We start from the raw sequence: 230,686 nt of genomic DNA, 5'->3' as shown, positions 1-230,686 counted from the left end.
TTGCCTTGCAATCGGGAGTTGATACCCTAGTCCATGGTCTTTGGCACGAGACGAAAAACGTCGATGCAACAGTCAATCAAACACGGTTAAAACAAATGGCGCAAGAAATCAAACATGCTGGCATCTCGGTGCAACCGACGATGCAAGTACTGTATGGCGAGCAAGAGGAAACCAATCCGGCTTTTTTTCAGCATCCTTACGTAGCCGATGCTATTCCAGCTTCGCTCATGCAATGGTATCAAAGCGAGAAAGGGCAATGGATGAAGAATATCCTGACTGAAGAAGTCGCAACGGTAGCGATGCCTCCTGCTGCGATGTATCAAGCGATCAGCAAGATGTATCAAAAACCGTTGACCACGGTCAGACAAATGATGGCTCACCTGCATCGTGAGGGCGCGCGTTTGCAGTTCGGTAGTGATACACCGAGCGGACCTTTCTACACCCAATTTCCTGGCATGAATGGACGTTGGGAAATGGATCGTTGGCTGGAAGCCGGGATGAACTTATCTGAGTTATTCCAGGCCATGACGATAGAAAATGCACGTGCATTGGGTTTGCAAGAGCACATCGGTAGTATCGCGGTAGGAAAGCAAGCTGATCTCCTATTGTTAGAGAAAAATCCGCTTGAAGATATCAAAGCCTATGATCAAATTCGGTGGGTGATCTTGCGTGGAGTCGCGGTCGAACGCACCAAATTATCTGCGCGGCAGCCTAAGATTTTGCCGTGATGACAGAGACATCGTGTTTACCATAAGCGGAAAACGCAATGACACGGTTTCTCCCTTGATGTTTGGCCATGTAGAGGGCGAGGTCGGCTGCAGAGAGAATAGAATGCGCTTCATGTGCATCATGAAGCGTGTCTGCCACGCCAATGCTAATACTGCCGCGCACAATATCACCATCCCATTCAATCACTAATTCGTTAAACAAGCGACGTAGGCGTTCGGCAAGGATCAGCGCCTGCGCCTCATTCGTACCGGGTAGCAGAATACAAAATTCCTCGCCGCCATAACGAGCGATATAGTCGTTGGTGCGAACCACGGACTGCATCAGATGCGCCAAACGTCTCAACACTTCGTCACCCGCAAGATGGCCGTGTTGGTCATTGATTTGCTTGAAGTGATCTACGTCTATCATCATCAAACTCATACACTCGCCATGGCGTTTCTCGTTAGCGAGTTGGCGCGTAATTTCTTGATCTAAGCTGCGACGGTTCATTAGACCGGTAAGCGCATCGGTAGCTGCTAGGGCGATCAAACGATTGGCCAAGGCCGTATTAATCAATAGCATGAAGGCAAGAGACATCGACATCTGCGCCATGCTAGCGAAGAAGAATACATAGGGATTCACGCCCGTGTTGCTAAACATCTTCACTGTGTCAACAGTAAAAAACAGCAAGCTGACGATGCGTGCGACGCACAAGACTGCAATCAAAGAAAAAGATAAGCCTGCTATCCAATATGCAGTACGCAAAGGCGCTTCCACCTTGACAAATAAGGCGCGAGCACAAGCGATGTGTATTCCTGCAAAGAAGACAAAATTAATTAGAATGCGTAGGCGAGGTTCGCTTTCAAGAAACGCGAATGCAAAATTATTGCTAAACATCGCGATCGATAAAACGACGGGAATCCAATACGAACAGCGTTTGCCGCGGAAAGCTTCAATCCCGTTGTAGAGTAGCCCAAAGCCTGTCCCTATACCAACCGAGGCGAATAGCACAACATGAAACGGTGCAGGACTTGTGACCTGACTAGAAAGGGCAAATGAGAGCCCGATCAACAGGTCTCCCCACGCCCACTGCTTGGCCCCGCGAATCTCTTCTGACTGCTTGCCGACCAAAGCAAGTACCCCAGCAAACATCACATTGATGGTAGCCCAGATGATTAAGATGGTGCGCGGGTCTAATTGCATTATCGTTTGGCGGTAGCCGCTGCAAAGGTGAATCTTTGGGAATGAAAAAAGTAAATAGTATTCAGCTTGTTGGGCCAATCGCGCAACACGGAGGGCTCTATTTTAAAGCGAATTAATGTTTCCCTGTGTTACTGTTTTAGGAAAAGCAGGTAGATACGATCGAGATCGGCTGGACTGTCGCTCTATGAACACTGAATGTTTGCAGATAGTCTATGTTTTACCTTCTAATCTCCGATTTGAATCGATAAAAATCCTGTACAAAGTAGTGTGGCCATTTTTTCCCAAATGCGTTGCTGCGTGTTGATTGAACCCACAGGCGAATGACTTTCTGATTGGTTGAGACTGCCGTGTTAAAAACTTTGTTGAGTATTGCTTTCAAGAGCGACGAAAAACCGCATATCGTCATGGACGAATCGAGCGCTATCGACCAGCGTTTCGCATGGTTGCGTCCCGTCATTGAGCTCTTCCCTTTAGGTCGTAAACAGCGCTACTACCCGGGCTACAAATCTGACATTGTGTTTGACACAATGGTGATTGCTTATCGTGTCAACGGACATTTTATTTACAGCATGAACGCGATTGATAATAACGCTGAGGGAGATCCGGCATTTTTCAAAATCGGTGCCAATGGCGAGCGTTTACACGTATCGCAGTTACAGAATTTTGAATTGGTGGTGCCTGACACTTCCGACTTAGAACGACATCTTGACTACGAACGTCGCGCAGCTTTGGGTCGCGGGCGTCAGTTCGAAGTGGGCAATACGATTTCTCTCTTATCTTCCCAAGCGGGGCGTGGTGCATCCGTGGTTGATACCGTGGTCAATGAACGCATCGCTCTTGATCATGGGCCCTATGCTCACCAAAATATGATCTGTTTGATGCCCAATTTAGAAACGATGAGCATCACCGATCAACGCGGAAAATCGCGTGTCAAAACCGATGTACCTGTGCTGTTGGCAGAGCCCAATGGTCCATGGCTTGGGGCGTGGAAGATAATTGATGTCTCAGATCAAGCGATACGCGTGCAATTGCAAGGAGATGCTGAAGAACACCACGATGCTTTTGTGTTACCCGTGCACAGCGAAGTGTCGGTGATGGTGCAAGTGGCGAAAACTGAGCAACAATTTCAATTGAAGGGTTATGTGATGCGCCGTTTTCCTAAGGCGCGCGTGATTCGTTTATCAATGATCTTGAAAGACGAACGTTATCAAAACTTTGGACCTTTCGATTTGGTCGAATTGAAAGCGGCACTTCTCAATCATTGATGTAAATTGTTTTTTTGGGCTTGCTGCTGAAACCAATCACGCAAGCGTTGCAGGCGCTCGGCAGGAGCGGGGTGACTACGACTCTCAAAATTGGGATAGGCACTGCGCTTCTTGAGCTTTTCAAAGAATGTCATTAAGTTCTTGGCTGGGTATCCCGCCTTCAATGCCAATTCCATACCGCCTAGGTCGGCCTCAAATTCCTGCTGTTTGCCGAGTGCGGCTAAGGCTGTGACGAGCGTGTCGTCATCATCAATAGCCGTTTCAAATTCTTCGAAATCTTGATTGAGCCACGCCGGAAATAAGCGCAGCGCTTCTTGGTCTTCAGCAAAATTGTGAAGTAGCAGAGAATGTGCCATTTCGTGGGCAATCAACATTGCAAGTTCAGTTTCGTTTAATGCCAATGCATTGACTTGTGGCTTGCTGATCATGATTTTTCCGCCCGCCATGCTATAGGAACTTTCGTCGTGTTGATCACTGCTATGAATTTCCCATTGCCAGTGACCACTGCCACGGTAGTCAATGGCGGCTTGATTGGCGAGTTTTGCCATGATGCGTTGGAGGCGTTCGGTAAGCTGTACATCCGTGTCGAGCAAATAGGCTTGTTGTAATTCGCCGACTTTGACACGATATTTTTTAGAGGCGCCTTGTGCGACTAATTGCGGACTGAGTTGCCATTTTGAGCCAGATTGCGTGGTGATTGTTTTTGCACATGCCTCACTTATCCATAGCCCAAGACTGCACTTAAGGAAGAGTCGACGCATAGGAAAAGTGCTTGGCATAGTTTGATGTCGATGATGCAAATGGGCGGAGCAGCGCAAAAGCGATATTTTCATTGTGCCCGATTTAAGGCCTGTCTGCTTACATGGCAATGGTGTTCGCTTTTTCTAGAAAGTGTTCGCAAGCGCACGCCGCGGACACTCGATGCGTCTCGGCGAAAAAAATTTACTGTTTTAATTCAAGCACTTAAATTAAAAGGCCTGACTGGCATGAATTCTGCATTGCTTAGTACCGTCGTGTCGTTTTGAGGAGTGCATCATGTTAAAAAATGTTCAAAAAGTATTTTCATTTAAGCAGTTTATTCAAGCCTTGGCGACTATCTTGCTGGGCACTATCGCTTTTGCGTTTGCGATGAAGGCTTGGATGGAAACCAAGCAAGAGCCAATTCCTGAGAATAAATCGCAAGGCGTTGACGTGATTTTGATCCACAGCGGCGAAACAAAAATCGTCAAAGCAAAGTGGCGCACACTAGCTGCTGTCGTTGCTAAGATCGATTGCGTCTGAGGCTTGCGAGACGCAGCTCGCAAAACTTTCGAGTTTCTTACTTGCGATGATTTTGTCTTTTCAGGTATCTTGGATGTTCGGAGACGAGCGTGTTGATCGCTCATCAGAAAAACAATACTCAATCACGAGCATCCATGACTAATGCATTCCAGGCCCCTCAAAATATCCTAGCAGTTTCAATTTCCTTGACCCTCTCGGCAGCGCTACTCAGTACCAGCACTCAAGTTTGGTCAGCACAAAAGACGCCTTTTGTTACAGGCAGTGGTGGTGCGGTTGCGACTATCAATGAGCACGCTACGCAGTCCGCGATAGATATCCTCAATCGTGGTGGCAACGCAATTGATGCCGCAGTAGCAGCAGCGGCGACTTTAGGTGTTACTGATCCTTTTAGTTGCGGTATTGGTGGCGGTGGATTCATGTTGATTTATCTCGCCAAAGAAAACCGTTTCATCACACTTGATCATCGCGAAACTGCACCTGCAGGCTTTCGATCCGATGCGTTCATGCGAAACGGCAAAGCAATCGCATGGGAAGAGGCTGTTAATAGCGGTATGGCGGTCGGCGTTCCAGGCACTGTGCGCGGTTGGGATGAGGCCTTGACTCGCTATGGCCGTCTGTCATTTAAACAGGTATTGGCGCCCGCCATTCAAGTGGCACAAAAAGGATTTACTGTTACTCCGATCTTTCATCATTTGAATCAAGGTGCGGTTGAGAAATTTGCGCGTTACACATCGAGTAGTGCATTGTATTTACATGAGGGAAAAGCTTTACCGATCGGGTTTCATTTTAAGAATCCTGATCTCGCCAAAACCTATCGCATCATCGCCCAAGCTGGTGTCAATGGTTTTTATCGTGGACCCGTGGCACAGGGATTACTCCAAACCGTCAACCAACCGCCAGCAAAAAATGGTGTGCAGGTCGTTGCAGGCAATATGAATAGCGCCGATTTACAGAACTATGAAGCGCGTTGGCGTTTGCCTGTGCGAAGTACTTATCGCGGTTTGGATTTGGTCAGTATGGGCTTGCCAAGTAGTGGCGGCATTACCGTTGCAGAAGCACTCAATATCCTTGAAAACTTCGATACCAAAGGCATGTCGCGTCAACAAATTGAGCATCTCTATTTGGAAGCGGCGCGTTTAGCATTCGCTGATCGAAACGCGTATTTGGGTGATCCAGAATTTGTGGATGTTCCAGTCGCGGGGCTGCTCGATAAAGCCTATGCCAAACAAAGAGCAACGCTGATTTCGAGTAACAGCAGTATGTCGCGCGACACGCCGACGGCAGCGGGTGATCCGTATGCGTTTCAAAATGATCCAAGCGTCACCTTGCGCCCGCAAGCTCCCACCAATAAATTACAAGAAGAACGCAAGCACACGACGCATCTAACGGTGAGCGATAAAGAGGGAAACATTGTGGCCTACACCTATACGATCGAAGATTGGGGTGGTAATGGTATGGTGGTGCCGGGATATGGCTTTCTCTTGAACAATGAGTTAACCGATTTCGATTTCACTCCACCGCACCCGAATATTCCTGAAGCCGGTAAGCGCCCACGTAGTAGCATCGCGCCTTTCATTGCGATGAAGAACGGCAAACCAGTATTCACGATTGGCAGCCCAGGAGGTTCGACCATTATTACTACTGTGCTGCAAAGCATCGTAAATCATGTTGATATGCAGATGCCTATGGTACAAGCGATAGCGGCACCGCGTTTGTCTGAGCGTAACGAAGGCAAAACGCAAGTTGAACCTAACTTTATTCATTCTGCTCAGGCAGTAGGATTGGCACTTCTGGGGCATGTTTGGCAGATCGATGAGAGTGATCCCGAGATTGGTGCTGCCAATGCCATCGTCTTTCATACTGACGGTACGGTAACTGCAGTCAGTGAACCGCAGCGTCATGGAGTTGGTAGTGCGAAGGTGCAGAAGAAGGCACACTAAAGCTCTTGCCTTAAGGAATTCTTTCTATTTTGAAGTCTTAAAAAGTGTCATTTGCGGTCGATTTCCCGCGTTTCGTCACATCGTCAAATTGTTTGAGTAGGTCTGCATTTATAATGCGGACTTCGCATCGCTTTACTCAATTTCCTCTGAGAAAAATCGGTGCTCCACTCTTTCAAACTTTAGACTTATTATGTTCCGCATCGCAATTTCCTCTCTGCTGCTTTTAAGCATCTTGTCTCCAGTACAGGCAAGTCCGACGCCACCGCAAACGGTGAATCTCTTCATTTGTGATACCGAGAATGGAAAGCAATATGCAAGCAGCATGGATGAGTATCCAGGCAAATGTAGTAAGGCACCCGATATGCCCATCGATTGGCATCCACTGTTGTTAGTAAAGCAGAATAACAACGTGATTTATCTCGATATCAATCATGTGAAATGGAAGGGGCGCGTTGCCGAAGTAGCGATGTTCATTGTTCCGGTAGACTCAAGTCAATCGGTATTCAAAGATGGTAGTTCCTTAGCGCAATTTGATGTTTTGACGCGGAAATACTTTTATTGCGACAGCAATCAGCATCAGTCGTTTGCCATTGAAATTTACCGTAATATTCGAAGCAAACCAGAGTTCATTAAACGCTTCGAAAATGCGAACAGGCCTCCCTCAGTAGTTGGCTCACCCACTACCGGCGACGGCGCAGCATTCGCCTTAGTCTGTTCGCGTGACTATGAAAAACTTCCTGCTTACCAGTCGAAAGAGTTGAAAGCAAAGTAATCGCTTTGAATACTCTTTAGCGCATATTGTAGGTCCCTCTTTTTTAAGCCTCTTTTTTGACCTCGCGAGAGGTCGAAGTAACCCCGTGTTTGTCAATTCGATTATCTTGATCGATGCGCATCACATTTTTCACTTTGAAAGTAGATGTATATGTTTTCTTTGTCTTTACGCCACGTCGCTGCTGCAGCAATCGCATTAACAAGTTTGAGCGCAGCTGCACAAGATCGTCCTGCTAACGCACCAGCGCCTACTGCTGCATCCACAAAAGGATTTCAGTTTGTTGGAAATGCAGGTTTCACTTTTGGCGGTGATACGATCGCGGTTGCGCAATACACTAACGGTACAGATCAAAAAATCAATGCGGGCGGCATGCTTGAGTTTGGCTTTGGTGGTATCTATGAAGCGAATGATCTTCCTATCGCAGCACAATTGACTGCGAACTACCACGTCAATGATACTGATGCAACGAATGGTACCATGCGTTTTCATCGCTTCCCGATTGAAGGTATGTTGTTCTTTACTGGTGTAGAACAATGGCGCTTTGGCGTGGGTGTTCGTGCGGTGCAATCACCACGTTACACTTCTCAAATTAAAGGTGCTACCACTAAAACACTGGAATTTGATAATACGACAGGTGCGATTGCCGAAGTTGGTTATGCGATTTCTCCAAAATTGTGGATCAATGTGCGTTATGTCGCAGAAAACTACAAAGCGAATAAGTACTCTGTCGGTAGTCAATCAATTGCTGTGCGTTCAGCTGCAATAAAAGGTGATCACGTCGGAATTTCTGCAAGCTTCCAGTTCTAATGTGAAATACCTTTGACCTCATATGAGGCTCATTGCTTAAATTGGTAAATGACGTTAAGCTTTTGCCACGCCGCTGGTGAGGAAATTTCAACACCAGCGGTAGTTTGACTACATTAAAAATAAAGGGAAAACATGGAAATCGCTAGCGCACAAGAGGGCTTTAGCCCATCACGTGAGAAATTTATCGGACGTACATTTAACCATTTAGGTGCTGCCATTGTTGGTTTCACCTTGATCGAATGTGCTTTATTTATGAGCGGTATCGCAGAAAGCATGGCTCGTGCGATGTTCGCATTGCCTTGGTTAGCGATTCTTGGTGCGTTTATGTTAGTCGGTTGGCTGGCAACACGTACTGCACATTCGGCGACTAGCAAAGGTGCTCAGTACGCAGCACTTGCTGCCTACGTAGTAGCTGAAGCTTTATTGTTTGTGCCAATCTTGTTCATTGCGAATTCAGTAGCACCAGGCATGATCACCAACGCTGCAGTGGTAACACTGGTTGCTACTGGTGGCTTGATTGCCGTTGCTTATACTTCTCGCAAAGATTTTAGCTTCCTCGGTAGCGTCTTGAAATGGGGCGGTATCTTGGCTTTGGTTTTGATCGTGTGCGGCGCTATTTTTGGCTTCCAATTAGGCTTGTTCTTCTCGGTAGCGATGGTCGGTTTAGCAGGTGCTGCGATTTTGTACGATGCATCAAATATCTTCCATCACTATGATGAAGATCGCTATGTTGGTGCAGCCTTGGAATTGTTTGCATCCATCGCGATGATGTTCTGGTACGTGTTGCGCATCTTTATGAGCCGCGACTAATTCTGTTTGGCTCGATTGAGTCGAATTTGACGGTGCGCAAATCGTATTTTGTGTACCTGATTAAAATCAGCCAGTGTTGGATCTTCTGATCTACACTGGCTTTTTTCTTATCTGCGACCTGAATTGAACATGTCGATGACAGAAATTCATTGAGTGAACAGGATCCATTCGTGCGCAAGCTTCCCCGTATCCACCCGCAACATCCTCATGCCACCGCTCACCACAAACGAGGTGTGGCAACGCGTTTCGCGCAATTTCGACATAAAGGTGCAGGCGCAATTGCGGCATTCTTGGCGGTACTCGGCCCCGGCCTGTTAGCAGGTTTATCTGATGATGATCCGGCAGGTATCACCACCTACTCGGTGCTTGGCACCGATTTTGGTTATCGCTTACTGTGGATTATTCCATTTTCGACGATTTTGCTCGTGCAATTTCATATGCTCGCGGTGCGTATTGGTGCGGCAACGGGGAAAGGTTTTGTCGCAGTGATTCGCCAACACTGGGGTAGGTTCTGGGGCTATGCTGCTGTGGTCGGTTTATTGTTTGCAAACTTCGGTACGATCTGTGCGGAGTATGCAGGTATTTCGGCAGCATTGGGTTTGATCCAAGTGCCCGCGTGGCTTAGCGCACCTATCGCTGGCTTTTTGATTTGTGCTGTCGTTATCTTTGGCTCCTTCCATCGTGTTGAACGTATTTTATTGTTGATCTCTGCCAGCCTCGCTTTGTACATCGTTGATGGTATTTTAGCGGGGCCCGATTGGTCCGCCGTTGTACACCAATCTTTGATTCCCCATTTCCCAAGTGACCATGCCGGTTGGGTGGCGATCGCTGCTACCTTAGGAACTACCTTAGCTCCGTGGGGGCTCGCCTTTATTCAATCGTATGCGGTGGATAAAAAAATTACCGTGGCCAGTTTGAAGTGGGAGAGAGTTGACGTTGTGATTGGCTCTATCTTGACCGGTGTCATTGGCCTCGCGATAGCAGTTGCTTGTGCCGCGACGCTGAATAAATCGGGTATTCATATAGTGGACGCCAGCGACGCAGCAGCAGCCTTAAAGCCATTGGCCGGCTCTTTTGCGACGATTCTATTTGGCGTTGGTTTGCTTGGGGCCTCATTATTGGCTGCAGCGATCGTCCCGTTGGCGACAGCCTATTCGATTGCCGAGGGCATTGGTGCTCCCGCATCGCTTGATTTGGATTCCAAGCACTTCCAGTTTTTTTATGCAGCTTTCGTGGTGTTAACGGTGGCTGCCGCGAGTGTGGTGTCGATTCCCGGCTTGCCTCTAATACCCTTGATTTATTCTAGCCAAGTGGTGAATGCAGTGTTACTTCCTTTGCATGCGATTGCTTTGTATTTGTTGGCCAGTAATACGAACTTGATGGGCGACGCTGTCATCGGGTTTAAGAATCGTGTGGCCGTCATCCTCAGTATTCTTCTGATTCTTGCTTGTGTCGCTGCCTTAGCGATCTGACGCATGTTGCATTGTGCTGACAATTTTTTCGAACTTTATCGCCATCGCTGTGTTGTCATGAATTTGTCATATTTTCGATTTATGCTTTAGGAGCAAAAAAAGAGAAATGAAAAAACTAAAAACAACAATAAAGGAGAAAGTAAATGTTGAAACACATCAGTAGCAAAGTAAAACAAATTTGGATCAATTATCGTTATCAGCACCACCTGCAGCGTTCACGCTTTCAGATGCAACTGGAAGACCTTCCACCGGGGCTCTTCGAACATTGGCAACAATGTGCACCACAAGAATTTCATGGCATCCCAAGGGATGCCATTTTTTTTGTCCGTGCAGCCGAGGGCTTGATGATGTTTTTCGATTTTGTCAGCCACAGCGATCGACCCTGTGGTCTACCATCCAAGGCCGCGGATTCGATATGGCATGCGTGGCTGAGTCTGCCGAATGCAGCCCAGCAGGGTTTGCAAATTGAGAGCTTCTGCCAACGGTACTTCGGTCGCGAAATTCCTCACCTCGAGGCAGAGCGTATGCCGGTAGCAATGTCGGATGCCCTAGCTAATACCTTAGTATCAGCACGCATCCGCACAGGACATGACCCCGCCGGCGCATACCTTCCACTCCTGTTTAGCTTAGATCGTCGACTCAAGATGCCAGAGGGCTATGCTTATCGAGTGAAAGACAATGGCGTGGGCTACCAAGACATGGATGGCAAAGGGCGCGCCATCGGCAACTTGAGTTTCCCAGTTAGCTTAGATCCCTTCTACCTCTTGTCGGTGGGCTTGATCAGTCAAAGCGCATTCGACGCCTACCGTACTGAAAAGATAAGACGGGAGACTTCATCCTCCTACAGTTCTGGTTCTTCGTGCGGAAGCTCATCAAGTTGTGATGCCAGTGACAGCGGATGTGCGGACGGCGGTAGCTGCGGAAGCTCTTGTGGAGGAGGCTGCGGTGGCGGCGGTTGTGGTTCCTAAGTTACACTAGAAACTCATACTCAAAATCTTCCTACCAACACATGCAAGCCCCTGACTATTTCGAACAGATTCAACAAAGTTTGATTGCTCATGCACGCCCTGAAAATATGGCGGGCATGGAAGCTTATATGCTGCATCAGTTTTCCTTCCTTGGCATCAAGACACCGGAACGCCGTGCCTTGATCAAGAGCCTAGGGCAGCCGATGTTCACGGCCGAGCAGGTCTTACAATTAGCAGAAGCCCTGTGGGGTTTGCGCTATCGCGAGTATCACTATGTCGCGATTGATACGTTGGCGCGTCATAGGAAGGTGCTGCAGGTAGAGCATGTTCCGCAATTACTCCACTTAGCCCAACAGCGCAGTTGGTGGGATAGTGTGGATGGTTTGAATGCGGTGATCGGCGACATTTTGCTGCCCGCTAAAAAACGAGGCCAAGCTGCGCACGACTTGATGGATCAAGCATTGCAACACGACGTAATGTGGGTGCGAAGAATGGTGATGACCCACCAACTGGGCTGGCGCCTCGATACTGATGCACGACGATTGGCGACCTATGCCAAATCGCTAGCAAAAGAAGACGATTTCTTTATTCGCAAAGCAATCGGTTGGGCTTTCCGTGATTATGGTCGTTGGAATCCGACCTTCGTACGAGAATTCTTCACGGAATACGAAAAAGAATTTGCTAAATTGAGCGTTCGAGAAGCGCTCAAGCACTTAACTTGATGCGGCTGCCTCGGCCTGGGACGGTTTCGTCGGTTCCATACGCAGGTTATGAATCGACAACTCTCCACCGCAATGCGAACAACGTTGGCCTGCTTTCGTGAGCTGGCCGCAATCGACATGGCGCAATTGATTTGGCGCTTCCTCGGCGCTTGGAAAGTAGTCTTCGCTATAACGCATCATTTCCAACAGCATTGGCAACATCGCATATCCAGCTCTCGCCAGCTTATATTCGTAACGTAGAGGGCGTTCTTGATACGGTGTTTTCTTGATCATCCCCGCTTCCATCATACGCTGCAGGCGATTGGTCAAAATATTCGTAGCTGCACCCGACGCTTTTTGTAGCTCATCAAATTTATGTGGTCGCTTGAACAGTTCACGCAGGATCAGCAAAATCCATTCGTCACCGACTAACCGTGCGGTGCGCGCTAAGGGACAGGCAATGCTGGTGGTCGCCACTTCGGCTTTCTTGCTCATGATCGTTTCTTTCGGGCGCTGAGGGAGTGTATTTTCGATTTGGGGCTTAATGCGGATGCACCTGATTCTACACACTTGCAAAATGAAAGTCTATGTTATATGATGCACTTAGTTACTTGCGTTTTAAAAGTGACTAAGCGTTAGGCGATGTTCTTTTCGATATTATTTTGCAAAGGAATCGCCCTTTAGGCTAAGGCCGCTGAGAAGAAAATCATTCTAGTGTGCACTTAAGCATTTTTAACAAATTGAGGAGAATTCCCATGAAAAGCATTACAAACGTAGCCATCATCGTCTTATTTAGTTTAAACCTTCCCGCTATCGCGCAACAAACAACGAGTACGCAGAACGTAACTGCTCCTGCGCGTATCGAACAAGTACAACTCAAAAATGGCCCACTGGCTGACTTTTATGAATTGGTCTCTCCACGTGCGATGAATGCCGATGAGCTTGCACAAAAGACTCAAAAAGACGAACAACAAGTTGCAGCCAATGTGAAAAAGGCTGAGGTCGAAAAACAGGGTAAGGCCAAAAAAGAGCTCGATAAATTGCCACAACATTCAGCCAAATAGTTCCTTGCTAACCTTCGGTAAAACAAGTGCACTGGCGACGAATTGTCGAGCTTTGCAGTAGTATAGACGGCGTAATAAATTGAAGACATCGCTTCCCGAGTCGATGCATCATCCGCTTTTTCTCGATCGCCGATGAACTTGAAGCCTTGTTCAATCCCTTTCTCTCTATTTTACGGAGCACACTGTAATGAAACTGTATTTCTCAACCGGCGCATGTTCCTTAACCACGCACATCATTTTGGAAGAAATTGGTGCGAGCTATGAGGCAATCTTGGCACCGACCAAAACGCATAAACTACCCGACGGTAGCGATTATTACCTGGTCAATCCGCTTGGTTATGTCCCGCTGTTAGTGTTAGATGATGGTCGCCAGCTGCGCGAAGGTCCAGTGATCTCGCAATATCTCGCCGATTTGGCTCCTGAAAAAAATCTTTTACCTGCAGCCGGAAACTTTGAGCGCTACAAAACGCAAGAATGGTTGAATTTTATAAGTACCGAAATTCATAAAAATTTCTCACCTCTGTTTAATCCCGCTGCACCCGCAGAGTACAAAGAAATGGCAAAACAAAAGGTCTTGGAACGACTGAGCTTTACCGATCGCGAGCTTGCGGGTAAAGAGTATTTGATGGGAGCGCAATATACGATTGCAGATACCTATTTATTCAATGTTACCAACTGGGCGCCATTGGTCGGTGTTGATATTACCGGCTTGGCAAACCTGAACGCATTGCGCGCGCGTGTTGCCGCACGTCCTGCAACGGTCGCGGCGATGAAAGCCGAGGGTTTGATCAAGTAAGTGTGGCGCTCATTGCGTGCGCCATAGGGAAGCATAATGGAAACTGTAACAAGTTAACGAAAAACGCCGGTCGAGAGACCGGCGCTGCCGATAGTTTAGGCGCCGCCAAGGAACCTAAACCGTCTGCATGAACCTTCGTTCGTGACAATTACTTCGCTGTCGCCATTTTTGCTGGCGTAGTTGTTGCAGCGACAGCAGTAGTTGAAGTCGTTGCTGATGTTGAAGTAGTCGATGGTTTTGCGTCGACTTTCGATACCTTCACGTCAGCGTTTTTCTTGCCAGTATGTTTTGCGTGCTCAGCGTGTTTAGTGGCCGCTTTTTTGGTCACTTCTTTCTTTACAACTGTCGCAGGCTCTGGCGTTTTCATCACAGTTTTCGTTTCCGATGTCAGTACAGGTTGTGTTGCTGTAGCTGCTTTAGCTTCATGCTTTGCTGCCACAACGGCTGCTTCGGCCTTTACCGGCGCAGGTGTCGCTGCTGGGGCGACAGGTGCTGTTGCCGCTGTTAAAACCGCTGCTGGCGCAGCCTTATTCGGTGCTGCGCTCGTTGCTGCTGGCGCTGGGCTAGTCGTTGTTGTTACAGGCGCCGCTGCTGGTGTTGTTGTCGTTGCTGTCGTCGCTGGGGATTGTGCGAAAGCTGCACCCATGGCGAAAGTAGAAGCGATAAGAGTAGCGATTAACTTGTTCATGATGGGTTCATCCTTTGTTTATTAAGTTGCGTAGTTGATCTACGTATGCCAAGAACGGGGTCGAACCACAAACTGTTGACGTCAGGAGCTAGATGGGATTCTCTAGAAATAGTCTGAAAAATTTGTCAGCCTAATGTAGAGTGAGTGCGTTGCAGCTGGCTTTGCCGCTGTCAGAACAAAAATTGAAAAGGAGAAGAAAATGAGCATTGCAAATTGGTGTGTGATGGCAGCTTGCTTTTTACCCGTGGTTACCGTAGGTTTTGCCAAAGGCAGTTTAGGACGTGTTTCACGTCGTAATGGTGGCTACGACAATCATCATCCGCGCGATTGGGAACAGAAACTCACAGGCTGGCAGCAACGTGCGATCGCTGCCCAAAAGAATGGTTTCGAAGCCTTGCCTTTGTTTATCGCGGGAGTGTTGATCGCGCAAATGAATCATGCGAATCAAAGCACGATTGATCTGTTAGCGATGAGCTTTATTGGTATCCGCTGTCTCTACGTTGGCGCCTATTTGGCCGACAAGGCGACCTTGAGGTCTTTAATCTGGTTCGCTGGCGTAGCTGTCAGTATTGCCCTGTTTTGTATCGGCTGAGGCTGAAAATCTATTTCGCTTGATGTGAAACTTCGGAACGAAAATCTGCAATCGTTTTAATCACTTGCTGTGTTTGATCTCGATGGATGTAATGACCGGCACCTTGAACGTAGATGAGTTCAGGCGTGCCGGTAATGGTTTTCCAATCGGGCTGCAAGTCTTTCACTATCTTCTCAAAAGCACCACTCTCTATCTTCTGAAATTCGGTCCGTAGCATGACCTTCACAGGCATCGTGAGTGGCTGTTTAAAATCAAAACGATCCAAGCAAGTAGTTTGCTCATCAAACTCGCGGCGTTCAGTGGCTGAAAATCCAACCAAGCGCACTGTCTTCATCGTTGCCGTCAGTGTCGGTGACTGCGCTTGTATAGTTTCCCAATGGCGTGGATGCGTAGGGTCGATTAGTACTACGCCAAGAACATCTTCAGCATACATACGGGCGAAGGCATATTGATAGATGCCACCAATCGAATGACCTACCAACAAGAAAGGTGGGCGTACGCCAGCCTGATGTAAGGCGCTGCGGAGTTCTGTCGCGATGGTGCATGGATCGCGTGCTGCGCTACTTTCTTTACTATCGCCATAGCCTGGACGATCATAGGCAAACACTTGGCTACCACGCGCGAGACTTGACGCTATTGGTGACCAACTATCTTTGCCATCTCCAAGCCCTGATTGGAACACCACGGTTGGGCCGCCACTCCCCATTTTTGAATAGGCCAAAGGAACATTATTGATGCCCGTGTGCCCCGTGGTGTAGACGACATGGCTGGCGCAAGAACTAAGCGACAAACTCAGTGCGACACCCAGCCCGAGTAACTTTGCTGAAGTCGTCATTGAGAAATGAGTCTGGGTTCGTTTCATGTACACGATCCTTTGCGCTTTATTGCGACAGCTAAAACAAGTTGAAGCGGAAAGCGCCATTGTAACGAGTGAAGACATTTTTGCAATAGTGTTTGGGACGAAACTGGCATTTGCTGTGCGTGTTAAACTATGGGCCGATATAGATTGGATTTGAGCATGACTAAAGAGAAAAAACAGCAATTACTATTCGCCGCCCTGATGTCCATGTTTATGGCATTTTGTATGTCTGGTATCTTGACAGCATTGAATACTGGAATTGATGCCGGTTACTTCGGACGTTGGTCCAAGGCGTTTCTCGCCGCATGGATTTGTGCCTTCCCTTTAGTAGTGATCTTCGCACCGCTGGCGCGCAAGCTGGTAGCGAAAATCATTCAGTAAATTCTTCGGCTATTCTCGTTGAATCAGCATTTGCCTTTACTTTTTCTGCCAAACGCAAATTAAGCTCTGCAACATCTGATCACCTTCTCGTCGACTATCTGCGAGACGCATCTCTCGTACATCCCAGCCTTGGGTTGCGGCGATGCGATTAAGATAAGCCAGTGAATGTGCGTAACGCTGAGAGTTTTGCAAGTAATATTCTTGGGCATCGCTCTGTTCCACCGAAAATGCCAACAGCGCACCTGGTTTGAGATGCTGTGAGCAGGCATCGAACAAGCTGAGCAAATTGCCGAAATAAACTAAGACATCCGCCATCAAAATCAAATCGTAAGAGGTGTCATCTTGTCTCAGGAAGTGCTGAATCTCATCGCAAACAAGGTGGTCATACAGCGCCAGTTGCGAAGCCCGTTCAAGCATCGCGGCTGAGATATCGACGCCAGTGAGGCGCTTGCTGAGTGGCCTTAAGAACTGTGCGCATAGGCCCGTACCACAACCCAAATCCAAGCTCCTCTCCACCTGCTGTGGCGAATGTCGAGATAATGCCTGTTGTAGGAGCTGTGGAATTTGATAATGCAATTGTTGCTGTAAATGTTGGTCAAAATGCGTCGCATATTGGTCGAACAAATCTCGCACATAACTTGTCGGCGCCGATTCAGGTGCCGCGTGTTCACCTAGGCCCGCTAATAGAAATTCAATTTGCGCGCCATCGATACCGCATTCAGCAGCACGGCGAAAAGCAGCTCCTGCTTCAGCTTGCTTATGCATTAACTTCAAGATGTGACCACGCTGCAAATGGGCGTTGGCGAACTTGTCCTGGATTGCGAGAGCGTCATCACAATGCCTTAGCGCTTGCTCGAAGTCGCCCGCATGCTTTTCAATGATGGCCAAGTTACAGTGAGCTTGTGCTTGAAGAGGATCGAGTCGCAAGCAGCTCAAATAAGCTTGACGTGCATTTGCCGTTTGGCCCAACTGCTGGAAACTATAGCCGCGCGCAAAGTACCAACGTGCTTCTTGCACTCGCCAGCGCAAGCCATCTTCAAAATCGAGCAAAGCGTCTTCATGCAGCCCCATCGTTTGCAGCGTCAAACCACGCTGATAGTAAGCTTCTGCTTCGTCGATTTGCAATTCCATTGCTTTTTCATAGCTGCGTATGGCTTCTTCAAATCGTTCTAGGCTGCGTAAGACATTGCCACGGTTGATCCAAGCTAAAACATAGTCAGCCTGTAGTTGCAGTGCTAAGTCATAACACGATAGAGCTTCTTGATGACGCTGCATTTGGTGTAAGCATGCTCCTAAATTGCAATGCAACTTTGATTGCTTTGCATCGACCAAGAGAGCTTTGCCGAAGAAATTCATTGCCGATTGCAGGTCGCCACGTTGTTGCGCGATCACGCCAATCAAATGCAAGGCATCAAATTGACGAGCATCTATTTGCAAGACTTGCGCATACAAGGATTCCGCAGCAGCTAGCTGTCCTTGTTGATGCAGTGCTACGGCTCGTTGGAGTAAATCAGAAATGGCGGCAGACATAGAAGAACTGAACAAAGGCTTCAGGCCAAGCGTAAATAAAACAAGAAGACCACATTTAAACATAGTCTAAGACCTAGCGCCCATTGTTCAGGGTGCGGCCATCTATAATTTCAGTTACTTAAGCAGGTGAGGAAGCCCACAAATGAGGAGCTTTTGCCACTAAAATAGGCGCAATGAACTTAAATAGAGAGTAAATATGACGACTTCTTCACACAAAATTCTCTTTGTTTGCATGGGCAATATCTGCCGCTCACCGACAGCGGAAGGCGTGTTTAGACATAAAGTTGAGCAGGCAGGCATCGCTGATAAGTTCCTTATCGATTCTGCAGGCACCCATGCCTACCATGTGGGTGAACCGCCCGATTTGCGCTCGCAAGAATACGCGCGCAAACGTGGTATTGACCTCTCATCACAACGTGCGCGCCAAGTGCAGGATAGTGATTTTTCAAAGTTTGACTTGGTGTTGGCAATGGACAAAGACAATCTCCGACTATTGCAGAATCAATGTCCCGCTGAGTATCAACATAAACTGAAATTGATGATGTCGTATGCCACGCATAGCCCATCGGACGTCGTCCCAGATCCGTACTACGGTGGTGGACGCGGATTTGATGTGGTGTTGGATTATTTGGAAGATGCCGCTGATGGTTTGTTAGCCGACATCCTCCCAAAAAACTAAGCTCAATTGATATCGAGGGTGGCCATTGAGATGGCCATAAAATCATCGGGCAGGCGTGGTGTGGCGATATTAGGTGGAAGTTGGTAGACCGTATCACTCACGCGTAAGCTATGTCGCTTGCCCGCTTCAATTTCCAATTCAATTACATTACCTAATGACGCTTCCGCTTTGTTTCTTCCATGAATCCAGATACTCCAATGTTCAGAATCGGTGCTTTGATAGTTCGCACCATTGATCTTGGCACTGAAGACTTTGGCACCTTCAATCGCAACTTGCGTATTTGGCGCATGCAAGGGGCTTTGTAGCAGAACCTTGAGTCTTAAACGATCACCGGTCGTTTCCAGTTGCTGAACTTGAATAATCGGACGTGGCAAGTTCAGATCGTCCGCACTCTCTAACCACAGCATGCGTTTGCCAAAACGAGATAAGGGACCGATGATGCTATCCGCACTTTTCTGTTCTGCTTTATTGGTGAAGATACGTAATGCATCGCGATTGAGGATCTCATTTGGTGAAGCCCACCAGTTTTGGCCTGGTTTTACACCGGCGACATACATGAGTTGAGCAGGCTGTGGAAATGTATTGTGAAAATGCGCTGTTGCTAAAGCGCCCATCACTACAAACACTTTGACAAAGGCCAGCGGTATCCACCGGCGGAACGTGGAAGCAATTTGTAGCAACAAGGGGATACATAAACCGAGTAGCAAGCTCATCAATAAAATTGGTACACCAATGGAGTAAAAACCTAAAGCGATTGCAATCAACAGCACAAAAGGTGCGAATAAGATGACGCTCGGTAAAACACCTGCAAGTAGTGTCCACAGCGGGGGCTGGCTACCTTGACTGTCCTGTGATGATGATTTGTAACTGAGATAGGTCCAAGAACCTAATATAAAGAGCAAAGGAAGCGCAAATATAAAGCTCGCACCCGCGAACTGAATACTGCTAAATCCGAGTAATAGCAACCACACCCAGACCGCACCAAAACTGAGTTCCGCTTCTTCAAACCAACGACGTAGCAATTTTTGTAGGTAAGCGAAAACTGTAATAAAGAGCAGTACTAATGCCAATAAATAATAGTGACCAATATCGGGGTCACGCATACTGGCGTATTCAGGATAGATGCGGCAGATAAACACCCACACACGTTGCGCCAAGAAAGCAAATAGCGCTAGCTCGACCACAAATATTAATGAGCCCAATAGACTCTTGAGGACGCTAATAGGTTTTGATGCAAGATCTTGTTGGCGTTGACGTCGAATGCGAATAAATAACAGAATAGCCATCACGATCAGCGCAACGGCGATCGGTATGGCTAACATACTTGAATAGTGGACTAGACCTATCAGCGGTAAGTTAAAGTAAATATGATTGCTCGCGCCTCGTTGTAAGCTCAATTGACTCAGATCTTGATTCGCGAAATGCGATACCAAGTTCAGCATCAAACTTGCTTGTTGCTGCTGTGATGCTGGGTTGAGGTTTTCACCCTTGTCATGTCGTGTGTGGTAGCTAGAGAAATTCTCTATCATGGCAAAATTTAAGCCAGGCAAATCCTTCTTGCGAAACACACTGAAGTCCGTGTCATTCGGTAAGGCTTTGTATACTTCATACATGACGGAATTGCTAATGGCATAGGGTGTTGCCTGCGCAAATTCTTGTATTAGCCTACCGTTCTTGGCACTGGTCTCAAACATTAAGATCGGGCCGGAGTTACCACGATTGTCGAAATTGAGCACCATGCCCACATCTTTCATCCAAGGATGTTGCTCAGCGAAAGCAATAGCGCCGAGTAAGCCTACTTCTTCCGCATCCCCAAATAGAAAAATCAAATCGTTGCTGCGTTTGCCCATGGTTTTCACGCTGGCTAAGGTTTGCAGCATATTGGCCATCGATACACCATCGTCGCCCGCGCCGTAGCTATTGGGTACTGCGTCATAATGGCCCGCAATCAGCACCGCCTTGCCACCGGCCTTGCTTTCTGTTGCTGACACCCTCACCAAAATATTATCGACTTGGGCTGCTGACTTACTGTCTGGATTAAAGGCAAAACCCTGATGTAGTTGAGCCTCGTAACCCAACTGACGAATCTGTGAAACGAGATAATCTCTGACGCGGCTGTGAGCCACGCTGCCGACAGGGTGCCGCTCTTTGGTCATTTCCTGTAGATGTTGCCGCGCTTGGGCGTAGTCGTAGCCAGCAATTGTTTTCTCAACGGGTTGATTCCAGCGTATCGCCAACCAAGCACAAGTGATAACCAAAATAATGGCGATGATCAGCTGTAATCGTTGCTTCCAAGATTTTTCATCAGACAAAAAGAAAAAAGACATGCCAACTCCATCAATGGTGGGATGCCATGCATTCTGAACCAAATAAGCGCCTCTGAAAACAAGCAAGCCGTGGGCTGTTGTTTTGCCGGACTAGTCGAAAGCAAAGCTAGCCTGCGGCCTCGACACAATGCTGCGACTTCCAACGTCTAGTTCATTCACCTGCATCGCTTGTGCAATGAGACGCATATCGGCCTCACTGATTTCGACTAAGCCAAAGCGCAGAGGATAGGCCCAGTTGGATCTACCCTTGGAGAATTCGAGTTGATTTAGGAGCGGCTTGATGGGGTAAGTGTGTGATGCAAACCATTGTACATCGCGCCGGAAGGGGTGAAACGGTATGGTATCTTCTATCAACATCGTTACTTGGTAAGGCGGTCGTGGCAAGACAACACCAATCGCCGTGAAAGCTTGGCAGGCTAGCTTGCTGCCAAACACTTCTACTGGCGAATAATAGACGACGACGTCCCCCGCTTGTAGGCGTCGCAGTGGCCCACTCTTGCCATGGCACACTTGCATAAATCCTTGTGCTTGACCGAAACGCACGTGTTCGGCGGAGGCCACGGCAATCCAATACTTGGTCATAGGCTTATACGTGCGGAGCAAATACACGAATACGATGGCCATCTGGATCAAGTGCGACGAAGGTGTAGCCGAAATCTAAGTCAGTTGGTGTCTGTGCGATCTCAATCGATTTGGCTAAGTAGTCTTGGTACAGGACATCCACCTCAGACTTGCTTGTTAGGCTAATCGCGATTTCAGTCGCGCCAGCGTGGCCAGTGGCGCTGGGTAATACATGTTCGCGCGCCCATAAGCCTAGCATCACGCCTGAATCGAGGGAAAACATAGCAAAGCCCGGTGAAGCTTCGATCGGCGCGCTAGCGAGCAGATCTTGGTAAAACTGAGCGCTTTGAATTGGTTGGTCGACGTATAGCAGAATGAAATTGGGATGACGCATGATCTAGTCCTCTTCAGAAAATCTGCACAGACCCTTCTGTGCCAGTGAGGAAGATCGTATCGCGCCCTACTGTCAGTTTTTGTCAGTAGTGTTATATGCTATACGCCAATTAGATCGACGATTCCGGAATTCCTTCTTGTTCGCGCCAAATTTTGAGTAATGCTTGACGACGTTGCGGATAACGCTCGGGATAAACTTCGAAAGCATGAATGCGATCGGTACGAAAATGTCGTATTTCTTGACGTAGTTCACACCAAGCAACCAGTACTCGGACATGTTCAAAGAAGCCTAAGGCGAAGGGCCATACTACGCGTTTGCTGTGTTTTCCTTTGGCATCAGCGTACTGTAAGTGCACTTTATGTTCTTGCCGGATTGCTGTTCGCAGTAAAGGCAAAGCGGTGTCGAAATCAGGTTTGTTTTCATCGGGACCGACCAATAGTGCATTGGTGTCCAAGGAGAGGCGAAGATCTGAAGGTAAAACTGCTGCGATTTTTTGTAAAGCAGTGCGGGCCGCAAGCCCTAAATGATGGTCGGCACGCTCAGCGACCCAGCGCGAGCCCAAGACTAAGGCCTCGATTTCATCTTCAGAGAACATCAACGGTGGCAACATAAAACCAGGCTTAAGTACATACCCGAGACCTGCCTCACCGGTGATATTGGCACCTTGCTGTTGTAGGCTAGCGATATCACGGTACAGGGTGCGCACACTAATATTCAACGTCTGCGCCAGAGTTTGCGCGGTCACTGGATAACGATAAGCGCGTAGCTGTTGTAGCAAGTCGAGTAAGCGTTGCGTGCGTGACATAGTCAATGATAGTGAGATGAGTATCTAGCTACTGCCACAAAGTGGCAGCAAGAAACTATCATAGCGCAATTCAACAGTTTCAAGTCAAGGCCTGTAGTTCAAGGGCGAGGAAGTCGAAGACCGCACGTATCCTTGAGTTGTTTTTGAGTTCACGATGACTGGTGAGCCAAACTGGCAACGCCGGTATGTCGGCGCCAATTGAGATAGGCTCTAGGCCATCCTCTTTTTGCGCAAGCCAATGCGGTGCGACACCCACGCCTAGTCCAGCCTTCATGGCTTCCCAATTGACTAAGTGACTGTCGCAGCGGAAACCAAAAAAATGTTTATCGACCTGTATTCCGGCTTCGCGAAATCCTTGAATGAAACGATCCGACTGATCTAGACCAAGCCAACGATACATGGTCATAGGGTTCGAGGCCGGTGCTAATTCATCTTTGGCAAGTCCTTTGAGATAGTTGCGATGTGCATAGAAGCCGATACCCCAGTCAGCTAAATGTCGCGCAATTAAGGCAGTCTGCGTGGGTCTAAGCATCCGTATCGCAATATCGGCCTCGCGCTCGAGTAGATTGCTGAGTTGATTACTGGCGACTAGCTCAATTTCAATGTCTGGATATTGTCTTGCCAGTTTTACTAAGATGCGTGGCAAGACGTGAGCGGACACCATTTCACTCGCGGTAATTCGCACCGTGCCCTGCAAAGTTTGATCTTGTTTGACGATCGCCAGTCCCAAGCTACGAGCTGCGCTCATCATAAATCGAGCAGGCTCAACTAGACGCTCTCCGGCTTCGGTTAGTTTCAAGCCGCGGGCGGCCCGTTCGAATAAGGCATTACCCGTGTTCTGTTCGAGTTCGTTGATTTGGCGAGAGAGCGTGGGCTGGCTTAAGCCAAGGACGTCAGCGGCACGCGTTAAGGAGCCTTGTTCGACGACGGCGATAAAGCTGCGAATGAGGTTCCAATCACTGAGTTGAGGATCAAATTCGGGTTTGCTCATGGGGGATCCGATTGCTGCTGAAATGAGAAGATAAGTCCATAGTATAGCGGCATAAGCTATTCATAAACGCATAGCTCATATGCACATCTATCAATTGTAAATATGTTCGGAGCCTCGCACAATGGCATCCATTCACTTATCTATATCCCTATTCACCCTCATTTAGGAGTTTATTATGCACATTGCCACAGAGTCTCAAGACAAGCTCAGTAAAACGGTATTGGTGCTCGGAGCGGGTGGGCGACTTGGACAAGCCGCCACTAAAGCGTTTGCACAAGCGGGTTGGACGGTGTTGGCGCAAGCGAGGAAACCGATCCATACGGAACGCTGGGCCAATGTCCGTCATATTCGGGCTGATGCGCTTGAGGTGGAATCGATTGTGGCCCAGAGCGGTGATGTCGATGTGATCGTGCATGCCATCAACCCCGATTATGCACGCTGGGAGCAGTTGCTACCTCCGGTGAATGCGGCGGTGCTGGCCTTAGCGAAAAAACTCGATGCCTTGATCATGATTCCGGGGAATGTGTATAACTTCGGCAAAGACTTGCCTTCAGTGCTGACCGAAACCACGCCCTTTGTGGCGAATACCGACAAAGCGAGGCAACGTATTGCGATGGAAGCGAGTTTTGCCACTGCTGTTGATGTCGGTGTGCGCACGGTCGTGATACGTGCCGGCGATTTCATTGGTGGCAGTGGCACTTGGTTAGATATGGGCATCAGCAAGCAGTTACATAAAGGTGTGTTCACGAGCATGGGACCAGACCATATTGCTCACGCTTGGGCCTATTTGCCAGATCTGGCACAGGTGTTCGTGCGAGTTGCAGAGAAGCGCGATCAACTCGCTGCCTATGAAGTTTTGCATTTCCCTGGGTATCATGCGAGCCAGCAAGATTTGCAGAGCACGTTTGAACTCTTGCTTGGTCAGCGTTTACAGCAAAAGCCTATGGCATGGAACATGATGCAAGTGATTGCTTGGTTCTCCCCTTTGCTGCGCGCCGTAATAAAGATGCGCTATTTATGGCAACGACCGCATCAACTATCGGGGGAGAAACTAATGCGCTTGATTGGTCCGATTCCACAGACACCGATGAAGCTCGCGTTGCGCGAATACCTGCCTACAAACAAAAAATCTCAGGAGCAAATGCCCACTGAGATTTCTTTGAAAACGCGCAATCAATAAATTTACGCCGACAATTCTTTTTTCATGGTGTCGTGGTTGAGTTCACCTTCCCAGTGCGAAACCACCACTGTGGCAACGCCATTACCGATGAAATTGGTCAAGGCGCGTGCTTCAGACATAAAGCGGTCAATCCCTAGGATGAGCGCTAAGCCTGCCACCGGAATACTCGGTACTACCGCGAGGGTCGCAGCCAAGGTGATGAAGCCCGCGCCAGTCACGCCGGAAGCGCCTTTCGAGGTCAGCATCGCTACGCCTAACATGGTCAGTTGCTGAGTCATGCTCAGTTCGATATTGAGTGCTTGGGCAACAAATAATGCTGCCATGGTCATATAAATGTTGGTGCCGTCGAGGTTAAATGAATAGCCCGAAGGAACAACCAAACCAATCACTGACTTAGAACAACCCATCTTCTCTAACTTATTCATCAATGGCACCAACGCAGATTCAGAAGAAGACGTACCGAGTACCGTCAGCAATTCTTCTTTGATGTAAGCAATAAATTTAAAGATATTAAAGCCCACCATTAGCGCGATAGCACCAAGCACGACGATGACAAATAAGAGGCAGGTTAAATAGAAGCTACCCATCAAGGCCGCCAACGGTTTTAAGGAAGCAATACCGTATTTACCAATGGTGAACGCCATTGCCGCGCCTGCCCCGATAGGTGCTAACTTCATAATCACGTTCATCATGCCGAAGAAAATATGTGAGGCTTCTTCAATAAACATATGCACAGCTTGTCCTGTTTTGCCCATGCGCATCATGGCATAGCCAAACAAAATCGCGACTAACAAAACTTGCAGTAGGTCGCCAGAGCCAGTGAAGGCATCAGTGAAGGTCTTAGGAATAATGTGCAATAAAAAGTCAGTGGTACTTTGTTCTGACGCAGCTTTTGCATAGTTCGCCACGGCCTTGGCATCAAGTGTCGCCGGATCTACATTAAAGCCCGCACCTGGTTTGAGAATATTGACCACCACCAATCCGATTGCGAGCGCAAATGTCGACACCACTTCGAAGTAGATCAAGGCTTTGCCACCGACGCGGCCAACCTTTTTCATATCGCCAGCACCGGCAATGCCAAGCACCACGGTACAGAAAATAACAGGGCTGATCAGCATTTTGACGAGGGCGATAAAACCATCGCCAAGCGGTTTGAGTTTGACTGCGCTCGCAGGCGAGAAATAACCGAATGTGCCGCCGCAAATAATGGCTAACAACACCCAAAAATAAAGGTGGCTAGTGAGTTTCTTCATAATCGTCTCCGATGCGTTTTTGAATGGAACCGCAGAGCCGAGATTGATACGTTGTCTGGGTCTGAGATTGTGATGCCGAGTTGGCAGCAGCCTTCATTCATTTGAGGTGAGATTGACTGTCTTGGCACGCATTATCAAAGGAAGCAAATACAGCGTCTATTGTGGAAAACCGCAATTTTGTCTTTTTGGAATGCTGCGGTTTACGCCAATTTTCCGCAGTTCAGTACCGCGCTCATGCATTTCGTCGCTTTCCGCTCGCATAGAAAATCGTGGTGCTTTACAGTTCGACCATCGCAAAAACATCTTGATTAGTGCGATGTACCCGCAACAATCAATTCACTCTGATATAGAAGGAAATTTCAACATGACTACTCCACAAATTTTGATCAAACGCTTACCACTCGTGTTGGCATTGGGTTCTGCGCTGGCCTTTAGTGGTTGCGCCATCATCATCGCTCCTGACGGCAACGACGCGCGTTTCGAATCAGCCTGGAGCAGCAACGCCATCAAAGGCAACAATGAAATCATTACTGAGAAACGTGCGGTGTCCGGCTTGGCTAACTTGAATGTCAGCGGTCCTTTGCAAGTAGAAGTGAAAGTGGGTGTGGCACCTAGCATGGAAGTAATTGCTGATAGTAATTTGGTCGGCTTGGTACAAACGCAAACAGTCGGTGGAAGTCAAAAAATCTGGATCGACGAACGTTTCAATAGTCAAAATCCGATTCGCGTCGTCTACACGGTGCCGCAACTCAATGAAGTTGCTTCTAGCGGTTCTGGTCGCCTAACGATCAATGGTTTGAATGGCAGCAATTTCAATATCAGTAATAATGGTTCACGTGCCGTTGTGCTCGAAGGCCAAGTAGCGCGCCTCGATGTGAATTCAGTTGGCTCTGGTCGCATCAATGCCTTGGGTCTATTGAGCAATGATGCCAAAGTGCGTGTGCATGGCTCTGGTTCTTTGAATCTGGGCGCGGTCAATGGCACTCAACTAGATGTTACCGTCCACGGCTCAGGCTCTGTGAGTGCGACCGGTAATGTACGTAACTTGTATGCGCAGACGCATGGTTCTGGATCTGCTGAATTGTCCTCAGTAAAGAGCCAATCTGCGGATTTGAATAGCTACGGTTCTGGTGATATCGCTGCAGCTGTTTCCCAAAACGTGAATGCACAAGCGAATGGATCTGGTCGGGTGACAGTCTATGGCAATCCAGCACAGCGCAATGTCAGTGGCAAGCGCGTCAGTTTCATTTTCTGAGTTGAAGCCAAGCATAGATGTCATTCCTAACTGACTTGGAATGACGATCAAGTAAGGCGTCTATCGATTGATTCTCGCCGCATAGCAACCGTAGGCGGCAAATCTAACTAGAACAAAGGCGACCTCAGTACGCGAGAAAAAACGTTCGAGGTCGCCTTCTGCTTTCTCTGGTGAACTAACGCAGGCATCAACGATGCGTTCTTGCACTGAATATGCACGAAGTACAAATTGCGCTTGTAAGTAAGTGCGGTCATCGATATGCGCTGAACAGCTGATATGGTCGCTCGCCACTTCTTCGTCGCTCGCATTCGCTAGCACAAAGATAGGCCCGTATTCTTTGTAGGGGCTGGCGACTGTGAATGGGCAATAGCTGGCCAAAATTAATTCTTCTCCCGCGCGTGCGCGGCGTAAGACATCGCGACAAGGCTCGCCGCCTTGGGCGGTTATGCGTTCGACAGCTTGTCCTAAATCATCGACACTGTTGCGCCTAACTTGATTCAAGTAAGACGAAGAGAGCATTTGTATGTGATGTGATAATTTAAGCATGATGATTTAACACCTTTGGATTTGATGACTGAACGAATATTCAGTATGCATGGGAGCCATTTGCTTTACTCGCCATTTTCGGACAAGGAATTGGGTACTTTGTTACAAGTGCTTACTAAGCGCCATGGACTGTTACCAAAAGAGACGTGCTTAAGCATTGCAGTTCGCTTATGCTAATCACATCAGATTGACAGGAACTTGCCATGACTTGCTCTACTTCTACATCTACATCGAAATTGTCCTTAAATGTTTGCCTTAAACGAGCGGCGATTGTAATGAGCTTGAGCGCCTTAGCCGCTTGTTCAAGTACACCAACTTCTGATTCATCGTCGACATCGAATGGCAGCAACGCGCGTACAACAAATGCGTTGCCTTTTGCAATCGCGAAGACGAACTATTACGAGCAAGCCAAGCTTGATCCCGTAATGCTGTTGAATCGCTTGAGTTGGGGCGTCAACAGTAGCAGCCTAAACCAAATGAATACAGTTGGTATGGACGCCTATTTGCGTCAACAATTGCAGGCACGCGGAAGCAGTTTGCCCCCTGCGGTACAAGAACAAATTGCGCAACTGACGATCAGTCAAAAGCCGTTTGATCAATTGATGCTGGAATTGGAAGCACAACGCAAGGCCGCTGCAGAAGTAAAGGGTACGGATGACACCCTCCGGAAGGCTTACCAACAAGAACTCACACGCCTTGCACGCGAGGCCGCAACGCGATCACTCCTGCGTTACACCTATTCATCGAACCAATTACTCGAACAAATGGATTGGTTCTGGATGAATCATTTCAATGTCTCAACGCGTAAAGAGAATCTACGCGCCATGGTCGGTGATTTTGAAGAGACGGCGATCCGCCCTTACGCTTTAGGAAATTTTAAAGATCTATTACGATCAACCTTGGCGCATCCAGCGATGCTGCGTTACTTGGATAATGAACATAACGCAGCCAATAAAATCAACGAGAACTATGCGCGCGAATTACTCGAATTACACACCATGGGTGTCGGTAGTGGCTATACGCAAAATGACGTACAAGAATTGGCGCGGGTTTTGACGGGCATCAGTATTCGTTTGCGCCAAGACAAAAATCGCAAGGCCGATGAAAAGCTGGCGATTGGTTCCCGCCAACATAGTTATGATCTAATCGTATTTGATGCGAAGCGTCATGATTTCGGCGACAAACTGATTCTTGGTACGACGATTAAAGGCAGTGGATTGGCCGAAATAGAGCAGGTTTTGGATTTGCTGATGCGTCAGCCGGCAACCGCCAAATTCGTCAGCAAGAAAATAGCAATGTATTTTGTTTCGGACAAACCTTCCGAAGCCTTGATTTCAGCAATGGCAGACCGTTTCTTGCAGACCCGTGGTGATATTCCTTCAGTGTTAAAAACCATGTTTGATAGCCAAGAGTTCATGGCTTCATTAGGGCAAAAATTTAAAGACCCTATGCATTATGTCGTGTCGTCGATGCGCTTGGCCTATGAAGATAAGACTATCGTGAATATGGGGCCGATCTTGAACTGGTTAAACACCTTAGGCCAAACACCGAACGGTCATCTCACACCAGATGGTTATCCGCTCAACCAAGAAGCTTGGGCTAGTCCAGCACAAATGACGAGCCGTTTTGATATTGCCAAGCTCATGGCGCGCGGGGCCCCCAACTTATTTAAACCAGAAAGTGATGACGGTAAAAACGAAAGCCTGAATGTGCAAGCGCGCGAGTTAGCCAAACCTGCACTGGCACAAAATAATTTCGTGAAAGACTTGAGTAAGCGTTTTGCGATGAGTTCGCAGGAAGCATTAAGTCAATCTGGTTCAGCACAAGAATGGAATGCCTTCTTCTTGGCGACACCGGAAATGATGCGACGTTGAGTCTTGATTTAGAAGCAATTCAAGTCCATTCAACAAACATCATCATCAAAAATAGACAAAAGGAAAAATCATGAATCGTCGCGAACTCTTGAAATCGATAGGTTTATTTGGTGCAGGCGTTGGCCTCAGCACGATATCAGCGCAATTATTGGCAGCACCTGCGACACAGAACCGTCTCTTATTTGTTTTTTTGCGTGGTGGTTACGATGCGAGTAATTTGTTGGTGCCAACTTCGAGTCAATTCTATTACGATGCCCGCCCAACGATCTCTATCGCCAAGCCGAGCGCCGATGTGAACTCGGCGCTTGAGCTCAACGCCGATTGGGGTTTGCATCCAGCCTTACGCGACACGATTTACCCTATGTTCAAAGCAGGTGAAGCTTCTTTTATTCCTTTCGCCGGTACAGATGATCTTTCGCGCAGCCATTTCGAAACGCAAGACAGCATAGAGATGGGGCAAGACATGAGTGGCACGCGCAATTATCAATCGGGCTTTTTGAATCGTTTGGCCGCGCAGTTGAACAGCGGCATGGCGATGTCATTCACAGATCAATTACCCATCATTATGCGGGGCGATACTAAGGTGGCGAACACGGCCTTACGTACGATTAGTAAATCGAATATGGATGATAAACAAAGCAAAATCATCGCTCAAATGTACAACAAAACCGGGCTTGAAAAACAAGTTAATGATGGCTTTGAGGTGCGTGGCGAAGTAGTGCGCGATATGCAAGCCGAAATGCAAAACAATGATGGCAATCGCAACGCGATAACCACCAAAGGATTCGAGTTGGAAGCAAAACGTATCGCCAAGATGATGCGTGACAAATATGCCCTAGGTTTTATTGATGTTGGCGGTTGGGATACCCACGTCAATCAGGGTGGTGCTAGTGGTGCTTTAGCCGGAAAGTTCGAGGAGTTAGGTCGTGGTTTAGCTGCTTACAAGAATGAGATGGGCGCGATGTGGAAAAACACGACGGTGGTCGTGATCAGTGAATTTGGCCGCACCTTCAGAGAAAATGGTAAACGTGGCACCGATCATGGTCACGGTAGTGTGTATTGGGTGTTAGGCGGTGGCATCAAAGGTGGACGTGTGCTTGGTGAGCAAGTCAAGCTTGAAGCGGCATCCTTGTTTCAAAATCGTGATTACCCAGTCTTGAACGAATACCGTGCAGTGCTCGGTGGCATATTTGCTGGCGTTTACGGCCTGAATTCACAGCAACTCGATCAGGTGTTTGCAGGAGTGAAGGCGCGAGATTTGGGTTTGGTTTGATCGAACGAATGAGACTGCTGTGCTACTTCAAGATCCCTGACTGAGGCATAGGTCGAGCCAGTTAAGCCCGCTTTCGATATCATTAAATACTTCGCTGCGTAACACACCGTCGAACAGAGATCGGTAGCGAGGTAGGAGTATGGTGTAGCCTTCAATGCTCTCGTCAATGATCCAGGCCAGTGCTTTCAAGCGAGTGCAGTTAGGATTGTTTGGGATTGATTCTCGGCCAGCTTGTAACACCTCCAAACAACTGACCAGGGTATCCTCAATAATCACCAAACTCGCCCAATTCCCTGTTTCATTGAGCCGAGTCACAAAATCCTGATTGTACTCATCTGCAGCGCGATGCATTTCAGGCGTCCAAGATCCGCTGACGCGGGTCACTAATACGCGGCCGCTAATGGTGGTTTGGACAAACTGTTCTCGGTGCTGGTCGATGCTTCTCATGATGGATCTTTGGTATTAGTGCGAGGAAGCGAATGACGAGCCATCCGTGGTCTCATTTTTTGAGCTTGGTCCCTTTTCCGCTAATCGCCGAAAAGGGAATATTCTGCACCGCATAATGTTTCGAATCTTTGAAATCATAGTGCCACCATTCCTCCGGGTAGACGAAGAATTCGCCTTCGCGTTCCATCGCATGGCGTAGCAAATCACGTAGCTTGCGTTGCTGTTCAGTGCCGCCTGTAAAAGTCACAAAAGAACGCTCGCTCATTTCATCGTAGTCGCCTGGCATCTCGACCGCTTTGCCTGTGCTTAACTCATATAAACTAATATCGACCGCGCAGCCGCGATTGTGCTTTGATCCAACTGCAGGGTCCGCCACAAAGATTTTCTTATCCGCGGGGGTGATATCCCAAAAGACCTTGGTGATGGCCCAAGGACGATAGGCATCGTGCACCAAGATGCCATAACCCTGAGTCTTGAGCCAACGATGTGCCGATAACAAAGCTATTGCTGCAGGGCGTTGTAAGAAAGCTCGCGCTTCAGGGTAGACCGGTTTGCCAACAAAATTATTGGCGGTGGCATAGCGAATATCGAGTTTGATACTAGGGTCTAGTTTGACCAGTTCAACTAAATCACTTTCGCGCACAGCCCCAGTTGGCTTTGGCGGGCCATCTTGTGCCAAGCTTAGACCGATACTGGCGAAGAAAAAGACTGAGGTGAGAGTAAGTCGCTGACAAAAAGTAGCCATGAAGTTTCTCCGAAACTTAGCTGTTGGTGAGGCATTTTAATCGTTCGCAAGGAGTCTTGTGCGTGGCATTTACAACAAAAAACATTGCTTTTGTGAATATTTCTTCTCGGAACTGTTTTCGAGTGATAAGGTTTTATCTGACGCGACACAGGGAAATGATTTACTGCATTCGCTGATTTCTTACGGTCTATATTTACGACAGGAGCAAGCACGATGAAAAAATTGATTTTGGCTAGCAGTTTGATGCTGATGGCACTTTCCGCTTCCGCAACTGGTTTGTCTTGCGAAGACTTAAAGGCAAAGATTGAGAAAAAGGTCGATGGCAAAGGCGTTAAAGGCTATACACTCACCATCGTTGATAAAGCGACAGAAACTAAAAACCGCGTGGTCGGTACCTGCGAGTCTGGCAGTAAGAAAATCATTTACGAAAAAACGAAGTCGTAAGGCTTAAGGGCGAATCACGGAGAGCGTGATTCAACTCGAATGCGCAAAGATAGCAATGGTGCGGGGGCCCATTGCTATTTTTTTTGCTTTTCATTTTCTTTATTCTAAAAAACAACATCTCGCCTTTTTTTGTGCTCAGTCATCGAGTATCGACAGATCTGCTCAAATTGCTATTTTGGATAGCAAATGAAGTGAGTTGATGAATTAAGAAGCTAATTTAAAGATTTTGCTACTGAATTTCGGCTCTATTCCATCACTGTTATTTGCAAAAAAACCTACTCAAGAAGACTAGCTTTTGTTAGCATCACCAGCGGTCGAATGCATTAGCTAAAATGCATGTTTCGGCCGGTTTGTGAAATAAGTCTGTGGTCACCCCACACAAGATTTCACTTCGTTGACAATCACAAGGAGTCAAAATGAAAGCATTGAAAAAAGCCCTCTTGGGTTTGAGCGTAGGCGTAGTAGTAATGATGACAGCGATGAGCAGCGCGTTTGCTTATCCTCCATTTTACACAGTGGTTGAATGGTTGCTTGAGTGCCAAGCTGGCAATCAAACTTCTTGCGTTAAAGTAGACCGTTACGGTACCTACTACGGTATTAACCGTCATACAGATCCAAGCACATTGCCTTTGGATGACATGCCTTAATGTTTTAGATTGAGGTGCACAGCTTAATGCCGAATCGGAAGATACGGCTAGGCACAAAAAAGCCGGAACTAAGTCCGGCTTTTTTATTGCGCTTAAGAGAACTAGTTTCGAAGTAATCGCGATTATTTCTTGCGCAAATCGCTAATCAGTTTGCCTGCAGCCAGTGCTGCTTCTTCATGTCCAGGCTCAACCCAAGTTTCATTCAAAGCTTGATCTTGCCACTGTTGAATCGGCGCCTGTTGTAGCATGTGCTGCACATAAGCACCCGCTTTTTCATCGACGGGTAAGCCGTAGGTTTGAATACGGAATACCACCGGTGCGAAGAAAGCGTCGATCGCGGTGAATTTATCACCCGCCAAGAAAGGGCCACCAAAGCGATTGAGCCCTTCGTTCCATAACTCGCTAATACGTTGAAGGTCTGATTTCACACCGGCTGGAATGGCGTCGATATGTACACGCAAGCCCACATGCATAGGGCAAACACCGCGTAAGTTAGTGAAGCCAGAATGCATCTCAGCGGCTGCACAGCGCGCCCAAATTTTGGCTTGCGCATCGCTAGGCCAAACGCCAGCATGGCGGTCAGCTAAAAACTCGGTAATGCCAAGCGAGTCCCACACGATAGACTCACCATCGTGCAAGCACGGTACTTTGCCCGCTGGTGAGAAGGTACGGAAGCTTTCCCAATTACTGCCGGGGCCAAACGTGACTATCTTTTCTTCGAATGGAATATTCAATGCGCGCATCAAGGCCCAAGGACGTAAAGACCAAGAGGAATAAACTTTATTGGCAATATACAAGGTGTACATGGTGATTTCTCATCGAGTGGGGTTAGTGTCTAGCATAAACGATTCATGCTGATTTTGTTGCAAACTGTTTGCGATAATGATTTGGTGATGTGCTGGTAATACGACGAAAATGTCGGCGGAAAGATTCTTCAGAGCCAAACCCTGATAATTCGCTAATACGGGCGAGGCTATGTTCCGAACTTTCGAGCAGATCTTTGGCGCAAGCCACGCGTTCACGTATCAACCAATCGTAGGGCGTAAAGCCCGTGAGTTCGACAAAATGCCTTTGCAAACTACGTTCGCTCATCGCTGCTTTGTCGGCCATGCTTGCCAAGCTGTGGGGGGCGGCCGGATAGCGCCGTAAATCATCAAGCAGCTGGCTTAAACGACCACGTTCATCACTGGCCACCGGACGCGGCACAAACTGCGCCTGCCCGCCTTCGCGATGCGGCGGGATGACTAAGCGTTGCGCGACTTGGTTCGCCACCTTTACCCCATAATCTTTGCGCACCAAGTGCAACAACATATCGAGGCCAGCGGCAGAGCCTGCTGAGGTGATGATTTGCCCCTCGTCGATGTACAGCGCATCGGGGTTCACGGTCAGTTGCGGGTAGCGTTGCGATAGTTTGTCGACATAGCGCCAATGGGTGGTCACTGTTTTACCATCAAGAATGCCTGCAGCAGCCAGCACAAATACGCCAGAACAAATCGTACACAGGCGAGCACCGCGTTGATACGCAGCGCGAATCTTCTTGAGTAGGGCTTCGGGTGGTGCTTGGTCTGCACCGCGCCAACCGGGGATGATAATCGTGTCTGCGAGATCGAGCAGGCGCAAAGTGTAAGGCGCATCGATAGTGATACCACCCGCCGCCCGCAATTTGCCGGGCTCAGCGGCGCAGACGTCGAAGCGATACCAATCGACCTCTAACTCGGGTCGCTCGAGGGCAAAGACTTCCACTGTGCAGCCAAACTCGAAGGTACACAGTTGATCATAAGCGAGTGCAACCACACGATGCGCTGGTCTTGATTTCATCTGTTGGCCTCCTCTTTGGTCTTGATAGCAGCAAGAAGTGCTTTGGCGATATCTTACCGCACTATGACATTTCTGCCACTGTAACATCAAGCGCACCTAGTCGACAATACTGCCTATCTGCTTGACTTTAGTTATCAGGCGATAGCGATCTACTTTCATCTTCATCCGTCCACTTCAAAAGGTAACAGCATGACTTCGATCACCAATTCCGTACTCACCGTACCTGCTGCTGATAGCGCCAGCGCTATCGAACACTTTGCTTCAAGTTTGCGTTACGAAACCGATTGTTGGGATGTGCATGATGCTTTTGCAAAAGGCGATCCTGGCTTTGTGTTGCTAGATGTGCGGGGCCCAAATTTGTTCGAACGTGGCCATGTCCCAGGCGCGATCAATTTGCCGCGTGGCAAAATCATCGCCTCCAAACTTGCCCAATACCCAGCCGACACGCTGTTCGTTACTTACTGTGCAGGCCCCCATTGCAATGGCGCGACGAAAGCCGCGATTGCTTTGGCGCAATTGGGGCGGCCAGTGAAAATCATGATTGGTGGCATCACAGGCTGGATCGATGAAGGCTTCAGCCTCAGCAGCTGATCACTTGATCACCTCGAACCCAATTCGGCATACAATGGCTTTCCTAATTCAGAAGGAGAGTTCCAATGCATGTCCTGCCTCTGTATGCAGCAATTTTTGGTTTGTTCTATATTTTCCTTAGCTTTAGAACGATTAATTTACGTCGTAAAAGTCGTCGTTCTTTAGGCGATGGCGGCGATGCTGCGCTGAATCGTGCGATTCGTGTGCATGGTAATTTTGCCGAATACGTGCCTTTGGCCTTAGTTCTCTTATTTTTACTCGAATCCCAAGCTTACTCACGAGTCTTAGTGCACGTGTTCGCGTCTTTGTTGTTAGCGGGCCGCTTAATTCATGCCTACGGCGTGAGCCAGCTCAAAGAAAAGTTAATTTTCCGTATGGTAGGTATGATTTTGACCTTTACTTCGATAGGCTTGACCTCACTGGTATTACTTTATACAGTGTATGAAGGCACGGCGGTTTAAGCAGATTGCGAACCAGCCGTGTTCGATAAAAATAGCGACAAAAAGCAAATCAAGAAATGGGAGAACAAATGAGTATTTCTAAAGCCGCTGTACTGACCATGTTAGGGCCATTGGCAATGACAGCTATCGCACAAACTACTTTGCCGGCATTTACCCCAGTGGTGGATTATAAGAATCCGTTAGTGATGCAATTTAAAGATTGCGTCAATGCAGTAGGTCTAACGCAGGATTTGCCCTTGGTCGAAGGCAAGCCAACGATTCTAGAGAAGGGCAGTTTTTTCCAACTCAATGAAACAGGTCGTATCCGCGATGGTTATCGTCATACGCTGTACGTCAGCCCAGACCAAAAAACGATTTACATCATCCAAGTAGGCGGCTTCGCTGGCACACAAAAAGTTTTTGGGCCACTCGATCGCAACATGAAATGTTCGGTCAAAACGTCTGCCGAATAAATATACTTTGTATTTAGGCGAAGCTGGCAAATGCCACTTCGCCCGCGCCACAGCTTAGCGTAAGATGCGCTTTCCTCAGTCGCATTTATACTTCACTTTTGCATTTTCTTGGTATGACAGTTCCTTTGACTTTCCGCCGCGCGCAAGCCAGTGACGCCGCCGCGCTGGCCGACTTAGCGCGCCAAACCTTCATCGATACCTATGGGCCTTACACTGACCCGGAAGACGTGCGCCTACATTGCGACAAATCTTTCGGCGTTGCTCAGCAGTTAAGCGAAATCGAAGACCCCAATTACATTGTGATCTTGGTCTACCACCAAGACGAGTTAATCGCCTTCACCGAAGTCGTGCAACGCCCCGCACCCGACTGCGTCAAAGTGGAAAAAACGATTTGCCTTTACCGCTATTACGTCAAACAAGAATGGCACGGCAAAGGCATTGCCACCCCACTACTACAAGAAATCGAAAAAGCCGCACACGACTCCGGCGCCGAGTACCTATGGCTTAGCATGTGGGCACCCAACCAAAGAGCCAAAGCCTACTATTTGAAAGTTGGATTTGAAGAAGTCGGTCTGATGGAGTATCACTTTGGGACTAAGGTCGAGCAGGATTTGGTGTTGTTGAAGCGCTTGTGAGAAATTTTTATTGAGCAAGCGCGTTTTCGTCTGGAAATTCGTGGAAATCAAGCGGTGCAATTCATTCCAGTTAGCGGTAAGTGTAAAGCCATTATGACAAATCAATTCAAAAATTACTTTGTGGGCGTAGCGATAAGTTTAGCCATGTTGCTCAGTGGATGTGGTGGCGGCTCTGACAGCAAAGAGGCACAGAAAGCGATGAATGGGCCACCGAGCCCATCACTTGATAGTACGACCGAGGTATTTCCTGGTATACGTTCAAACTACACGATAAGTCGCACTGCTACCGGCTTTGTAGTGACTGATGTAGGAATCGGCGGCGGCACCACGACGATCAATTTACCGAAAACAAGGGCGAGATTTGCCGACGTCACGGTTAATTTGTTAGTCGGTGATAAATCAACATTAATTCCCCCTGCAAAGCTGAAGTCGCTGATCGAGCTGTATATCGCGTTCTTTAATCGCGTGCCCGACGCGGACGGAATGTCATACTGGATTGATCAAATTAAGGGCGGGATGACATTGGAACAGTTGGCCGATAATTTTTACAAGGCTGCAATTCTGTATTCGAACCTTACCGGTTACTCCGATTCAATGAGTGACGCAGATTTTGTGAGGATAATCTATAAAAATGTATTAGGACGGAGTGAGGTTGATCAAGAAGGTCTGAACTATTGGACTTCAGCGCTTGCAAAGCCAGCTGGTAGCATTGGCGCACAAACACGTAGTAGCTTGATTAATACTATTCTTAATTCAGCACACAGTTTTAAAGGCGATTCCCAATATGGATGGGTGGCTGATTTGATCGATAATAAGATTGAGATAGCTACGTTTTTTTCCATTCAACAAGGACTCAGCTTTAACACCGCTGAGGAGTCGATTTCTAAAGGAATGGAGATAGCATCAGCAGTTACATTTCTTGATATATCCCAAGCCAAAGGAAAATTATCAAGTTCGGAAAGTACTCTCGATTTGCGTTTGGCTGCATCGACGACTTCACCTAATTTGAGGCGAACAACGATTCGATTGCAGAGCGATGCAGGCGATCTCCAAGGTGCTGGACAAGCCTACGCTTACGACCAAACTAATGCAAAAATTGAAGTCAGCACTGAGAAGAATAAAGTGGTTATCAGGGTCTCAGGTGATGAAACATGGATTGGAGTGTTTCAAACCGGGGGCAGTGAACAATCAGAATTGAAACCCGGTGTCGTTACTGATGCTAACAGTTACTATAGCGGCCTACCTTGGAATCAGAGTGCAGTTGCTTGGTATGGCGAAACTCGGTATTGCTTCAATTCTAAAGGGTGGTTTTCAATCGATAACATTAAATACTCAGGTTTAAGGCTGACGGAATTTTCTTTGCGCTTTGAGCGTCGCTGCAATGGTGGGGCTGCGGCTCTACATGGTCAAATCAAATTTTATGCCGATGATTCGACTACGCCGCCTCCACCGGTCTTACCTATTCCCGCGACACTCTGGAAACCACCGAGTGACTTAGCAAATAGTATCGGTAATTATGCTTATTTTGAGAGTGAGAACAATGACTACGTTGGATTAGGGAAAACTTATCGTTACGATCAACGCTCGACGTCGATATCAGTTCAGGGAAGCGTCTCTAACCTTGTGATCACGGTTAAAGGCAACGAGCTATGGACAGCGGAACTTCGCGGCATGGACACGCCGAATCCCAAACTAACAGCTGGCTACTATCCTGGAACGAAAGGATCTCGATTTCACAATGTGGTTAAAGGAGGATTGAGTTGGACAGGTGAAGGTCGGGGTTGTAGTAAGTCGAGTGGATGGTTTGCAATTGATCATGTGAAGACTGATGTATATGATAGCCCTCTCGCCTTCGATCTACGTTTTGAACAACATTGTGAGGATCGTGCAGCTGCTCTGCATGGCGTCATTCATTGGGTAAAGCCAGATACATCTCAGCTTTCTCCTATCACGAGCACGTCTGCCGTTGGTTCATGGCGACCACCTTCGAACGAGATACCCAACCAAGGGAACTATCTTTACATCCAAAGTGATCTCGGTGAATCAATAGCTAAGGGAATGGCATTTCTGCAAACGAGTTCAACAGCGAAGGTTGAAGCATACGTTCAAGATAACACCCTGATCTTTGAGGTTCGTGGTGTGCACAACTGGAGGGGTAATTTTATTGCTCGATCGGGACAAAACCAATTTGTGCGTGGGGAATACCCAAATATGAGTGGATACCCAAGCAGCGTAGGAGTCGATGGATCTCTGTCGATTTCGGGAGATGGTTACTCGAACAATGATCCCCGTGGATGGTTAGTGATTGATCACGTCAGCTACGTGGGAGGGAAGTTGGTTGCCGTGGATCTCAGGTTTGAGCAACTGGGACTGAATGCGTTGGGCTTTCTACACGGACAGCTCCATTGGCGAGCGGAACAAACCAACAATTTTGCAGGACCAGTGTTACCTGCACCAAATACCTTCTGGCGTCCAAAATCTGGACGCACCCCATCTATTGGGAACTACATTTATTTAGAGAGTGATCGAAGTGACTTTGTTGGTGACCAAGATTCGTATTTATATACGCCGTTGGATAGCATTTCTGTCGTTCAAGGGGATGGGAACGCGATTGAATTTAGGATGAACGGCGATGAGAGTTGGAACGGGCGATTTGTGACGATGGACAACCTGAAACAGATCCAGGTTGGATATTATGCTGGGCTTGATAATTTGCCCTATGGTAATCCAGCGAAGGGAAGTTTTAACCTTGGGGGGAACGGGCATGGATGCAATAATGCGACCTCGGGAGTCATTGTTGATAAAGTGACTTATGTCAGTGGACAACTCACCGAAATTGATCTCCGCTTTGAGCAACATTGTGAGAACGAACCCGGCGCATTGCGTGGCGAAATCCATTGGTCCGCGAGTGACCTGCGTAAGCCGGCCGGACCGACCTCTCCTATTCCATCAAACCTGTGGCGTGCACCGAAAGAATCTTTACCCTCAGGTGGTAATTATCTTTACATTAGTTCTGAACCTGATGACCTTGTCGGCAATCGACAATCTGGAATAACTGCGCTAATGACTTCAACGGATACTACATTCTTGACTTCAACCACCCCTATTCGAACTGATGATGCTTTCTTCCAAATCTGGGCGCAATCGAGTAATGGACAAGTTGGAAGTTGGAATGGCGCATTTCAAGCGATGGTGGGCGTGAAACAATTTCAGGTCGGTTTTTACGATAGAACGATGCGATACCCATTCCAGAACTTTGCTTTTGGTGGTCTAACATGGACTGCAAACGGTAGCGCATGCAACGTATCGATCGGGTGGTTTGCAATTGATAAAGTAACTTATGTTGAAAACAAGCTGACAAGTATCCATGCTCGCTTTGAACAGCATTGTGAGTATAGAACCGCAGCTCTAAGAGGGGAGCTCAATTGGGAAGCATCTCCCTCGACTGGTCTAGGCTCAAATACGAATCAAGCTGCTCCGCCAGTAGGTCTGCGGGGAGAGTCACTGTTGGGCGAGACTTCGTATGCCCGCTATAAGGATAGAGAACGAAAGACTTATCGGCAGACAATCAAGTAAAAAGGCGGAAGTGGCGATTAGTCGCTTCCTTCGTGCGCCAAACTCATATCCATTCTCATGCAATGTGTGCGGTGCCATTTCCTTTACAACGAAATGTCTGCATTTTACAGCTCTCGATCCGCGCTCAACTTTGTACTTCATAGCAAAGATCGAAAAAGGTGAAATGGCAAAATATCGAGGAACTTTGGCCCAAGTGAGCTTTTGAAAAAAGAAGCTCAGTAGGTACGATTAGCAACGCGTAATCGTACGCATGGGTTGAGGCTTGCTGTTTCAAAGTTGGTTTCGAAGAAATGGGCTTTTTGGAGTATCACTTTGGGACTAAGGTGGAGCAGGATTTGGTGATGTTGAAGGCTTTGTGATCAATAGCGTTCTTGTTTTGTCTTGAAATGCTTATTTTCTTGATTTTTAATATCGCCAAAACATGGCATAGTGAAGTCAAGCCATCAGTCGGTTCACAGGTCGCATGAATTAATCGAGAACATCCAATTATGGGGAGGAATGTCAAATGCATCCAATCTTGAGAAACATACTGGCCGTGATTGTCGGGGCGGTACTGGGAAGTGTGGCAAACATGTGTTTGGTGACCATCGGCCCGTCACTGATCCCGCCACCTGAAGGTGCGGTCGTCACCACGCTCGAAGGTCTCAAAGCTTCGCTTCATCTGTTCGAACCAAAGCACTTCATTTTTCCATTTCTCGCTCACGCCGTGGGAACTTTAGTCGGTGCGTTTGTTGCGGCTTTGATCGTAGCGCAGCATAAAATGCGATTTGCTTATGGTATAGGCTGTTTGTTTTTAGCCGGTGGCGTCGCGAATATCTTTCTCCTGCCAGGCCCCGTTTGGTTTAATGCCTTGGATGTGATTGCTGCATATCTACCGATGGCATTTATCGCGGGTAAATTCGCCGTCAAATTTGGAAAAAAGAATTGAGTCGCTAGCGTTCAGTGCTGTAGGTACGATTAGCAAAGCGTAATCGTACGCCTGTATTGCCGCAACTCCTGTTACCGCAACTCCTTACGCACCACTAACTTCAACCCAGACCACACTTCGCTCACCGCGCACACCTTGATATCAACCAAGCCCAGCGGCAAAGCGACTTCGCGAATCACATCTTCGGTGACATCGGTCGGCACTTTTGATGCCTTCTTCGGCCACGAAACCCAAATCATGGCGTCCACTGGCATCTTGTCTCGAAGGCTCTTGAGTGTTTTTTGTAGCGTTTGTTTTTTGTCGACGAACAAATGAATCACTTCAGTTGATGCCGTGAGTCTAGCGACAAATTGCACGTCTTCTGGCAAGGGTGCAAGTAGCTCATGGTAGTTTGCAGGTGCGTCAATGGTGTACACCGTGCTGCCTTCCTTGATGCCGAGTTTTTTGGCGAGTGGTGTTCCTGAGTATCCGCTGGTCATGAATGAGCCCCTCAAGTTCGAAACGAAATGTTATCGCGTGAAAGACTAGTGTATCTCAAGTGCGCTCGGCACGATGCGCGACGTGTCGTCGCAAGCCTGCAATCAATTGAATGAGCCTAGCGCGGAAGTTGTGGTGCACCGATCCCTCCCACCTCGTGCAAAATCCCTTCCTATAACCCAAGCTCCGACAAACCCGGATGGTCATCAGGGCGTCGTCCCTGCGGCCAATAGAACAATCGCCGCGAAGCGTCGATCGCGAGATCATTGATACTGGCATAGCGTTTCTGCATTAGACCATTGTCGTCAAACTCCCAATTCTCGTTGCCGTAAGAGCGATACCATTGACCGTGGTCGTCGTGCCATTCGTAGGCGAAACGCACAGCAATGCGGTGGCTGTCATGGGCCCAGATTTCTTTGATCAGGCGATACTCGTGTTCGCGTTGCCACTTGTGCTCTAAGAAGGCGATGATCTCCGCTCGGCCGCGAGGGAATTCATGGCGGTTGCGCCATTGGCTGTCTTCGGTATAGACCAGGGCCACCTGTTGAGGGTCGCGCGTATTCCAGCCGTCTTCAGCGAGCCTCACTTTTTGTGTTGCGCTGTCTAGATTGAATGGCGGTAAAGGTGGGCGTTGCGGCGCCGGTTTTATATTGATCATTGTCGCTCCTGGTATTGATGGTTTAGAGATCAAGCGTAATGTGTGAATCGGCAGCGCGAGAGACGCAAGGGCAGAACATACCTTCCTTCTGCGCTTCGCTTAAAACCTGATCCCGATGGTCTGCTGCACCCGCGAGTAGTTTCACCGCACATGTGCCACATTGGCCTGTGCCACAAGCCGATGCCGCAGGAATGTTCGCTGCATCTAATACCTGTAACACGCTTTGGTCCGCCGCCACTTCTATCGTTTTTTGTGATCGATGCAGCGTCACGCGAAAGGCGCGGTCATTGGCTTTTGGTGCTACACCGAATGCTTCAACATGTACGCGATCTTTGGCGAAACCTAGACGAGCCGCGATGCTCTGTACTTGCTCTAACATGCGTGTCGGTCCGCAAACATAGATGTCGGTGTCGCGGGCCGTATTGGTGAGAAGCGTCTCTAAATCGAGGCGTTGGCCTTGATCTGAAAAATAACACAGCACTTGCTCACCGAGGTCGCGCCGCAAACGATCGCCATACGCCATGTGTTGACGATTGCTCGCTGCATAGTGCAACTGGAATGCCGTGCCCTGTGCTTTCAAGCGTTGTGCCATAGGCTTAATCGCCGTAATGCCGATGCCACCCGCAATCAAGAGAGCGGCCTTACTGCCATCACGCAAAGAAAAATACTGCTTAGGCAGATCGCAATGAATGACAGTCCCAATCTGGTAAGCCCCATGTACAAAGCCCGAGCCACCTGCACCCTGCGCTTCGTGTAACACCGCAATCTCATAGATATCGCGCCGAGCAGGGTTCGATGCGATGGAATAATGACGCACAGCGGCTTTGCCATTGGCGAGAATAACCGGCAGTGCTAAATGCGCACCGGCTGCCACCACAGGCAAATCTTGGCCATCAATATCGCGCAGTTCGATCGCGCGGATGCGCGGCGTGAGTTAGCGTACACCACTGACGACGAGTGACAATTCACCTTGCCCCAGCTCTTTCGGTATCGGGTTTGCCGCTGTTTGTGATCGTGTTTGTGCCTGCGTCTGCGTCTTTTGCAGTTCAGCCAATTGCGCTTGTAAGGGCGCTACCAGTTGTTCGATATCAGCGTCGGTGTAACGTGCCGTAATATGCTGAGGGCAATTCCAATCCCAGGCTTCCACGCGAATGATAAAAGCACGTTCGATACGTGCACGGTAGGCCGGCATTTCGAGTTTGGCGATGACGTCCGGTGCTTCGCGTTCATGCACGATCTGCACACGGCCCCAGATTTTGAGGCGGCGTTTCTCTTTGTAATCCATCAGTATCAGAGAGATACGATCATTGGCGAACAAGTTACCCACGCTCAGATACTGGCGGTTACCACTAAAGTCAGCAAAGCCTATCGTATGCGCATCGATGACTTTTAAAAAGCCTACTGGCCCACCACGGTGCTGCACATAAGGCCAGCCATCTTGATTCACGGTCGCTTGATAAAAGCTATCGCGCGCCTCAATGAATTGCGCCTCGCGCTCGGTGATTTCACTGCGATCATCGTCGGCCAGCTCAAAGCCCAGATTCGCTTCGCGGCTGCGATACAGACTCTGAGCGGCTTTCACGCTCGGGGTGAAACTAATTTTGGAAAAAGCGCGTGGCATGGGTTATTCCAGATATAGCGATGAAATTAGACTTAATGCATAGTATTCAGCAGCGTTGTGCTCGCATGAGCATTGATAAGCAGTCTCGAAACAGGACAATTCTTTTAATCAATTACAAATCTTTCGGCGCTTTGTTTTTGATTTCAGACCAAGTTTTTCCGGCTTTGGAAATATTTCCCAGAACATCTTCTAACCATTTCTTTTGAATGTCTTTGTTGACGTTCAAGTACAGTTTGTTGTCGACTACGCGCCACGCTTGTGGGTCGCCATCGAGCTTTTTTTCCAAGACCACGCCCATCGCGCAGAAGCCACCAAATTGCGGTGCGTACATCGCTGGATTTGCTTTGAATTTTTCTAAATGCTCTTTAGATGCGAAGCGATAGGTCGCGCCATCAAAGCTATGGGTGTACATCGCTTTACCCAAAGTTGGGGTCTTCAAGGTGAAATAAGCCACTGGGTCATAACCGTGCAGTGCTACGCCTGCTGTATCAACATTGACAGCGGCAGTAGAGTTTTGATCTTGTGCGTGTGCTGGTGCAGGCAAAGCGGCGGAGAAAGCAACGGCGCCGAGCAAGCTAGCAGCGATGAAAGTACGACGTAAAGTAGAGTGCAACATGATAAGTCCTTGATAAAAAGAGATCGTGATCAAATAAGGTGGTAACTGATATGCAAATCGACGCCCATCCAGTTGCAAGAATCTGTCTGGGCGCTAGGCGAAATTAGTTCAAGCTCACCTTTGGGAAGTCGATTTCCACACGGCTCGCTTTGCCCAAGATGTTCGTCAAGTAGTTCAAACCAACGTGCGTGATGATTTCAACGATGTCGCTATCGCTAAAGCCAGCATTGCGTGCTTCGATTAATTCAGCAGTCGCGATTTCGCCTTTGTGTTCGGCGATAGAACGCGCCAACTTCACCGCAATCGCCGCTTTCGCGTCTTGGCTAGAGCCGGCACGGTTGGCAGTGATTTCATCTGTGCTCAAGCCCGCTTTTTCGCCGAGCGCTGTGTGCGCAGATACGCAGTATTCGCAAGAATTTTGTTGAGCGACGGCGAGCGCGATACGTTCGCGTGTCAAACCATCGAGCGTGCCTTCGTGTGCAATGCTGTAAAAGCCCAAGAAAGAGCGCAATGCCGCTGGCGAGTTAGCGAAGATTTTCAAGAAGTTAGGAACAACGCCCAATTGCGATTGGATGGCGTTGAACAGTTCCAATTGTTCGGTTGTTGCTGTTTCGTTAGTGACGAGGTTGATGCGGCTCATGATGTTTCCTTTTAAGTAAATGATTAAAGTCGGGACTTACGCGAAATAGACGCTGGCCTTGTTACATCGCCTCGCCCTACTTTCGTACTGTCTTCGGCTCCGTGCCTAGCCAGCGCAATTTGGCGTAAGTCCTTATTGACCTTTGCAGTCAGTTCGCTTCATCCGATTGGCGTTGTTCAGCGAATGGATGCATTGTGCCTACATCCATTTGAAATAAGAATCCTCATGAATTACAATTAATTATTGCGATAAGTGGAATAATGAGGCGATATGGACCGATTTCATCAAATGAGCGTCTACGTAGCGGTAGCCGAGGAAGAAAGCTTTGCCGCCGGAGCGCGGCGCTTGGGTTTATCGCCACCGGCGGTGACGCGAGCGGTGGCGGCCTTGGAAGAAAGCTTAGGTGTCAAACTCTTAAATCGCACCACCCGCTACGTGCGCCCTACCGATGCAGGGCAACGCTATCTCGACGATGCGCGTCAAATTTTGGCCAAGCTGCAAGAGGCAGACGAAGGCGCAGCCGGTATCAATGCCGCACCACGCGGACACCTAACGATGACCGCGCCCGTCTTGTTCGGCAAAATATTTGTGATGCCCCACATCGTTGAATACATGCAGCACAACCCACAGGTAGAGATCTCGGCCATGCTATTAGACCGTGTGGTGAACATGATGGAAGAAGGCGTTGAAGTTGGTGTGCGCATCGGTGCGCTACCCGATTCCAGTATGCGTGCGGTGCGCGTGGGACAAGTCAAACGCGTCTTATGCGCCTCGCCAGACTACTTAGCAAAACACGGCATTCCACAACGCCCAGAAGATTTACACCAACACCACATCGTCGCCGCCAGCGGTGTCACGCCCAGCATAGAATGGAAATTTGGAGAGGGCGAAGGCACCGCACACGCAAGTACCAGCACGAACACCATTCGCATTAAACCCAGACTCACCGTCACCACCAATGACGCGGCCATCATGGCAGTCAAACACGGCGCAGGCATCACACGGCTATTGTCTTACCAAGTCGCCCACCATTTACAAAGCGGCGTTCTCAAAACCGTACTGAGCGAATACGAATCCGCACCGCTACCGATTCACATCATCCACCGCGAAGGCAGAGACGGCTCAGCAAAAATCCGCAGCTTTGTCGACTTCATGGCGCAGGCCTTACGGGCGCATAGTGCATTACAGATGTAATCTGGCTAGGTGAGGAGGATTGCTATTGAGCAGGAATAGTCGTTTGGGTGTGATCGGAAAATGGCAAAAACCATGTTCTCGCTGTTGAACTGTATATTTGTACAGTTTAACAAAATAGACCCAAGCACCATAAGGCTTTCGAGCCAATTGAAACCGCGTTGCTCAATTTGCATGTTTGTGTTAACTTCGGTTTCTTTCACTTTAAAACAAGTTGCACTAGTCCCGCTGCGCGGGAGGACGCGTAAGGCGCCGGCTGACTGGCTCTTTGCGTTAAGAGAGGTGACCAATGGCCAGTACATTGCAGCGTCTTTTTCAGCGCCATTTCTCGCAGTTGGCTGCTACTGAACGCTTACCGCCGCATTGGTATCGCGCTGCGAATAAACTTTCTCGCTGTCGTACTGCTGCATTAGGTGGTCATGTGCAGGCTTGCCCTCAAGGCCATATTGAACGGGTCTGGTATAACTCCTGTAAGCATCGTAGCTGTCCACAATGTAAAGGCTTGCAGATGGCGCGTTGGTTGCAGCAACAGCGCGAACGCTTACTGCATTGCCCGCACTATCACATCATCTTCACCATCCCCCATGAATTAAACACGTTATGGCAATTCAACACCGCCGCCATGATGGAATTACTGTTTCAATGTGCCAGTCAATGTCTGCAAGAATTACTTAACGATGAGCGGCGACTCGCTGGCGCTGAGCCTGGTTATCTCATGGCTCTGCATACCTGGGGACGCTCCCTCTCTTTGCATCCGCACTTGCATTGTTTGATCACCGATGGCGGTCTCTCTGACGCAGGTTGGCAGCAACCGAAAGGCAGTTGTTTATTACCCGCACGGGTACTGATGACCAAATTTCGCGGTAAATTACTCGCGCTGTTGCGACGGGCCATCGAGCGGCAAACGCTGCGCTTACCCGATGATGTGAGTTATGAACGCATGCATTCGTGCTTGAACCACCTGTTTCGTAAGAAGTGGAATGTGCGCATTGAAACCCGCTACGATCATGGTCAAGGCTTGGTGCATTATTTGGCACGTTATGTTCGCGGTGGACCGCTACATGATGGTCAGATTCGGCTCACGCATCAGCAGGTCAATTTTACGTATACACCGCATGGTGATAGCGCTACTTCGTATCGCTCGGTTTGCGCGGCGCACACGCCGGAACGTTTTCTGAAACTGGTGTTGCAACATGTACCCGAACCAGGCAAACACACGGTGCGCGGTTATGGTTTGTACGCGCCGCGTAAAACAGCACGATTGAATTTGGCACGTATCGTATTCCGTCAAGCGCCCATCACCAAGCTTGAACCATTGACGTGGCAAGCGTATTACGCGAAACACGTCACCCAACCCACTGCGCATGTTTGTACTTTGTGTGGTGCGACTATCGGCCATGTCCGTAACATCGCTCCGCATCATGATCCACCACGACCGCGCCCATTAAGAGGTCAACATGTGTAGCACTTTGTTGATTCGTGCTTATCTCAACTCGTCTCAACTTCCACGTTTATCGCGTTTTCATTTCCATCAGAGAATATTGTTCCAATGCTCGCCAACTATCGCCCACTTGATCGTCAACATTCTTTTGATTTTAAGAATAAATCAGATTGCTTCTCGTTCTGATAACTCTTAAAATCTCCATAACTAATTTGCAACCAGCTGTAGACGCGCCGTGCAACAAGGCATTGGTAGCGGACACCGCTACGCGGTTCCCCCTTCGGGGTGCCGCACAACTAAAACGTTGCACTAGTCCCGCTGCGCGGGAGGACGCGTAAGGCGCCGGCTGACTGGCTCTTTGCGTTAAGAGAGGTGACCAATGGCCAGTACATTGCAGCGTCTTTTTCAGCGCCATTTCTCGCAGTTGGCTGCTACTGAACGCTTACCGCCGCATTGGTATCGCGCTGCGAATAAACTTTCTCGCTGTCGTACTGCTGCATTAGGTGGTCATGTGCAGGCTTGCCCTCAAGGCCATATTGAACGGGTCTGGTATAACTCCTGTAAGCATCGTAGCTGTCCACAATGTAAAGGCTTGCAGATGGCGCGTTGGTTGCAGCAACAGCGCGAACGCTTACTGCATTGCCCGCACTATCACATCATCTTCACCATCCCCCATGAATTAAACACGTTATGGCAATTCAACACCGCCGCCATGATGGAATTACTGTTTCAATGTGCCAGTCAATGTCTGCAAGAATTACTTAACGATGAGCGGCGACTCGCTGGCGCTGAGCCTGGTTATCTCATGGCTCTGCATACCTGGGGACGCTCCCTCTCTTTGCATCCGCACTTGCATTGTTTGATCACCGATGGCGGTCTCTCTGACGCAGGTTGGCAGCAACCGAAAGGCAGTTGTTTATTACCCGCACGGGTACTGATGACCAAATTTCGCGGTAAATTACTCGCGCTGTTGCGACGGGCCATCGAGCGGCAAACGCTGCGCTTACCCGATGATGTGAGTTATGAACGCATGCATTCGTGCTTGAACCACCTGTTTCGTAAGAAGTGGAATGTGCGCATTGAAACCCGCTACGATCATGGTCAAGGCTTGGTGCATTATTTGGCACGTTATGTTCGCGGTGGACCGCTACATGATGGTCAGATTCGGCTCACGCATCAGCAGGTCAATTTTACGTATACACCGCATGGTGATAGCGCTACTTCGTATCGCTCGGTTTGCGCGGCGCACACGCCGGAACGTTTTCTGAAACTGGTGTTGCAACATGTACCCGAACCAGGCAAACACACGGTGCGCGGTTATGGTTTGTACGCGCCGCGTAAAACAGCACGATTGAATTTGGCACGTATCGTATTCCGTCAAGCGCCCATCACCAAGCTTGAACCATTGACGTGGCAAGCGTATTACGCGAAACACGTCACCCAACCCACTGCGCATGTTTGTACTTTGTGTGGTGCGACTATCGGCCATGTCCGTAACATCGCTCCGCATCATGATCCACCACGACCGCGCCCATTAAGAGGTCAACATGTGTAGCACTTTGTTGATTCGTGCTTATCTCAACTCGTCTCAACTTCCACGTTTATCGCGTTTTCATTTCCATCAGAGAATATTGTTCCAATGCTCGCCAACTATCGCCCACTTGATCGTCAACATTCTTTTGATTTTAAGAATAAATCAGATTGCTTCTCGTTCTGATAACTCTTAAAATCTCCATAACTAATTTGCAACCAGCTGTAGACGCGCCGTGCAACAAGGCATTGGTAGCGGACACCGCTACGCGGTTCCCCCTTCGGGGTGCCGCACAACTAAAACGTTAGTGCTAGGTTCTAGTATCTCCAAAAACGATCAAATGAAACTTATTCAAGCCTTCATCGAATGTCCTGAAACGAGCATCTTTCGCGTGATCGGATCTGAAGAAAACGATTACTCGAACTGGGAAGTCGAACCTCTTACTCTCGATATTTTGATGGAGGGGGAAGGATTCTATATCGTGAAAGCTAAAAATATACTTCCTGATGGTAAAGTCCAAGACTGTTACTTGGACATATCATTACCGGAACGAATCAACGATTTGGTATACTTTTTTGATGGAGTAAACCTTAGAGTTGACTATTCGTTTAACTTCAACGGTGACATCATCTGTGCAGTACCAATCGATTGCTTTGGCGTTTATGAGTTGTTTTACTCAAAGATAAATCCCGCTATTGGGATTGATATTCTCAAAGTTGGATTGACCAATTCCGCCAGAAAGAGCGCGATTGCTGAAGATCTAGGATATATTTTCCGCGACGAAGAAAAGTATGATGACGCGGCCAAGATGTTTCAAATATCTGTCAATGAAGCCCCATCTTCTTACTTTTTATACGGTGAGCTTGCGGCCTGTTATATGGCATCGGGGCAACCGGAGAAAGGGAAAGAGTATGAACGTCTCTTCTCACAAAACAATGGGATGCACTAACATGACATTCGAGTTCGCTCCACTTCGTTCCGCCGGACGCGCAAGCGCGTGCCGCTCAATTTAGCGTTAAGAGGCAAAAATCATCGAACTCGTTGACATTCTCAATGCCGCGGAAAACAGTTCTCTTAAAGTTCGAGAGCTGAGGTTCTTTGCTGAATCGGTCGAACTGTCGTTGCTTGCGTGTTGCGACATGGTGGCGCTTCACGTTGCCCGCGAATATGCCGGCGGAAGGATGACATATGATTGCGGGGGCTGCATTATGAACTCACTTTTCTTGCTTGCGACTTCGCCTGACTTTTGGGCAGTAACCGACAATGAAGTGCCCCCTATCTTATTTGCGGTCTATCAAGCATTTGACGAAGGCGAGTTCCATCATTCAGGTGACGATATGCGCCTCAGTCCTGAGGTTCTGCATACACAGCCTTTAATTGCAAAAGTCTTGGAGCGTAACCATGCCTCTTAACATGACTTTCGAAAATGACGCGCGATTGAGCACTTCTTGTAAAATTTTAAATCGGCGTGCGCGCCTTTCAAATCAACGTTATATGTAAGGAAGCTCGGCGATGAAATTCGTAATTCGGCCGCTCGTTGGCGTTGGCCCAGTCGAGTTCAACATGGCGCGTGCTAGTGTGTATGCTGCTCTAGGGGAGCCTGAGTACAGAAACGGAAATCGTGAATGTTTCCTATCTGGTTTGATGATTGATTTTGACAAAGCAGGAACTGTTGAATTTATTGAGATGGCTCGATCTGAGAAATTTATCGCAGATTTTGATGGGCAGAATCTTCATGGAATCACGGCAATCGAAGCAGTGGCGCTGATGTCGAAATATGGCGAGTTAGAAGAAGACGATACTGAAACAGGATATAGCTATATTTATCCGAAATTGCAAATCAGTCTTTGGCGGGGTATTCTGCCAGAAAACGAAAGTGACGAAAACGGAAGATATTTTGAAGCTATCGGCGTGGCAAGAGATGGATATTTCGATGCGTAAATCATATAACTGGTCGTCCGTTTCAGACGGCTTCGCCGCCACACAACTCAAACGTTAGCGATCAAAAAATGAGAAAAATAATCTTTGCTATTGTACTTATGCTCTACGGCCAAGCACACGCATGCATGGCGAAATTAATGCCCGACGAAAATTGGGAGAAGTATTCTGAAATTTTTATCGGTGAAGTTTCCGGAGTTCATCTCATTGGATATGAGAAAGATAGGCTAAAGAGTCTATCGAGAGGTGACAATCAACGATGGTTTACTGATGTAACTCAAACACAAAATTTGAATCTGCTCGTCACGAAAGTGTTTGTTGGAAAACCTAAACCGTTGCTGGACGTTAAAGTTGGTGGATGTGGCGTAGTCACCCCACGTCCAATGACGTTTGGGATATTTTTTGTTAGTAAAGAGACTGGCGCTATTATTCCAATTTATGAAACTGAAGGTGAATTGTATTATGAGTTGCTGGTTAAACTGGGAAAGATGAGTCGCTAACATGACATTCGAAAATGACGCGCGAGCAAGCGCTTGTTTAAAACTTACTGTTAGGTGTGCACGCCTTTCAATTCGGCGTTATTTGTTTTAACCAGGAGTAAACCATGGGATTGTTAATGCAGGTGGTCAGCAAATTTTTAAGCGGCCCAGCAATTCAAAGATTAGATCAAATAGATATGAAAATCGATTACAAAGATGGCGCTGTTCTATTGCCAATAGTAGTAATTAAGCACCTGGAAAATACGGATGAAATCCGACATTTAATTTCTGAAAAGCTCGAAACATATCTAGGTTATCTCAACTCGGACCAGCATAATAAAAATGCAAAGAGTATTGTCGAGTTCAAATGTATTAAAAAGCCAGATCCGGAAATCTGTGAATTTATCGAGTCTTTCAGTGCTAATTTTTCAGCTCTCAACTCCGAACTGAGATGGAAATCCTAAATTAAACACATAACAAACAAATAATGTCGCCGCTGAGCGGCTGGGACCTTCATTCCGGCGCTTCGCGCCTACATTGCGGCCCCATATTTGGGTATTAGTCACTAAGATGCACACGAATAGAAAGCTCTTCGATCTTGCAACAAAAAATTCTCAGCGAAATGCTGCAAGTGAATTTGTGTCATCGTTGCCTGGAAAGTTGAAGACGATCTTTGAGGGAGCAAAGGTAATCTATCATCCTGAGCTCTCAGAATTTTTTTCGCCAATTATTCATCAATCCATTGAGCTTCAAAAGCTTATCGATTTGCCCACGGTCGGCACAAAAACAATGATGACCTCTTCCAAAGAAAAAGCACTAGAGCATTTCTTTCGCTGGGCATCGGAGCTACCAGAGGACGAATACGTTTTTGTACTTGGGGGCGGTAATGGAGTTTCGTTTGATGGGACAACTTCATGGGTATCGAATTTTCCGGGATATGTCCTTAAAGTTTCCGATGCACTTGAGGCATATAAAATGCTGTCCTTAAATGATTTCGAAGAAGTGGCCATTGCGTCGCAAAACAGCCAGCACGCGGTACTGCTTGAAACTTTTTGCGGATTTCTGCCTGACGATCCTTCTGAAGATGAAGTTGTCTATGAGCTTTCTAAATGGTGAAGCGTGACTAACATAGCATTCGAAAATGACGCGCGACTAAGCGCCTTTACAAACTTTTTTGATCGGTGCGCGGGCCTTTCAATTCAGCGTTAGGGACCTTCATTGGCGAACCAAATTTCATCACAGTGGTGTCTTGTTGGGAACATAAAAGATAAACGCTTTTATGGTCCAAATGGGCTCGAAGAAAGAGCTGGCACCAAGCACTTTTCGGCGGGGACAAAAGTGTTCTGTTTGCCTGTAAAGTGGGGAGATGGCTACGAGAAAATTGTTGTGGTTGGCAGACATCGCGGCTCAAAGAAATTTTCTAAAATGATTATACGATCAGACTGGATAACAAATTGGCGTGCAAAAGTTGTTTATTCACCCGAGGTAATTCGGCTCCTTACTCAAGATGAGTTTCGAAATTGGGCATCAGAGAAAGAAGTGAAGCAGCACATTGAAATCATAAAAGAGAACGATGATCCAAGTATTCCCTAACTTGATGGTCGATCGGACTGGCCGCGATGCGGCTGCATATTTTATAAATTTGTGGACGGCCCTCCGCTCACCGTTACGTTAGGCATCGATCACATCAAGTTCATATCGAACGGAGTTCCAAGATGGATATTCAAGAGAAAACACAACATACATCAAAATCAGTAACCACTAGCATGGTGATAATCAGTCTATTAGCTTGTTTATTGTGCGTTACTCTATTGACTATCGGAACTTTAAACCATGACGGCGTTCTACATCAAATAATGTCCTATTGGTTTGGCCCTTATGTCATTATCGGGGCCGGTTTTTGGATAACTTTTCTTACAGCTGCATTATTTGGTTTTGATATTCAATTGAAAAATAAGGCATCGCAAAAGTAATGCACAACAGTTCATTTGAAAATGTCGGGCGGATTTTGCGCATCCACAAATTTTCCTAATTTTCGCGCGCATTTCAATTCAGTGTTAGGTTTAAAAAAATGGCAGGCTTCCCGATCCCATCAGACTTTCCCTTAAACAGTTTCATCGGGCAAGAGGTGACTCAAATATGTATTGGTAGTCAACATGTTCGAATTAATTTCTATAAACGCATGATGGGAGCGGAGTTGTTTGATAAATGGGAGAAAGGTGCTGCAATTGACATCGAATCTGGCTATGAATTGTGGGATTTAGACCGGTGTACCCAAAAGACATCCAACGAGGATTTAGGCGAAAAAAGTGGTTGTTTAACTGTACTGCTTGGGCAAGTAATTACTGCCTTTGAAAAATTGCCTGATAACGAAATTGTGTTCCGATTTTCAAATGGGAATGAACTTAAACTTTTGACGGATAAGCAGGGATTCGAATCGTATCAATTAAATCTCGACGGAAATTCAGTTGATATTACGAAGAATTGGTGACTGACCTAACATGACATTCAAAAATGATGCACGATGAAGCGCTCTGTTAAAATTTATAGATTGGCGCGCATGCCTTTCAACTTTGCGTCAGGCCTCAAGCATTCAAATGTGCCATCTCATTCTCAGTAGCAGCGCACACAACCCTAGCTTTTCGTTCTCAAGAAAGATGGATACGACACCGTGAAAATCACACCTACACCGATCAGTGCGGCAATTGCAGGGGCCTTCACAGGGATAGTCATGCCCTTACTTTGGTCCCACTTTGGCAACGACACCATGAGTTTGGTGGTGGCATTCCTGCTTGTGGTGGTTCTTCCAGCCCATGCGTTTGTAGTTGGCTTCAGTTATAGCCAAACAGCCAATGCGAGAACATTAGACACCGCGCTAATCAAGCGCGTCGGTGCCTGGTTAGGTGCAGTTGCAATTGCTATGTCCATTGCGCAGGCCTTCCGTGCGTAACGCGAACAATCCCCTTCTACAAAGCGGGAACCGCGTGAGGCTTTATCCTTCATTGAGAGGCCCCATATGCCAGCGCTAGCATGGAATCCCGTCGATGTTCTCGATCTGCTGGAAGTCGTTCCTGTTGAGGGCGAGTACGGAACGTCTTACTTGTATCGACTTGAACGGAGTGGTGTCCGGCTGGAACTCGCCGTCTATCCCTGTGATGGAGACGTTTCTTTGAAGATCAGTTGCGGGCACCAGTCCGAGCCGTTCATCAACCTTCAGCTGCTTGAGTGTCAAGCAGTTCGCGTTGTTCAAGACAAGCGCGGCCGCTGCATGGAGTTCTCGGCTCCTAAGGCGTTCGCTGGCCGCTACGACGAATCGTCAGCAGCCCCCTATGGTTTTCGATTGTGGGTGCAACCGTACCTACAGGTCGAACCTTATTCGTACGCTACGTAGTGAGAATTAAACGATATGCATCAAGGAGTTTCTATGCAGGAAAATAGCGATCAAGCAAAGGTCATTGCACTAGCGCTGTACGAGATTCGTTTGCTTCTCAGCGGCTATCTCGGGAGCGAGAATGATGGAGACATGCCGGTTCGTCAGGCTGCTCATCTCGCATATGCCTTACACAATCAAGCCTTAGCCGTGCTTGATGATAAGTCTTTTGATGTTCTTGATGCGATCAAAGCTTTGAAATTTCCCGACACTCTACTCGGCGCCGAATTTACAGATAAATTTGACAAAATGATTGGAAAAGATGCATAAGCAGACATCCGATTTCGCTCCACCTCGTTCCGCGGGATGCGCAAGCACGTGCGGCTCAAATTTGCGTTAGACATCTATGGATTCTGACATGAGCAGCTCACTAGTAAAGGTCTTGCTATTTTTGATGTTGAGCGGTTGCAGCGACTTCAACGCAGAGGCCATGTTCAAATCGCATGGCGTATCCGTAAAGCAGGAAGAGATCCACAATCTCCGAGGTGGGAAAGCATCCTGCCTGCACTGCCCAATGTACTTTATGTTCGACACGAAGCCAGAGCTCGTCGAAAAATTTATCTCTGAGCATCAGCTTCAACAAGTCAGAACCTTGTCACCAGAAATTCTCGGTATAGTAAGGTTGGTTGAGAGTGAGGCTAGCTGGTGGCAACTAGGAAATCTAACTGCACAAGATAAGGTCTACTGGATTCACTTCAGCCCAAAACGACCGGAGCTTGAATCAGCATTTCGATTGTTAGTTGTACAGAACATGAAAACATTCTTCGTAACGTCTGGGCATTTTAACCCTGCCGATTATCACGCTTCCGTAGGCAATAAATGATTTCTAATCATTACGCTCAAGTCAGGATCTGCGCATCTTAATATCACGGCGTTCAAAACTTTTTCAACCATTTGCTCTTCGGTTAAACTGCACTACGCGCAACTCCGTTTAGCTAAACGTTCAGCATCTTAAAATGAGCTACATCGACACCTTTGATCATGAATACCTAGGGAATCTTGGATACCTTCCGATTTATCACCCTTTGGTCACTGAAACATGCGGGAAATGGGGTAACGCTGAATTCTCTTGCTCACCGCGAAATCTAGTACTCGGCGGCGGTAGTGGTGAGCATCCCGCGTTAGTTATTCATCGACTTGAGGTACTTGTCGCCAGTTTCATTCTTGAACAACTAACCGATGAAAATGAAAAATTGCTGAGCACAGAAAATGTAGATTGGCTTTCTAGTTGTATGGGAATCGATACGAGCGAGGTTTTGGAATATTGCGGTTGGAAACTAAGAGACTCGGCTCGCTTTGTCGAAATGGCCAAGTCTACTAGTCATTTTAGACCTCTTGAAGACGAGCAATCAGTTGAAGATTGGCTATTTATGTCGCTCGGCGAATTTATCTATTATTCGTTGCCAGACTTGAATCCCGTGCCTGTAGAAGTTCTAGATGACTTTAAGAAAATCGACATTAGATCGATAATGCAAAATGTTAAGACCAACCCACCTGGTTACCCGCAGTGCGCTGGGCGGCTTATCGTCGACGGTACCTTAGTTTGGGGTAACCATCGCTGGAATCGATAAAGACATATAACCTGACACTAGTAGCGGAAGCACGGGATAGCGCCTCGCCATGTTTTAATAATCGATGCGAGCGTCGCACAACTCAGAATTAGGTATCGTAAGGAAATTCATGAAATTAATTACTACTTTGTTTCTTTTAGCACTTTCCGCCTGCACTACGCCAGAAAAATCAATGGAGCCTAGGCAAATAGAGCCAGCTCATTTGGAGCAAGTTACGACGACCACGAGGTCAGCTATAGATGTTACTGTAGCCGTCGATGGTAAGTATGTGTGGCGAGGAAAAGCTTGGCTACCTCAAGAATTAGAGGCTACGTTAATTGAAGAAAAGAAAAAATACAAAATAGAAGAGATTCGATTATGTTTGGGTGGTGAAGAAATGACTCCCCAACATTTAGTAGATATTTTTCTTATCGCTGAAGCGATTGGTGTTAAGGCATTTTATGAGCGTGAGGATGGATTTAAATCGATAAAATGGGGAAAGTAGAACATAATGAAATCGTCGGTTGGACTGGCCTCAATGCGACTCTGTATTTTATCCATTCGTGCGCGGCTATCCGCTCACCGTTACGTTAGAGTTCTATGAACGAAAAGCCATACGTCTACGCCCCTGATTCGTTCTGGCTGCGTCTTTTTGAAACCCCAGTGGGGTTAGAGGTTCGCGCATTTGAATCTGCATTCGGGACAACCGACGAGCTCCTTTGTTACTACTCCGGAATACTCGTTGGTAATGTGACCCATCAAAAAAGAGGCAATGGTCTGACAATCAACCTCTTGCCAAATCTTGATCCAAATCGAAAGTATGCTTGGCCAAGCGCAGAAGCGTTTGAGCTGTCGTTGGGTAAGCTGCTGCGAGATACCCAATCTTGGAATCTTGTTTGCGAACGAGACTGTGATCAACAGCCGGTACCAGAGCTGAGCCATCTCTCATCCGTTCAAAACGAACTTTCGCTTGTCTATGCTTACTGCAAAGGTGCCTCAAGCTCATGCCCAACATTCAGCCTAAGTGGAAAGATGCCTGATAAGAGGGGCAACCGAACTGCCCGCAAAATGGCGAAGTACTTTATTAATTTGTGTGCGGCCATTCGCTCACCGCTGCGTTAGTTGCCTATGGAATCATGCAATCCACCAACTTTTATCACGCTTGATGTTGATATCGTCTCGGAAGAAGACTTGACGCCGTTGGCAAATTATTTTGAAGAGCCGGCATTTGTTCTTGGAAATCAATGCGTAGATGGTCTGTTTTATTTGAGATTAGAGCCATGCTGGCTTAGCGAGGAGGAAAAGACGCCAGAAAACTGCGCCAAGTTTTTTGTCGAAGAGATTGCTAAGCTTCCTATCGAACTCAAAGAATTATGGAATAGAGCAAAGTCAAAAACGTTTGATTTTGGTTTTGAAAGTGGTAATGTGCGACCGCACTATAAAGCCGAGATATCTCTGGGAACATTGGAAAAAGTGGTGACAGTAGGCGCCAGCTTCATTATTACGATTTATCAAATTTCAACACCGGAAGAAGAATGCGCTCAAATTCAAGAGAGTAACTAACATGACTCTCGAAAGTACCGTGCGTCGAAGCTCTTCCCTCAAATATGCTGATTGGTACGCGCAGCAATCAAATCTATGTAAGGAACACAATGTTTGATATCGCAACTTCATCCTTAGTCCTTAGTATTTTGGGCACTTTTGTGCCGCTCGGAATTAGCCTAGGATGCTCTATTGCGTGGTGGAAGAAAGTTCAACGTCCTTGGATCTTTCTGATCCTCAGTGTCTTGGCCATGTCGGCAGTTTACTCATTTCTTTCTCGCATATTCCACTTATTGCTGCAACTCGGGATTGTGATACACCCATCCGCTTTCGCATTTGAACCAAGTGTAACGGATCCTTATCCATTTCTTCGCATCGAAATCGGGCTGGCACTTCTTGCTTCGATACTTTCGGTATTGCTTGGTTATCTGCTTCTGCGTGCCGCAAAGTCTGCGCAACTAAGGGTCTAACATGGCGCTCAGGTTCGCGCCACTTCGATCAATCTGAATTGCGGGTACGCTCCGTAAAGCGCAGGGCTTTTATGGATTACTTCCAGCCGAAGCCTGCCGAATAATCGCATTCACCGCTTCCATTTCCAAATCGCGTCCAGCTTGGCGGGCGGCGAAAGTGCGTTTTATTTGGATGTCTGGGGTGACGCTAGCATCTGGCGTTGTCTCGGTATAACGCGTGGCCAATAGTGGAATATCGACCGCCACCCCAGAGTTAGGTAGATTCACCCAGGTAAGTTCACCGCCATTTAAGCCACGCTGATTGCCGCCCGTTGGTTGGCCGACCAAGGTTGCTGCACCGCTTTCTTGTGTTAGCTTGGCGAGTTGGAAGGTCGCAGAACTATTCTCTGCGCTCACTAGCAAAAAAACTTTTCCTTCGAATGGCTTAGCTACTGGTTCTATGGTTTGCACGACGCCAGCGCGGGCTGTTACCAGATACTTTCCTTTTGCTGTGCCTTCCATGATTTTCTCAACCTTGCCGGTACGGTCAAAGAAACTGTAATCCCAGGTATCTAAGTAGCGAGCCAGTTTGTAGGGAACGCGTTCGTAATTGGTGACCGCTTGATCTGAGACAAATGGAAAAGGCTTCTTGACCAAGTGGCTTAGAAGCTTACCGCCGATAGCACCGTCACCACCTTCATTGTCCCTAATATCGATGACGAGATGCGTTACATGTTTCTCCTGCATTGTTGCAAAGCTTTGGTCAATAAACTGATTCCAATCGAACTTGGAGTTCCAAAAAGAGAAAGTTGGCAGATACAGGTATGCGACTTGGTTTTCAATTTTGAGGCGCCATGTCTCATCGGTCTTCGGCAAAGCGTGGCGCTCTACTATTTTGCTTCGTGCAGCGATCGTGATCGCTTTTTCTCGAATTGTGAGGACTTGATCTTTGGCTTTTACCGAGCGACGAATTTGTAAATCGTAATGCCCAGCTTGCGGTGGCGATAATAGCGGCCAGACGATATCCATTTGACTGAAGTCATTGCGATCATGTCCGAGTTGGCGCAAGCGCTTACCATCACTGCTGCCGTCTGCTCGCAGGTACGGCAACATCATTTGCACCATGTCATGTGCTTTGATGCCATTGACCGCCACAATCTCGTCACCCGCCTTGATCGACGGCACCGCGCTGGCCAACACTAGCCAACGGTCTTCAACAAGAGTCATGGTGAACGGTAGTTTGTTGGCGATTTCGAGTAAGGCCGCCTTGCTGCCACCGCTCTGATTTAACACGTTGGTCCAAGTATGCCCACAACGTATGGCTGCCGCGAGCTCAGTGGCAGCCAAGTACATCATGCTGCTGGTTCTTGCTGCTTTACCGCGTTGTTCAAAGCGTGCGAAGGCCTCATCGACTTCGGCTTGCGTGCGGTATTTGGTGAGAGCGGGGTGTAGCGCAAGCAGTGAGGCCTTTAAGATGCGCACGTCTTGCGCTGCAGCGTCTGCACTGAGCTCGCTCACAGGAGTGACTGTGGCAGCAGAGACATAGGTAGGCGCAGCGAATAGCGTGCCAAGCGATACGCTGCAAACTAAACCGCACAAAAGTCCCCTTGTGCTCGTCTTAGCGAGTAGTCGTTTAGCTGTTGACTTCATCATTGCTCCTGCATTCAGTGGGTGGGCGTTTCAAGAAACTCACATGACCAAGGATCAGATCATACCGAAAAGCCTGCGTATTGTTTTGCTAAAGCGGCCTTTGCCTGCAAACAAATTGGTCGGTGTCTCTAATCTACCGGTCGACGCCGAAACCAACCCGCCAGCGATATTCTATTACGTGTCGATGGCAAGACCTCATGTCGCATCTCCGCTGACAAGAACAAAACCATATGCGCGCCTGTTGGCACGACATCTTCTGCTGCAGCATCGATCGGGTGTAGGCGCAGAGCGCCACCTTCCTCTGGCAACCAGTCTTGGTTGAGATAAATAACGACAGAAATCACGCGACTATCATCGTCATGGAATTGATCGCGATGTACCGTGTATGCAGTGCCGGGCGCATAAAATGCGAAGTGACTTTCGAAACTTTCTAAGCCCAGAAACAAATGGCGATTCAAGACCAAGCGCAAGTCTTCCATGATTGCCAGATAGCGATCACACGCCTGCGATCGCCCCGCTTCTAGCCATAAAATCTGGTCGCCACGTAGTGTTGAGTCTGTAATACGGGAAAGTGCGTGGCCCATACCCGCTTCCCGCAAAGCACCGCTTAATTGCATGGCATTGCACTCATCGGCCAGATCGGCACGTAAGGTTTCCGGTAAAAACAGGCTATGTTGCGACCAAGCCTGAGTGTTGAGATTGTGTAACAGGCGCAATCTCATGGCATCGTCGAAATAAGAGTTGGGTAACATCGGTGAACTACTCAGTGCGACCATGAGGATGGTGCTTTCAGTGAATGCGCCACGAAGCAGCGTCAGTGCACCATACAGCATATCAAGCTTCGACGTACGAAAACAAAGGCTTGATCTACGATCTCTTCGTTAAACACAATAGGCGCAAAGACTGGTTTGTTATCGCAATACAGATACGGAGGCTCGTGCCGTTAGATTTTGCGTAGGTTAACCAAATAGACCTAAGCCATGTAAGGCTTGCGAGCCGGTTGAAACGGCGTTGCTAAATTTGCATGCTTGTGTTAACTTCGGTTTCTTTCACTTTAAAACAAGTTAGGTCACACATGAAACACGACGTCTGGGGTGTATTCCACGATGGCATTCTTGTTCGGATAGACGGCACCGTTCCAGGCGATTTGGTACTGCGCATCCAGATTGAGTATCTCCGCAATCAATTTGACGAATCTGGCGATTACTTCATCATTGAGCTAGGTTGCTGCACAAAGTTCAGATACAGCGAATACGACAATCCCCCGACCGAGGAGCTCTCAGAAATCCAGGCTAGGGAAATTGATCTACTTTACGTTTCTTCCGAGCAACCGCTTGTGCTGGATTGCTCGATGGGCGTTCTAGAACTAGAGTACGAGTCAATGCGCGTACTTTTGCCATCTGGTCGAACTGTCACTCGCGATGAACTAATTGCCGCTAGTGAGAATTACTGGAACGAATGGGGTCAGAGGGCAAAAAATGCGACCTAACCCATCGTTCAACCGGACGTGCTTCGGCGTGGCTGCGCCGGGCATCATTTCATTCTTGCCCGGCTCCGCCACTCTGGCGCACGCCGGTTAACTCAAACGTTAAAACTTTATGACTCCACAACAAATTGTAGGACTAGCAGCTCGTCTTTTTTCAATCTGGCTTATTTTGATCGCGTTTCAAATGTTGATGATTGCTTCAGCGATGCGTGAGCAGTTAAAGGGCGAAGGAGGACATTTAATTTATGTATTACCGATGCTGCCGTTAGTTTGCTCCGCCATTTTATGGTTTTTTCCAATGTTCATAGCGCACAAACTTGTGCCGCGAACTTATGATGATAATAAACTCAAATTGCCAGTACGAGAAATTGTCGCTGCCGCGTCTGCGATTATCGGGATCTGGGTGATTGTAACTGCATCGCCGCAAATCATGACTCATATAACTATTTTGATTTACACCCGAAATGATTATGGAATGGGGACGTATTTAACTCCAGATCGAATGTTTTCTATGATTGCTCCGCTCGCTCAATCGCTAATAGGATTTTTTTTGGTAATGAAGCCTTGGTTTGTCGCAAGAAAGGTCTTCCCTGACCAAGCTAATGCACCCGTGTAACGGGCAATAGTTTTAACATGACGCCCGAGACGGATACAGCGCTTAGTCACGTTCCGACGTTCTCGTTTTTTCAATTACCAGCGCTTCGGTCGGCGTGCGTCGTGCGCTGTTCCGTTCAGCTCAACATTAGCTTTCAGAGGACTTATGGGCTACGACATTCATATCACCAGAAAAAATCTGTGGTTCGACGACGAAGGATCAGAAATCGAGCTCGCGGAATGGATTGCTTATGTAACTGGCGATGCTGAAATGCGTCTTGACAGATTTGCTGAAGCAATGAGCAATTCGGGCGATACTTTGCGAGTCGAAAGTGCAGGATTGTCCGTTTGGCTTGGCTATTCGGGACATCAAGAAAATGGAAATATGGCATGGTTTGATTTTCGAAGAGGAAACATAGTTGTAAAGAATCCAGACATTGAAATTCTGAAAAAAATGTGGTCGATTGCCAAAGCACTCTCTGCAAAGGTTCAAGGAGATGAAGGTGAGTTGTACGGTGTTGACGGGAATGCAGTTGATGAACAACCTCCCGTCTCGGTTGGAGTGAATACTAAAAAACCATGGTGGAAGGTATGGTAAATACAAAACTAACACGACGGTCTTCATGGAATCGCCAATGGTGATTTCTTTGTTTATTAATTTTCTGATGGCGGCGATCCCGACGCCTCAGCGTTATGCATCATGATTGAATCCACCGCCGAGTACATCAGGCTTGAGCCGGGAGTTTCGTTGCCAGCGGTTGGCTCCGCACCGCCCTATCGCGCGGTTGTGATCGTGGAAGCCCCTGTTTCAACGGAATGGCAAGCCTCTGCTAGCGATTGGTTGGTTCGCTCGGGTTGCCTCTACATGATGGCGTGGGGGACAAATTGCAGCTCTTGGGACGACTCAGTAGATTTCGCGAACATTGATCAATTCCTTCCAGCGGAAGCACCAGACGACAAGTTCGTGATGACCACATGGCATGAACACGAGCTTCTTGAGGAAGTCTTCTGGTTCGCCAAGAACTCCGCGCGCCACCCAACGGTTCAACTGGAGCGCACGGTGCTAGTCCACATTTCTTCCCAGAGCAGGGAAGAAAGCCTCTTGAAGGTATACGCCGATGCATAACCATAATGTCGAGGCGCGGCTTCGCTGCTGGGACGCTGTGTCGGCGGAGCTGGCCTGTCGCCCCTCACCTTTACATTAGACATATAAAGATGGTATCAACATTAAAGTTAGTGATAACGGAAGTACCTCCAGGGGAAGCCCCTTTGTGGGTGCGTGAGAAGTGGGTTGGATTGTCAATTCCACTGGTTCAATCGACGACAAAACCTTTGGAGTTTCGAACCACAGGATTGCTAGCTGGGCCACTTGGCTTTTGGGAATGTTTGGTAGCTCTATTCAGTGGAAAACTAAAACGAGAAACTGGATTCCTTGTTGAATCAAAGGTGGCAATCGATCTTTTGTCGAAATCGGCACCAGAAGCCGCAAGTTGGTGGTTTGAGAATACGCCACACCTCTTGCGGGCAAAACAGTACTTTGTTTTTCATGAGAACTGTGGGCATGCGCAAACAATTGAGTAAGATGTCTAACATGACTTTCGATAATGACTCGCGAATAGCCGAGCTATCAAAATCTATCGGACTGCGAACGTATTTCTATTCAGCGTTATCTGCATCTTAAGGGGAAACGATGTCAAAATTCATTATTTTTCCAGGCATTGGTAATTCAGGCCCGGAGCACTGGCAATCGTTATGGGAAAAAAGTGGTATTGATGCCGTTCGTGTTCCTCAACGTGACTGGAATTATCCAGTCTGCAGTGAATGGGTTGATGTGCTGGAAGATACCGTAATAGAAGCTGGTGATTCTGCAGTAATCGTAGCGCACAGTTTAGCCTGTATCACGATTGCGCATTGGGCTTCAGCGCGCCATACAAAAATAAAAGCGGCATTTCTCGTTGCGCCGCCAAATCCTGATGGCAGTCATTTTCCTGATGCGGCTGTCGGTTTTTCACCTTTGCCGATCACAAAGTTTAACTTTCCAAGCATGGTTGTCGCAAGCACGAATGATCCGTATAGTTCAATTGAATTTTCAGAGCAGTGTGCCTCGAACTGGGGAAGTAAGTTGGTAAATATCGGTGATGCTGGCCATATAAACATCAGTAGTGGATTTGGAGCTTGGAGTGATGGTTTCAAATTACTTGAACAACTAAGTCGATAGAAATTGTGTCTTGGCTGCCTATCACGCCTACGATGCTGTTACGCGGCGCCTATGCGCCCAAACTTTAGTATTTTTGGAGAACACATGAAACGGTTTTTGGTGGTTTTATTTATATTGTCCGCGGTGGTAGGCTGCTCCAAGAACGTGGAGACTGGAGTTGCCACTTCAGGGCAATCAATGGCTAACTCTGCAAACAACGCTGCTCGCTACTTGGCATACCAACACCACATACAGTTAGACACCGACGAGCATAAGATCCGGGAAATTTTCGAGGCAGCGCAGGCAGTTTGTCGTGAGGCGTCTGGCGATTTCTGCACCGTTTTAGAATCGCGAATCGAAACTGGACGTTCATCGTCTGCGTCGTTAAAGTTTCGCGCCAAACCGACGGGCATTCACAAACTTATCGGATCTCTGAGCAAACAAGCGAAAATCACAAATCAATCGACGACTGCAGAAGATCTAGCTGCGCCTATCGAAGACACCGCGAAGAAACTGACAATGTTGAATGACTACAGGTCAAAACTTGAAGCTTTACGTAATCGCGCAAACAACGATGTCGACGCTTTAATCAAAATAAATAGAGAGCTGTCGCAAGTGCAAACCGAACTTGAAGCGGCGACAGGAAAGAATGCACAATTGATGCAGCGTGTAGAAACACAGATTCTCACCGTTTCCATTGGCTCTGTTCAAAATCAAGGGTTTTGGCATCCCATTTCAATTTCCATGTCAGACTTTGGCAATAATCTATCTCAGGGCGTGTCGATTGCCATCACAGGAATTGCCTATCTCCTTCCTTGGATATTTTTTATTCTCATGTTTATTTGGGTAAGCCGGATTGTTTGGCGGCGCTTAAAGGGACCGAAAAACAAGGCCTAACGCAACTCAAATTTATCTACACTATGGCTGCTACACCTGAACAATTACACGCGTTACTGCTTCACTGCATTGATTTTTCGCGCACGATGCTAGAAAAGTCCGGTGAATTCTATCCCTTTGGCGGGACCTTATCGACCGATGGAAAGGTTTGTGCAGTAGGGGGTGACAACGGTGAGGAACATCCAAAACCTCAAGAGATATTTCTTTTGTTGGCTGAAGCGTTTAGCTCTAGTGCTCAAAAAGGCGAAATCTTGGGCGCAGCGCTAGTTGCAGACGTTAATATTCCCTCGCACTACGCCCCAAACTATCCCGATGGTGTGCGTGTCCAATTGGAGAGTGAGGGTTTCTCTCGCTTTATATATATCCCCTACAAAATTAAAAAAAGTGGAATATTGAGGATGAGTCGACAAGTTGAAATGGCCGAACCATTCTCTGTCGAAATTGAACCCAGTTTCTTTAAAGTGGTGAAGAGTGTTTAGGCAGCCCTTAGTTTTACAGCGCTTTGCTGTCTTGTAACCAGTGTTCTAACTTTTATGATCAAATTCTTTGTATTGTTAGCGTTAATGTTTTCGCTTCCCATCACGGCACACGCTGCCAGTGAAGATTGCTTGTACGATCAAGCCAACCAACTTGAGAAGCTACAGACCATCGCCGCGACCAAGCCAGATGCGCGAGTCAATGCCGAAGAGAGGGAGGTATCTTGGGTAGGGCGAGACCGTACTCGGTGGTTATTGGTCTACGGTGGTTGCAGTCACCTTGGGTTTGCCATTACTGCTAGTAAGAAGCAAAAGTTTGCCTCGAAGAAATCAGTGGTATTTCAGATGGCAAATCGAATCGCTTCTGAGTTTTGGGAGCACATAGATGCCGCAGACTTGAGAAAAGCAACTGCTCGAGGTCAGTTCGAGAGACGCGTCGACGGCACAACAAGCTCTTTTTCCATTGTCCATAAGAGCTACGATGTATTTGAGGTCGAGCAAAAGTACGAAGAAGGCACGGAGAGCATTACGGTGCGTTGGGTTCGAAGCTTTTGAGATCGCCAAATTCATGAACGATGCAGTCGATCAACAAAACGTTTCTGCCACCCACTCGCTACAGCCGGGCGCCATACCAGCCAACATTGTTCAAGGCAATCTTGATTCGATTCTTTATTGTTTGATCGAATGTCAATCGCAAACAAATTCGGATCGCTTAGCGCGAAGTCGGGCAAATAAGCCAATGCTTGGCCGCGCTGTACTAGGCTCAAGAGTAGTTGTAAATCTTCGACCCAAAAGCGAATTTATCTTGGTACTTGCTGGTCTTTCCATCCGTCTGAACGCACGCCGCGATCGATGCCGCAAAATAAGGAACGATCTGGGCTGGCAAAATCGTAAGCTAGTACATCGTTCATCTTGAGCTTGATCGAATTCTTCTTACGACTTTGTACGCTGAGATGCGCTGATAAAGGATGGGCGGTGCTGGCGCATAACTTCATTGCGAACCTACCGAGTGAAATGGCTTCTAGCCCGAAGGCTAAAATATTGCTGACCGCCGCGTGGGTAACGAGAGGAAAATCCGCGGCTTTATCAATTTAATTGCACTTGCCCTGCGTGTGTACAATGTATTGCAATTGCAAATAATCACATCGAATCTGATATCGGGTGAGAAAATAGATAACTGTTATCCGTTACGCTTCATGCAAGGTATGCAGGCACCAAAAATATACATGATGAAGAATAAGGGAATCGCAACGATCAAAACAGCGCCAGAAGCAAGTTGCGTCAAAGGACTGGGTTCCGGCTGACGAAACCCCACGTGTTCACGAATTTGAATTGCATATTCTCGATTTAGTTTTGAGTCGTTTCCCGGGATCTTGATTTCGTTACGTGAGAAACGCGTGCCGGCTACTCTTCCTTTGAAGACATAGCTGTTATCCCTTAATGCGAAACCTAGTTTGATCGCTTCGGCTGTTTGCTCATCGCTCAGGGGGCTAGAAATTGTGAGACGATATCCACCTGTGATGTGATTATTTCGATCGACTTCGAAACTCTCAAAATCACCATTAAGTTTTGGTCTGAATGAAGAGTTTAAGACAGCGCTCAGCGCAGAAACATTGTCGAAGACATAGTGATATTTGGCACCGATCACGACTAATTTTTTTGCGTCCTGAGAAATCAAGACCGAAGTAATTTTCTCATTGGTGTCTTCATAGACTGCCTTTAATGAATCAGTGGCACAACCAGTCAGTGCAATTGTCGAAGCGATTCCTAAAGTGCGGGTTACAAACTGACGACGATCCATGCATTTCCTTTCCAATTGAGTTGGAGTTGCAAAATAGAAGAAAACTCGATTTGGTCATTCTTGCACAGATAATTGAATAAGCAGCAATGTTATCGCGAAATTAGAGAATACTAACTAATTCCAAGTAAAGTCCATGGTCACGTGCTGTTTGTGGCAATTCTTTTTTTGGGTTAAATAGGTGCTACCAAGACATCGCCTCCCACCCCACCAAAATCCGCCCAAGCAGTACCAGCACAACACACAGCAGTAAGTGAAGCACGGGGCCGATGATGAGTAGCGTGCCATGGCCTGTACCCACATTAAAGACCACTAGAACCGTAAAGAAAACAGCGATTCCCGAAAAGAGACTACTGGCGATGCAAAGCCAAGTGAATCTCCTTTTGGCGCTCGCTTCCTCTAGTCTTTGATGTAACACCGCACGCCGAAAATACAGCGCGCATGCAGATGCCAATGCGAAGTTGAGAAGCAAAGTGAAGTAGATCGTGATGTCGCTAGATTCCATAGTTTGATCGTTGTTTAATGTCGTTTCTTCCGAGCCGCTTCAGAGCGACTATCTATTTGGTGGCCGAATTTCCAATTTCATCAACGCCCTAGTCGGTCAACAAAACGTTTCTGCCACCCACTCGCCACTGCCGGGCGCCATACCAGCCAACATTGTTCAAGGCAATCTTGATTCGATTCTTTATTGTTTGATCGAATGTCAATCGCAAACAAATTCGGATCGCTTAGCGCGAAGTCGGGCAAATAAGCCAATGCTTGGCCGCGCTGTACTAGGCTCAAGAGTAGTTGTAAATCTTCGACCCAAAAGCGAATTTTTCTTGGTGCTTGCTGGTCTTTCCATCCGTCTGAACGCACGCCGCGATCGATGCCGCAAAATAAGGAACGATCTGGGCTGGCAAAGTCGTAAGCTAGTACATCGTTCATCTTGAGCTTGATCGATTTCTTCTTGCGACCTTGTACGCTGAGATGCGCTGATAAAGGATGGGCGCTGCTCGCGCATAACTTCATCGTAAAGCTACCGAGTGAAATGGCTTCTAATCCGTAGGCCAAACTATTGCTAATCGCCGCCTGTGTAACGAGAGCGAAGTCGGCAGCACCTTTGTTGAGCGCGTTGATGGCGGCATCTTCGAATTGCGAGCTGAAGGCAATACCGCTACCCGGGAATTGGGTTTGCAACATAGTGGATAAATGCGCGCCCGAATGCCACTGCAAAATGGCCGGCCCGACAATGCGACAATGAATCTGCTGAGCTTCACCCCGAAATTCGGCTTCGGTTTGGTTCGCTAAACTCACTAGTTGTTCGGCTCGTCGCAGCAAGGCTTCCCCTTCGGGATTCAGTCGTAAGCTCCTGCCAATACGGTCGAACAGCGGCGTGTTAAGAGAGACCTCAAGCCGTTTCATGGCCTTAGAAAGTGCAGAGGGACTTTGGAATAACTCTGCAGACGCAGAACGAATATTGGCATGACGCGCAATAACAAGAAATGCCCGTAAGTCGCCGATTTCCATCATTTCTCCCTTTTGCCTGATTCCAATAAGTGCACAGCTATGGATTTTAAGTTGCTTTTTGGTCGACAGCAAACGGAATATCATGCTGCATTATTTCGATGCAGTGACTTTAAAGCTAGGCGATGTACACATGAACACAACTCTTTTCTCAGTAGCAAGAGCGATATGCCTCATACTACTTCTTAGCTTGTCTTGCATCAGCGAGGCGCAGCAATCTACGGCAGTACCAGCGCCAGCGCACGCAACTGCAAAAAGCTGGGGCAAACATGGCATGGTCGTGTTTGGCGGTAAACCAGCTTTGTTTGCTTCCCACATGCCGATGTTCCATGCGCCGCATGACCTTCAAGTGGTAGTCCAATTTCATTTGGCTGACACCAAAGTGCATGATGAATTAGCGCAAGCGCTAATAAACAAATCACAGTTTTGGTCCTTAGACCCAGAAGACTTTGACTTACAAAGACTCTCGTCTGCTCCCGCTACGCCGCTAACAAAGTTCAGCGCGGATTTCTTCGAAGGCCATTTCGAACGTGGCGGTCAACAACGCTATCTCGGCCAGACTGTCATCGTCGACAAGGTGATGATGTTTAGACCCCTCAAGATGGAAAACAAAACCGAAACGCAAGGGCAATATCATGTGATTGGACAAGGCAAGGAAAGATTCCTCGTCAAAGAAATTGATCGACGCCCGGATTTTGATGTGATTTTTAAACTGAATGAATTCGTCAAGCCGAACTTACCCAACATCATCAAGCTTCCCACAACTAACCTCGCGTTTCCCGAAGCATCAAGCTTGAAGAAACCCCTGTTGAGTGCGAAGAATACCCATCGCAGCCCTGGTGTGGTTTTGTATTTCGAAACTGAGGATTTGAAATAATCTTGTATTCGAATTTGTTCGTGTACTCACCCTATCAAATTCATCAGTGTAAGTTCTGTGGAGTCTAGTAGACGGCTATTGATCAGGCATCGTGGTTTGGATTGGGTGGGGGAAACGCTCATGCGAAGTTCCCGATGTTGAACTGTATGTTTGTGCAGTTCAACAAAATTCGCCCAATCAGAGTAGAGCTTACAAACAGCTTGAAACTGCGTTGCTCAATTTACATGTTTGTGTTAACTTCGGTTTCTTTCCCTTTAGAACCAGTTAAGCCTCGTCTATGGCCGCTTTCAAACTATCAATCCGCTCGAATACTGACGGTTCTTTCGCGCCTGCTTGGTTCGACAATGACACGCGTCTTTGGGATGATCCGCGATTGCGTAGTCCGTTGTCGCTAATTGAGCAATGGACCATGCCCAATTTGAAGCTTCATATTGCTGATCAGCCTGCAACACCCATTTTGTTCAACCCAAATGCGCTCGCTTTTTCGGCTTCGCTAAAAAATAAAATGACGGAATTTCCCGAAATTGAATGGCTACCAATCAACATACAAGGACATGGAACGTATTTCATTTTTCATGTTACCACCGCCATCGAATTACCTGATGGATCAAATGCGGTGGTAGGCCTTCCTCCAGGCGGGAATCTTGCAGTCTTACATTCATTTCCCTCTAATTTTTGTAGCCCATTGGGATTTTTCCGCGTCTGGCATCCAGTTGGATCAGCGGGTAGGAAGGTGGGGCGTTGCACATCTGGAGTGTTCTTGGGTACTGCTGCCAAAGCATCCTTAGAAGTATTCGCAAACGAATTTCTTGAGGCGAGATCCGCATGAGGCTTAACAGGTCAATCGACAGAGAATCGCCAAAGACTATTTCACTCAAAATTATGACCGTCATGGCGATCTCGTCATTTCGGCGTTAAAACGCTCCACATAGATTGAGGTAAATATGGAAAGATGCATTAGATGTGACGGGGAACTTGAAAAAGGCTTCGTAATCGATAAGGGTGACTATGACCTTGCCAGTCAGGCCACATGGGCAAGTGGAGATCCCAATACTTCGTTCTGGCGTACGTCTGTCGTTAAATCCGGAAGTAAGAAAATGCCTGTAGTCACGTATCGTTGTAAAAATTGTGGTCGCCTTGAATCCTACGCACATGACGTTTCTTAACTCATGCGGTAGACCTCAAAGAATGTGCGATTACGCTTTGCTAATCGTATCTTCGGGCTTTAGCCGATGGACTTGGAAAGTTATGGGAGAATGTTGTCGATGGTAATCGTGTTCGAGCGTTTATTTTTTTGTGGGAATGTTCAATGTGTAGATTAGTACGAAGCCCTAGATATCTCTACTCGCTTCTTTCTGCGGTTGTTGCTTTATTCATTTTAACCGGCTGCGATACAACTAAAAAAAATCCTATCGAAAAAAACGATAGAAAGCATGAAAACGTTTACTTTGATTTTTCAAGTGCGCGACTTTTTGGAAATAGCCTAAACATACAAATGCAACGAACCCGAGTGATAGAACATCCAGAAAAATTCAATTTCTTTGATCCTCATAACTCACATACAGAATATAAGACGGAAGATTTCAATAAACTTATAACGCTAGATCACAAGAATATAGACAGAAAAATAGACGTATCTTTTGCTGGCGAATTGAATGACATCATTTATGCGGATCCTGATTTTTCAATTGCGTTAAAGAACCATTTGGCGACAGTCATAAACAAAAATAGTAGCAAGGCACACTCCTACGAATGTGAAAGAGCCTTCTGGGGTGTTGATGTTGTTCGCTTGGGAACAAAGTTATATTTCTGTGGCCGGTTATTCAGCGTAGACGACGAAGCCGTTGGCAGGTTTCCGGAAAAAACGAAGTCCGAGTTGCTCTCTTTAGCGAACTCAGATGAAGTGAACCAGAATTCGGGCCCCTCAATGGATACGCATTCAAGCCCTATCTTTACGGTTAAACGAGAAAATAATGATCTCATCTTTGTATTGCGGACGACCAAAGGCCCAAACGCCGGTAGACCACAGATGAGCTATTTTGTTTTCGATCCCATCAGCTTTGTATTCAAAGGGAAAAGGAACCTGCCTTTTGATCAAATGTCAGCTCGTTTTGTTTTGTCGAAAGAAATATCGTGCGCGGATGGACTCATCTTAGTTCCTGTTAAGGAATCAGAGAAAAATATTATTTACGTTTGTAATTCGGGGCGTTGTCGCACGTTTGATGCGAAAGTCAGAGGTCGATCTGATGTCCTGCTCATAGATAATGAACACAGCCGAGCGGTCGTGATAAAGGCGCTTGGCTTGACAAATTCTTACCCGATTTACGATCTCGCGTTCGTTAATGCATTTTCAGGTTCTGAATTTCTCAGCTACGATTAGCGGGTGTTTTGACTACACTTTTTTAATTCTTGGCAGGATCGCGACGCAATTAGAAAGAGAAAGCTCAAAAATTAAATGCACTATAAAAAGGAGTCGTCTTGAAAATCGTTGACTCAACTTCAATCCAGTCAACAGACAAATTTCACTCCACCCTAACCGCAATCTCATTCCCCAAACCAGCCCGATTCCCTGCATAGTCTGCCGCATACACGCGTATCTTGTAGTCGCCAGCTGGTAAGTCTTTGATCTTCCAATACTTGATCACCGCGTGGCCGCTCTTGATTTCATTGCTGATGTTGTACAAGAAGCGGGTGGTGGCGCTGCCGTGTACGGTGATGCCGCTGTTTTCTGCGTAGGCGACTTTGACGGCTTCTTCGTCGGTGGGTAGCAGATTAAAACGTATCGTGACTTGTGGGTTTTCATAGCCAGCTAAGGGTGTGCCATCGCTTTTGAAGACTTGATAGCCGAGCTCGTATAAACCTAAGCGGCGGCGTTCGGCATTGCCGTCGGCTTGATCGAAGGCGTCGACGATGATGCTGACTTCTTCAAGGCTGCGTGGTATCAAAATCGGTTCTTCAAGATCGTGGGTGTTGTTCTTGCTGGGCAGGTTGTTGAGCTTGCCGCGTTTGGATTGTGCATGTGCCTTACTTAGCGCGTGGCCCAAGATGCGGCCATCTTTGTCGGCGATGTCGATGTGATTGATCTGTGGTGCCACGCTGTCTTGGAAGCCAGCAAATTTCAGCGATAAGGGGTTCACGACTTCGCCTTCTGGCGCATAGTTCAGATGAACGTGGTACATGCTATTGATAGTACCTACCGTTTCACCAACGGCAAATCGTGTGCCACGTTGCACGCGCACCTGTTGCAGTTTGCCGCTGCTGTCTTTAATCAGCTGGAACTTCTGCGGGTTGAGTACCGCTTCTTTTTGGGTGCGCCCGACCTTCATGTGAATGTAGGAAAATTTGCTGATGCGCATGCCTTCGTTAATCGTGCCCGCTGCCCATGTTGATGTCGGTGAGCTGACTTTTTCATTGCGCACTGCCACTACGCTTTCACCCATATCGCCTTGCACATCGAGGCCGCGATGAAAGTGATCTCGACTTTCTCCTTGATAGTTGCCGCGCACTTCGCCAATGGTGCCGACGACTTCATGCGGCTGGTCTTGCGGTAGTAAAGGCCAAGGCAAATTGCCTGCTTCAGCTTTAGCTTCGACGAGTATTGCTGCAGGGTTGACCAATGTTGACTTACTCTTCGATGGAGCGTCGGTTTTCGCTTTGATGCGATGGACGCGATTTTTTGCACTATCGCTGACCAGTAATTCACCGTCGGCGCTTACCGCGATTGCCGCTGGGCTTTGTGCGCGTGGGCTGGTGTCGTCACCCGCAACGATGTCGATATCGACGCCCGTCAGGCCACGGCTTTCTCCTGTTGGCGCGATTTGTAATAAGCGGCCATGCGATAGCTCACCGACATACAAGTAGTCGTCATGCGTAATCGCTAAACCCATCGGTCTGCGCATTAAGGCGTTTTGATCTTCTTTAGCACTGAACAAGAGTGTGCTAACTTCACCAGTGGTGGTGATTTTACGCACCGCGTTATTTCGTGTGTCGGCAACGATGATCTCGTTTTTACTGTTGACGACGACATTAGTCGGCGTATCGAACAAAGCATTGCTTCCTACGCCATCTTGATACCCTGGGCCATCACCGCCAGCGAGTGTGATGACTTGGCCGTCGGTTTTGATGACGCGGATTTTATCGTTATAGGTATCGCCTACAATTAATTCACCTTGCTTATTGATGGCGATGCCAATCGGTCCATTAAATTGCGCTTGTGCGGCGGCACCATCGCGATAACCGGCAACGCCAGTACCCGCCACGGTACTGACTTTGCCCTCAGGCGTGATTTTGCGAATTGCGTGGTTAGCGGTGTCGGCTACAAACAGATTGCCATGGCTATCGATAGCCAATGCCGAAGGTGTATTGAAACGCGCGCCGTGATTATCTTTGGCGTCGGCTGGGCTATCAACAAAGCCTTCTTCTCCACCGGCAAATACTTCCACCTTACCTTCTTTGTTGATGCGCAAAATACGATTATGGTTACCGGCATCGGCGATATAGGTATTGCCTTTACGGTCAAATACGATACCAAAGGCATCACTCCAGTCGCTGGCTTGGGCGACATTATTGGCAGTCGCCACAGAAAATTGGTGCGCGTAGGTGCTGACGTCGGCTTCCCATGTCATGGTGGTCGGCACCGGTTTCTTGGCGAAGATACGTTTGAGTGGTGTTGGGTTTTCAGTTGGTGAGAGATACCAAACGGTGGCGCCAGTGAGTGCAGCACAAACAGTTGCAAGAATTAAGCCGGGAAGACGTAGGCGCATAACAATTATTCCAAAAACATCATTTCATCAATAGCGCGTCGAAAACGCCCAAGGCGCGCAGCATATCAAGCACGAAAAATTGTGCAAGCATTTTCTTTATAGGACTTACGCAAAACAGACCCTAGCGTCGTTGTTGTCACCTCGTTAGCGCAATCTTGCGTAAGTCTTATTTATACAGAATCATCTGCGTCGACCATGCTGGTTTCTGCATGAATCGTGGGGATTTTGGAATAGCCCACAAATTTTCCTAGGACGAGAGTCGTTTTATCGAAACTTATCGGCATAATGCTGGTCAACATAAGCTCTTAGTCTTTTCGCCTTCAACTCTAAAGGAAACAAGCATGCATCGTTTCGAATCTCCGACATGGACTCAAATAGCGCGCCCGTTGGCCCTAGTGCTAGCGATCAGCGCCGCGTTTAGTTTGGCTGCGTCAGCGCAGGCGCCAGAGAGTAAAGTCGTCAAGCCAGCGACGCCCCAGTTCCATAATGGCCAAGCCCAAGTCGTGCCTGCATTTCAAGATAAGACGAAGTGGATTAAGCAAGAGTTGTGGGTAGAGACCGAATTTGACAGCGATGCCGATGGCAAACGTGACCGCATGCATGTGGATGTCACACGTCCGTATCAAACCGATACCGAAGGTTTGAAAGTGGCGGTGGTCTATGAATCTTCGCCTTACTTTGCAGGCACCATGAAGAATCAGAAGATGTGGGACGTACAACATGAACTCGGTGCAACGCCTCCACCACGGCCAGTGAACGAACAAGCGGCCTACATTCCTGTGCGCCCTGAAATTGCTAGAACAGAAATCGATACATGGGTGCCACGCGGTTTCGCGGTAGTGCATTCCGAAGCGCCAGGCACAGGTTTATCGGAAGGTTGCCCTACCGTTGGTGGCGCACCTGAAGAATTAGCGCCAAAGGCCGTGATCGATTGGCTCAATGGTCGTGCCAAGGGCTACACCAGCCGTGATGGCAATGAAGAAGTCAAAGCGAGCTGGTCTACCGGCAAAGTCGGCATGACAGGCACTTCTTACAATGGCACGATTCCTCTCGCCGCGGCCACCACCGGTGTAGCAGGTTTAGAGGCGATTATTCCGATTGCGCCGAATACTTCCTACTACCACTACTATCGCAGTAATGGCTTGATTCGCCACCCAGGTGGTTATTTGGGTGAAGATGTCGATCAATTGTATGACTTCATCTATAGCGGCAAACCAGAGAAGCGTGAGTACTGCAATAAAACCATTCGCGACGGCAAAATGATGGCGGGTTTTGATCGCTTGCGCGGTGATTACAATGATTTTTGGGCTGAGCGCGATCTCTTAACCAAAATTAAGGGTGTGAAGGCGGCTACTTTGTTGGCGCATGGCCAACATGACTGGAACGTGATGCCTGAACATTCCATTCGCATCTACGAAGCCTTGAAGAAGCAAGGCACGCCTGCGCAACTGTATTTGCATCATGGCGGCCATGGTGGCCCGCCACCGATGGAGATGCGTAATCGCTGGTTCTCGCATTATTTGTACGGCATCGACAATGGCGTTGAAAACGATGCACGCGCGATGATCATGCGCGAAGGTGCAGAGCGTGGTACGCCGCCAACGCCTTATTTAGATTTCCCGAACCCTGAAGCGAGTGCAGTTCAACTCTTCTTAGGTGCTGGTGGTAATCGTGCGGGTGCGCTCAGCATGGCTAAACCGAGCGCCATGAAGATCGAACGCGTTATCGACGATGTCACTTTTGCTGGCGGTATTTTGGCAAGCGCCGATCAGTCTCCTAATCGTTTGATTTATGCGACTCCCGAGTTGAAAGAAGCCTTACATATGTCGGGTACGCCAGTCATTCAAATTCGACTGGCAGCCAATAAACCAGCGGCAAATTTATCGGTTTGGTTAGTGACCTTGCCATTCGACCAGAAGGCTGTTGGCTCAGCCGGACAAATGGGCGTGGTGTCGCGTGCTTGGGCAGATCCGCAAAACTTTGCCTCGCTCACCCAAGGTGGGAACTATGATTCCAAAGCGGCGGGCGTGCCATTGAAACCAGGTCAGTTTGTTGACCTTCGTTTTGACTTGCAACCGGGCGATCGCATCATCCCAGCGGGTAAACGTTTGGCCTTGATGATTTTTTCGAGCGACCGTGACTTCACTTTATGGCCTAAGGCGGGGACCGAGTTACAAGTCGATTTAGTGAAGAGCTCCTTAAGCTTTCCTGTTGTTGGCGGACAAGCCGCATGGAAGGCGGCTGTGGAATAAGTCTGTGGCTCGCCGTACCCATCTTACCGGTACGGTCAATGATTCCACGACATCAAAAGGCATTACCTCCAGCGGGTAGTGCCTTTTTTCTTGATTGCTGCTCGTAGTATAAAGCTGCATAATAGGCAGCAAGATGTGTCTGCGCGCCTCTCCACATTTGTGAGTGTTGTGCACTAAGTGCATCGAGTTTTGTCCCTATTTTGAATGACTTAGTCCCAGTGCGCTCGTCAAGTTTGGGCTTTACTGTCATTCTTGATGCTCAACCGTCGATCTCTCTATTTCCCATTTACATGTCTTTTGCTGGTGCCAAGTTAAATCGTTCAGACACGGGCGCGTCGTCCGGGGCCCCCTTGGGACTTGTTAAGTCTTTCAAGATCATACTTTCTGTCTGTGCAATCTGGTTCTTATTTGCCACCCTAGCTGCGGTGGCGAATTTCTTTGATCTGCGCGTTTTGGGTGTCAAGGCAACGATCTCTACGCAGATCTATTTGTTTCTGATTTGGCTCTCACCGAAAATGTTGATGAGCTGTTATTTGGCCATTCATTTTGAGAAATATCTGGATGAAGCGCTGCGAGCCCGCGCCATGTTTGCGATCTTTTTCTGGCTGATGTTGGTATTCTTGCCGCTTAATTTCTTGTTTGAAGGTTTTTATATCGTTGCACGACGCGATATGGCGATGATCAGCTGGGGCGCCGTCACTGATGCTATTTCACCGATGTCCTTGTGGCTGAATATGGTGCTGATTAATTTTGCCTACTCAGTGCAATTGGCCTACGCATTTTGGCGTAAAAATCAGCGCCGTTTCGCTGAAGCGCAAGCCGCACGCCAGCATTATTTGCAGCTACGTTTGCAGCAGTTGCAAGGGCAATTAGAGCCCTATTTTCTGTTGAGTTCTTTAGAAGACATCACCGAGCTAGTGACGAAAGCAGATTCACAGTTGGCGACTAAAGCGCTCGCGCGTCTTTCAGAATTACTACGCCATGTGTTGGAAGCGGCGGAGGAAGAATGGCGCAGTGTCGATGATGAGTTGAACGTCTTGCGAGATTACTTGAGTCTGCAGAGTTTGCGATTTGGCGACCATCTCCAAGTGGAGTGGCAGCTTGAGCCGCGTCTATGGTCAGAATATGCGTGCCCACCGATGCTGTTTTTACCTTTGCTTGATGCGACGGTACGCGCCCATGTCAGCACACTATTCCACGAACCACAACGGTTTGTTCTGCGCTGTGAACAGGTGGATCAACAAGTACGCTTTAGTATTCAGGTGTCTACCGAGATAGCCTCGATTCGGGCCAGTGCCAGTGCGTTTGACGAGGTGCAAGAGCGCATACGTCTTACATTCGCCGACGCCGGGCAATGTGATGAACGTGTGATTCTGAATGAACAGGGTCGCCATTTGATGGTGTTTGTTTCCTTCCCAGCACAGGAGCGTGGCGATGAATAGCTGGGAGAAGGATAGCCTGCTGGAAAAGCATATTGTCGAACCAGTCTCATTTTCGGCATTGATGAGCTTTTCGTTCTTGATTTGGATGTTTGTTGCGATCACGCATGCGATAGCGGGCGCACTTGATAGTGGCAGCGTGCATTATGGGCAGCCGCAAGCCATGTTGGCGCTCGAGTACTGTTTAGTGTTTTTGCCCTTGTCGCTCTTAAATTGTTTATTGGCGTGGCTGTTTTGGCGCAAGCTTGAGTTGATGCTACAAGCGAAACTACTCGCGCTGCTGGCCTTGCTTAGTTGTGTTGCCTTCTTACCGATACTCACGGTCAACAAAATTATGATCACTACTTACTTTGATCGTGGTGTGGTAGCCGACCTTTCGCAAGAATGGGATAGGGTTTCACCTTTCATTTTGTGGGTGGACTTTTGCTTAATTTTATTAGCATTTAGTACGCAGGCCAGTTTTGCAGCTTGGCGACGGGCTCGAGCCAAAGAGCAAGAGATCGAATTATCGCGCAGCTTGGGCTTAGAACTTCGGCTGCATTTATTGCAAGGGCAATTGAAGCCTCACTTTTTGTTTAACGCATTGAACAGTATCACTGCCCTAGTACGAGGCGAAGACCGCCATCTTGCTGGCAACGCTTTAAATCAGCTTAATGGTCTTTTGCGCTATGTGGTGAACTCCGGTAAGTACGAGTGGTTGAGTGTTGCAGACGAATTGAAATTCGTACGAGATTATCTCGATATGCAGTCGCTGCGTTTTGGCAAGCGTTTGCACATTGAATGGGAAATTCAAGACCGTGACTGGGAGAAAATTCCCTGCGCTCCGCTGTTGTTTCAGCCGCTGGTTGAGAATGCGATACACCATGGTGTCGAAAACCATCAAGAAAATTGCGTGATACAAATCGATTTGTATGTGCGTCTGGGCTTGGTCCATTTCCGTATAGCGAACCCGCTATTGGCAGGGAGTAAGGCAAAGCATGGTCATGGCTTAGGTTTGAGTAGCACGCGTGAGCGATTAGATATTTTCTTTGGTCGCGAGGCCAGTGTGAATACCCAAAGTTTGCCTGATCGTTTTATGGCGGAAATAATTTTCCCTGACGATTCGCAATAAGCAGAGCGATTGAACCAAGTCAAAATCAAATGAAAAGCAAGTGAAGTTAATGGAGTCACACTGATGTCTGAAAATAAAACCTATAAAGTCTTGATCGTCGACGACGAACTGCCTGCACTCACGAATATGCAATACGTTTTAAGCCAACACCCGCAGTGGCAATTGGTGGCGAGTTGCCATTCCAGCGCGCAAGCACGTGCCATCTTAAATAGCGAGTCCATTGATCTATTGTTGCTCGATATCGAAATGCCAGTGCAGTCTGGCCTCGATTTCGCGCGCGAGTTAAGTCGCACCGCCAATCCGCCTTTGATCGTTTTTATCACCGCCTATAACAAACATGCGGTCAGCGCTTTTGAGGTGTTTGCACTCGATTATCTGTTGAAACCCTATGACGACGAACGCTTTGCTGCGATGCTGGCACGTGCTGAAAATAGTCTGCAAATGAAGCAACAGTTGGCGCAGGGAGGCGCATTGCAAGACTTCTTCCGCGAGCACGATGCCGAACAATCGGGTGCTGAAAAACCGTTGCTAAGCCACGTCGTGGTGCGCTCAATGGGCAGAATTGAACGTATTGAAGTGCATGAAGTGCTTTGGCTGAGCACGGCAGCAAACTACGTCGAAATTCATTTGCATCAGCGTGTGGTCTTGCATAGAACGACTTTGTCTGCCATGGAAGAACGTCTCGATAAACAAGAATTCATTCGCGTACATCGAACAGCAATTGTGCGTATTGGAGCAATACGTAGTTTAGAAATTGGTAGTGATGGTACCTATTTCGCACTTCTATTAAATGGCGATCAGGTTCGCATCAGTGAAAGTTACTTGAAAGCAGTCAAACAGAAATTTTCGCAGTAAGTGATGGAGTGGCAGCATCGTTCGACATCATCTGTAAAACAACAGAAACGCGGATTCATCACAGGTAAATCCGCGTTCATCCCTCGCGATCAGATCTCATCACAAATCTTGCGCACTTGATCCCCGCAATCTAGTTCAAATCAAAACACCCTGTCAAAGTCATCCTCACGGAATCATTTGTTTGCTGAACTCGCCTAAGTCATACACGCATGGCAAGCAACTGCAGTAATTCAAGATTCCGCTTTCTTCACTGCGCTTTTTGCGCACGTGACTGAAGTGAACTGAGGAGAAAATGGGATGTATAAAAAAGCGCGGACTCGGATATTGCCTCGTCAGGCAATGCAATTCCAATCAACAAAACCGTTTGTGGCACAGCGATCAAAGTTAGCTCGTTCCACATTCGTTGCGCCGAATACAGATTCTCTTCGGGAGACCGATGCACAACTGCCGAACAGTCGCTTGTGCAGAAATCTCTTTCATGCAATAGGCAACTAAACTACATAAGGGAAATCATGTTAAATAAGAACAGAGTGTTCAAGAAAAAATTCATCGCCCATGCCTTGGTGCTGGCGTTTGGAGTAGGTGTTGTTGGCCTCGCGACAGTGGAAAATGCGTACGCGCAATCCAATGCGACCGGTACCATTTACGGTAACGTCGGTTCACCAGCAGGCGCGAATGTTCAAATTTTGAATACCGACACCGGCTTGAAACGTAACATCAATTTGGATGCCGCTGGTCGCTACACAGTCACTGCATTGCCTGTGGGTCATTACAAAGTGGAGTTGATGCGCGACGGTAAAGTCGTCGGCACACAAGAGCTCGATATGATTATCGGCCAAGGTGTGGAAGCGTCTTTCGCCGCATCTAGTGTGCAGCAAATTACTGTCTCTGCGACACGTTCTAAGATCGACGTATCGAATACCAATAACGGCGCGATCTTCACAGCGAAAGAATTGGCGAAGTTGCCAATGCAAACAAACTTGACCGCGATTGTATTGTTGGCGCCGAACACGACACGTGGCGATGCCGCTTACGGTAACGTTGCCAGCTTTGGTGGTGGTGGTGTTTCAGAAAATGCCTACTACATCAACGGTTTGCCAGTAACGAATCCTTTGTCACAAATTGGTTCGACGCAATTACCTTGGGGCGCAATCTCTCAAACTTCAGTGATCACCGGTGGTTTTGGTGCTGAGTTTGGTCGCTCGATCGGTGGCGTCTTGAATATCACGACCAAGAGCGGTACCAATAACTGGGAGACAGGTGCTTCCTATAGCATTACGCCAAATAGTTTGCGTTCTAAGCCACGTAACATCTACTTCCCTCAGACAGGTAGTGATGATCATTTGGATGGCACTTTGCACTTCAGAAATGACGTGAGCTACAACAAGGTCACGCAATACGGTGGTTACGTTGGTGGGCCATTGGTGCAAGACAAATTGTTTATGTTTGCTGCAGTTGAAAAAAATCTGACCGACGGTGGCGTTGTCAATGATTTGACCAGCAATACCTTGGCGCGTGATGGTTGGCTAAGTACGCGTACGGAAACCACACGTTATCTTGCTAAGTTTGATTGGAATATCTCCGACGATCATCGTCTTGAGTGGACATCCATTGGCGACAACACGACCGCGAGAAATGGTCGCTACGGCTACGATGTGGCAACGGGTGCGCACAATGCGGTCAAGTATTCGGAAACGAATTCTAAGAATTTCGGTTCTACCGGTGCGGACTCCAACGCCTTGAAATACACGGGCCAATTAACAGATGCCTTGACCTTGACAGCTTTAGTTGGGCAACTGAAAGCGAAGCGCGGCGTCAGCTATTTTGATGGTGATCCGAACGGCACGGTGCATTCCGTAGTCTCTTCTGCGCGTACACGTGTTCCTGAAATTGATCCGGCTAATTACGTTAATAAAGTGAAGTACGGCGGCAATTTGACGCGTCCTGGTGACGATGATGTAAAGTCTTATCGTCTAGATTTGGAATACAAATGGAACGAACATACTTTCCGTGCGGGTATCGATCGCGTTGACCTCGCTTCATCTAACGTTGGTGTGCAGACATCCGGTGGTGGTACATGGACTTACAACCGCGTACCTATCGGCAGTGAAAACGTACCGACTAACTTGTCGATCAGCCGCCCTGCGATTGTTGCGAACTATGGTGGCTACGGCACACGTGGTTACTACGTGACGGAAAGTATCTTTTCAAGCTTGACGCAAGCGGGTTCACAACAAACAGCGCAGTACTTTGAAGACCGCTATCAAGCCACGAAGAATCTCTTGATCGTCGCTGGTTTGCGCAGCGATCAATATAGCAATACCAATGGCGATGGTGAAAAATTCGTCGATATGAAAAATCAATTAGCACCACGTTTGTCTGCTTCATGGGATGTGAACGGTGACTCGACGATGAAGGTGTTTGGTAGCGCGGGTCGTTACTTCCTGCAAATGCCAACGCGAGTATCCGCACGTGCGGCAAGTCGTTCTACTTTAACGCGCCAAGACTTCACCTATACCGGTGTGGATAGCAATGGTCAGCCATTGGGCTTACGTGCGATTAATGCGGTCGGTACTCCAGACGGTGAAATCGGACAAGCGAAAGACCCACGTTCCGTTGTCGCAAAAGGTTTGAAACCTAACTACCAAGACGAATTTACGCTTGGTTTAGAGCGCGCAATGAGCCGTGAACTCAATGTGGGTGCGAAATTCACCTACCGTAACTTAGGTGCTGGTATCGACGATAACTGTGATACACGTGTGATCGCCGCTTATTCCAAGAAAGTCGGCTTGAAACAAGAAGGTAATCCGACCGGTTACTTGAACTGTTTCATCTTCAACCCAGGTAGCGATGCCACGATTTGGGTAGAAAGCCATAATGCGCAAGGTCTAGCGACAGGTAATGGTCGTTATGTGACTTTCACTGCGAAGGAAATGGACTTCCCGAAAGCAGAACGTAAATACGCAGCGATCGATCTCTTTGCTGAACATCCACTCACCAACGGTTGGTACGGCAAGCTGAACTACACATGGTCACGTAGCTCGGGCAATATGGAAGGTCAAACCAATTCCGATACCGGTCAACAAGACGTTTCAACGACAGCGAACTGGGACTTCCCTGAGTTCATGGCGTTCACACGTGGTGTCTTGCCGAACGATCGTACGCACGCCATCAAAGCATTCGGCTTCTACGAATTTAACAAGGAATGGTCACTCGGCGGCAACTTGCTGGTTCAATCGGGTCGTCCAAAAACTTGCCAAGGTACAGATCTTGACGCAGAAGCTGGTTTGAAAAACGTGAATGGTCCAGAGTGGGGAACGGGCGGTTACGGTGCCGTGTATTTCTGGTGTAACGGTAAGCCTGCACCGCGTGGCAGCTTAGGTCGCATGCCAACTGAATCTCGTTTGGACTTGAGCTTGACGTATAAACCTGCGTCATTGAAAGGCATTGTGATTGGTTTCGACGTATTCAATGTCTTCAATCAGCAAATGGCATTAACACGCCAAGAGACTTACGATGGTGGCGACGGTGCTATAGTTTCAAACTACGGCGAAGTACGTCAATATGCACCAGCTCGTACGATGAAGTTACGTGTGGAGTACAACCACAAGTTCTAAGTAAAATCCTCACACCTTATCGTGTGAGAACACTGTAAAGAGTTTGATCACTCGCAGTATCCAAAGGGAGTATTTTGAGGTGGCCTCGGCCACCTCTTTTTTTTAAAGATGCTAGCGACAAAAATGGACGCCGATGCCTTATAGAGAGAAATGGGTGTTGAGATCAGTATCTTGAATGTGTGAAGGAAAGTGGCCGATGGCAAGCATCAATACTTTGTGTGGCTTAGGGCCCAAATCGAGCGCCATGTTGGCAGCGCTAGGCATACACACGGCAGAACAATTCTTGGCGATCGACCCCTATCAACTCTATGCCCAACTTAAACAAGCAGACTCGCGTGTGAGTTTGAATATGTTGTACGCCATTTTGGGCGCGCATGAGCAATGCCATTGGCAAGAAATTAAGCAGCAGCGTCGTACCGAAATCCTCCTCAAGCTCGAAGAAATGGGCCTGGCGCCTAAACGCTAATTTTGTGCAGTGCACACCAAAACAAGCCTCGCTGTTCACCCCGACCGCCGCACACAAAACCCAGGCTTTGCGCCATCACAAAAGTGAGTTGATATATCGACTGGTGTTAGCCCGCTTGCGATTACACTCTCGAACATCTTAAGAAGTGGTATTTCTACCCTCATTCCTTGTATGGTTTTGGTCGTGGAAGTTTGTCTTTCCCTAGGGAATAGTGGATACTTGCACTACTACAACGAAAATAGAGAAATAGCATTTCTTAAACTTTAGAATTTGCGTCTTTTCTTCTGTCGGCAGCTAGACCTTAGAAAACCGTCCGCGATCAAATCCCTGTTGATGGCGGAATATGGAGGGCGCAAAACCTGAAATAAACCAAGCTAAGGATCCCAAGCATGACCTCATCCCACTTTGCCGAATTAATGGCATATGCCCAAGAACATTCCAGCGCTACCAGCAAACGTCAAGGCGGCTTTATTGCAGCTTACTTTGAAAACACCGACCCTGACGAGATCACGGCGCGCGGTGCGGCGAATTTGTTTGCTTTAGCCAATGCGCATTGGCGTTTATTAGATTCCCAACGCGCACCAAAAACGCCGAAGATTCGCGTATTTAACCCGAGCTTGGCTGAAGATGGCTTTGTCAGCGAACACACGGTCGTGCAAATCGTCAATGACAACATGCCTTTCTTGGTCGATTCCGTCACCATGGCGATCAACAAAACTGGCCGTACGGCGCACTGGATCGTTCATCCTTTGATGAGCGTGGCGCGTAATGCCGATGGCACCGTCGATAACGCCAGCACCGTAGCCGCTGCAACAGCCGCAGGCCGCAATGACCCAGTTGAATCTTTAATCTTGGTCGAATGTGATCGCATCGTCAGCGCCGCTGATCAACAAGCTTTGATCGAAGAATTACAACGCGTATTAGCTGATGTACGCGCCGCCGTTGAGGATTGGCAGGCTATGTTAAGCCGCGTGAAGTCCTTGACTGCCGCTTCAGAAAAATTCGCAAAGTCACAAGAAAGCCATGGCGAAGGCATCGCCTTCTTGAAGTGGTTAGAAGACCGTCACTTCACCTTCTTGGGTGCACGTGATTACGAACTCAAACGCAATGGCAATCAAGTGAGCTTGGTGGCCTTGCCAGATTCTGGCCTCGGTATTTTGCGCGGCAAAGTACAAACGAACGAAACCATGTTGCCACCTGAAGTTGTGGCCTTGATCGATTCTGAACAAACGGTATTGGTCACCAAAGCCATGACGCGCGCCACCGTGCATCGCCCAGCCTGGCTTGATTACATCGCCGTGAAACGTTTTAACGATGCCGGTGAAGTCGTCGGTGAATCCCGCTTCTTAGGTCTGTACACCTCAACCGCTTATTCCGCTGCAGTCAGCGAAATCCCACAAGTGCGCCAACGTACGGCAGCGGTGATGAACGCGGCGGGCGTGGTACCAGAAAGCCATGCAGCAAAAGCGCTGCAATCCATCTTGGATGACTATCCACGTGACGAACTCTTGCAAGTCGATACCGCTACTTTGACTGATCACGCGATTGGTATTTTGCGCTTGCAAGAACGTCAGCGTGTACGTTTGTTCTTGCGTCGCGATCCGTTTGGTCGTTTCACTTCTGCGCAGGTCTTTGTGCCACGTGATCGTTACAACACCGAATTGCGCGTCAAGATCAGTAGCGAATTGATGGCGGCTTTAGACGGCCAATCGATCGAATTCACACCGATGTTGACCGACAGCCCACTCGCTCGTATTCACTACTTGGTGCGCGCTAAGGCCGATGCTCCAATGAGCACCAATGTGAACGTCAGCGCACTCGAAGCCCGCATTGCTAAATTAGCGCAACGTTGGGAAGATGATTGCAGCACCGAGCTCTTGCGCACGCATGGTGAAGGCCGTGGCCTTGATTTGGCGACGCGCTTTGCCAATGCTTTCCCGAATGTGTATCGCGAAGACTTCTCACCACAAGCCGGTGCAGAAGATGCCGATATCCTCGCGGGTTTGTCCGACGCTTCGCCATTGGCGGTGAAGTTGTATCGCCCACTCGACGCCAGTGCAGGCTTGTTGCGCTTTAAGATTTACAACCTCTCTAAAGTGGCCTTGTCTGATTCCTTGCCGGTGTTGGAACACATGGGCGCACGTGTTCTTGACGAACATCCCTACCGCGTAGCGATTGGTGACACGGCTTTGTGGATTCATGATCTCGGTTTGCAATTGCCAGCAGAAACCGATCTCGCCGCGGTCAAAGTACGCTTCGAAGATTTGTTCAAAATGGCATGGCGCGGCGAAGTTGAAAGCGATGATTTGAACCGCTTGGTCTTGAACACCGCACTCGACGCACGTTCCATCGTAGTCTTGCGTGCTTGCTCACGCTACTTCAAACAGCTTGGTTTTGCTTACAGCCAAACTTACATTGAAGCGGCATTGAACAAAAATAATGGCATCACGCAATTGATCGCAGAATTGTTTGGCGCACGTTTCAAGCCAGACTTCGTTGGTGACCGCGATGCAGCTCAAAAACACATCCGCGAACAACTCGAAGCGGCGATGAGCCAAGTAGCAAGTTTGGATGAAGACCGCATCTTGCGCCAATTCATCGCCACTATCGTAGCCACACTGCGTACTAACCTGTGGCAAACCGATGCCAACGGCAACTTCAAACCGTATATGAGTTTTAAACTCAATCCGCGTGAAGTGCCAGGCGTGCCAGAACCAAAACCGCTGTTTGAAATCTGGGTCTACTCACCACGTGTCGAAGGTGTGCATTTGCGCGGCGGTAAAGTCGCTCGCGGTGGTTTGCGTTGGTCTGATCGTCGTGAAGACTTCCGTACTGAAATTCTCGGTTTGGTCAAAGCGCAGCAAGTTAAAAACACCGTCATCGTGCCAGTGGGCTCTAAAGGCGGTTTCGTCTTGAAGAATGCGCCACCGATGACAGATCGTGAAGCCTATCAAGCTGAAGGCGTGGCATGCTACAAGATCTTCTTGTCTGGCTTGCTGGACGTCACGGACAACATCGTCAAAGGTGCAGTAGTACCACCAACCAAAGTGGTGCGTCATGATCCAGATGATCCTTATTTGGTGGTGGCTGCAGACAAAGGTACAGCAACCTTCTCTGATATCGCTAACGGCGTCTCAGCCGATTACGGCTTCTGGCTCGGCGATGCGTTTGCATCGGGTGGCTCAGTTGGTTACGACCACAAGAAAATGGGTATCACGGCACGCGGTGCATGGGAATCGGTTAAACGTCATTTCCGTTCATTCGGTCACAATACGCAAACCACACCTTTCACCGTAGCCGGTATCGGCGATATGTCGGGCGACGTGTTTGGTAACGGTATGCTCTTGTCTGAGCAAATCAAATTGGTGGCCGCGTTTGACCATCGTCATATTTTCATCGACCCATCACCGGACGTCGCGAAGTCTTACGCAGAACGCCAACGCTTGTTCAACTTGCCGCGCTCTAGCTGGGATGATTACGATAAGAGCTTGATCTCCAAAGGCGGTGGCGTCTACCCACGTACAGCGAAGTCGATTTCATTAAGCCCAGAAGCACGTGCAGTATTGGGCATTGAAACCGCGGACTTAACGCCAGTCGAATTACTCAAAGTGATTTTGCAAGCGCCAGTTGACCTCTTGTACAACGGTGGTATCGGCACTTACGTCAAAGCCACGTATGAAACGCATGCGCAAGTCGGCGATAAGGCGGGCGATGCATTCCGCGTTAACGGTAACGAGCTGCGCTGCAAAGTCTTGGCAGAAGGCGGTAACTTAGGTTGCACACAAAACGGCCGTATCGAGTTCGCACAAAAAGGTGGCCGCATCTACACCGACGCGATTGATAACTCCGCCGGTGTCGATTGCTCAGATCACGAAGTCAATATCAAGATCTTGGTGGGCGCGATTACGGAAGCCGGTGACCTCACGCTCAAACAACGTAATGACTTGTTGGCCTCGATGACAGATGAAGTCGGCCACTTAGTTTTGACTGACAACTACTATCAATCACAAGCACTCGACATCGCTTGCCACCGTCCGCTATATGTACTCGACGGCCAGCAACGTTTGATGCAATCCTTAGAGCGCCAAAGCCGCTTGAACCGTGCGATTGAGTTCTTACCATCCGACGAAGAAATCGCCCGCCGCAAAGCGCATAAGCAAGGCCTCACCGCACCAGAAAACGCAGTGGTCTTGGCCTACGCGAAGATGGCGGTGTTTGATGAATTGGTGGCGTCTAACTTACCAGACGACCCGTTCTTTAGCCGTGCACTGAAAGCCTACTTCCCGAAAGTGTTGTCAGAGAAGTTCCCAGAAGCGATTTCTAACCACCAATTGAAGCGCGAAATCATCGCTACCTTCATTACCAACACCGTGGTCAATCGCACTGGCGCTACCTTCGTCAACTTCATCGCGACGGAGGCTGCCGCATCAGCCGCCGATGTGATTCGCGCCTTCACTTTGGCACGCGAAATTTTTGACTTAGAAGCGCTGTGGGATCAAATCGATGCGCTTGATTACAAAGTCGACGCCAAGTTGCAGTTAGACTTGTTAACCAAGCTCACCGCCATCGCCCAACGTGCCTCACGCTGGATGCTGCGCGCCCGCACAGCGAATGCAGACTTGCCAACGCTGATCCAACGCTACCAACCAAGCGCACGTGAACTGCGCGCCAACTTGGCAGCATGGTTACCAGCAGCGGCCTACGCCAGCTTGCAAGAAGCCAGCAAAGCTTTGAGCGACGCAGGGGTAGAAGCAGGCTTAGCTGAAAACTTAGCCGCCTTGGAATTCATCTTCCCAGCCTTAGATTTGGTCGACCTCGCCCAAAGCACAGGCAGCGATTTGGAAACCACAGCCCGCGCCTACTTCGGCGTAGACGCAGAACTCAGCCTCACCGGCTGGCGCGATCAAATCAATCGCCTGCCAACCGACACGCTATGGCAAACACAAGCCCGCGGCAGCGCCCGCGACGACGTCTACTCCATCGCCAGCCAAGTCACGCGCAGCCTGCTATCACGCAAAGAAGCACTCGCCACATGGCGCGCACAACATGAGCAAGCGATCTTTAAGCTGAATCAATTGTTGACGACGATTACGACGCAAGGAGCGGATTTGGCGCCTGTGTCTGTGGCGCTTAGGGAGTTGCGTAGTTTGGCTTGATGGTTTTGAAATGTAGGTAAAAGAAATGGGCGCAGATTTGCGCCCATTTCTTTATCGACTTTCAGGAGCAAGATGCATTAATTTTAGAACTGACTCCGGTTTCGTAGATTCAACTGGCGTTCATTTTGATTTCTGGAGTGAATTTGAAATGAGTATTCAGTTTGTCATGATGTACTTCCTTTTCAGGTTTTGACATTATTAAATGTCTACTGAATTAGGGGAAGTCGAGTGCGGCTCCTTCAACTTCTTGTGAAAAAAGCTTGATTGACAGGTCTAAATTAAGACTTTAAACTGACTTCAATCAATCCGCGCCAGTGAGGTATGCCATGCGACTATCCGAACAAGTAAAACCGATTAGCTATTTTAAAGACAATGCAGCAAAGGCCATTTCAGAGATGACTGAAACACGCGAGCCGCTCATCATTACCCAAAATGGCGAAGCAACCTGCGTCATTCAAGACATCAAAAGTTATGAAGAGTCAAAAAATACGATGGCCTTGCTCAAGCTTTTGGCGCTTGGTCGTGGGCAAATTGAGAAAGGAAAATTTAAGCCAGCGCGTGAGGTTTTTAAACGTATGGATAAGGAAATTCTGAAGTGAGCTACACCGTGTATATGCTGGATGATGCGGAGCGGGATGTGCGGGACATCCACTCATACATCAAGCACCATTTTTCAGAGAAGCTTGCCAATGAACTCTACATTGAAATCAAAACAAAGATTCTGATGTTAGAGGAAAACCCACTCCTAGGCACCCCGATGCCAGAGCTTGTAGAACTAGGCATGCTGAACTGGCGGCAAATGGTAGTGCTCAAAAAGAATAAGGTGGTATACGAAATCGACAAGCATCGCCAACACATCTACGTGTACCTCATCTGCACCGAGCGCCAAGATTTCGAGGCGTTTCTACAAAAGCGATTGTTTCGAGGGTAATCGCTGACTTTCGACTTTTAACTGATTGGTTTGGTGTGCGTTTGGTGTGGGTGTCCACTCCAATGCACCTAGTTTGAAAAGCAATAGAATGAAATATCTGATGGCTCACTTTGCATTCCACTACACTTTGCGTACTTTCCGATTACGTACTCTCGTCTTTCTGTTCGTTTTTTCTTTTGCCTCGATTGCTCCAGAATCGATAGGTGCAGAATATCGCAATGAATTTTTCGAGCCACGAAATCATATAGGACTGGTGCAATTCCCGCCCGCGAATGGCGATGCACATGCAACAGTCCAAGACAATACGGTTATGCGAACTACTTCAAAAGTAGTGGGTAATTTGGTTGAGTCATCATTTGTCATTGACGACGAGAGGTTTATCGTAAAGAGACTCGCTGAGTTGCCGTCACGAGATGTGCAACTTCAATATCCGATCATGGTTAGACTAGGTCTGATATTTGATTCTGAAGGATCTCATCGTTTGCCTAATTCTGAGGAAGCACAACGGATATCTCGCTACGAGGATGCTCTGATCGAAGGGGCGCAAATAGAGGACTGTCTTTACGTCGGGGCTATCACTTCAGATGGGTTTCACCAATTTTTGTTTTACTGCAAAAGGCTAAATTCAGAAATCAAACTTTCTGATCATCTGCCGGCACTGCGTTCTGCTTCTGGTAGCTTTGGCGTTTGGGAGGTCAGTGAAGAAGTCGACGAATCTTGGTCATATGCCGCGAAAATTCAGATTAAGTAGCTCCATTTCTTTTATGAGATGGGTGTCCATTGATGTTTTTTAATTTATAAATGAAATAATTATGAAAAAGTGTCTTTCAATGACCATTATCTTTTTCCTAGCGATTTCGTTTGAAATAAATGCGACAGCTCCGCCATTTAAAGGTGGTTCTTTGTACATACAAAGTATGGATTCGGAAAGCAAAGATTGTAACTTTCGAAAAGACTCTCATTTTCCGACAAGGGTCCGTCAATATTTTTATGATGGTAAGGCGATGCGGCAAATTAAACTAGATAATGAACAGGTACAAATTAGCGAAATTAGTTTAAAGCGAATATTTTGGGAGGGCTACATAACCTCACAGGAAGTAGCAATAGCGATGCAGGATCAAGAGTATCCATGCGCGTTTCATCTTAGTTTTAACCCGAGTTTGCCCTCTCAGCATAATAAGGAGTTGCGACGAATCCAACTCAATATTGGAAAGATAAAGAATGAGCGCGGCGTTTGGTATTGGGCACCGATTAAAAAGTCGTCCGACACCCATAAAACCGAAGAATCCAAGCAAACCATTGGGCGCCCATCCTAAATTTTCGAACAATTCACAAGACCCCCAACTTAAATGAATACTAGCAAAGTGAGAGTTGATACTAGACCGCCTTTAACTAACGATGAAATTGAATCTCTTACAGTCCAGGAGTTCTTGAGAATAAAACTGACTGATGACGAAAAAAGGAGATATCGTGAAATTAATCTAGCAAGGGAGGAAGATCGCCAGCAAAGTATTGAGCGAACTCGCATCGAAGCTTTGCCTATTTTGAATGAATTACGTGATGCTGGAATAGAAGTTGAATCTGTCGGTGAACTGATAGGGAGATCGACCCCATACCCAACGGCGATACCAATTTTGTTGAGGCACTTGCAACTGCCGTATTCAGACGTGGTCAGATCGACGATAGCAAGATGTTTGGCCGTACCTGAACCAGAGGTAATCGCCGCCTGGAAAATGATCGAAACCATATATTTAGAGGCCAAGACGGGAAAAGGTTTCGTGGCACCTGGCGATACAGGTGTGTACGAGTTGGGTCTCAAAGATGCTTTAGCTTGTACTTTGGCAGCGTCTACTACAAACGAAACCAAAGAGGCGCTACTTCAGTTGCTAAGAAATAAGCATAATGGTCCAAGTCGAATTTTAATGTTACGTGCGCTGAAGCGTGTGTTAACTGGACAACAGTTAATCGATACATTTGACGAACTGTCGAACGATTCGGAGCTCTCTATTGAAGTTAAATTATTACAGAAGCCTAGACCAAAAAAAGGCCAGGCCACCAAATAAGATACTCATATTTTGAAAAGAGCGGGGTCAGAAAATTCACAAAACACCCAACTTAAAAAGCTACCTTATTCTAGCTTCTCGAAATGCGTGCCCTAGATTTATCTCTCTGTTCTAGTTGCTAGCTATAATTGAGCACTTTCATGAGGCAACTAAGAATAGTTGTACGTGAATTGCACTTCAACTTTTTAGATCGATTAAATGCCCGTATTTTTTAAGAAGCAGATTCTTGTATCGTTTTCCGTCGCGTTGCTTGCCTCGCTCGGCGGATGTATTACGCTCGTTAATCATATTCCCGGCAGTATTGCGATCAAAGTGGAACCAGTGCTTGCTGAAGGACAGCTCTTGCTTCAGTGTGAGGCTTCTTCGAGCGGGAAATGCTACTTTCTCATCGGTGAACAATATGATGTGGTGTACGAAGTTGTGGTCGGTGAGTCGAAGCCAATCCCAGCGCCAAAACAAGCAACCCCGTTTTGCGCGACATTCTCAAATTCATTCCGCAAGCTGTGCAATAAGAATACATTCATCAGTCCGGATGGAAATCAATTGATCATCACCCAAACCTGGCACCCTAGGTGAAGCATTTTTTCTGCCTCGGACAAATTGGAAGAAGCTATGTGAAGCGCGTGTCTTCTACGATAAACTAAACCGCCAGTTACACCAATATTCGAAAGACGGAGACTTAGCATGCATGCCTACACAAGAGCCATTCAGTTTCGGGGGTATTCAGCCGCCTTGGTTCTGCAGTTTGCTTTGTGCATGTGTGCCACCATCGCAACGGCCGCAAAGGCGCAAATGCCTAGCGCAGAGTTTCTACAAACCGCAGTGCAATCAGACCACAGACCCATCGCCTTGTTCGTCACTTGTAAGAACATGGCACAACCGCTCGCATTGGTAGGCCAAGGCAAATCTTCAACGGGCGCTACGCTCGATGTGGATACGCCAGTGCGTGTTGCTAGCAACACTAAGACTTTTGTTGCTGCGACCGTGTTGAGATTGTGGGAAGACAAGCGAATCGATCTCGATGCTGCGATTGGCCCGTTGCTCACACCAGCCATTGATCAACTTCTGCAAAGCGGTGGTTATGACACGGCCCGCATCACGGTGAGGCAGCTTTTGAGCCATAGCGCTGGCATTTACGATCATGCGGCTGATGATCGTTATCTAGGGCTGATTCTCTCGCAGCCAGAACGGCGCTGGACTCGCGAAGACTTGGTACGTCTCGCTGTGACTTGGGGGCGTCCCTTGTCTGCAACGGGCACGGCGTTTCACTATTCCGATACGGGCTATATCTTAATCGGCGATATCATTGAACGTATCACCGGTCAGTCTTTGGGCAAGGCAGTGCGCGAACAACTGCAACTCGACAGTTATCACTTGCGCTCAACCTGGTGGGAGATTATGGAAGAGCAGCCCAGCACTGCAGCACCTCGCGCACGGCAGTTTATTGGCGACTTTGAAGCCAGCAAATTGGATGCAAGCATAGACTTGTATGGCGGTGGCGGGCTCGCCATGTCCACACGCGATCTCGCTACCCTCACCGGCGCACTGTTTGAAGGCAAGCTGTTTAAACATCCCGAAACTCTCAAAGAAATGTTGTGGCGTGGCACGCACAAAGGGGCAGATACCTATCGACTCGGCGTGTTTGTGAAAACCGTGAATGGGCAAGATTATTACTGGCACAGCGGCTATTGGGGCACGGTAGCCTATTATGCACCCGCAACGGGAGTTGCCGTGGCAGGTGCATCGGATAATCAGGATGCTTATCGCAGATTGGTGAAGATGGCGGAGCTGGCAGTTGGTGTTGTGGTTTTGCCCAATAATTGATCACCCTCTCTTGGGGCTATACTCCTCTTGTTTTGATTTCTTGTATGCTTTCATGCACTTCGAAGACTCGATAGAAAGATTAATTTAATGCGTGTTAAAAATTTTGGTTTGGCAATCTTACTTTTTGTTCCGGTGATGTCTTCACATGGGCAACGTGCTGTGACGCAAATTGAGTATTTCGAAAAGTCGGTGACATTTGTGCCAGATCTGATCTCCGAGTACTGCGCAAGTGCCGTGCCTGAGCTTTCGTCAAGATTGAAAGAGGAGAACAAGAAGTTGGAAGTACGCCTTCGTGCGGCACTCCAACCAAGGATAATGAAGTTATCAGCGGATGAGAACGCCCATAAGCCAGTATCACTTGAAGACCTATCTTCGTTAAATAAAATAAAAACTTTGATGTTAGACTCTTTGAGGAAACGTGAAGCAAAGCCATTCTGCGAACAATTTGTCGTGAAGTTAGGTGCGCTAGACGTGGATCAATTGGTTGAAGAAACCGAACAAAAATATACGCAAATACTGGAGAAGGCTAAATCCGTTAAATGATAGAGGATTCACGCGATATCCAGCCCAGTCCAGTAGGTACGATTAGCGAAGCGTAATCGTACGAATGTAAGTTTTCGTTCCCCATCCCTCACACTCATCCCAAAACAAACACCACATTCCGTCCCGCTTAAGTTCGCCCCAAAATTTGACGCATGCGTGCGATTACGCTTTGCTAATCGCACCTACGCAGCCGTGCAAATGAATGCGGTGAGCGGTTTGAAATTCGCTTCCTCGACGGTCAAGTTCCATTTCTCAAGTGACCAGCCCGGTAGCTCAGTAGGTACGATTAGCAAAGCGTAATCGTACGCAAGAAATCACTGTTAACCTCCACTCCCAAAAGCAAGTTTTCAATCGCTTCTGAAAATGGGTGTCTTTTGAATTTCTCTGAATTTTTTGACCCAAAAATTCAAAGTCAGGCTCGCGCTAGCACAATCTTGCGTAAGCCTGCTGCTTGAAACAATCAGTCCGCCAAACCTAAGCGTTCCAGTCTCTCTTTCGCAAGTAGATATCTTGCGCGGACATCATCGATTTCCGGTTGCGTTAATTTCTTACCGTAGGTACGGAGCCCGCCTTCGGGATCATTGTGATGAATGCCCATGGCGAACTTCAGGTATTCCAACAGCAAGGGCTGCGCATCGAGATAGGAGATGGAATTGAGCGCCTGAGAAATTTTGTTGGCCTCAGCCCATTCGCCTTTTAATACATGCTCTTGCATCGTGATACTTGCTTTGGGGAAGATGGTGCCGACACCTGTAATGCCACCGCATGCGCCAGCAAGTCCTGCATGCACAGTGACGGAATCAACGCCTGCCAAAACTTTTACAGCACTATTCCCTACAATCAGCGTTTCGATAATCGACACATCGAGCGTCGATATTTTAAGTGCGACGACTTCGGGTAATGCAGTTAGCCTTCTAAGCAGATCAATTGACAGTGCATGATACCCAGCGGCATCAGGATTGTTGTACGGCATAATTGTGACGCCTACTTTTTTCGCTGTTGCTGCCGCCAGCGCAAAGTACGCATACATCTCTTCGTCAGAAGGAGCTTCCTTCGTTTTCGGCGGCATGACCATGACGGTATTCACGCCAACTGCGGCAAGTCCTTCAATGATTGTCGCCAGCGCTTCTTTGGTTTCAGCCGCAGCGCCACTGATCAAAGGGACTTCATATTCTTGAGCAATATCAGAAAGGGATTTCAGCAAAGCGAGGCGCTGTTCAGGCGTCAGATAACTGTTTTCACCGAGCGTACCCGAAGCGACTAGGCCACCAAATCGGCTACCGCCCTTACCCTGCGCTTTCAAAACATGTGCTGCTTGTTGTCGCGTAACATCAAAGTCAATTTCAAGCGCACCGGATTCAGATTCTTTGAGCCAGGTGAAAACCGCCGGCATCACTGTATATCGCCAATCTTTACGATCTGTTTGCATTACATTTCCTATTCTTTAAAAACATTACTGTATCAATTGCGCCAAATAAGTCATCACAGTGAAACTAGCTTCGGTGAAACTCGCAGCTGATTGGCTTGCGCCCTCATGCTGCTCGGCGTGCTGCCCGTTGAAGTTGTGCGACCAAGGTCTGCCGTGTTTGCGATCAAGATCGCACTTTTTTCTTCCGCATCAGTGCCAGCTGAACAAAAGGCCCCCACTCAAGACATTACCAATAATCAAGAAGCAAAGGAAATTCGAGTGCCGGTGGCAATACACTTTAAATATACCATTAATATATTAACGTGAGTAATGGAAATATTCAAGCTAATCGCACCTACTCAGCTCTCAATCCATCGTTTCTTGCTTGGAACCCCACACCAGCAAATCAGCAAATCGCAATAAAGCTTGACTCCTGTATTTATCTGTATATACTTAATATGCTCAGTTAAACACGGAACATCAACAAGGCTTCGAAAAATGACCACAGATAAACTTTTTCTCTCCAATCACGATAGTACGCCGATGTACGAACAGATCATGGAGCAGATTACTACCAAGGTAATGGCTGGTGATTGGCGTCCGGGCCAATCTTTGCCTTCGATACGTGAACTAGCCAGCGCCAGTAGCGTGAGTGTGATCACGGTGAAACGCGCTTATCTCGAACTTGAACGGGCAGGCGTGATCGTTACTCGGCAAGGCAAAGGTTCTTTCGTTGCCGAGACTCAGGATCTGGCTAAACAACTGGTGCGGGACGAATTCGATGCGCATCTCATGGGTATGGTGAGCGCTGCACACAAATTAGGCATGGGTGAGAAAGAGGTGGTGGAGCATGTGAGTGCTGCCATGACCGCCACTGCTCCTACTTCATCACCTAGCACAGCAGCGAACACCAATGGCAGCAAGCCTTCTTTGACGAGGACCATCAAATGAATTTGCAAACTGATCTTGCCATTTCATTGCGCGCGGTTGAGAAAACCTACGCTGACTTTGCACTGCACCCCTTGGATTTGGAATTGCCTACGGGGCAAATTATGGGTTTGGTGGGCGCTAATGGTGCGGGTAAATCTACCATTATGCGTATCCTCATGGGCTTGATTCGCGCCGACGCGGGTGAGGTCGACGTTTGTGGTCATCGCTTACCAGAGGCGCAGGTGGCAGCGAAACGGGATGTTGGTTATGCCTCTGAGGACATGCGCTTATACAAAACGCAGACGCTGCGTTGGCATATGGATTTTATTCAGGGGATTTTTCCTGAGTGGGATGAAACCTACGCAGCGCAATTACTCAAGCGTTTTGATCTGAAGTCGCAACAGAAGTTAGGTGGATTTTCCCACGGACAAAGAGTGAAGGCTGCTTTGCTGTTGATTCTTGCGCGCCGCCCGAAACTCTTGTTGCTCGATGAGCCCACCACAGGTTTAGACCCAGTCGCGCGGGCTGAAGTGCTTGAGGCTTTGGCCGATGTATTGCGAGACGAATCACGCAGTGTGCTGTTCTCATCGCATAACACGGTCGATGTCGAACAGCTTTCCGATTCCATTAGTTTTATTCACAAAGGCAAACTCGTGGCATCCGAAGATAAGGAAACTTTCTTGTCCAGTTGGCGCCGCATTATTTGCCACGGACCATGGCAGGACGGGCTCAAAGACATTCCCGAAGTAATCAGTGCGCGCAATAACGGTTCCATCATTGAACTCAAGGTGCGCAACGCAGGTGATGTGTTCGAGACGCGCCTTGCGCAGATGAACCTGACGGTGAAGGCAGTAGAGCCGATGAACTTAGAAGATATTTTCGTGACGAGTGTTCGCGCGGGAGACAAATGATGAGCACGCTAAATCAAAACAATGCGAACCATGCGAGTGAAACGGGGCAAATAAGACAGATGATCAAGAGGCTCATTCTCAAAGAGTTTCAGATGTATCAAAAACAGTTTGCCGCTTACGTCATTGGGCTGCTGATTGGCCTAACCCTCATCGGTATGGCAAAGACCTGGGCATTTTATGCGGGCGGTATGATCTTGTTGGTGCTCTTGATTTGCGTTGGTGGGTTTGCGATTCAAAGTTCATTACTCAATGAGCGTAGGGAGCACACCTTGACCTTCATGATGAGCCTACCGCTGACGCCCATGACTTTCTTTTGGAGCAAAGTTTTAGCTAACCTGGTGCTCTATCTTGTGCCGTTCACCATCGTCTTGGCGGGGACGGCATTCTTAGTGCTGTTCACGCCTTTGCCAGATGGTATTTTGATTTGGTCTTTCTTGATCTACGGTTTTTTGGCAACAAATTACTTCATTTCGCTGAGTGCGGCTTTGGTGCTGGAATCCGAGGGCTGGAATATTTTCGTGCAAATTGCCGTCTCGACTTTCGTTGGTCCATTCATGGTATTTATCGGCACCATTGATGCCATCGGCAAAAATATTCAAAGCAACGAGGTCGTGTTGAGTCAAGAAGCCTTGGGCATTTTTGCGCTAGAGTTGACCGTCATGTTGTTGGCGCTTGCGTTTGCGCGTAGCGTCTATCGCCGCAAGGATTCCTTCTTATGAACACCTCAGCGCAGATGTCTGAAGCGAATGCACGCTTTCATTACATGGACAATCTGCGCGCCCTAGCAATGTTGACGGGGGTGGTGTTTCATGGCGCACTGGCCTACAGCGTTTTAGCCCATCCTTTTTGGCCTACTGCTGATGCGGGGCAATCGCTACTCATAGACGCGTTTGCTTGGTTCTTTCATTTATTTCGCATGCCCTTGTTTTTTGTGGTGGCGGGTTTCTTTGCCGCTCTCTTAGCGCAAAAAAGCGGGATAGGAGGCATGCTAAAGAACCGCTTCATGCGCATCATCTTGCCTTTGATTGTGTTTTGGCCGCTCGTCTACTTCTCAATGAGCTGGCTCATTCGCTATGCAATTACCGATGTGCAGAATCTATCTCCCTTACTGCAAATGATTAAGCCTTGGTTGGACAACCCCCAAGCGCCGACCGCACCGCCCACCCTCGTGCACCTATGGTTTTTACCCTATGTGATGTGTTTTTGCATTCTGGTTTGGGTGGCGTCGACCTTGGAATGGCATACCTATCTTAATGGGCTCGTTGCTTGGTTTGATGCGTTGACGCCAATGAAAAAGGCCTGCCTCGTACCGCTGTCACTCATGCCTGCTTTGTTTGCCGTACCCGCACCGTTTCCAGCACCGGAAAGTTTCTTCCCCCAATGGTGGGCTCTGCTGTTTTACGGAACGTATTTTCTGATCGGCTTTCGACTATTTCATCAAGCGCGGTTCTTAGATCAACTGCGCCCCTACGCGCCTAGATTGCTATTGTTATCGCTACTGGCATATGCGGTGTTTTTCTATCTTCTGCAAAACAAAGCGGCGACCAAAACTGATTTCCTCTTGCAAATGACTCTGGTGCTGTTACAAGCCTATACCGGATATTGGATGACACTCGTGTGCATCCTCTTCGGCCAACGCTGGCTCGACGCGCATCATGGCTTTTTGCGTTATATCGCTGATGCTTCTTATTGGGTGTACCTAGTTCATTTACCACTAATCTTCGCCATTCAAATTCCCTTAATGGATGTGCATTTGCATTGGAGTGTGAAGCTCAGCCTTTCAGTCGGTGCGACATTGGCCATTGCGTTTCTAAGCTATCACCTATTTGTACGGGGGCGTTTGTTGGGGAGATTTTTGAACGGAAATAGCTCAAGAGCGATTATCTCTGCAATTTAGTCTCGCATTATTTACCTTTCCTCGCAAAGCCAAACTAGGGATTCCCATCCCTCTCCGGAATTAACGGTAAATATAGGAAATTCTAGCCGCCTAAGCGAAGCATTATGACCTTATGTCAAATTATCGATGAAACTTGAAATAGATCGCTTATCCATTCCAATTATGACAGCCAGGCCACACCGATTTCAAATGCGATGAGGCACTAGTGGTTGTGGTAATTTTGAAAATACAGGATACTCATGCCCAATTTTTCAAAAGACAACGGCTGTTGAGCTCACCACTGACTATGAAACCTTTGCTCCTAATTCTTACAAGCTGCATATTTGTGACCCTCGCTGGCTGCGTTACACCCAATACCGGTACATACCCAGTACTCAATACCAATCTTGGAGAAATTCAGGATTGGCGTATGCGGCTCTTTCGTGAACCCGGGCGTATCGATGTAAATATGCGCTTGGTAAAAGGCACCTATCTCCGAGTTGCTCTAGAAACACCGAATGAAAGGGAGAAAGCGCCAATACAGCTACTTTTTACAGGCTGTGATTGTTCGAACGATTTAGATGCCTCCTTGCGGTATTCAACCGAAAGTGATGTGTTTGCATTTAAATACTTTAGCAAAGCTTTGGACCGAAATAAGGATGTCACTGTTCGCATTGAGTGGGATGAAGAAATGAGGACATGGGTTTCCATCGGCGATGAGACTATACAGGTAAAGCCTCATTTATCTTTTGGAACATTACATGTGACCACCGAAAATGGCTCGGTGCAAATGAAAGAGCTTGGATATTCTAAATTGGCAGAAGTTCGCGAGCGCGCGATGGGAGTGAAACGATGAAAGTAAAGTTTAGTATGCGTTTGTGTAAGATGCTTGCGATGACATTTGTGTTTGTCAGTGGGGTGGCGCGAGCCGATTTTGAACTTGGTTTGCAGTATTACGCTAAGGGGGAGTTTGAGAAAGCTCATCGCGAATTTTCACAAGCGGCCAAGTTTGGCGACCCAGCATCGCAATTGAATTTGGGTGTGATGTATTACCGAGGCGAATTCGTTGCACAAGATCCGATCCAAGCTTATGCATGGCTAGCATTGGCAGCGCAGGCACCGGAGTACGCAGAAAAAGGCTTACATCGTCAGATCTACCAAAATTTCTCAGCGGAGCAAAAACGCCAGGCCGATGAGGCCTACCAAGGTCTCTTAAAAAGATATAGCGCAGCAGCGATTGATGAGAGTTTGAACCCCGTATTGCTCGAAGAAAAAGAGGGGCCAGAAAGTGTCCGGGTGTTGAAACAAGTACACCCACAATATCCGAAGAAAATGTTGAACGACCTACGACTTGGACATGTCGACATTTTTCTGACGATCGCGAAGGACGGTAGTACCAAAGACCATGTTGTCAATTCGAGCTCCGATAAAGCTTTCTCGCAAGTGGTGCTGGACTCCATTCGGCAATGGCAATATCAACCTGCGTTGATCAACGGACGCCCTGTTGAAACGCACGGTCATAAAGTTAGCTTCAGGTTTACGATAGAAGGAATGGGCTACGATGAAGCCCAGATTGAAAAGGTGCTCTCGGTACAGAGAGAAAAGGCCTTGGCAGGAAATGCGATGGATCAATTCACCTATGGATTCTTCCTTGAAATATTGCCGACATTTACCAAATTCAAACCTCGACAAGGATTGGATGAGAATCCAAATAAATGGTATATGTTAGCGGCGAAGAATGGTCATGTTGTATCGAGCTTCTTTCTTGGACAGAATATTCTCAACGGAAAAATGTGTGTCCCAGAGCCCGAGAAAAGCATCGCATGGTTGTCTAAGGCTGCCACGAAAGGTCTGATCGATGCGCAGTATCTCTTAGCAGTCGAACTTATCAGCGGTGCTCGTTTACAAAAGAATGAAGAACAGGGAATGTACTGGTTGAACATCGCAGCAAGCGGGCAGCAACCGGTAAATGCGAAAGCGAAATTGAAACTGGCGTGGATACTTTCTACTCATCCAAATAAGTCTCAGCGCGATGGTGGCTTAGCCTTGAAGTATTTGAAGGATATCGCTGGAGATTATGCAGACAAGCAAACCTTGTATCGAACCTTTGCGGCAGTTTATGCTGAAAATGATGATTTTGTGAATGCTATGCAGTGGCAGGAAAAAGCACTGAACGATGCTAAGTCTTTGGGATTGCCAACAGAGTTATTACAAGTTGCGTTAGAGAATTATCGTAACAAACAAGCCTTCAGAGAAAGTCTGTAAGCTGTTAGACGGAACAATATCTAATGGGATCGCATCATCTTTGGTATCGGTGGCAATTCACTCCTGTTAGGTTTTGATGGAATTTGAACTGTATCGGATTTGTTCTAAGCATTGCTTGTGTACCTCGTCGGATAATAAGTAATTTGACGAACTTCTTACATGTATTTCTGATTAACTTCATATATGGATGACACATTGTTTACCACCATAACCGTTGCAGGGGACTCTGCACTTGAGACACTTTCGCTTCGACGAGAAAGTCACGAACAGTCAGGCGAGTATCCTTTTTTGATTGGCACAGCCGAGGATGTAGAGCGTCTTCGAGAATCTGCTGAGTATAACAATCAAGAAGTAGAGGATATTTTGCGTGAAGTTGTAGACTTCGATACAGAAGCTTGGCTACAGGAACGTCGGCAGGAAGCTGAAGAATACGAATTTAGTGAAGAAGAGATCCTTGGTGATTGGCCGGGGGAAATTGCCGATAAAGGTGCAATTTCAATGCATCGTGATTTATTGACGAATGCGCTAAGGAAAGAGGTGTTCATCGGTATTGCCAAAGCAAAAGAAGCGTGGCACTTGCCTGCGATTTTGAAATATGGCGATTGGAATGCATGCCCATCGCCTCAGGTTCATTGCGCAATACATAAACTGTGGGCAGACGAGTTCGGTGCCGAAATAGTGAGTATCTCAGGGGATGTTATCGAATGCATTGTAAAGAATCCGCCGCGTGATATGGAAGCAGCGATAAGGCTCGCGTGGCAACAGTATTGGTATTGCCCCGATATTGTCGATCAAGGTTGTGAAACAATTTCTAATCTGGCAGGCACGCTCCTCAATTCCGGATATTGGTATTTTTGGTGGGATTAAGGTGAACAAATTCAGCGCGGACGCTAGCAGCCGTCAACGCTAAAGCTAAGAACCCATTTAGACACTACCCCTATCAATCAAATTGCATTCGGTGCTTTTAGAAAAAGTATGAAAATCATTGATGTGTCCTCTAATATGCTTTTCTTTCATGCTGAAGATGGTCGATATATCTTTCAACCTTGGGGGAAATTTGGCGGCTGTTATCAGCTAACGGAAAAACAACGTATTGTTCGAGCGGTCGCCAACCTGCTCTATTATTTTTTACTTTTTGGCGTACTGATCAGTTACATAGGCCCTGACCTGCTTAACAAAAAGTTGCTTATTGCCTTCGTGCTTCTTATGGTGCTACATCAGTTTTTGCTTTGTTTATATACGCTTGGTCTTACTAAGACGGAAGCTCCTGAACGACCATCTCAGGAATATCGGCAAAAACTAGGAAAGATAAATGCCGAGGCGATGGGTAAATCATTTCTTTGGTTTCGGTTTATTGGTGCCTTGGCTTTCATTGGTTTAGGCGTTCTGATAGGCTTTGTCCTTGGTAAGTTATTCCTGTCCTTTTTAGCGGTTACTTTTTTTGGCTTTTGTGCGGTTCGAATCTTTCGACAAATCAAACGACTTGAAAGTTAAAAATATCTGCAAGCCCTTCGCAAGAATGAGGTAGGGTTTTGGTGGAGTGCAGTGATGAGCACTATGTGGCACTAATACTCGGCGTACTGCCTATGGCAATCTCAATCACGACGAACAAAACAAACTCGCCCAACTTGTACCAGCACTGGCCGCCGCAAAAGTCGAGGAACCGAAGGTCGCTTTCCTCGCTGGTTTTTGTAGTTGGACGATTGATGTTCATGGTACTTCTGCTAGCGCTGCTTTCTACAATGTGTCGAAGTTGGGGCCAGAGTTCATGGACTTCGTGCAATGGATTCTTGAACTTAAGGCACAGGATCGAGATGGAAACCAAATACGAGCTGTTATACCTGGTGAGAAAGCACCGGATTACCCTTGGACGCGAGTCTTGAAGAGGATGTCGTTTGAATCATCTCACTCACATCAAAAAAAATGCGAATTACCAATTTAAAAAAAATCCTCAGTGTTTATAGTCTTGCCATTGTTGTCAGTATCGCGCTGTATATAGCTTGCCTATTCTCGCCTGCATACAGACCTATGACCAATGGAGCGCCTGGACAGATCTATTTAGGTTTGAATGCTCTTGTGATTGGACCGTTAGGGTTCATCGCTCTGAATTTTTCTTGGCTTGCTAATCTTTGTCTGTGGTTTGGTTGGTCGAAAATACTTCACAAGCGTCAAGAGGCCGCAATCGCATGGTGCTTGAGCGCACTAGCATTCGCGCTCTCTTTCTTGCTATATCCTAAAATACCGGTGGGTAGTTCAGGGGCCTTTTCCTTCGAGATTATGATTGGCTATCACTTGTGGATTGCCAGCATCGTCTTTGCTCTCGTCGCATCAGTTATGATTCCATGGGCGACAACGCAAAAGCTCGAGTCAGAAGATAGTTCTAAAGATTAGTCGACATTGAACGAGATGAGCGCATCGAGACGCACAGAACAGCGATATTGATCTATGACCCAACTCCGCCAAGCCACTTGTAATGATCTAGTTTCTATCTTGTCGTGGGTTCCGACAGCAGAAACTCTCAAACTCTGGGGCGGCCCTTTGCTCACTTTTCCGCCCGACGTCGCCAAGACTTGGATTGAAATCGGCGCGAACGACAGCAATAGTTTCGTGTTGGTGGATAAACAGGATCGCGTTCTCGGATTTGGTCAAACCTTGCAGCGCCAAGCGCAGGCCATCCATCTCGCTCGCATTATCCTTGCCCCTGAAACTCGAGGCAGAGGCTTGGGGCGCGTCTTATGTGAAGAGCTGATGAAAACTGCGATCGCACAGCATCAGCCTGCAAAGTTTACTTTGAACGTGTATCAAGACAATGCTGCCGCGGTGTCTTTGTATCGCAGCTTGGGTTTTGTCTTGGCTGATCAGCACAGCATGCAGGGGGCTTATGCGATGGAGTTTGTTTGCGGTGTCGAGACGAAATAGCTGATTGGCACTGTTTCAAGAAATGTTAGGATCCATCGAATAGATGGTTGATCTCGTTTTCTCAACTCGTTATCCGTTCCAACGTCACTCCATTCCATACCTAAAAACCCCGTTTCAAGCCTTCATTTATATTTGTTCGAGCCGCAAAATCGATTTTTCACGGCCAGTTTTTGTCATTTCGTCGCATATTACCCATGTCGTAAATAGAAATTCGATACAGTTCGTGCCATCAGTTATTTGGCAGCAAGTCTGTTTTCTTCTTACGAGGTCATTATGCAATTCCCCACCAGTTCAGTTATTACTCTTATTCTCTGTAATGTCATCGCGGTTTCTGCGCATGCACAGTCAGGCGATGCTAAGGTTCAAGCACAGGCACCAGCACAGCAAGTAGCGCAGCCACAAAAGGTTGAAGTAAAGGGTAAGACACAAGAGGAATTTGCGCGTACTGAAACGGCTGCACGTTCCATTGTAAGTAATGCTGAGCTCACGCGTTTTGGTGACACAAATATCGTCGATGCAATGAAACGTGTACCAGGTGTGCAAGTGACGAACAACAAGTTGCATCTTTTAGGTATGGCAGCGGGCTACACACAAATCTTGATCGACGGCGAAGCGCCACGCGGCATCACGATTGAAGACATTCCACTAAATATGATTGAACGCGTGGAGATTTATCGTGGTGCGAATGCGCAGTTTAGTTCGCAAGCGATGGGCGGCACCATCAACATCATCTTGAAGAAAGCAGCTTCTACCTCGCAACATAGTATCAAGGCCAGTGTTGGTCATATGTTCCAAAACAATGGTGGCGTTGACTGGTTTCATTCCGATAAGAACGGCAATCTGTCTCATACCGTAAGCGTGAGCTTATCGAAAGATCGTATGAGCGCTGGGCAAGCTGAAGACTCAACGACTAACTTTATGAACGAGAATGTGTTGACTGGAGTGAAGAGCGAGTTTCAGAACGTGTCGCGTAGTCAGCGTAGCGATGAATCGTTGCGTATTTCTCCTCGAATTCAATACAAAACTGACTCGAATATCAATCTAACGTCGACATCGATTGTGGCACATAATCGTTTTAGTGCCGATACCACGAGTCAGTTCAATAATGTCGCTGGTCGCGTGTTTGAGATCGGCAAAACGGCGTCGCATGATACCAACCATGGCACCAATTTCGGTAGCACGCTCAAAGCTGTTACTAGCTTGGATAATCAAATCGGCGTTGATGTCAGCGCAGGCTTTCAAGCACAAAGTTTTATCGCGCGCTCTCATTCACAGAATTATCTGCCTGATGGTACGCTGAAGTTCAACCGTGATCTCAATACCGATGTCCACGTCATCGTCGGCATTACCAATGGTAAATTGAGTGTTCCAACTAATGCGGAGCACGACTTGGTAATCGGTTGGTCTGGCTGGCGCGCCAATGTCGATATCGATAACAATCAAAGTGACCGATACGCTGCTACATCAACGAGTATTCTTCGCCCATATGGTGCGAGTTCGGTGATGGATAATGTAGCGTTTTTCGCGCAAGACGATTGGAAGTTTAAGAAAAACTCCTCCGTATCGCTGGGATTGCGTTGGGAATCTCAAGGTATCCGTACTGAGAATAACGACGGTGAAAAAGCCACTAATCGTGCCAGTGTGTTGAGCCCGGTCGTACAAACTATGTGGCAGCTCGACCCGCAAAACACAGAGCGCATTCGCCTCGGTGTCTCTCGTACCTTTAAAGCGCCTGAAGGTACACAGCTCCTGATGCCGAAGATTTATGTCATTAATAATTCTATCGAAAGTCCGAACGTAGTTGGTAACCCGAACTTGCGTCCTGAACTTTCTTGGAGCGTTGATGCTGCGTTTGAGCATAACGGCAAAGATGGACTCAACTATGCCGTACGTGCTAAGGCGCAATCGATCGATGATATTCACCGCGAAGTGGTGTATGTGGCTGATAACGCTTACTGGAAGAAATTTGTGAATGCCGGTAGTGCGCAGAGCCAAAGTCTTGAGCTCTCTACACAGTTCCCATTAAAGCGTTGGATGGATAATGCACCAGACATGGATTTCTCTGCTAGCTATTCACACTTCTGGTCTAACGTGAAAGATTTGGCGACACCATATAACACGCTCGCACCGTACAAATATGTAATGACTTTTGGTGCCAACTACCGTGCTAAATCGATTCCACTCACGGCTGGTATTAGCGCCAAGGTTCAAGATTCGCATTGGCAGCAAATTAGCCTCACTGAGCGCCAATACTTGAAGACGCCAAAGAATGTTGATATCTACGCCTTGTGGAAATTCGACAAACAAAGCCAGTTGCGTTTCGCCTTGAACAATCTTCTCGGTGGCGACGCCTATGATTCAATGACCTACGCTAGCGTTGGTAATGCGAGAAGCCAATCTTCACGTGCCGTACCGACAGCGCGTAACTTTAGTATGACTTACGAGTACAAGTTCTAAGCTAGTATTCAAAACACTCTTGTGGTTGTGAAGTTACCGCCGCGATTACTAAAGTCGGGGCGGCAATTGAACAGCATCAATGTCCAAAGGCACGGGCCCTTCGTCTGCCCAGAGGTGACATCTGATCTCACTTGCTTTACGCATCCCCTTCACGTCCCTAGCTGCTCGCTAGGGATTTTTTTACACGCCGTTCACTCCGCGAAACTGCATTCTGTCCATCTCAGTTTTCGTTTTGTCAAATATGAGATGTCTGTCTAGTTCGAATTCCTTAGACTAGTTCTCCATTGTGGTCCATTGCAATCCAGTTCGTGAAATTGCAGCGGCAAACGTAAATGAATGGTGGCAATACAAATGAATAAGTTTTCTACGGGGCAGTATTACGGTGCACATGCGTTTGAACGCCGTGTGGCAGGTTTGCGTTTGAGTCATTTGCAGGCGACGATTCCTGAGCATGAAATGAAAGAGCATAGCCATTCTGGTGCGCACTTGGTGTTAGCGACAAGGGGCGCGTACAAGACCTCGGCCCATGGTGAGCGACGCGAGGGGCCGGTCTTGGTGTTTAACCCGCCTGATGTGGTGCATCGTGATTGTTTTGCTGGCGATGGCGGCTGGTTCTTTGCGATCAGCCTGTCGGAAGCGGATACTGTCGAGCTATATGAGCGAATGCGATTGCCTGATTTTGCATGGCGAAGCCATCAACCGCAATTCATCAGACGGGTTTTCAAATTGATGCAGGCTGCTGGCTCGAATGATTCTTCTTCGCTTGACTTGGAACTGATGACGATAGCGCTGCTTAACAGTCTCACGCCGCAAACGCCGATATCATCGAAGCCACCACCCTGGTTACAACGAGCGCAAGAAATGATTGCAGACTTATCCGATCAAGATTTGGGTGTAGCTGACATTGCAGACGCCCTAGGTGTGCATCGCGTGTACTTGGCTCGCCAATATGTGCGCCATTTGGGGTGCACACCAGGAAATGATTTGCGACGCCGTCGAGTCGAACGTGCCACACAATTGATGATGACGAGTGAGCAAGCTCTTACCGAAATTGCACTGGCTAGCGGCTTTTGTGATCAAAGTCATTTGAATCGCGCTTTTCTGCAGCAATGGGGTATGACACCAGGCAAGTTTGCCAAATTGAGCGGTGCTGAAAAATGTAAGCGATCGTTTTGATCAAGGTTGCAATTATCCAAGACAGGCTTCTTGCCCCAACTTACAATGAAATTACTGAGCTAAGTCAACTGAAGTCATCGATGGAGTATCTACATGCAAGCTAAACCCATTCTCGCCCTATTACTTAATAGTGCTTTGCTAATCGCAAGTGACGCGCAAGCACATCCAACGTCGCCCACCAAGACCTTTGAATGGGGGCAGCAAGATCCCGCCTCCCAAAAGATGAGTGCCAACAAATTCATCGAGATGGATGAGGCGATCAAGCAAGCTAAGTTTCAACAAATTACCAGTGTTTTGGTCGCCCGCCATGGGAAACTCGTGCACGAATCCTATTTTGATGCGGATGGTGCTGATGCTTTGCGTAATACCCGTTCCGCTACCAAAACCATCACAGGTATGCTGGCTGGGTTGGCGATAGACCAAGGCTTGATCGCGTCGCGCTCAACGCCGATTTTATCGATACTCAAACCGAAGCGAGCGCTAGACAACCCTGATCCACGCAAGGCCAAAATCACGGTCGAAGATTTATTGACTATGAGCTCTATGATGGAGTGCGATGATCAAAATCAATTTTCGCGCGGTAATGAAGAGCGCATGTATTTGATTGAAGACTGGGTGAAGTTCTATTTGGATTTGCCGATCAAAGGCTTTGCCGCTTGGGTGCCGAAACCCACGGACTCTTTCAATGGTCGCTCTTTTAGTTATTGCACTGCTGGCTCGACCACTTTGGGTGCGGTAGTACAAACCGCTGCGAAGATACCCTTAGCGACATTCGCGCAAAAGAATCTGTTTGCCCCCTTGGGCATCGACAAAGCCGAGTGGCAATACTCGCCGCTGGGTTTAGCCCAAGGTGGCGGCGGGCTTGGTTTGCGCAGCCGCGATTTACTAAAACTAGGTCAGCTATTAGTCAATGGTGGTGCTTGGAACGGTCAACAGATTTTACCTAAGGCATGGGTCAAAGCCACAACCTCTCCACAAGCACAAGTCGATGAACAGCGTCATTACGGATACCTACTGTGGCTCTACCCTTACGCTACCAAGAGTGCGAAGTATGCTTCCTACCAAATGGCGGGCTCAGGTGGCAATAAGGTGGTGGTCTTCCCCGAGCAAGATGTCGTGGTGGTCGTTACCACCACCAACTTCGGGGTGCGCAATCCGCATCAAGTCACTGATAAGTTGATTGCTGAGTATGTGCTTGCGGCTTTGGAATAAGCTTGGTTTGACCTATTGTGGTTTGCCGCAATAGGTCAAGGTCTATTACTATTTCTTGATAATTTTGGTCGCACCCAGCATCAGATGAGAGACTCGCCCCTCGTTACCTCTGATGAGCTTTAATTCAAATCCATTCTCAAGGACGATGAGGTCGTCGTTGGCGAGCAATACGATCTCTGTCTTAGGCATAAATTTTCCAATCTCTACCATCATTTTCCCGTTTTCTTGTGTGAGCAAAACGGATGGTGGTTTATCGGTTGGCGAAGCTGGTGGTATCGGACATTCACCGATTAGTTGTTCTAAGATGCTTGCACTGGGTTCGATAGGTTCGATCTCGCGTGTTTTGAAAGAAGGCCAGTGATACTCTTTAGCCAGTGCACTCAACACTTGGCGGTAGACCATGCCGCCACCTTCGCCATTGGTCATTACCACCGCGCCACGACCAAGAACAGGGAAGTAAACGATAAAACAACGATAACCCTCATTACTGCCACCATGTTCAAAGGACATGGCTTCGCCTGCTCCGCCCAGCATAGGGCCTAAACCAGAAGGTGCTTTCTGTTCAGTGAGCATCTCGGTTGCCATTTTTTGTGACAGCGTTTTGGTTGATTTACCCGCGCGCGCTTCAGTGATCTCGATAGCCCATTTGCTTAAATCAGTTGGCGTTGTCCATAGACCTGCCGCAGCCAATTCAGGATAAGTATGCCAGCGACCAGGGATGGGCTTGCCTTCATCGTCATGCCCAGTGGCGGCGAGTTTTTGTTTTGCATTGGACAAGGGCTGTTCGTAGGCGCTGTTTTTCATGCCGATGGGGCCAAGTACAAGTCTTTGCACGAGAGCGGGAAAGGCTTCGCCTGTGGTTTCTGTCATGGCCAGTTGCATGATCGTTGTTCCACCACCGGAATATTTCCATTTAGTGCCCGGGGTCATTTCTACTCGCACAGCTTGTGTGTTGGCAGGTGCTTTGCCATCAAGTATTTGTTGAACAGTCGGTACTTTTACGCCACTCGCATAACCGGGAAATCCGTGGCCATTCAAGCCTGCTGAATGCGAAATGATACGACGCAAGGTGACAGCCTCTGTTTTGGTGAATTCATTGTCAGGCAACTGCCAAGTTTTGAGATAGGTATTGATCGGCGTATCGAGTGCGAACTTGCCTTGTTCAACTAATCTCAACATCGCCGTTGCGGCAACGGGCTTACTAATCGACGCTGCTTGAAATAGGGTGGTAGCCGTCACTGGATCTTTGCTATCCGCTGCTTTGACACCAAAGCCATGCGCCCAAGCAAGCTTGCCATCGTTGATCACGGCAATCGACACACCCGGCACCTTGTACTTCGTCATACTATCGGCCAGTGTATGGGTTTTCTCTGGGGTGCCTTTGATGACGATACTTGGTGTCAATGTCGTGGTGACGCGCTTGATTTGTTCATCAATGCTTTGAGCACAAACATGGGCAGTGGCTGCCATCATGAGCAAGATTGCTGCTGGGCGTGAGATAACTAAAAAACGCGAAACTGGCATAGTGGTGCTCCCGAGAAATGAATGTCGCATGAGTATCGCACAATTTAGGTGCCTATCGGCAGTGCTTAAATTCACCACTTATGAGGTCGACAGCGCGCACAGTCAATTTCGTGTATCTTTTGCGAAGCACGGAGGACACTTTGACTACATCATTACTGCAAAATTCGTTTCAAACTACCGATACGATTGTTCGCCCCCTTCGGTGGGCGCGCATAGTATTTATACTGCTTCTAGTCAGCCTGTTAGGCAGTTGTAGTACGGTGCGCCTTGGCTACTCGAATGCCGACACGCTGGTTTATTGGTGGTTGGATGGATATGTGGATTTCCATTCTTCGCAGAAAGTGAAGGTCAAACGTGATATCGCGCAACTCTTGAGCTGGCATCGCAGCACCCAATTGCCGCAATATGCACAGACATTGACGCAGATGCAGACGACGCTAGCCGCGAATCCAGGGCCAGCTGAAATTGAGGCGGTATATCGACAAGTCGAACAACTTTCGCAAGTGATCTTACTCAAGGCTGTGCCAGAGTTGACCGATTTGGCGCTCACTATGAATGAGTCGCAAAAAGTCTATCTGACACGCAAGTTCGAAAAGAATAACGAAGACTTTCGTGAGAAATACATCAACCGAACGCCAGAGAAACAAGCGAAAGAACGCATCAAAAAGATCGAGAAGCAAACCGATGAATGGCTTGGAAGCGTGACACGTGAACAGGAAGCGATTATTGCTCGGCATGTCGAAAAACATCCGGCAAACTATGCCAATTGGCTAGACGACAGCATCATGCGCCAACGTATCGTTTTGCAAGTGGTAACGCAAATCCAAAACGAAAAGCCAAACCGTGAAGCGGCACAAGCGTTGGTGCAGCGGGCAATCATGGCGGCGTATGAGCCCGCAGAACAAGCCGATCGACGCACACAAACAGATGCCTCAAGAGCGGCAACCCAACAGTTAGTGTCGATTATTCTCAGATCGGCTACGGCAGAGCAGAAGACGCATGCACGCAACAAACTGCAAGATTGGATTGATGACTGTAGGTACTTGATTGCGAAGAAGTAAGCCGATTGGTCGGCTGTATTGTGTACCGTTCAGCTAGGTGCCAACCATGGTGCATCGTCCCTGCCGGGGCAGGGATTCAAGGTCTTTGTCCTTCGACGTAGCTGTATTTTTACGCCTATGGGATTTACTCTATGTTGAACCTTGGAGTAGGCCTGACAATTTAAGCCAGCTTTGCCGCTAGTACATCGACCTTCTCGATGACTGGTGCTTCCGCCAACAATTCGGCTGCATTCGCCATCAGCGCCGCGGCGATCGGTCCTGCAAGGTGAGCCTCGCGGCTAACTTCATCTGGAAAAGCATCGAAAATACCAAAACGTGAAGGACTGAGTTTGATGGCAAACCATACAGTGGTGCCTGCCTCTTGGTTGGCGAGTGCCAACGCACTTTTTAAAAACTCTTCTACGGCACTTTCTTTGCCAACTTTGGCTGTGACTTGGGCGAGGATTGCGTACTTGACCATGATGTTGTTTCCTTGAGTAGTTGATGTGAACTGATGTCGTTGTCCATTGAAATGGCTTGGTGACAAGGCGTTATTCTAGGGATCTAGGCACATATTCTATAGTGGCGGAAACGTCAATAATGGTATCATTACCGCCATGCGTATTTATATCCTCGCTCTCGATGGCGTATTTGATATTGGCCTGTCTTCACTGATCGATGTGATCTCGACAGCCAATGAACTCGGCTCCCAATTCGAATCATCAGAAGGTGCCGGCCCACAGCTCGATATGCGTTTAGTGAGCGTACGTAAGAAAGTGTGCACCTCGCAGGGACTGACGGTGCCGAGCGTGTTAGCAACCGATTTGCCAACGCCCGATGTCGTGCTGATACCCGCGCTCGGAGCGAAGATGCCAGTTTCGCTAGCAGCAGCATTAGAAGCGAAAGAAGTGAAGGATGCGGGCATCGTGCTGAAAAAATGGGCAGCTGCTGGCGCCATGATTGGTGCCGCATGTACAGGCACCTTCGTGTTAGCGGAAACGGGTTTGCTAGACGGACAGCAGGCAACGACGTCTTGGTGGTTATCGGCTTTGTTTCGTCAACGTTACCCTGCTGTCGAACTAGATGAATCGAGGATGTTGGTGAACTCTTCCTGTTTCACCACTGCTGGTGCGGCGCTCGCTCATTTAGATTTAGCGCTCGGTGTGGTGCGCAGCACTAGCCCTTCTTTGGCGGCTCTTTGCGCACGTTATTTACTGATTGAACCACGCTCTTCTCAAGCGGTGTTCGTCATACCGGACCATGTTGCCCACAACGATGCGGTGGTCGAACGCTTCGAGCGTTGGGCCCGCGGACACCTAGCTGAAGGTTTTTCGATGACTGATGCCACAAAAGCGATTGGTGCGAGCGAACGAACTCTAGGTAGGCGAATTCAAGCGGTGTTGGGGAAATCGGCGCTGGAGTATTTTCAGGACTTACGTGTAGAACGTGCAGTACACCTACTACAAACAAGCACAGAAAGTGTGGACCAAATTGCCGCGCTCGTTGGTTACTCCGACGGTACCACTTTGCGCAGCTTATTACGGAGGAAATTGGGCAAGGGTGTACGCGAGCTACGGGAAAAGCCTTAAGGCTGTATAGGATCGTAGATGTTGCCGTTGCAGATTTGCGATGGGTATTCGAATTGAAGCGTTTATAATCTTTAACTACTGTGCTCAATTAATGAATCAATATGGCCGAAGATCTCTCCATCCTCACCCGCACCGCGAATCCACCCGATGCCACTATCGCTTACGGTGGTGAGCCCGATCAAATCGCTGATATTCGCTATGGCTCCCGTGGTAGTGATCTGCCCTTGCTTGTGTTGATCCACGGTGGTTTTTGGAAGCCGGAGTACGATCGTGCGCACGCCGAGGCCATGTCGACAGCCTTGGCCGAAGCGGGGTGGACGACCTTAACTTTGGAATATAGACGCATCTCAGGTGAGCCCGACGTCACCGTGCAGGATCTTTCGACCGCCATAGAAAGCTTGCCTTCACGTGTTGATCGTCATAATGGCAAACTCCTATTAGTTGGGCATTCGGCAGGTGGTCACTTAGTTTTATGGGCCGCTGCGAAAAATAGTGACGCGCCGATTCAAGGCGTACTCGCCTTAGCACCCGCAGCAGATCTAGAAATGGCACACACCATGAAGTTGGGTGATGGTGCTGTCGAGCGTTTCTTGGGGCAAGGTCCAAGCAATCGACAGGATTTAAATCCCATGCTGATGCCCGCCCCTGCCACTGTGGTTACCATCCTTCACGGTGCAGAAGATGACATCGTTCCGCTTGCTGTCGCGAAGTCTTACTGTACCGCCTTCGCCGAGACACGTATGGTGCAATTGCCTGATAGTGGACATTTTGCCTTGATTGACCCAGCGAGCACTGCTTGGGCGAGCGTGGTGTCAGAACTAGAGAGTTTGAGCAAGCGGTAGAAGTGTCACTGCATCTCATAGTTTCAACACTGATTTGAAAATTGATTTATTCGGAGATCTCATGACCGAGTACCTATTCGTGTATGGCACCTTAGCGCCAGGACGCCCCAACGCCCACATCCTTGCGGAAGTCCCTGGTACTTGGGAGCCTGCGCTTGTGAGAGGATACTTGCGCCAAGAAGGCTGGGGTGCTGATCATGGTTACCCTGGAATTGTCCTGTCTGAACATGGCGACGATGTCGAAGGTTTTCTCTTTAGCTCCGATTCTATATCTGCGCATTGGCAAAGGCTCGACGAATTTGAAGGCAGCGGTTATCGGCGCGTGCTGGTCGCAGCTCAGCGACGCGACGGTTCTGTCGTTCAAGCTTACATTTACTCGCTCGCAAAGGCTGAATGAATGTCGTTGAGAACTTTCCTACAAGCAGAGTTCCAACTGCGATCTAGCTACATTGCGCTTTAAAAAATGTGCTTATTCTATTGCATACGCTAATGACAGACCACGACCGCTCGCAATATATCGCGACACTTGAGAAACGACTCAAGCCTAGCAATTTCTGGGTGACAGATTTTCTTTCTCACCGGCTAATGGATGTTGAATGGAGCTTTTGTTGCGGAGAGGGAGAGAATTGGTCAACGATTAAACGATGTGCAGAATACTCTCGAGATATTTTGCGAATTATCCATCCGCAAGTATTAGATTTGGATGAATGCATAGAGCTAACGACGGTATCTTCTCAAGCTAAAGATAATATTCGTGAACTTTTCGTGTTGGAGGCCTTGTGCGATGAGCCGAAAGTGACGGAGGAACAAGTTTGCAATGCTGTTACTGCTTTCTTCCAACTTGTATTCACACGTGATTTTGCTTAACCAGCTGACACAAGGATGCTAACTTATGTCATTGCGATTATTGGCGCAACATACGGAAACTGAAAACTTATTTAATTCCTTGGTATTGAAAGGCTCATCATGCTACATCTCAATAAGCATGAACATCTCCCCGATTTCATACGCTTAAATGAACAATGGATCTCCGAGTATTTCGCTCTTGAAGAAGTTGATCGCGCGCTTGCCGCGAACCCCGCTGCTATTATTGATGAGGGTGGATTTATCTTTACCATGACCGATGGCGATGAGGTTGTTGCTTGCTGCGCGCTGTTCAAGAGCGGCGAATATGAATTCGAATTGGCACGCATGGCGGTGTCGCCGAAACGGCGTGGTGGTGGTCTCGGGCGACAATTGATCGAGGCAGCGATCAGTAAAGCCATAGAACTGAAAGCCAAGCGGGTGTATTTGGTGTCAAATACCAAACTTGAATCTGCGATTGCCTTGTATCAGAAAACGGGATTTGTCACGGTATCCTTGGGCCAGCATCCGGTGTATGCTCGCGCAAATATCGAGATGGAGCGTGTGCTTCCCTAGCAAACATCTCCTTGTACATTCTCAACATATTCATCATGCTAGAAGCCACGTGTCATTGCGGAGCAGTACGAATTCAGGTGCCAGCGGTGCCCGCATTTATTGTCGACTGCAATTGCTCTATTTGTAGACGCAATGGAGCCTTGTGGGCTTTTTATACCAACGACGTCGTCAAAATGCAGGGCCATCCAGAGAACACCACAGCATACATTTGGGGGCCGCGCACGATACGCACTATGCATTGCAAATATTGTGGTTGCGCTACCCATTGGGAAACAATCGATGCCATGGAAGGTAGCCGGGTCGGCATTAATACGCGCAATTTTGACCCCCTGACGATGCAGGGTATCCGAGTGCGTCGGTTTGATGGTGCTGATACCTGGACTTATCTGGATTAGCGAGATCCGCTTCACGTTGCTCGCTTGAAGATGTCTCTCATTCGAAAAAATACGAGTAGACTTATACAAAAAGGAATTTAGGAGAAAGTAGGCAATGAATTTTTCCAACAAATACAAATATATTATGCCTTGCATCCTCGGACTGACCATGGTCTATGGTGTCGTGAATTTTAGAGGCGCGCCGATTAGGCCCTGCGGTGAACAAAAGTATTGCGGCAAAAGCGGAAATCGCGTCACGCAGGAGGAATATGAAGCCTACAGAACTTGGGAAACTACTTTTATTCTGGTCGCCCTTGGTGCTTTCTTTAGTAAGTTGGTTGAACGTGGTGTGATGCGCGATTCAGCAAGACCGGATTGATTAAAGTTCTCATTAACTTTCAACAAAGGCGGCAACCATGAGCACAGTACTTTGGGCAAATCTCCTGCAAGATGGCATCGTCACTTCGGACGAAGACGACAAATACGCTCTATACAAGCATACGGACAAGCTTGATCGCATTGCAAAGAATTTGGGCTTGAGTTCTTTTGCCGCCATTTGTGACACCTGATGCGCAATTTAACCTCAGTGATGAAGCGCTACCAGAGGGCATGGAATCGACCAATGAAGTGATGGCATTGAAAGGCGTGTGGATCTCGGCCGCCGAAGCGCAGAAACTGATCTCGGGTTTGCTCGAGCATGTGCAGAAGAACCAGACACGATTCGGTTTGTTCTCGAATGACCATGATGCGGTGGTCGAGGAATTAGCGCAGGCCCTGAGTTTTGCTAAGAGTGCGAAGTCGCCTCTTGCGAAGTTTAATTTTTCTGTAGTGATGTAAGGCCTGCTCAGTCGCCCAGCCTAATGCACGACGAAAGAGTAAAGATTAAGTGATTAAATTGCTCTCCACGAGACCCAAATTCACTACGCACGAGGAATACATCGCGTCGATGCCCCTTGATGTGCAAAAGATTTTGTTTGAAGTGCAGGCGCGCGTCGAACAAGTCTTGCCCGAGGCGGAGCGCTGTATCAGCTATGGCATGCCCGCTTATCGAATGCGAGGCGATGGTGGTACTGGTAAAGTATTCTTTTACTTTGCTGGCTTTAAGAAGCATCTCGGTGTTTATCCGCCAGTCAATCAAGATTCACGTTTGATAGCTGAGCTTGCGCCATATCGCAATGAAAAAGGGAATCTGGCTTTTCCATTGAAAGACCCGATTCCCTTTGACTTGATTCGGCGAGTGGCGCTAGCACTGGCGAAGGAATATGCGCAAAAGTAGGTTGAAGCTAGCTTTCTGCTTACTTCGCTACCGCTTTGCTGCGTGCTACAAGCAACTTCTTATAACTATCAATCAAGCGTTGATGGCGATCTAAGCCTTCGAGTTTCATGCTGGTCGGTGTCAAACCATAGAAGCGTACAGTCCCTTCCATCGAGCCGTAGACTGCATCCATGCGCTCATTGCCAAACATGCGACGGAAGCTGTGTTCGTAATCGTCGTGATCGAGTTCGTCGTTCAATTCAATTTCTAAGACCACGTTCAATGCTTGATAGAACAATCCACGTTCCACGGTATTGTCGTTGTATTGCAAGAAGCTTTGCACTTGTTCGTGGGCCGCTTCAAATTCTTGCAGGGCCATATTAATCAAGAGCTTTAATTCAAGAACGGTAAGCTGACCCCAGACGGTGTTTTCGTCGAATTCGATGCCGATTAAGGTGGCGATGTCGCTGTATTCGTCGAGCTCGTTATTTTCTAAACGTTCGAGCAAGGCGTCGAGCGCATCGTCATCGAGACGATGCAAATTCAAAATGTCTTCGCGGAACAAGAGCGATTTATTGGTGTTGTCCCAGATCAGGTCTTCCACTGGATAGACTTCAGAATAGCCTGGTACCAAGATGCGGCACGCGGTAGCGCCGAGTTGGTCGTAGACGGCTTGATACACTTCTTTGCCCATGTCAGCGAGGATGCCAAACATCTTGGCTGCTTCGTCGGCGTTAGCGTTTTTGCCTTCGCAAGTGAAATCCCATTCGACAAATTCGTAGTCTGCTTTGGCACTGAAGAAACGCCATGAGACGACACCGCTGGAATCGATGAAATGCTCAACGAAGTTGTTTGGTTCGGTGACGGCATTGCTGACAAAGGTCGGTTGTGGCAAGTCATTGAGACCTTCAAAACTGCGACCTTGCAAAAGCTCGGTTAAGCTGCGTTCCAATGCCACTTCGAAACTTGGGTGTGCACCGAAGGAAGCGAATACGCCACCGGTGCGAGGGTTCATCAGGGTGACGCACATCACTGGATAAAGGCCGCCAAGTGAAGCATCTTTCACGAGAACTGGGAAACCTTGTTCTTCCAAGCCTTGTATGCCGGCGACGATGCCGGGATATTTCGCCAAGACTTCTGGTGGCACATCCGGCAAAGTGAGTTCGCCTTCTAGAATTTCACGCTTGACGGCGCGTTCGAAAATTTCAGACAAACACTGCACCTGTGCTTCAGGCAGAGTATTGCCGGCACTCATACCATTGCTGGCGAATAGGTTTTCGACTAAGTTGGATGGGAAATACACTGTTTCACCGTCAGACAAACGTACAAACGGCAAACTGCAAATGCCGCGCTCGACGTTGCCAGAATTAGTGTCGATTAAATGCGAGCCGCGTAGTTCTTTATCGGGGTTATAAATCGCCAAACTGTAGGCATCCAAAATCTCTTTGGGCAGGGCATCTTTTTTGCCTGGTTTAAACCATTTCTCGTTGGGGTAATGCACGAATTCCGCATTGGCGATATCTTCGCCCCAGAAAGAGCCCGCATAAAAATGGTTATTGCTCAGACGCTCAATGTATTCACCGAGCGCAGAAGCCAAGGCACTTTCTTTGGTGGCGCCTTTGCCGTTAGTGAAACACATCGGTGAATGTGCATCGCGAATGTGTAAAGACCAGACGTTAGGAATAATATTGCGCCAAGAAGCGATTTCGATCTTGATACCGAGGCCAGCTAGCAAGCTCGACATATTTGAGATCGTTTGTTCAAGTGGCAGATCTTTACCGAGAATATAGGTCGCGCTATCGCCTTCAGGTTTCACCGTCAACAGCGCTTGTGCGTCAGCGTCAAGATTCTCGACTTCTTCGATGATAAATTCTGGACCTTGCTGCACCACCTTCTTTACGGTGCAGCGATCGATAGAACGCAAAATGCCTTCGCGATCTTTGGCGGAGATGTCGGCAGGCAACTCGACTTGGATTTTGAAAATCTGCGCGTAGCGATTTTCTGGATCAACGATATTGTTTTGTGACAGGCGAATATTCTCGGTTGGAATATTGCGCGTGTTGCAGTAGAGCTTTACAAAATAGGCCGCGCATAAAGCAGATGATGCAAGGAAGTAGTCAAACGGCCCTGGTGCCGAGCCGTCGCCTTTGTAACGGATAGGTTGATCCGCGATAACGGTGAAATCATCGAATTTGGCTTCGAGGCGAAGCTTATCGAGAAAGTTGACTTTAATTTCCATGAGTATGTTCCAAACAGCGTCATTGCTGACGTAAAAATCGAATTGATCGCCATTATCCTTGATTACGCCCGCAGCTGCTCGGTTTCGTCCTCTAAGTTTGATTCTCTCATGGGCCGACCAGTAATATTGTGCCAATATTGAGAGAGGTAGGTGTCACGCTATCTCGGTCGGGATGGCATCAATGTACTTGCCCTTTTTGCATTTCGCGAATCGCCGCCACGACGTATTCCGGATTCGCAGTTTGTATAGCATGATCCGAATCAACAATGACTTGTTTTGCCTTCGGGTACATGCCGCGCACGAGCTGAATCGTTTCAGGGTCGTTGTTGACTACGCCAAAATCGACCCCAATCGCGCCAGCTGACTTGGGGACATTGAAGAGACGTATCATCGGTATCTGATCAATATCTGGGAGGGCTAAGACTTGTTCGCCTGTCGGATAAATCTGATCAATTTCGTTTTGTAGCATGCTGTGTAAGAAGAGGTTTTTACCGACCTTGGTTAATAATGGGAAGTCCTTGGCGGGCTTGATGATTCTAGGGTACAAAGAATCGACCAAGACCACACCTTGAACTTCACTAGGGTAAGTCTTGGCGAACAATTGCATGTATAAACCACCCATAGAATGTCCGACTAAAATATAAGGTGGCTTGAGACCTCGTTCCTGTAGCGCTTGGTGTAATTCCGCAACGATCGTTTTTCCATCGCGCGGCGCATCCGTCTTATCACTTCGCCCATAGCCGGGTCGATTATAGGCAAACACTGTGCTGTCGGTACTGACTTCTTGAATGACTTTTTCCCACTTGTTGATGGTTTCTCGTGCGCCGTTTTCAAACACCAATACGGCCTTTGAGCTAGGTCTGACGACGGTGAAAGTCTCGAGCTGGCGCGCCTGAAAGGTTTCGGTGACCGCTCCAACTAAGGGTGGTGTCGATTTACATGCGGTCATCGAGATAGTAACGCTGATGACACTGAGTAGTAGGAGCTGAACGATGCGTTTACGACTTAATTTGGACGAGGCTTTTGTCATGATAGAAAATGGACGCATACGAACAGCGCCAGATGAAGAGTGAATGAAGTCTCACCTTAACATCGGCTAAGTGTATGCGCCTCGCCATTGTGACAAAGCGTTGAAAGCTCAGTTTAAGCTGTGTGATTCGCTGGATAAACGGGAATAGAAAATCGCTGGTAAACGAAAGAGAGCTTGACGACAGCAGTCGACTTATTCTTTCGCAGGTGCACGATACCAGCCTTCTTTGGGTACGACTTTCTCTTTCTCAGGGTCGCCCAAGTAATGCGGCGACATAATCTGTACGTTATATTCATTGAAGACATCTTGAATATTGGCATGTAGAGAGCTCATGACCTGAGCTCGGGGCATGGGTTCGGTGGGCACCGCATGGCATATCAATAGGTATTCAGGGTAAAAATCGGAGAGTGCGGTTTGGAACACTTTGGGCGATGGTTCACTCAAGATATTGGGTGTTCTGCGTGCGGCTTCGACTAGCATCGCTTCGACTTGGCGCCAAGGTGTGTCGTAGCCAATGGTGACTTTGGTGTCGATTACAAATCCACGACCTTCGACCGCACGAGAGTAGTTCTTCGTGACATTGCTGAGCACCAAGGCATTCGGCAGGGTGATCTCTAAGCCCATCCCATTACGAATACGCGTGGTGAACATGCCTAAATCTGTGATCGTGCCTTCATGACCGTTGACGTGGATGAATTCACCTTTGCGATAGATTCTGGAATAAGTCAGGATTAAACCACTGGCCGCTTGCGCAATCAAACTCGATGAGCCAAGCGAAATCATTAAGCCGACCAAGACTGAGACACCTTTAAAAGCCTCCGTGCCTGAGCCAGGCAGGTAGGGGTAAGTCATGGTTAAAGCGAACAGCCAAATCGCTACTTTGGTAATGCGGCGTGTCGGTGTTACTACATCGGCACCGAGCCACGAAATGTGGATGCTGCCGTTCTCCACGCGATCAAAGAAGGCGTTAAAACCCTGAACCACTAGACGAGCCAAGAAAAAGATAATGCAGGCGGTGATAATGCCAGGGATAGCTTTGAGCGTGGCATTAGCGATCGTACTGAATAAGTCAAATAAGTAGTTGTTGAGCTGCTCTCCCAGTGGCCGAGTAAACGGGAATTGCGACAAGACAAAGCTTAACCACTCATAACTAAGTAAAAAGATCACTAGCCATGACAATACTTGCATTAGGCGTCGCAGAGCAGTTTGAATATGGGTACGTTGAATTAGGTTCGCTTGTACCAATTGATGGCTGTCGAGTTTCTCGCGTGCGAGCAGCAAAATTTTACTGAGGATGGCGCGTCGAATCTTAAAAACCAGCCACAGCAGTATAGCGAAAATCAAACTAGCTCCAGCCGCATACGCGCTAGCTCGCAGCATACGATCTAGACTGCGGCTTTCTTGCGTTTCTTTGAGAACTAAACTGATACGCGCAGCAGCTTGTTTGCTGATTGAATCTAAGGTCTCTTGCTGAAACGGATCAACGTCGTCGGGAGCGATATAGAAGCTACCTGCTCCATCGATTTGAATTAATTTGCCTGGCGGCATATCGGCGATACTGATCTGATGTTCGCCCGGTATGGCGAGTTGCTGTTGTATGCGTTTTTGCGCACGACGGACGCGTTCCTCTGGTTCGATGCCGAGCACGGTAGCATGTAAGTTGATAATCTCGCGATTGAGTAAATTGAGACTAACCTCTTTGTTGGTGCTGGTTGCAGCTAAAGTGTTACTTGCTGCCGAAACCGGAGCGCTGGCTGCAGAAGTCGCTACTTCGATTGCTGTTGAAAGCGACGTGCAGCAAAGTAAGCCTAGTAAAACGATGCTGCGAAAGATCGAGTTTGTTGAGACAAAGAAGAAGCGTTTTCTCATGACATGAAACCTTGATGGTTTGTGTTGATCGTATGTTAGCGTTGCATTCTTATCTGGATTTTTCAAAATCTTTGCTTGTGTTACTGGCGCCCAACTTGGAAAAACAAATTTTTCACACCATTCGGACCGACTGCAAAGCCCACATGCATCGGTCCCATGAAGCTATTGAAGCCTGCAAATAGACTGAGGCTTTTGCGTGTTTTGCCGAAAGATATTTGACTACTATCGTCCCATACGTTGCCAAATTCAAAGCTACTTCCCATGAATAAGCTTTGTCCCGCAAGGTCGAATCTTAATGCACGGTACAGATAGGTCGCACTACCATAGAGTTTGAAATTGCCGGAAAATTGATCGGGCTGATACGCTGACAACTGTTGGAAACCACCCAAAGTCGGACCTAAACCCAGCATATCTTTGTTGGGTAAGAATAAACCCGCGGTACTGAATTTGAGATTGAGGCTATGACTGTCCCAGCTTTTTGCCCAGGTCGTGTTCAAGCTTAATTCTTGGTAACGCTCGCCGCCTATATTTCTACCAATGAAAATTTCACCGTTGTAGGCGTAGCCGTGGCGTGGAAATGCAGGGTCACTTAATTGGTCAACAGAGACGCTGGCTTTCAGGCCGCCTTGATGTAAGTTGACACCAGGTAGTGCTGCGACGCTGGTATTTTCTTGATCGATATTAATTTGGAGTTGACCAAGTTTCGGGCGCACTTTGTAATGTTTGGCTTCGACACCAAAGCGATACTCGCCGAGGCTACCACGTTCTCCAATGTCGCCTATGTAATCAAGACCGATGCGTCCTTGCTTGAAGTCGTATTCGGCGACGCGGGTTTCGCCACGATAAATATTGCGCGTGTTGTTATTGGCTTCAATATAGGGTGCAATCATTCGACTACGATCTTCCGATACCGGTTGTCGTAGTTCACTGCGGAGGTGTAGGGTGTTACCAAACTCTAAGTCGTTGCGCCATTCCATGCCGCTTTCATTGATCCAAGGGCGACTATGGCCCACTTGTAAACGGAAGCCACCGGTGCCTTCAAATCCGCTCGATAAGGCCAAGCCAAAGCGCAAGTAGTGTGGTCCCCAGTTGCGTTCATTCGCTCGAATTTTAACGCCATACTCGCCGTCACGCTGAACGAGTTCATGAGTGATGCCATCGTATTCTCGGGTGAGATTGAGTTTGGCGAGCTTGAGATTAATTTCTTCGGCGTTATACGGCGTACCCTCTTTGACGTCGACTTGACGTCGAATTTCGCGCTCAGGAATAACGCCATTCGAGGTCACCTCGACGAAACCAATTTTGATCGGTGGCAGCTCGGCATCTGGGTCATGTTTCAAATGGGCCGCATATTCCGCTTTGCTCACGCTATAAGGCATTAATTTCTCACGCATCGCGATCGCGGCTTTATTGCCGATGTCCGATGCTTGCGCAGAGCGTCCAAAGTCAACAAAACTGATATCGCCGAGATTAGGCTCGATCAAAATATCATCGGGTGTCAATAAGGCTTTTTGTTGTTCGACATTTTGTTCGGTGAGGATATTCACCATTTGTTGGCTCACATTGATCAACGACGACAACTGTGTACGCGGTAGTAAAGGCGTGCCTATATTTACCGCGATAATGACATCCGCACCCATTTGCTTCGCCAAATCAACAGGTAAGTTCTTGACTAAGCCGCCATCAGTCAGTAATTCACCATCAATCTCTACTGGTGCAAACATACCTGGCGCCGCCATACTGGCGCGAATGGCCAAATGCAGAGGCCCCTTATTGAAGACGACAGTTTTGCCCGTTTCCAAATTGGTAGCGACGGCACGGAAAGGCACTGGCAAGTCGTCAAAGTCAACATCGCTTTTGAGATGTGCTGTCCAGTTGTGTAAAAGCTCTAAGAACTGCGTTGCCTGCACAGCGCCATTGGGCAAACGTACGCCATTTGCACTTAAGCCCATCGTCGCACCGAGTGGGTATTGTTTATCTTCCTCACGCAATGCATGTGGAACAATGGTGCGTTCGACTCGATCGACAGCGATATCGTTCAGCTTCAGTTTAACAATACGCTTTTCGATCTCGTTGGCGCTCATGCCTGAAGCGTAAAGGCCACCAATAACTGCACCCATACTCGTACCCGTCACGCAATCGATGGGAATACGTAGGGCTTCCAATTGCTTCAGCACGCCGATATGCGCGAAACCACGGGCACCGCCACCCGAAAGCACCAGACAAATCTTTGGTCGCTTAACTGCAGGAGTTGCGGTGTTTGTTTGCGGCTGGCTGATTGGCGTCTGGGCTAAAGCCGACGCGCTAGGCATACAAATCAGTGCAGCCAGTACGGCGCAAGCAACACGCGAGAAAGAATGTGTTTTCATAGGTGAAAAGCGGAAAAATAAATTGCTGGTGCTGCGACTTCTTGATGCTGGTGTGATCCGTTGCAGCAGTTTTTGCTTGTGTAAGATTATAGGCGGTTCCGTGTTGGATTCATCAGAACTTTGCAGAACGACATTGTTTAAAATTTAATCTTGAATCATACTGTTGCCCTTTTATCCAGGGTTTAGGTTGAACTGTATTGATGATGCATGGAGCAAATATGGCATTCCCGTGCTCACTGCCAATTCGCATAGGCCTTATTTTTTTATCGACAATTGTTAGGAGATGACGTTGGAGAATTTATATTCAGCACCGCAGGCCGATTTGAGCCAAGAGCCGACGAAGGACGAAACTTACGAACCGCAGATTTTTTCTTTCTCAGGTCGTATCGGTCGCCTACGGTATTTGGCTTACCATTTGGCTGCCACGATACTCATTTATATGGTGGCGGGCATCGCTACGGCTATCGTTAGCGCGCTGAGTATGGATTCCACGCCTAATTTTGGATTGATCGGTGTATTGAGCATTATTGGTTTCGTTGTCTTCATTGGCACGATGTTCACTGCGACCTTTACCTATGTAAAACGCCGTCTGAATGATCTTGATCAGTCGGGGTGGTGGGGAATAATGATGATTATCCCTTTCCTCAACTTCTTTTTTGGTTTGTATTTGGTGTTTGCGCCAGGGACTAAAGGCGGTAACTCCTATGGTCCTGCACCTTGTAAGAATTCAGCCGGGGTCATTATTGGAGGACTCATGTTCCCGTTGATCTTCGTCGTCGGTATTTTGGCTGCGGTAGCACTCCCAGCTTATAAAGATTATAAAGATCGCGCTAAGGCAGCTGAAGCGCGTACGGTCGTCGCACCAGATTAAAACGAATCAAGATGGGGCACACGATCAGTGTCGCCCCCTTTCCCCCCTTAGCCTTCCAGTGGTTAGCCTTCATCTAATTCCTCGGTAAGCATCGTGTGTTGTCGAAGCAATGTGGCGGAAGTATCATGCCCTAAGCTTAGGAAGTAGCGTAAAGACAAAGAAAAGCGCGTTTTCCGCAAAGATTACTTGTTGCTCTATGGCGACTAAAGGATAATCGAACAATATTAGGACTGACAAAAAACAGACGCTGGCTTGGTTGCGTTCGCCTCGGCGTGCAGATGTACTGCCATCGGCGATGCATCCCGACTCAAGCAATCGAGGCCAGATTCTAGCGAGCGCAATTTTCTGTGTAAGCCCTAAAAATCTGTTGTACCAAAGAGATGAATAAGACTTTGCCCTCTGGTACAACGTTCGAATCACTCGCGCCATAAAGCCTACAACTGCATGACTGCCAATCACACCGCCAGCCCGCACACCAAGCACAGCGTCAGCCGTGACGATTACGCGCGCTTCCCTGAAATTCAACGTGCAGCTCGACTACGACTCTTGCAGATGCACTATGAAAGCAAGGTTGGACATATCGGCGGTAATTTATCTTGTCTCGACGCCATCCTTTTTTTGCATCATTTTGTGATGCAGCCAGCTGATCAGTTCGTATTATCAAAAGGCCACTCAGTGGGCGCTTTGTATATTGGGCTGTGGTCGATAGGACGTCTGAGCGATACCGATTTGCAGCAATTTCATAAAGATCACACCCATTTGGCAGGCCATCCTGTTGCGGGATGGATGCCGGAAATCGCGGTGGCGACTGGTTCTTTAGGGCACGGCTTCCCAGTCGCAGCTGGGATGGCGAAAGGAAAACAATTACAAGATCAGCCAGGCCGTGTGTATTGTTTAATGTCCGACGGTGAGTGGCAAGAGGGCTCAAATTGGGAAGCTTTGATCTTCGCTGCCCATCAAAACTTAGACCGCTTGACGGTGTTAGTTGACGTCAATGGTTTGCAAGGTTTCGGTTCCACCACAGAAGTCGCTTCGATGGCTGGGTTGCGACAACGAATTGAAGCCTTTGGTGCTACGGTACGAGAGTTAGATGGACATCGGCCAGCTGCTCTTCAAGAATTGTTGGCCACGCCAGAGCAAGGCTTTCAAGTGATTTTGCTCAATACTATTAAAGGTAAGGGCGTGTCTTTTATGGAAGCGAAAATGGAATGGCATTACTTGCCGCTCACGGCTGAACAATTCGTTCAAGCACAGAATGAAGTGAGGCAAGCATGAGAAACGCAGCGAGCGTCGTGTGGCAAAAACTCTTTGAAGAGCAAGAATACGCCTTCATCACAGGTGACCTTGGGTTCATGGCCTTAGAGCCAGTACGCGATAAACTCGGCAAATGGTTTATTAACGGTGGCATCTCAGAGCAAAACATCGTTTCGGTTGCGGCTGGTATGAGCAAGATGGGTGTGCAAACTTGGGCCTATAGCATTGCCCCATTCATTTACGCGAGACCGTTTGAACAAATTCGTAACGATGTTTGCTTAAACAAACTGCCCGTCAAACTGGTGGGTAACGGCGGTGGCTATGCCTACGGTTCGATGGGGTCTTCCCACCATGCGATTGAAGACTATGGCGTGATGCTCACTTTGCAGGGCATGAACGTTCATGTGCCTGCTTTTGCCGAAGATGTTGAACATGCAGTACGACGTATGGCGACAACACCGGAACCCGCTTATCTGCGACTTGGTCGGTGTGAAAAACCTAAAGATTTCGTCTTGCCAGCCTATGCGCCATGGCGGCAGCTGCTTGAAGGAGAAGGCCCGGTATTAGTAGTGATTGGCCCTTTGGTTGGATCTTATATCGCGCCCTTATTGGCGCTTGCGCCGAGTAAACGTCCGAGTTTGTGGGTGTTGACGGAAATGCCCGCCGGACTCGATGAATTGCCGGAGCTCATGATTCAAGAAATCAAGGCGGGTCGTTCGCTTGTGGTGGTTGAGGAGCATGTCGCCCACGGCAGCGCTGGCCATCACTTATTGGCGCGTTTGCATGCGCAAGCGATTGCCCCTGCCACCTTTCAACATTTTTGCGCGCAAGGATATCCTTCCGGATTCTACGGCTCGCAGGTGTATCACCGCCAAGAGTCAAATATCGATGCCAACCACGTATTAAAAGCGATCTTAGGCTAAATCGCCAATTGGGAATAATGGAATGAACGACGACATCAAAAGAAAAATACAGGGTTTGCAAGGGCCGATTTTGGTACTCGGTGCGAGTGGTTTTATCGGTGCCAATTTAATGCGCATGTTGTTGCAGTATCGCGATGACGTCTATGGTACGTGTTCAAAACTGCCGGCTTGGCGCCTAGACGGCTTGCCTGAAGAAAATGTCTTGTTATGTGATTTGATGGTGGCAGCCAATGTCGAAGTATTACTCGATAACGTACACCCATTAACAATTTTCGATTGCGTTTCTTACGGCGCTTATTCATTTCAAAATGATGTTGACTTGATTTATCGGACCAACGTCAACGTCGCTGTCAGTTTGATGGAAATGCTTTCTAAACGTGGCATACACGCCTATGTTCACGCTGGTTCATCGTCGGAATATGGGAACATCAGCAGTGGACCTGATGAAACATCGGTAACTGCCCCAAACAGCCATTATTCGGTATCGAAGTGTGCAGTAGCAGATCTGATCCATTTCAAAGGAAAAGTACATCGCCTCCCTTGCGTTAATCTTCGTTTGTATTCGATTTATGGCCCGCTGGAAGATCCAGCCCGCTTAGTGCCAACTTTGGTCAGCAAAGCAGTCGAGGGCCAATTGCCACCGTTTGTTGATCCCAATATTTCGCGCGACTTTGTGTACATCGACGATTGCTGTGAGGCTTTTATCGATGCGGCTTTACAACTCGAGCCAGCAATCTATGGGGAATCTTTCAACATCGGATCCGGTCGATGTGTGACGATTGGTGAATTAGCGGGTATCACGCAGAAATTATTTGACATCAAAACTGCGCCTGAATTCAGTATGCCTGCACGCAGTTGGGATGTGCAGTCATGGTTCGCTAATCCAACTAAGGCGCACAAACATTTTGGCTGGCAAGCTAGAACGAGTTTGGAAGATGGCTTAATCCGGATGCGCGACTGGTTTGTGAAGCTCGCTGATCCAAAGGCGTATTTATCTTCCAGTAAGCAAGATAGCTTGGACCGTCACTACAGTGTTACAGCCATCATTGCTTGCTACAAAGATGCACAAGCTATACCCATCATGTATCAACGTCTGACCGATACCTTTGTAAAGGCCGGCGTTGACTATGAGATTATCTTCGTGAATGATTGCAGCCCAGATGATTCTGAAGAAGTGATTCGTCGGATTTCTAAAAATGATCGCCGTGTCTTGGGCATTAGTCATTCGCGCAACTTTGGTTCACAGGCAGCCTTCAAGAGTGGTATGGAGCTCGCCAGTAAAAATGCTTGTGTCTTGCTCGATGGTGACTTACAAGACCCACCAGAGTTGATCGCTGATTTTATTCGTGAATGGCGTGCTGGGTATGACGTGGTGTATGGTCGCCGCGTAAAACGCGAAGCCTCCTGGTATATGAGTTTGGCCTATAAATTGTTTTATCGTTTGTTCGATGCCTTCTCCTACTTGAAGATCCCACACGATGCAGGTGATTTTTCTTTGATCGATAAACGTGTGGTACGTTGCATGTTGCAATTTCCAGAGCGTGATCTTTTCTTACGGGGTATTCGCGCTTTTGCGGGGTTCAAACAAACCGGTGTTGACTATATCCGACCCGAACGCATGTTTGGCCGTAGTACGAATAACTTCTTGAAGAACATTGGTTGGGCAAAAAAAGGAATACTGTCATTTAGCAATACACCGTTAAATGTGCTGTCGGCCTTTAGTGCAGTGATTTTTGTAACGGTCTGTTTTGTGATTTTGTTCCAAATCGGTTTCCGTATTCTGTTTCCTGAACTCGTACCACGCGGTTTGACGACCGTAATTTTGGTTGAGCTATTTTTTGGTTCTAGTACCTTGCTCGCTGTCAGTTTAATTGGTGAATACATCGCTAAGATTTTTGAAGAGGTCAAGCATAGGCCGCATTTCTTGCGACGTAGTATCGTCCGAGATGGTGATATTCGCGATGCAGCAGAAAGTATGGCTTCGATTTCTTCTATGACGCGAGATCGATAAGTATGAACCAGGTTACTCAACAAGCACAGACTACGAACTTCCGTTTTCGTGAGCGTTGCTGCTCTATCTGTGCTCAACCAGCAAGCACCGTATGGATGCCAGCCAAAGTCGATTTTTCCGCGCTCGACGGGTTTGCATTTGCGTCACGCAAATTACCCGAGTATATGCACTTTGACTTGGCACTTTGCACCTCCTGTGACCTCGTTTTTGCTAATCATGTTCCTGATGATGAGTGGTTCCAACAGAGTTATACCGAAGCTGATTTTGATGCGACTGATGAATCCTCATATGCAGCACTGACTTACGGTAAGGAACTTAATAAGCGACTGCCTAAAATTAGTGGTAGGGCAAAGGCGCTCGATATTGGCGCGGGAGATGGCGCATTTGTGGCCCAGCTTTTAAAAGCAGGCTTTAAGGACGTGGTAGGTGTGGAGCCATCAAAGGAACCAGTCAAACGTGCGCCAGAACATCTTCGTTCGATGTTGGTCAATGATTTCTTTAAAGCCGAGAATTTCGAGCCGCAATCATTTGACTTAATCACTTGTTTCCAAACACTGGAGCACGTAGAGAAACCCAATGAATTGTTTCAAGCAGCACATAGTTTGCTTAAACCAGGCGGTGCGCTCATGACAGTGGCACATAATTTCCGCGCGCCACTGGCGCGAGCGATGGGTGCAAAATCTCCTATTTATGATATCGAACATCTACAGTTATTTTCGCCACAGAGCCTGAATAAAGCCTATGCCCACAATGGATATGCCGAGATTGAAGTCAGCTCGATTGCAAATGCTTATCCCATCAGCTACTGGTTAAAATTATTCCCTATGCCTCAGGGCTTGAAACGCTCACTGTTGAATCGTATGACAGGAAGCGCTATTGGCAAGACGATGTTGTCGGCGCGCGTGGGAAATATTCTCGGCTTCGGTGTTAAGCGATGAAAAAAGAATTTGTATGTTGAGTCGACTAATGAACGTATTGAAGCCGGGAATTGATCGTCAAAAGATTATGTATGTTTTAGTTGGTGTCTTTAATACCGGCGTAGGCATAAGTCTTTTCTTCTTATTGTATCTATTGCTGAAAAACGAATGGCATTATCAGTGGATTACCGTGCTGGCGCATTTTTTGAGCGTACTGTCGTCATGGTTGATGTATCGTCGTTTCGTCTTTAAGAGTGAAGCATCGCCAGTATTGGAGTATGTGAGGTTTAATCTCACGTCCTTATTCATGCTTGGATTTCAGATCTTAGGTCTTTATTTGTTTGTGGATACTCTACACATTAATCCCATGATTTCACAACCTATTGTCGTACTGGTTGGCGTCGTGGTGAGTTATATCATTCACGCTAAATTCACGTTTAGCCGATTCTTTTCATGAGGCATTCGTATGAATAATGCGGTTTTCTTCCAAAAGTATCCGTCTCGCTACTCGACCCTGATGTGCTGGGGTTTGTTTCTTGTTTTGCTCGTAGTTTATCTCTTGGTGTATCTCAACTTTCTGCCATCATCGAGTGGCATGATAGGGCATGATTTTGCTTATTTATTTCCCGCTTGGTTTGATGGCGAAATTTGGTTTCGCAATAACGGCTTAGAAACGCCTTGGTTCACGCCCTCGTTTTGTGCAGGCCAGCCTTTTTTTCCTGACCCACAGTCTACCTTTTACTCGATTCCACAGTTTTTGGTTTTCATCGTGAGCCCACTTGACGCGGTGATGATTACTTTAGTGATGACAGCAAGTTTGATGTTCTGGGGATCTTACTTGTTGATGCGTTATGTGTTTAACTGCCACAGAAACACTGCGCTGTTGGTTGGTAGTTTGATGATGTTAAACGGATTCCTGCCACACAGAATTATTGTCGGACATGTTACCTATCACGCCTTCGCCTTGGTGCCTTGGATCGCACTCTTACTTTTGGTGCCTTTACGTTCACGCTGGCATGCCATCTTGCTTGCTTTGGCAGCAGGGGCCTTCTTGAGTTACTGGGTCCATTCTGGTTTCGGCACCTTGATGTTAGCGGGTGGCCTAGCGGTGGCCCTAGTTGCCCTCGTTGCTATGTTGCGCGGTGCCGCCATCATTTCTTTCTTGATTCGTTCAATGTTGGCGGCGACATTTGGTTTGGCCTTGTCTGCATCAAAATTGTGGGCGGGATTCGCCTTCATAGGGCAATTTCCGCGTTCCTTTTATGCTTTGCCAGGTGCAGACAATATCTTGGATGAGTTGACGATGGTGGCGGGCGCGTTATTCTTACCTTCACAAGAGGCATACCAACTTGGTATGCCTTCAATGCGAAACTTACAATGGGCGCTGGCGCCGCATGAATGGGCCTACAATTTTTCGACAGCGATATTTGCATTCTTAGCCATTGGCTCCCTCTATCTTTTGATGAAGCAATGGCGTGAGATCCGTGATCATTTGAAAAGTGCAAAGCACGTGTCGTTATTGGTCTTGCTGCTATTGGTTTTGGCGTTACCGCTGCTCTTAAACTTTTGGAGCCCGACGTGGAATGAGACGCTTAAACAAATACCCTTGATCAATAGCATGAGTACGCCACTACGTTGGCTGATTGTATTCATACCACTGATCGCGGTACTTGCAGGTCTGTTGAATGACCGCATGCAGGAAAAGCGATGGGGTGCGGCAGTTAGTTTAGGCCTGATTGCTCTCAGTACCATACAAATGCAGCAGGAATCTCGTGAGTATTATGCAGGACAAAGCTACAGCATGGTGCCTGTGATGGTGGCAGATCAATATTTGAAACAAGATCTAATCCGCCCGCAAATTCTCAACTTAGGTACATCGGCAAATATACAAATTCCAAGTTTGAATATTCCGCTGAAATTAAATGACACTCTGATCGCAGGTGTATCTCAGGTCGCTTGTTATAATCCAATCTTTGGTTATCAGCTCGAAAAATTTTCGGCGCAAGGTTTGAGTATCGGTTCTGTGATGCATCAAGCAGGTGGCAAGCTCAATCTAAAAAATCCAGCTTGCTACGTTTATCCAAACGAAAATGGATGCCGTCCTGGTGATCAGTTTACAGTGGAGCAGCGTGAACAAGCGCAGAGTTTAGTCTCTTACAAGCCCTACCCATTTGAGATGCCTGAGTCTCAGAAAAAAGCCAATATGATCACTCGAATAGCGCTTTATATTGCAGCATTTGCGCTAGTGGCTGGATTATTGAGTTTGGTCGTGAAGCGGCGTCGTTACGCGGAATAGGCGATTGTTTTGAGCGCTTAAGTCGTCCTTACAGCGCGCCGCTTTCTTTGATATCAAGGTAGCGATTCACAAGTGCACCGCTGAGTCGTTCGGGAATGATATCGATCAGTTGGCCAGCACGTATGCCGAGTCGTTTGATCGCGTAATCGCGTTGTTGAAGATATTGCAGTGCTGCGCTGTGGCGCAAGGCATCGTTAAATTGGTGCACGGGCTGCTGTAAGGCACTATCCAAGGATTTTTCACGTAAGCTAGCACACATGACAAGGTGCTTGGTCGACAGCAGTTCACAGGCGCTACGCATGGCTTCATCGTCTTCATCACGTAGATTTGTAATGAGAACAATAAAGGCGCGTTTGTTTAAACGGCGCATCAAGGCGCTGGCGGCGAAACTGAAATCAGGTGCCGTTTCGTCTGCTTGCAAATCGTAGATACCTGCCAAAATGCGATCTAAACCGATACGCCCTTTATGCGGTGCTAACCAGCGTTGCTCTTTACCGAAAGTCATCAGACCAACCGCATCGCCTTGTTTTTGGGCGATAAAGCTCAAGGTCAAAATAGCGTTTAATGCATGATCGAAATGGCTAGTTTGACCGTCTTTTGACAGCATACGGCGGCCAGTATCAAGTAAAAAGATGACCTGCTGATCGCGTTCTTCTTGGTATTCGCGTGTGATCGGTTTTTGATAACGTGCGGTGGCTTTCCAATCGATAGAGCGTTGACTATCGCCTTGACGATAATCACGCAATTGACGGAAATCAGTTCCTTCACCGCGACGGCGTTTGCGTAAGTTACCTGCGGTGGGCGAGCGTCTGTCAGTGGCCGTTAAAGTATTGCCGAGTAACTTGGAAAAGTCAGGAAAAACTTTTACATGTTGTTCGGAGCCGAGACGGAACGTACGTTCCCATAATCCCAGACGCGAACGTAGGCGCACAAATACTTGGCCAAATGGCGCATCACCACGCTGATCAGGACACAATTGATAATCGATGCGCTTATATCTGCCCGCTTCTATCGTGGTGTGATGCGGTTGCCCAGCACACTTCCAATGATTGGGGTATGCATCAATTACATCACAGGTGATGGTTTGTGATGATTCGTTATGCAGACTGAGTGAGACGGTATTCCATAAGTCGATGGGCCACACGCCCTGCATTTGTCGTTCAATACGAATCGCTGGCGCTTTACGTAAGCTCCACATCTCAACCACGCTGAGTAGTAAAAGCGAGCATACGACGACGCTCAAGGGAAAATACAAGAGCGGAAAGTAATGTAGCAAAAACGCTGGCAGAAGCAAGACACCAATAATCTGCAGCAAGCGACGGCTTGGAATCATCGTGCGTCCTTAAGCGCGAGGGGCGGCAATCTGCTCGATCATATTCGACAAAATATTGTCGCTACTTAAGCCATCAAGCTCGCTTTCGGGCGATAAAGCCACGCGGTGGCGCAATACCGGCAGACTCGCTGCTTTGATGTCGGCTGGTGTGACGAAGTCGCGTTTATTCATCAAAGCAAAAGCGCGCGCGATACGCACTAAGGCGATACTGCCACGTGGGCCCGCCCCGACTGAAATACCTGGGCATTCACGTGTGGCGCGCACAATTCTAACGGCGTAATCGGCAACCGCATCATCAACATGAATTTGCGATACCAACTGCTGTAGTGCAATGATCGTTTCTGGCTTAATGATGGTATTGACTTGTTTAACTTCCAATCCATCGCCAATACGCTTGTGTGTGACCATATTCAACATGGCCAATTCTTCTTCCGCACTTGGGTAGTCGATACAGGCTTTAATCAAGAAACGATCAAGTTGGGCTTCAGGCAAAGGATAGGTGCCTTCATTTTCCAATGGGTTTTGGGTCGCCAATACCATGAAGGGTGCGTCGAGTGCGTGTGATTCATTTTCAATCGTCACTTGGCGTTCCTGCATCACTTCAAGAAGTGCGGACTGCGTTTTAGCAGGCGCACGGTTAATCTCGTCAGCTAGTAGAAGATTGGTGAATACAGGTCCTTTGCGTACGCTAAAAGTTTGATTTTTGATGTCATAGATGGCATGACCCATGACGTCGGCGGGCATCAGATCTGGTGTGAACTGAATGCGCGAAGCACTACCGGCAAATGTTTTTGCAAGAGCTTTTACCAATAAAGTTTTACCGAGACCCGGTACGCCCTCGAGCAAGATATGGCCACCGGCCAAGCAACAAGCTAAGACTTGATTGACCACAGTTTTTTGTCCGATGATGGCGCGTTGAATCTCTTCGCGCATGCGGCTGACGATTTCCACTGCTTGTTGATGACGCTCAGGGCTAATGCCAGAGGGACCCAATTTATTCTCTGGGATCACCGCTTGGTTAAGTCCAGCGGTATTGTTGTTAGGCGCGACTTCGGCGCCAGTGTCTGGAGTATTGGGAGTGTTAACGCTCATAATGCGCCCTCAATTGTTGAAGTAGTTGAATTTGTCGCGTGAATTGGTGCGGAGATCTAGATGCTGGTTCTTGCCATGCCAGGATGAGTGAGGCGCGATCTAAACCCGTCTGTGTCGTCATCACTTCGAACATCTCTGGTGTTGCCAATCGCAAGAGTTCTGGCGCGCGGCGTCGCAAAATTTCTTGTAAGGCGACTCGTGCGGCTTCGAGTAGGCGTTGGCGTCCAGTCTCTGTAGTCCAAGCCCAACGCGCACTCGCTTCGATATGTTCTAACAAGGAGCGACGTTCCAACATCATCTCAGGCAGCAGCAAGCCAAAACGTCGCGCACCACGCCAAGACCAAAGTAGGATAAGCGCCGTCAATCCCAATAGTGCTATTGAAAAATTCTGCCAAAGCAATTCGTACCAAGGGGCGAGTTTGAGACCCTTAATGACAGTGAAATTCGTGAACTTAGCATTGAGGCTTGCGCAGTCGAGTAATAATTGAGCGTTGTCGTCCCACTTCAAATGATGGCCGATAAAAATGTTCTGTGGCATGGCGATGATGTGGCCTTTGCCATGTTGATACACGCGCAGATGGCTACCATTGTCTGCCTGATAGATTGGTTTGGGGCCACGTTTGAAGCTATACATCACCATGCTTGGCTTCGTAATTTGGACAGGACGTGTTACGTGTGGCAATTGCACCCATACCTTGGCAGAGTCAACGTAGGTATTGAGGTTTTGATTTTGCACCATAACAGAGGGAGATGTTCCAGCTTCCTCGTCATCGTCGTAGTCCTCCTCATAGTCGTCCACATATTCATCTTCTGCGGAGGAGGCTGCTGAGGCCGAAGTTTCTGCGGGTGGTGGAACAGTATCGGCATTGTTTGCAGCATTGGTTTTTGCATTGGTCGCGCTACCACGGTATTGGTATACCGAGGCGAGTCCAAGGTAGTCACCAATAGGATCTTGCATACTGGTGTTAAAACGACGTGATTGCGGTTCTAGATAAGGCGTGATCTTGCGCAGGTCTTCGTCAGTTTTCTTCTTTGCTTGTTCTTCTTCCGCCTCTTCGACGGCCGTTTTCGTCGGTTTTGGCGGTTCATAACGCATTTGCGGGAAGGTAATTAATGTGTTGCCGCGTTCTACCCAATTGAGTAGATGTTGCGATTGATCGCGGCTCATGGTGCCATCATTATTGCTAATAATTAGGGTGCCATTCGGTGCTTTGTCGATCGCTTCAGTACTGAGATAGTCGACCTCGTTAATTTTATGGCCGTGCTGTTCTAAAAGACGTAGCGCAGCCAACATGGGTTGTTTACGGTAATTCTCCAACTGGCGTAATTCAGGCTGCCATGATTTTTCCATGTTTTGCAGCCACCACCAGCCACCGCCAAGGCAGAGTAGTAAGAGCCCACCCCAAAGCAGGTAGTCGAGCGCAGTTCTATGGCCCATCGCACTTTTAGAGTAACTGTTCTGGCTCATACGCCACCTCCGTTAGAACGAAGGTCAAATGTCTTTTTCCAATGATTGCAAAGTTCGGTGATCGAATTGGGAAACTGTTTCGCATACGCGGCTTGCAACCATACTGTCGTACACATTTCGAGCACCGTGAAAATTTCGCTGCCGAATTGAGCTTCACGTAGCGCTTGGCGTGCACGGTCAAGGCAGTCATTTTCGGTCGCGCCTTGATTGATTTGTAAGTGGTGATGTTCGACTAAGCGCGCGAGGCTTGCACGGTAGAGAAGGCCGATGGCAGCACGTCGCTCACCTCGTCCCCATAGTTCGAGGGCGGATGCGCTAACATCATCAGGCAAAGTTTCTGGACGGATATCCAACCCACCGACTTCTGTGGCGAAACGAACTTTTTCTGGGCCGATAAAATCGAATAGTTGTCCTCGATAACGACTGATTAACCAAAGGACGAGGGCAACCGCAACCCCGATAAATAAATACTTGAGTGTAAGAGCGATATTCTTGATGGTGTCTTGCGTTTCAGGGTCAAGCTTCGTATTTTCTTTATTCTTCTTTTCGAATTTGGGAGCCCAACTTTCTCTGCACTCGTAAAATTGAAAGTCATTATCGCGATAAATAGCATCAACTTGTTGCCGTGTCTTTTGTATATCGGGATCTTGTGTTGCGGTGCGCTCGGTTCTGTTCTCAAAAACCAGTTGCTCTTTATTGCAGATAGGTTTGTTAATGATCGCTTTGGGGTCGCCTTGAGCATGAGCTGGTGCTGGCCATAGTTGAACTCCGCCGAGTACGAGGACGAATAATGTAGCCAAGATCGAAGTCACAGTCTTCTTTTCAACAACATGTGGTAACTGACGTAATGCGATTTCGAGATCCCATGCCTCCAAGGTGGCTCGGCGGTTCAAATAGAGTGTGAAGCAACAGGCGACATAAATAGGGCCAATGATGGCACCGCCTAAAGTAAACGCGAGGATTGAACAGATCAGTAGCAGTGTAATGTGCTCCTCACCAGTGACGAAAAACAGTGAAAATGGATTCATGGCACCAGCATCACTCAGAAACAAACCGAGGAATGCAAAAAAACCGATTTGAATAATGCCTTCAAAGTTGGCGCAGGCTGCACCAAACCATGAGGCGGAACCGATGGTATGTTTACCAATAACACGGATGCGGTAACGTGCGCTTTTGTTGCGCGCACCTTCTAATTGCCAAATGGCTTGATAAAGTCCGCGGCCAGCAGCGAATGGTCGGAGCAAAATGAGTCGTATGAAACCACCACCGAGTTGCCCTGGCCATGCACGTAGGGTTTCTTGCCAGCTCACTTGTTCACCAAAAACCTGGCGTGAGAGCATATACAGCGGTGCACGTTCTAAGTAGGGGCGAACCAACCAAGCAAGCAAAAGCCAGGAGCCGCCTCCCCAAAGGCCCATCGTTGGCATCATGAATACTAATATGCTGCAGAGAGCAACCGTCGGTAACCAAAGCGATAACCAAACGGCGTAAACACGTAAGGCATTTGCCCGTAACAGCGCAAATCCAAGATCGAGCGCTTGAGCATTTGTACGTGGTCGCAAGTCAAGTTGGAGCTGGTCTAATTGCATTTTAGGCGCTCCGTTGACGTCCAGCGAACGTGAAAAATAGAATTAGGCCAGACCAACATATCGCCCCAGCGATATACTTTACGTTGGGAGGAATCGCCGCATTGGCGCAAAAGAATGCTTCAAAGAAGGCGGCGATAAAAGTCAAAATGGCAGCACCAACAAATACGGGAAAGATACGAACACTTGCTTGGTATAGGGCATGGCGACGACTTAATCTCTTCGGGTGGAGTAGCGTTAAACCTAGACGCATACCAGCCACTCCAGCCAGTAACATGCCGATGATTTCGAAGCTAGAATGGGTAATCACGAATGGCCAGAAGTTATTGCGCGTCACACTATCTGCATGCAATACGGCTGCTACCACGCCCATATGCATACCGTTAAAACCCATCACTATCATGGCAGGAATGCCAGCGAAAATGCCGCCAGCGAAAGTGCGGAAATCAATGGAAACATTGTTCCATATATAGAAACCAAACATGGTGAAATCACCCTCAGCACCGCGCCCAGTTTTGAACGTATTTGATTGATACATATCTTGCATCTTCTCGAGCTCTTTCGCACCCATGAAGTGATAAGCCATATCAGGCTGATACCAAACGAGTAAGCCAGTGACAATGGCGACACCCCAGAACGCAAGATTCATCAACAGCAGCAAGCGCCATTCTTCTCTCACTCTTTGTGGAAATTCATTGAATATCCAACGATGTAAAGTCAATGGTCGTTCCACTTTAGTGCCATACAGACGTTGATGGCAATCGCCGACCATTTTCTGTAAATAATCTGTCAGCGCTGGCGAATAGCCTCGTTGTTGGGCGAGCGCCAATGTCTGACATAAGCGTCGGTATAGCGCCGGGAAGTCCTCGATGTTTTCAGGTTTTTTCTTCTTGTCGTTAGCTAGAACGAGCTCAATGTTTTGCCACAGCGCTTCATGTTGCTGCTCAAATTGCTTTTGCTTCATTGGTTTAACCCCGCAACAAAACCGCGTAGGCGGGCTAACGAAGCCTCACCTTTTTCACCGGTGAGAGGTTCGGCAAAACTGGCCAGTTCATGTAAACGTTCGATCGGAATATTAGCTTCACGTTCAAACAAACCAATCAGCACACGTTGCTGTTCTGGTGTAAGCGGATAGGGAAGTGCAATTGGATCTACGTCCGGTGGCGCTACGCGCTTACTGATGATATCGAGGTAAATAACTTGCGTTCCCGCGACGATATCGCCGAGTCGTCGAAATTGAAGGTCAAACAACATACAAAGTAAGCCGGTGAGATACACAGCAGGCAGAAAATCGGCAACGAGCATGAGGTTACGTAGGGTGGATTCACGCCAACCGACTGGGAGGCCATCAGCACGCACGACTTTCAGTCTTAGCGCGCGCTTGCCGATACTTCGACCATTGAAGTACACCTCGCAAATGATGGGATAACCCCAATACAGGACAAACAAACCAATCAATAAGGCGCCAGAACCGAGGTTCAAAAAACCGACAAAGATGGAATACAGCAGGTACAAGCCAACGCAGATCATGATGTCGATGGCCCAAGCCCAAGCGCGTGCTGACGGTCCCGCTGGGGTCATGAGAATACGTACTCCCTCAGGAGTTATCAGGGAAAGACGCCCGTTGATCATGTTTGCTTCAAATGCCTTGTTAGTGGTTGGCGTCAAAATGTGGGTGTTCGATTGCTGTTTTTATTGCAACATCGAGCCCGAATTGTAGCAAGAAATGTAAAGACAAAACTCAAATATGCAGCAAATCAGACAAAGAACTTGCAAATTTCTTCTCAGCAATCGCGATCTCGCCTTCTCCTAGTTGGCACCGCTCTCGTTGGGTTTTTCAACAAGGACCTGCTCAATACGGCGATCCGGAATTAACCAAATAAGCGCTACAGCGACATAGATTGCTTGGGCAATCATAGGAAGGTAACAGGCGACGATGATGGCACTCGCATAGAGCAATAAGGAAAGCCTGCCCTTGAAGTCGCTGCCGATGGCTTTGCGTAAAAGATGATTATCCTTACTAGTTTTCATCAGGGTCATCTGTAACATCCAATAGGCTAAGGCTGCCATGAAGAGGTTGATGCCGTACAGTGCCGTTGGAATCTGGGAAAAATGGTTTTCACCCATCCAGCCTGTGGTGAAGGGGATCAGCGACAACCAGAACAGCAGATGCAAGTTCGCCCACAGGCTAGCCGAACTCACCGTGTGGGTGGCGTGCAGCATATGGTGATGGTTGTTCCAATAAATGCCGACATACACGAAACTCAGGATGTAGCTCAGAAACACAGGGAGCAATGGCATTAAATCTTCCATGCTACCACCATGGGGCACTTTTAATTCCAACACCATGATGGTAATGATGATAGCGATCACGCCATCACTGAAAGCTTCAAATCGTCCTTTTCCCATACTGCCTCCTGTGGTTTGCACGCCTCTTGAATAAGCTAATAACTCGTCCTTCTTTCTAGCGGGCGAAAATTCCCTCTACAATGCCCAAACACATCTTTCTCTGAAATGCCATGGCTGAAAACACCACCGACATCACCGACAACACTGTTGCTCCTGCTGTTCCGACCTTCATAGAAGCCCTGGTCTTTTGGCTCAAACTTGGCGTGATGAGTTTTGGCGGCCCTGCTGGGCAGATCGCTATTATGCATCAGGAATTGGTCGAACAAAGGCGCTGGATTTCCGAGCGTCGCTTTTTGCATGCCTTGAACTATTGCATGGTCTTGCCGGGTCCAGAGGCACAGCAATTAGCGACTTATATTGGTTGGCTGATGCATGGCACTCGTGGCGGCATTGCGGCCGGGGTCTTGTTTGTCTTTCCCTCTTTGCTGATCTTGATCGCGCTGTCTTATGTGTATATGGCCTATGGTCATACGAGCCTAATCGCTGGCATATTTGCGGGCATTAAACCAGCGGTGACAGTGATCGTGGTGCAAGCGGTACATCGCATTGGCGGACGTGCCTTGCACAATTTCAGTTTATGCCTAATTGCTCTTACTGCCTTTATCGCTATATTCGTTTTTAATTTACCGTTTCCTTTGATTTTACTGAGCGCAGCACTTATCGGATGGTGCGGCAGCCGTTACTACCCTCAACACTTTCAACAAAATGCGCACGCTGGAGTCAAGGGTAAGCATTACGGCAAAGCCGTGATCGATGACGAAAGCCCAAGCCCTGCTCATGCCCACTTTACTTGGCAGTCATTGAGTACGGTGCTGTTGGTCGGATTTTTGCTGTGGTCCTTGCCAATGTCCGCCTTGTATTTTGCTTTGGGTTGGCAGCACACCTATACTCAAATGGCATGGTTCTTCACCAAGGCCGCCTTGATGACTTTCGGAGGCGCATACGCAGTGTTACCTTATGTGATGCAGGCCGCCGTGCAAGAATTTCGTTGGATCAGTCCGCGGCAAATGATCGATGGTTTGGCCCTCGGCGAAACTACGCCCGGCCCCTTGATTATGGTGCTGGCTTTTGTTGGATTTGTCGCGGCTTATGCACAAGCATTGTTGGGACTGGGGCGTGAATGGCAAGCAGGCGCCTTAGCTGCTTGTTTGGTGACATGGTTTACTTTCTTACCGTCCTTTATTTTTATCTTTGCAGGCGCGCCAATGATAGAAACGACACATCGCCAACTTAGTTTGACGGCGCCCTTGAGTGCGATCACGGCGGCAGTCGTCGGCGTCGTTTTGAATCTCGCTTTGTTTTTTGCTTGGCATGTTCTGTTCCCAGACGGCTGGAATGGCGGCATCGACTTCAAAGCATTATTCATTGCATTGTTGGCTGCCTTGGCTTTGTTCCGCTTCAAAATAAAAGTAATGAGCGTGATTGCGATCAGCGCATTGCTCGGTCTATTTTTGCAGTACCTGCCGGTTTAGGCAAAAAAAAGCCTGCAGAGGGGAACAATGCAGGCCAAAACCGGTACTACTCACGCTTCGCTTGTATCAGTGGTGCTAATGCAAGCGAAGTTTTCCAACAACTACAAAATCATTGCGCTCCTTTCCAGAAAAATTCTAGTCAATACATTTAAGCCGACACTTTTTTCGTGCCGCGCAGTTTGTGAATCAAACTCGTCGTTAAGCGATAAATCAAGCGGATGAAGGTCAGCGTCATTACCGCTTCCAACATCGTCACCAATACCGCCAAGACTTGATTGTATTGACCCGCACGGCGACGCATTTTTGCCATCATACGATCACGGGCAATTTCGATACTGTCGTAGAAACTTGGTACCACCAACAAAGTTAAGATCGTGGATGTGATGGTGCCACCAATAATTGCAATGGCGAGTGGGCGGTAGAACTCGCCACCCTCACCTAAACCTAATGCCACAGGAATCATGCCGGCGATCAAAGCGAAGGTTGTCATCAAGATCGGACGCAAACGTACACGGCCTGCATGCATCAAAGCGTCTTCTCTATCCATGCCCTCTTTCTCTTGTTTGCGAGCAGCGTCGAGTAAGAGAATCGCATTCTTCGCAACCAAGCCCATCAACATAATGATGCCGATGAAACTCATCAGATTAATGGTGCTACCTGTGACCATCAAAGCAATCACCACACCAATTAAAGACAGTGGCAAGGACAGCATCACCGCCAATGGCGCAGTGAACGAACCAAACTGCATGACCAAGATCAAATACATCAAACCGATACCTGAGATCAAAGCAATCAACATTTCGGTGAACAACTCATCTTGATCTTGTCCCGCACCTGCTAAGGACAAACCATAGCCTGGAGGATAGTTAAATGACTTCGCCAAATCCATCGCTTCTGTCGTCACTTCACCATTGGAACGGCCTTGTACGTTGGCAGAAACGGTGATCGTGCGTTTACCATTACTGTGTACGATACCAGACGGGCCTTTGCCCATCGTCACGGTCGCGATTTGATCGAGCGGTACCATCTCATTGGTGCCGCTGATGGCAATCGGTAAGCGCTCGATATTCTCTTTGCTGACGCGATCTGCTGGATGTAAGCGCACTGAAACATCTCGTGTTTCACCTGTTGGGTCAACCCAATCACCCACTTCGATACCCGCAAATGCCACGCGCAAAGACTGTGCTGCATCATTGATAGAGATACCCATAGAATTCGCCAAGCCACGGTTCATCTCGATCTTCAATTCCTTCTTCGGATCTTGTTCAGACAAACCGACATCTACTGCACCCGGGATCTTGCGTAATTGCTCCATATACGCATTCGTGATCTCCATTAATTTGCGTGAATCTGGTCCAGTAAATTCGATTTGAATCGGTTTGCGTGCACCGTTGTTCGTGTCGTCGATCACGACATATTCAGCACCAACCAGTGGACGGATCTTTTCACGCAATTCGATTGCGATCTCTTTTGCACCACGGCTACGGGTATTTTTCTTGCCAATGTCGACATAGATGCGGCCACCATTTGGGTTAATACTGCTATTCGTGTCCTTCACTTCTTTGATGCTACGAGCAATGTCAGCTGCACGTTCCATTTTGAGGCGAGCATATTCCAAAGAGGAAGACGCGGGTGTGCGCACTTCGATCATCAAGTTGCCGTTATCGGAGGAAGGTAAGAAACTGGTGCCACCAAATTTTGCTTGCAGTACCAACGCGCCGACCAAACTTGCCATGGCGATAGCACCCATCCAACGGCGATGGTGGAGAGCCCAGGCGATTACATTGCCATAACGATCTGCTTGTGAATCGAACCAATCATTGAAACGCGCTAAAACCTTGCTGATGCCTTTCTTCGGCGCGTTGTGATGATCGGCAGGATCGCCCCAGTAAGCGGAGAGCATAGGATCTAAGGTGAATGAGATTCCTAAACTGACCAAAACAGAACATGTTACCGTTAAGGCGAAAGGTCGGAACCATTCACCCGCCATACCAGGCATATACGCGACCGGGATGAACACCGCAATAATGGAGAAAGTAGTGGCTGCGACCGCTAAGCCAATTTCGGCCGTGCCTTCGAGGGCTGCGGTGCGGCGGTCAGAGCCGTTTTGCATATGGCGTACGATATTTTCACGAACCACAATCGCGTCATCAATCAAGACCCCGATGGCGAGAGACAAGCCTAGCAGCGTCATGAAGTTCAGCGTAAACCCACACAACCACACTGCGATAAAAGCGGCAATCACAGAGGTCGGCAAGCTTAAGGCCGTGATCAACGTGGAGCGCCAAGAATTGAGGAAGGCATACACCACAAAAATGGTTAACACCGCGCCAAAGATAAGTGATTCGATCACATTGTTGAGACTGCTTTGGGCGTCACGACCACCGTCATAGGTCACTTCTAATTTAGTCCCAGGGTGATCTTTCTCTAGTTCTTTGTTAATTTCTTCCATCGCTTTGCGTACGCCTTTAGCGACGGCGACTGTACTCGCCTCGCGAGAGCGCAACACTTGTACGCCAACATTGGGTTTGCCGCTACGAATACTGACCCCATTCACATCGGCAAATCCGTCTTCAATCGTAGCGACTTGGCCAAGGCGCACAATCTGATCACCGCGACGTTTCACAACGATATTTTGAAATTCAGCAGGGTTTTCAATACGGCCAACGAGGCGTATGCTTTCTTCTTCCAAATTGCCGCGTACTTTACCGACTGGCGCATTGGTATTTTGCGTACGTAGTGCACCGACCACTTCAGAAACGGAGACGTTAAACTCACGCAGTCTTTCCGCTTTCAGTAAAACCGATAATTCACGTTTCAAAGCGCCATTGACATTGACCGTAGCAACTCCGGGCAAGCCGCGCAAACGGTTCGCTAAAGTATCTTCAGCGAAGCGGGAGATTTCGGCATGGCTCATGCTGCTCGATGACAAAGCCATGTTCAGAACGGGCTGTTGTGAAGGATCGAAGCGTTGAATCACAGGCTCGCGCATTTCGGTTGGCAGCTTGTAGCGCACGGAAGAAATGACATTGCGAACTTCGTCTGTCGCTTCAATCATGTTCTTCTTGAAGCTAAAACGCATCTCGAAACCAGCGCTACCCTCATTCGAATACGAATAGACCTCGTCTACACCAGGCACACTTTGTAGAGATTTTTCAATACGGTTGACGATCTCGCGTTCCACCGTGTCCGGCGATGCGCCTGGATAAGGAATGCTCACGAAAAGCCCTGGAATTTCAACGTCAGGGTTTTGATTGACGCGCAATTTGCTCATCGCCAGCAAGCCCATCGCCATCAACGCGATGATCATGACGATGGTCGCAATCGGTTTCTTAATACTAAAGTCAGAGAGAAACATGATTAATTCCCCTGCGCCAAGGTCGCGTTTGCGAGCGCGGATTTGGTCACGGCCATTTCTACTGCTTGGCCATCTTTGAAGCTGGAACTAGGATTACGCATAATGACATCACCAACTGCCACGCCTTTACGTACCTCGTAGTTACCTGTTCGAACATCGCGGCTGCCGAGAGCTAATTCGACTTTACTCAAAGTCTTGCCGTTAATTTTCCATGCAAAGCTCTTGTCACCGGATTTCACTATGGCACCTTCTGGCAACATCAAAGCAGCGACTGTTTCTGCTTCAATATTCCCCTCGGCGTATAAGCCAGAAACCTTCGGTTGTTTTGCATCAGCGAATGCAACGAGGACTTCAACTTGGCGTGTGACATCATTGGCTGCAGGGTCAACACGTGTTACTTTTCCGCGGAATTCTTGCCCAGCATAGCCATTGATACGGAAGCTCACTGCTTGACCAGGTTTAACCATGCCTATTTTGTCAGCCGAAACACGTCCCACAAAGCGCATGCTATTCGGATCGATGACTTTGACCAACTCTTTGCCTGCAGAAGCCGTATCGCCAGCCGACACTTTGCGTTCGCTGACAATCCCATCAAATGGCGCGCGCACAACGGTGCGCTGTAATTGCTGTTGAGCCGCAGCTGCTCGGGCTTTTGCGGAGGAAACTTCGCTCTGTGCAGCGTTACGGCGCACCTCGGCGTCATCAAGAGACTGCATTGAAGTCATGCCAGAAGCACGTAATGTCTTTAAGCGTTGCAGGTTGCGTTCTGCTTGATCTAAGGCGAGGCCAGCGTTGCGTACCGCATCGTTCGCCGAGTTTAAGTTATCGCGAATCGAGGTTTCATCTAAACGGACAATAATGTCGCCACGTTTCACGGCTTCCCCGTTTTCCTTCAATACTTGCAAGACCACGGTTGAGACTTCAGCGCGTAGGTCAGCTTTGCGTTCAGGTTGAATGGAGCCTGTGACGACTGGTCCAGAAGCCAGAGCATTACTCTGTAAATTTAAGATATCTTCACTGGCGACAATCAGCTTATCGGACTTTTCTGCTGTTTTCGTCGCAGCAGAAGCCGAAGCGCTGTTCTTGGCGGGTTCAGTGCCGCCTTTATTGCATGCGGCGAGGCTCAAGACAGCAGAAGCGACGGCGAGTACGAGGAGAGTTTTACGTGACATGATGGGTACCTGCTAAGTAATTAGGGGATTTCGCGATGGTGAGTATTCCTTTCTCAAGTCTGGTCTTCAAGACGCAAAGTTGTGAATTGCTGAAAACGGAGGATGAAATGCATAAATTGCGGGATGAAATGAAATCGGTTTTTCGCGTGAAATCGCCGTTAGTATTTTTATGACAAGGTAATTCGACAAGGAATTCGTCAGTCTGGCGTGGAATGGATTTGCCAAAAGCGGCCGTGAGAAAAGCCAGTGGCGTCGAGGTACAAGGCCTAAGGAACTAGCCACGCGTGCTATCATTTTGCTTTTCTCGCGACCTAAAGCGAGTGCTAAATCAATGAGGTAATGCGGTATGAGTACAGAAGTTTCATCATCTCCACAATTGAGTTTTCGTCATGCTTTAAAAGGCGATGCGGCCGCCATTGCAGTATTAGTCAACAGTGCTTATCGGGGTGATTCCAGTCGTGCTGGATGGACCACAGAAGCTGATCTGCTGACAGGCACCCGTATTAATGCCGAAGAAGTGGTCAACTTGATCGAAGCCGATCATTCCGTCGTGCTTTTATGTTTACAAGACGCTGAGATGATAGGTTGTGTCCACTTAGAAAAAACAGACGACGCTGCTTATCTCGGTATGTTTGTGGTGCAACCGACACGACAAGGTGGTGGCATCGGTAAACAGTTTATGCAAGCTGCCGAGACAGAAGTGCAAGCCTTATGGGGCGTGAAAAAGATGTGGATGTCGGTGATAAGTGTGCGCGCTGAACTGATTGCTTATTACGAACGCCGAGGTTATGTTCGTACAGGACGCTTCAAACCATTCCCCTCGGAGATTGGTGATGAATTTAGACTGGTGAAGGAATTGCAGTTCGAAGAAATGGAAAAGCAGCTGACTTAAATTCTATCGCTGCCTACTCCTTTCGAAATTAATTTGAATTGAAAGCCACCAACCCGGTGGCTTTTTTTTATTTGTGGTGAATCACAAAAATTTTTACCGGTGCGCTGTGAATTCACAGATCCTATTCTTCGCCTACTTCTTTTTGTTTTAAGTAATTCGATTGCTCAGCAATCAAAGTAAAGGCGAGAACATGCAATTCATTCATTATCTGAAAGTCCTGCTGTGTGGCAGCTTGCTGGTTTTTTCCGGCTTTGCTTTTGCCGGCAAAGGTTCCAGCTCATCAAGTTCGATGAGCCGTGGATTTTCATCGAGCCGTAGCGCACCAAGTGTTAGCAATAATCGTCCCAGTTCATCGAGTTTTGGTAGCTTCAGTAAGCAGACTAGCTCAAAGTCGAGTGTGGGCGGTGCCTTCAACCGCGATTTGACGAATCGCCAAGCGCAAGTGAATGCGATGAAAAATTGGGATAACAGTCATCGTCCTGTTACCACGCAAGCATCTAGTGGCATGCCATCTCTACCAAACACTTCCGTAGGCACTTCATCTAGCAACACCCGCTATGAACCAAGGCCAATCGCAAGTTCGCCTCAAGTTGTGCAGGTGCCAGTGACGCCATCGAGTGGAGCGAATATGAGTGGAATCATGACCGGCGTGGTCTTGGGTCATGTGTTGTCGCAGCCCAGGACCGTGTATGCCGGCGGTAGCAATAATGGACAGGTTAATACGAATGGCCGTTTAGAGCCGATCACTCCTGAAGGTGAATTCAAACAAAGCGAAATTCCGGTTGAAGCGACGCCAACATCGGGCGACCTGCAGACGTCCACCGATCTAAAGCAAACAGCGACGCCTGTATCGAATAAGGAAATTCAGAAAGTGGATGGAACCGATAAATCAACAGGAGTGTTGGGTTGGATATTGATTGTTGGTGTCATTGCTAGCGTGGTTTGGTTTGCTCGGAGGCGTATGAATGCAGCCATGCAAGCCACTAATGCCGTGAATACAAAGCCACATTATTCATTGTGAAAGGAAATGAGATGGCATGGAAAGATGCATGGTCGTATGCAAGTCGGTGGATAGGCAAAGACCAAACGGAACAGAAATCGGAATATGAGAACAAGGACGGCCAACGCGAAGACGGCAACTTGCCCTTGAAGGCGCGGGTGGGCAGCGTGGTGGTCTTGCAAAAAACGCCGATGATTCGTGCGCAGGCTCAAGGCTCTTTATTGGAGATGCCGAGTGATGACGAAACCATCATCGTTGCGATCAGTCGAATTCGAACTGAACTAGAAGGTAAGTTGTATCGCTATTACTTGCATCGTGGAGATGAAGAGACGGCCGAGAAGTACATTCAAGTGTATGTCGATGTCAACGGAGAGATTAAAGAGCTCTCTTACTACAGCCGCCTCTGTCGTCTGATTCCAGAAACGCTAGAAGATCAACAGATTTTCTCGGGTGAAGCAGGTTATGGGCTCGGTGACTTGACCTACACCATGTGGCGTTGGCAATTAGAGGAAATGGGCTGGAGTGAAGAAAGCTTGCAAGCGACCTTTTTGGATCAAGACCATATCTTGTTTCAACGCGATGCCGGCGATCCGCATGCCGAGTTTGTCGCACCGTTTCGCGGTACTGAAACACGTATAGATAGCGCCGATGGTAGCGCAGGTCTGCAACAACAAGTGATTTTTATGCCGTATAGCCGTGCATTAAGTCAGGAGCGAGATCAGCATCGTGAGTTGATGTTGATTTCGACAGAAATGATTGAAAGCGAAAATGGTGATCGCAATAAACGCGGCATCTACGTCGACTTCATGATGGGAATTCCAATCGAACCCGAACGATTGGTTGTGCAGTAAGTGGAATGGTCCACAAGTATCTTAATTATTGAGAAGTATTGAAAGGACGTATCATGAGTAATTTGAATGGTTGGGGTTTGACTGCACGTTTGATCAGCAAACATTTTGGTGTTTTGGGGGATAAAATTTCCGAGGCGATTGCCAACTTCGATCCAGAGACCGCGACAGAAGCTGATCGTGATTGCTTGGCTGATACCTTGCGTGAGACAGCGCAAAAACTAGCAGCAGCACGCGCCTCGTTTAACAAAGAACATACCGACGTCGTGAAGTTACGCGAGTTGATCGCCAACGATGAGAAGGCTTCCTTGACCTTGGCCGAACGTTTGGCTGCGGGCAGTATTTCTGAAGCCACGGTGAGTTTATTCTGCGACGAGTTGGAAGCAAACAAAGCCCGCTTGCCAATTGAGCTTCAAGAAGAAGCCGATGCGCAAGAATATATGAATGAGCTACAAAAGATTGTTGATGCTTTGTCAGAGCAATTGGCGCAGTTTGATGCGGCAGCAAAGAAAGCTTTGCAAAACTTGGCCGCAGCAAAAGCGCAGAAAGATTTGCAAGAGCTACGTATGGAACGCCAAAACCAGTTGGCAAGCCTGAATGGCATCAAGGGCCATTCAACAGCGCTGAATGCTTTGACGCGTCGTGCGGAGAAAGTGTCCAACGAAGCCGCTGGCATGCGCATCGTCGCCGATATCGCGCAAAAGCCGCTTGATCAGGCCGCCGAAATTGCGGCAATTCGTCAATCGGTTGCGCAGGCAGATACCGCTGGTGAGACGACGCTGCAACGTTTGCAACGACTTTCTGGCAAGCCAGCGGAAAGTATTGCGGCATAAAGTTCAGCTTGCTCGACATTCGCCAATCCTGCTCATATTGAGTAGGATTGGTTTTTTTGCATCTTTGGAAGGCGGATGCGCCTCGAAGCGATGCCATTGTTGTCTTTGCCAGGGCTAAAACAACACAAAGTCCTTTGGCGCATCTGGAATTAAAGCATATTTAACATTCCTATCTTGTGGGGCGCATGCACGGTGCTAAACTTACCTCTTGGCAATAATTTGTCATTAAAAGGGAGTGCATATGCTGTCAAATATGGGAATTGCAAAACGTCTCTATTTAGTCTCTTTCATCTTAATCTTGGCTTTGGCAGCGGTCGCCATCGATGCCCGAATCTCACTCAAAGAGATGAAAGAAATGGTGACAAAAACCGAGGAAAAGCGGGTACCACAGCTGATGCAAATCGCGTCCATTGAACTCAATGTGACTCGCACTTCTCTGCAATTGCGTCATGCGATCTTGGTGAAAACCCAATCCGACCTCGATGCCACAATGGCAGATATTAAAGAGAAACGAGCGACTATTGACGCGACTTTGAAAGACTTTGAGGCAGGTGTGTTCACCCCTGAAGGCCGTGCTTTTATCGAAAAGTTCAAGCCATTGGTAAAGAATTTCTGGGAAGTCGGCGAGCAAAATATCAAGTTGATTGCCGAAGGAAAAAAAGACGAGGCTTTTGATTTCTTGGTCGCGAAAACTATCCCTACACGAAATCTATTGTTAGCAGCCAGTGGCGAGGAAAAAAATCGTCAAAGTAAGCAGCTAAAAATTGAACTCGGTACGTTTGCGAAAACAGCCGATACGACAACCTATCAAATTGTTGGTTTAGTGATTGCTGTGGCGATCGGTTTATCCACGTTTTCCTTCTATATTACGGGCGTTCTGCGTCGCCGTGTGCAAGCATCACAAGAGGTTGCCGAGCGGGTACGCGATGGCGATTTGACCCGACCAGTTCATGATGACGCCAGCGACGAGTTCAGTCCATTATTGGAATCACTGAATGCCATGCAGCATTCACTGACCGAGATTGTGGGAAAAGTGCGTCACGGCTCCGATGGTGTCGCTACTTCGAGTGCTGAAATTGCCTCCGGTAATATGGATTTGAGTCAGCGTACCGAAGAGCAAGGTAATGCACTCGAGAAGACAGTGACGGCCATGGAGGAGCTCAGTGCGACCGTGAAGCAGAATGCAGACAACGCACGCCAGGCTAATCAACTCGCCGCCTCCGCCTCTGAAGTGGCAGTCAAGGGCGGTGAAGTGGTCATGGAAGTGGTCGATACGATGAAAGGTATTAATGCTGCTTCAAGCAAAATTTCTGACATCATTGGCGTGATCGATGGTATCGCCTTCCAAACCAATATTTTGGCTTTAAATGCAGCGGTGGAAGCCGCCCGAGCTGGCGAACAAGGGCGCGGTTTTGCAGTAGTCGCCTCGGAGGTGCGCAGTCTCGCCGGGCGATCGGCTGAGGCAGCTAAAGAAATCAAGAAGCTTATTGGTGATAGTGTCGATCGTGTCAATCAAGGCTCGGCCCTTGTCGATCAAGCTGGAGCAACGATGAATGAAGTCGTCAGCTCTATTCGCCGGGTTACCGATATCATGGCGGAAATCAGTGCTGCAAGTGCTGAGCAAGCGAATGGTGTTGAACACGTCGGTGAAGCCGTCACCCAGATGGATTCAAGTACGCAGCAAAACGCGGCCCTGGTCGAGGAAATGGCGGCGGCGGCCGCAAGTCTGAAAGCGCAAGCGCATGAATTGGTGACCGCTGTTTCTGTGTTTAAAGTCAACCAGAGTGCGCCGGCACAACGAGTAAGTTTGAAAGCGCTGCCCGCTCGATGAAAGCGATATGTCCTTATTCTGAGGTGAGCGAGAATGCATTTTTTGCGAGCAGTAACCAACCCGCGAGAAAAGCAATACCGCCGAGCGGCGTAATCGCGCCCAAGACTTTGATGCCGCTCAGAGCTAGCGCATAGAGGCTACCACTAAACAAGACCGTGCCGACGATGAAGCAAGGTGCAATGAACTTGAAGGAGTTTGCGCCAACTTGCGCAAAGCGCGGATAAACGATGGCTAGCGCAAAAAGTGCCAATCCATGAACGAGCTGATATTGCACCGCGGTTTGCCAAATCGCGAGCATCTCAACGCTTAATATTTGCTTCAGGCCGTGAGCGCCAAAGGCGCCGAGGGCTATTGCGATAAACATGCTGACGGCAGCGCTAGCGAGGATATGACGTTCTTGCATAATGATCTTGAAGCCTCTGGTCTTGAAAACTTGAATGGCACGATTGTAAATGAAAAGAGGCCGACCGTAGTCGACCTCTGCTTTACTTCAAGCTAGCTTCCAAAACAGCTTATGCTGCCTCTTTGTTGGCTGGCGCCATTGCGAACTCCGCCAATAATTTAGCTTCTTTCTCTTTGGCTGCTGTGAAGTGACGTTCTTTCACGTGGCCATAGCCGCGAATATCTTCAGGGATACTTGCTAAGGCGACGGCTTTGCTCAGATTGTCAGCATTCAACTGTGGAATCAATTTCGTGATCAGTTGTTTGTATTCAACCGGCAGTGCACGTTCCATACGGCGTTCTTCGGTATAACCAAAGATATCGAGTGCGGTACCCCGCAAGGATTTCAAGCTCGCCAATACGCCAAACGCTTTCATCATCCATGGGCCGAACTGTTGTTTGATCAAGTGACCTTTGTCGTCACGTTTCGCAAACAATGGAGGTGCCAAGTGGAAGTTGATCGCGTAATCGCCTTCAAACATATCAGCGATTTTCTTTTGGAACTTGCCATCGGTGTACAAACGAGCGACTTCGTATTCGTCTTTGTAGGCCATCAGTTTGAACAAATATTTCGCAACTGCTTCTGTCAAACGGAGTGCTTTGCCATCCACGATTTTGCTTTCGGCGGCTTTCACTTGCGCCACGAAATCAGCATAAATTTGAGCGTAGCTTGCATTTTGATATTCGGTTAAGAATGCAACGCGCTTGCTGATCACATCATCCAAACTTGGCGCACGCTTCAGTTCAATCACTTGCGCTGGCGTCGTCAAACGAATCACGGCAGCTAAGTCATTTGCAGCGACACGGCCCCAGTTAAACGCTTGTTTGTTGAAGTCGATCGCTACACCATTCAATTCGATCGCACGCATTAATGCCGCTTCAGTCAATGGTACCCAGCCTTTTTGCCAAGAATAACCAAGCATAAACATATTGGCGGCAATACTATCGCCCATCAAAGCTGTAGCGATATTCGTAGCATCGACCATGTCGACCAAAGTTTCACCGCAGGCTTTGCGAATTTCATTCTCAGCGGAGCCAGCAGGGAACTGCCAGTTCGGATTCTTAATGAAAGTCGCAGTTGGGCTGCTGCTGGAGTTAATCGCACCACGCGTGCGGCCTTCGCCCATACGTGAAATCGCATCTTTACCGGCAGTGACGATGAGATCACAACCAATCACGAGATCAGCCATACCGGTGCCAACACGCGTCGATTGAATATCTTCTACTTTGTCGGCCAAGCGTACGTGTGACATTACCGCGCCACCCTTTTGTGCCAAACCTGTCATATCCAATACGGAGCAAGACTTGCCTTGCAAATGTGCTGCCATCGCCATAATTTGACCGATGGTAATGACACCTGTACCGCCGACACCAGTAACGATGACGCCATAAGGTGTCGTTGTGTTTGGCAGTACTGGCTGCGGCAAGCTAGCCACGTCAAAAGAACCACCGGCTTCGATCTTCGTCTTCGCTGGCTTCTTCAACTTGCCACCTTCTACGGTGACGAAGCTTGGGCAGAAGCCGTTGACGCAAGAGTAATCCTTGTTACAAGAAGACTGGTTAATTTGACGTTTGCGGCCAAATTCTGTTTCCAAAGGCTCTACCGATAAACAATTCGATTGCACGCTGCAATCGCCACAGCCTTCGCAGACCGCTTCATTGATAACGGCGCGTTTCGCTGGGTCAGGGAAACCAGGCTTGCCATCTTTACCGATCTTTTTGCGACGACGACGCTTTTCAGACGCGCAGGTTTGATCGTAGATCATGGCAGACACGCCTTTGCATTCGCGCAATTCACGTTGTACTGCATCGAGTTCACTACGATGACGTACGGTGACGCCAGCCGCCCATGGGTAGTTCGCTGGATATTTTTCTGGCTCGTCGGTGACCACGATAATCGGATGTACGCCTTCAGCAGCGATCTGACGTGAAATCATGCCTGGGTCTAAAGGGCCGTCAAACTCTTGACCGCCCGTCATCGCGACGGCATCGTTAAACAAAATTTTGTAGGTGATATTGACGTTACCAGAAACCGCCGCGCGGATTGCCAATAAACCAGAGTGATAGTAAGTACCGTCACCAAGGTTGGAGAACACGTGTTGTTCGTTGGTGAACGGTGCTGCACCAACCCAAGTCACACCTTCGCCGCCCATGTGCGTGAAGGTGGTGGATTCTCTATCCATCCAAGTGACCATGTAGTGGCAACCGATACCGGCTAAAGCACGGCTACCTTCAGGTACTTTGGTTGACGTATTGTGTGGGCAACCAGAGCAGAAATGTGGAATACGGTCTTTATTGGCATCAGGCTTAGATACCGAATTCAAAGCCGCTTCTTTGGCTTCCAAATATTCTACGCGCTCTTTCACCAATTTTTCCACTGGGTGACCAGCGAAGTAACGGCTGATACGAGAAGCGATCGCATGGGCGATCTGCGCTGGGCTCAACTCATAAGTCGCTGGCAATAACCATTCGCCATGACCTGTGCCTTGGATATTCGTCCATTCGCCAGTGTCATCGAATTTGCCGACTACGCGTGGACGAGCCGCTTCTTCCCAGTGGTACAACTCTTCTTTCAGCGCGTATTCGAGAATTTGACGTTTTTCTTCGACTACCAAGATTTCTTCGAGGCCGGTGGCAAATTCGCGAACGCCGTCAGACTCTAAAGGCCAAGTCATACCGATTTTGTACAAACGGATGCCAATGTCTTTGGCTACTTGTTCGTCGATGCCGAGGTCTGCCAAGGCTTGACGTGTATCGAGGTAAGATTTACCTGCAGTGATAATACCGATTTTGGCGTTCGGACTATCCCAGATAATTTGGTTCAACTTGTTGGCACGCGCGTAGGCCAAGGCCGCGTACCATTTGTAATTGTTCATGCGCGTTTCTTGCGCTAAGACTGGGTCTGGCGTACGGATATGCACACCGTCTGCTGGCATCACGAAGTCTGTTGGAATCACTGGCTTAACGCGATCTGGATCTACCTCAACCACGCAACCGGATTCAACCACGTCCGTCACGCATTTCATCGATACCCATAAACCGGTGTAGCGAGACATAGCGATGCCATGCAAGCCGTAATCTAAGTATTCTTGAACAGAAGATGGATACAAGACTGGAATACCGCAAGCTTTGAGAATATGTTCACTTTGGTGAGCAGCAGTGGAAGATTTCGCTGCATGATCGTCACCAGCAATGACCAATACACCACCGTGTTTAGACGTACCCGCTAAGTTGGCATGCTTAAATACGTCGCCACAACGATCTACGCCTGGGCCTTTGCCGTACCAAACACCGAATACACCATCGTACTTTGCACCTGGAAAGAGATTGACTTGTTGTGTTCCCCATACTGAGGTGGCGGCTAAGTCTTCATTGACACCTGGGTGAAATACTACATGGTTCTTTTCCAGATGCTTTTTGGCTTTGGCTGCTGTCATATCGACGGCACCCAGTGGTGAACCGCGATAGCCAGTCAGGAAACCTGCTGTATTTAAGCCCGCTTTGACGTCGGCTTGGCGTTGCAACATAGTCAAACGAATCAAGGCTTGCGTGCCTGTCATGAAAGCACGGCCGCGTTCGAGCGTGTACTTGTCGTCGAGTGAAATGGAATGGTCGACCAAAGCGTCTTGCTCGGCCTTACTGATCGGTGAATTCATACTGCCTCCGGTTTTTATCTATGTGGCTGTGGTGAGCCTATATGCCATCGAGCGAATGAAAAAGATGTTCCCAGCTTATGGCTGCATCATACGCTCAATGCGATTTAATCGAACCGTTCGCACAAAAAATGGGTGATCCATCTTGATTTTGCGCGTCGATTTCTGCGGGCAGGACAGTAACATGTGTACCACACCGTCCCCATGCACAGTCACCACCAAAAAGACCAGTACAGTATGACTGACAATTATCTAAAGTGTACTGGTGCTTGATTAAAACTGATAAATCTCAGAAAACTTTTATTTCGGCAATTATTTTGTATCCTATTGGCAAAAGTGAGTTGTTCGAGCTATAAAATCTGCGAGAATAGCCATGCACATTCCAATCAAAGGATTGAAACGATATGAAGCTGTCTGGCAATGAGATTGTTGATCGCATCATGGGGCCGAGCGCGAGGTTGATGAGTAAATTCGACCTGCGCACGAAGCTGATTGGCATGCTTGGCGCATTCTTGATCGCGGTACTGGTGTTAGGTATCGGGCTGCTCACTAAGCAAAGCAATGAGTTGGATGTGGCGAAAGGCGAATTAGCCGGTGTTTTGATATCCGAGCAGAACAGCGCATTGATCCATCTGGTTCAGGCTGAGCGCTTGCTTTCAGTTCGCTCGGCACAAAATCCTTCTGACCAAAAAAGTAAGTTGGCGTTACAGCAATCGCGCAAAGATCTTTTAAATAGTGTAGCGAAGTTGGATGCGCTCATTCAACGTGAAGATGAGCTTGACCTGCAGGATACATGGACCGGTATCGCCATCGATGTCAAAACTTTGAGCGACACCAAAGGTCCAGGAAATTCTCAGCAATATCAGGATCTGATCAAAAACCTGCATCGATTTGCTGATTTAGTTCATGAGAAAAGTGGTTTGCTGTTCGATCCGGAGGCAAATAGTTATTTGCTGATGGACGTCAGTCTGCAACGTTTGCCTGAATGGATCGAGGCGATATCTCACTTATCAGCCTTGCATGAACAAGTGGCGACACAGGCCGAGAAATCTCCAGCTCTATTGTCACAATTCAGTTCCGCTCGAGACGCATTACAGAAGTCCATGGAACAAACTAAGCGCTTGCAAGAGGCAATCAAGCGTAGCGGAGAGGCTCTGCCAGCCAGCCTCTTGGCTGCCGATCAAAAGAGCCAGCTTCTTTTGGACCTTTGGCAAAGACAGCTGAGTGATCCGTCGCTTCCATTTAATAATCAAGCCCTAACAACCGCGGCTAAGCAAGCGTCGGACAGTACACTTTTGCTACAAAAGCAGTGGAATGAACGACTTCAAAGCATTTTGCAGGGCCGAGTTTCATTCAGTAAGGCGAAGTCTTATGTGATCCTTGGAATCTTGATGATTTCAATCGCTTTCACACTGTATTTTACTTACGGTTTCTACATGAATTTTATGGGAGCGATTCAAGATCTAGAGGAGGCGGCTGAAATTGTTGCCGCCGGAGATCTGACAAAGGTGATTCATATCGAAGGTAAAGACGAACTTGCCAAGACGGGAACTGCCCTTGATCAAATGAATTTCAAGTTGTCTGCATTGGTGGCCAATGTCAGAACGAACGCCAGTATGGTCTTAGAGCTCGGACAAAACTTGACTGAAGGAATAAATGATATGTCGATTCGTACCGAGCAACAGGCAAGTAGCCTGCTCGATACTACAAGTAATTTAGATATTTTGAGCGAAACCGTAAGAGCTACGGCGGCAAACGCCAAGTCGGTCGATAATTTGGCTTCAAATGTGCGGATGATTGCTGAATCGAGCAATGACGTGATGGTGGCAGCGGTTGAGACCATGAATGGTATTCATGAGAGTGCGATGAAGGTCCACGAAATCGTCAGCATGATCGATCGTATCGCATTCCAAACCGATATTTTGGCGCTAAACGCTGCTGTTGAGGCTGCGCACGCAGGCGAGCAGGGCAAAGGTTTTGCGGTGGTGGCTTCGGAGGTACGCAGTCTAGCACAAAGGAGCGCAGATTCGGCTCGACAAATTCGTCGTTTGATCGATGACTCAGTCAATCGTGTTGAAACAGGTGTTGAACAAATCAATGATGTGAGCATGACGCTAACAGATATCGTTGGCGGGATTCGTAATTTAGCAAAAGACATTAACGCTATTTCTATCGCATCAACTGAGCAGAGTGAAGGTTTAGTCCACATTGCCGATTCGATTAAGGAGCTTGATTCCATCACCAAGAGTAATACGCAAATGGCTGAAAACGCCAAGTATGCTTCGGCAGAGCTTGAAAACCGGGCGGTGCGTTTGAAGGAAGTTGTTTCCACCTTTAGCTTGCGACAAGGAACGGCTGACGAGGCATTTGAAATGGTCAAAAAAGCGATGGCACTGTATCGGATTACAGGCATGGATATCCTGCAGCGAATCACGACTGATGCAGAAAAACAATTTGCTGATCGTGATATGTACGTGTTTGCGTTTGATCGCATGGGCCAATACCGTGCTTTTGCCGGAAATGAAGCTAAGTTGGAGGTCAATTTATTCAAAGTTCCCGGTCTCGATGGCAAAAAACTCGTGGACGAGGCTTTTGCTTTGCCCGTCAAAGGTGGCTGGGTCGATTATGCGATTGAGAACCCAGCGACGAAAAAAGTTGAATGGAAGTCATCCTACATTGAACGCATCAGCGAGGATATTGTGATTGGTTGCGGGGTATACAAGTCGGTTTAAGCAGCTACGACATCGTTTCAATGCTGACAGTCGCGCTATAATGAAGGCATGAAACTTAAATTCACCAAAATGCATGGTGCTGGCAATGATTTTATTGTGATCGATGCCATTCATCAAAATGTCAATTTCACACCAGAGCAGTGGCGATTCTTGGCTGATCGTCGCTTCGGTATTGGTGCAGATCAGATTCTAGTCGTCGAGACTGCACCGAACGATAGTGTCGATTTCCGTTATCGCATTTTTAATGCGGATGGTGGAGAGGTCGAACAATGCGGCAACGGTTCTCGCGCCTTTGTTCGCTTCGTTATCGAAAAAGGATTGACGCAAAAGAAAACAATTCGTGTTCAAACGATGTCGGGGGTGATCGAACCATCGGTGGCTGAAGACGGGCGCGTGACAGTGAATATGGGTGTCCCGAGCTTTGCGCCTGCAGACTCCCATTTTCAAACCGAAGAATTGCAGAGCAAGGTCGAAGGGGGCGATACCTTATGGTCACTCCCTCTGTTCGATGCGAATGCCTGGATTTCTTGCGTCTCTATGGGCAATCCACACGCTGTTCAAATTGTTTCTGACATTGGCGGGCATCCAATTGCGACCGAAGGGCCACAGATTGAGCGCCACCCTCGCTTTCAAAAGCGGGTGAACGCTGGTTTTATGCAAGTGAACGACGCTCAGCATGTTCAATTGCGAGTGTATGAGCGCGGCGCGGGCGAAACCCTTGCATGTGGCACGGGGGCATGTGCGGCTGTGGTTGCGGGTATACGAAGAGGAATCCTACAATCCCCTGTGCAAGTGCAAATGCGCGGCGGCGAGCTTCAAATTGCTTGGCTAGGCGAAGGTCATCCAGTTTTCCTAAGCGGGCCAGCGGTTACCGTGTTTGAAGGTGAAATAGAAATCTCTGCTTCGATCGCTTAAGTCCAAGGCACTGTGGTCAAGTAAACACATAGACATTGATAAAAAGAGTAAAACCAGATGAACACCAATGATATCGCTGAGTACCTGAGTCAAAACCCGCACTTCTTTGAAGAACATGCGGAGCTGTTATCGAGTATTAAATTAACTAGCCCAATAATGGGGCGGACCATTTCACTGCAAGAACGCCAGATGGAAATCGTTCGCGAAAAATTGAAAGTAATGGAACTTCGTTTGGCAGAACTGATGCGTGTCGCACAAGATAACGACGCTATCACCGCCAAATTTCAAATGTGGACTCGCGAACTCTTGTTGGCACGCAACGATGTTGATTTACCTTATATCCTGACAAAAAGTATGCAAGACATCTTCAATCTGCCATACGCGACGCTGCGTCTGTGGAGTGTGGCCGAAGACTTCAAACATACGTGGTTCGCTGAAGCCACTACTGAAGATGTGCAGTTATTTGCAAAAGGGATGACCACCCCTTTCTGCGGCAAAAATCAAGAATTTGAAGCTGCTTCCTGGATTGAGTCGGATGAAGCCATCGCTTCAATGGCAATGTTACCTCTGCGCATAGCCGCTGATGAACCAACTTTTGGCTTATTGGTATTAGGTTCTCCTGATCCAGCGAGGTTCACCAAAGAGATGGCGACTGACTTTTTGGCAAAAATCGGTGATACGACGAGCGCTGCTTTATATTGCATGATTGATTTATAAATTGTGTAGCTTCGGAGGGGCGTCCTTGCGCGCTCCTCCATCACTTACTACGAATACACCATGAGCTCAGACATCAGTGTTCAAGAATATCTTGATGTTCTGCGTTTTCAACGGCAATTATCTCCTCACACCCTCGATAACTACTCACTCGACTTGCAAGAGCTGCAGAAGTTCGCACAAGGACGTAGCCTAGATTCGTTAAGTTATTATGATGTGCGCAGGTTCACTTCACAGATGCACGCGCAGGGACTCAGTGCCCGTAGCATTGCTCGCAAGCTTTCGAGTTGGCGGGGATACTATCGTTGGTTAGCGCAGCAAATCGATTTGCCCGCTAACCCGGTCGATGGCATTAAAGCACCCAAGAAGAGTAAAAGCTTACCGAAAGCCCTAGGTGCTGATGATGCAGTGAACTTAGTGGCGCATCATGGTAGCGATGCACCATCGATGGCGGCAAACCGTGCCATGTTTGAATTGCTCTATTCGAGTGGTTTGCGGGTGTCGGAATTAGTGGCCCTTGATTTGCAAGATTTCGGAGATGGTGGTCGTCCATCGCAAGGGTGGGTCGACTTAGCACAGGCCGAAGTGCACGTGACCGGTAAGGGTAACAAACAACGTATCGTGCCTGTTGGCAAGCCTGCTTTGGATGCGATTAGAGATTGGCTTGCGGTACGTGGCCAACTGCTAAAGACTGACAATCATCCTCTATTTCTAACCGAGCGTGGAACCCGTATGTCTGTGCGTTTGGTGCAGTTGCGCTTGAAAGCACATGCGCAAGCAATGGGGGTACCGTCCGACGTCCATCCGCATGTCTTACGGCATTCATTTGCAACCCATGTTTTGCAATCTTCTGGCGACTTGCGAGCGGTGCAAGAGATGTTGGGCCATAGTTCAATCGCTGCAACGCAAGTCTATACAGCACTCGACTTCCAGCACTTGGCGAAAGTCTATGACGCCACCCACCCTCGTGCAAAAAAATAAGTGCACGGAAGTTTTTGCAACTCAATTGCATTTTCGGGCATAATGACGCACTTCTTGTATTCACCCGTCTAAATTGATGAGCCGCACACCTAGTGTCTCAAATGAGATCAGCATCGAGCACGTTCGAGCCCAAGCGAAGGAACACCTGCGTTTGGCCTTGGTACGAGTGACCGTGGCACGGATCGACGTTCTTTCTCTTTTGTTGGCGCAGCAACGGGCCATGTCTCATACTGAGTTGCAAGAAGCGCTGCCACAAATGGATAGGGTTACTCTGTATCGAGCTTTGGACTGCCTCGCCGATGCGGGTTTAGCACACAAGATCATTGGCGATGACCGCGTTTTTCGATTTCGTATGGGGGGCGCTGGCCACAATGCCAGTGTGCAAGATACGATGGCACATCAGCACGGGCATTTTCAATGCACGCGCTGCGCGAAAGTCTTTTGTTTAGATCAGCCGCAATTCTCACGTGACTTGCAACAACAATTGGGTGCGACTTTAGCCGCCACTGCACAACAAGGTTTCGCTACCCATGGTATTGAGCTCACCATCAAGGGATGGTGTGATCTCTGTAATACACGGTAAATTAAAGGATTTCTATGGCATTGATTCCAACCACAATTCTGACTGGTTTTCTAGGGGCTGGAAAAACGACATTATTGAATCGGATTTTGCAGGAGCATCATGGCTATAAGATTGCTGTGATCGAAAACGAATTTGGTCAAGAAAACATCGACAATGAAATTCTAGTGCAAGACACTAACGAGCAAATTGTGGAGATGAATAATGGCTGTATTTGCTGCACGGTCCGCGGCGATCTAATCACAGCCCTGAGCAATCTAATCGCACAAAAGCAAGCGGGCAAAATTGATTTTGATCGTTTAGTCATTGAAACGACGGGGCTTGCGAATCCCGGACCAGTAGCACAAACCTTCTTTGTCGATGAAGAAGCGGGCCTTCATTATATGCTTGATGCAGTAGTGACTGTGGTCGATGCACGCCATGCCATGCAACAGTTGGATGAGCATGAAGAAGCGCAACGGCAGGTTGGGTTTGCTGACAAAATATTGTTGTCTAAGTCCGATCTAGTTAGCCCTGAGCAGATTACGCAATTGAAAGCGCGTTTGGTGCAGATGAATCCACGCGCCACAATGAGTGTGAGTGATTTCGGGAAAGTGGCGATTAGTGAAGTGCTCGATATCAAGGGTTTTAACCTGAATGCCAAATTAGATTTGGATCCAGATTTCCTTCAGACCGAAGAACATCACGAATGTGATGATCACTGTGATCATGAACATCATCATGGGCACGATCACGAGCATCACAACCATGCAGACCACCATCATTCACATCACAGCGATGAAATTGCCGCTTTCGTCTACAAGACAAAGCGTGCATTTAATACAGAAAAGTTAGATTATTTTCTAGGCGGATTGGTACAGGTTTATGGCCCACGCATGCTTCGCTACAAGGGAGTGTTGTATATGGAACACGCTGACCGCAAAGTGATTTTCCAAGGCGTGCACCAAATTATGGGCACCGATATAGGGGCAAAATGGTCGGAAAGTGAACCAAAAGAAAGCAAAATGGTGTTTATTGGTAAAAATTTACCGAAAGAGATTTTTATTCAAGGTTTGGAGCAATGTTTGGTATAAACTAGCGCCCTATTGAATTGATTGGCCTTAAATTGGCGGAAAAATTCAATAGGTTTGTATGCGGAACAAGCAAACTATATACTTGTCCTTGAGGGGAAGTAGCGGGTCAAATTTTTGTGACCTGCAACTTGCATAGATTAACCCGATGTATCGAAAGTAAGCGAAGTGGCAACTAAATCATCTAAATCGACTGCAGCAGTCAATGAAGCGCCTGTTTTGCTCACCGAAGAAGAAATTCTGAAGATGGGCGAGAAGGACTATATGAATGATGCTCAATTGGCGTTTTTCAAAGCACGTTTGCAACAACTTGAAAAAGATTTGCTGAAGAATGCTGACGAAACGACCGAGCACCTGAGAGAAACCGTTTTAGTTCCGGATCCAGCTGACCGCGCCACGATCGAAGAAGAGCATTCTTTGGAATTGCGCACTCGTGATCGTGAACGTAAATTGCTGCGTAAAGTACAGCAATCGATCGCCGCGATTGATGCAGGAGATTATGGCTGGTGTGAAGAAACAGGCGAGCCAATTGGGGTGCCGCGTTTATTGGCCCGACCAACGGCAACTTTGTCACTTGAAGCACAACAGCGTCGCGAACTGAAACAAAAGCTCTACGGCGATTGATCGCGTTTGTATGCTGAATGAATGCGCAGCTTTGTCTGCGCATTTTTTACGTTGGCTTATGCAACTTTGTTTCAAATTTTGTTGTCTATGTAAGTGTTAATCAGTGACGCCTACTATTTTGGTTCGTAAATTTTTTCTTGGTTTCGACGGATAAAGTACAAATGCCCTTTACGACGAGTAAAAAGAGACCTTCACAAGCTATAGCCATGCTATGGCTATTGGTGTTGGCGATTTTTACATCGCAATGGTTTGGCTTTGCTCACCGTATGTCTCATATGAGTACTAATGCAGGTCAGGTACTCTCGATCGCCTTTGATGGCGACGGTAAATTTGAGCTTAGGAAACTGAGCGATGCGGATGCCGCGATTCACTCATGCTTGTTGGTCGATGCCGGCAGCATTGTTGATGGTGTTCAGCATGCAGTGTCTTGGCATTTTGCACCTGTTCCTATTCCACGTTTGATTGCAGATAAGACCGTCTTTAATTGGCTTTCTACTCTTCGTCTTTCCTTCCTCTCTCGAGCACCTCCAGTCTGAAAATGGAACGCAATTGCGTTCATTCGCTTTGTTAATCGTTGCTCTCGCAACGGTTTTGTTATTCATTTTCAGGAATTGTTATGTCTATAAAACCACGTCTAATCGCAAGCGCTGTGCTTTCCATCTTTGCTCCCTTAAGTTCGGTCGCTTTTGCCCAAACTTCAACCGTAACTGTGTCTGCAAATCCTCTTGGTAAAGAAGAGTCGATGCAGATTTTGAGCCCTACGAAGGTGCTGTCTGGCTCAGAATTAAGATCAAAAATTGGTAGCTCACTTGGTGAAACCTTGGGTGGTGAGTTGGGGGTTAGTGCCTCAGGTTTTGGTGCCGGAGCTTCTCGTCCCATTATTCGCGGCCTGGAAGGCCCGCGCGTCAAGATTTTGCAAAATGGTATGGCGGTAGCGGACGTATCGAGTATTTCAAATGATCACGCGGTGGCGAGTGAGACGGCGAGTTCTCAACAAATTGAAATCTTGCGTGGTCCTGCCGCATTGCTATATGGAAGCGGTGCCATTGGTGGTTTGGTGAATGTAGTTGATGGTCGTATCCCAACTACCCTGAGTAAACAGCTGAACGGCGAAGCGGAAGTAAAGTACGGCGCCGTCAACAAAGAAAAAAGTGCTTCGTTTTTTCTAGATAACTCGGTGGGAGACCTTGCTTTGCATTTCGATGGTAACTCTCGTGATGCAGATAATTATAAAATTCCAGGCGCGGCGAACGCTGACGGAAGCGGCGAAATCAGAGGGCGTTTGCCTTCCAGCTTTTCTCAAGAAAAGAGCTTGGGCTTCGGCGCGACATTGGTGCAGCCGTGGGGACATTTTGGCGCCTCAGTGCAGCGCATGGAAGATAAGTATGGCATTCCAACCGATGAGCGTGCCTTCATCGATTTAAAGCAAACGCGTTTCGACGTTGACAGTGCGATTTATCAGTCTTTTTTGATCTTCGATTCGCTCAAATTTAAAGCCGGCGCGACCGACTATCAGCATACGGAAAAGATGGAAGATGGAACGCCAGCGACTGATTTTAAAAACCGAACTTTTGAAACTCGATTAACCGCATCTCACGCCAACTGGAATGGCTGGGAGGGCAGTCTTGGTTTGCATACAGAAGAAAGTAAGTTTTCTGCACTCGCGGCTGCCACTGGCAGAGCTGATACGGTTCCTACAACAAAGTCCTCTTCAATCGCGGCCTTTTTGATTGAACAGAAAAAATATCAAGACTTCACAGCGAGTTTTGGTGGACGCTTAGAAAATGTGCGTCGCAACCCCGAGCTCGAATTTGGTTTGCCGAGCCGTAGTTTCTCCTTAGCTTCGTTTTCTGTCGGTGCTATGATTCCGGTGAATCGTGATTTGGAAATTGTCACGAGTTTATCAAGTGCTGAGCGTGCTCCAGGGACTGAGGAACTATATTCGCATGGACCACACGAATCGACTTTGACTTTCGATATTGGCGATGCTTTTTTACGTAAGGAAGTGTCGAAAAATCTTGAGTTCAGTTTGCAAAAAACGAGCGGCTTACTTCATTGGAAGATCAATACTTTCGTCAATCGAGTAAAAGACTATGTGTATGGTCAGGTCGATGGCGTGATGGTGAATGAAGAGGGTGAGGCGGATTTGGCTGGAGAGTTTACGCAACGCCATTGGAAACAAGCGAAAGCAACAATTCGTGGTGGTGAAGCGGAGGTTTCATATAACCCTGTCGGTGAAGGATTCTCAGTTAGAGCATTCGCCGATACATCACGTGGGACATTAGATGGACGTGGTAACCTGCCACTGCAGGCAGCTGATCGCGTAGGCTTAGACTTTGGTTTCCGTCATCAAGGTTGGAGAAACACAATCAGTGTTTTGCATGCAATGCGTCAAGAACGTCTGGCTGCCAATGAAAGTTTTGCGACACCCGCTTTCACGAAGATAGACTTGAATGTCACGTACACTCATCCTTATCAGTATTCGCAGTTGACGTGGTTCATGCAGGTGCGCAATCTATTAAATCAAGATATTCGCCTTGCGACCTCAGTCTTGAAAGAGACGGTGCCGCAACCAATGCGTAGCTTGATTGTCGGTGTGCGAGCAAACTTCTAAGCAAGGTGTTTTGAAATTAAATCGTAAAATTTTGTAACACGACACAGGCCGTGGTTTATCGCTTTAATTGCATGTACATTTTTTGATGTACAGAGTGTTTGAACAAATTGTGAGAAATAAGGCGCAGTTTGCTTGGAAAACCGCGGTGTTGTGTTAACTTAAAGTTTCTGATTTATCTTAAGAGATAGTTGTGTTGTTTGAACTTTCTTTGATTTTATCCGCGCCTTGGCGGGATAAGTAAGCAAAAAGAGATGAATTCCGACTATACTTCTGTAGTGGAATGACATTGCCTCGTGTAATATATTTGACATGAGTGCTATGGATACGCGAAGATATTAAAATATCATTTCTAAATTACAAGTTAGGTCGCTGTGGGGATTTTTAAGCTTTTTGGAAAGAAGAATGGACGGGAAGAGGATGCCTCCTCTGACAAACCACTTTCTAAAAAACCTCGATCAAAAGGCAAAAATACCGTTATTGGGCAAGTCCAAGATGACGAGGCTTTGTCACATCTGATGACTGAGAAAAAGCACATCGCGCGAGCTACAGAACGAAAAATCGATGCAATTGAATTTGAAATGTCCCGCGATATGGGGCGGCCTAAATCATTGCAACCGAAACCGACACCGGGCGATCCGCTGAAACGTACCGAACCAAATCAATTCCACACGGATTTTGTTGCCACCGATTTCCAAAGTACCATTGCGCTCAGTTTGCCGACGACAGAGCTGTTATCAGGACATACTGAGATTCAAGCTCATGCGGTTGCACAAACGGAATCCGTGCCCTTGTTGGAAGAAGCGGCGATTTTGTTTGCCACTGGGCAGACCAAGGTCGCGGAACATATGCTGCGTAGCGTAATCGATCAAGATAACCTGGGTAATGCCACACCGATCGCTTGGTTTATGCTGTTTGATCTGTATCAGATCGAGCAGAACCAATATGCATTTGAAAGTCTGTCACTCGACTATGCTGGCAAGTACGAAACCTCTCCTCCTGTGTGGCGTAATCTCGAGCCCTCTGCGGAGAAGAGTGACGATGAGGGCGAAAACAAGGCAACGCCTAACCTCAGTTTCCCTGCGCAACTTGATGGTGACATTATTAAGCTGCTGCAACGTTTGAATACCCTCAGTGAACAAAATAAAGTGTTAAAACTCGACTTCGGCCGAGTAAAACAAGTTGACCCCGTTGGCTGTGGTTTGCTGTTGCGTGCTTTACGCAATTTGAAAAAGACCAAGCATGATTTGATCGTGGTTGGCGCCCAAAATCTGACAGCGCAGATTCAAGCCATTCTTGAAGTGGGACGTCGCGACGAAACAGAAGCCCCTTGGTTGCTCTTGATGGAAATCTTGCAGCTGCTACAGATGAAAGAAGCGTTCGAGGAAACTAGTATTGATTACTGTGTGACTTTTGAAGTGTCTCCTCCAGCGTATGAGGCGCCACTTAATAAGATCACGACGGCGGTCGCTGAGCCGCTCTCACCTGTCACCGAAACGCGTGCGGAATCGTTTATGATGCCGCGGACCATCGAAGGCAAAACCGAAGGTTTGGTGGCTGATATTGTCGAATATGCTAAATCACACGATTTCGTTATTTTGAATTGTTCTCAACTTGAACGTGTTGAGTTCGGTGCCTCTGCCCAGTTGTTGAATGGCTTAGTACCTATCTCTGGAAGTGGGAAAACCATACAATTCAACGAAGTAAATTATCTCGTCATGCATTTGTTTAATGCGATGGGATTGAAGAATGTTGCGGCGATCGTGCCGAGAAAACAATCTTAAACACCGAACTTGAACAATCTCACATCAATTCTGGTGTGCAGCCTTGTAATTTAAAGATTTCCCCCCAATTTCAAACTTCAGCTCTGCTGGGTTGCGCCTGTCATTTTATGGCTGCCCTGGCTGCATTCAATGAGGATTCTATGGAACAATTTCACGGTACGACCATTTTGACTGTGCGTCGTGGCAATGTCGTCGCGTTGGGCGGCGATGGTCAGGTTACGCTTGGCAACATCGTGATGAAAGGTACTGCGCGTAAAGTGCGGAAGCTTTATCACAATAAAGTCTTGGCAGGTTTTGCGGGAGGTACCGCTGATGCCTTTACGCTCATTGAGCGTTTTGAATCGAAACTGGAAAAGCACCAAGGCCATTTGATGCGCGCATCTGTTGAGTTGGCAAAAGATTGGCGTACTGATCGCATGTTACGTCGACTGGAGGCGATGCTGCTGGTTGCGGATAAAGATACTACACTCGTAATTACGGGGAATGGTGACGTGCTTGAACCAAACGACGGCATTGGGGCAATCGGTTCAGGTGGCACTTTCGCCCAATCCGCAGCCATGGCTTTGTACCACAATACTGATTTATCCCCGATTGAGATTGTGAAAAAGTCGCTGACGATTGCGGGTGAGCTATGCATCTACACCAATCTTTCTCACACAATCGAAACTTTAGAGTAAGTCTAGTCAACATAGCTAGCAAGAGATAAAGAACATGACAACAATGAATATGACGCCGCAGGAAATCGTTTCCGAACTGGACAAGCATGTGGTTGGACAAGACAAAGCAAAGCGAGCTGTAGCGATCGCTTTGCGCAACCGTTGGCGCCGTCAACAAGTGGCTGACCCTTTGCGTCACGAGATCACACCTAAAAACATTCTGATGATTGGTCCAACAGGGGTAGGCAAAACAGAAATTGCTCGTCGTTTGGCTAAATTGGCAGATGCTCCGTTTATCAAGATCGAAGCAACGAAGTTCACAGAAGTAGGTTATGTGGGGCGTGATGTTGACACCATCATCCGTGATTTGGTGGACATCGGCATCAAGCAAACGCGTGAGAGCGCTATGCGTAAAGTACGCGCTCGCGCCGAGGATGCTGCTGAAGATCGCGTCCTTGATGCCTTGCTGCCACCAGCAAGAGACTTTGGCATCGGCCAAGAAGCAACGGTTGATAGCGCTGAAAACACCACACGCCAAACTTTCCGCAAGCGACTGCGCGAAGGTAGTCTAGATGATAAAGAAATCGAGATCGACGTCTCTGAGGCAGCACCGCACATGGAAATTATGGCGCCGCCAGGCATGGAGGAAATGACTGAGCAAATTAAGTCGATGTTCTCTGGTGCGAATATGGGGCGCAAAAAGTCACGTCGTTTGAAAATCAAAGAAGCACTTAAACTTCTGATCGAAGAAGAAGCTGCGAAATTGATCAACGAAGATGAGATGAAACAAGAAGCGATTAAGAACGTAGAGCAGAACGGCATCGTTTTTCTAGATGAAATCGACAAGATTGCTTCTCGTTCCGAAGCCGGTGGTGCCGAGGTTTCAAGGGCAGGCGTTCAGCGTGATTTGTTGCCATTGGTGGAAGGTACAACGGTAAATACTAAGTTTGGTATGATCAAAACCGATCACATTTTGTTTATCGCTTCAGGTGCATTTCACTTTGCAAAACCTTCGGATTTGATTCCAGAGCTACAAGGTCGTTTCCCGATTCGTGTCGAGCTTGAGTCCTTATCGACAGCGGATTTTGAGCGTATCCTTACCAGCACCGACGCCTGTCTCACGCGTCAGTATGAAGCTTTGTTGGCAACGGAAGGGGTTAAGTTGGAGTTCTCCACGGAAGGAGTACAGCGTTTAGCCAGCATTGCTTATTCTGTCAATGAGACGACAGAGAATATTGGCGCACGTCGACTCTACACGGTAATGGAAAAACTCTTGGAAGAGATTTCCTACGAGGCGCATCAAAATAGTGGCAAAACGGTGGTGATTGATGGTGCTTATGTCGAACAGCGTTTGCAAGCGCTGTCCGTTAATGAGGATTTGTCACGTTACGTGCTGTAATCGACGCTCGAAAAGTGTAAAGGGCAAAGGGAGGATTGAGATGGCAAATAAAACAATGGGAACCCGACAAAAAATGGTGTTTCGCTTAGATGCCACTCAATCTAAACCACGTAATCCCGTCGCGCAGGCCATGAAAACCAGTGGTGCGGGTAGTCACAAGAAGAATGTCTCCGCTGAAAGACAAGCACACAAACAAGCGCTAAAAAAATTGGCAATTGACGGCGAAGCAGATTAGACTTGCTGGAAAGCATCATCCAGTCACCATTTTGCGGTTTGAAGTCCTCTAGACGGAGTCGTCGATGTCAGGATGTAGAAAACGTAAGCGCTTACTCAAGTATCGGCGTCCCTTGCGGCGACGCGATATGTTGACCCGACTTTTAGTCGAAATTGGCATCAGTTACGCCGACACACTTGGCCACGAAAAAGCGGCGGAATTTCTTCGCGAACGCGATGTGCCTGAAAGCGTTATCGCGCGCGTGATTATTGAATAAGCTATTCGCTCTTGGCGTTACGCGAGAGCAAACGTTCTATCATTTGCGTTGTAGGTACATTGTCAAATAAGACCCCAGCAACTGCATCAGCAATCGGCATTTCTACTTTCAATTGTTGTGCCATTGCACGCACTGCTTGTGCGCAGCGTACGCCTTCAGCTACGTGGCCTAGTTCCTTGACTATCGTTTCGAGCGATTTGCCCTCTGCAAGTGCTAAACCAACTTTACGATTGCGTGATAGGTTGCCAGTGCAAGTGAGGATTAAATCGCCGACGCCAGTGAGGCCCATCAAAGTTTCCAATTTTCCGCCAAGAGCAAGGCAAAGACGGCTGATTTCAGCGAGGCCGCGTGTCATTAGTGCGGCACGTGCATTCAAGCCTAGCCCTAGTCCGTCGGCAACACCTGTGGCAATCGCCAGAATATTCTTTACGGCACCACCAACTTCAACGCCAATTACGTCGTCGCTCGTGTACACCCGCAGACTTTGGCTATGCGCGGCACTTACTACTTGTTCGCACAGGGCTTTTGATGTTGAGGCTATGGTTAAAGCACAAGGCAAACCTTGGGCTACTTCTTGCGCAAATGAGGGGCCGGAGAGCGCGCCTGCCAAGATCTCCTCACCAAGTACCTGTTTAACCACTTGATGCGGGAGCAGACCGGTGCCTTCTTCGAAGCCCTTGCAAAGCCACACGACATTCTTTAGTTCGTAAGGTCGACACTTCTCTAGGCTGGGACGCAAGCCTGAGACCGAGGTCGCAATGATCAGCAATCCGTCATCTAAGGCGTGCCGTACGGCGGCATCAAAATCAGAGGTGGCGGTGAGTGCGCTGGGTAAAGCATAGCCGGGCAAATAATGGGTATTTTCGCGTTGATTTTGCGCTGTCTGCATCGCATCATCATTTCGCCCCCAAAGCATGACTTGATTCTTTGACGCGAGGGAGATGGCTAAAGCAGTGCCCCAAGCACCGGCGCCTAGTACGGAAATATTCATGTTAAACCTGTTTAATGATGCACAAATTCGATCAGCGACTAATCACAGGCCCCAAACTTCACTAATGCGAACAAAGCCAGTTTGTCCGTCACGGTGTTTGACTTTTACCCACGCACCCACTGGCGGCTCCGCCATTTCGAGTAAGACATGTTTGTCTGCGCTAAACAGCATCGTAGAGCCTTCTTCAGCGGCGACACGAATTCGTGCATTGGCGACTTTAACGACTAGATTGCGCCGAGTGACCAAGTCTTTCGCTTCCACCCATGTAAATTCTCCGCTGGCATCACGTACCCTACACCATGCACCTTGAGTAAAAATCACTTCGAGCGGCATTCCCGCGGGTGCAACATATTTCTTTATGCCATGAAAAGTCGGTGTGTCGTACATGATGATGGGAGAGGGGCCGACTGAGCGAAACTCGACTGCTGCAGCGGATCCCGTCATACAGCAAATACTTAAAGCCAAAACTGTTGCAAGGTAACGCATGGATGTACCTGAGAGAAAAGTGGACAGTGGAGGGATCTTACAAGGCAAGGATGATTACGTAAAGCGTATCACCGGAATCGGGGGCAAAATAAAACCCGTTGCCGACAATGTCGGACAACGGGTTGGATAAAACTGAATTAGTGCGTTGTCGCAGCTGCGTCAGTGTTACCAGCTTCTTCAGCTAACTTAGCTTGTTCAGCGATGTTAGCCAAACGTTGTTGGTAGAACGCTTCGAAATTGATTTCTGTCAAATGAATCGGTGGGAAACCAGCGCGGGAGATCGCATCAGCAACGTTGGAGCGCAAGTATGGGTAGATGATGTTAGGGCAACCAATGCCTAACAATGGATCCATTTGGTCTGCTGGGATGTTACGTGCTTCGAAGATACCTGCTTGTTTTGCTTCAACCAAGAATGCAACTTTGTCTTTTACCTTGGCAGTAACAGTCACTGTTACTGTGGATTCGAAGATGCCTTCAGCCAATGGTTCTGCAGCAACGTCTAAAGTCACTTCGATACTTGGCGCTTCTTGTTCCAGGAAAATTGCTGGGGAATTTGGTTGTTCGAGCGACAAATCTTTCAGATAGACGCGTTGAATTTGAAATACTGGCTGCAGATTTTGGTCGGACATGTGAGACTTTCTGAAATATTGTATAAATTGATCATGAACTGCTTTTCTTACATAGGATTGAATTCAAAGAATTCAAGTCCCAAGCTCCCTATTGTAGCAAGCGACCTTAAAAAACCGCAATCAAAGCCGCTTGTGCAGTGCATTTTATGTTGGATTTAGCAGTGCATCGAGCTTTCCGGCACGGTCCAAAGCGGATAAATCGTCAAAACCACCGACGTGTGTTTCCCCAATGTAAATTTGGGGTACGGTTCGGCGACCTGTTTTTTGCATCATTGCTTCGCGAACTGCCGGATCAAGATCGACACGAACTTTTTCAATTTCTGCAACGCCCTTGGCTTTTAATAAACGTTCCGCCATTACGCAATAAGGGCAAACGGCTGTGCTATACATCGTGACATGGGCAACCATGATTACTCCTTTGTTACTTCACTGTCGGCAGGCTTTGCGCTTTCCACTCAGCAACGCCACCATCTAAACTAAATGCTTGTTCAAAGCCCGCTTTGTTCAAAATACTGACCGCGGTTCCGGAGCGTACGCCGGATTGGCACACCGTAATCACTACATGAGACTTGGATTTCTCGATTTCACCGAGACGATTAGTCAATTCATCGATAGGAATATTTTTCGCACCAGGCAGATGCCCACTTGCGAATTCGTCGGGGTTGCGTACGTCAAGCACTAAAGTTTTACCTTGATTCATGTACTGCGTCGCTTGCAATTGAGAGACGCGAGCACCACGTCTTTGTAGGCTCGGAAGCATCAAAGCAATACCTGAAACGACGGCGATAGAGATTAAAAGCAAGTTGTCGGTAATGAAATTCACGGTTTTCCCGAAGTAAGAATGGTTATAAAGAAGCGCCTCATTATAAAATAGAAGCTGATTTTAGTTTTGATCGAATCAAAAACTTCTAAAAACACCCCGTTTTACACTTGTTCATTTCTTACTCACGTAAATATTATGTATAAAATTGTATTGATGCGTCATGGCGAATCCACATGGAATCTTGATAATCGCTTTACAGGCTGGACCGATGTTGATTTGACCGAAAAAGGTGTAGCCGAAGCTCGCCAAGCGGGTAAGTTGTTGAAAGAAGCAGGTTTTACTTTTGATTTGGCCTACACTTCAGTGCTCAAGCGTGCGATCCGCACACTGTGGGGTACCTTAGATGAGATGGATTTGATGTGGCTGCCAGTAGTTCACGATTGGCGTCTGAATGAACGTCATTACGGTGCTTTGCAGGGTTTGAACAAAGCCGAAACAGCTGCTAAGTATGGCGACGAACAAGTGTTGGTATGGCGTCGTAGCTACGATACTCCTCCAAACGCTTTAGATGAAAACGATGAGCGCACTTCCTACAGTGACCCACGCTACGCAGGCTTGAAGCGTGAGCAAATTCCATTGACAGAATGTTTAAAGGACACGGTTCAACGTGTTGTGCCTGCGTGGAACGACACCATTGCGCCAGCCATTCGTTCTGGTAAGCGCATCATCATCTCCGCCCATGGTAATAGTTTGCGCGCATTGATTAAGATGTTGGACGGTATTAGCGATGCTGATATCGTCAATCTGAACATCCCAAATGGACAACCGTTGGTATATGAACTCGATGCAGACTTGAAACCGATCAAGAGCTACTACTTGGGCGATCAAGAGGCGATTCAAGCAGCATTGCAAGCAGTCGCAAGCCAAGGTAAGTCTAAGTAAGCAATGCCTTCTTCCATATTGCTGCAATCTCCAAAACTGCGAGCGGCCTCACGTTTTTGTGTGAAGCCGCTCGTAGCTTGCCTGTTCGCCCTTGGATTATTAAGTCTGAGTTTGAATGTCGATGCACAGACGACACGTTCCAAAGCGAAAAAGAAAGTTGAGGCTGAACGTACTGAGCTTCAGCAAAAACTGGACAACCTGAAGAAAGATATTCGTAAGACAGAAAATGCAAAAGATCGCGCTGTCGATGCATTAGAAGAATCTGAGCAGGCCATATCGGATGCCAACCGCGCTATTCTTGATTTGCAAGCCGAACAGAAGAAAGCGGAGGCGCGTCTGCAAGCCTTGATGGATGAGGCAAATCGTTTGACAGCACAAGTCGAGAAACAAAAGCAGCAGTTATCGGATTTTCTGAAACAACAGTATATGCACGGCGATAGTGATCGCATCAAATTGCTATTGTCAGGTGAAAACCCAAATCGCATTAATCGTGATTTGCATTACATGAGCTATGTTTCAAAAACGCAGGCGAAGATGATCGATGGTCTGAAGTTGACTTTGGAAGAGGTTGAGAAGAATCGTCAAGCGGCGCAGGAAGCGAAAGAAGAGTTAGACGAAATTGCGCAGGAAGAGAAGCAACACAAAAAAGGTCTAGAGTCACAAAAGAAAAAGCGGGCGGCTCTATTGGCCGAATTAGCCAATAAGTTACGTTCGCAGCGTAAAGAAGCTGAAAACTTGCGTCGTGACGAACAACAATTGAATAGCCTGATTCGCAAACTCGAAGAGCAAGCGCGGCAAGATCAAATCAAACAGGCGCAGGCAGAAAAATTGCGCAAAGAGCGCTTGGCGCAAGAAAAAGCACAACAGAAAAATACGGGTAAGGCCAGTGAAGCGAGCGAGACACGACCCGGAAAGAATGTTGTGGTCGACGAGGCACCGCAGTACAGTGTGTTAGATGGAAATGCCTTTGGAAAATTGAAGGGGCAAATGCGCTTACCTTTGGCGGGTGAATTGCTAGCCAAGTTTGGTAACAAACGTATCGATAGCCTTAATTGGAAAGGTCTTTTTATTAAGGCTGCCGAAGGGACAGAAGTAAAAGCGGTCGGCCCAGGACGAGTTATGGTATCCGGTTGGTGGCGGGGCTATGGCAACATGATCTTGATCGATCATGGTGGCGAATACATTAGTATTTATGCAGGTAATCAAGCAGTGTTAAAAAATAAAGGTGACGCAGTCAAAGCGGGCGAAACCATAGCAACTGCGGGTAATACCTTCGGCGCTGACGAATCAGGGCTATACTTCGAAATGCGTTTTAAAGGCCAAGCCTTTGACCCAATGGGATGGGTCCGCAAATAATTTAACAGGTTTGGTGTGAAGCTGGGCCAGCATTTTCTCCTTCTTATGAAGGCAGGTGAAAGAAACATGAGCAGTAAATTAAAGAATTTGGGCCTTATCGGTTTCGGAATGTTCGCCGGTGTTGCAGCATCGTTGCAGTATTCGGCGCTCGCTCAAAAAAATGTGCCAGCCTCGTTGCCTCTAGAAAAACTTAGTGAGTTTTCAGAAGTGTTTGGCATGATCAAGTCCGATTACGTTGAGCCTGTCGACGACGAGAAATTATTGTCGGAAGCAATTAGTGGCATGGTTAGTTCGCTCGACCCCCACTCTGCCTATCTTGATAAGAAAGCTTTCAAAGAATTAAAAGAAGGCACTGAGGGCAAATTTGTTGGTCTTGGTATTGAAGTGGCGATGGAAGATGGCTATGTCAAGATCGTCTCACCGATTGAAGATTCCCCAGCATTTCGCGCCGGATTGCAACCGGGCGATCTCATCACGCGTATCGATTCTGTACCAATTAAAGGTTTAAGCATTGATGACGCCGTCAAAAAAATGCGCGGTGAGCCGGGCACCAAAATCGTACTGACGATTGCTCGCAAGAGTGAAGATAAGCCTATCGTTGTGAATCTGGTGCGTGAGCTCATTAAGCAACATAGTGTTAAGTCAAAAATGGTAGAGCCTGGCTATGCGTGGCTGCGCATTTCTCAGTTCCAAGAGCCTACCGTTGACGAACTCGCCAAGAAAATTCAAGCCTTGTATGCGCAAGACCCACAATTGAAGGGGCTCGTTTTGGATTTGCGGAATGATCCTGGTGGCGTATTGCCCGGCGCAGTTGGTGTGTCGGCAGCTTTTCTTCCCAAAGACGTGCCCGTGGTATCAACCAACGGCCAAGTCGAAGATTCGAAGGCAATTTATTATGCCAAGCGCGAATTCTACGGAGCGCGTGCGGGTAACGATCCGCTCACTAAACTTCCGTTGGCGATCAAATCTGTTCCATTAGTGGTCTTGATCAATACCGGTAGCGCATCAGCATCTGAAATCGTTGCTGGTGCTCTGCAAGACTATAAACGTGCGACGATTCTAGGAACGCGCAGTTTCGGCAAAGGTTCGGTACAAACGGTGCACCAAATTTCTGAAGATACTGGCATCAAAATTACGACAGCACGTTATTACACGCCGAATGGTAGAGCGATCCAGGCGAAAGGAATCATGCCGGACTTGTATGTCGAAGAAACCGAAAATGGTGATGGCTTCAATAGCTTCCGCTCACGTGAAGTTGATTTGGATAAGCACTTGAAGAATGATAAAGAGGCCGAGAAAGCCGTAGATCAGGAGAAATCCCGTATCGATGAGCTCGAAGAGGAGCAACGTCTGGTCGCTCTAGCGAAGAAAAGCAAGCCTTTAGAGTTTGGTAGCAAGGAAGACTTTCAATTGCGTCAGGCATTAAATCATCTGAAGGGTTTGCCAGTCAAAGTTGCGATCGCACCTGAGGATAAAACGCCAGAACAAGCAGTTAAAGTTTTACCTGCGACAAAGAAAACAAAGTCCGATCTGAAGAAAAAGCAATAATGCTTGAAAATATTTCGATCGGTCAAATTCTTTGCACCTTATGAACGACAATCAGCTACTGAGGTATTCGCGCCATATCCTCTTGGATGCGATTGGAATCGAAGGGCAGCAAGCCTTGCTCAAGGCCAAAGTCTTGGTGGTTGGTGCTGGTGGTTTAGGCTCGCCCGTGTTGATGTATCTTGCCAGTTCTGGTGTCGGCGAGATCACCTTAGTCGATGATGATGTAGTTGATTTAACGAATTTGCAGAGACAGATTGCACACAACACAGAACGTGTCGGCATGAGTAAAGTGGCGTCTGCGCAGATTTCAATTCAGCATTTGAACCCCGATGTTGGTGTTCATGCCTTGCAGGAGCGTTTGCAGACGGAACGTTTATCGGAGCTTGTGCAAGCTGCCGATGTCGTGTTCGACTGCACCGATAATTTTAAGACTCGCCACGCAATTAATGCCGCTTGTGTTCAACATAAGGTTGCTTTGGTCTCTGGTGCAGCAATTGGCTTTGATGGCCAGATTAGCGTTTTCGATCAGCGCCAAATAGATGCTCCATGTTACGCCTGTTTGTTTTCGCCAGAACAGCATGTCGAAGAGGTTCAATGTTCGACGATGGGAGTATTCGCACCATTGGTTGGGATTATCGGCACAATGCAAGCTGCCGAGGGCTTAAAGCTGCTGATGGGTGTCGGTGAATCGCTCAATGGAAAACTGCAAATGCTCGATGCCAAGCGCATGGAGTGGTCACAAATGCGCTTGCAGAAAAATCCAACCTGCTCTGTTTGCACTTCAACGAAGAGCTAACTCAACTTACTGAGATGCGGCGTGCTGGCATTAATCCGCGTAAGGAGTTTGCCAACACCACTTGTTCTGCACTGAGAAATTCTGCTACGGTGATTGAACGCTCTTGAACATTACGCACGCGGTCGGTCAACACTTGTCGGCGCATAACCCCAGGCAAGACTCCATCGCTCAGAGGTGGGGTGAACCACTGTCCTTCAAGGCATACAAGAACGGTACTCCTACCCCCTTCAGTGACATACCCGTCCTCGTTGATGAAGATGGCATCGAAAGCAGCGTGCCGTTCGGCTCGTTGCCAAGCGGTATCGTATTGCTGGCGTATGGTCGTTTTATGAGCCAGGAACAACTTCGGCGTGTGACAAACCTCATTTTCAAAGAGAAAATTGACATACCCATCTTGCGTATTGAGGGGCGTAAGTTCAGCACTCTGGATGTTGGTGGTGCCGTCATGCTGTAGTGTTAGCTTCAGGCGATAAGTCGTATTTGGATCTAAACCTGAACAGAAATCTTGCAGTTCTTTTGCTATGCGTTCAGGATTAAAGCGAAAGCCAAAGTACTGCGCTGATCCATGCAGTCGCTCCAAATGTAAAGCCCAATTTTGACAAACCTCTTCACGTGTCGCTCGCATGGTTTCAAAGAGGGCGAAACGAGGTTCGAGCCCAGTCAAGAACTTGGCTTTCAGTTGGCACTCGGCATATTCTTCATCTGCCACGCTATCAAAAACGATACCCGCACCGACACCCATGCGTCCCTTGCGTTCTCCGGATTTCGCAGAAGCTTCTAGTTCAAGGGTGCGGATTGGCACAGAAAGGCAGAAGTCAGACAGGCGCTCACTATTAGGGTTGGGGGCGAACCAACCAATGGCCCCAGTGTAAAGCCCTCGCTCTTCTGTTTCGATTTCTCGAATAATTTCCATCGTGCGTTTTTTAGGAGCACCGGTAATCGACCCGCATGGAAAAAGGGCACTCATGACTTCAGCTAAGTTCAGCTCTGACTTCACCGTCGCTTCGATGGTCGATGTCATTTGTAGAACGCTAGTAAAACGATTTACCTCAAACAGGCGAGGTACCTTTACTGAGCCCGTCTCTGCGATACGGCCTAGGTCATTGCGCAGCAAATCGACAATCATTAAATTCTCGGCACGGTTCTTTTGATCTTGGCTTAAGGCGTGCGCGCGGCGTTCATCTTCAGCCAAATCACCCGACGCAGCTGCCGTTCCCTTCATCGGTCGCGCCGTGAGAGCTCCTTGTTGATGGCGCACAAAGAGTTCAGGCGAAAACGATAGCACCACTTTATCGTTGGAGAGATGAATCAATGCCCCATATGGCACAGGCTGTCGAGCACGAAGTGCCAAATACAGTGCGATTGGAGAGCCATAGGTTTGAAAGTGTAGACGATAGGTATAGTTGACCTGGTAAGTATCGCCAGCTGCGATGTAAGCTTGAATTTGAGCGATCGCTTGCGTGAATTCAGTTTGATTAATGCTCGCTTCGAGTGAGTGTATGCCCGCTGGAGATACTTGTTCATCGGTCCGAAAATGCTGCTGCAAGAAATCAGTAACTTGGTGGCGACTCAACATCTGGCAGTGTTCGAAAATCAAAACCTGGCTTGGTTTTTCTTTTGGAGTGGTGCGCGATGTAATTGCCTGCAGTTGGCAGCCTGTTTCGTACCGGAGCAAAGCAACAGCATGGTAACCTGCTGCGAGTTCTTCTTGAACAGAGTCCCACATGGACTGCCACTGAGACATATTTGTACAAATATGGGTTTGCCTTAAACCTGTGTAGAAGCGCGACTTACTTTCATCTGACTGAGCGTCGTCAAGCAAGGCAAAGCAAGAGTTTGCCGAGGTTAGGGATGAATTGGAAGTTGCGAAAGTGAGCACAATATTGAGGGCCGATTTAAATTGCGCGTAGTTTACTCGCAGATGGCTTACTCTGCACAGTGATGCTGCTTTTTTAATATTTAAATCAATAATGACAAAAGTATCGCCTTTGATTGCGAATGATGTCGTCCAATTTGTGTGCGGTGCGTTAGCTATAGGCAGCGGGTATAAACGCGTTATAATGTTTAAATCAGGCACCCGCTGCTGACGCTATAGCAAAAGTCCTGAGTGAGCATGTCAGATCATATCCTCTGGGTTTTATATAAATTTTAAGTTTAATTACACATTATCACCATGAAAAAATCTCCTATCGCCCTCGCTGCACTTTTGTTGGCTATCGGTTCAGCATCTATTGCGTCTCTTCCATCTGCTTATGCACAAGAAAAGAAGGAGCCATCTAAGCAAGAAGTGATTCGTCAAGAATGGTCTAAACCATACACAGAAATCCAAGCTTTGATCGGCAATAAGCAATATGCAGAAGCGTTGACGAAAATCGAGGCATTAGACGCTTTCGATAAAAAAACGCCATTCGAGAGTTTCTTCATTAGCCGTACTAAGGCTGTTGTTGCATCGAGCACAGGTAATAACGCTTTGCTGGCGAAGTGTTTCGAAGAGATGATTAATAGTGATTTCCTCTCCGCCGCGGAAAAATCTAAGTACACCGAAGCGATGGCAGGCACTTACTACAATGAGAAAAAATATGCTGAGTCTTTGGTGTGGACAAAGAAAGCACTCGCACTCGATCCAAATAGCACTTTGATCCAAGATCTTTTGATTCGTAACTATTATTTGCAAGATGATTTCGCAAACACAGTAACCGAAGTCAAAAAATTGATCGATGCTGACCTCGCTGCTGGCAAAGCACCAAGTTTAGAGCGTTTGCGTTTCCTGCATGGTGGCCACGTCAAGTTGAAAAACGAACAGGGCGTTACAGCAGCATTAGAATTGATCGTTAAATATCATCCAAATCGCGAGTTCTGGGCTGATCTCTTGTATCGTTTGCCGAACAACAAGGGTTTCTCAGATCGTTTGCGCTTAGACTGGTATCGCTTGCTGAACAAGACAGGCAATTTGGAAGACGATACACAGTACATGGAAATGGCTGAAATTGGATTGCTCGCTGGTTTGCCATTAGAGGCAAAAGAGGTTCTCGAAGGTGGTTTCAAAGCCGGTATCTTGGGCAAAGGCAAAAATGCAGCGAAGCATAAGCCGCTGTTAGATAAAGCATCGAAACAAGCTGCTGATGATGCTAAATCTTTAGACGCAGGTGAAACTGCTGCTCGCGCAGGTAAAAATGGTTTGGGTATGGTTAATATGGGTTACAATTTTGTAATCCACGGCCAATTCGAGCGCGGCATCGCGCTGATTGAAGCCGGTATTGCCAAGGGTGGTTTGAAGGCGCCTGAAGAAGCTAAACTGCATTTGGGTATGGCCTATTTGGCTGCAGGCAATCGTGCTAAAGGTGAAGAAGTGCTGAAGACTGTGACTGGCACTGATGGCTCTAGCGACTTGGCTCGTTACTGGATTTTGTTTAAGCAGTAATTTGCTTGAGCTGAGCTAATTTTTAATTGGTTCAGCTCTCTTCAAGTACAAGCGATACAAATAAAAAATGCGTGAAAACTCTATTTGAGTATCACGCATTTTTTTCGACTTCTGTCCGTTTACTTGATCGGCAACGCCGTCGTATTTTTGACTTCTTCCATCACCGCATAAGTGTGCGTTTCGCGCACACCGCTAAGCTGCAGCAGGGACTTGCCTAGGAAGTCTCGATACGCGTTCATGTCTTTGACCCGGGCTTTGACCAGATAATCGAAGCCACCAGCAACCATATGGCATTCCAATACCTCTGGAATCGCTTGTACGCCACGCTTGAAGGCATCGAACACGTCTGGCGTGGTACGATCTAATACCACTTCGATGAACACCAGCAAGGCGACATCAAGCAAATGTGGATTTAGTTGGGCTGTATAGCCTAAAATGTAGTCTGATTCTTGCAGCTTACGCACACGTTCCAAGCAAGCTGCTGGGGAAAGATTGACGCGCGTTGCAAGTTCTACATTACTGATGCGGCCGTCATTTTGTAATTCGGCCAGGATTCTTTTACTGATTTTGTCTAGCATAAGAAGGCAGTGTAGGTAGTTTTTAATAAAATTTGGTCTTATTGTCGCACAAAATAGAATATTTCGATATACCTTCGAATTTCCAGAATTAATCCTCGTCAATCCTCTATACAATTGAACATTAATCTGTTTATGCCCGTTTGGGCAAAATTATAATAAACCATACCTATGACCACCCCAACCAACTCCACTCCATTCAGTGCTCTGCAGCAAGAACTGCTAGCGAATCCAAGCGCTTTACGTAACGCAATTACTGAGGCTTATCGCCGCGATGAGGCTGAGGCCGTGCAATGGCTGCTCGCCAATATCAAAGACGTGCCAGCAGCGCAGGCTAATATTCGAGATTTAGCGCACAAATTGGTCAGTTCAGTGCGCCAACAAAGAACGCGGGCATCCGGTGTTGATGCACTGATGCATGAGTTCTCCTTGTCCTCTGAAGAAGGCGTGGCTTTGATGTGTTTGGCAGAAGCCTTGTTGCGTATTCCTGATGCCTCTACTAAAGATCGTCTGATCGCTGACAAAATTAGTAAAGGCGATTGGCGCAAACATTTAGGCGAATCTCCATCATTGTTCGTCAATGCGGCGACTTGGGGTTTGCTGGTCACTGGTAAATTGGTCAGTACCAATAGTGATCAAGGTTTGGGTTCTGCCTTAACACGTTTGATCGCAAAAGGTGGTGAGCCTTTGATTCGTAAGGGTGTTGATTTGGCGATGCGTATGCTCGGCAATCAATTCGTGACAGGCCAAACAATCGATGAAGCCCTGAAAAACAGTCAAGACAACGAAGCTCGTGGTTATCGTTATTCTTACGATATGCTTGGCGAAGCAGCATTGACGATGCATGATGCTGCGTTCTACTACAAAGCGTATGAGACTGCGATCCATGCGATTGGTAAAGCGTCAAATGGACGCGGTATTAAAGATGGTCCGGGTATTTCTGTCAAACTTTCGGCTTTGCATCCACGTTATTCTCGCGCACAACGTGCTCGCACAATGAATGAGCTGTTGCCATTGTTGAAGAGTCTCTTGGTGTTGGCGAAGCAGTACAACATTGGTTTGAATATCGATGCGGAAGAAACAGATCGCTTGGAATTGTCTCTCGACTTGATGGAAGCGCTGGCTTTCGATAAAGATCTCGAAGGTTTTGAAGGCATTGGCTTTGTGGTGCAAGCCTACCAAAAACGTTGCCCGTTTGTGATTGATTACCTCATCGATTTGGCGCGTCGTAGCAATCGCAAATTCATGGTGCGTTTGGTTAAAGGTGCGTATTGGGATTCTGAAATCAAACGTGCGCAAGTCGATGGCATGCCTGGCTTCCCCGTTTATAGCCGCAAGGTCTACACCGACGTTTCGTATTTGATGTGCGCGCAAAAATTGTTGGCAGTGACTGACGTTATCTACCCACAATTCGCGACGCATAATGCCTTGACCTTGTCGACCATTTATAGCTGGGCACAAGAAGCCAAAGTCACTGACTATGAATTCCAGTGCTTACACGGTATGGGCGAAACTTTGTACGATCAAGTCGTGGGTGCTGATAAGCTCAACAAACCTTGTCGTATCTACGCGCCAGTAGGTTCGCATCAAACACTATTGGCTTACTTGGTTCGCCGCTTGTTAGAAAACGGTGCGAACTCTTCTTTCGTGAATCAAATCGTCGACGAGAAAATTTCTATCGACTCCTTGATCGAAGATCCAATTCATATTGCTCAAAAACTCGCAGGTAAGATGCACTCGGGTATTTCTTTGCCGCAGGCGCTGTTCGGATCCGAGCGTAAGAATTCTGCCGGTATGGATTTCAGCAACGAGTTGCAATTGCAAAAAATTAGCGCGCATTTTTCTGCTTTCAGCCAACAGACTCTGCATGCAACACCTTTGATCGCAGGCACAGTTTCAGCAAGTACAGCACGTCCCGTTTTGAATCCAGCAGATCATGCTGATGTGGTTGGACAAGTGGTGGAAGCCGATGCTGCTGACGTTCAAACTGCTTTAGCGGCGGCGCAAGCGCACGCTGCACAATGGGCAAGCCAAACTCCCGCGGCGCGTGCAGCATTGTTGAGCAAGGCAAGTGATTTGTTGGAAGCACAAACTTTAGATTTCATGGCGCTCGCGATTCGTGAAGCCGGCAAGTCTTTGCCAAATGCCTTGGCTGAAGTGCGTGAAGCGGTTGATTTCTTGCGTTACTACGCAGCGCAGGTCGAACAACAAGCACAGACTGAAGCTTTGGGCCCAGTGGTTTGTATTAGCCCATGGAACTTCCCATTAGCGATTTTTATCGGCGAAGTGAGTGCCGCATTGGCCGCTGGTAACGTCGTCTTGGCGAAACCTGCGGAACAAACGCCATTAATCGCCCATCGTGCAATTCAATTGATGCACGAAGCAGGAATTCCTGTCGGCGCACTCCAATTCTTGCCAGGCACGGGTGAAGTCGTTGGCGCGCAATTGGTGGCAGACAGCCGCGTCAAAGGCGTGATCTTTACCGGCTCCACTGAAGTGGCGCAAATCATCAATCGTACTTTGGCAAAACGTTCTTTGGCTGAGGGTGCAGACATTCCATTGATCGCCGAAACTGGTGGTCAGAATGCAATGATCGTCGACAGCAGTGCTCTGCCAGAACAAGTGGTGAACGATGTTGTGAGCTCTGCATTCGACAGCGCGGGTCAGCGTTGTTCCGCATTGCGCGTGTTGTGCTTGCAAGAAGACATTGCTGATAAGACATTGGAAATGTTGCGTGGCGCGATGCAAGAATTACGCGTCGGCATCCCAGATCGTTTGGCAACGGATATCGGTCCAGTGATTGATGCTGAGGCGCAGAAAAATCTGCAAAATCATATCGATCAAATGCGCACGAAGGCTAAGTCTTTCTACAGCTTAGAATTGCCAGAGCAATGCAAAAACGGCACTTTCGTGGCGCCGACCGTGATGGAAATTGGCGCTTTGTCTGAACTCACAAAAGAGGTGTTTGGTCCTGTGTTGCATGTCTTGCGTTATCACCGCGATCAATTGCCAGCGCTGATTGATGCGATTAATGCGACAGGTTTTGGCCTGACGCTCGGTGTGCATTCCCGTATTGATGAAACCATCAACTTCATCACGCAACGTGCGCACGTTGGTAACATTTACGTGAACCGTAACATCGTTGGTGCAGTGGTTGGTGTTCAGCCATTTGGCGGTGAAGGAAAATCAGGAACAGGCCCTAAAGCAGGTGGTCCGCTGTATCTAAAACGCTTGCAAAAGAATCCTGTGATTAGCTTCTCTGGTAATACGGTCTATGAGAAACAAGCGCCAGTGGCTTTGGATGCCTTGACAGTTTGGGCGAAAGCAGAAGGTCATGCAGAAGTTGCGGCATTGGCTGAACAATATGCGCGTCAGAATCCGTACAAAATGACGATGCTATTGCCAGGCCCAACCGGTGAGACGAATACCTTGGCCTTCTCTTCACGTGGCCGTGTGTTCTGCGCTGCTAAAGATGTCGCAAGTTTGCTCAATCAAATTGCTGCTGCCTTGGCGACCGGCAACACGGTGGTGGTCGAAGAAAAGAATAAGGCTCTATTGCCATCGAACTTGCCTAAGCTGGTACAAGATGCGGTCAGTGTCGGTAATGCTGATGACGTGCAATTTGCTCTATTGGCGCGTGATGTGGTGAATGACTACAAACTGGCATTGGCTCAGCAAAGTGGTGCGATTGTTTGTATCGCTGAAACGGATGCTAAGTCTGAGATTCCACTGTGGCGCTTGTTAGCTGAACGGGCGCTCTGCGTGAATACGACAGCGGCTGGTGGTAATGCAAGTTTAATGTCATTGCAAAGTTAAACTTCTTTATCTGTACTGAATGAAAAAGCCGTACCATGTGTCTTCATGGTGCGGCTTTTTAATGACTAAAACACAGTTTAGTATTTGTAGCCGAAACCGAAGGTAATCAAACTGGTTGTCTTCTTGAAGTTAGCACTCGGTTTGCTGGTGTAGTTGAACGCTGCGCCTGCATTTAAGGTCCAACCGTTGGCTACGACTGTCGCCAGGTTGATATCGAGTGTACTACGTGTCCCAATCTCTGAAGTGCCTGGATACACCACCCAACGTTGTTTGACACTCGACGTTGGACTGAGCTTGTGGGTGGATTCTTCGCCCAATAGAAATTCCACACCTTTCTTGCTACTCGCCGATGGCGGAATTGTGACGCCAAATTCGGTTTTGGAATAGCCAACACCGGTGAATAAATCGAAGCTAGTTTCTGGAGTTTTGATCGCCTTATAACCGGCACCTGCATTCACTGAATAGCGTGAATCAATATTTTGGATTTTATTGGTTTCCGCTTCACTACCGCCGAAGAAGAAGCTATTTTCAGACAAGTTGTAATCATAACGACCACCTAAGCGGAACAATTGCGCCGTATTGGTTTTTACATCATTGACCTTGTTGCTGCCATAGTTAATCAAGGTGTAGAGGCCGAGCTTATCTTCTGCCGTTGCCTTGCTGCCGTTGGCATTCACCGTGAAGGTTTGCGATGAAGTATTGCTGGAGGCGTAAGAGCCGCCAATTGAAATGCCACCATGCCATTGATTGTCTTGTAGCGCTTGAGCATGGCAGTTTGCACCTAGGATAAGTCCAAGACCGCTGATTAAGCATTTGACTAACTTTGCGCGTGAGTAAAATTGATGGTTGAACAGTGTCATGTTCAGGAATCCTTTGAAGACGAAAGTGGAGAAAATGAAATGAGAATTTGGTGTAAATAAATCAAGAACGCTAAGCTGTTAAGCCGTCCGCGATAGGTGCATTTATCGCGGCCTGGCGGTTTTGGTCGCGGATTATATCCTTCTTCCAACAAGCTGGTCGCCGCGCGAGATTCAAATTTAACGTCGAAGGCCAATTTAGGTTGACTTGTTCTTATCAAAAGTGACATAAACTATTTTTTGTTGTATAAACGAAGCTAGTGTCGGATTGTGGTCTTTTCTTCGTTTTGAAAAAAAAGATCTGTTCTAAACTATGAGTGGAATAATCCGTGATCGCAAGTGTTAATAGCATTGCGATTATGATCTTGACTCTCAAACTAGGCGGTATGTCATGCGACTTTCATCTATATTCTTATTAGTGCTGAGCAGCTTCACTTTGTTGGGGTGCGATCGGTTGGGCATACCAGATCCAGCTCGCGACGCAGCGATCAAAGAAGCCGAAGCGAAAGCGACGGGTAGTGCTTGTCGTCATGCAGGGCGTGGAATTGAAGATTGCTATGCACTAAATCCTGATGCGGGACGCGCTGCCGTTTATGCTGGTTGGAAAGAAATGAACGACTACATGCGTGAAAATAAGATTGAAGAAGTAAAGCCACAGATCGCGCCGTCACAGCCCGCTGCCGGCTCGGCAGAAGCTTCTGCTGATGCTTCTGCAAGTGCTTCGGCCAGCGCTCATTAATTGAGAGAACCCCAGATGCAACATCCTAATGCAAAGCTCATCGAGCAGTTTTATACATCGTTTCAAGCCCTAGACGCCGAGAGTATGAGTGCTTGTTATGCTGAAAATATTGAATTTTCTGACCCCGTATTTACGCATTTAAGTGGCAGTCAAGCTGGTGATATGTGGCGCATGCTATGTAGCAGAGCGCAAGATTTTAGTTTGAAATTCGATGGCATTGACGCCGATGATCAACGTGGCCGTGCGCATTGGGTTGCAACCTATGTATTTTCACAAACCGGCCGTACAATCGTCAATGACATTCATGCGAGCTTCGAGTTCAAAGATGGCAAAATTGTGAAGCACAAAGACCATTTTGATTTGTGGAAGTGGGCACGACAGGCTCTGGGTATCAAAGGTTTGCTGTTAGGGTGGAGCAGCTTTGTGCAGGGCAAAATTCAGCACCAAGCACAGTCCAGTTTAACCAAATTCTCAAACAGCAGAAAGTAAGCCTCATGTGTTCGGTTCCTTCTAACTGATCTTGTCTTTCGATGTCCTACAAACGTCTTATTCGCCCTATCATACCGACACTCATCGCTTTGAGCCTGGTCTCTTGTCATGGCCCTGAGAATGCACGTACGGGTGAGAAACGAGCTGCGGTTACTGTACCTGAATCAGAAATAGACGTTAGACTGCTGCCCACCGAGCCAGGTTTGAGTGACCCTAATTGCGGGCTCAATGGAGCGCAGGGTATAGAAATGGAATTATTGCGGCGCGTGAATGCTTTTAGATCCGAGCCTAGAATGTGTGGTACGAAACGATATGATGCCGCGCCACCAGTAAAATGGAATCTGCGACTGTTGAATGCGTCCTATCGCCATTCAGTTGATATGGCGAGAAGCAACTTGGTTTCTCATACGAGTTTAGATTCGAGGGAATTGTGGAATCGATTAGATCAAGTTGGCTATGCGTTTCTCAAGGCTGGGGAAAATATTGCGGCAGGACAGAATTCGGTTGAGAGCGTCGTTGTAGCATGGCAGCAAAGCCCACATCATTGTGCAACGATGATGGCACCTGACATGCCTGACATCGGCGTCGCCTGCGTCTATAAGAAATCTTCGTTTTATAAGTACTATTGGACGATGGATCTAGGTAAACCAATGTCGATGCCAATTGAACACCCGTCTCAAGTCGGGGGTAAGCAACGTGTGCCGGTAGAAGAGAAAGAAAAAACTTGGTTGGAATCGGCAGTAAAGTAAAGAAGAGTTTTACCTTTGTCTGCAAATATTTTGCAGGGCCGAATTGCGACATGCATCGCTACTCGCTTGGCAGGTTGGCCGAAGGGAGTGAAAACCAGAAAACACTTCCTTTATTAATTTCGCTCTCAAAACCTACGGCGCCGCCCATCTTTTCAATAAAAGACTTGGTAATGTTGAGGCCTAAACCTGTACCGCCCTGTTTGCGTGTATTTGAACCATCGGCCTGTGCAAATTTGGTGAAAATTCGGTCCCGAAATTCAAGTGGAATGCCTGGACCTTTGTCGACAACTTCAACCTTCAGCATGTCTTGACTGGTACGCACAATAACTTCGACGAATTCCCCTTTCGGAGAAAATTTGGCAGCGTTCGATAAGAGATTCGCAAACACTTGCATCACGCGTTCGCTGTCTCCGCGCGCCATAGGATTGCCTTGTAATGGCGCCAGCCTATAGTGGACATTGAGCGCCGCAGCATAACTGCTATTGGCTTCAATCGACTGTTCTGCTAGGGCGTACAAATCAAATTCTTCGTCATTAAATTCCATCTTGCCCGACACGAGTTTTTCCATGTCGAGTAGATCGTTGACTAAGGTGCCTAGACGTTGGCTGTTGCGATGGGCAATTTCAATCAGGTGCTTAATTTTTGGAGCTAGTTCACCTGCTGCACCACTTTCTAACAAACCAAGTGCGCCACGGATCGAAGTCAGCGGTGTGCGAAGTTCATGGCTCACGACTGAAATGAACTCAGACTTGGCGCGATCAGCTTTGCGCTGTTCGGTAAGGTCAAGTACGAAACCGACCCATTCAAACCGTGAACCTTCTAGTCGTGCCAAGCTAACCATGACGGGTACTTTACTACCATCTTTGCGTGTCAATTCTGCTTCGAACGGCGCAGCTTGTCCGAATTTTTCAAGTTCCTTAAGTGCAGCTTCATGTGCTGCATGATAAGCCGGTGAGGTCAGGGTGAGCCACTCGACTTGATTGCCAATAATATCTTCGCGGTTGACGCCCAATAAGTCCAAAAGAATTTCATTGGCCACCGTGAGATGGCCTTGCATATCACCTTGAAAGATGCCGATCAAGCTGGAGTTGATCAAGCGTCGTAATCGTGATTCGCTAATTTTGAGCGCATCCAACATGCGCGATTTGTCATGCACTGCCTGTTCCGCCATATTCAGTGCATCGACTAAATCACTCTCAACTTTTTTCATTGCGGTGATATCGCGAACGCTAAAAACCCTACCGACTAATCGATCCCGCAGGTATTCCGGTTTTGAAACGCAAATAAAATGCCTGCCATCCGTTAGTTGTAGAGTGTTCTCACTTTCAGACTCTGGCTCGTTATGAAGTTTTTGTATGACCGTTTCAAAATGTTTAGGGTTGCGTAATTGAGTAACCAGGTACTGCAGCATTTGGTCGGCGTTTCTTTCTACAATGAGTTCATCACTCAATTGCCACATCCCAGCGAATCGGCGATTGAGGTTGACCACATAGCCATCCAAATTAATCGACATAATTCCTTCTGCGGTAGCTTCTAAGGAACTTTGTAATTGCGACGCTAAAGTCACTTGGTCTTGAATCATCCGACGCCGACTCGTTAGATCTTCGGCTTGGATGATCCATACAGTTTGGTCGCCTTCGGTGAAACTACTTACACGTTTCTCGACCGGTATTGCCCGACCATCTCGACTTAGCCATTCGCTTTCCGCAACTCGCGCTTGCATTAAGATAGGAGCGACTTTAAGTTCCTCCCAAAAGAAAACATCATTGAGCGAGCATTCGACTGTGAATAAAGCTTGTCCTATGATTTCGTCGCGAAGTCCACCGATCATCTCGCACGCGCGTTGGTTGATTTCAAGTATCTCAAGCTCGGGAGCTGAAACCACAATCATGGCCTCGTTAGCTTGCTGCATGATGTGATGCAGTAGCTTCAGTTGTAACGGGATTGATGGCTGCATGCTCATGTCATCTCTACCCATTAGGCTTAGCGTTACCGTTCGCGGCGGTCTTCGATTTTGAGTCGAAGTAGTAATTCACTCGCTTGCGCGGATTGAGATAATCAAATATCGCTTTGGGTAACAAGCCGGGTCGAATACTGCCGGTAATCGAGATATCACTAGACTCGTCGGCGAGGTCGAGAATGATGGCGTCCTCTTTAGGGATTTCCGCGTCATAGACCAAAACCCGCGGGCGTAGCGGTTTTCCGACATTGACATTCATAACCAGGCCGATGGCTTCGTTGGATAGTCGGACAATCGTTCCTGGCGGATAAACGCCTAGGCTTTTGACCATGGTCGCCATGACCGTCGGGTCGAACTGAGCGCGGCGATGGGCATACATCGTAGAAAGTGCTTCGTGTGGCGTCAGTGATTGTGCCGGATCGATGTGATTGCAAAGATTATCGTAAACATTGGCAATCGTTACGATACGGGTTGGCATCCGAATCGCATCTGCTTTTAATTTTTTTGGATATCCACTGCCATCGAGATACTCGTGGTGGCTGGCGATGACTTCTAAAACGATAGGGGGAAGCCCGGCTTTTTTTCCGACTTCGACCCCATAATCAGGATGTAATTCGAAAAAATTTTGTTCAGGTTTTGTGAGCGCTTCAGTCTTGTGCAGAATTTTATCGGGAATATTGACCTTGCCTAAATCGTGGAACAAGGCAGCCATCCCGACGGATTTGATTTGCGCTTCAGTACATTTCATTTCGCTAGCCAGCATCATTGCCAACACCGACACATTCAAGCCATGGAAATACAACTCTTCGTTGGCACTTGTTTGTTGAATCAAGTGCATAACCGTGTCGTTCGAATCGAGAAAAATTTCGGCGATGCTATCGACCAGCTTCCCTGCTTCTTTGATGGTTGCTTCTGGTTGTGAGAAGATGGTTTTGCCTATGCTGCGAACTACGCTTGCGGCGTGGACGAATTTTTCCTCACATCGCGCGAGCTCCTCTCTTTGCTTTGCTAACTTCTCGAAACGCGCTTTCTTCGCCTCAATAATGCTATCAAAAACTTGCCCTTTGATCTCTGTCGTGTTTGATACCGGTTTTGAGGGCGCATTGATTTGGGTCAGGTCAGACTTGGAAGGGATGTAGCGAATATGTTTAAGTTTAAGCGCTTGTAGTTCGTTGATCTGCTGTTGATTAGTGATCTTGAACGAATTCATAGAGAACGAATGTTCAAACCAACTGAGGTCAAGCTTGATGAACATCCCAAGCTTAACTTGATCAATTGCAATCAGTTGTGAGTCGTCTGCCATAGTTTCGTGCGCTCTTAGAGTGAAACTGACAATAGCATAGGGGCTGAACTTTGCAAAGGTTCTTTACCCCTCATCGTTGCTGCGCTTACCACATCGTCCGTATAAGATCGGACAAGGGATAATGTCATTCATGGAGTAGGTAAAAAAATAGAGCGAACTTAATGTTTTTCCGATGCTTGGGATTTTGCTTGTAGAACCATACCTCTCACATCGCTTAGTAATTTTTTTGCATCATAGACGATGCCGTCTTTTACGGTGTATTTGACGCCGCCGACTTGTTTTACATCGCCCTGTGGGCTCAAACGCATATGCCCAGTTCCGTAGAGAACCTTAAAGTTTGCCAATGGATTTTCATCAAGAATCGCCAAGTCGGCTAATTTCCCTGGTTCGATGCTGCCTATGCTTTGGCTGGCGCCTAAAGCTTCTGCGCCGGAGAGCGTCGCCGCGCGCATGACTTCGAGTGGATGAAAGCCCGCTTCTCTCAATAACTCGAGCTCTTCAATTGTGCCAAAGCCGTAGAGTTTATAAATATAGCCAGAATCCGATCCGACCGTGACTCGGCCGCCTCGATTTTTGTATTCGTTAACAAACCGCATCCAAAGTCGGTAGTTTTCCTTCCAAGCCACTTCTTCTTCGGTGCCCCAATCGAAGAAAAAAGAACCATGAGAGTCTCGATTTGGACTAAAAAACTGAGCCAGTGAAGGTAAGGTGTACTCGTCGTGCCAATCAGCGCGGCGGGCTCGCATGACATCCCGCGCAGCTTGATAAATCGTGAAAGTTGGGTCGATGGTGAAATCAAGTTTAAGTAGTTCGTCCATGACTGCGTTCCATTTTTCTGAGCCCGGTTTGGCCGCCTGTGCCCATAAGCGTCCTGCTTGACCAAAGCGTTGTTGTTCGTTTTGGTAGTTGTAATCCGCCGGATAGTTTTGCACGCGCTGTCCGTCAAACAAGGCTTCAGGTAATCCATACCAATGTTCCATTGATGTTAGACCCCAACGAGCTGTGTTGAGAACATTGACACGTGCAACATCGATTTGGGCATGGTGACAGGCTGAGCGTAAACCGAGTTTTTTGGCTTCTTCTAACGCCGCTTGCAGAATGTCAGGTCGATAGCCGAAGCATTTCAGCCCATCTGCGCCTTTAGCCTTAATCATTCTCACCCAAGCACGGGCCTGTTCAGGCTCAGTGAACGGGGCTTCTGTGCCTTGTCCAAAAAATGGATAGGCGAAAATCCGTGGTGCTGTAATGCGATTTTCAGCACTTCTTTTCTTTTCGTCGAGACAAAAAGCTAAGCCGTTGCCGCATGCTGGGTCGCGAATGGTGGTGATGCCATGGCCCATCCATAATTTATAGACATACTCTGCAGGGGTACCTTGCTCTGCGCCGCCAATATGCCCGTGCATATCAATCAGCCCCGGCATGACGTAATGGCCAGCCAGCTGTAGTTCAGTGCCGCCTTGTTTCAATTTTGGCCTGGCGTATCGCACCGTTGAGCCCGGCGAGCCGACTGTTACGACTTGTGTGATACGGTTGCCTTCAATTACGATGTCAGCAGGCCCAAAGGCGGGGGCGCCGGTACCATTAATGACCGTTACCTCACGCAGAATTAGCTGCGTATAGGGGCCCTGTCCCTCCATTCGTGCTGGTGCTGGGGCGACTGGCTTATTAGCTCCATCTGCGAATACCGCCGAAGTATGGGCCAGCAGAAAAAACATCAGAAATCGAATGGCGTAGCGCATGGAAACTCCGTGAGGTTAAATTGGGCGGCATGCAAATCCGCAATCAGTATCGGTGAAATGTGATCCTCGCTCAAGCGTCTTCGGCTATTCGTTGTGTATTTGCTTGATCCCCCATAGTGATTGTGGAGTCTGATGCTTTGGGCTAGTATTCTTTTAAACTTCGTCGTCGACAAAACTCTTTTTTGAATGAGTGTATATGCCAGACTTAACCTCCCTATTAAACACCGGTGACAGCGCCCATCGGGTTGACATTACGATTGTTGCCGAGGGCTATACACAAGCCGAACGCGAGAAATTCTTGAGCGATGCTAATACGTTTTTACGTACTTTCCTCGGCTCTGACAATGCTAGGTTGAATGCGCCATTTTCCAACTACAGTGGCTTCTTCAATGCCAATGCTTTGTTCTTCGCTTCCGCTCAGTCGGGTACGGATCAACCGAATAATGGCATCTCAGTCAATACCTACTTCAATGCCTCTCAGCATGGTAGTGATGGTAGATTGCTGTATGGAGATTCCGGCTCGGTCGAAATTGAAGTCGAAAAGGCGCTACCTGCCAACGCACACGAATTGATTATCGTATTGGTCAACACGCCGTTATATGGCGGTGCAGGTGGTTCTATTGCATGGGCATCAGCTGGCAATAGTGCAGCCTCAGAGTTGGCTTTGCATGAGATCGGACACAGTTTTGCAGACTTGCAGGATGAATACGTCGATTCTGCGGTAGCGCCAAGTTTTCCTCTAGACGCAACTTCGTTCCTGAATAGCGCCCATGTCACTGATTCACTTTCCCGTATTCCTTGGAGTGATTGGATGGGCTACAACGACGGTGAGTTGGGTGTGGTTGGAACTTACCAAGGTGGTTACTATCGCGCCAATGGCGTGTGGCGAGCGACTCAGAACTCGAAAATGCTGACTTTAGGCGTGCCGTTTAGCGCTCCTGAGAAAGAAGCCTTTGCCCTGCACTATTATCAAGCAATTGGTGACTACTTGTCGGTTGCATCGACAATTCCAGGTATCTATCAACCACAGACGCCCAACAACACTTTGTTTAGCTTCACATGGTCTGCAACCGGCAAGACTTCAGTAAAGACCGATGGTAGTTTTTTTGATGCTTATGCCGCTGGACTCATGTCTACGGGGAGCACGATCACTTTGACTACCGTTGACAGTACGGGCCTAATTCGCAAGAACTTGAGTGCCTCACAGCAAAAGGAAAATGTGCTGGTGAGTTCGCCAATTAAGTTGGTTGCCGACGCGTCCTACTCAGTTTTAGCAACCGACAAAGGGGCGATTTTGCAAATGGGCACTGGCGATAACGTCATCACGCTTGCTGATCTTGGTTTTGCTCGTCAAATGTATATAGACGGCGGAATTGGTTCTGATTCCTTGAAGTTAGCCGCTAAATTAGTGGACAGTAGCCACTTTAGTATTGCTCAGATGGCAAACGGGACGCTCATTTTGGGTGAGAACATCGGTTTAAGTTTGGCGAGTCATCAAATTGAATCAATTCAGTTCCAAGATTTTTCTATTAATCCCAACATCCATCAAAATGCGAAGAGCCTTGCAAAGACTTCATTGAAAAGCTTGGAAGATTTGTATGTAGCGTATTTCAATCGCATTCCAGAGGCTGATGGTTTGAATTATTGGATCACACAAATGAAAGCTGGCATGAGCTTGGAGCAGATCGGTAATGCTTTTTACGCGGCAGCTATTTTGTATCCTGATCTCACAGGTTATTCAAACAGCATGTCTAGCGCTGATTTTGTGAATATTATTTATAAAAACGCATTGGGACGAAAAGAAGGCGCCGATGCAGAAGGCCTAGCATACTGGACTCAGCAACTGAATTCCGGTAAGGAAAGTAAGGGGTCCATGGTGCACACGATTCTCGGTACAGCGCACAACTTCAAAGGAGACGCCACGTGGGGCTGGGTTGCTGATCTACTCGACAATAAAGCTGAGTTGACCAATAAATTTGCAGTCGAGTGGGGCCTCAACTATCTGACCGAAACAGCATCTATCACCAATGGTATGCAGCTAGCGAGCCTGATTACGCCTACAGACATTACTGCAGCACTGAGCCTGATCGGGATCGCCGAAGGTCAGATTCAATTCATTTAGTTACATTGCATTTTATGCCACTAGATGTGAATGGAATTCTTTGCTCATTTGTTGGTGGTATTCTCGACTAGCCTTCTTGACACCATAAAAAGTAAAAATATTTACTTTTTATGGTGTTTTTCAAACCAGGATTGTTGATTTCTTTGTGCTTTGCATAACAGTATCTCTTTGTGTTTCCCCGCTTTAAAACCGTCTCTTTTCTTTCGTCACAAAACCGCTAAACGTCTCGCTTTGTGTGCCTTTTTTCGCACATTCGGCAGTTTTTCCAGTTCGTGATCAGAATGAAATTCACTTATGACCATCCAATTATTATTTGTGTTAACTGGGAAAAACTTCGAGCTTAATTTTGCAAGTTTGAATATGAGCCTAATATTCATCAGCACAAGTTTCTGAAAATTATTTTAATTTCCAGTGAGCACACTTTTTGTTTAGTCGAAGCTGTTGTTTTTTAGTGAGGATTTCGCCGGAAAAATTGACACCCTAAGTCTGAAAATGATCTCATGCATGCTGCATAGCTTTTTGGAATAGTTCAAATATACAGACAAAAACGGGCATTCCACGTGAATGGAGTGAGGCTGTTACTAATTAATTGAAATTAAATTTTTAATTTATTTTGATTTTTTGGAAATGGTACTTTCAGTCGATTATGAGTTTTGCAAAGCGGTGATCACAAAGTGTTTTTTTACTTATAAGGTGTCTCAATGGTAAACAATAAATTTAATATGAAGCAGGTTCGACGCTCAGCAATCGCTGTGGCAGTCGGTATGTGCTTCGCTTCCATGGCCTACGCACAAAATGCTGACGGTACTATCTTCGGCCGTGCAAAAGCAAAAGAGCAAGTTCAAGTTGTCAGTTTGGAAAATGGCTCATCACGCGCTATTGAAGCTGATAAAGACGGCGGCTTTACTTTCTCCAAATTGCCAGTTGGCCGTTACAAAGTCACTGCTGGTGGTAAAACACGTGAAGTGTCCGTTGCGATTGGTTCCGGTACTGAAGTTAAATTCGATGACGTGGCAACTGTAACGGTTACTGGCTCACGTACACGTAACCCAATCGACGTTTCCAGCACAGAATCCAATACAGTATTCTCCTTGGCTGAAATCCAAGCATTGCCAGTTGGCCGTAACGCTACTGCAGTGTCTTTGTTGGCACCAGGTACAGTTGCAGGTGATGCAGCTTTCGGTAATTTGGCTTCCTTCTCCGGTGCGTCTGTAGCGGAAAACGGTTACTACATCAACGGTTTTGACGTTACGAACATGCGTAACTTCACGAACTACTCTTCATTGCCATTCGACGCAATCAGCCAACAACAGGTTAAAACTGGTGGTTACGGTGCTGAATTCGGTCGTTCATTGGGTGGTGTTGTGAGTTTGTCCACTAAACGTGGTACAAACACATGGAAGGGTGGCGCGTCTGCTTACATCACTCCAGGTTGGGCAAGTGCAGCTGGTAAAACAGTTGTGAACCAAGATAAAGATGCATGGATTAGCCCAAGCCAACCGTCTTACACATTGTATAGCCCAACAGCAAACACATTCAAAAACTTGTCATACAACGTGTATGCAGGTGGTCCAATTGTGAAAGACAAATTGTTCGTCTTCGGTTTGTTGGAAGGTCGTAAAAATACGTCCGATACATACGGTGGCGCAACGAGTCAAACTTCTAGCGCAGAAACACCAAACGGCATGATCAAACTCGACTGGCAAATCAGCGATGATCACCGTTTAGAGTTCACTGGTATCAGCAACAAGCGTCGTACTAGCTATCAAACTTTCGACAACACTAACAACGCAGACAAATACGCTTTGCGTCACGTTGGCACACCACGTTTGTCTTCAGTTGATTCTGGCGGTGACGTAGAAATCTTGAAGTACACAGGCTATTTGACAGAAAACTTGACCTTGACTGCACAATACGGTCGTCTGTACAGCCTGCTGGGTAGATTGAATGACCCATCTAACTTCGGCGCAGAATGCCCAGCTATTTACGGCACAAACGGTCAACCAGCGTATGGTTGCTGGAACCCAGCTCACTTCACAATTCGTGATTTGAAAGCACAAGATGATGGCGATACACGTAAAGGTAAACGTGTTGACTTAGAGTGGATCGTTGGTTCCCACACAATCCGTGCTGGTTACGATGCGCAAGACTTCTTCTCTACACAAGCTGGTGAGACATATTCCGGTGGTGTTTACTATCGTTACTACAACATGCCAGCAAGCCGCACAATTAACGGCGTAGTTGGTGCAGGTACCCCTGGTAACTCGGAATATGTTCGCGTACGTAAATATCAGTCAACTTCCGGTGAGTTCTCTGCGAAGAATGATGCGATGTACTTGGAAGACAGCTGGAAAGTCACTAAGAACGTATTGGTATACGGTGGTGTTCGTTCTGAATCCTTCGATAATAAGAACGCGGATGGTGTAAGTTTCGTCGATCGTAAGAACTTGTTGGCTCCACGTTTGGGCGCAGCTTGGGATATGAATGGCGATGCATCCATGAAGGTATATGGTAACTTCGGTCGTTACTATATTCCTGTAGCATCTAACACAAATATCCGTTCTAGCCGTTCTGAGTACCTCGAAGGTCGTTACTACAACTTCACAGGTAAAGATCCTAAGACATTGGCACCTTTGACGTTAGGCCCAGAAATTGGTCAAGCAATTATTTCTGGTAGCCCAACAGCTCCAGATCCAGGTACGATTGCTGACACAAAGTTGAGCCCAATGAATCAAGACGAATATATCTTGGGTTTCCAAAAAGCATTGTCTAAGAACTGGGTTCTCGGCGTAAAAGCAGTGTACCGTAAAGTTAATGCAGGTATGGACGACTACTGCGGCCATACAGGTATCGCTAAATGGGCAACAGAACATGGATATGCTGATTTCGATCCAGATTCATTGGCAACATGTATCTTGATGAACCCAGGTCGTGCTTTGAACTTGAAGATCGATGCTAAAGGTGATGGTAAGTTGGTAGAAGTAACTGTACCAAACAGCTACCTCGGTTTGGCTGAGTACAAACGTACTTACAAAGCTTTGGAATTGTCTTTGGATCGTCCATTTGATGGTAAATGGGGCTTGTCTGGTTCCTATGTTTACTCTGTGAACAAAGGTACTGCAGAAGGTTATGTACAGTCTGACTTAGGTCAAGAAGATGCGGGTATTACTCAAGACTTCGACTTCGGTTCATTCACAGACGGTGCATACGGTACATTGCCAAACAACCGTACACATGCATTGAAACTGTATGGTAACTACGCATTGAACGATAACTTCCGTTTAGGCGCGAACTTGACTGTGGCTTCTGGTCGTCATACAAGCTGTATCGGTTTCGTACCACCAACAGTCTCTGACTACAACGGCCCAAGCGGCACAACAAACGGTGGTTCTGGTGCGTACAACAGTGCATCCAGCTACTACTGCTTGAATGCTCAAGGTACGACAGTGTTGGGTTCACGTGGTAACGGTCCAGTTATGCCATGGACTAAGCAATTGGATTTGAACATTGCTTACATCTTGAAATTGGAAGGTGGCCGTACGTTGACATTGCAAGCTAACGTGTTCAACGTGTTCAACACTCAAACTGTAACGATGGTTAACCAAATCCGTGATTACAGCCGTGCTGATAGCAAGCTGCCAACTGGCAACAAGTTGAATCCTAACTATGGCTACCCATCTTCATTCTTGGGTGCACGTACAGCAAGTTTCACAGCTCGTTACGAGTTCTAATTGCTGAAACAAGTTAGTTCGACAAAGTAGTATGAAAAAGCCCCGCCTAGTGCGGGGCTTTTTTTTGCGTGCTTGCCGCGAAGCTCTTGCAGGCGCGACATATATGGCGGTTCACGTCATCCAATAGTATTTGCTGTGGAGGTGGTTCGACGCTCGTATTATGCATTGGCGCACAATAAGTTTGAAGACAGGCTATAGGCGGCGTTTGCTAGCTGGCGCTTCTCTCGAGCCTATGAGGTATTCAATGATGTGAGAGGGCGCCGTAAGAGCCGTTCCATGAACTGCTTTGTATCGCGTCATGGAAGGCGATTCGAATGGCCGGAGTGCACTCCAGCCAATTAAGGAGAGGCGAATTTTTTAGTTCTCGGAGGTTTCGTTTCGCGTGAATTCGATTCTGCTGGCTCAAACTTCAAGCGCGCTATCGTCTTTCTGGTCTTGTTCGAAGACCGACTTGTCGGTTGTTCCTAAAATTCGACTTGTGACTGTACCGGCGGTGATCGCACCGCTCACATTCAGTGCTGTTCGCCCCATATCGATCAACGGCTCAATCGAAATCAAGAGCCCTGCCAAAGCAACTGGTAAGTCTAAGGTCGATAACACGATCAGTGCGGCGAAAGTCGCGCCACCACCGACACCAGCCACACCGATTGAGGCGATAGCAATGATGCTGATCAGTGACGCGATAAAGGAGAACGAAGTGGGATCAATACCGACCGTCGGTGCGATCATGAAAGCCAACATGGCTGGATAAATTCCTGCACAACCATTTTGGCCTATGGTCGCACCAAAAGAGGCCGCAAAATTAGCGATACCTTCGGGAGTTCCAAGTTGCTTGGTTTGTGTCGCAACATTCATAGGGATCGCACCCGCACTGGTACGTGAAGTGAATGCGAAAATGAGGACAGGTGCGACCTTCTTTAGATAGCGCGGAATGTTAAAGCCCGCTAAGCCGATCATCGCCAAATGCACGCCAAACATGATCAAAATCGCTGAGTATGACGCTACGACAAAATTAAAGAGATTGAGTATGTCGCTCGCGTTGGACTTGGCGACGACTTGAGCAATTAATGCAAGTATGCCAAATGGGGTAAGGCGCAGTATCACCGTCACAAGGCGCATCACAATGGTCTGTGCAACTTCAATAAAATGGGCAAAGGATGCAAAGATTTCAGGTTTCTTTTCTGCGATACCAGTTGCGGAAATGCCGATTAAGATCGAAAAAATAACGACGGCGATGGTCGATGTTTTGCGGGCACCGGTCATATCAAGGAAAGGGTTTTCCGGTATGAAGCTGAGCAACATGCTCGGAATAGAAACTGCTTTTGCACTGGCTAAATTGCCTTCTAAATATTGGGCGCGGGCGAGCTCCGCGGTTGAAGATTGCAAGCCAATCGTCGTCAGGTGAAATGCGTTTGCCATCAGTAGGCCAATGCAAGCGGCGATGACGGTCGTGATCAGAAGAGTGCCAATAGTCAAAGTACTAATTTTGCCCAGTGAGCTGACATCTCGGAGCTTGAGGATGGCACTGATGATCGAGACCATAATCAAAGGAATCACAACCATTTGCAATAGCTTCACATAGCCACTACCGATGACATCTAACCATAGATTGGTCTCTTTTATCGTTGGAGACCCTAGGCCGTAGGCGAGCTGAAATCCTGCGCCGAGTACGATTCCTAAACCGAGCGCGGAAAAAACACGTTTTGTGAAAGACCAGTGTTGCTGCTGCATCCAATAAAGTGCCCCAAGAAGGGCGCTGGCAATGAGCAAATTGAGAATTACAGAGAGAGTCATCTTGGTCTCGTCACAGAGGTGAGGGAAAAAAGCATTCTAGCCGAAAAGCCAAATGAAGAGCGGGGAATACCCAGACTCTCCGGCTATTGTCGGCTATAGACGTGGAATTACTTACTTGAACTCCCTATGAGACTTTACGTGTTCAATTAAGTTCGTGAATGCCGTGCCAAAGTAGAGCTCGTAGCTATCGCGTTCGACAAAACCAATATGCGGCGTTAGCAGTACATTTTCGCGATTGCGGAGGGTATCTTCGCGCGGCAATGGTTCCGATTCGTAGACATCAATGGCGGCGTATCCTGGTCGCCCGTTATCGAGCGCCTTAGCGAGGGCTGTTTCAGCGATTAATTCCGCACGACTTATGTTGACCAATAAGGCATCGCTTTTCATCAGCGCCAGATCTTGCGCCTCGACGATACCTCGAGTGGCATCGTTCAAACGGAGATGGAGACTGACAATGTCTGAGCTTGCGAAAAAATGTGGCTTACTTTCAGCAGGCATAAAACCATCAGCAAGCGCACGCTGTCGGCTCTGCTCGCTGCCCCAAATCTGGATACGCATGCCAAAGGCTTTGGCGTATTGCGCCACGAGTTGTCCGATTTTGCCGTAGCCCCAAATTCCAAGTGTTCGTCCCTTTAGTACCCGACCGAGACCATTCCATTGCGGATACAGCGAAGCGGTTTGCCAGACGTGATCTTGTAAGAGTGCTGAATATTGTGGGATTTTGCGCGAAGACGCCATAATCAACGCCCATGCTAATTCAGCAGGTGCGGTCGGATCGCCATGCCCCTCTAAAACGGTAATGCCGAGCTCTTTCGCTGCTTCGATGTCGATATTGCCCGATACTTTCCCCGTCTGTGAGATGACTTTCAGCTTCGGCAACTTCGCCAGCAAAGCGCGATTGAGAACGGTGCGTTCGCGAATTAATACGATGGCATCAAAAGGAGCCAAACGTATGGCGAGCTGGCCTAAGCCAACTGCCCGATTATTAAACACTTTGACCTCGTGTTCGCGCAAAATCTGAAAGCAGTCTAGCTGGCGGACAGCATCTTGGTAATCGTCGAGAATCGCAATTTTCATAGGGGAAGGTATTGAAGTGGTTTGTTATTAGCTTGGCTATTCAAGCTAAATAATTTACAAAAATGTTTTAACAGTGATAATAAAAGTGTCGCAAAGTTAGGCGCTTTTCTCAAGCTCGGTGTAGAATACGCTGCACGTAGCTTTTTGAATCTTCCGTTCCGTGCAGTCTCTTCTGTCCGGGCGTAAGCTTGGATCTCAGACATCCCTTCTTCTTCAGTCTGTCTTCCGATTATCCGACAGAAATGCCGCTAAGGTGCCCGTCATGCTTGAGCTTACCTGCTCGCATACCCGTTCATCAAGCCCTTCCTGCCGTGCCGCTACACCGATTTTTTATTGAAATGGCATTGGAGTTAGTATTATGAATCAACCTAGCATGCAAGGCGTAACGGCACTCAATGTGCCCGCGCACGTAAAGCATCAAAAGCTCATTAATTGGGTGGCGGAAATGGTCGCATTGACCAAGCCTGATAATGTGTACTGGTGCGATGGCACACAAGAAGAGTATGACCGTTTGTGCGCACAAATGGTGGCCGCTGGCACCATGAAAAAATTGAACGAAGCGAAGCGCCCAAATAGCTATCTCGCTTGTTCAGATCCTTCCGACGTTGCTCGCGTCGAAGATCGCACTTATATCTGTTCCGAAAAACAAGAAGACGCTGGACCAACTAATAACTGGATGGCACCAACAGAGATGCGTGCAACTTTGCATCCATTGTTCGACGGCTGCATGACAGGCCGCACGATGTATGTTGTGCCTTTCTCCATGGGCCCATTGGGTTCCCCTATCGCGCACATCGGTGTTGAATTGTCTGATTCCCCTTATGTTGCTGTGAACATGCGCATCATGACGCGTATGGGCAAGGCAGTGTTTGATGTTTTGGGAACAGACGGCGATTTCGTCCCATGCGTACATACTGTTGGCGCGCCATTGACCGCTGGCCAAAAAGACGTGGCATGGCCATGCAATAGCACGAAATACATTGTGCACTACCCAGAAACCCGTGAAATCTGGTCCTTTGGTTCCGGTTACGGTGGTAATGCATTGTTAGGTAAAAAATGCTTCGCCTTGCGTATCGCTTCCACGATGGGTCGCGATCAAGGTTGGTTGGCTGAACATATGTTGATCCTCGGTGTTGAATCACCAGAAGGCAAAAAGCACTATGTCGCAGCAGCTTTCCCGTCTGCATGCGGTAAAACGAATTTTGCGATGTTGATTCCAGCGATCAAAGGCTGGAAAGTGACAACGATCGGTGATGACATCGCTTGGATTAAGCCAGGTAAAGATGGTCGCTTGTACGCGATTAACCCAGAAGCGGGTTATTTCGGTGTTGCTCCAGGCACGAATACCGCAACCAACTCCAACTGCATGTCTTCATTGACAGCAAATACGATCTTTACCAACGTCGCGTTGACCGACGATGGTGACGTATGGTGGGAAGGCATGAGCAAAGAAGCGCCAGCGCATGTGATTGATTGGCAGGGTAAAGATTGGACACCAGAAATCGCGAAAGAAACTGGTCGTAAAGCCGCGCATCCAAACGCACGCTTTACAGTGGCTGCTACACAAAACCCTGTACTCGATGCAGCGTGGGATGATCCAGCAGGCGTACCGATTTCTGCTTTCATTTTTGGTGGCCGTCGTTCCACGACAGTGCCATTGGTAACAGAAGCGCGCAATTGGGTAGAAGGCGTGTACATGGCAGCGACCATGGGTTCTGAAACGACTGCCGCTGCTGTTGGTCAACAAGGCGTGGTGCGTCGTGATCCATTCGCGATGTTGCCATTCATGGGTTACAACATGAGCGACTATTTTCAGCATTGGTTGAACATGGGTGAAAAAGTCACTGCACTCGGCGGCAAACAACCCAACATTTACTGCGTCAACTGGTTCCGTACAGATGCCAACGGTAAGTTTGTATGGCCAGGTTTTGGCGACAATATGCGCGTCTTGAAATGGATGTTGGAACGCATTGATGGCGCCACGACCGGTCAAGAAAACGTATTTGGTATCAGCCCACAATTCGAAGACATCACATGGGATGGTTTGAATTTCACGGCAGAACAGTTCGACACCATCACGTCTATCGACAAAGATGCATGGAAAGCCGAATTGGAGTTGCACACCGAATTGTTCGATAAACTGAAATACCGCTTGCCAGCTGCATTGCAAGCAACGAAAGAAGCCTTGGCACAACGTTTGGCGTGATGGGCTGTAAAGCAGATTGAGAAGCTTAGGCTCCTCCCATAGCAATAATGAAAGACGCGGGTGGTTTTCCACTCGCGTCTTTTCTTTTTTTGCTTGGCATCAGTAAAAAAAGTTTTTATTCATTTTGCTGGCGATTTTGCACCACCTCGATCCACGCATGCGATCGCTGCATTTGTCGTGCACGCTTTTCGCGCATGCGACATTTTCGATTTTATCGAGCGTATGCTCGCATTCACCGATCTCAACAATAAGGTTTTCACCGCTTTGGTGCAAAGCGCAGCAAATATTGTTCAGTTGATCTAGGTCGGTTTTGACCAAAAAGAGTGCCAAATCAAGTGCTTGTGCACTGGTCAATTCTGTTGCTATCGATAAAATCTGGGATAATGAAATCCTATTTTGACAGGACTGCCTATGAACTTCTTGACCTTAGATTTGAATTTATTACGTGTGTTCGACACCGTAATGGTCGAGCAGAACCTCACTCGCGCGGCAGATAAGTTGGCGATGACGCAGCCTGCGGTATCCAATGCCATCAAACGTTTGCGCTATTCGCTGAATGATGAATTGTTGATTCGCACCGCTTACGGAGTGAAGCCGACACCACGCGCCGAAATCTTATGGCCAGCGATACGCGAAGCTTTGTCTACCTTAGAGGCGGCTATTGCACCAACGAGTTTCGATCCCTCGAAAGCCGTTGCCACCTTTCGCATGGCAATGGCAGATTCGACGGCTGCTCTATGGATGCCGACACTGATTACGGCGTTTGAACGAGAAGCGCCGCATATGAACGCCCGTATGGTGCCTTTGACCACACGTGACCCACGTCCGCTGTTGGTTCAAGGCGACATCGATATTGCAGTCGGTTTCTTCCCAGGCATCGTCGCACAGCTCTCCGGCGGCCAAGGTGCTGCGCGCAGCCCGATTCGCCATGAACGTTTATACACGGGTCACTATGTATGTGTGATGAGTAAAAATCATCCACTTGCCAATGAGGAACTGACCTTAGATAAATATTGCGCTGCGAATCATTGTTTGGTGAGTTTTTCTGGTCGTGCCCATGGATTAATTGATGACGAACTATTAAAGATGGGACGTGAGCGCCGTATTTTGCTGACGGTGAATCAATTCTTTACAGGTGGCAAAGTCGTAGCCAATTCGGATTTGATCACCGTGTTACCATTACACTTTATCGCCTCGACCGGCATGAGTGAATCCTTAGTGTGGAAAGAGCTGCCGTTCGAAACGCCAGACGTACACGTGGATATGTTGTGGCATGAGCGAGATGGTCGCAATCCAGCACATCAATGGTTACGCGAGCATTTCGTCAACATGACACATGAAATGTTTGCACCACTGGCGAATGTGCGCAATCAGATTGAATAAACGAATAGAGAATCATGTTTACAGGTATCGTGCAAGGCGTGGCCACGCTAGAGAAAATTGAAGACCGTTCAGGCTTGCGCACCATACGCTTAGCTTTCCCACCAGATTTTGACCATGACTTAGCCATCGGCGCGAGTGTCGCGACAGATGGTGTCTGTCTGACGGTGACTCAGTTGTTCGACAATGCGGCAGAGTTCGACATCATGCAGCAAACTTTGAATATCACGACCCTCGGAAGCTATGCTGAGAAAGCACAGGTTAATGTTGAGCGCGCTGCCAAAGATGGTGCAGAAATTGGCGGCCATCCTTTGTCTGGCCATGTCGACTTCGTCGCTCATATCGCGCAAATTCGTGAAACCGAAAACAATTACGTTTTGCGCTTTTCGGTACCAGAACAATGGATGCGCTACATCTTCGCCAAAGGCTATATCGCGATTAATGGCGCGAGTCTTACCATTGCTGAAGCTAATCGAGAAGAGCATTGGTTTGAAGTGTGGTTGATTCCAGAAACCCTGCGCATGACCGTGTTTGGTCACAAACAAGTCGGCGATGCGGTCAACATCGAGATTGAAAGACAGACGCAAGTCATCGTCGATACCGTACGCCATATGCTGAAAGAAACCTTGGGACCATTGATGCCCGCCTTGGAAGAAGTGCTGGCACGCCAAGGGGCGAGTGCGGTTTTGGATAAGCTAAAATCTTAACGATATCGGATTAGCGAGGTCTTATCCAATACACACAACGCCGCCCTTGCTGCATCAAATGCTCCGTACGCTGGACCTGTACTCCCTCACCTAAAGCGTCTTGAAAAACCTGAAGTTCAGAACGACAGAAATTTTGACAGCTGCTGGCCGCAGCACAAATGGGGCAGTGATTTTCGATCAGTATATAACCACCGTCTTCATGTTTTTCTACTTCAGCCATATAGCCTTCGAGTGAGCGGATGTCGGCGAGGGCTTTGAGTTTGCCATTGAGGCTTTTGAACTTCTCAGTTTGCTTTTTATACTGCTGAAGACTTTCGGCTTCACGTGCGGTGATCAGTTGGTCGACGCCTTTTTCACCAAACAGCTGGCGTACGTGTTGAAGTAATTGCAGTGTTAGCTCGCTATGGCGGTCGGGGAAACGCCCGTGCCCCGCGGCGCTCAGTTGCCAATAGCGACTGGGACGCCCTTGTTTTTCGGCTTGATCCACATACTCGACTAGACCTGCTTCATGCCATGTTTCAAGATGCTTACGCGCGCCCATCGACGTCAAGCCCATGAGTGCGGCGGCTTGTTGCGCCGTGAGTGGGCCGCGGGTCTTGAGTAAAAAGAGTAGCTGCTCTTTCAAAATGCATTCTCCGCGGCGATTGCATTATCTTTGGCTTCCAGTTCGGCTCGCCAGTGCCCGATGCGTCTTGCAGCCCAGATACTGAGTAGTGCGCCAAAAACCAAAATGATGCGGGTATCAATCAAGGTCAGAATTGAGCCTAGTAACGCAATCATGATATTGGCTAAGTAGAAGGTGGTGGAGATTAAGCCCATGACGGCACCTTGACCATGATGGCCGAATCTTTCGGAGCACCAACTTGGCAGTAGTGCGTTATAAATCGCGTTAGGAAAGCCGAAAGCAATGATGGCGATCAAACCTATCCAAGTGTTCCCAAGTCCCACTGCAGCGACAGCCGCAGCAGCGCAAAATGCATGGAATTGAACTCTTCGCAGGGGCATTACATTACTTGGCCGTCCAGCGAAAAGGGAGGCGAGTGCCATCACTGCGCAGAGACCCGCAGTCATCCACGCAATGCCTTTCGAGTGATAACCAGCAACCTCAACCAACCACAACGGAAAAAAGTCATAAAAAGCAGTGACGCCGCTGGTGTACGCAAGTTGGATGATGAACAGCTGCTTTAGCTCAGGTACTTTGAGTAAGTTAAATGCATGCTTAGAACGCGCGACTTGCCACCATGAGGTCGTCAAGTGTGATGTCTTCTCTTTCGGCAGCGCGATTGCCACCATGCCCGCGGTCAGCAATAGGGCAACCGTGGCGATCCAAAATGGTACAGTGATGCCAAACCCCAAAGTCATGCCCGCAATTAGTGGGCCGACCAACCAGCCGCTATATACCGCACCGTTAAGCCAGGCCAGTGCTTGTACTCGCAAATCACCTTCCAAACGATCTGCCAACATGGCGCGCGCGACCGAGGCATTACCTTCTAATAAGCCTGTCACGAATCGCGCCAAGATGAATAGGGGATAATTCTGTATCACCAAAGACCATGCTGTAATCGCATGACCAAGCGCCGCGCCAGTGGCGCTCGCCAACAACACCGGACGTCTGCCGTAACGATCTGACATTGGCCCAAGCAAAGCTGTCCCGATCAATAAACCTAATGGATTAATGCTGAGCGCAATTCCAAATAATAGTTTCGGTGGTAAACCTAAAAAATGGTTGAGGTTATTACTCACATCCGCTGCAAACAATGGCGGCAGGATGGGATAAGGAAGGGCCGCGCCGACGGTGGAAAGCAGTGCCAGTAAGCAGGCAGCTGCAATGAGGAGGGGAGTTTTCATACTGCGTCTCAAATCACATTGAGATCGCAGTATAAATGAGGTTCATTTTTAAATAAACAATAAAGTTTATTTACTTTGCGCCTCAATTAATTGCAAAAAGCAAAAAATGCATCTAACTGCTTTCGAATTCGTCGTGGAGTTCAAATACATCTTCCACTTTTACGTTGAAATACTGCGCAATTTTCATTGCAATAATCACTGAAGGAACAAAACGCGCGGTCTCTACTGCGCTGATCGTTTTGCGAGAGACACCGATCGCTTCAGCTAGATCTTGTTGTGAAATTTTTTGCTTGAAACGTAATTTTGCGATGTGATTGTCTAGTTCTTCACTCATGATTTTTGTGAATTAAAGTGACGATACTCAAACCATAGGCGAGGCAAGCGGTGGAGAGGATAAAACCAATCAGGTGATGTGTTCTTAATGTGGTCTGGGCGATGAAATTGGAATTCTCATTGGAAAGTATGAATATGAGCATGGCACACATCATCGAGGCGTCGAAAGCGCCTCGATATGATTTATTGGAAATCTCTTGATTGAGCTCATCGTCATATCGAAAATGTAAAAATGAACGCTTACGCATATCCATTCCATTGGCAATGCCTTCTGCGAAACTATAAATCAGAATAATCATGGCTGCTATCCCAACAATGAAACCCAGAGTTGTACCCATTTTTGTACCGAGTAAAATCTGTGCGTTTGATAAAAGGAAATCACCAGACAAAACGAAAGAGATCGAAATCGAGTTTAAGCCCATGAAGTATAGAAACCGTTGTTCAGCCTCCGCTTGTGTGTATTTTTGACTTTTCATTCAAGGCATCTCTTTCTATGTGATTTGAGACTAAACAAGGCAGCAATGTGTAACCTTACGTTATCATTTGATACCTTAAGGTTACATTTCTTGTAAAATAAATGCAAGTACTAATTTGTACTTCATTATTTTTCAGAGGTAGTTGGATGTGCTTTATTCTTCCAATTAGGGCATTGGAAACCAAGGTTTTTGTTGGGCAAGACGCTGAATGGTGCGTGGCTGACGAAGTTTGAATCAGGGAATCGGCTCTATTTGTGCGCGTTTTTACTCGCTATTTTGGTGAGCTATCACTACACTCTCGGTAATCGTACCAAATGGAATCATTATGTCTAAAGCCCCGACTGAAATTGCGACTAATCAAGAAGAAGTTGCTACCGAAGCGCCCAAAAAATCAGTGGTAAAAGGCTTACCAACAAGCGCACCTGTTCGATCTGGTTTTGCCAATGGTGGCCGTCCAGAGTTTAAAGCGAAGTCAAGTAAGGCCACTGGCGCTAAGAAGCGTGTGCGTCAATAAATTGAGTGGGTTATTGATGTTGGCGCTTTATTAAAATGCCATCTTCTCTGGCGTATGCAGAGCATGATGGCATTCGCTTTTCTACCTTTTATTTTCCTGGCATAGGATAAGTTGCCACACTAACGTTGCCGTCTTTATCTACCGCTTGCACACCAAAGAAATAGTTGTCTTTCGATTTGCCTTTGATGCGGTACTCCTGAACCTTGCCAGTGTGAATTACACCTTGCCACAACGGACTCGTCGTATCCCGCCACACGATCCGATAGCTAGCGATGTCAGCATCGGTATTGGCATCCCAAGTTAGCACGGTGTCGTTTTCTAACTGTGCAGTTTTCATGATCACATTGCTTGGCGCAGCAGGTGCCGATGCTAAGGAAGCTAAGGCTGCTGCATTGATGCGTGCGACGTTTGCGGTATAGGCGAAATCAACGAATTCGGGCAAGTCGCCTATTTTGACACCGTTCTCTGTGCGTAAATCTTGATGCTGATGACGGTAATCTTCATTCGGTTCTGTGAAACGCAATGCAGCGAAACCACGTTCTAAAAATGGAATGTGGTCACCGCCGCGTAAATAGCGATCGCGACGATGCACGATACTGACCTTCATACCTTTGACATAGCGTTCACCGACTTCTTTAACATAGCGCGCAAGTTGGCGTGAAGGCGAATCGCTTTCGCCACCGGTCGCAAGCAAATTACGATTTTGATCGGAATTTTCTTTGACTGCGGGCAGACCTTCGGCGAACAGACGTACTGTCTTGTTATCGATTTCACCAGTCTCAGAGCGCGAGCTACCGATGATGTCGTTGGTAAACATACCTGCCACATTCCAATTTTTTTCTTTAGCTTGTTGTGCCCAGTGCGCCGCGCCGAGTAGGCCCTGCTCTTCGGCCGCGACTGTCATGAAAACGATAGTCGCATCAAAATCATACTTGGCCATGACACAGGCCATTTCCATGACGGCGGCAGTACCTGAAGCGTCATCATTGGCGCCTGGTGCGTCACTGGTCGCATCCATCACATCGGTCACGCGCGAATCATAGTGCCCGCTCACGACGTACATACGTTCCGGATTGCTCTTGCCTTTGAGCGTCGCCACCACGTTCACGATTTCGGTTGGCCGACTGATGCGTCGCCCGACTGGAGCGATGTGACTATCGAACTGCACATCGAGGCGTCCAGCACCACAGCGTTCCAGCTCTGACTTAATCCAACGTCGGGCAGCACCGATGCCTCTTACCTCTGACTCAGTCTCCGACATCGAATGACGCGTGCCAAAACTCACTAGTTTGCGTATTTTGGCCTCGACCGATTGCGCAGAGATTTCTTTAACGATTTTTTCTATGCTGCCTTGTTTGCGATCGAGCTTTTCTAAGTCAACGCGTTCCGCCGCAGCCGCATTAAAAGTAAGACTGGAGACGGCAAGGATGCCTGCGATTTGCAATCCTTTAGTGCCAAATACGGTAGTCCGTTGAGATTTGAATTTTTGCATACCTGATATTGACCGAAGTTAAGACAAGATTGGGGGCTTCGCTTAAACAAAAAATATTCAGTTAGGAAAGCACTGGAATGCCTTTGGACTAGCAAATTCCAAATAGATTCCCCATTTTTTCGTTTATCATGCAAGTTATCGAAAATTGATCGATTTATACCCTTTTTATGCTGAATCTGCCAAATTACAGCAAGGGGTCGAGCAAGCTCTTCTTTTTTTGGAAAAATTATGAAATTAAATTCATTTGTATTCGCTATTCTTTGCACTCCACCTCTTGTCTTTGCTCAAACTGTCGCGCCCACCCCTGCGAGCGCTCCTCAGCTGAGCGCACCCGCTCCTTTGCATATTCAAAAGTTGGGCGTCATCGATACTTTGGTTGGCTCGGGCGAAGAAGTTCGCAATGGTGATTTGATTGAGGTGCACTACACAGGTTGGTTATATAACAATAAAGCGGCGAATCTCCATGGAACCAAATTTGATAGTTCTTTGGATGCTGGAACACCTTTGACCTTCTTGGTCGGCGGACGCCAAGTGATTCGTGGATGGGATATGGGTGTGATCGGGATGAAAGTTGGTGGCAAGCGTACTCTAATGATTCCTGCCTACCTCGGTTATAGCACGCAAGGTTCGGGAAACATTCCGCCGAATACGCATTTAGTGTTTGATATCGAACTTCTGGCAATTAAGAAGTAAGAATGAGCCGCAGCCTACAAGGTGTGACGCTAGAAGCGATCCTGACGACGCTGGTGGAAGACTTGGGGTGGCCACGCTTGGCGGAACTTGTTCCGATCAATTGTTTTGCGATCGACCCAAGTATCAAATCTAGCCTAAAGTTTTTGCGTCGAACTCCATGGGCACGTAGTAAAGTGGAACAACTGTATTTGACGAACACGCGTTAGCGTTTTATGCTGGTTTGCATAGCGCTATCTTGTCGTAAGAGAGAAAACAATGAGCTTAAGAATAATCGCCACGGGTGGCACATTTGAGAAACATTATGATGAATTACAGGGCAAGCTTGGCTTCGCGGAAAGTCAGCTTCCTGAAGTACTGAAGCGCGCGCGATTGACCGTACCTGTTGAACTCGAAGTGGTCTCTTTAATCGATTCTCTCGACATGGTAGATCAAGATCGACAAGACATTTTGGAGTCGTGCCGTAAGTCTACTGAGAAGGCAATTGTGATCATTCATGGCACCGATACGATGCGCGAAACGGCAGAAGTGATTGGCGCCGCGAAGTTAGATAAAGCCATTGTTTTGACGGGGGCGATGATTCCCTACAAAATCGACAATTCTGATGCCTTCTTCAATCTTGGGTTTGCCTGCGGTGTCGTGCAATTGTTAAGTCCAGGAGTGTATGTGGCCATGAATGGGCAAGTATTTGCATGGGACAACGTACAAAAAGATCGTAGTGCTGGAATTTTTGTGAGTAAATCTTGAGTGAGGGCGGGACCAAATGAAACGCTTGCTGCTGGTATTGACGCTTTTTTGCTTAGGGGCTTTGGCGGCTTGTAAGATGCCAAGTCGCTCGATCCAGCCGCGTTTTGACTCGGTCTACTTTTTTCAGACCGAAGATGAGCTCAAACAGAAAAAAGTTGATTTCGAACAGGTCTCGATTTTCTCTCGTAATTTACAGACCGCAGTGGCGAAGACCTTCAATGGATCACAAATTGCCACCGCAAATGGCTATATCGTAGTGGCGGTCCGCTCGGATGGCAAGATTGCTTCTTGGTTAGATATGGAGCCCAATCTTCACGAATATTACGAGTATGAGATTGCCGAAGCGATTAAGAAATTACAAGCTTTTGAAGTAAGTGAAGGGATCGTGGTGTTTGCCATTAAGATGGCGGTCGAAACACCCGTTCATACCAGTAAGGAAGTGCCTGAACCCAAAGATTGGAAAGAAGCCCGTACCAAGCTGGAAGACCCCAATAACATTGAACAACTCGTGTTATCGCTGTGGCCGGAAGATGAATGATCAATTCGTTTAAGTTGGTCACCGGCTCTCATCACATTTCATGTTAAAAGTACTTTATCTCGGCTATGTTTGGCCTGAGCCAAATTCGTCCGCTGCTGGCGGGCGAACCTTAGAAATCCTGCACAGCTTTCGTGCGCAGGGTTGGCAGGTTTTATATGCCAGTGCTGCCAGTCTCTCCCCACATCGTTTTCCCCTAGAAAGCATAGGAATTGCTGAACAGCTGATCGCTATTAACGATGATGGTTTTGATGAACTCTTACGTGAATATTGCCCAGAGATTGTGGTTTTTGACCGCTTTTTTACTGAGGAACAATTCGCGTGGCGTGTCGAAAAAAATTGTCCCGCTGCGCTACGCGTTCTTGATACCTGCGACTTACATAGCTTGCGTGAAGCGCGCCAAGTGCTGTTGAAAGAGCAGCTACAAAAACAAGGCAATTGGCAAGCACCGAACTTACAACAGATAGCGCAGACGATGCGACACAGTGAGCTAGCTATTCGCGAAATAGCGGCTATTTTTCGTTGTGACTTGAGCCTAATGATTTCCGATGTCGAAATGGAATTGCTGCAAAGTGTATTTTCAGTGCCTTCTTCTATCTTGCTTTTGAATCGCTTGATGTTATTGCCACGAACAAGTGATACTCGGCCAAGTTACGATGAACGCCATGATTTCGTCACCATCGGCAATTTTCGACATGCGCCAAATTGGGATGCTGTTTTGTGGTTGAAGCAGGCAGTTTGGCCAGCACTGAGAAAACGTATGCCAAGCGCCCAACTGAAGGTTTATGGCGCTTATCCTCCTCCTAAGGCAATGCAATTGCATCAGCCTCGCGATGGTTTTTATGTATTGGGATGGGCGGAAAATGCGCAAGACGTAATGGCGAATGCCCGTGTTTGTTTGGCGCCGCTTAGATTTGGCGCTGGAATTAAGGGGAAACTTGCTGATGCGATGTTGGCGGGTACACCAAGCGTAACGACTAGCGTCGGTGCCGAAGCGATGGATGTAGGGGGCGTTTGGCCTGGTGCGGTGAGTGATGATATCGAGGTATTTGCACAAGCTTCTGTCGATTTGTATCAAAATCGTGAGCGCTGGTCACAGGCGCAAGAAATGGGCGATAAGATTGTCGCCTTACTTTTTGATCGTGAGCGAGATCAAATAGACTTGATCAACCGAATCGTGCACGCACGAGAAAATGTAGAGCAAGTTCGATCGCATAATTTTATGGGTACGATGTTACGACATCACTCTATGAAGAGTACACAGTACATGTCGCAATGGATTGCCTTGAAAAATCAGTTACCAGTTGCCGAGTGAAGAATATCAGCATTAACTGTAAACTATTCGTCCGCTTCAGATGGCGTCAAGAAGAAGCTGTGTTCATTAATATCCCCCGTCAACAATGCATTCAAACCTTCAATAGGAATTGGTTTGGAATAGAGATAGCCTTGGAAAGTTAAACAATTATGCTCAATCAAAAAGCGTCTTTGAGCGACTGTTTCTACGCCTTCGGCAATCACATCTAAGCCTAAGTTAAGGCCTAAGGAAATAATCGCACGCACAATGGTCGCATCGCTCTCATCATCATTGAGATCGCGCACAAAAGACTGATCAATTTTCAGCTGGTTGAGGGGCAGTTTTTGCAAATAGGCGAGGGAAGAATAGCCTGTACCAAAGTCGTCCATTGAGAACGCGATGCCCAGTTTTTTCAACTGCTGCATTTTTTCTGTTGTGGCATCAACGTTGTCCAGAATTGTACTTTCGGTGAGCTCGATTTTAAGTCGGCTCGGATCGATATTATTCAATCGCACAATTTCAGTGACCGTTTCAACGAAATTACTTTGTTGGAACTGCTTAGCGCTGACATTGACCGCCAAACTCAGGTGAGCCGTCTTAGGATCTCGACTCCATTTTTTAAGTTGCATACAAGCGGTTTCTAAGACCCAAGTTCCGATCGGAACAATCAATCCAGTTTGTTCTGCGAGTGGAATAAATTCCAAAGGTGAAATAAAGCCTCGGTCTGGATGAATCCACCGCAGTAGTGCTTCGGCACCAACGACTTTACCATCGGCATCAACTTGAATTTGGTAGTACAGCTGGAATTGTTCAAGTGCCAATGCGACACGTAAATTCGATTCCAGCATCATCTTGACGACCAGTACCGCTTGCATTGCAGGGTCAAAGAACCGTACCGCATTACGACCTGAAGTTTTTGCTTCATACATCGCGGTATCTGCTCGCTTGAATAAGTCTTTGACAGTGATGTCGCCGCCTTGGAATAAACAAACCCCAATACTACCTGCACCATGATGGACAAAGTCGGTAATCTGATAAGGTTCGTTTAACAACAAGCGAATCTTCTCTGCAATGCGATCTGCTTGGCGAGCAGCTTCATCGCGTACTGGGCTGAGGGCTTGCAATACCACCACAAATTCATCTCCACCCAAGCGTGCAACGGTATCGCTTTCACGTACGCAAGTTTGAAGACGCTGTGCTGCTTCTATCAATAACAAGTCACCAGCATCATGGCCGCGCGTATCGTTGAGGGTTTTGAAATTATCTAAATCAATAAAGAGAATAGCGCTGTGGCTATCGTCACGCTGATTGAGTGCGATCAAATGCTGCAGTCTATCCATTAACAAACGGCGATTGGGTAGATGCGTCAATGGATCATAAAAGGCCAGATTCAGAATCTCATCTTCATAGCCCTTGTGTCGACTAATGTCCGTGAAGGAGCCGATGTAATGGGTAATGTGTTCTTCGTCGTTGGCAACCGCGGTCAGCGTAATTAGCTGCGGATAGACTTCGCCATCGTTGCGTTCTGCCCATAACTCACCCTGCCAAAAACGGTGGTGATCGAGGGCTTGATAAATACCATTGAAAAAATTTTCATCTTGTTGAGAATTCTCGTGGCGCGGCAAGGGTTTACCGATGAGATCTTGCGGTGTGAAGCCACTAATGCGAGTGTAGGCTTGATTAATTTTTAGGATGCGCCATTCATGGTCCGCTACAAAAATACCTTCTTGAGACTCGAAAGTAATCGCCGCAATCCGTAGATCTTCTTCGGCTTTTTTACGGTCGGTAATATCACTGACAAAGCAATGCCAGAGTGTACTGCCATCTGCCTCAAGCTCTGGCAATGCATCTAAGTAAAGCCAACGAATATGGCCGTCAATGCGGTGAAATCGAAATTCAACTTGGTATGGTGTTTGATTTTCAGTCGCGACGGCTAAATTGTGTAGAAACGGTTTTTTATCAATAGGGTCGATGCGCTTCACCAGCATTTCGACATGATGCTGAATTTCTTTTTCGCTGACCTCGAAGATGCTTTCCACCGCATTACTTGCGTACAGCACAGTTGTGCTGCCGTCTTGTTTGAGCCGGTATTGCATAATCAAGCCCGGCAAACGTGACGCTACCTTGTTAACTCGCTCGAACGCTTCTTGTAATTTCGTAGTCGCCACTTGCCGTTCTGCTTGGAGGGCATTGATAGTCAGGGCTGTAATGGCCATGGTGGTCATGTACAGCCAAAGCACGAGTGAGCTCTCGGAACGTTCCAACGATTGGAATGGCCCCATGCCATATGCTGTCGCGATAGCCGCAAAGCAGGATGAGGAAAAGACAGTGATCGCTGTGACAAAACTCCCTAGACGCATCGCAGACCAAATCATGATCGCCATCGCGAAGAAGGTGAGGTGCAATAAGCTGTTTTCGGAACAGAAGATTAGCCAATGTGTCAGTGCAAATATCAGGAGGAAAAGTAGATTCTCCTTCGCCTGCGCATCCATTTTGATGAATTGATGTTTTTTACTAGCAAGAATGATCGGTGTCGCGAGGAATACGCCAACGATGTCGGCTGCCCACCAACTGATCCATGCAAATTTGAGATCGGGTAGTTTGCCGAGCTGCCAGAGGCAAACGCTGCCAACTGTCGCCGGAATCGTCATGCCAACTAAACTTGCGACAATAAACTTGATGACGTCAGCACGATGAATGAAATCGCCATCGAAACCTGCACGTCGCAAATCCCAGTGAATAACGAAAGGGCCCAAAGTACTACCCATCGCCATGATGGCGGCGTAACCTGGACTAATGCCGTTAGAGAGGTTAAGAATGCAAGCGCTGATGAAGATGGCTGGGCTCATGATTGAGCCCCAGCGGACTAAAGCTGCTGTAGCAATCCCAGCGGGTAGCCAAATGAGGCTAATACTGGGAGGAATGTAGGGGAACATCGTGCCAAGTTTTCCTAGCACACCATACAATAATGCCAATACTAGCCAACGCACGATGACTATGCGTCTGACTGGACGATGATAGGAGGACCCTGAAAAATATCGCATCGATGGCATTTCCGGCACGTAAATGGCAACTTGGACATTATGCGGGAATCTTCACCGAGAAAACATGCTTTCAGGAAAAATTGTTGCTAAAAGGATTGCTTTTGTTTAATTATTAATGCGATTTGTCTAAGTCAGGCTTCGTTTTGGCTTTCTAGATGCCGAGCTTGGCGCTTCACTTGTGCTTTTGTGGTTGCAGCACCAGTGGATTTTGGAGTTTTATTCGCAAGTTTTTGTTCGTTTTTCATGAGTTCCGGACTCTGGATATGCTTGGCGTCGCCAGCGTAATCTTTGCCAAGCATGATCAAGACACTAGACTTATCCATGCCGCGTACTTCAACTAACCAACGCGTGACCAAATTCGCCAGTCGATCTAATGCGATCTTATGGGTGACGCCGGACTGTTCGAAGATCCAATCTGACAATGCCATGAAGTTTTCAAACGGCTGATCACCAACGATCACTTTTAGGCTGTTTGTGAAGCGGCCTGAGTTCGCGATCAAGTCCCAAAAACGTGCAAAGCGCACTAAGCGCTGCATTTGAGTAAAGTTGATCTCTTTGTTTGCCAAAATTGTGTACGGCGGATAGGGATCGTAACGCATGCCATATTCATCTGTATGACGAATGATCGGTGTGCCGCGTAGTCGTTTGAGAATACCAAATTGAATTTCATGTGGACCGAGGGCATATAGCTGATTAAAACCAGCTGCGAAACTTTCGATAGTTTCACCAGGTAAGCCTGCGATAAGATCTACGTGCAAATGCGCGTTGGAATGTTCGACCAGCCAACGAATATTGTCTGCGGCTTTTTGATTATTCTGTTTGCGGCTAATGCGCTCCTGCACAACTGGGTTGAAGCTCTGGATGCCTATTTCGAACTGCAAGCTGCCGTCAGGGAAGGCGCGAATGCCTTCTTTTAGAGCTTCGGGAAGATGGTCAGGCACAACCTCGAAATGCGCAAACACGGGATCGTCAGGATGTGCAGCTAATTTATCGAGGAAAAACTGCATAATCTTCAAACTTGTTTTGATGTTCAAATTGAAGGTGCGATCGACAAATTTGAACAAGCGCGCTCCACGAGTGTAGAGAATTTCCATTTCTTGCAGAAAGCGATCGATATCAAAGGGCCACGCCGTCTTATCAAGCGCAGACAGGCAAAATTCACATTTAAACGGGCAGCCGCGTGAGGCCTCAACGTACAGAGTTCGATTCTGAATATCGGCATCACTATAGTAGCTGTATGGTAATTGAAGTTGATCTAATGTCGCTTGTACGCCCGCATGGATTTTCATAATTGGCTTTGGGCCATGAATGATTTGTTGGCATAGATCCGCGAAGCTGATATCACCCCAACCGGTGATGACGTAATCCGCCAAACCGACGATGCTTTGTTCTTGCGTTTCATAGGAAACTTCGGGACCACCAAGCACGATGATAATTTCAGGCGCAACGCGTTTGAGTTGGGCGACTAACTTAGTCGTTTCTTCAACATTCCAAATATACACGCCGAAACCAATGATCAGTTTTTCACCATCTTTTTGCCACTGTAATAAGCGTTCTACAAGATCAGTTGTGCGAGCACCAATGACAAACTCTTGTATATGTGTTTGTGATTGCAATTCCCCCATATTGGCGTAGAGATAACGTAGGCCAAGTGATGCGTGGGAGAAACGTGCGTTCAGTGTCGATAATACGATTGTCATAGAGCGAGGCCAGCGTGAAACGGTTAATTGCGTATTGTACGCTTTCTAGCAGATGAAAGTACTGCGATAGCCCGCGGAAAGTACTCTTCCGTATGTGTACGAGGCGATTGCGTGGCGACGTTAGTCTTGCTTTTTTGGTGCTTGATTCCCCCCTTTCTGCATTTCGTCGCATAGCGCTGTCGCTTGATAATTTGCTTGGATATAGTTCAACCATCGACAGACGTCGAGGGCTCGCAAAAGAGCCAAACTGAACAAAATTAATCGTAACGAACTTAAATCTCAAGGAGAATTAAAATGAAAAAATTATCTGTTATCACAGCTGCTAGCTTTATCGCTTTGTTGGCGCTAACTGGTTCTGCAAATGCAGTGCAAACATCTGCGGATGCTCAAGTGAAAGCCGCTACACAAACAGTAACGATCAGCGCAAAGAAAATGAGCTTAGAAGAGAAACGTGCATTTGATTTGCAAAGCAGTGGCTTTCAAACAGTGGTGATTAGCGCTAAACGATTGACTGCCGAGCAGAAAGCCGCGATAGATCAACAAGACCGCCAATGGCAAGCCGCTCAAAGTAAATAATGTTTCGTAGTCTTGAGTTGTTGACCAGAAGAGTATCGTATGAAGAAAAATGAAAACCGCACAATACATATGCAAAGCAGGGAGCGAACGCCGGTGTCACGCCACAATAGCAATTTGCGTTGAGCTTCCTGTCTGATATTGGTAGTGTCAAAATCAAAAAGTTTTTGCAACGATAAGCTTGCGCTAAGAATTTTTTGATTTTTACAATAAGGAAATCAAGTTTGCCCTATCAGGATTTGCCACTCGTGTTGAGTTCGGCGCCGAAAATACGGTGCCTGCCAAATTCTTTGGCTTTGTAGAGTTGCGTATCAGCCAAGTGCATTAGTGCGCTGGCGTTACCCGCAATGTTTTCGGGCTTGGTACCGATTCCCAAACTTACTGTGACAAAAGGTGCAACAGAGGAGTCTGCATGTTCAATTTGTTGGCCGATGATTTCTTTGCGAATCTGTTCTGCTAATTGCATCGCTCCGGCAAAACCCGTTTCCGGTAGTAAGCAGACAAATTCTTCACCACCATAGCGCGCGATGTGGTCGCCAGGACGCATCAAACTATTTTTAAGGCTATTTGCCACACGTCTTAGGCAATCATCTCCTGCTTGATGACCATATCGATCGTTGTAGCGCTTGAAGAAGTCAACGTCGAGCATGACCAAGCTCATCGCCGAATTATTGCGGATGGCGCGTCCCATTTCTACATTGAGGTGTTCGTCAAAGTAACGTCGATTGTGGACGCCGGTCAGGCCATCCAAATAGGCCCAACTGCGAAGTAGATCGGATTGTGCCTTGAGCATCAGGTGGGTTTTGACGCGAGCGCGCACAATACGGGGGTTGATTGGTTTTGAAATGAAATCTACAGCGCCCAAATCTAAACCTTTCTCCTCAGCCGACTCATCGGTTTGAGCCGTAATGAAAATGATCGGAATATCTTTTGTCGCGGTATTTTTTTTCAAACGTTGACAGACCTCGTAACCATCCATATCGGGCATGATAAGGTCGAGCAAAATTAAGTCTGGCTGTTTGTTTTCACACAGTGCTAAAGCCTGCTTGCCACTTGTTGCCATCAATACTTGATAATCGTTGGCAAGTATTTGATAAAGCACTTGAATATTCGTCGGCTGATCATCCACCACCAATAGACGTGGCCTTGCCTGGGTAACGAAGTTACCATCGTTGCCAATAATCGATTCAAATGCGGGCAAGGTCTTCAATTTTTTATGCTTTCCAACAACTCATCGCAATAAATTTGTGCTGTTTCAAAATCTAATTGGCTCACCAATGTCTCTAGTTTTTGGAGGCGATCTCCGAAGTGCAGATTGAACTGTTCATGCAGCGTCCCCATCGTCGCCGTTGCTTCCATATCTGCATTCCCTAACTGCTCTTTTAACAAGCTTAGCATGTGTTGCATTTTGATTGGGTCGAATTCGGCTCTGCTAGATGTACCTATTTCCCCTTGGCGGTCATGTGATTCTTGGACAAGGTCTTGATATAGCAGCTCAAGCTTTCGTCGGTGCAAACCTAGTAATGCACAGGTTTCATCAACTTGCTCTGCTCGTGCGGGCTCTTGTTTTGGATCTTGTAATTCTTTTTCTCGGTGAGCGAGTTCAGTGGCAAGATGTGCCGCCCCTAGTGTCCCAGCCAAACCTTTGATGGTATGGAGGTGGCGAAATAAAGTGCTTGTTTGTTGGCGCTCTAAAGCATTTTGCATTTTCGGCGCGACTTCTTCAAGGTCTCTGATAAACATCTGCAACATACGTTGATACAAAGGTAGCTTTCCACCCAAACGATTTAAGGCCGCAACGATGTCAATATCATATTTATCACCAAGACCGATAAGATAGTCCGGCACTTGGATTTCTTCACTGGTTTGGCGTAAGTCTCCTTTCGCTGTATAGCCCTCACAATTGCTGAGAATGGTGTTAATCAAATTTTGTAGGTCAAACGGTTTGCCAATATGATCATTTAAGCCCGCTTTGAGACATGCTTCCTTGTCGGATTCCATCGCGTTGGCCGTCATCGCAATGATAGGCAAAGACTTACGACCTAATTCTTGACGTATTTTTTGTGTGGCTGTGTAGCCATCCATGACGGGCATTTGTAAATCCATTAGAACGACATGGAACTGATGTACATCAGCGGCAATGGCGTTCAGTGCTTCCAATCCATTATTAGCCAGTTGTACTGTCGCCCCTTCGGCTCTTAGCAGCTCGGTGGCGACTTGCTGATTGTTTAAGTTATCTTCAACCAATAAGATATGCATGCCTTGTAGGCGCGTTTGTTGAAGTCGATTTTGTAATTGAATCTCGGCAGATTCTTGATCAATAAATCCATCGATCGAACACTTTAAACTTAGTGCAAAGAAGAAGTGCGAGCCATGACCAAGTGAACTTTCGAGCTGGAGTTCACCACCCATCATGTCGACTAAGGCATGACTAATCGAAATACCGAGACCAGTACCTCCATAGCGTCGCGTGGTAGATGCCTCGGCCTGGGTAAAACCACTGAAAATACGCTGATGGTTTTCTGGGGCGATACCGATCCCTGTGTCTCTAACTGAAAATTGTACGGTCAAATATTGGCCCTGACGCTCGATCAAGGTAAGCGACATCGATACATGACCGTGTTCAGTAAACTTAATTGCATTACTACCTAGATTAGTGAGTACCTGTCGGATGCGCATTTCATCGCCAATGAGATGTTCAGGAATGCGTGGATCAACGTTAAATTTGAAGGCTAGTCCCGCTTTCAGCTTGTCGACGCCAAGAATAACCCCAAGATCATCGATCAAGCCGCCCAAGCGGAAGGGGTGAATATCGAGATACATTTTGCCAGATTCGACTTTCGAAATATCGAGAATATTATTGAGCAAACTAAGTAGTGAGCGCGCAGCCCCTTCTGTTTTAATCGCGTAGTCTGACTGCTGTTCGCTCAGCTCGGTTCTGCGCAACAGGCTTAGCATGCCGAGGATGGCATTCATCGGTGTTCGAATTTCATGGCTCATATTTGCCAGGAATGCAGACTTGGCTTCGTTAGCATCATCCGCAGCTTGTTTTGCCTGGCGCAGTGCTTCTTCAGCGCGATATTGCAAGGTAATGTCGCGATTAATACCGGTCATTAGAATTGCTCTGCCGTCACCATCGCGTTCGATCCCGCCCGCCGCTTGGATATAGCGTATATCGTCGTCGTTGATTACGATTCGAAAAATAGGCGCATATGATTGTGCTCCTTTGATTGCTGCGGCTAAACGCTCTTCGATTTCTTGCAAGTCATCGGGATGAATTCGGGAGCGCCAAAATTGGTAGGGTAACTTATCTCGTTGCAGGTGCTCCGGAACCGCGTAGATTTCAAACATACGCTGGTTGACGCGGAATTCATTATTGTTCAAATCCCATGTCCAGATTCCTAACTCGGCAACCTCTGCCGCCTTAGTCAATTGGTCTCTGACAGCGAGCAGCATTTGGTTACTTCGTTGGATTTCGGCATCCGCGTTTTTTCGCTCAGTGATGTCCATTTGAGTACCCGAAATCCACTCGGGCCTACCTCGTTCGGTCATTGACGACAGGCGGCCCCGGGTTAGCACCCAGATCCAATGACCATTTTTGTGTTTGAGACGCGTTTCGCACTCGTAGTAAGGAAGCTCATGCTTGAAGTGTCTTTGCATTAAGGTCTTGGCTTTGGCCAAATCATCCGGATGAGTAAGTGCATCCCATGTTTGCACTGTGACCGGTGTCAGCTCATTGGCTTCATAGCCCGCCTGCTCTGCCCAACGTTCATTAATACGCATTTCACCGGTTTGTACATTCCATTCCCATGTACCGACATTCGTACCCTCGATGATATTTGCAAGCGCTGATCGTTGGCTGGCTAGGCGACTAGCAGCTTTTTTGCTGGCGGAAATGTCAGTGCGTATGGAAATGAATTTTTCGATTTGACCCTGCGCATTTTTGAACGGAGCAATAAACGTATCAACCCAATACAAATTGCCTGCTTTATTTTTATTACATACTTCACCGCGCCATGGTGTGCCCGAAGAAATCGTACGCCACATGTTGGCGAGGAAATCGGGTGACTGAATGCCGGCAGCGACAATGCGATGGTTGCCGTCGAGAATTTCCTCTCGCGTATATCCGCTGATTCGGCAATATGCTTGGTTGACGTCGATAATTCTTCCCGAGCTATCTGCAATCGAAACGATCGCATGCATATTGAGCGTACTCAGCAGTGCATCGCTGTCGCGTAACGCAGCTTGCAGCTTCTCTTCAGCGCTTTTACTTTCTGAAATGTCGGTGCGGATCGCAATATACTTCTCGATTACGCCATCACTATTTTTGAAGGGGGCGACGAAGGTATCGACCCAGTATAAAGATCCATCTTTTGCTCTGTTACATACTTCACCGCGCCAAGGTGTACCTTGAGAAATGCTGTTCCACATCTCTTGCCAAAACTCATTGTCTTGAATGCCAGATCGACTGATCCTATGGTTTTCACCGATGAGTTCTTCACGTTGATAGCCGCTAATACGGCAGAACGCATCGTTGACATCAAGGATGATGCCGTGAGCGTCAGTCACTGAGACAATGGCATGCATATTCAGGGTGCTGAGCAGCGCTTCATTGTCACGCACTGCGGCATCGAGCTTCTCCTGCGTCTGTTCGCTCCAGGTAAGCTGCAGTCGTAGAAGTGCCGTAATTAATCCACTAATTAAGGTGGCAGCGATAAAGAACAGTACCGGTATAGAGCGATTCCCTGCCATCTCGAAAGTAGGCGTACTCAGTACTTCAAATTGCATGTCTTTACCGTAGACATTCAATACACGGTTTAATTGGAACTGGGCACTTGATCGTAGTTGACTAAAATCTTTACTAGAACCCGAGTCAAAAACGGCAATTTCATTTTGCGCATTATGGGTAATGTTACTTAATCTAAATTGCAGTTGGCCGTTATCTACCTCGTTGATATTGGTGAGTAGATCGCCAATCATGATTGGAGAATAGAGTAGCCCTAAGAGGTGTTGGCGACGTTCAGCAATATTATTCGGCGAGGCATTGCCCCTGAACACAGGAATAAACAAGATCACGCTTGCTTTTTTTGCCTCTTTCGGCGGCGCATAAATAAGATCAGTCATACCAGGTTTTCCTGAGGAGACTGCATACTCGATCGCCGTTCGGCGACGCGGGTCCGAGCCCAGATCTGTGCCAAGCACGGTGTGACTATTGTTTGATGAGATGAAGTACTTCGCTATGTAGTGCGTCTTTTGTGAATCTTCATCAAAGGTTTGGACTTTGAAATCGGGCGATATTTTCTTCCGTTGCGACTTAACATAGGTATCAAGATCGTTATGTTCAACGGCGTCTAGCAAGCCAATGCCACGCATACCGCGAAACTCGTTCGCCATATCTCGGGTTTGCAATGCATGTTCAAATTGTTCTTGGCTCAATTCTTCGTTTAAGCCAAAAAGACTTTTTGCACCATTTAAGGCGTAGAGGGGCGTCGTAAGTCGACGTTCAATTTCGACGGCCACCCGATCCGCTTTATTGCGGAAGTCGATTTCACGTTTGTTTTGTAGGTTAAAGTTTAACCACCACGTGCCGACAATTGCCAAGCACATGCTAAAAAGGAAAATCGCGATCGGCAAATACTTAGGAAACCGCCAATCTCGATGCGTCCAAGAATTCTTCACAAAAGTGTCGCCTTCGCTATAGGAATTTAAGTATCGCGGGCTTTCAGGATTGCCGTCAATAAAATATTTCCCAAAAGAAGCTTTGTTGTGCGTCAAAATGCAACAGACACGGCACTTTTGAGGCAGCCTGAACGGTATAATCCTGCCCACAGCGATGTCCTTTACACGCACGTCAAAACCCCTGCTACTTCAGCACGGGCGTCATCCTTAATACTAAATAAAGCTTTTATGAAACGAGAATTCGATATTTATGGCTTGGGCGCGGCTCTGGTCGACACGGAAATCACTTTAGATGATGCAGACTTGCATCGGATGCAAGTCGAAAAAGGAGTGATGACCTTGGTTGATGAAGAGCGTCAACATGTCCTGATCGAGCACCTCAAGGAACATCTGGTCGCTTCGAAGCGTGCGAGTGGTGGTTCCGCTGCAAATTCAATCATCGGCGCTGGTTATTTCGGATGTCGTAATTTCTATTCATGTAAAGTCGCTGATGATGATAATGGTCGGTTTTATTTAAACGATATCGCTGCCGCGGGCGTGATGACGCCAGCGCATTTGGCCGCTGCCGAAGGCATCACCGGTAAATGTTTAGTGATGATTACGCCTGATGCAGAACGCACCATGAATACCTACTTGGGAATTAGTGGGAGCCTGTCGGAAACTGAAATTGATTTTGAGGCAATTGCTAAAGCGGAAATGGTGTATATCGAAGGCTACCTCGTTACTTCACCAAGTGGCCGAGCAGCAGCGATAAAGATGCGTGAGCAAGCGCGACGTGTGGGTACCCGCGTTGCCATTAGCTTGTCTGACCCCGCGATGGTGCAGTTCTTCCGCGATGGTTTGCTTGAAATGATTGGTGATGGTGTGGACTTGATCTTCTGTAACCGCGAAGAAGCGATGCAATTTGCAGGTGCCTCCACCATTGATGATGCCTGTAACGAGCTACAAAAATATGCGAAAACCTTTGCCATCACCTGCGGACCCGATGGCGCTGTGGTTTTTGATGGTCAGAAATTGAGTCAAGTTGATGCACCAACTGTCTCCGCAATTGATACTAATGGTGCCGGCGACATGTTTGCGGGTGCGTTTATGTATGGCTTGACCCAGGGTTTGAGTTTTGAGTTCGCTGGCCGCTTTGCCGCTAATGCTGCAGCAAAAGTGGTCACTCAATATGGACCACGTCTGAGACCAGAACAATATGAAGAATTGAAGCGCGGATTTTTTTGATCGCTCATTTTGTGTAAATTAGCCGGAGAGTAAGTACCCAAAAACATGTTCTCTTCATTTTCAAACCGAATGACAAGTTACTTTGCGGCCTTGCTGGTGTCCGCATTGGGGCTGTTGTTCGTGCTTTGGTATTTAGGTGTCCCCAGTCTTGGCCTAACCGGTGCTCGTACGCAACGATTAGAAGCGGCGTTGCGCGTTTTAGAGACACGTGCTGATTTGCAAAGCCGACTGATCGGAACAGAGTTGAAGGAGAGAAATGAGGACACCGCCTTCATCGCTGAAAATGCACAGCTCTTAATCAGCGAATTAAGTAAAAGTACGGATCAACAAACTGCACTGCAAAAACAGTTTGAAAGTCTACAAAAGACCCATCCTCAACGGTTTAAGAAATTATTCATCGTTGGCCTAGATTCTCAACGAATTCTTGTCAGCACTCATGCGTCTGAAACTGGCTCCAAAGTTAGCGATCAGGAGATACTGCAACGCATCAGCCATCATCACTCCGAGCGTACTCTTGAAAATTGGACCACTACGGATGGGTCACGTGTTTTGGCGATATCGAGTCCTATTGTTGATCCTAAAAAGTCTAATACGCCGGTCGCCATCTTGTTTGTCATTCTTGATATCCAACTGTTTCTGGATGAAGGGTTTCAATCTGAATTAGTTTCTACCAATGGCAGTGATACCACACTATTGTTTGATCAAAACGGCGTGTTGATTACGAGTTTTCCTAAGGTCGATGCTAAGCAATATTTCTTTACGCCGAACCAGCGCGTTCTAGCTGGATTTCAAGGCACACTAGAGCAAACCAATCAACTTGGTGAAAAACTGATTGTCGTCTATCGCAATGTTCAACTCGGGCCAGAACAAACTTGGACCATGGTGAACTATTCGAAAAAATCAGCAGTCCTTGAAAATTTAAATGAGCAAGCCAATATTTTGCTTGCGGCTGGCGTTTTAATTACCTTTCTTGCTTTGGTCCTGATCCATTTCGCGTCGCGACGCTTAACCGCGAGTTTGCATGCGCTCGAAGTCGTCGCGCAACAATTAAAGGACGGGCAGCGAAACGTTAGGGCCAATGTAGATGCGAGTGAGCCGCGTGAAATTCGAGTCTTAACTTCCGCTTTTAACGCGATGATTGAAGCCCTTCAAAATTCGCAAAAAACTCTTGAAGAGACCGTCGCTCAACGTACCGAAGAACTGCGCCGCTCTGAGGTTCAACACCTTACACTATTTAACGCTACCGCCAGTGCGGTGATCGTCCTCGATCCAAATCGGGTAATTGATTGTAATCCCGCTGCGGTGGCGATCTTTGGTGCTCGAGACAGAGAAGATTTGATCGGTCGGCACCCCGCTGAGTTGTCTCCACCCATGCAAAGAAATGGTGAGGACTCGTTTGTCGCCTTGGATAACAAGATCCAAATTGCGCAAGAGCAGGGCGAAGTATCATTCGAGTGGTTGCACCTGCGATTGCATACTGGGGAGATTTTTGACGCGGAGATTTTGCTAAACCGAGTTGAACTTGATGGCCGGCAGTTTTTGCAAGGCACAATGCGCGACATTTCCGAGAGAAAACGAGTGGAGGCAGCGCTGCATGCGAGTGAAGAACGTCATCGTACTTTAGTTGAATGGTCTCCTGAAGGCATTAATGTGC

219 protein-coding genes (2 of these 219 only partly in view) are annotated in these 230,686 nt (G+C 47.7%); 149 read left to right on the top strand and 70 right to left on the bottom strand.

Annotated elements, in window-relative coordinates; all coding sequences use genetic code 11:
• Positions 1-728: the 3' portion of an amidohydrolase family protein gene (locus H8K36_RS11480; protein WP_186916343.1), read on the top strand. The gene continues 841 nt to the left of window position 1, outside the view; 728 of the gene's 1,569 nt are visible here — the last part of the coding sequence; the start codon falls outside the window, past its left edge; it ends in the stop codon at positions 726-728.
• Here H8K36_RS11480 and H8K36_RS11475 read toward each other — a convergent pair.
• Positions 712-1,911 carry a GGDEF domain-containing protein gene (locus H8K36_RS11475; RefSeq protein WP_186916344.1) on the bottom strand — a complete coding sequence of 400 codons (1,200 nt, stop codon included), beginning with the start codon at positions 1,909-1,911 and terminating at the stop codon, positions 712-714. The two genes, H8K36_RS11480 and H8K36_RS11475, sit on opposite strands and share 17 nt — an antisense overlap.
• A 347-nt stretch (positions 1,912-2,258) precedes the next feature.
• Here H8K36_RS11475 and H8K36_RS11470 point away from each other — a divergent pair, with 347 nt between their 5' ends.
• Positions 2,259-3,176: a hypothetical protein gene (locus H8K36_RS11470; RefSeq protein ID WP_186916345.1), complete on the top strand. Its 918-nt coding sequence runs from the start codon at positions 2,259-2,261 to the stop codon at positions 3,174-3,176.
• Here H8K36_RS11470 and H8K36_RS11465 read toward each other — a convergent pair.
• The gene (locus H8K36_RS11465) at positions 3,170-3,955 is read right to left on the bottom strand and encodes a M48 family metalloprotease (RefSeq protein ID WP_186916346.1); all 786 of its coding nucleotides are present in this window, start codon (positions 3,953-3,955) and stop codon (positions 3,170-3,172) included. The genes H8K36_RS11470 and H8K36_RS11465 overlap by 7 nt on opposite strands.
• 256 nt (positions 3,956-4,211) lie before the next feature.
• Here H8K36_RS11465 and H8K36_RS11460 point away from each other — a divergent pair, with 256 nt between their 5' ends.
• The 8 genes from H8K36_RS11460 (at position 4,212) to H8K36_RS11425 (ending at position 11,948) form a co-directional block, all read left to right on the top strand.
• Positions 4,212-4,457, top strand: coding sequence for a hypothetical protein (locus H8K36_RS11460; RefSeq protein WP_186916347.1), 246 nt, complete (start codon positions 4,212-4,214; stop codon positions 4,455-4,457).
• Between the two features lie 134 nt (positions 4,458-4,591).
• Positions 4,592-6,397 carry a gamma-glutamyltransferase gene (ggt, locus tag H8K36_RS11455; protein ID WP_186916348.1) on the top strand — a complete coding sequence of 602 codons (1,806 nt, stop codon included), beginning with the start codon at positions 4,592-4,594 and terminating at the stop codon, positions 6,395-6,397.
• Positions 6,398-6,587: 190 nt separating this feature from the next.
• On the top strand, positions 6,588-7,169 hold the full coding sequence (locus tag H8K36_RS11450; RefSeq protein WP_186916349.1) for a hypothetical protein: 582 nt from the start codon (positions 6,588-6,590) through the stop codon (positions 7,167-7,169).
• A gap of 150 nt (positions 7,170-7,319) precedes the next feature.
• Complete coding sequence (locus H8K36_RS11445) at positions 7,320-7,976, top strand: outer membrane beta-barrel protein (RefSeq protein WP_186916350.1); 657 nt, start codon at positions 7,320-7,322, stop codon at positions 7,974-7,976.
• 132 nt (positions 7,977-8,108) lie between these two features.
• On the top strand, positions 8,109-8,786 hold the full coding sequence (locus H8K36_RS11440) for a Bax inhibitor-1/YccA family protein (protein ID WP_186916351.1): 678 nt from the start codon (positions 8,109-8,111) through the stop codon (positions 8,784-8,786).
• A gap of 170 nt (positions 8,787-8,956) precedes the next feature.
• Entirely contained in the window at positions 8,957-10,258 is a 1,302-nt protein-coding gene (locus H8K36_RS11435; RefSeq protein WP_222611201.1) for an NRAMP family divalent metal transporter, read from the top strand.
• A 143-nt stretch (positions 10,259-10,401) separates the two neighbouring features.
• On the top strand, positions 10,402-11,226 hold the full coding sequence (locus H8K36_RS11430) for a glycine-rich domain-containing protein (protein ID WP_186916353.1): 825 nt from the start codon (positions 10,402-10,404) through the stop codon (positions 11,224-11,226).
• 41 nt (positions 11,227-11,267) lie between these two features.
• Positions 11,268-11,948 (top strand): DNA alkylation repair protein, encoded by a 681-nt coding sequence (locus tag H8K36_RS11425; protein ID WP_186916354.1) that lies wholly within the window; start codon positions 11,268-11,270, stop codon positions 11,946-11,948.
• Here H8K36_RS11425 and H8K36_RS11420 read toward each other — a convergent pair.
• Complete coding sequence (locus H8K36_RS11420; RefSeq protein WP_186916355.1) at positions 11,940-12,422, bottom strand: winged helix-turn-helix transcriptional regulator; 483 nt, start codon at positions 12,420-12,422, stop codon at positions 11,940-11,942. The two genes, H8K36_RS11425 and H8K36_RS11420, sit on opposite strands and share 9 nt — an antisense overlap.
• 260 nt (positions 12,423-12,682) lie before the next feature.
• Between H8K36_RS11420 and H8K36_RS11415 the strand changes: the two genes are divergently transcribed.
• The gene (locus H8K36_RS11415) at positions 12,683-12,991 is read left to right on the top strand and encodes a hypothetical protein (RefSeq protein WP_186916356.1); all 309 of its coding nucleotides are present in this window, start codon (positions 12,683-12,685) and stop codon (positions 12,989-12,991) included.
• A gap of 187 nt (positions 12,992-13,178) precedes the next feature.
• Positions 13,179-13,787, top strand: coding sequence for a glutathione transferase GstA (gene gstA / locus H8K36_RS11410; RefSeq protein WP_186916357.1), 609 nt, complete (start codon positions 13,179-13,181; stop codon positions 13,785-13,787).
• Positions 13,788-13,935: 148 nt separating this feature from the next.
• Here gstA and H8K36_RS11405 read toward each other — a convergent pair whose 3' ends face one another.
• Complete coding sequence (locus H8K36_RS11405) at positions 13,936-14,475, bottom strand: hypothetical protein (RefSeq protein WP_186916358.1); 540 nt, start codon at positions 14,473-14,475, stop codon at positions 13,936-13,938.
• A gap of 199 nt (positions 14,476-14,674) precedes the next feature.
• On the opposite strand from H8K36_RS11405, the gene H8K36_RS11400 reads away from it, so the two are divergent.
• On the top strand, positions 14,675-15,067 hold the full coding sequence (locus tag H8K36_RS11400) for an MAPEG family protein (protein WP_186916359.1): 393 nt from the start codon (positions 14,675-14,677) through the stop codon (positions 15,065-15,067).
• A gap of 10 nt (positions 15,068-15,077) precedes the next feature.
• Here the strand turns inward: H8K36_RS11400 and H8K36_RS11395 are convergent, their stop codons facing one another.
• Positions 15,078-15,929 (bottom strand): alpha/beta fold hydrolase, encoded by an 852-nt coding sequence (locus H8K36_RS11395; protein WP_186916360.1) that lies wholly within the window; start codon positions 15,927-15,929, stop codon positions 15,078-15,080.
• Positions 15,930-16,085: 156 nt separating this feature from the next.
• Here H8K36_RS11395 and H8K36_RS11390 point away from each other — a divergent pair, with 156 nt between their 5' ends.
• A complete protein-coding gene (locus H8K36_RS11390; RefSeq protein ID WP_186916361.1) occupies positions 16,086-16,307 on the top strand; it encodes a DUF2798 domain-containing protein in 222 nt (73 codons plus the stop codon).
• Between the two features lie 36 nt (positions 16,308-16,343).
• Here H8K36_RS11390 and H8K36_RS11385 read toward each other — a convergent pair whose 3' ends face one another.
• Positions 16,344-17,837 (bottom strand): tetratricopeptide repeat protein, encoded by a 1,494-nt coding sequence (locus tag H8K36_RS11385; protein WP_186916362.1) that lies wholly within the window; start codon positions 17,835-17,837, stop codon positions 16,344-16,346.
• Positions 17,838-18,033: 196 nt separating this feature from the next.
• Between H8K36_RS11385 and H8K36_RS11380 the strand changes: the two genes are divergently transcribed.
• Positions 18,034-18,516 (top strand): low molecular weight protein-tyrosine-phosphatase, encoded by a 483-nt coding sequence (locus tag H8K36_RS11380; RefSeq protein ID WP_186916363.1) that lies wholly within the window; start codon positions 18,034-18,036, stop codon positions 18,514-18,516.
• 2 nt (positions 18,517-18,518) lie between these two features.
• Here H8K36_RS11380 and H8K36_RS11375 read toward each other — a convergent pair whose 3' ends face one another.
• The 5 genes from H8K36_RS11375 to H8K36_RS11355 form a co-directional block, all read right to left on the bottom strand.
• Positions 18,519-20,843 carry a M28 family peptidase gene (locus tag H8K36_RS11375; protein WP_186916364.1) on the bottom strand — a complete coding sequence of 775 codons (2,325 nt, stop codon included), beginning with the start codon at positions 20,841-20,843 and terminating at the stop codon, positions 18,519-18,521.
• Positions 20,844-20,933: 90 nt separating this feature from the next.
• Positions 20,934-21,425 carry an EVE domain-containing protein gene (locus H8K36_RS11370; protein ID WP_186916365.1) on the bottom strand — a complete coding sequence of 164 codons (492 nt, stop codon included), beginning with the start codon at positions 21,423-21,425 and terminating at the stop codon, positions 20,934-20,936.
• Positions 21,426-21,429: 4 nt separating this feature from the next.
• A complete protein-coding gene (locus H8K36_RS11365; protein ID WP_186916366.1) occupies positions 21,430-21,798 on the bottom strand; it encodes a VOC family protein in 369 nt (122 codons plus the stop codon).
• Positions 21,799-21,907: 109 nt separating this feature from the next.
• Positions 21,908-22,603 (bottom strand): helix-turn-helix transcriptional regulator, encoded by a 696-nt coding sequence (locus H8K36_RS11360; RefSeq protein ID WP_186916367.1) that lies wholly within the window; start codon positions 22,601-22,603, stop codon positions 21,908-21,910.
• Positions 22,604-22,682: 79 nt separating this feature from the next.
• Complete coding sequence (locus H8K36_RS11355; protein ID WP_186916368.1) at positions 22,683-23,594, bottom strand: LysR family transcriptional regulator; 912 nt, start codon at positions 23,592-23,594, stop codon at positions 22,683-22,685.
• A 175-nt stretch (positions 23,595-23,769) separates the two neighbouring features.
• Here H8K36_RS11355 and H8K36_RS11350 point away from each other — a divergent pair, with 175 nt between their 5' ends.
• Positions 23,770-24,774 (top strand): NAD-dependent epimerase/dehydratase family protein, encoded by a 1,005-nt coding sequence (locus H8K36_RS11350; RefSeq protein WP_186916369.1) that lies wholly within the window; start codon positions 23,770-23,772, stop codon positions 24,772-24,774.
• A gap of 2 nt (positions 24,775-24,776) precedes the next feature.
• Here H8K36_RS11350 and H8K36_RS11345 read toward each other — a convergent pair whose 3' ends face one another.
• Complete coding sequence (locus tag H8K36_RS11345) at positions 24,777-26,030, bottom strand: dicarboxylate/amino acid:cation symporter (protein WP_370587143.1); 1,254 nt, start codon at positions 26,028-26,030, stop codon at positions 24,777-24,779.
• Between the two features lie 361 nt (positions 26,031-26,391).
• Here H8K36_RS11345 and H8K36_RS11340 point away from each other — a divergent pair, with 361 nt between their 5' ends.
• Positions 26,392-27,282, top strand: coding sequence for a GIN domain-containing protein (locus tag H8K36_RS11340; protein ID WP_186916371.1), 891 nt, complete (start codon positions 26,392-26,394; stop codon positions 27,280-27,282).
• A gap of 60 nt (positions 27,283-27,342) precedes the next feature.
• Here H8K36_RS11340 and H8K36_RS11335 read toward each other — a convergent pair whose 3' ends face one another.
• Positions 27,343-27,828 (bottom strand): DUF1203 domain-containing protein, encoded by a 486-nt coding sequence (locus tag H8K36_RS11335; RefSeq protein WP_186916372.1) that lies wholly within the window; start codon positions 27,826-27,828, stop codon positions 27,343-27,345.
• A 275-nt stretch (positions 27,829-28,103) separates the two neighbouring features.
• Here H8K36_RS11335 and H8K36_RS11330 point away from each other — a divergent pair, with 275 nt between their 5' ends.
• Together H8K36_RS11330 and H8K36_RS11325 are read left to right on the top strand one after the other, a co-directional pair.
• Positions 28,104-29,702, top strand: coding sequence for a DUF1800 domain-containing protein (locus H8K36_RS11330; protein ID WP_186916373.1), 1,599 nt, complete (start codon positions 28,104-28,106; stop codon positions 29,700-29,702).
• A 70-nt stretch (positions 29,703-29,772) separates the two neighbouring features.
• On the top strand, positions 29,773-30,975 hold the full coding sequence (locus H8K36_RS11325) for a DUF1501 domain-containing protein (protein WP_186916374.1): 1,203 nt from the start codon (positions 29,773-29,775) through the stop codon (positions 30,973-30,975).
• A 27-nt stretch (positions 30,976-31,002) separates the two neighbouring features.
• Here H8K36_RS11325 and H8K36_RS11320 read toward each other — a convergent pair whose 3' ends face one another.
• Both H8K36_RS11320 and H8K36_RS11315 read right to left on the bottom strand, forming a co-directional pair.
• A complete protein-coding gene (locus tag H8K36_RS11320) occupies positions 31,003-31,422 on the bottom strand; it encodes a hypothetical protein (RefSeq protein WP_186916375.1) in 420 nt (139 codons plus the stop codon).
• A 52-nt stretch (positions 31,423-31,474) separates the two neighbouring features.
• On the bottom strand, positions 31,475-32,167 hold the full coding sequence (locus H8K36_RS11315) for a M15 family metallopeptidase (RefSeq protein ID WP_186916376.1): 693 nt from the start codon (positions 32,165-32,167) through the stop codon (positions 31,475-31,477).
• A gap of 213 nt (positions 32,168-32,380) precedes the next feature.
• Here H8K36_RS11315 and H8K36_RS11310 point away from each other — a divergent pair, with 213 nt between their 5' ends.
• Positions 32,381-32,611 (top strand): DUF1161 domain-containing protein, encoded by a 231-nt coding sequence (locus H8K36_RS11310; protein ID WP_186916377.1) that lies wholly within the window; start codon positions 32,381-32,383, stop codon positions 32,609-32,611.
• A 416-nt stretch (positions 32,612-33,027) separates the two neighbouring features.
• Positions 33,028-33,258: a hypothetical protein gene (locus H8K36_RS11305; protein WP_186916378.1), complete on the top strand. Its 231-nt coding sequence runs from the start codon at positions 33,028-33,030 to the stop codon at positions 33,256-33,258.
• 122 nt (positions 33,259-33,380) lie between these two features.
• Here the strand turns inward: H8K36_RS11305 and H8K36_RS11300 are convergent, their stop codons facing one another.
• Both H8K36_RS11300 and ftrA read right to left on the bottom strand, forming a co-directional pair.
• Positions 33,381-34,064 (bottom strand): glutathione S-transferase family protein, encoded by a 684-nt coding sequence (locus H8K36_RS11300; protein ID WP_186916379.1) that lies wholly within the window; start codon positions 34,062-34,064, stop codon positions 33,381-33,383.
• 43 nt (positions 34,065-34,107) lie between these two features.
• Entirely contained in the window at positions 34,108-35,076 is a 969-nt protein-coding gene (gene ftrA, locus H8K36_RS11295; RefSeq protein ID WP_186916380.1) for a transcriptional regulator FtrA, read from the bottom strand.
• A gap of 189 nt (positions 35,077-35,265) precedes the next feature.
• On the opposite strand from ftrA, the gene H8K36_RS11290 reads away from it, so the two are divergent.
• The 6 genes from H8K36_RS11290 to H8K36_RS11265 all read left to right on the top strand — a co-directional run bounded on the left by H8K36_RS11290 (position 35,266) and on the right by H8K36_RS11265 (position 41,719).
• Entirely contained in the window at positions 35,266-35,667 is a 402-nt protein-coding gene (locus H8K36_RS11290; RefSeq protein ID WP_186916381.1) for a rhodanese-like domain-containing protein, read from the top strand.
• Between the two features lie 65 nt (positions 35,668-35,732).
• Positions 35,733-36,128, top strand: a complete 396-nt coding sequence (locus H8K36_RS11285; protein WP_186916382.1) for an MAPEG family protein — start codon at positions 35,733-35,735, stop codon at positions 36,126-36,128.
• A gap of 68 nt (positions 36,129-36,196) precedes the next feature.
• On the top strand, positions 36,197-36,580 hold the full coding sequence (locus H8K36_RS11280; RefSeq protein ID WP_186916383.1) for a hypothetical protein: 384 nt from the start codon (positions 36,197-36,199) through the stop codon (positions 36,578-36,580).
• A 113-nt stretch (positions 36,581-36,693) separates the two neighbouring features.
• A complete protein-coding gene (locus tag H8K36_RS11275; RefSeq protein ID WP_186916384.1) occupies positions 36,694-37,215 on the top strand; it encodes a GNAT family N-acetyltransferase in 522 nt (173 codons plus the stop codon).
• A gap of 93 nt (positions 37,216-37,308) precedes the next feature.
• Positions 37,309-40,791 (top strand): DUF4214 domain-containing protein, encoded by a 3,483-nt coding sequence (locus tag H8K36_RS11270; protein ID WP_186916385.1) that lies wholly within the window; start codon positions 37,309-37,311, stop codon positions 40,789-40,791.
• Between the two features lie 505 nt (positions 40,792-41,296).
• A complete protein-coding gene (locus H8K36_RS11265; RefSeq protein WP_186916386.1) occupies positions 41,297-41,719 on the top strand; it encodes a hypothetical protein in 423 nt (140 codons plus the stop codon).
• A gap of 71 nt (positions 41,720-41,790) precedes the next feature.
• Here H8K36_RS11265 and H8K36_RS11260 read toward each other — a convergent pair whose 3' ends face one another.
• The 6 genes from H8K36_RS11260 to H8K36_RS11235 all read right to left on the bottom strand — a co-directional run bounded on the left by H8K36_RS11260 (position 41,791) and on the right by H8K36_RS11235 (position 45,731).
• Positions 41,791-42,198 (bottom strand): DUF3052 family protein, encoded by a 408-nt coding sequence (locus tag H8K36_RS11260; protein ID WP_186916387.1) that lies wholly within the window; start codon positions 42,196-42,198, stop codon positions 41,791-41,793.
• 170 nt (positions 42,199-42,368) lie between these two features.
• A complete protein-coding gene (locus tag H8K36_RS11255; RefSeq protein WP_186916388.1) occupies positions 42,369-42,854 on the bottom strand; it encodes a nuclear transport factor 2 family protein in 486 nt (161 codons plus the stop codon).
• Positions 42,855-42,876: 22 nt separating this feature from the next.
• Positions 42,877-43,731, bottom strand: a complete 855-nt coding sequence (locus H8K36_RS11250; RefSeq protein WP_186916389.1) for a PDR/VanB family oxidoreductase — start codon at positions 43,729-43,731, stop codon at positions 42,877-42,879.
• Between the two features lie 57 nt (positions 43,732-43,788).
• Complete coding sequence (locus H8K36_RS11245) at positions 43,789-44,475, bottom strand: pyridoxamine 5'-phosphate oxidase family protein (protein WP_186916390.1); 687 nt, start codon at positions 44,473-44,475, stop codon at positions 43,789-43,791.
• Between the two features lie 112 nt (positions 44,476-44,587).
• A complete protein-coding gene (locus H8K36_RS11240; protein ID WP_186916391.1) occupies positions 44,588-45,091 on the bottom strand; it encodes a YHS domain-containing (seleno)protein in 504 nt (167 codons plus the stop codon).
• Positions 45,092-45,194: 103 nt separating this feature from the next.
• Positions 45,195-45,731 carry a carboxymuconolactone decarboxylase family protein gene (locus H8K36_RS11235; RefSeq protein ID WP_186916392.1) on the bottom strand — a complete coding sequence of 179 codons (537 nt, stop codon included), beginning with the start codon at positions 45,729-45,731 and terminating at the stop codon, positions 45,195-45,197.
• Between the two features lie 270 nt (positions 45,732-46,001).
• Between H8K36_RS11235 and H8K36_RS11230 the strand changes: the two genes are divergently transcribed.
• The 21 genes from H8K36_RS11230 (at position 46,002) to H8K36_RS11130 (ending at position 59,303) form a co-directional block, all read left to right on the top strand.
• Positions 46,002-46,925 carry a LysR family transcriptional regulator gene (locus tag H8K36_RS11230; RefSeq protein WP_186916393.1) on the top strand — a complete coding sequence of 308 codons (924 nt, stop codon included), beginning with the start codon at positions 46,002-46,004 and terminating at the stop codon, positions 46,923-46,925.
• 286 nt (positions 46,926-47,211) lie between these two features.
• Complete coding sequence (locus tag H8K36_RS11225; RefSeq protein WP_186916394.1) at positions 47,212-48,387, top strand: IS91 family transposase; 1,176 nt, start codon at positions 47,212-47,214, stop codon at positions 48,385-48,387.
• A 355-nt stretch (positions 48,388-48,742) separates the two neighbouring features.
• Complete coding sequence (locus tag H8K36_RS11220) at positions 48,743-49,918, top strand: IS91 family transposase (protein WP_186916394.1); 1,176 nt, start codon at positions 48,743-48,745, stop codon at positions 49,916-49,918.
• 211 nt (positions 49,919-50,129) lie between these two features.
• Positions 50,130-50,843, top strand: coding sequence for a tetratricopeptide repeat protein (locus H8K36_RS11215; RefSeq protein WP_186916395.1), 714 nt, complete (start codon positions 50,130-50,132; stop codon positions 50,841-50,843).
• Between the two features lie 259 nt (positions 50,844-51,102).
• Entirely contained in the window at positions 51,103-51,306 is a 204-nt protein-coding gene (locus H8K36_RS11210; protein WP_186916396.1) for a hypothetical protein, read from the top strand.
• A gap of 151 nt (positions 51,307-51,457) precedes the next feature.
• Positions 51,458-51,835, top strand: a complete 378-nt coding sequence (locus H8K36_RS11205) for a hypothetical protein (protein ID WP_186916397.1) — start codon at positions 51,458-51,460, stop codon at positions 51,833-51,835.
• Positions 51,836-51,972: 137 nt separating this feature from the next.
• Positions 51,973-52,332 carry a hypothetical protein gene (locus tag H8K36_RS11200; RefSeq protein ID WP_186916398.1) on the top strand — a complete coding sequence of 120 codons (360 nt, stop codon included), beginning with the start codon at positions 51,973-51,975 and terminating at the stop codon, positions 52,330-52,332.
• A 104-nt stretch (positions 52,333-52,436) separates the two neighbouring features.
• Positions 52,437-52,775 (top strand): hypothetical protein, encoded by a 339-nt coding sequence (locus H8K36_RS11195; RefSeq protein WP_186916399.1) that lies wholly within the window; start codon positions 52,437-52,439, stop codon positions 52,773-52,775.
• Between the two features lie 106 nt (positions 52,776-52,881).
• Positions 52,882-53,427 (top strand): hypothetical protein, encoded by a 546-nt coding sequence (locus H8K36_RS11190; protein WP_186916400.1) that lies wholly within the window; start codon positions 52,882-52,884, stop codon positions 53,425-53,427.
• Positions 53,428-53,529: 102 nt separating this feature from the next.
• On the top strand, positions 53,530-53,904 hold the full coding sequence (locus H8K36_RS11185) for a hypothetical protein (RefSeq protein WP_186916401.1): 375 nt from the start codon (positions 53,530-53,532) through the stop codon (positions 53,902-53,904).
• 122 nt (positions 53,905-54,026) lie between these two features.
• The gene (locus H8K36_RS11180; RefSeq protein WP_186916402.1) at positions 54,027-54,284 is read left to right on the top strand and encodes a hypothetical protein; all 258 of its coding nucleotides are present in this window, start codon (positions 54,027-54,029) and stop codon (positions 54,282-54,284) included.
• 98 nt (positions 54,285-54,382) lie between these two features.
• Positions 54,383-54,802, top strand: a complete 420-nt coding sequence (locus H8K36_RS11175; protein WP_186916403.1) for a hypothetical protein — start codon at positions 54,383-54,385, stop codon at positions 54,800-54,802.
• Positions 54,803-54,982: 180 nt separating this feature from the next.
• Positions 54,983-55,261, top strand: a complete 279-nt coding sequence (locus tag H8K36_RS11170) for a hypothetical protein (protein WP_186916404.1) — start codon at positions 54,983-54,985, stop codon at positions 55,259-55,261.
• Between the two features lie 66 nt (positions 55,262-55,327).
• On the top strand, positions 55,328-55,702 hold the full coding sequence (locus H8K36_RS11165; protein WP_186916405.1) for a hypothetical protein: 375 nt from the start codon (positions 55,328-55,330) through the stop codon (positions 55,700-55,702).
• A 33-nt stretch (positions 55,703-55,735) separates the two neighbouring features.
• Complete coding sequence (locus H8K36_RS11160) at positions 55,736-56,011, top strand: hypothetical protein (protein ID WP_186916406.1); 276 nt, start codon at positions 55,736-55,738, stop codon at positions 56,009-56,011.
• An 88-nt stretch (positions 56,012-56,099) separates the two neighbouring features.
• Entirely contained in the window at positions 56,100-56,564 is a 465-nt protein-coding gene (locus H8K36_RS11155; protein WP_186916407.1) for a hypothetical protein, read from the top strand.
• Between the two features lie 133 nt (positions 56,565-56,697).
• Positions 56,698-57,312 (top strand): hypothetical protein, encoded by a 615-nt coding sequence (locus H8K36_RS11150; protein ID WP_186916408.1) that lies wholly within the window; start codon positions 56,698-56,700, stop codon positions 57,310-57,312.
• A 109-nt stretch (positions 57,313-57,421) separates the two neighbouring features.
• Entirely contained in the window at positions 57,422-57,796 is a 375-nt protein-coding gene (locus tag H8K36_RS11145; protein WP_186916409.1) for a hypothetical protein, read from the top strand.
• A gap of 95 nt (positions 57,797-57,891) precedes the next feature.
• Entirely contained in the window at positions 57,892-58,413 is a 522-nt protein-coding gene (locus H8K36_RS11140) for a hypothetical protein (RefSeq protein WP_186916410.1), read from the top strand.
• 69 nt (positions 58,414-58,482) lie between these two features.
• The gene (locus H8K36_RS11135; RefSeq protein ID WP_186916411.1) at positions 58,483-58,854 is read left to right on the top strand and encodes a hypothetical protein; all 372 of its coding nucleotides are present in this window, start codon (positions 58,483-58,485) and stop codon (positions 58,852-58,854) included.
• Positions 58,855-58,943: 89 nt separating this feature from the next.
• Positions 58,944-59,303, top strand: coding sequence for a hypothetical protein (locus H8K36_RS11130; protein WP_186916412.1), 360 nt, complete (start codon positions 58,944-58,946; stop codon positions 59,301-59,303).
• A gap of 69 nt (positions 59,304-59,372) precedes the next feature.
• Here the strand turns inward: H8K36_RS11130 and H8K36_RS11125 are convergent, their stop codons facing one another.
• A complete protein-coding gene (locus H8K36_RS11125; RefSeq protein WP_186916413.1) occupies positions 59,373-60,935 on the bottom strand; it encodes a S41 family peptidase in 1,563 nt (520 codons plus the stop codon).
• A gap of 125 nt (positions 60,936-61,060) precedes the next feature.
• On the bottom strand, positions 61,061-61,765 hold the full coding sequence (locus H8K36_RS11120; RefSeq protein ID WP_230404547.1) for a 2OG-Fe(II) oxygenase: 705 nt from the start codon (positions 61,763-61,765) through the stop codon (positions 61,061-61,063).
• 242 nt (positions 61,766-62,007) lie between these two features.
• Between H8K36_RS11120 and H8K36_RS11115 the strand changes: the two genes are divergently transcribed.
• From H8K36_RS11115 to H8K36_RS11080, 8 genes are all read left to right on the top strand, one after another.
• A complete protein-coding gene (locus tag H8K36_RS11115) occupies positions 62,008-62,421 on the top strand; it encodes a hypothetical protein (RefSeq protein WP_186916414.1) in 414 nt (137 codons plus the stop codon).
• A 109-nt stretch (positions 62,422-62,530) separates the two neighbouring features.
• On the top strand, positions 62,531-63,034 hold the full coding sequence (locus tag H8K36_RS11110; RefSeq protein ID WP_186916415.1) for a hypothetical protein: 504 nt from the start codon (positions 62,531-62,533) through the stop codon (positions 63,032-63,034).
• A 144-nt stretch (positions 63,035-63,178) separates the two neighbouring features.
• On the top strand, positions 63,179-63,610 hold the full coding sequence (locus H8K36_RS11105) for a hypothetical protein (protein WP_186916416.1): 432 nt from the start codon (positions 63,179-63,181) through the stop codon (positions 63,608-63,610).
• 102 nt (positions 63,611-63,712) lie between these two features.
• Positions 63,713-64,138, top strand: a complete 426-nt coding sequence (locus tag H8K36_RS11100) for a DUF7684 family protein (RefSeq protein WP_186916417.1) — start codon at positions 63,713-63,715, stop codon at positions 64,136-64,138.
• Positions 64,139-64,702: 564 nt separating this feature from the next.
• Entirely contained in the window at positions 64,703-65,230 is a 528-nt protein-coding gene (locus H8K36_RS11095; protein ID WP_186916418.1) for an RBBP9/YdeN family alpha/beta hydrolase, read from the top strand.
• Positions 65,231-65,314: 84 nt separating this feature from the next.
• On the top strand, positions 65,315-66,106 hold the full coding sequence (locus tag H8K36_RS11090) for a DUF4349 domain-containing protein (protein ID WP_186916419.1): 792 nt from the start codon (positions 65,315-65,317) through the stop codon (positions 66,104-66,106).
• Positions 66,070-66,585: a hypothetical protein gene (locus tag H8K36_RS11085; protein WP_186916420.1), complete on the top strand. Its 516-nt coding sequence runs from the start codon at positions 66,070-66,072 to the stop codon at positions 66,583-66,585. The genes H8K36_RS11090 and H8K36_RS11085 overlap by 37 nt, the downstream gene beginning before the upstream one ends.
• 54 nt (positions 66,586-66,639) lie before the next feature.
• Positions 66,640-67,137, top strand: a complete 498-nt coding sequence (locus H8K36_RS11080; protein WP_186916421.1) for a hypothetical protein — start codon at positions 66,640-66,642, stop codon at positions 67,135-67,137.
• A gap of 245 nt (positions 67,138-67,382) precedes the next feature.
• Here H8K36_RS11080 and H8K36_RS11075 read toward each other — a convergent pair whose 3' ends face one another.
• From H8K36_RS11075 to H8K36_RS11060, 4 genes are all read right to left on the bottom strand, one after another.
• The gene (locus H8K36_RS11075) at positions 67,383-67,577 is read right to left on the bottom strand and encodes a hypothetical protein (RefSeq protein WP_186916422.1); all 195 of its coding nucleotides are present in this window, start codon (positions 67,575-67,577) and stop codon (positions 67,383-67,385) included.
• Positions 67,578-67,762: 185 nt separating this feature from the next.
• The gene (locus tag H8K36_RS11070) at positions 67,763-68,383 is read right to left on the bottom strand and encodes a hypothetical protein (protein ID WP_186916423.1); all 621 of its coding nucleotides are present in this window, start codon (positions 68,381-68,383) and stop codon (positions 67,763-67,765) included.
• Positions 68,384-68,564: 181 nt separating this feature from the next.
• Complete coding sequence (locus H8K36_RS11065; RefSeq protein WP_186916424.1) at positions 68,565-68,885, bottom strand: hypothetical protein; 321 nt, start codon at positions 68,883-68,885, stop codon at positions 68,565-68,567.
• Between the two features lie 80 nt (positions 68,886-68,965).
• Positions 68,966-69,892 (bottom strand): LysR family transcriptional regulator, encoded by a 927-nt coding sequence (locus H8K36_RS11060; protein ID WP_186916425.1) that lies wholly within the window; start codon positions 69,890-69,892, stop codon positions 68,966-68,968.
• Positions 69,893-70,019: 127 nt separating this feature from the next.
• On the opposite strand from H8K36_RS11060, the gene H8K36_RS11055 reads away from it, so the two are divergent.
• From H8K36_RS11055 to H8K36_RS11045, 3 genes are all read left to right on the top strand, one after another.
• Entirely contained in the window at positions 70,020-70,763 is a 744-nt protein-coding gene (locus H8K36_RS11055; RefSeq protein ID WP_186916426.1) for a hypothetical protein, read from the top strand.
• Positions 70,764-71,040: 277 nt separating this feature from the next.
• A complete protein-coding gene (locus tag H8K36_RS11050) occupies positions 71,041-71,592 on the top strand; it encodes a hypothetical protein (protein ID WP_186916427.1) in 552 nt (183 codons plus the stop codon).
• A gap of 480 nt (positions 71,593-72,072) precedes the next feature.
• A complete protein-coding gene (locus H8K36_RS11045; protein WP_186916428.1) occupies positions 72,073-73,143 on the top strand; it encodes a hypothetical protein in 1,071 nt (356 codons plus the stop codon).
• Positions 73,144-73,285: 142 nt separating this feature from the next.
• On the opposite strand, the gene H8K36_RS11040 is transcribed toward H8K36_RS11045, so the two are convergent.
• Positions 73,286-75,526 carry an NHL repeat-containing protein gene (locus H8K36_RS11040; protein WP_186916429.1) on the bottom strand — a complete coding sequence of 747 codons (2,241 nt, stop codon included), beginning with the start codon at positions 75,524-75,526 and terminating at the stop codon, positions 73,286-73,288.
• Between the two features lie 341 nt (positions 75,527-75,867).
• Between H8K36_RS11040 and H8K36_RS11035 the strand changes: the two genes are divergently transcribed.
• The 16 genes from H8K36_RS11035 to H8K36_RS10960 all read left to right on the top strand — a co-directional run bounded on the left by H8K36_RS11035 (position 75,868) and on the right by H8K36_RS10960 (position 96,083).
• Positions 75,868-77,778 carry a Xaa-Pro dipeptidyl-peptidase gene (locus H8K36_RS11035; protein ID WP_186916430.1) on the top strand — a complete coding sequence of 637 codons (1,911 nt, stop codon included), beginning with the start codon at positions 75,868-75,870 and terminating at the stop codon, positions 77,776-77,778.
• Positions 77,779-77,978: 200 nt separating this feature from the next.
• A complete protein-coding gene (locus H8K36_RS11030; protein ID WP_186916431.1) occupies positions 77,979-79,220 on the top strand; it encodes a histidine kinase in 1,242 nt (413 codons plus the stop codon).
• Positions 79,213-80,328 carry a sensor histidine kinase gene (locus tag H8K36_RS11025; RefSeq protein WP_186916432.1) on the top strand — a complete coding sequence of 372 codons (1,116 nt, stop codon included), beginning with the start codon at positions 79,213-79,215 and terminating at the stop codon, positions 80,326-80,328. The genes H8K36_RS11030 and H8K36_RS11025 overlap by 8 nt, the downstream gene beginning before the upstream one ends.
• A gap of 63 nt (positions 80,329-80,391) precedes the next feature.
• Complete coding sequence (locus H8K36_RS11020) at positions 80,392-81,183, top strand: LytR/AlgR family response regulator transcription factor (protein WP_186916433.1); 792 nt, start codon at positions 80,392-80,394, stop codon at positions 81,181-81,183.
• 512 nt (positions 81,184-81,695) lie between these two features.
• Positions 81,696-84,800, top strand: coding sequence for a TonB-dependent receptor (locus tag H8K36_RS11015; RefSeq protein WP_186916434.1), 3,105 nt, complete (start codon positions 81,696-81,698; stop codon positions 84,798-84,800).
• A gap of 196 nt (positions 84,801-84,996) precedes the next feature.
• Positions 84,997-85,266 carry a TfoX/Sxy family DNA transformation protein gene (locus tag H8K36_RS11010; RefSeq protein WP_186916435.1) on the top strand — a complete coding sequence of 90 codons (270 nt, stop codon included), beginning with the start codon at positions 84,997-84,999 and terminating at the stop codon, positions 85,264-85,266.
• Positions 85,267-85,655: 389 nt separating this feature from the next.
• A complete protein-coding gene (locus H8K36_RS11005; RefSeq protein WP_186916436.1) occupies positions 85,656-90,422 on the top strand; it encodes an NAD-glutamate dehydrogenase in 4,767 nt (1,588 codons plus the stop codon).
• A gap of 326 nt (positions 90,423-90,748) precedes the next feature.
• The gene (locus tag H8K36_RS11000) at positions 90,749-91,021 is read left to right on the top strand and encodes a type II toxin-antitoxin system Phd/YefM family antitoxin (RefSeq protein ID WP_186916437.1); all 273 of its coding nucleotides are present in this window, start codon (positions 90,749-90,751) and stop codon (positions 91,019-91,021) included.
• Positions 91,018-91,353 (top strand): type II toxin-antitoxin system RelE/ParE family toxin, encoded by a 336-nt coding sequence (locus H8K36_RS10995; RefSeq protein WP_186916438.1) that lies wholly within the window; start codon positions 91,018-91,020, stop codon positions 91,351-91,353. Before H8K36_RS11000 ends, H8K36_RS10995 begins: the two co-directional genes overlap by 4 nt.
• A 100-nt stretch (positions 91,354-91,453) precedes the next feature.
• A complete protein-coding gene (locus tag H8K36_RS10990) occupies positions 91,454-92,104 on the top strand; it encodes a DUF695 domain-containing protein (RefSeq protein WP_186916439.1) in 651 nt (216 codons plus the stop codon).
• Between the two features lie 61 nt (positions 92,105-92,165).
• Entirely contained in the window at positions 92,166-92,669 is a 504-nt protein-coding gene (locus H8K36_RS10985; protein ID WP_186916440.1) for a hypothetical protein, read from the top strand.
• Positions 92,670-92,702: 33 nt separating this feature from the next.
• Positions 92,703-93,416, top strand: coding sequence for a hypothetical protein (locus H8K36_RS10980; RefSeq protein WP_186916441.1), 714 nt, complete (start codon positions 92,703-92,705; stop codon positions 93,414-93,416).
• 198 nt (positions 93,417-93,614) lie between these two features.
• On the top strand, positions 93,615-93,992 hold the full coding sequence (locus tag H8K36_RS10975; RefSeq protein WP_186916442.1) for a hypothetical protein: 378 nt from the start codon (positions 93,615-93,617) through the stop codon (positions 93,990-93,992).
• A 108-nt stretch (positions 93,993-94,100) separates the two neighbouring features.
• A complete protein-coding gene (locus H8K36_RS10970; RefSeq protein ID WP_186916443.1) occupies positions 94,101-95,240 on the top strand; it encodes a serine hydrolase domain-containing protein in 1,140 nt (379 codons plus the stop codon).
• An 87-nt stretch (positions 95,241-95,327) separates the two neighbouring features.
• Positions 95,328-95,783: a hypothetical protein gene (locus H8K36_RS10965; protein ID WP_186916444.1), complete on the top strand. Its 456-nt coding sequence runs from the start codon at positions 95,328-95,330 to the stop codon at positions 95,781-95,783.
• Positions 95,784-95,939: 156 nt separating this feature from the next.
• The gene (locus H8K36_RS10960) at positions 95,940-96,083 is read left to right on the top strand and encodes a hypothetical protein (RefSeq protein ID WP_186916445.1); all 144 of its coding nucleotides are present in this window, start codon (positions 95,940-95,942) and stop codon (positions 96,081-96,083) included.
• Positions 96,084-96,243: 160 nt separating this feature from the next.
• Here the strand turns inward: H8K36_RS10960 and H8K36_RS10955 are convergent, their stop codons facing one another.
• Positions 96,244-97,212: a dihydrodipicolinate synthase family protein gene (locus H8K36_RS10955; RefSeq protein ID WP_186916446.1), complete on the bottom strand. Its 969-nt coding sequence runs from the start codon at positions 97,210-97,212 to the stop codon at positions 96,244-96,246.
• A 477-nt stretch (positions 97,213-97,689) separates the two neighbouring features.
• On the opposite strand from H8K36_RS10955, the gene H8K36_RS10950 reads away from it, so the two are divergent.
• From H8K36_RS10950 to H8K36_RS10890, 13 genes are all read left to right on the top strand, one after another.
• Positions 97,690-98,142 (top strand): GntR family transcriptional regulator, encoded by a 453-nt coding sequence (locus H8K36_RS10950; RefSeq protein WP_230404545.1) that lies wholly within the window; start codon positions 97,690-97,692, stop codon positions 98,140-98,142.
• The gene (locus H8K36_RS10945) at positions 98,139-99,032 is read left to right on the top strand and encodes an ABC transporter ATP-binding protein (RefSeq protein ID WP_186916447.1); all 894 of its coding nucleotides are present in this window, start codon (positions 98,139-98,141) and stop codon (positions 99,030-99,032) included. Before H8K36_RS10950 ends, H8K36_RS10945 begins: the two co-directional genes overlap by 4 nt.
• A complete protein-coding gene (locus tag H8K36_RS10940) occupies positions 99,029-99,751 on the top strand; it encodes an ABC transporter permease (protein ID WP_186916448.1) in 723 nt (240 codons plus the stop codon). Before H8K36_RS10945 ends, H8K36_RS10940 begins: the two co-directional genes overlap by 4 nt.
• Complete coding sequence (locus tag H8K36_RS10935) at positions 99,748-100,929, top strand: acyltransferase family protein (RefSeq protein WP_186916449.1); 1,182 nt, start codon at positions 99,748-99,750, stop codon at positions 100,927-100,929. The genes H8K36_RS10940 and H8K36_RS10935 overlap by 4 nt, the downstream gene beginning before the upstream one ends.
• Positions 100,930-101,215: 286 nt before the next feature.
• Complete coding sequence (locus H8K36_RS10930; protein WP_186916450.1) at positions 101,216-101,764, top strand: hypothetical protein; 549 nt, start codon at positions 101,216-101,218, stop codon at positions 101,762-101,764.
• Positions 101,761-103,173, top strand: a complete 1,413-nt coding sequence (locus H8K36_RS10925) for an energy transducer TonB (protein ID WP_186916451.1) — start codon at positions 101,761-101,763, stop codon at positions 103,171-103,173. The genes H8K36_RS10930 and H8K36_RS10925 overlap by 4 nt, the downstream gene beginning before the upstream one ends.
• A 183-nt stretch (positions 103,174-103,356) precedes the next feature.
• Positions 103,357-104,040: a DUF4253 domain-containing protein gene (locus tag H8K36_RS10920; protein ID WP_186916452.1), complete on the top strand. Its 684-nt coding sequence runs from the start codon at positions 103,357-103,359 to the stop codon at positions 104,038-104,040.
• A gap of 108 nt (positions 104,041-104,148) precedes the next feature.
• Positions 104,149-104,667, top strand: coding sequence for a hypothetical protein (locus H8K36_RS10915; RefSeq protein ID WP_186916453.1), 519 nt, complete (start codon positions 104,149-104,151; stop codon positions 104,665-104,667).
• 429 nt (positions 104,668-105,096) lie between these two features.
• Positions 105,097-105,564 (top strand): hypothetical protein, encoded by a 468-nt coding sequence (locus H8K36_RS10910; protein WP_186916454.1) that lies wholly within the window; start codon positions 105,097-105,099, stop codon positions 105,562-105,564.
• Positions 105,565-105,618: 54 nt separating this feature from the next.
• Positions 105,619-106,092, top strand: a complete 474-nt coding sequence (locus tag H8K36_RS10905) for a GNAT family N-acetyltransferase (RefSeq protein ID WP_186916455.1) — start codon at positions 105,619-105,621, stop codon at positions 106,090-106,092.
• Positions 106,093-106,365: 273 nt separating this feature from the next.
• The gene (locus H8K36_RS10900) at positions 106,366-108,549 is read left to right on the top strand and encodes a TonB-dependent receptor plug domain-containing protein (RefSeq protein WP_186916456.1); all 2,184 of its coding nucleotides are present in this window, start codon (positions 106,366-106,368) and stop codon (positions 108,547-108,549) included.
• A 351-nt stretch (positions 108,550-108,900) separates the two neighbouring features.
• Positions 108,901-109,725: a helix-turn-helix domain-containing protein gene (locus tag H8K36_RS10895; RefSeq protein WP_186916457.1), complete on the top strand. Its 825-nt coding sequence runs from the start codon at positions 108,901-108,903 to the stop codon at positions 109,723-109,725.
• Between the two features lie 93 nt (positions 109,726-109,818).
• Positions 109,819-110,937, top strand: a complete 1,119-nt coding sequence (locus H8K36_RS10890) for a serine hydrolase domain-containing protein (RefSeq protein WP_230404537.1) — start codon at positions 109,819-109,821, stop codon at positions 110,935-110,937.
• A gap of 48 nt (positions 110,938-110,985) precedes the next feature.
• Here H8K36_RS10890 and H8K36_RS10885 read toward each other — a convergent pair whose 3' ends face one another.
• A complete protein-coding gene (locus tag H8K36_RS10885) occupies positions 110,986-112,461 on the bottom strand; it encodes a serine hydrolase domain-containing protein (protein ID WP_186916458.1) in 1,476 nt (491 codons plus the stop codon).
• 140 nt (positions 112,462-112,601) lie between these two features.
• On the opposite strand from H8K36_RS10885, the gene H8K36_RS10880 reads away from it, so the two are divergent.
• Positions 112,602-113,522, top strand: coding sequence for a DUF6279 family lipoprotein (locus H8K36_RS10880; protein WP_186916459.1), 921 nt, complete (start codon positions 112,602-112,604; stop codon positions 113,520-113,522).
• A 160-nt stretch (positions 113,523-113,682) separates the two neighbouring features.
• Here H8K36_RS10880 and H8K36_RS10875 read toward each other — a convergent pair whose 3' ends face one another.
• On the bottom strand, positions 113,683-113,982 hold the full coding sequence (locus H8K36_RS10875) for a putative quinol monooxygenase (RefSeq protein WP_186916460.1): 300 nt from the start codon (positions 113,980-113,982) through the stop codon (positions 113,683-113,685).
• Between the two features lie 136 nt (positions 113,983-114,118).
• Here H8K36_RS10875 and H8K36_RS10870 point away from each other — a divergent pair, with 136 nt between their 5' ends.
• The 10 genes from H8K36_RS10870 to H8K36_RS10825 all read left to right on the top strand — a co-directional run bounded on the left by H8K36_RS10870 (position 114,119) and on the right by H8K36_RS10825 (position 119,001).
• Positions 114,119-115,090 (top strand): GlxA family transcriptional regulator, encoded by a 972-nt coding sequence (locus tag H8K36_RS10870; protein ID WP_186916461.1) that lies wholly within the window; start codon positions 114,119-114,121, stop codon positions 115,088-115,090.
• A gap of 101 nt (positions 115,091-115,191) precedes the next feature.
• On the top strand, positions 115,192-115,932 hold the full coding sequence (locus H8K36_RS10865) for an alpha/beta hydrolase family protein (RefSeq protein WP_186916462.1): 741 nt from the start codon (positions 115,192-115,194) through the stop codon (positions 115,930-115,932).
• A gap of 61 nt (positions 115,933-115,993) precedes the next feature.
• A complete protein-coding gene (locus H8K36_RS10860) occupies positions 115,994-116,329 on the top strand; it encodes a gamma-glutamylcyclotransferase family protein (RefSeq protein WP_186916463.1) in 336 nt (111 codons plus the stop codon).
• A 92-nt stretch (positions 116,330-116,421) separates the two neighbouring features.
• Positions 116,422-116,799, top strand: coding sequence for a hypothetical protein (locus H8K36_RS10855; RefSeq protein WP_186916464.1), 378 nt, complete (start codon positions 116,422-116,424; stop codon positions 116,797-116,799).
• Positions 116,800-116,898: 99 nt separating this feature from the next.
• Positions 116,899-117,351: a GNAT family N-acetyltransferase gene (locus H8K36_RS10850; RefSeq protein WP_186916465.1), complete on the top strand. Its 453-nt coding sequence runs from the start codon at positions 116,899-116,901 to the stop codon at positions 117,349-117,351.
• A 35-nt stretch (positions 117,352-117,386) separates the two neighbouring features.
• Positions 117,387-117,746, top strand: coding sequence for a GFA family protein (locus H8K36_RS10845; protein WP_186916466.1), 360 nt, complete (start codon positions 117,387-117,389; stop codon positions 117,744-117,746).
• A gap of 94 nt (positions 117,747-117,840) precedes the next feature.
• Positions 117,841-118,104 (top strand): hypothetical protein, encoded by a 264-nt coding sequence (locus H8K36_RS10840; RefSeq protein WP_186916467.1) that lies wholly within the window; start codon positions 117,841-117,843, stop codon positions 118,102-118,104.
• Between the two features lie 37 nt (positions 118,105-118,141).
• On the top strand, positions 118,142-118,294 hold the full coding sequence (locus tag H8K36_RS10835; protein ID WP_186916468.1) for a hypothetical protein: 153 nt from the start codon (positions 118,142-118,144) through the stop codon (positions 118,292-118,294).
• Entirely contained in the window at positions 118,272-118,562 is a 291-nt protein-coding gene (locus tag H8K36_RS10830) for a hypothetical protein (protein WP_186916469.1), read from the top strand. Before H8K36_RS10835 ends, H8K36_RS10830 begins: the two co-directional genes overlap by 23 nt.
• A gap of 49 nt (positions 118,563-118,611) precedes the next feature.
• The gene (locus H8K36_RS10825; protein ID WP_186916470.1) at positions 118,612-119,001 is read left to right on the top strand and encodes an iron chaperone; all 390 of its coding nucleotides are present in this window, start codon (positions 118,612-118,614) and stop codon (positions 118,999-119,001) included.
• 19 nt (positions 119,002-119,020) lie between these two features.
• Here H8K36_RS10825 and H8K36_RS10820 read toward each other — a convergent pair whose 3' ends face one another.
• The 4 genes from H8K36_RS10820 to H8K36_RS10805 form a co-directional block, all read right to left on the bottom strand.
• Positions 119,021-121,219 carry an OsmC domain/YcaO domain-containing protein gene (locus H8K36_RS10820; protein WP_186916471.1) on the bottom strand — a complete coding sequence of 733 codons (2,199 nt, stop codon included), beginning with the start codon at positions 121,217-121,219 and terminating at the stop codon, positions 119,021-119,023.
• 178 nt (positions 121,220-121,397) lie between these two features.
• A complete protein-coding gene (locus H8K36_RS10815; protein ID WP_230404535.1) occupies positions 121,398-122,267 on the bottom strand; it encodes an alpha/beta fold hydrolase in 870 nt (289 codons plus the stop codon).
• A 174-nt stretch (positions 122,268-122,441) separates the two neighbouring features.
• A complete protein-coding gene (locus H8K36_RS10810) occupies positions 122,442-124,118 on the bottom strand; it encodes a mechanosensitive ion channel family protein (protein ID WP_186916472.1) in 1,677 nt (558 codons plus the stop codon).
• 80 nt (positions 124,119-124,198) lie between these two features.
• The gene (locus tag H8K36_RS10805) at positions 124,199-126,487 is read right to left on the bottom strand and encodes a patatin-like phospholipase family protein (protein ID WP_186916473.1); all 2,289 of its coding nucleotides are present in this window, start codon (positions 126,485-126,487) and stop codon (positions 124,199-124,201) included.
• 289 nt (positions 126,488-126,776) lie between these two features.
• Between H8K36_RS10805 and H8K36_RS19355 the strand changes: the two genes are divergently transcribed.
• The 7 genes from H8K36_RS19355 (at position 126,777) to H8K36_RS10770 (ending at position 134,759) form a co-directional block, all read left to right on the top strand.
• On the top strand, positions 126,777-127,358 hold the full coding sequence (locus H8K36_RS19355) for a DUF805 domain-containing protein (protein WP_186916474.1): 582 nt from the start codon (positions 126,777-126,779) through the stop codon (positions 127,356-127,358).
• A 444-nt stretch (positions 127,359-127,802) separates the two neighbouring features.
• On the top strand, positions 127,803-128,633 hold the full coding sequence (locus H8K36_RS10795; RefSeq protein ID WP_186916475.1) for a transketolase: 831 nt from the start codon (positions 127,803-127,805) through the stop codon (positions 128,631-128,633).
• Positions 128,630-129,535 carry a transketolase family protein gene (locus tag H8K36_RS10790; RefSeq protein WP_186916476.1) on the top strand — a complete coding sequence of 302 codons (906 nt, stop codon included), beginning with the start codon at positions 128,630-128,632 and terminating at the stop codon, positions 129,533-129,535. Before H8K36_RS10795 ends, H8K36_RS10790 begins: the two co-directional genes overlap by 4 nt.
• Before the next feature lie 22 nt (positions 129,536-129,557).
• Positions 129,558-131,546, top strand: a complete 1,989-nt coding sequence (locus tag H8K36_RS10785) for an NAD-dependent epimerase/dehydratase family protein (RefSeq protein ID WP_186916477.1) — start codon at positions 129,558-129,560, stop codon at positions 131,544-131,546.
• A 2-nt stretch (positions 131,547-131,548) separates the two neighbouring features.
• Positions 131,549-132,484: a class I SAM-dependent methyltransferase gene (locus H8K36_RS10780; protein ID WP_186916478.1), complete on the top strand. Its 936-nt coding sequence runs from the start codon at positions 131,549-131,551 to the stop codon at positions 132,482-132,484.
• Between the two features lie 13 nt (positions 132,485-132,497).
• Positions 132,498-132,920 (top strand): GtrA family protein, encoded by a 423-nt coding sequence (locus H8K36_RS10775; protein ID WP_186916479.1) that lies wholly within the window; start codon positions 132,498-132,500, stop codon positions 132,918-132,920.
• Positions 132,921-132,929: 9 nt separating this feature from the next.
• Positions 132,930-134,759 carry a hypothetical protein gene (locus H8K36_RS10770; protein WP_186916480.1) on the top strand — a complete coding sequence of 610 codons (1,830 nt, stop codon included), beginning with the start codon at positions 132,930-132,932 and terminating at the stop codon, positions 134,757-134,759.
• 28 nt (positions 134,760-134,787) lie between these two features.
• On the opposite strand, the gene H8K36_RS10765 is transcribed toward H8K36_RS10770, so the two are convergent.
• The 7 genes from H8K36_RS10765 to H8K36_RS10735 form a co-directional block, all read right to left on the bottom strand.
• Positions 134,788-136,092 (bottom strand): DUF58 domain-containing protein, encoded by a 1,305-nt coding sequence (locus H8K36_RS10765; protein WP_186916481.1) that lies wholly within the window; start codon positions 136,090-136,092, stop codon positions 134,788-134,790.
• Positions 136,093-136,101: 9 nt separating this feature from the next.
• Complete coding sequence (locus tag H8K36_RS10760) at positions 136,102-137,184, bottom strand: AAA family ATPase (RefSeq protein ID WP_186916482.1); 1,083 nt, start codon at positions 137,182-137,184, stop codon at positions 136,102-136,104.
• On the bottom strand, positions 137,174-138,652 hold the full coding sequence (locus H8K36_RS10755) for a DUF4350 domain-containing protein (protein WP_186916483.1): 1,479 nt from the start codon (positions 138,650-138,652) through the stop codon (positions 137,174-137,176). The genes H8K36_RS10760 and H8K36_RS10755 overlap by 11 nt, the downstream gene beginning before the upstream one ends.
• Positions 138,649-140,241, bottom strand: coding sequence for a hypothetical protein (locus tag H8K36_RS10750; protein WP_186916484.1), 1,593 nt, complete (start codon positions 140,239-140,241; stop codon positions 138,649-138,651). Before H8K36_RS10750 ends, H8K36_RS10755 begins: the two co-directional genes overlap by 4 nt.
• 1 nt (position 140,242) lies before the next feature.
• Positions 140,243-141,202: a stage II sporulation protein M gene (locus H8K36_RS10745; protein ID WP_186916485.1), complete on the bottom strand. Its 960-nt coding sequence runs from the start codon at positions 141,200-141,202 to the stop codon at positions 140,243-140,245.
• A complete protein-coding gene (locus tag H8K36_RS10740; protein WP_186920448.1) occupies positions 141,199-141,870 on the bottom strand; it encodes an RDD family protein in 672 nt (223 codons plus the stop codon). The genes H8K36_RS10745 and H8K36_RS10740 overlap by 4 nt, the downstream gene beginning before the upstream one ends.
• Positions 141,871-142,047: 177 nt before the next feature.
• Positions 142,048-142,647, bottom strand: a complete 600-nt coding sequence (locus tag H8K36_RS10735) for a TMEM175 family protein (RefSeq protein WP_186916634.1) — start codon at positions 142,645-142,647, stop codon at positions 142,048-142,050.
• Positions 142,648-142,757: 110 nt separating this feature from the next.
• Between H8K36_RS10735 and chrA the strand changes: the two genes are divergently transcribed.
• Positions 142,758-144,119, top strand: a complete 1,362-nt coding sequence (gene chrA, locus H8K36_RS10730; protein WP_186916487.1) for a chromate efflux transporter — start codon at positions 142,758-142,760, stop codon at positions 144,117-144,119.
• Between the two features lie 148 nt (positions 144,120-144,267).
• Here chrA and H8K36_RS10725 read toward each other — a convergent pair whose 3' ends face one another.
• Together H8K36_RS10725 and H8K36_RS10720 are read right to left on the bottom strand one after the other, a co-directional pair.
• The gene (locus H8K36_RS10725; protein WP_186916488.1) at positions 144,268-147,477 is read right to left on the bottom strand and encodes an efflux RND transporter permease subunit; all 3,210 of its coding nucleotides are present in this window, start codon (positions 147,475-147,477) and stop codon (positions 144,268-144,270) included.
• Positions 147,478-147,479: 2 nt separating this feature from the next.
• Positions 147,480-148,649, bottom strand: a complete 1,170-nt coding sequence (locus H8K36_RS10720; RefSeq protein WP_186916489.1) for an efflux RND transporter periplasmic adaptor subunit — start codon at positions 148,647-148,649, stop codon at positions 147,480-147,482.
• A 346-nt stretch (positions 148,650-148,995) separates the two neighbouring features.
• On the opposite strand from H8K36_RS10720, the gene H8K36_RS10715 reads away from it, so the two are divergent.
• From H8K36_RS10715 to H8K36_RS10695, 5 genes are all read left to right on the top strand, one after another.
• Positions 148,996-149,541, top strand: a complete 546-nt coding sequence (locus H8K36_RS10715) for a GNAT family N-acetyltransferase (RefSeq protein ID WP_186916490.1) — start codon at positions 148,996-148,998, stop codon at positions 149,539-149,541.
• A 190-nt stretch (positions 149,542-149,731) separates the two neighbouring features.
• Positions 149,732-150,562, top strand: a complete 831-nt coding sequence (locus H8K36_RS10710) for a hypothetical protein (protein ID WP_186916491.1) — start codon at positions 149,732-149,734, stop codon at positions 150,560-150,562.
• Between the two features lie 11 nt (positions 150,563-150,573).
• Entirely contained in the window at positions 150,574-151,392 is an 819-nt protein-coding gene (locus H8K36_RS10705) for a hypothetical protein (protein ID WP_230404533.1), read from the top strand.
• Between the two features lie 53 nt (positions 151,393-151,445).
• A complete protein-coding gene (locus H8K36_RS10700) occupies positions 151,446-152,222 on the top strand; it encodes a coiled-coil domain-containing protein (protein ID WP_186916492.1) in 777 nt (258 codons plus the stop codon).
• A gap of 241 nt (positions 152,223-152,463) precedes the next feature.
• Positions 152,464-154,053: a methyl-accepting chemotaxis protein gene (locus tag H8K36_RS10695; RefSeq protein WP_230404532.1), complete on the top strand. Its 1,590-nt coding sequence runs from the start codon at positions 152,464-152,466 to the stop codon at positions 154,051-154,053.
• 13 nt (positions 154,054-154,066) lie between these two features.
• Here the strand turns inward: H8K36_RS10695 and H8K36_RS10690 are convergent, their stop codons facing one another.
• The gene (locus H8K36_RS10690; RefSeq protein WP_186916493.1) at positions 154,067-154,456 is read right to left on the bottom strand and encodes a DUF423 domain-containing protein; all 390 of its coding nucleotides are present in this window, start codon (positions 154,454-154,456) and stop codon (positions 154,067-154,069) included.
• Positions 154,457-154,565: 109 nt separating this feature from the next.
• Entirely contained in the window at positions 154,566-158,150 is a 3,585-nt protein-coding gene (locus tag H8K36_RS10685; protein ID WP_186916494.1) for an indolepyruvate ferredoxin oxidoreductase family protein, read from the bottom strand.
• A 401-nt stretch (positions 158,151-158,551) separates the two neighbouring features.
• On the opposite strand from H8K36_RS10685, the gene H8K36_RS10680 reads away from it, so the two are divergent.
• From H8K36_RS10680 to H8K36_RS10615, 14 genes are all read left to right on the top strand, one after another.
• Complete coding sequence (locus H8K36_RS10680; protein ID WP_186916495.1) at positions 158,552-160,879, top strand: methyl-accepting chemotaxis protein; 2,328 nt, start codon at positions 158,552-158,554, stop codon at positions 160,877-160,879.
• 48 nt (positions 160,880-160,927) lie between these two features.
• Positions 160,928-161,794 carry a diaminopimelate epimerase gene (gene dapF, locus H8K36_RS10675; RefSeq protein ID WP_186916496.1) on the top strand — a complete coding sequence of 289 codons (867 nt, stop codon included), beginning with the start codon at positions 160,928-160,930 and terminating at the stop codon, positions 161,792-161,794.
• A gap of 57 nt (positions 161,795-161,851) precedes the next feature.
• Entirely contained in the window at positions 161,852-162,511 is a 660-nt protein-coding gene (locus H8K36_RS10670; protein ID WP_186916497.1) for a DUF484 family protein, read from the top strand.
• Between the two features lie 60 nt (positions 162,512-162,571).
• Positions 162,572-163,489 carry a tyrosine recombinase XerC gene (gene xerC / locus H8K36_RS10665; protein WP_186916498.1) on the top strand — a complete coding sequence of 306 codons (918 nt, stop codon included), beginning with the start codon at positions 162,572-162,574 and terminating at the stop codon, positions 163,487-163,489.
• Between the two features lie 76 nt (positions 163,490-163,565).
• Positions 163,566-164,072: a Fur family transcriptional regulator gene (locus tag H8K36_RS10660; RefSeq protein ID WP_186916499.1), complete on the top strand. Its 507-nt coding sequence runs from the start codon at positions 163,566-163,568 to the stop codon at positions 164,070-164,072.
• A gap of 14 nt (positions 164,073-164,086) precedes the next feature.
• Positions 164,087-165,142 (top strand): CobW family GTP-binding protein, encoded by a 1,056-nt coding sequence (locus H8K36_RS10655; protein WP_186916500.1) that lies wholly within the window; start codon positions 164,087-164,089, stop codon positions 165,140-165,142.
• A 165-nt stretch (positions 165,143-165,307) separates the two neighbouring features.
• Positions 165,308-165,763, top strand: coding sequence for an RNA polymerase-binding protein DksA (dksA, locus tag H8K36_RS10650; protein WP_186916501.1), 456 nt, complete (start codon positions 165,308-165,310; stop codon positions 165,761-165,763).
• Between the two features lie 206 nt (positions 165,764-165,969).
• Entirely contained in the window at positions 165,970-166,299 is a 330-nt protein-coding gene (locus H8K36_RS10645; RefSeq protein WP_186916502.1) for a hypothetical protein, read from the top strand.
• 80 nt (positions 166,300-166,379) lie between these two features.
• A complete protein-coding gene (locus H8K36_RS10640; RefSeq protein WP_186916503.1) occupies positions 166,380-168,377 on the top strand; it encodes a TonB-dependent receptor in 1,998 nt (665 codons plus the stop codon).
• 578 nt (positions 168,378-168,955) lie between these two features.
• Positions 168,956-170,158, top strand: coding sequence for an STAS domain-containing protein (locus H8K36_RS10635; protein WP_186916504.1), 1,203 nt, complete (start codon positions 168,956-168,958; stop codon positions 170,156-170,158).
• A 140-nt stretch (positions 170,159-170,298) separates the two neighbouring features.
• Positions 170,299-170,835: an ATP-dependent protease subunit HslV gene (hslV, locus tag H8K36_RS10630; RefSeq protein ID WP_186916505.1), complete on the top strand. Its 537-nt coding sequence runs from the start codon at positions 170,299-170,301 to the stop codon at positions 170,833-170,835.
• Between the two features lie 43 nt (positions 170,836-170,878).
• Positions 170,879-172,213 (top strand): ATP-dependent protease ATPase subunit HslU, encoded by a 1,335-nt coding sequence (gene hslU / locus H8K36_RS10625; RefSeq protein ID WP_186916637.1) that lies wholly within the window; start codon positions 170,879-170,881, stop codon positions 172,211-172,213.
• Positions 172,214-172,253: 40 nt separating this feature from the next.
• Complete coding sequence (locus H8K36_RS10620) at positions 172,254-172,448, top strand: hypothetical protein (RefSeq protein ID WP_186916506.1); 195 nt, start codon at positions 172,254-172,256, stop codon at positions 172,446-172,448.
• 64 nt (positions 172,449-172,512) lie between these two features.
• Positions 172,513-172,704, top strand: a complete 192-nt coding sequence (locus H8K36_RS10615; RefSeq protein WP_186916507.1) for a hypothetical protein — start codon at positions 172,513-172,515, stop codon at positions 172,702-172,704.
• Between the two features lies 1 nt (position 172,705).
• Here the strand turns inward: H8K36_RS10615 and H8K36_RS10610 are convergent, their stop codons facing one another.
• The 5 genes from H8K36_RS10610 to H8K36_RS10590 all read right to left on the bottom strand — a co-directional run bounded on the left by H8K36_RS10610 (position 172,706) and on the right by H8K36_RS10590 (position 175,633).
• Positions 172,706-173,695 (bottom strand): NAD(P)H-dependent glycerol-3-phosphate dehydrogenase, encoded by a 990-nt coding sequence (locus H8K36_RS10610; RefSeq protein WP_186916508.1) that lies wholly within the window; start codon positions 173,693-173,695, stop codon positions 172,706-172,708.
• 42 nt (positions 173,696-173,737) lie between these two features.
• Positions 173,738-174,181 (bottom strand): SH3 domain-containing protein, encoded by a 444-nt coding sequence (locus H8K36_RS10605; RefSeq protein ID WP_186916509.1) that lies wholly within the window; start codon positions 174,179-174,181, stop codon positions 173,738-173,740.
• A gap of 137 nt (positions 174,182-174,318) precedes the next feature.
• Entirely contained in the window at positions 174,319-174,810 is a 492-nt protein-coding gene (secB, locus tag H8K36_RS10600) for a protein-export chaperone SecB (RefSeq protein ID WP_186916510.1), read from the bottom strand.
• Between the two features lie 144 nt (positions 174,811-174,954).
• The gene (grxC, locus tag H8K36_RS10595; protein ID WP_186916511.1) at positions 174,955-175,218 is read right to left on the bottom strand and encodes a glutaredoxin 3; all 264 of its coding nucleotides are present in this window, start codon (positions 175,216-175,218) and stop codon (positions 174,955-174,957) included.
• 13 nt (positions 175,219-175,231) lie between these two features.
• A complete protein-coding gene (locus H8K36_RS10590) occupies positions 175,232-175,633 on the bottom strand; it encodes a rhodanese-like domain-containing protein (RefSeq protein WP_186916512.1) in 402 nt (133 codons plus the stop codon).
• 135 nt (positions 175,634-175,768) lie between these two features.
• Here H8K36_RS10590 and gpmA point away from each other — a divergent pair, with 135 nt between their 5' ends.
• The 4 genes from gpmA (at position 175,769) to H8K36_RS10570 (ending at position 180,215) form a co-directional block, all read left to right on the top strand.
• A complete protein-coding gene (gpmA, locus tag H8K36_RS10585; protein WP_186916513.1) occupies positions 175,769-176,515 on the top strand; it encodes a 2,3-diphosphoglycerate-dependent phosphoglycerate mutase in 747 nt (248 codons plus the stop codon).
• A 3-nt stretch (positions 176,516-176,518) separates the two neighbouring features.
• Complete coding sequence (locus H8K36_RS10580; protein WP_186916514.1) at positions 176,519-177,871, top strand: murein hydrolase activator EnvC family protein; 1,353 nt, start codon at positions 176,519-176,521, stop codon at positions 177,869-177,871.
• 66 nt (positions 177,872-177,937) lie between these two features.
• Positions 177,938-179,419, top strand: coding sequence for a S41 family peptidase (locus tag H8K36_RS10575; protein WP_186916515.1), 1,482 nt, complete (start codon positions 177,938-177,940; stop codon positions 179,417-179,419).
• Between the two features lie 40 nt (positions 179,420-179,459).
• Positions 179,460-180,215: a HesA/MoeB/ThiF family protein gene (locus H8K36_RS10570; protein WP_186916516.1), complete on the top strand. Its 756-nt coding sequence runs from the start codon at positions 179,460-179,462 to the stop codon at positions 180,213-180,215.
• Between the two features lies 1 nt (position 180,216).
• On the opposite strand, the gene pabB is transcribed toward H8K36_RS10570, so the two are convergent.
• Positions 180,217-181,941: an aminodeoxychorismate synthase component I gene (gene pabB / locus H8K36_RS10565; RefSeq protein WP_230404529.1), complete on the bottom strand. Its 1,725-nt coding sequence runs from the start codon at positions 181,939-181,941 to the stop codon at positions 180,217-180,219.
• 447 nt (positions 181,942-182,388) lie between these two features.
• On the opposite strand from pabB, the gene H8K36_RS10560 reads away from it, so the two are divergent.
• A complete protein-coding gene (locus tag H8K36_RS10560; protein WP_186916518.1) occupies positions 182,389-183,636 on the top strand; it encodes a tetratricopeptide repeat protein in 1,248 nt (415 codons plus the stop codon).
• Positions 183,637-183,755: 119 nt separating this feature from the next.
• Here the strand turns inward: H8K36_RS10560 and H8K36_RS10555 are convergent, their stop codons facing one another.
• Positions 183,756-184,214, bottom strand: coding sequence for an Lrp/AsnC ligand binding domain-containing protein (locus H8K36_RS10555; protein ID WP_186916519.1), 459 nt, complete (start codon positions 184,212-184,214; stop codon positions 183,756-183,758).
• 168 nt (positions 184,215-184,382) lie between these two features.
• Between H8K36_RS10555 and putA the strand changes: the two genes are divergently transcribed.
• Complete coding sequence (gene putA / locus H8K36_RS10550) at positions 184,383-188,027, top strand: trifunctional transcriptional regulator/proline dehydrogenase/L-glutamate gamma-semialdehyde dehydrogenase (protein WP_186916520.1); 3,645 nt, start codon at positions 184,383-184,385, stop codon at positions 188,025-188,027.
• Between the two features lie 77 nt (positions 188,028-188,104).
• On the opposite strand, the gene H8K36_RS10545 is transcribed toward putA, so the two are convergent.
• Positions 188,105-188,887 carry a DUF481 domain-containing protein gene (locus tag H8K36_RS10545; RefSeq protein ID WP_186916521.1) on the bottom strand — a complete coding sequence of 261 codons (783 nt, stop codon included), beginning with the start codon at positions 188,885-188,887 and terminating at the stop codon, positions 188,105-188,107.
• Between the two features lie 388 nt (positions 188,888-189,275).
• Between H8K36_RS10545 and H8K36_RS10540 the strand changes: the two genes are divergently transcribed.
• Genes H8K36_RS10540 through H8K36_RS10530 form a run of 3 tightly spaced genes read left to right on the top strand, consistent with a single transcriptional unit; the run spans position 189,276 to position 190,861 of the window.
• On the top strand, positions 189,276-189,623 hold the full coding sequence (locus H8K36_RS10540; RefSeq protein ID WP_186916522.1) for a hypothetical protein: 348 nt from the start codon (positions 189,276-189,278) through the stop codon (positions 189,621-189,623).
• 15 nt (positions 189,624-189,638) lie between these two features.
• The gene (locus H8K36_RS10535; protein ID WP_186916523.1) at positions 189,639-190,112 is read left to right on the top strand and encodes a nuclear transport factor 2 family protein; all 474 of its coding nucleotides are present in this window, start codon (positions 189,639-189,641) and stop codon (positions 190,110-190,112) included.
• Positions 190,113-190,153: 41 nt separating this feature from the next.
• Entirely contained in the window at positions 190,154-190,861 is a 708-nt protein-coding gene (locus H8K36_RS10530; RefSeq protein ID WP_186916524.1) for a CAP domain-containing protein, read from the top strand.
• Positions 190,862-190,919: 58 nt separating this feature from the next.
• On the opposite strand, the gene H8K36_RS10525 is transcribed toward H8K36_RS10530, so the two are convergent.
• From H8K36_RS10525 to H8K36_RS10515, 3 genes are all read right to left on the bottom strand, one after another.
• A complete protein-coding gene (locus tag H8K36_RS10525) occupies positions 190,920-192,818 on the bottom strand; it encodes a PAS domain-containing sensor histidine kinase (protein ID WP_186916525.1) in 1,899 nt (632 codons plus the stop codon).
• A gap of 13 nt (positions 192,819-192,831) precedes the next feature.
• Positions 192,832-194,124 (bottom strand): HD-GYP domain-containing protein, encoded by a 1,293-nt coding sequence (locus tag H8K36_RS10520; RefSeq protein WP_186916526.1) that lies wholly within the window; start codon positions 194,122-194,124, stop codon positions 192,832-192,834.
• A gap of 158 nt (positions 194,125-194,282) precedes the next feature.
• A complete protein-coding gene (locus H8K36_RS10515) occupies positions 194,283-195,863 on the bottom strand; it encodes an amidohydrolase family protein (RefSeq protein ID WP_186916527.1) in 1,581 nt (526 codons plus the stop codon).
• Positions 195,864-196,059: 196 nt separating this feature from the next.
• On the opposite strand from H8K36_RS10515, the gene H8K36_RS10510 reads away from it, so the two are divergent.
• Together H8K36_RS10510 and H8K36_RS10505 are read left to right on the top strand one after the other, a co-directional pair.
• Entirely contained in the window at positions 196,060-197,985 is a 1,926-nt protein-coding gene (locus H8K36_RS10510; RefSeq protein ID WP_186916528.1) for a M64 family metallopeptidase, read from the top strand.
• Between the two features lie 701 nt (positions 197,986-198,686).
• Complete coding sequence (locus tag H8K36_RS10505; RefSeq protein WP_186916529.1) at positions 198,687-201,716, top strand: TonB-dependent receptor; 3,030 nt, start codon at positions 198,687-198,689, stop codon at positions 201,714-201,716.
• A gap of 402 nt (positions 201,717-202,118) precedes the next feature.
• On the opposite strand, the gene H8K36_RS10500 is transcribed toward H8K36_RS10505, so the two are convergent.
• Together H8K36_RS10500 and H8K36_RS10495 are read right to left on the bottom strand one after the other, a co-directional pair.
• The gene (locus H8K36_RS10500; RefSeq protein ID WP_186916530.1) at positions 202,119-203,510 is read right to left on the bottom strand and encodes an L-cystine transporter; all 1,392 of its coding nucleotides are present in this window, start codon (positions 203,508-203,510) and stop codon (positions 202,119-202,121) included.
• Positions 203,511-203,621: 111 nt separating this feature from the next.
• Complete coding sequence (locus tag H8K36_RS10495) at positions 203,622-204,587, bottom strand: D-2-hydroxyacid dehydrogenase family protein (RefSeq protein ID WP_186916531.1); 966 nt, start codon at positions 204,585-204,587, stop codon at positions 203,622-203,624.
• A gap of 358 nt (positions 204,588-204,945) precedes the next feature.
• On the opposite strand from H8K36_RS10495, the gene H8K36_RS10490 reads away from it, so the two are divergent.
• The 3 genes from H8K36_RS10490 to H8K36_RS10480 all read left to right on the top strand — a co-directional run bounded on the left by H8K36_RS10490 (position 204,946) and on the right by H8K36_RS10480 (position 208,880).
• Positions 204,946-206,793, top strand: coding sequence for a phosphoenolpyruvate carboxykinase (GTP) (locus H8K36_RS10490; protein ID WP_186916532.1), 1,848 nt, complete (start codon positions 204,946-204,948; stop codon positions 206,791-206,793).
• A gap of 411 nt (positions 206,794-207,204) precedes the next feature.
• On the top strand, positions 207,205-208,176 hold the full coding sequence (locus H8K36_RS10485; RefSeq protein WP_186916533.1) for a LysR family transcriptional regulator: 972 nt from the start codon (positions 207,205-207,207) through the stop codon (positions 208,174-208,176).
• Between the two features lie 14 nt (positions 208,177-208,190).
• The gene (locus H8K36_RS10480; protein ID WP_186916534.1) at positions 208,191-208,880 is read left to right on the top strand and encodes a riboflavin synthase subunit alpha; all 690 of its coding nucleotides are present in this window, start codon (positions 208,191-208,193) and stop codon (positions 208,878-208,880) included.
• A 10-nt stretch (positions 208,881-208,890) separates the two neighbouring features.
• On the opposite strand, the gene H8K36_RS10475 is transcribed toward H8K36_RS10480, so the two are convergent.
• The 4 genes from H8K36_RS10475 to H8K36_RS10460 form a co-directional block, all read right to left on the bottom strand.
• A complete protein-coding gene (locus H8K36_RS10475; RefSeq protein WP_186916535.1) occupies positions 208,891-209,505 on the bottom strand; it encodes a helix-turn-helix transcriptional regulator in 615 nt (204 codons plus the stop codon).
• Complete coding sequence (locus H8K36_RS10470; RefSeq protein ID WP_186916536.1) at positions 209,502-210,728, bottom strand: MFS transporter; 1,227 nt, start codon at positions 210,726-210,728, stop codon at positions 209,502-209,504. Before H8K36_RS10470 ends, H8K36_RS10475 begins: the two co-directional genes overlap by 4 nt.
• 112 nt (positions 210,729-210,840) lie before the next feature.
• Complete coding sequence (locus H8K36_RS10465; protein WP_186916537.1) at positions 210,841-211,062, bottom strand: helix-turn-helix transcriptional regulator; 222 nt, start codon at positions 211,060-211,062, stop codon at positions 210,841-210,843.
• Positions 211,055-211,537 carry a hypothetical protein gene (locus H8K36_RS10460; RefSeq protein ID WP_186916538.1) on the bottom strand — a complete coding sequence of 161 codons (483 nt, stop codon included), beginning with the start codon at positions 211,535-211,537 and terminating at the stop codon, positions 211,055-211,057. The genes H8K36_RS10465 and H8K36_RS10460 overlap by 8 nt, the downstream gene beginning before the upstream one ends.
• Positions 211,538-211,862: 325 nt before the next feature.
• On the opposite strand from H8K36_RS10460, the gene H8K36_RS10455 reads away from it, so the two are divergent.
• Positions 211,863-212,051 (top strand): hypothetical protein, encoded by a 189-nt coding sequence (locus H8K36_RS10455; protein WP_186916539.1) that lies wholly within the window; start codon positions 211,863-211,865, stop codon positions 212,049-212,051.
• 88 nt (positions 212,052-212,139) lie between these two features.
• Here H8K36_RS10455 and H8K36_RS10450 read toward each other — a convergent pair whose 3' ends face one another.
• The gene (locus H8K36_RS10450; protein WP_186916540.1) at positions 212,140-213,543 is read right to left on the bottom strand and encodes a M28 family peptidase; all 1,404 of its coding nucleotides are present in this window, start codon (positions 213,541-213,543) and stop codon (positions 212,140-212,142) included.
• A 228-nt stretch (positions 213,544-213,771) separates the two neighbouring features.
• Between H8K36_RS10450 and H8K36_RS10445 the strand changes: the two genes are divergently transcribed.
• From H8K36_RS10445 to H8K36_RS10425, 5 genes are read left to right on the top strand one after another with little or no spacing between them, the layout of a single operon-like run.
• Positions 213,772-214,236 carry an FKBP-type peptidyl-prolyl cis-trans isomerase gene (locus H8K36_RS10445; protein WP_186916541.1) on the top strand — a complete coding sequence of 155 codons (465 nt, stop codon included), beginning with the start codon at positions 213,772-213,774 and terminating at the stop codon, positions 214,234-214,236.
• Between the two features lie 2 nt (positions 214,237-214,238).
• A complete protein-coding gene (locus H8K36_RS10440; protein ID WP_186916542.1) occupies positions 214,239-214,442 on the top strand; it encodes a VF530 family protein in 204 nt (67 codons plus the stop codon).
• Between the two features lie 49 nt (positions 214,443-214,491).
• Positions 214,492-214,980 (top strand): asparaginase domain-containing protein, encoded by a 489-nt coding sequence (locus H8K36_RS10435; RefSeq protein WP_186916543.1) that lies wholly within the window; start codon positions 214,492-214,494, stop codon positions 214,978-214,980.
• 16 nt (positions 214,981-214,996) lie between these two features.
• The gene (locus H8K36_RS10430; RefSeq protein ID WP_186916544.1) at positions 214,997-215,518 is read left to right on the top strand and encodes a hypothetical protein; all 522 of its coding nucleotides are present in this window, start codon (positions 214,997-214,999) and stop codon (positions 215,516-215,518) included.
• Between the two features lie 40 nt (positions 215,519-215,558).
• On the top strand, positions 215,559-216,830 hold the full coding sequence (locus H8K36_RS10425; RefSeq protein ID WP_186916545.1) for a glycosyltransferase: 1,272 nt from the start codon (positions 215,559-215,561) through the stop codon (positions 216,828-216,830).
• A gap of 23 nt (positions 216,831-216,853) precedes the next feature.
• Here H8K36_RS10425 and H8K36_RS10420 read toward each other — a convergent pair whose 3' ends face one another.
• Together H8K36_RS10420 and H8K36_RS10415 are read right to left on the bottom strand one after the other, a co-directional pair.
• Entirely contained in the window at positions 216,854-219,853 is a 3,000-nt protein-coding gene (locus H8K36_RS10420) for a bifunctional diguanylate cyclase/phosphodiesterase (protein ID WP_186916546.1), read from the bottom strand.
• Between the two features lie 131 nt (positions 219,854-219,984).
• Positions 219,985-221,553: a B12-binding domain-containing radical SAM protein gene (locus H8K36_RS10415; protein ID WP_186916547.1), complete on the bottom strand. Its 1,569-nt coding sequence runs from the start codon at positions 221,551-221,553 to the stop codon at positions 219,985-219,987.
• Positions 221,554-221,847: 294 nt separating this feature from the next.
• Between H8K36_RS10415 and H8K36_RS10410 the strand changes: the two genes are divergently transcribed.
• Positions 221,848-222,129, top strand: coding sequence for a hypothetical protein (locus H8K36_RS10410; protein ID WP_186916548.1), 282 nt, complete (start codon positions 221,848-221,850; stop codon positions 222,127-222,129).
• Positions 222,130-222,358: 229 nt separating this feature from the next.
• Here H8K36_RS10410 and H8K36_RS10405 read toward each other — a convergent pair whose 3' ends face one another.
• Together H8K36_RS10405 and H8K36_RS10400 are read right to left on the bottom strand one after the other, a co-directional pair.
• Complete coding sequence (locus tag H8K36_RS10405; protein WP_230404528.1) at positions 222,359-223,336, bottom strand: diguanylate cyclase; 978 nt, start codon at positions 223,334-223,336, stop codon at positions 222,359-222,361.
• Positions 223,333-227,805 carry a PAS domain S-box protein gene (locus tag H8K36_RS10400; RefSeq protein WP_186916549.1) on the bottom strand — a complete coding sequence of 1,491 codons (4,473 nt, stop codon included), beginning with the start codon at positions 227,803-227,805 and terminating at the stop codon, positions 223,333-223,335. Before H8K36_RS10400 ends, H8K36_RS10405 begins: the two co-directional genes overlap by 4 nt.
• Positions 227,806-228,033: 228 nt before the next feature.
• On the opposite strand from H8K36_RS10400, the gene H8K36_RS10395 reads away from it, so the two are divergent.
• Both H8K36_RS10395 and H8K36_RS10390 read left to right on the top strand, forming a co-directional pair.
• Positions 228,034-229,032 carry an adenosine kinase gene (locus H8K36_RS10395; protein WP_186916550.1) on the top strand — a complete coding sequence of 333 codons (999 nt, stop codon included), beginning with the start codon at positions 228,034-228,036 and terminating at the stop codon, positions 229,030-229,032.
• 69 nt (positions 229,033-229,101) lie between these two features.
• Positions 229,102-230,686, top strand: partial view of an EAL domain-containing protein gene (locus tag H8K36_RS10390; RefSeq protein ID WP_186916551.1) — the 5' portion only. Its footprint extends 1,997 nt past the window's final position; 1,585 of the gene's 3,582 nt are visible here — the first part of the coding sequence; it begins with the start codon at positions 229,102-229,104; its stop codon lies off the right edge, out of view.

The organism is Affinundibacterium nitidum, from assembly GCF_014284155.1.
GTDB lineage: Bacteria > Pseudomonadota > Gammaproteobacteria > Burkholderiales > Burkholderiaceae_D > Undibacterium > Undibacterium nitidum.
Note: the sequence above shows the minus strand (reverse complement) of the source record. Positions and strands in the feature narration are given on the sequence as shown.

Bases quoted from the DNA above. Each gene is read 5' to 3' on its own strand.
- H8K36_RS11475 (WP_186916344.1), bottom strand. From the start codon at position 1,911: ATGCAATTAGACCCGCGCACCATCTTAATCATCTGGGCTACCATCAAT.
- H8K36_RS11465 (WP_186916346.1), bottom strand. From the start codon at position 3,955: ATGCCAAGCACTTTTCCTATGCGTCGACTCTTCCTTAAGTGCAGTCTT.
- H8K36_RS11460 (WP_186916347.1), top strand. From the start codon at position 4,212: ATGTTAAAAAATGTTCAAAAAGTATTTTCATTTAAGCAGTTTATTCAA.
- ggt (WP_186916348.1), top strand. From the start codon at position 4,592: ATGACTAATGCATTCCAGGCCCCTCAAAATATCCTAGCAGTTTCAATT.
- H8K36_RS11450 (WP_186916349.1), top strand. From the start codon at position 6,588: ATGTTCCGCATCGCAATTTCCTCTCTGCTGCTTTTAAGCATCTTGTCT.
- H8K36_RS11445 (WP_186916350.1), top strand. From the start codon at position 7,320: ATGTTTTCTTTGTCTTTACGCCACGTCGCTGCTGCAGCAATCGCATTA.
- H8K36_RS11440 (WP_186916351.1), top strand. From the start codon at position 8,109: ATGGAAATCGCTAGCGCACAAGAGGGCTTTAGCCCATCACGTGAGAAA.
- H8K36_RS11430 (WP_186916353.1), top strand. From the start codon at position 10,402: ATGTTGAAACACATCAGTAGCAAAGTAAAACAAATTTGGATCAATTAT.
- H8K36_RS11425 (WP_186916354.1), top strand. From the start codon at position 11,268: ATGCAAGCCCCTGACTATTTCGAACAGATTCAACAAAGTTTGATTGCT.
- H8K36_RS11420 (WP_186916355.1), bottom strand. From the start codon at position 12,422: ATGAGCAAGAAAGCCGAAGTGGCGACCACCAGCATTGCCTGTCCCTTA.
- H8K36_RS11415 (WP_186916356.1), top strand. From the start codon at position 12,683: ATGAAAAGCATTACAAACGTAGCCATCATCGTCTTATTTAGTTTAAAC.
- gstA (WP_186916357.1), top strand. From the start codon at position 13,179: ATGAAACTGTATTTCTCAACCGGCGCATGTTCCTTAACCACGCACATC.
- H8K36_RS11405 (WP_186916358.1), bottom strand. From the start codon at position 14,475: ATGAACAAGTTAATCGCTACTCTTATCGCTTCTACTTTCGCCATGGGT.
- H8K36_RS11400 (WP_186916359.1), top strand. From the start codon at position 14,675: ATGAGCATTGCAAATTGGTGTGTGATGGCAGCTTGCTTTTTACCCGTG.
- H8K36_RS11395 (WP_186916360.1), bottom strand. From the start codon at position 15,929: ATGAAACGAACCCAGACTCATTTCTCAATGACGACTTCAGCAAAGTTA.
- H8K36_RS11390 (WP_186916361.1), top strand. From the start codon at position 16,086: ATGACTAAAGAGAAAAAACAGCAATTACTATTCGCCGCCCTGATGTCC.
- H8K36_RS11385 (WP_186916362.1), bottom strand. From the start codon at position 17,837: ATGTCTGCCGCCATTTCTGATTTACTCCAACGAGCCGTAGCACTGCAT.
- H8K36_RS11380 (WP_186916363.1), top strand. From the start codon at position 18,034: ATGACGACTTCTTCACACAAAATTCTCTTTGTTTGCATGGGCAATATC.
- H8K36_RS11375 (WP_186916364.1), bottom strand. From the start codon at position 20,843: ATGTCTTTTTTCTTTTTGTCTGATGAAAAATCTTGGAAGCAACGATTA.
- H8K36_RS11370 (WP_186916365.1), bottom strand. From the start codon at position 21,425: ATGACCAAGTATTGGATTGCCGTGGCCTCCGCCGAACACGTGCGTTTC.
- H8K36_RS11365 (WP_186916366.1), bottom strand. From the start codon at position 21,798: ATGCGTCATCCCAATTTCATTCTGCTATACGTCGACCAACCAATTCAA.
- H8K36_RS11360 (WP_186916367.1), bottom strand. From the start codon at position 22,603: ATGTCACGCACGCAACGCTTACTCGACTTGCTACAACAGCTACGCGCT.
- H8K36_RS11355 (WP_186916368.1), bottom strand. From the start codon at position 23,594: ATGAGCAAACCCGAATTTGATCCTCAACTCAGTGATTGGAACCTCATT.
- H8K36_RS11350 (WP_186916369.1), top strand. From the start codon at position 23,770: ATGCACATTGCCACAGAGTCTCAAGACAAGCTCAGTAAAACGGTATTG.
- H8K36_RS11340 (WP_186916371.1), top strand. From the start codon at position 26,392: ATGACTACTCCACAAATTTTGATCAAACGCTTACCACTCGTGTTGGCA.
- H8K36_RS11335 (WP_186916372.1), bottom strand. From the start codon at position 27,828: ATGCTTAAATTATCACATCACATACAAATGCTCTCTTCGTCTTACTTG.
- H8K36_RS11330 (WP_186916373.1), top strand. From the start codon at position 28,104: ATGAGCTTGAGCGCCTTAGCCGCTTGTTCAAGTACACCAACTTCTGAT.
- H8K36_RS11325 (WP_186916374.1), top strand. From the start codon at position 29,773: ATGAATCGTCGCGAACTCTTGAAATCGATAGGTTTATTTGGTGCAGGC.
- H8K36_RS11320 (WP_186916375.1), bottom strand. From the start codon at position 31,422: ATGAGAAGCATCGACCAGCACCGAGAACAGTTTGTCCAAACCACCATT.
- H8K36_RS11315 (WP_186916376.1), bottom strand. From the start codon at position 32,167: ATGGCTACTTTTTGTCAGCGACTTACTCTCACCTCAGTCTTTTTCTTC.
- H8K36_RS11310 (WP_186916377.1), top strand. From the start codon at position 32,381: ATGAAAAAATTGATTTTGGCTAGCAGTTTGATGCTGATGGCACTTTCC.
- H8K36_RS11305 (WP_186916378.1), top strand. From the start codon at position 33,028: ATGAAAGCATTGAAAAAAGCCCTCTTGGGTTTGAGCGTAGGCGTAGTA.
- H8K36_RS11300 (WP_186916379.1), bottom strand. From the start codon at position 34,064: ATGTACACCTTGTATATTGCCAATAAAGTTTATTCCTCTTGGTCTTTA.
- ftrA (WP_186916380.1), bottom strand. From the start codon at position 35,076: ATGAAATCAAGACCAGCGCATCGTGTGGTTGCACTCGCTTATGATCAA.
- H8K36_RS11290 (WP_186916381.1), top strand. From the start codon at position 35,266: ATGACTTCGATCACCAATTCCGTACTCACCGTACCTGCTGCTGATAGC.
- H8K36_RS11285 (WP_186916382.1), top strand. From the start codon at position 35,733: ATGCATGTCCTGCCTCTGTATGCAGCAATTTTTGGTTTGTTCTATATT.
- H8K36_RS11280 (WP_186916383.1), top strand. From the start codon at position 36,197: ATGAGTATTTCTAAAGCCGCTGTACTGACCATGTTAGGGCCATTGGCA.
- H8K36_RS11275 (WP_186916384.1), top strand. From the start codon at position 36,694: ATGACAGTTCCTTTGACTTTCCGCCGCGCGCAAGCCAGTGACGCCGCC.
- H8K36_RS11270 (WP_186916385.1), top strand. From the start codon at position 37,309: ATGACAAATCAATTCAAAAATTACTTTGTGGGCGTAGCGATAAGTTTA.
- H8K36_RS11265 (WP_186916386.1), top strand. From the start codon at position 41,297: ATGCATCCAATCTTGAGAAACATACTGGCCGTGATTGTCGGGGCGGTA.
- H8K36_RS11260 (WP_186916387.1), bottom strand. From the start codon at position 42,198: ATGACCAGCGGATACTCAGGAACACCACTCGCCAAAAAACTCGGCATC.
- H8K36_RS11255 (WP_186916388.1), bottom strand. From the start codon at position 42,854: ATGATCAATATAAAACCGGCGCCGCAACGCCCACCTTTACCGCCATTC.
- H8K36_RS11245 (WP_186916390.1), bottom strand. From the start codon at position 44,475: ATGCCACGCGCTTTTTCCAAAATTAGTTTCACCCCGAGCGTGAAAGCC.
- H8K36_RS11240 (WP_186916391.1), bottom strand. From the start codon at position 45,091: ATGTTGCACTCTACTTTACGTCGTACTTTCATCGCTGCTAGCTTGCTC.
- H8K36_RS11235 (WP_186916392.1), bottom strand. From the start codon at position 45,731: ATGAGCCGCATCAACCTCGTCACTAACGAAACAGCAACAACCGAACAA.
- H8K36_RS11230 (WP_186916393.1), top strand. From the start codon at position 46,002: ATGGACCGATTTCATCAAATGAGCGTCTACGTAGCGGTAGCCGAGGAA.
- H8K36_RS11225 (WP_186916394.1), top strand. From the start codon at position 47,212: ATGGCCAGTACATTGCAGCGTCTTTTTCAGCGCCATTTCTCGCAGTTG.
- H8K36_RS11220 (WP_186916394.1), top strand. From the start codon at position 48,743: ATGGCCAGTACATTGCAGCGTCTTTTTCAGCGCCATTTCTCGCAGTTG.
- H8K36_RS11210 (WP_186916396.1), top strand. From the start codon at position 51,103: ATGAACTCACTTTTCTTGCTTGCGACTTCGCCTGACTTTTGGGCAGTA.
- H8K36_RS11205 (WP_186916397.1), top strand. From the start codon at position 51,458: ATGGCGCGTGCTAGTGTGTATGCTGCTCTAGGGGAGCCTGAGTACAGA.
- H8K36_RS11200 (WP_186916398.1), top strand. From the start codon at position 51,973: ATGCCCGACGAAAATTGGGAGAAGTATTCTGAAATTTTTATCGGTGAA.
- H8K36_RS11195 (WP_186916399.1), top strand. From the start codon at position 52,437: ATGGGATTGTTAATGCAGGTGGTCAGCAAATTTTTAAGCGGCCCAGCA.
- H8K36_RS11190 (WP_186916400.1), top strand. From the start codon at position 52,882: ATGCACACGAATAGAAAGCTCTTCGATCTTGCAACAAAAAATTCTCAG.
- H8K36_RS11180 (WP_186916402.1), top strand. From the start codon at position 54,027: ATGGATATTCAAGAGAAAACACAACATACATCAAAATCAGTAACCACT.
- H8K36_RS11175 (WP_186916403.1), top strand. From the start codon at position 54,383: ATGGCAGGCTTCCCGATCCCATCAGACTTTCCCTTAAACAGTTTCATC.
- H8K36_RS11165 (WP_186916405.1), top strand. From the start codon at position 55,328: ATGCCAGCGCTAGCATGGAATCCCGTCGATGTTCTCGATCTGCTGGAA.
- H8K36_RS11160 (WP_186916406.1), top strand. From the start codon at position 55,736: ATGCAGGAAAATAGCGATCAAGCAAAGGTCATTGCACTAGCGCTGTAC.
- H8K36_RS11155 (WP_186916407.1), top strand. From the start codon at position 56,100: ATGAGCAGCTCACTAGTAAAGGTCTTGCTATTTTTGATGTTGAGCGGT.
- H8K36_RS11150 (WP_186916408.1), top strand. From the start codon at position 56,698: ATGAGCTACATCGACACCTTTGATCATGAATACCTAGGGAATCTTGGA.
- H8K36_RS11145 (WP_186916409.1), top strand. From the start codon at position 57,422: ATGAAATTAATTACTACTTTGTTTCTTTTAGCACTTTCCGCCTGCACT.
- H8K36_RS11140 (WP_186916410.1), top strand. From the start codon at position 57,892: ATGAACGAAAAGCCATACGTCTACGCCCCTGATTCGTTCTGGCTGCGT.
- H8K36_RS11130 (WP_186916412.1), top strand. From the start codon at position 58,944: ATGTTTGATATCGCAACTTCATCCTTAGTCCTTAGTATTTTGGGCACT.
- H8K36_RS11125 (WP_186916413.1), bottom strand. From the start codon at position 60,935: ATGATGAAGTCAACAGCTAAACGACTACTCGCTAAGACGAGCACAAGG.
- H8K36_RS11120 (WP_230404547.1), bottom strand. From the start codon at position 61,765: ATGCTGTATGGTGCACTGACGCTGCTTCGTGGCGCATTCACTGAAAGC.
- H8K36_RS11115 (WP_186916414.1), top strand. From the start codon at position 62,008: ATGAAACACGACGTCTGGGGTGTATTCCACGATGGCATTCTTGTTCGG.
- H8K36_RS11110 (WP_186916415.1), top strand. From the start codon at position 62,531: ATGACTCCACAACAAATTGTAGGACTAGCAGCTCGTCTTTTTTCAATC.
- H8K36_RS11105 (WP_186916416.1), top strand. From the start codon at position 63,179: ATGGGCTACGACATTCATATCACCAGAAAAAATCTGTGGTTCGACGAC.
- H8K36_RS11100 (WP_186916417.1), top strand. From the start codon at position 63,713: ATGATTGAATCCACCGCCGAGTACATCAGGCTTGAGCCGGGAGTTTCG.
- H8K36_RS11095 (WP_186916418.1), top strand. From the start codon at position 64,703: ATGTCAAAATTCATTATTTTTCCAGGCATTGGTAATTCAGGCCCGGAG.
- H8K36_RS11090 (WP_186916419.1), top strand. From the start codon at position 65,315: ATGAAACGGTTTTTGGTGGTTTTATTTATATTGTCCGCGGTGGTAGGC.
- H8K36_RS11080 (WP_186916421.1), top strand. From the start codon at position 66,640: ATGATCAAATTCTTTGTATTGTTAGCGTTAATGTTTTCGCTTCCCATC.
- H8K36_RS11075 (WP_186916422.1), bottom strand. From the start codon at position 67,577: ATGAAGTTATGCGCCAGCACCGCCCATCCTTTATCAGCGCATCTCAGC.
- H8K36_RS11070 (WP_186916423.1), bottom strand. From the start codon at position 68,383: ATGGATCGTCGTCAGTTTGTAACCCGCACTTTAGGAATCGCTTCGACA.
- H8K36_RS11065 (WP_186916424.1), bottom strand. From the start codon at position 68,885: ATGGAATCTAGCGACATCACGATCTACTTCACTTTGCTTCTCAACTTC.
- H8K36_RS11060 (WP_186916425.1), bottom strand. From the start codon at position 69,892: ATGATGGAAATCGGCGACTTACGGGCATTTCTTGTTATTGCGCGTCAT.
- H8K36_RS11055 (WP_186916426.1), top strand. From the start codon at position 70,020: ATGAACACAACTCTTTTCTCAGTAGCAAGAGCGATATGCCTCATACTA.
- H8K36_RS11050 (WP_186916427.1), top strand. From the start codon at position 71,041: ATGGCCGCTTTCAAACTATCAATCCGCTCGAATACTGACGGTTCTTTC.
- H8K36_RS11045 (WP_186916428.1), top strand. From the start codon at position 72,073: ATGTGTAGATTAGTACGAAGCCCTAGATATCTCTACTCGCTTCTTTCT.
- H8K36_RS11040 (WP_186916429.1), bottom strand. From the start codon at position 75,526: ATGCGCCTACGTCTTCCCGGCTTAATTCTTGCAACTGTTTGTGCTGCA.
- H8K36_RS11035 (WP_186916430.1), top strand. From the start codon at position 75,868: ATGCATCGTTTCGAATCTCCGACATGGACTCAAATAGCGCGCCCGTTG.
- H8K36_RS11025 (WP_186916432.1), top strand. From the start codon at position 79,213: ATGAATAGCTGGGAGAAGGATAGCCTGCTGGAAAAGCATATTGTCGAA.
- H8K36_RS11020 (WP_186916433.1), top strand. From the start codon at position 80,392: ATGTCTGAAAATAAAACCTATAAAGTCTTGATCGTCGACGACGAACTG.
- H8K36_RS11015 (WP_186916434.1), top strand. From the start codon at position 81,696: ATGTTAAATAAGAACAGAGTGTTCAAGAAAAAATTCATCGCCCATGCC.
- H8K36_RS11010 (WP_186916435.1), top strand. From the start codon at position 84,997: ATGGCAAGCATCAATACTTTGTGTGGCTTAGGGCCCAAATCGAGCGCC.
- H8K36_RS11005 (WP_186916436.1), top strand. From the start codon at position 85,656: ATGACCTCATCCCACTTTGCCGAATTAATGGCATATGCCCAAGAACAT.
- H8K36_RS11000 (WP_186916437.1), top strand. From the start codon at position 90,749: ATGCGACTATCCGAACAAGTAAAACCGATTAGCTATTTTAAAGACAAT.
- H8K36_RS10990 (WP_186916439.1), top strand. From the start codon at position 91,454: ATGGCTCACTTTGCATTCCACTACACTTTGCGTACTTTCCGATTACGT.
- H8K36_RS10985 (WP_186916440.1), top strand. From the start codon at position 92,166: ATGAAAAAGTGTCTTTCAATGACCATTATCTTTTTCCTAGCGATTTCG.
- H8K36_RS10980 (WP_186916441.1), top strand. From the start codon at position 92,703: ATGAATACTAGCAAAGTGAGAGTTGATACTAGACCGCCTTTAACTAAC.
- H8K36_RS10975 (WP_186916442.1), top strand. From the start codon at position 93,615: ATGCCCGTATTTTTTAAGAAGCAGATTCTTGTATCGTTTTCCGTCGCG.
- H8K36_RS10970 (WP_186916443.1), top strand. From the start codon at position 94,101: ATGCATGCCTACACAAGAGCCATTCAGTTTCGGGGGTATTCAGCCGCC.
- H8K36_RS10965 (WP_186916444.1), top strand. From the start codon at position 95,328: ATGCGTGTTAAAAATTTTGGTTTGGCAATCTTACTTTTTGTTCCGGTG.
- H8K36_RS10955 (WP_186916446.1), bottom strand. From the start codon at position 97,212: ATGCAAACAGATCGTAAAGATTGGCGATATACAGTGATGCCGGCGGTT.
- H8K36_RS10950 (WP_230404545.1), top strand. From the start codon at position 97,690: ATGACCACAGATAAACTTTTTCTCTCCAATCACGATAGTACGCCGATG.
- H8K36_RS10945 (WP_186916447.1), top strand. From the start codon at position 98,139: ATGAATTTGCAAACTGATCTTGCCATTTCATTGCGCGCGGTTGAGAAA.
- H8K36_RS10940 (WP_186916448.1), top strand. From the start codon at position 99,029: ATGATGAGCACGCTAAATCAAAACAATGCGAACCATGCGAGTGAAACG.
- H8K36_RS10935 (WP_186916449.1), top strand. From the start codon at position 99,748: ATGAACACCTCAGCGCAGATGTCTGAAGCGAATGCACGCTTTCATTAC.
- H8K36_RS10930 (WP_186916450.1), top strand. From the start codon at position 101,216: ATGAAACCTTTGCTCCTAATTCTTACAAGCTGCATATTTGTGACCCTC.
- H8K36_RS10925 (WP_186916451.1), top strand. From the start codon at position 101,761: ATGAAAGTAAAGTTTAGTATGCGTTTGTGTAAGATGCTTGCGATGACA.
- H8K36_RS10920 (WP_186916452.1), top strand. From the start codon at position 103,357: ATGGATGACACATTGTTTACCACCATAACCGTTGCAGGGGACTCTGCA.
- H8K36_RS10915 (WP_186916453.1), top strand. From the start codon at position 104,149: ATGAAAATCATTGATGTGTCCTCTAATATGCTTTTCTTTCATGCTGAA.
- H8K36_RS10910 (WP_186916454.1), top strand. From the start codon at position 105,097: ATGCGAATTACCAATTTAAAAAAAATCCTCAGTGTTTATAGTCTTGCC.
- H8K36_RS10905 (WP_186916455.1), top strand. From the start codon at position 105,619: ATGACCCAACTCCGCCAAGCCACTTGTAATGATCTAGTTTCTATCTTG.
- H8K36_RS10900 (WP_186916456.1), top strand. From the start codon at position 106,366: ATGCAATTCCCCACCAGTTCAGTTATTACTCTTATTCTCTGTAATGTC.
- H8K36_RS10895 (WP_186916457.1), top strand. From the start codon at position 108,901: ATGAATAAGTTTTCTACGGGGCAGTATTACGGTGCACATGCGTTTGAA.
- H8K36_RS10890 (WP_230404537.1), top strand. From the start codon at position 109,819: ATGCAAGCTAAACCCATTCTCGCCCTATTACTTAATAGTGCTTTGCTA.
- H8K36_RS10885 (WP_186916458.1), bottom strand. From the start codon at position 112,461: ATGCCAGTTTCGCGTTTTTTAGTTATCTCACGCCCAGCAGCAATCTTG.
- H8K36_RS10875 (WP_186916460.1), bottom strand. From the start codon at position 113,982: ATGGTCAAGTACGCAATCCTCGCCCAAGTCACAGCCAAAGTTGGCAAA.
- H8K36_RS10870 (WP_186916461.1), top strand. From the start codon at position 114,119: ATGCGTATTTATATCCTCGCTCTCGATGGCGTATTTGATATTGGCCTG.
- H8K36_RS10865 (WP_186916462.1), top strand. From the start codon at position 115,192: ATGGCCGAAGATCTCTCCATCCTCACCCGCACCGCGAATCCACCCGAT.
- H8K36_RS10860 (WP_186916463.1), top strand. From the start codon at position 115,994: ATGACCGAGTACCTATTCGTGTATGGCACCTTAGCGCCAGGACGCCCC.
- H8K36_RS10855 (WP_186916464.1), top strand. From the start codon at position 116,422: ATGACAGACCACGACCGCTCGCAATATATCGCGACACTTGAGAAACGA.
- H8K36_RS10850 (WP_186916465.1), top strand. From the start codon at position 116,899: ATGCTACATCTCAATAAGCATGAACATCTCCCCGATTTCATACGCTTA.
- H8K36_RS10845 (WP_186916466.1), top strand. From the start codon at position 117,387: ATGCTAGAAGCCACGTGTCATTGCGGAGCAGTACGAATTCAGGTGCCA.
- H8K36_RS10840 (WP_186916467.1), top strand. From the start codon at position 117,841: ATGAATTTTTCCAACAAATACAAATATATTATGCCTTGCATCCTCGGA.
- H8K36_RS10835 (WP_186916468.1), top strand. From the start codon at position 118,142: ATGAGCACAGTACTTTGGGCAAATCTCCTGCAAGATGGCATCGTCACT.
- H8K36_RS10820 (WP_186916471.1), bottom strand. From the start codon at position 121,219: ATGGAAATTAAAGTCAACTTTCTCGATAAGCTTCGCCTCGAAGCCAAA.
- H8K36_RS10815 (WP_230404535.1), bottom strand. From the start codon at position 122,267: ATGCGTCCATTTTCTATCATGACAAAAGCCTCGTCCAAATTAAGTCGT.
- H8K36_RS10810 (WP_186916472.1), bottom strand. From the start codon at position 124,118: ATGAGAAAACGCTTCTTCTTTGTCTCAACAAACTCGATCTTTCGCAGC.
- H8K36_RS10805 (WP_186916473.1), bottom strand. From the start codon at position 126,487: ATGAAAACACATTCTTTCTCGCGTGTTGCTTGCGCCGTACTGGCTGCA.
- H8K36_RS10795 (WP_186916475.1), top strand. From the start codon at position 127,803: ATGACTGCCAATCACACCGCCAGCCCGCACACCAAGCACAGCGTCAGC.
- H8K36_RS10790 (WP_186916476.1), top strand. From the start codon at position 128,630: ATGAGAAACGCAGCGAGCGTCGTGTGGCAAAAACTCTTTGAAGAGCAA.
- H8K36_RS10785 (WP_186916477.1), top strand. From the start codon at position 129,558: ATGAACGACGACATCAAAAGAAAAATACAGGGTTTGCAAGGGCCGATT.
- H8K36_RS10780 (WP_186916478.1), top strand. From the start codon at position 131,549: ATGAACCAGGTTACTCAACAAGCACAGACTACGAACTTCCGTTTTCGT.
- H8K36_RS10775 (WP_186916479.1), top strand. From the start codon at position 132,498: ATGTTGAGTCGACTAATGAACGTATTGAAGCCGGGAATTGATCGTCAA.
- H8K36_RS10770 (WP_186916480.1), top strand. From the start codon at position 132,930: ATGAATAATGCGGTTTTCTTCCAAAAGTATCCGTCTCGCTACTCGACC.
- H8K36_RS10765 (WP_186916481.1), bottom strand. From the start codon at position 136,092: ATGATTCCAAGCCGTCGCTTGCTGCAGATTATTGGTGTCTTGCTTCTG.
- H8K36_RS10760 (WP_186916482.1), bottom strand. From the start codon at position 137,184: ATGAGCGTTAACACTCCCAATACTCCAGACACTGGCGCCGAAGTCGCG.
- H8K36_RS10755 (WP_186916483.1), bottom strand. From the start codon at position 138,652: ATGAGCCAGAACAGTTACTCTAAAAGTGCGATGGGCCATAGAACTGCG.
- H8K36_RS10750 (WP_186916484.1), bottom strand. From the start codon at position 140,241: ATGCAATTAGACCAGCTCCAACTTGACTTGCGACCACGTACAAATGCT.
- H8K36_RS10745 (WP_186916485.1), bottom strand. From the start codon at position 141,202: ATGAAGCAAAAGCAATTTGAGCAGCAACATGAAGCGCTGTGGCAAAAC.
- H8K36_RS10740 (WP_186920448.1), bottom strand. From the start codon at position 141,870: ATGATCAACGGGCGTCTTTCCCTGATAACTCCTGAGGGAGTACGTATT.
- H8K36_RS10735 (WP_186916634.1), bottom strand. From the start codon at position 142,647: ATGGGAAAAGGACGATTTGAAGCTTTCAGTGATGGCGTGATCGCTATC.
- chrA (WP_186916487.1), top strand. From the start codon at position 142,758: ATGGCTGAAAACACCACCGACATCACCGACAACACTGTTGCTCCTGCT.
- H8K36_RS10725 (WP_186916488.1), bottom strand. From the start codon at position 147,477: ATGTTTCTCTCTGACTTTAGTATTAAGAAACCGATTGCGACCATCGTC.
- H8K36_RS10720 (WP_186916489.1), bottom strand. From the start codon at position 148,649: ATGTCACGTAAAACTCTCCTCGTACTCGCCGTCGCTTCTGCTGTCTTG.
- H8K36_RS10715 (WP_186916490.1), top strand. From the start codon at position 148,996: ATGAGTACAGAAGTTTCATCATCTCCACAATTGAGTTTTCGTCATGCT.
- H8K36_RS10710 (WP_186916491.1), top strand. From the start codon at position 149,732: ATGCAATTCATTCATTATCTGAAAGTCCTGCTGTGTGGCAGCTTGCTG.
- H8K36_RS10705 (WP_230404533.1), top strand. From the start codon at position 150,574: ATGGCATGGAAAGATGCATGGTCGTATGCAAGTCGGTGGATAGGCAAA.
- H8K36_RS10700 (WP_186916492.1), top strand. From the start codon at position 151,446: ATGAGTAATTTGAATGGTTGGGGTTTGACTGCACGTTTGATCAGCAAA.
- H8K36_RS10695 (WP_230404532.1), top strand. From the start codon at position 152,464: ATGCTGTCAAATATGGGAATTGCAAAACGTCTCTATTTAGTCTCTTTC.
- H8K36_RS10690 (WP_186916493.1), bottom strand. From the start codon at position 154,456: ATGCAAGAACGTCATATCCTCGCTAGCGCTGCCGTCAGCATGTTTATC.
- H8K36_RS10685 (WP_186916494.1), bottom strand. From the start codon at position 158,150: ATGAATTCACCGATCAGTAAGGCCGAGCAAGACGCTTTGGTCGACCAT.
- H8K36_RS10680 (WP_186916495.1), top strand. From the start codon at position 158,552: ATGAAGCTGTCTGGCAATGAGATTGTTGATCGCATCATGGGGCCGAGC.
- dapF (WP_186916496.1), top strand. From the start codon at position 160,928: ATGAAACTTAAATTCACCAAAATGCATGGTGCTGGCAATGATTTTATT.
- H8K36_RS10670 (WP_186916497.1), top strand. From the start codon at position 161,852: ATGAACACCAATGATATCGCTGAGTACCTGAGTCAAAACCCGCACTTC.
- xerC (WP_186916498.1), top strand. From the start codon at position 162,572: ATGAGCTCAGACATCAGTGTTCAAGAATATCTTGATGTTCTGCGTTTT.
- H8K36_RS10660 (WP_186916499.1), top strand. From the start codon at position 163,566: ATGAGCCGCACACCTAGTGTCTCAAATGAGATCAGCATCGAGCACGTT.
- H8K36_RS10655 (WP_186916500.1), top strand. From the start codon at position 164,087: ATGGCATTGATTCCAACCACAATTCTGACTGGTTTTCTAGGGGCTGGA.
- H8K36_RS10645 (WP_186916502.1), top strand. From the start codon at position 165,970: ATGCTATGGCTATTGGTGTTGGCGATTTTTACATCGCAATGGTTTGGC.
- H8K36_RS10640 (WP_186916503.1), top strand. From the start codon at position 166,380: ATGTCTATAAAACCACGTCTAATCGCAAGCGCTGTGCTTTCCATCTTT.
- H8K36_RS10635 (WP_186916504.1), top strand. From the start codon at position 168,956: ATGTCCCGCGATATGGGGCGGCCTAAATCATTGCAACCGAAACCGACA.
- hslV (WP_186916505.1), top strand. From the start codon at position 170,299: ATGGAACAATTTCACGGTACGACCATTTTGACTGTGCGTCGTGGCAAT.
- hslU (WP_186916637.1), top strand. From the start codon at position 170,879: ATGAATATGACGCCGCAGGAAATCGTTTCCGAACTGGACAAGCATGTG.
- H8K36_RS10620 (WP_186916506.1), top strand. From the start codon at position 172,254: ATGGCAAATAAAACAATGGGAACCCGACAAAAAATGGTGTTTCGCTTA.
- H8K36_RS10615 (WP_186916507.1), top strand. From the start codon at position 172,513: ATGTCAGGATGTAGAAAACGTAAGCGCTTACTCAAGTATCGGCGTCCC.
- H8K36_RS10610 (WP_186916508.1), bottom strand. From the start codon at position 173,695: ATGAATATTTCCGTACTAGGCGCCGGTGCTTGGGGCACTGCTTTAGCC.
- H8K36_RS10605 (WP_186916509.1), bottom strand. From the start codon at position 174,181: ATGCGTTACCTTGCAACAGTTTTGGCTTTAAGTATTTGCTGTATGACG.
- secB (WP_186916510.1), bottom strand. From the start codon at position 174,810: ATGTCCGACCAAAATCTGCAGCCAGTATTTCAAATTCAACGCGTCTAT.
- grxC (WP_186916511.1), bottom strand. From the start codon at position 175,218: ATGGTTGCCCATGTCACGATGTATAGCACAGCCGTTTGCCCTTATTGC.
- gpmA (WP_186916513.1), top strand. From the start codon at position 175,769: ATGTATAAAATTGTATTGATGCGTCATGGCGAATCCACATGGAATCTT.
- H8K36_RS10580 (WP_186916514.1), top strand. From the start codon at position 176,519: ATGCCTTCTTCCATATTGCTGCAATCTCCAAAACTGCGAGCGGCCTCA.
- H8K36_RS10575 (WP_186916515.1), top strand. From the start codon at position 177,938: ATGAGCAGTAAATTAAAGAATTTGGGCCTTATCGGTTTCGGAATGTTC.
- H8K36_RS10570 (WP_186916516.1), top strand. From the start codon at position 179,460: ATGAACGACAATCAGCTACTGAGGTATTCGCGCCATATCCTCTTGGAT.
- pabB (WP_230404529.1), bottom strand. From the start codon at position 181,941: ATGTGGGACTCTGTTCAAGAAGAACTCGCAGCAGGTTACCATGCTGTT.
- H8K36_RS10560 (WP_186916518.1), top strand. From the start codon at position 182,389: ATGAAAAAATCTCCTATCGCCCTCGCTGCACTTTTGTTGGCTATCGGT.
- H8K36_RS10555 (WP_186916519.1), bottom strand. From the start codon at position 184,214: ATGCTAGACAAAATCAGTAAAAGAATCCTGGCCGAATTACAAAATGAC.
- putA (WP_186916520.1), top strand. From the start codon at position 184,383: ATGACCACCCCAACCAACTCCACTCCATTCAGTGCTCTGCAGCAAGAA.
- H8K36_RS10545 (WP_186916521.1), bottom strand. From the start codon at position 188,887: ATGACACTGTTCAACCATCAATTTTACTCACGCGCAAAGTTAGTCAAA.
- H8K36_RS10540 (WP_186916522.1), top strand. From the start codon at position 189,276: ATGCGACTTTCATCTATATTCTTATTAGTGCTGAGCAGCTTCACTTTG.
- H8K36_RS10535 (WP_186916523.1), top strand. From the start codon at position 189,639: ATGCAACATCCTAATGCAAAGCTCATCGAGCAGTTTTATACATCGTTT.
- H8K36_RS10530 (WP_186916524.1), top strand. From the start codon at position 190,154: ATGTCCTACAAACGTCTTATTCGCCCTATCATACCGACACTCATCGCT.
- H8K36_RS10525 (WP_186916525.1), bottom strand. From the start codon at position 192,818: ATGCAGCCATCAATCCCGTTACAACTGAAGCTACTGCATCACATCATG.
- H8K36_RS10520 (WP_186916526.1), bottom strand. From the start codon at position 194,124: ATGGCAGACGACTCACAACTGATTGCAATTGATCAAGTTAAGCTTGGG.
- H8K36_RS10515 (WP_186916527.1), bottom strand. From the start codon at position 195,863: ATGCGCTACGCCATTCGATTTCTGATGTTTTTTCTGCTGGCCCATACT.
- H8K36_RS10510 (WP_186916528.1), top strand. From the start codon at position 196,060: ATGCCAGACTTAACCTCCCTATTAAACACCGGTGACAGCGCCCATCGG.
- H8K36_RS10505 (WP_186916529.1), top strand. From the start codon at position 198,687: ATGGTAAACAATAAATTTAATATGAAGCAGGTTCGACGCTCAGCAATC.
- H8K36_RS10500 (WP_186916530.1), bottom strand. From the start codon at position 203,510: ATGACTCTCTCTGTAATTCTCAATTTGCTCATTGCCAGCGCCCTTCTT.
- H8K36_RS10495 (WP_186916531.1), bottom strand. From the start codon at position 204,587: ATGAAAATTGCGATTCTCGACGATTACCAAGATGCTGTCCGCCAGCTA.
- H8K36_RS10490 (WP_186916532.1), top strand. From the start codon at position 204,946: ATGAATCAACCTAGCATGCAAGGCGTAACGGCACTCAATGTGCCCGCG.
- H8K36_RS10485 (WP_186916533.1), top strand. From the start codon at position 207,205: ATGAACTTCTTGACCTTAGATTTGAATTTATTACGTGTGTTCGACACC.
- H8K36_RS10480 (WP_186916534.1), top strand. From the start codon at position 208,191: ATGTTTACAGGTATCGTGCAAGGCGTGGCCACGCTAGAGAAAATTGAA.
- H8K36_RS10470 (WP_186916536.1), bottom strand. From the start codon at position 210,728: ATGAAAACTCCCCTCCTCATTGCAGCTGCCTGCTTACTGGCACTGCTT.
- H8K36_RS10465 (WP_186916537.1), bottom strand. From the start codon at position 211,062: ATGAGTGAAGAACTAGACAATCACATCGCAAAATTACGTTTCAAGCAA.
- H8K36_RS10460 (WP_186916538.1), bottom strand. From the start codon at position 211,537: ATGAAAAGTCAAAAATACACACAAGCGGAGGCTGAACAACGGTTTCTA.
- H8K36_RS10455 (WP_186916539.1), top strand. From the start codon at position 211,863: ATGTCTAAAGCCCCGACTGAAATTGCGACTAATCAAGAAGAAGTTGCT.
- H8K36_RS10450 (WP_186916540.1), bottom strand. From the start codon at position 213,543: ATGCAAAAATTCAAATCTCAACGGACTACCGTATTTGGCACTAAAGGA.
- H8K36_RS10445 (WP_186916541.1), top strand. From the start codon at position 213,772: ATGAAATTAAATTCATTTGTATTCGCTATTCTTTGCACTCCACCTCTT.
- H8K36_RS10440 (WP_186916542.1), top strand. From the start codon at position 214,239: ATGAGCCGCAGCCTACAAGGTGTGACGCTAGAAGCGATCCTGACGACG.
- H8K36_RS10435 (WP_186916543.1), top strand. From the start codon at position 214,492: ATGAGCTTAAGAATAATCGCCACGGGTGGCACATTTGAGAAACATTAT.
- H8K36_RS10430 (WP_186916544.1), top strand. From the start codon at position 214,997: ATGAAACGCTTGCTGCTGGTATTGACGCTTTTTTGCTTAGGGGCTTTG.
- H8K36_RS10425 (WP_186916545.1), top strand. From the start codon at position 215,559: ATGTTAAAAGTACTTTATCTCGGCTATGTTTGGCCTGAGCCAAATTCG.
- H8K36_RS10420 (WP_186916546.1), bottom strand. From the start codon at position 219,853: ATGCGATATTTTTCAGGGTCCTCCTATCATCGTCCAGTCAGACGCATA.
- H8K36_RS10415 (WP_186916547.1), bottom strand. From the start codon at position 221,553: ATGACAATCGTATTATCGACACTGAACGCACGTTTCTCCCACGCATCA.
- H8K36_RS10410 (WP_186916548.1), top strand. From the start codon at position 221,848: ATGAAAAAATTATCTGTTATCACAGCTGCTAGCTTTATCGCTTTGTTG.
- H8K36_RS10395 (WP_186916550.1), top strand. From the start codon at position 228,034: ATGAAACGAGAATTCGATATTTATGGCTTGGGCGCGGCTCTGGTCGAC.